We start from the raw sequence: 229,176 nt of genomic DNA, 5'->3' as shown, positions 1-229,176 counted from the left end.
CACCCCGATTGAATATCGGAATACGGCCTTAGCAAACATGAATTAATGTTAACGTCCAATTCTAGGGGTTAACTTCAGAGAGTATGATTTTTTAATTTTTTACATAAATTAGGCTTAAAAAAACAGGTTTTTGATGAATTAATTAACCCTAAATTTGCAAGTCTTGGTTTTGTCTCTGGTCAAAGAATTATCTTAGGGGTCTTAAATAAATAAAAACCCCGAAATTTCTCGTTTCGAGGTTACCGTTATATTTTATTTAAAGCTATTTTTTCTTTTTGTTTGTTTTAGGCAGTGGTTTAGCATTAAGGGCATTGGTAGGGATCTTTAAGAAGTCTTTGCTGCCCATGTTGCCATAACTCTGTCCAGCACTAAACTGCATTAGTTTATTTACTTTAACCTTAACTAGATATTCAAAGCTATACATCTTTTTATTTTTAACCACAAGTTTTGCAGTCATACCTTTAATTTTGCTCATTTTGACTAATTTGTGATAGATGGTTTTTTGCTTGGGACTTTGAGTATTGGTAGTAAATATCGGATCTAATGCATCTTTCATCGTTTTCTGGTCTTTGATAGATGCCGTTAATGTATAAGTATGACCTTTTCTGGTCATTTTATAAGCGTTAGTAAGAGCTTTGGGTGGGTCCATCAGCATAGAATTATTAACTATAGAATCAAGTAAATCAGCGTAAGTATGTCCGGTTATTTTGTTAAAATCAGCTTTATACCAGTCACTTGAGCCATTAATATAAACGTGATTGGAATTATCAACCCATTCTTGCGAAGATTGTGTTTTACCTTTAGCTTGCGTTTGGTAGTTAAGTTGAAATACGGTAGGATTGCCACCAAAAAGAGCAGTCGTAGCAACAACTTGCTTAGAAGTATCGGTACCAAGGGTTACGATCTGCTTAGCTTGGCCGCTCTTAAATGATTTCTGTGAACATTTGATTACTTGGCTTTTAGTTAGAATTGGTTCGCTTTGCTTTTTCTGCTTGGAGCATCCACCTGCAACTAGCGCTGCAACTAGGCTCAAGCCCATTAATATTTTTTTGAATTTCATAGTGAGTTAGATATTCCCTTTTCTTATAATCATCATTATATCTATTGTATCGTAAAACTTGAATTTAAAAAATGATTTTTAGTCCTAAACCCTATGAAAACAAAATGTAAATGTGTAAAATAGTAAGTGAAACATTTAATTTGCAAAGGAGATATTTCATGTCAAAATTAGTTTTGATTCGTCACGGACAAAGTGAATGGAACCTTGAAAATAAATTTACTGGCTGGATTGATGTAGATTTATCAGAAAAAGGCGTTGAAGAAGCAAAGAACGCAGGTAAGTTAATTAAGGAACATGGTCTGCAGTTCGATCAAGCTTATACATCTGTTTTAACTCGTGCTATTAAGACTCTACACTATGCTTTGGAAGAAAGCGGCCAACTTTGGGTTCCCGAAACTAAGAGCTGGAGATTAAACGAGCGGCATTACGGTGGCTTGCAAGGCTTAAACAAGAAGGCTACTGCTGACAAATACGGTGATGAACAAGTTCACATTTGGCGTCGTTCATATGATGTTTTGCCACCAAAGATTGAGGATGACTCTAAATATAGCCAAGTTCATGATCGTCGTTATGCCGATCTTGACCCCCACATCATTCCTCGGACTGAGAACTTAAAGGTTTGCTTGGAAAGAGTTATGCCATTTTGGGAAGACCACATTGCTCCAGACCTGTTAGCTGGCAAGAACGTTATTATTGCAGCTCACGGTAATTCACTTCGTGCTTTGACTAAGTACATCGAAAACATTTCTGATGCTGATATTATGAACTTGGAAATGAAGACCGGTGAACCAGTAGTTTACACCTTTGATGACAAGTTGAATGTCACTAACAAAGAAAAATTAGACGACTAATTTTAAACTGCAAAATAAAATTCCTAACTTTCACGGTTAGGAATTTTTTTGTAGTTACAGTTTATTTGTGAATTTTGACAGAAGCGTCAAGTTGCCGACCATATTGTCAGCATGTTCTTTTAATTTTGGAAAAAATAGATCAAGTCTTTTCCAAAAGAAATACTTGATTTATCTTTTTGTCTAAAAATTAATTTTTACATTTTCTACTATAGCAATACCGTGCAAAGTATAGTTTTTTCCAGGAATTGATTCCTTATAAGAAATTGTATTAAACGACATTTCAATGCTTAAAGCTACTAATATAGCTTTTAAAATGAAAAAAGTAAAACATTAGTACAAACAAGATTATTAATGAAATAAAAGAACTAAGTAAAAAACATGGCTACCCGCCATATGCTGAGCAATATATTATCAGAGTGATCTTGCCATAAAGATATTAAAAACCGATCTGTCCAATTACTAGGCAGATCGGTTTTGTTCTTTAGTTTTTGCCTTTTCTTTTGGATTTCAAAGCAATAGCAAAATCAGCAATTTCATTTTGATCTCGCTTACTTAAATGACCGATTCCCTTAAAGGTTAAACCTTTTTGGGGAAAGCGGTAAAGCTTACCAATATCGACCCATGAGGGTTTCATTAAACCGGCAGCTTGCCATTCTTTAATTGGATAATACTGTTGCCTGATATAAGCCGATTTATTTTTGTACTTACTGGTAATTTTATAAGCTTCAACTGTTTGCGCCGAAACCTTGCGAATTAATACTGGTCTACGCTTACCACCATTAGTTTCTACATAACTAACGTATAAGCTAATTAGGTCATTAGTCTTCATTTGGATCATTTAGCCAATTAGCAACTTCTTTAGCGTCTTTAAACTCCACTATTGGAGTATTTTCAGTGGCCTTTAAAAAACGTAACTCTGCTCGTTCTGTTTCACTTAAAGTTGGCTTAAAGGGAAAAGCACCATCTGCAACGATTTGCTTATAAAGCATGTTAATAGCCGTGGTGGGTGTTAGGCCCAACTCACTTAAAACTGCTTCGGTATTTTCAGCCAAGTTTTTATCAATTTGTACTTGAACTCTTTTTTTATCTTTAACTGCCATGACTATCTCGCCTCTCTCAAATAGTACTCTAATTGTACTACTGTTTGAGTGCTACTTCAATTTCTATGCCTTTTTGGGCTTTTGCTTTAATTTTAACCGCTTCGCTACTGCTTATTTTTAATTTCTTCGTCTGACCAAATGTGGCTTTTCCCTTGATCTTGTATAATAGATATTATAAAGAATTTTACTTAGGTAAGAATCTGTTCAGACAACTAAATATCAATATTTAACAAAAATTAGGTGCTCTTCAACTTAGCTACGTAATACTGAAATTAGTAAGACTAAAATAATATCGATATTGGGCTTGATACTCTTGAACATTTAAATCGTGAAGATGTAATGTTGTACATTGATTATCTTAAGAATGGCCAAAATAAACAGGGGGAGTATAACTTTCCCACATTTAAAAATTAGAAAGCAACGTTATCATGCTCCAAAGGGAGACAAAGCCCTATTTTTACCTATATTTATCGTAGGCTGGTTAAATCGCTAATTAAAGAAAAAGAAATTTCAAACTGGATTTAAAAATTGCAGGTCAGTGTTTCAAAAATTTTGACTTAAGGGATGTGAATTCTTTACCAAGCTTTAAGAATTACTCTGGCAAAAGTAGTTATTCAGCTACTATAACAATCGCTAAACTTTCAGGTGAGTTTTTAATTAATCTAGGACAAATCGGTGAAGTCGCTGAACTAAAGGTTAATGGCAGATTAGTGGGAAGAACAATTGAGCAAAACTCAACTTTTGCTATAACACCATTCTTAAAAGTAGGTCCAAATAAAATTGAAATTGATACGGTAAATAACTTGGCTATTAAAATTCAAGATCCAGAATCCCAATTTGGTATTATTCCACTAGCTGGATTAATCGGGCCAGTAAAGTTAGAGATCTATCAAGGCTGAAAATAAGAAAGACAATCAATTACGTAAAAATAATTGATTGTCTTTTTCTTGAAATGGGTGGTGAAAAATTTCTAATCCGGTTCATTAATATTTAAAATGGCATCGAACACGCTCTGCGGCAATTTAATATCACTTTTAACAGCTTGTCTTTTGTTTAAACTTTGTCTGCGTAAAAGTTGCTGTTTCTTCGAAATACTTCTTTTTTCACCGTTAACAGCCGCATTTTTACGTAAAGGTGGCACGTCAACTCTGGCAATTGCTTTGTTTTCCACCATTGCTTGCACAGGCATGGGGTATAAACGCCGCGGCACAGTATACTTCAATTTTTTTACTAATTTATGGGCAATTAAATCGGCTTTTTGCCGCGGCACAATAATATCGAGAGCATCGACAGCAGCATAGTTAATCTGAATTTGAATTTTGACTACATCCACTAGTTCGTAATCCAAAAATTCCGTATCAAGAGTCGCAAAGCCATGAGTAATTGATTTTAGGCTATTGAAAAAGTCATAGGCAATTTCAGACACCGGCAGTTTGTATGTTAATGTGACTAAATCTTGTTGGTTGTCCAAGTTGACCATTTCCCCAAAATGCTGGTCACATAATTTCATGACAGCACCCAAGTATTCATTGGGCGTGGTAATTACGGCCTTAACGTAGGATTCAGTGACGTAGTCAATTTCAGAAAAATCAGGAAATTTAGCTGGGTTAGTGATGGTGAGGTATTCTTGCTTAGGCTGAGGCTGCTTGAGGTAAACGTGATAGGTGGCATTGGGCGCGGTCGTCAACACTTCCACATGATATTCATCGCGCAGTCGCTCCTGGATTATTTGCAAATGAAAAATACCTAAAAAGCCGCAACGAAAGCCGGCATCAAGTGCTTCAGACTGTTCCGGGGTGTAATGAAAGGCTGAATCATTGAGAGCAAGCTTACTGATAGCCTGTTTTAAAGCCTCATAGCTGGTATTTCCTTTAGGATAAAAACCGGCATAAACCATTGACTGCGCCGGCTTAAAGTGGAGAATGGCATTTTTAGTCGGATTTTCTGCAGCGGTTAAGGTATCGCCAACCTGGACGCTGGCAACATCCTTAATCCCAGTCACAAGATAGCCGACTTCTCCCGCATTTAATTCCTTTACCGGCTTCATATCTGGCGTGAAGATTCCCACTGCTTGAGCATTAAATGTGCTGCCGTTCTGCATTAATTCCAGTTTTTGTTGGCTTTTTAACGTGCCGTCAATTAGTCTAACGTCCGCAATAATTCCCTGATAGGAATCGTATTGCGAGTCAAAAATCAGTGCCTTAAGTGCTGCATCGGGTTTTCCCTGAGGAGCTGGGATTTTTTGGTAAATTGCTTCTAATACTTGATGAACATTTTCTCCTGTTTTAGCAGAAATTTTTAAAATATCCACATCAGCGAATTCGGGACGCAGCGCACGAATTTGCGCTTCTGTTGCCGCAACGTCAGCAGCCGCATTATCAATCTTATTAATCACCGGAATGATGGTCAAGTTATGCTTTAAAGCTAAACGTAAGTTGGCTACGGTTTGTGCTTGTACACCCTGAGTTGCGTCGACCAGTAAAATAGCACCATCACTGGCAGCCAGACTTTTAGAAACTTCGTAAGAAAAATCAACGTGCCCTGGGGTATCGATTAAATTGTATTCGTATTCCTGACCGTTATCTGCTTGATAAAAGTTACGCACTGATCTTGATTTGACTGTTACACCATGAGCCTGTTCAACTTCCATGCTGTCTAGTAATTGGTCACTTAACTGCCTTTTGCTCACAGTATCAGTTTGTTCCATAATTCTGTCAGCTAAGGTTGATTTACCATGATCAATATGAGCAATTATGGCAAAATTTCTGATGTTCGCGAGTTTCATTTTATTTATTTCCCTCCAGTTTTTGTTGCAATCCTTGTAAGTAAAACAACATTATTTGATTGGCTTCCTGTTCGAGATCAATTTGAAATCCCTTAAAATCAACGGGTAACTGGTCATGATGAAATTCGTCCAAGTTCATCATGTTCATGAGTCCGCTAATTATGGCGCTTTGAATAATAAAAAGGTGACTGGCCTGTTTAACGCTTAATAGTGTGATTCTTGCAGCAATCGCCTGTCCCAGTTGCTGGTTTATTTCATATAGTTTTTCTCGACCGGCCAAAGTTTGTTCTCTGTCAGCCACTGCTTCTAAAATTGGCCCCCGTAATGCGTTAAGCCGCAATAAATCGGGCCTTTCACGTATTAACAGGTGATTTTGTTCTAATAAAAAAGCAGTAAAGTCATTCCAAGAAGTGATACTTGCAGTTTTTTGAAAACGCTGGCGTACTTCTTTGAGGTAGTCTTGATAACCAGAAAGCAGCAGATACATAAAGATGTTTTCTTTGGTTTTAAAGTAATTAAATAGTGTGCCTTTGGCTACGCCTGATTCATGTGCAATTTGCGCCATGGATATTTGGTTAAAATCATTTTTTTGAAATAATTTACTGGCAGCAGCCGCAATTAGCTGCTTTTTGGCTTCTTTTTCTCTGGGAGTTAAGACATACATAATGACATTTTGTGCTCCTTTCATTCAATAATGACCAACGGTCATTTTACAAATAATTACCAATTTTTGCAAGAAAAGAGCCTGGGAAAAAAGTGCTCTTTGAAGTTAAATTAAAAAATTTCACAATTTAAAAAGACTGACAAATCAACGTTTTATTGACGTGATTTGTCAGCCTTTTTAGTTAAGTTAGAGTTTTTTCCCAGACTCTTCATTGCTGATTTAATTATTAATGTATTTCTTTAATTGCTCATTTTTCAGACCAGCACTTAAACCAACTAAGAGTTTAATTCTGGCCTTTTGGCCATTAAGGCCGCGGCAGAAGATAATACCCATTTTGGCTAAGCCAACACCACCGCCCTCGTAATCATAGACTGGTTCGGCGATACCGTTAAAGCAGCGTGAAACCAGAACTAGCGGAATATTATTATCGAGCAATTTTTGCAGTGCTGGCAGTGTTTGTGGCGGCATGTTGCCGGCACCTAAAGCTTCAATCACTATTCCTCTAGTTGTCGGTTTATCCAAGGCTTGAAAAATTTCTGGTCCCATTCCTGCATAGGCCTTTACCAGATAGATATTTGCAACGACATGATCAATAGGTAAATGTTGCTGCGGGTTAATTGTTTGCACGTAATTGACGTGGCCTTCTGAAACTACGCCAATTGGACCAAAAGTGGCTGTCCGAAAAGTAGCTACGTTGGTGGTATGAGTTTTGGTGACATAACGGGCTGGATGAATTTCATCATTCATGACTACTACAACGCCCTTACCGATGGAAGCAGCAGAACTGGCTACCATAATTGCAGTCCTGAAATTGTACAGGCCGTCACTGCCAATTTCGTTAGAAGAACGCATGGCTCCGGTTACTACGACAGGCATTTTGCTGGAGATGGTTAGGTCTAAAAATAATGCTGTTTCTTCTAAAGTATCAGTGCCGTGAGTTACGACTGCGCCAAAAAAGCCTTCTGCTTCAGCTTGGCGGATACGCAAGGAGAGCTGTAACATGCGCTCTGGTGTCATATGAGGAGAAGGCAAGTTGAAAATTTCTTCAGTAACTATCTGGACATCATTATTAACGTTTAAAGAGAGGTCAGCCAAGGGATTTTGACTGTTAGGCTTAATTTTTCCATTTTCATCTTCTGACATTGAAATGGTGCCACCAGTATGTAAAATCAGAATTTTTTTACTCATAATAGGTTTTTGCTCCTGTAATTTCTTTAATTAATACTTCTACAGGTTAGCATAAAATTAGGGATGCAGAAACCGTTAAAGACTATAGATTTTAGACATAAAATAGTCCCCAAATTTGTCCTAAATTTGGGTGTCACTTCAAAAAGGCCAGCTGCTTTAAATTAAAGGTTTTAATCAGTGAAAATTTCTTTTGCTAAATCAAAAGCAGACCAAGCCTTCGGTCAGCCGCAATAAAATGCCAAATGAGTAATCAGTTCGACCATTTCGTCTTTCGTAATGCCGTTCTTTTTGCCCATAATCATATGTGATTTAAGTTGAGGAAAAGCTCCTTGTGCCATTAATGCGGCACAAGTAATTAAACTACGGTCATGAGCAGACAACTTGTCCTCTCTTGACCAGACTTCACCAAATAAAACATCATCATTCAATTCTGCAAATTTAGGTGCAAAATCACCTAAGTTATCTCTACCAGCTGTTTGCTTTTTCATTTTTTAATCCTCCAATTTTCCATATTCTTCATCTGTGACTGTTTCGAGCCACTTGGGTGTTCCCGCAGTGATAGCAATATGCGCAAACCAACTGTCTTTAGTTGCGCCATGCCAATGTTTAACACTGTCATGAACGACCACTACATCACCAGGATGCAATTTACGAGGCGCTTTGCCTTCTTCTTGATACCAGCCCGTACCAGCTGTTGCTAACAAAATCTGAAAGCCGCCAATATGCTGGTGCCAGTTGTTGCGACAACCGGGTTCAAAACTGACATTTGAGACGCTGACATTAATATCAGGATCACTAACTAAACTTTGCAGGTAGCTTTGACCCTTAAAATATTTTTGATAAGCAGTATTCTTTTCACCCAAAGCAAAAATACCATCTTGCACATCACTTTTATGATCGTCCATTTTTTTAACTCCTTTATATTTGATTTAATAAGATTACTTTAATTCTTAAAGTGAACTTTAAGTCAAGTTGTTTTAACAGATGAGTTCAATGAGTTTTATTAATAATGATTATTGTTTTTTGAATAGTATATATTGGAAAAATATAATGTGATAAAATTAATTTGATAAATGAAAGCGATTTATACAAAGGAGATTTATATGATTTATCATAAAGATTTTGCATGGGATGCCAATTATGATGTTGTTGTTTTAGGATTTGGCGGTGCTGGTGCCACCGCTGCTCGGTTTGCGTCTGATCATGACGCTAAAGTGCTGCTAGTTGATGCAGCTCCTGAAGGGCACGAAGGTGGTAATACCCGGTATTCTGCCCAATTAATTGGTACTGGCAATGACTTTAATGAGTTGAAAAAGTATTATCAGAAACTAACAGCGCCAATGGAACTTGACGAAGAGATGATTGATACTTATGTCGACGGGATGGTGCACATTCCTGAATATGTTTCAAAATATTTAGGTGTTAAACCAAATAGTGCTAAGGAATATGCCCCTGACAAAAGTTATGCTTTCAGAGAATTTCCGGAATTTCCAGGTTCAGAGTCCTACGATTTTACCACTGTCACTAAACATTGGTTTGATGCTTCCTTATGGCAGATTTTAAAGGAGCAGGTAGTTAAGCGGCAAGACCAGATTGATGTTTTGTACAGTACGCCTGCTCAAGAACTAATTCAAGATCCGGAAACTAAAAAGATTTACGGGGTAGTGATTAAGCGTGACGGTAAGCTGCTCAAAGTTCAGGCTAAAAATGGTGTTGTCATGACTACCGGTGGTTTTGAAAATAATCAAAGAATGATTGAAGACTTTATTGGCGCCAAAAGACTGGCACCTTTAGGCACCCTTTACAACAAAGGTGATGGTCTGAGAATGGCCCTGGAAGCTGGCGCTGATTTTTGGCATTTACATAATTATGAGTCTTTAGGTCTGCTTCATGGTATGACTTTTGCGGTACCAGCGGGACAACGCGGTCGCTTAATGCTGGGAGCCCAAAATGAAGCTGTTTCTAGCGGTAGTGCCTTTGTTGTAGGTGATGACGGTACCAGATACTTTAATGAAGCAGAAGAAAACCGCCATGGCCATATCAAGAATCATGGTCAATGGAAAGTGCCGCTAAATCAAGAGCACCCATACTTGATTTTTGATGAAACTAAAAAGCATGAATTAGATAGCGATAAAATTATTGGCGATTACAAACCATACACAGAAAATGTTATCAAGGCTGACACTGCTGCCGAATTAGCCGATAAAATTGGTGTTGAACCGGCAGTTTTGTCTGACACTCTCAGTCGTTTCAATCAAGCATGTCAAAAGCAAGATGATCCCGAATTTAGAAGAGATCCAGCAACTTTACGTGCATTTACTGGTAACACAATTTATGCCGTCAAACTAGAACAAACTATGCTTAATACGCAAGGTGGACCTAGAAGAAATAAGAATGCCGAAATTTTAGATACCAGAGGTAAAGCAATTCCTAATCTTTATTCTGCTGGTGAACTTGGCGGTATCTGTGCTAACCAATATCAAGGTGGCAATAATTTGGCAGAATGTTTGATTTGGGGCAAGATTGCTGGAGAAAATGCGGCTAAACCAAAGGCTGATGAAACAACCGATGCAGCAAGTGGTGCTACTATGCCTGAAAAGCACTTAACTTCAGATCTTAAACACGAAACCTATGAAACAGGAGAGAACCAATACATTGGTAAATCTACTAAAGGCATGGGTGATGAAATAGTTGTCCGGGTAACTGTTGATGAGCAAAAGAACCTAAAGAATATTGAAGTTTTGAAACAGGCTGAGTCGGATGACTATGGCTTGAAAGCTATCAAGACTTTACCTGCCAAAATGGTTCAAGAAAATACCGTTGATGTTGATGCAGTCAGTGGTGCCTCGAGTTCATCGCGTGGTCTCAAAGATGCAGTTAGGGATGCGCTAAGTAAAATAAAATAGTAAGTATTGCTAAAGAGGGTCATCAATATTAAATGGCCCTTTTGTATAGCTCAAAACAGTAACTAATAGGGCAGTCTTTTTTAAGCATGTTGATTTTTAGTATAATATACACAGGAAGAAAATTTTGCTAATTTGATGAGGTAATAAAATGAACTTTACACAATTACGATGTTTTATCAAGGCTGTTGATAATTCCAGCTTTACACTTGCTGCTAGAGAATTGAACTTTACTCAACCTGCAATTTCAAAAAATATTAGAGATTTAGAAAATGAGTTGGAAATTACCCTTATAATTCGGGAGCATCATCGCATTACTCTTACCAAAGCCGGCAGATATTTTTATAAAATTGCACGTAACATGGTCGATGACATGGACAACACAACTGAATTTCTGAAAAGTCAAAAAGGTAGGATTGGAAGTTCATTAAGAATAGGTGTTTGTGAAATACCACTAGAAGAAGAGATATTACCAGCAGTTTTGCGTAAATTACGTGCATATGATAGCAATCTTGATATCCAGTTTATCAATGTAGAAGAGACTTCAATTTCTGAAATTTTAAATCATCATGTAGATATTTGCTTGGTTTCATATGATACTGTGGCAGCAATCCAAAATATTCAGTTTGTAAAATTAATTACCGGTAAATTTTTGGTTGCTTGTCCTGTCAATTCCGCTTTAAGTAAACAGCAAATGATTACTTTATCAGATTTGCAAAAGCAAAGAGTCTTTTTGTTTGATCCAAACAGTACACTCAATTTTAAAACGCAGAATGATTTAATATCGGGAATAGGTGTTAAACACATTAAATTTGTCCGTGATTTTTTCAAAATGAAACTGTATGTCAAAGCCAGCTGGGGCTACGGTGTTATACCAAATTTTGCTAAAGATTATGATAAAACAGCTATTAAATACGTTACTTTAGATTATCCGGCCATTTCACCTTATGGCATTGCCTATATCAATTCGTCAGTCCAAGACATGGATGTTGCAAAAGTAATCAATACTTTTAAGCGAGTCTGTGTCCACGTGTTAGAGTAAAAAATACAAAAATATGTTGATAAGTCACAAAAGTCAATCACTTTTGTGGCTTTTTTAGCATTCCATTTAGTTATTCTTAATTCTAATGGTCTTGTCTTAATAAGTTTTCTAAATGTTACTTTGAGAAGAGTAAGAGCTTGAACTAGAAGGGATGAAATTTAATGGGAAAAGTTTTTGTGAAAGCAATTACTTATTTTGTACGTGTGAATATTCTACATAGAAAAATACTGACGTAAGAAAAAATAATATTTTATTTAGTAATTATATTTATGAGTATAGATTTGCTTCAAATTTTTAATGAATAATAGTCTAACTTTAGATAAATTTGTGAAAAGTATTCATGAAAGGACTTTTAAGATGGATAAAGAACAACTACCTAAACTATCGAATTATAGGTGGGTAATTTTGGCAATTGCCGCTTTAATGGATGTCATTAGTAATTATGTGCAGTTTCAAATTTCCGCGCTGGCTACACAGATCATGCCGGCTTTGCACATTACGCCTCCGCAATTTTCCAGTTTACTTATGGCGCCAATGTTAATTGCAGTTTTTTTAAGTATACCAGCTGGTTCACTTGCTGATAAGTTTGGGGCAAAAAAGGTAGTAAGTATAGGTTGCATTATATCGGTAATCGGTGCCTTTGGCAGACTATTTGCTAAAGATTTTTGGTCAATGATGATCATGTTATTAATGTTTGGTGTGTACATGTCATTATTAAACGCAAATACAATAAAAATTTTTGGTATTTGGTTCAAGCAAGATACTAACATGGCTATGGGAGTTTTCTTTGCTTCTGCTGGAATTGGTGCCGCTCTTTCGCAAATTACGGGTTCTTTTTTCCCAAGTGTCAATGCAGCATATATCTTTTCATCAATAGTTTTATTAATTTTAGCTATTTGCTGGATTGTGTTTGTTAAAGATGCCCCTGAAGGAGAAAGCATTCAAAAAAAGCAAACTGTTGATTCTGAATCAACGATAAAATACTTTGAAGTTGCCGCTAAAAGTAAAAAAACGTGGTTAATTGCAATTTGTGGCGGCCTAGGTTCTGCTGCTTCGACAGCATTTTCCGGTATACTGCCTCAAGCATTTGCTGCTAGAGGGATGTCAGACGCAACTGCAGGAATTATTGCTTCAGTTGCCTCTTTTGGCAGTCTTTTTGCTGCCTTACTGGGGCCAGCTATTATTGCTAAACTTAAAAAGGCAAAAGGATTCATGATTTCCGTAACTTTAGTTTCAGCAATTTTAATGGCAATAACTTGGTTTGTTCCTGCCGAATTGCCATTAGTTATAAGCTTAGTAGCTGGAGGCTTGTTCGGGTCAATGACTGGACCGATTATGCAGGCTATGCCTATTCAATTTCCTGAAATTGGTCCAAAATATGCTGGTTCTGCAGGTGGCTTAATAGGAACAGTAACTTTATTACTTGCTTATGTAGTTCCAATTCTTATTTCCTTAATTGCTGGACGTAGTTATATTTTTACTTTCTTCATTCAAGGTATTGTTATTGCTTTAACAGCAATTTTCATTGCTATACTACCTGATGCTAATAATGTTAATAAACGTAGGTGATTTTTAATCAAAAAAGTGTAAGATTCTCTAAAGCATAAATAGAATTTTGCTTTTTTTATCCTCATCGGCAAAAATAATAGTAGTAACAAGTAAATCAAGTATGGATTCTACTTTTGGCAAATTTATTTTTACGAAAAATTTTTAGTATAATATACACAGAAAGAAAATTTTTTGTTAATTTGATGAGGTAATAAAATGAATTTCACTCAATTACGCTGTTTTATTAAGGCCATAGATAATTCCAGTTTTACTATTGCAGCTGAGCGCTTAAATTTCTCCCAGTCGGCAGTTTCTAAAAATATTAAGGATCTTGAGGATACACTGGGGGTAACTTTAATCAATCGTGCTCATCACCGTATTTCCTTAACAAGCGCTGGCAAGTACTTCTATCGTGTTGCGCGCAATGTGGTAGATGATATGGATTACACGGTAGCATACTTGCAAAGCAAAAAGAATGACCCTGAAACGCTTTTAAGAATAGGGGTCTGCGATACACCGTTTGAACAAAAAATTCTGCCCATTTTTTTGCGCAAATTGCGTGAATCTGGGAGTAATTTGAACATCCAGTTTGTCTTTGTACTCAACAATTCTATTGGTGAGCTTCTTAACCATCATGTTGATTTGTGTGCAATTGCCCGAGAAGATGTTGATGTTGTTGAAGATATTCACTTCGAACCAATGGTTCAGGGTAAAGTGGTAGCAGCTTGCCCAGAAGGTTCTCCTTTAGCAGAAAAATCTAAGATTTCTATTTCAGATTTAATTGATCGTGACGTATTTTTACTTGATCCTAACAGTTCTTTAAATGTACAGTTGAATTTTCAAACTACTTTGATCAATAAATTAGGAATGGAACATATTAAATTTGTACAAGATTTTTTGGCCATGGATATTTATGTTAGAGGTGGCTGGGGCTATGGTATTTTGCCCAACTTCATTGCAGATTATCAATCAGAGGGAATTAAATATATTCCCATTGATTATCATGATATTTCACCATATGGAATTGCATACATGGAAAGTTTTACTAATGATTCTGTACTTGAAAAAGTGGCCAGTACATTAAAAAAAGCAATAAACGAATATTTATCTGAGAATAAAAATAAGTAATGCACAAATAAAAGTTGTTTTTGGAATGCTTGTAATCAGCGCTTAAACGTTGATCTTACAAGCATTTTTATTTTGCCCTTTTAAATTGTTATGTTCTGTATTCCATTTAGTAATTCTTAATTCTAAATATGGTGCATAAATTCACTTGATTCATAGTATTATGAAAACGGTTAAAGGATTTGTTTAAAGAAGTGAGGTATAAAAATGGAAAATACTTATGATGTCATTATTGCTGGTGCCAGCAATGCTGGCGCAATGGCAGCTTGTGCTGCTGCTGAAAAGGGAGCAAAAGTTCTCCTGATTGATAAGCAAGGAAGTTCAAGATTTTTATTCCGTTCATTCTTTGCTGCGTTGGACAGTAACGCCCAAAGAAGAGCAGGAATTAAAGTTGATAAAGCTAAACTAATGAACTTTTTAACCTTGTTCTTCCAAGATAACGTTGATGAACGTTTATTGTGGACTTGGGCAAATCATGCAGACGAAACTGCCAATTGGCTTGAAGATAATATTTTGAAACCAAATGGCGGTGTTTTGAGACCACAAAAAGATGCCCACTATGAAACTGTTGTTAATACAGCTTTCAATACTGAGTTAGCAATTGCAACACCTGATAATGGCTGGGCTCATTATGGCGATTGGGTAATTGATAAGGTTAAAGAATTAGGAGTAACCCTTAAATACAACACTAGATTAGAAGAATTAGTGACAGATGATAGTGGTGCAGTAACCGGTGTAATTACCAGTGATCGTGAAAGTGGCGAAAAGACTGAGTATAAAGCTAATAAGGGTGTCATCATTTGTACTGGCGGTTACGGTGCCAATGTTGAATTGATGAAGAAATGGGATCCACTTGGCTACAAGAAGAATGTTTATTCAGATGGACCTCGTGATGATGGTTCAGGTATTCTTGCTGGCCTTAAAGTCGGTGCCGCTCGCGATGAAGAACCAGCTGAAATCATTTTTGACCGTGGTGCAGTTCCTGTTGGCACTAAGGCTGAAGACCATTATGTCATTGACTTTAAGGATCCAGGCTACTTCTGGATGGGTGCTTACCCACTACTAAAAGTTAACTTAAAAGGTGAGCGTTTCGGCAACGAAAGTGTACCTTACCAATTTGATATTAATGCAATGGCTAAGCAACCAGGCTACCTGGAAGCACAAATTTGGTCTGAAGATACTATGGATCACTTGGCACAATTTGATACTCAAGGTTGTTCTCGTTTAGGCTGGCCTGGTATTTACAATACTGAGGAGAACAAAGAAGAGATTCAACGCAGAATTGATGACGGCCTGGTCAAGAAAGCAGATACCATTGAAGAATTAGCTGAAAAATTGAATTTGCCAAAAGATAACCTAGTTAACAGTGTTAAACGCTATAACGAAATGTGTGAAAAAGGCGTAGATACCGACTTTGGTAAAGAGAAGTTCAGATTATTCCCAGTAGATAAAGCGCCATACTATGGTGTCATCATGGGCGGACGCTTGCTTGCTACTCTGGATGGTTTACGGATCAATACTAAGATGGAAGTTATTGACCAGAATGGTGATCCAATTCCTCACCTATACGCAGCTGGTAACGCCAGTGGTGGTTTCTTCTGGGGCAGTTATCCAGATAGAATTCCTGGCCTTACTTGCAGTCACGCCCAGACCTTTGGTCGTCTAGCCGGACAATATGCTGCTGAAAATTAGTTTTTATCATAAAAGGAGTTTTTATATATCATGGATGAAAAACAGTTACCTAAGCTTTCAAATTATAGGTGGGTAATCTTAGCAATAGCTGCCTTGCTTGACGCAATTAGTAGTTACATTCAATTTCAGATCTCTGCTTTAGCTGTCCAAATTATGCCAGCACTGCATATTTCACCAGCACAATTTCAAAGTTTATTAATGGCACCAATGCTTATAGCAGTTTTCTTAAGTATTCCTGCCGGCTCTCTTGCTGATAAGTTCGGAGCTAAGAAAATCGTTTCTGTTGGTTTAGTTATCTCAGTACTAGGTGCATATGGTCGCCTTTTTGCTAATAACTTTATCACAATGTTTATTTTCCTGTTACTTTTTGGAGTTTATATGGCTTTGTTAAATGCTAATACTTTGAAAATCTTTGGTACCTGGTTTAAACAAGATACTAATACAGCTATGGGTGTCTTCTTTGCTTCTGCCAGTGTCGGAATTATGCTATCCCAAGCTACCAGTTCTTTATTCCCGACTGTTGAAAAGGCATATATCTTTTCGTCAACGGTACTATTGGTTTTAGCTGTTTGCTGGATGATCTTTGTTAAAGACACTCCTAAGGGTGAAGAAGTTCCACAACCTCAAACAGAACAAGGCAAATCTGAGTCATCGTTTGAATTCTTCAAGGCTGCTGCTAAAAGTAAGAAAACTTGGTATGTTGCTTTAGCCGTTGGTTTTGGTATGGGTGCTAGTGAAGCCTTTTCCGGCATTTTGCCCCAAGCATTTGCTGCTAGGGGAATGACTCCTGCAGCTGCTGGTGTGGTTGCTTCTGTTGCTACTATTGGTAGTTTAGCAGGTTCACTCTTTGGCCCAGCAATTATCAATAAGGCCAAAAAGGCTAAACCAATGATGATTGTTATTACTGCTCTTGGTGGTCTGTTGATGGCCATAACTTGGTATATTCCATTAGGAATGCCATTAAGCATTGCACTAATCCTTGGCGGCGTATTTGGCGCTATGACTGGTCCTATTATGCAGGCTATGCCAATTACATTCCCAGAGATCGGTCCTAAGAACGCTGGTAGTGCTGGTGGACTTGTTGGTACAGTATCACTGCTATTATCATTCTTCCTGCCAGTTATTATTTCTTCAATTGCTGGTAAGAACTATGCATTAACCTTTATTATTCAAGGTCTTGTCTTTGTAGTCCAAATTATCGTACTGGCAGTTTTACCAGACGCAAACGCTGCTCGTCGTCATGCTGAATAAGATTTTTTAAAGTGAAAGGGGTCATTTACATGGCAAAAAAAATAACCGAAAATCCAGGCAAATACACTGGTTCTGGTCAAGGTAAGGAAAGTCAAATTAATCTTGAAGTTGAGGTTGACTCAGACAAGATAGTAAATGTTAAACCGTTAGATAAATATGCTCCCGATAGTTTAGCTGATAACGCATTTAAGAAAATGGCACAAAAAATTGTGGATCAGCAATCAGTCGATGTTGATGTTGTTTCTGGTGCTTCTGAAACTTCACATGGCATCATTGAAGGTGTTAAAGAAGCCTTGAATAAGGCAGGGGTTGACTTTGATGCCCTTAAAGAAAATGGTGGCCAAACTGCTGGCAAGAAGGAAGAAACTATTGATGTTGATGTCGCAGTAGTTGGTGCTGGTGGTGCAGGCGTAGCAGCCGCTTTAGCAGCTCGTCAACATGGTGCAAGTGTAGCTTTGCTTGAAAAAACCATTTCTCCACTTGGTGCGACTACTTTTGCTGGTGGTATGTTTGCCGGCGACAGTCAACAACAAAAAGATCAAAATGCGGTTGTTTCTAAGAAATGGCTTTATGACGAATACATGGATGCCTCCCAAGGCTACATGAACTCAATTCTTGTGCGCCGCATTATCGACGAATCAGGTAAGACGGTTGACTGGTTAAATGAAAACGGTGCAATTATGAAATTGGTTGATGCTGGTACTGGTGGCAGTTACGATCATATCGGTATGCCAGCCACTCTTCATGGCTATCAAGAAGGCGGTACCAAGGCTGTAACCAAATTAATTGAAAAATTCAAGTCAATCGGTGGCAAGATGTACTTTGGCTTTGCAGGTAAAAAATTGTTGCAAGATAGTGCAGGTAAAGTCACTGGTTTAATTGCCGAAGGTGATGAAGAAACGCTTCACGTTAATGCTAAGAAAGTAGTCATTGCAACTGGTGGCTTTGGCGGCAGTCCTGAAATGCGCAAAAAGTATCTTGGCGACGTCAGCACGCAAGGTCAAGTTTTGCAAAACACCGGTGATGGCTTGAACATGGCCTGGGATGCTGGTACTGCTCACCACATTAATGGCTCCACTCACTACTTCTGGCAAACTTTTAGTGATAAAGATATTGGCGAAATGGCTAAACTTGTTGGTCCAAACTGGATGCCTGTCAATGCCCTAGCTGATTTTCCTAACTTGCGTGTTAACAACCGTGGTCAACGTTATGCTAGTGAAACCCATGCACTAGATTTCGCTGTTCACGGTGCAGAATTGTCAGAACAACCACAACAAACTGAATTCGTTGTCTTTGACCAGGCAATGCTGGATAAGATTAAAGAAGGCGGAACAGTCGCAATTGAAGACCACTATGGCAAGTGGAAGAATCGCCATCAGTTTTACATGGAATTTAACTTCCCAACGGATACTGATGAAAATATCAAGCACGAACACGAGAAGACTGACTTTACTTCATTACTGAATAAACTGGCTTCAACCAATGTTATTTTTGTTGCAGACACTATCGAGGAATTGGCTGAAAAGATGGGTGTCGACAAAGATAATTTGGCTAAATCAGTTGAGCAATACAATAACGCTAAGAAGAAGGGTGAGGACGACTTATTCTTCTCTGATACCAAGAGAATGATTCCAGTAGAGCAGGGTCCATTTTACGCTGTTAAATTCATTGCCCGTAACCTGGGCACTCTTGGTGGTGCAACCATTGATGAAAAAATGCACGCCTTAGCTCCCAATGGTGAACCAGTACCAAACCTTTATGTAGCTGGTGCCGATGCATCAGGAATGTATGGCAAGGCTTACGTTGATTTTGAAGGTGGTACTTTAGGTTTTGCTTATATTTCTGGTAGACTAGCCGGAATTGATGCGGCTGAAACTGCTAAAGCCGGTAAGTAGATTATGGCAAAAATCATGTATGAATTAATTGATTTGTACATAATTTTTACTAGAGGAACAAATTATGACACAAGAAAAATATGATGTAGTTATTGTGGGAGCAGGTCTTGCAGGCTTTGCTGCTGCAGATGAAGCTGTCGACAATAATTTAAAGACCTTGTTGGTCGAAAAAGGTAAAACAACAGGCGGTACTGGTAATTATGTTGAGGGAGTTTTTGCTGCTGATTCCGAACTGCAAAAAAAGGATAATGCAACTCTTGATAAAGATGATTTGCTCAAAGAGGAGTTAACATATTCGCACTACAAAGCAGACGGCAAAATGTGGCAAAAATACATTGCCAATGCCGGCAAAAATGTTTCCTGGCTCGAAGATCATGGTGCTAAAATTGAAATGGTAGCAAATTTAGGCTCTGGAGCTAGAACTTGGCACTTGTTTAAAGGCAAGGGTCATGATGCCATTCACAATGGCTTGGAACCATATGCTAAGAAGAAGGGCATCACCATAGCTACCTTAACTAGAGTGACTGACTTAAAGCAAAATTCTGACCACACTTTTGATGTGACACTGACTAACGTAGCTGAAAAAGATACTAAAATAATTACTGCCAAAAATGTTGTGCTTGCTACCGGTGGTTATTTAAATGACCAAAAGTTATTAGAAAGTACTCCTCACCAAAATCCAGACAATATTATTCCAGTTAACTCTGGTAAAAACACTGGCGATGGTTTGAGACTTGCCTGGAAGTTAGGTGCTAAGAAGTACTTTACCGGAATGGCAATGATGTTTGGCGGTCAATTGAAAGATAAGACAGTCCCATCATTTAAATTGTGGGGTACTGCTATCTGGAGTTCAGTTTGTGATCAACCGCAAATGTGGGTTAACGAACTGGGCGAGCGCTTTGTCGACGAAAGTGCAGCTGTAGTTAATTGGGCCAATGAAGGCAATTCGATGAACCGTCAGGACCGGGTTTTCTGCATCTTTAGTCAAAAGATTTTGGATGATTTTACTGACAAGTCTTATCCAAGATCCATGAAGCCATTTGTTCCAGAAGACAGATATCCCACTCTGCGTGATGATATTGCCAAAGCTGAAAAAGAAGGCCGCGAATACCTGCACAAAGCTGCAACGCTGGAGGAATTAGCTCAAGAGATTGATACCCCTAACTTAGTGGCATATGTCAATCATTATAATGAAATGGCTGCAAATGGTGAAGATACTGATTTTCATAAGCCAGCTAAATACATGTTGCCAGTAGATGGCGATGGCCCGTTCTATGCTATCGAATTAGGTGTTGGTGCCTATACTACTGGTGACGGCTTGCGGGTTAACACTAATAATGAAGTATTGGATACTAAAGGTAGACCAATTAATGGTTTGTACGCTGTTGGTGGCGATGGCTCTGCAGTTCTTTATGGTGACACCTATGGTGTTAATATTCCGGGAACACATGCAGGGTATTGCATCTTTTCAGGTCGTAATGCAATTAAAGCAATTGCAGCCCGGAAGTAAAATAGTCAAAAAAATAATTTCAAAATAAAACATTATACCAACGAAAAAGCCAACTCATTTAATATGAGCTGGCCTTTTTGTGTGAATTTTAAATTATGCGTTGGCTGTTACAAAGCGATCAATTTCATCTAAATATAATTGTTTTTGTTGTTGACTTATCCAAGAAGTTTCAAAAGAATTTTTAGCAAGTTGTACTACTTGATCTTTACTAAGATCAAATTTTTGTGCTAAAGCATAATAATTGTCGCTAATATAGCCTTTAAAGTAGGCAGGATCATCCGAGTTAATTGATACTTTGACTCCTGCATTCAAAAGGTCAATTACTTCTTTACCCTTCATTTCTGGTGACACAAAGCTATTAGATAGAGGACAAGATGTTAAGCCAATCTGTCTTTTGGCTGCTAATTCTACCAAATCTGGATCTTCCACGATATTGGTACCGTGATCAAGACGTTCAACCTCCATAATTTCTAAAGCCTGACGAATATGTTCGATTGAATCTTTTTGATCAATGTCACAGTGAGTAGTGATGTGCAGTCCGGCAGCTGCTGCATCTTCAAATTGCCGGGCGAACTTTAGCGGTGGATTATTATGCTCATCAGAATCAAGTCCAATGCCAATAATTTTATCCTTGTATTTCAGGCCTTCCTGAAGTGTTTTTCTAGCTGATTCCTTTGAAAAATCACGTAAAAAGCACATGATTAGTCGAGCGTCGACATTTAAAGCTCTGGCATCAATAGTAGCTTGATAAAGTCCATTGAGTACGACTTCAAAAGGAATACCGCGACTAGTATGAGCCTGGGGATCAAAAAAGAGTTCAACGTGTCGTACATTATTTGTAGCAGCTTTAGTTAAGTAGTCCCAAGCCAAGTCATAAAAGTCTTCTTCAGTTTGTAAAACATTCATTGCTGGATAATACACAGCTAAAAATGATGCTAGGTCATGATAGTTATATGTTTTTTGGACATCTTCAATTGTAGCTTGGCCTATATCGACGTGATTGCGTTTAGCTAATTTTAGTTTCAATTCAGGTTCTAAAGTACCTTCAATATGCAAGTGCAATTCGGCTTTAGGCAGGCCACGGGTAAATTCTGGTGTAACAACTGAACTCATGTAATCCTCCTTGACAATGTTCTTGTTTTATATTTATGATTTTAGTTTAGCACAATTTTAATAATAAAAATAGAGCAAAATCCGAACAAATTAAAAGCTATTAGCATATTTATTCCTAATAAAAGACCTAACTAAAAATCTAGTTAGGTAAAATAATTAAAAATTTCACTTAAATATTTTAGTCACAATGACGCCATTTGGCGTCTGTTAAGATCCGAGCAGTAAGTAAACCGATTGGCAGGGAGGTAATAATCATCAGAGCATCCATAATCCAATAAGCACCGACATTAATGTTAGTAATACCAAAATTAAAGACAGCGCGATACATGTATAAACCGGGGACCATGATGACAATTGCGGGAACCGTGATTGCAATGCGGGGGAAACCAACTTTATCCCGCACAAAACTGGCAATTAATCCTGCTAATAATGCTCCGATAAATGCTGCTAGGGCGGCTGGTACGTGATTAAATTCAACTAAACTTAAACGCAAGGTATTTGCTAGAGCACCAATAACTGCCGCTACTGTCGCCATTGATACTTTGGCATTAAACATGATTGAAAAGCCGAAAACACCGCAAAAACTGGCAATAATTCTGAAAGCTGTTAATAATGTTGGATTAAGATTTAATTTGGGCATGGTACCTGGCGACAAATTGAGCATAGTAGCCATGCCCCAGCCTACCATTGCCGCAATCATAACAACTAATATCGCATAAGCCAGCCTTTCAAGACCAGATCGCATATCAAGCTTTGACATATCAAGGCCAGAAGTAATAAAAGGGAATCCAGGTATGACATAAAGCATCGAACCGATGTAACCATAAGCATGATTGTTACTCCAGCCACAAATTAATGTGCCTAATCTAAAACAGATGAAATAAACGGCGCAGGAAATCGCTACGCCAACAGTTATTTTGGCGACCAAAGTAACTTTTTTCTTCCCTAATAATTGGCGCAAATAGTTGCCAATAAAGGCTCCAAAAAATGTGCAAAACATTTCCGGTATTCCGCCACCAAGTAAAAAAATAAAGCTGGCACACGCTAGTCCTGCGCTTAAAGCGGAAATGATTAAAGGATAATTTTGAGTATGACGCTCAATTTGATTCAGTTTGTGGTGAACAGCTCCAATTGTTAAATAATTATTTTCAGTTTCAAATTTACGGACAAATTCTTCCATTTCATTGAGCTTGTTCATATTCACTTCCGTAGTTGGTAAGGAAAGAGTCTGTGAGTATGATTTGTTGTCAACATCAAAGCAGGTATAGCTAATAGTTACTAAACCAATATCAGCTGAACAAGTGATTTTAAGTGCTCGTGCAATGGTATTCATAGAATCACGTACGCGCCAGGCTCCAGTCCCGCATTGCAGCAGCATTATACCGATTCTGCCGACTAAAGATCCTTTTTCTACCAAAGTGATATCTTTGACTAAAGTATCATCTGAACTTTTGAAGAACTCTTTCCAATGAATTCTCATATGGTGTTTGCTAGAAATCTTGGGATATGATGCTGGAGTCTGCTTGTCTTTCATAACTAAATATATAACCCTTCTTTTGATAACGTAATATTTTAATTTTACCACACTCGTGGTTGGACCAATTTTGTAGAATTGAGTTTTTAAAAACATGTTTATTATAAAAAAGTGTAGTATACTACAGTATAATAAAATATTTGTGTGAGATTTACGTCTAAAGGAATTAATATGACAACTTTTTTGAATCGAATTGGTCCCAAAATTAAAATTGCGAATACTTTGATTGAAAAGGAATTAAACAAGCAGTTTGCAGAAATCTTTAGAGATTATTCTTTAACAGGTGCCCAAATTTCTCTGATGATTTATTTATATGAATCAAAAGCACGGCAAATTACCCAAAAAGAAGTGGCAGATGCGTTTGTGCTGAGTCATCCTACAATTAGAGGAATAGTTAAACGGTTAGAAGCAAATAAGTTAATTGTTACGTCGCGTTTAGAAAATGATCAAAGGCAAATTGTTTTAAGGCTTTCGGATAAAGGCTTTCATTTAATTGACAAAAATATTGCCAAGATTCGCACAATAATGACAAATATTAATACTCGTATTACCAAGGGGTTGTCTCAGCAAGAAATTTTAAATCTTGAACAAGTTTTAAAAAGAATTTCGGATAATTTTTAATTATTATTAGCAAAAGTGTAGCATGCTATATATATGAAAGGATAAAAATGATCAAAAATATTTCTAGTAAAAAAAGAAATTTAATGATGGCTGTTTTACTATTTGGAGCATTTGTTTCGCTGTTGGCCGAAACTTTTCTCAATAATGCTCTGCCAACAATAATGACGGTTTTTAAAGTTAATCAATCAACTGCTCAATGGCTTACTACTTCTTATTTATTGGTCGTAGGGCTAATGATTCCCATGTCGGCATGGATCTTTGAGTCATTTAACTTAAGACAAAACTTTTTAACAATGATGCTTATTTTTTTAGCAGGTTCACTTATTTGTGTTTTTGCGCCTAATTTTCCGGTGCTATTGCTAGGCAGAATTATTGAAGCAGTTGCGGCTGGTAGTTTAATGCCTTTTATTCAAAATGTCATTTTACTTATGTTTCCTCCTGAAAAAAGAGGTGTGGCGATGGGAATTACTGGTTTGGTAATTGGTTTTGGACCTGCTGTTGGTCCCACAATTTCAGGATTAATTTTAAAATATGCAGACTGGCAAATGCTTTTTATCATTTTAAGTATTGCCAGTGGTATAGTTGCCATTTATGCAGTTTTTTGTATACAAAATATCACTGAGCCACATAGAAACACTACCGATTTAATATCATTTATTGAATCAATTGCCGGCTTTGGTTTAATTTTGTACTCGCTGTCAGATATTGGTAACACTGGTAAAATTACGATTGCAATAGCTGCATTCTTTACAATAGGTCTGCTAATTATTCTGTTATTTTGTCGTCGGCAGTTGCATATGAAAAAACCTTTGCTTAATATTAGAGTTTTTCAAAATTTAAAATTTGATTTGTGTACTTTATTAAGTACTATTAGCAACATTTCAATGGTAGGAATTGAATTAGTTTTACCTTTATATTTACAAACTACTAGACAAGAGAGCGCATTAACCTCTGGTTTAGTAATGATGCCAGGGGCTCTATTAATGATCATTTGCAATCCTGTATCGGGCGTTTTATTTGATAAATTTGGTATTAAAAAATTGGCACTTTTTGGTTTTTCTATGCTTTTATTAGGGACGTTCCCAATGACTGTTTTTAATAGCAAAACAAGTCTGGCTTTAATTAGTTTATGCTATGCCTTACGCATGGTAGGCGTATCTTTTACTATGATGACCACGTTTACCGCAGGTATTAATGTGGTAGAACCTCAAATGACTGCACATGCTAATGCGGGTTCTTCTACGGTAAGACAAATCGGTGGCTCACTGGGAACGGCGTTATCAATGTTAGTAATTAGCTTGTGTGCGAGTGGTACTTCAAATGCTGAGACTGCAAATTTGACAGTTGCATACCGCTGGGGTTTTGTCTTAATGCTGACTTTTGCAATAATCGGATTTTTAGGCTCATTATTCTTGTCTGAAAAAGAAAAATAAAAAATTTTTTGAATTAACCACAAATAAGGCAAAACTAGTTAAGATTTTACTGTTGCTTGTTTTTAAGTAATATCAACTAATAATTCAGTATTAGTTAAACTTGAATTATCAGTTGCTTTTTTTATTTATATGACTAAAAAATGTTAAGCTTGCTCGATTTTGCAAGGAAATGAAGAATTATGATTGAAAATGATTGCTTTTAAACGCCGAAGCGAATAAAATACTGTCTGGAGGTGAAATGTATGTTAACGCAGGAACGGCAAAAAGTGATTGAAGACTACGTTAACCAGCATGGACTGTGCCGAGTGAGCGATCTTTGTTCAATGACTTCAACATCCGAATCAACGATTAGGCGTGATCTTAACCAGATGGAAGAACAAGGCTTAATCAAAAGAGTGCATGGTGGCGCGCAGTCAGTCAAAAGTTTCACTCATGATGTGTCGCAACACATTCGTTTTTCAATGAATCATAATGATAAAAAACTAATCGCTCAGTATGCTGTTAAAAACTATGTCCATCAAGATGATTACATTTTTATTGACGCAGGTACGACAACTTATGAAATGGTTCCTTTTATTGCCATGACTCCAGGAGTAACGATTGTCACAAATGGTTTAGAAACTGCACTTTGTGCCCTTAATCATGGAATTGAGACTATACTTTTAGGTGGTCGGATTAAAGAAAATACTCATGCTGTGGTGGGGCAAACTGCTCTAAAGCAATTGCAGCAAATGAACTTTTCTGCCAGTTTCGTTGGCACCAATGGACTTGATAGCCAGGGGAACTTGACTACACCCGATACTGAAGAAGCAGCAATTAAGAAAATTGAAATTGCTCAGGCCGATCAGGCATACATTTTGACCGATACTTCTAAAATTGGAGAGCGCAGTTTTGCGACTTTTGCACAAGTCAAAGACGTAACAGTTCTTACTACTTCTTTAAGTGCCAAGAATAAAAAATTGTTGCCCGCTAAAATTAATTTGAAGGAGATTTGCTAATGATTTATACGGTTACCGTTAATCCTGCTTTGGATTATGTAATTCAATTAGAGCAGGTTAACCGTGGTGAAGTTAATCGTGCTGATAACTGCACGTTTTTGGCTGGTGGCAAGGGAATTAATGTTTCCCAAATTCTTAACCAGTTGAATATAGATAATACTGCCTGGGGCTTTGTTGGTGGCTTTACGGGTAAAGAGTTGGTACGTCAGCTAAACCAGCGCCGCATTGTTAATGATTTTGTCACTATTTCTGATGTGACTCGCGTGAACGTGAAAGTACATGCAGAAGAGGAGTCAGAGATTAATGCCGCTGGTCCTAATATTACAGATCAGGAAATAACCGCTTTTAAAGCACGCCTTAGCGATTTGCAAAAAGGTGACATTGTGGTTTTGAGTGGTTCATTAACACCAAGCTTGCCAGTTGATTTTTATAAAGAACTTCTACCTATTATTAAAGAAGCAGGAGCAGAATTTGTAATTGACACTACTGGTCAAGCTTTACTTGATACTTTGAGTTATAAGCCGCTGGTAATTAAACCCAATCATCACGAACTAGCTGACTTATTCAAAACTACATTTAAGTCAGATCAGGAGATGCTTGAGTGTGCACGCAAATTGCTTGACATGGGTGCACAAAATGTTATGGTCTCCATGGCTGGTAAAGGTGGTTACTTGATTACACCTAAGCATTTTTATCATGCTAAAGCAGCTGTTGGTACTGCCGTTAATTCGGTTGGTGCAGGAGACTCCATGACAGCTGGCTTTGTCGGTACTTATGTTAAAACGAAAGATTCGGCCGCAAGTTTCCGTATCGGTATGGCCTGTGGTGCTGCCACAGCCTTTACTAAAGATATTGCAGTTAAAAGTCAGATTGATGCGGTCTTGCCGCAAATTAATGTTGAAGAAATTTCGTAATTTGAGGAGAATTTAAAATGAAAATTAAAGATATTTTGGCTCCTGAATCCATGATTATGGCGCTTAAAGCGACTAATAAGGAAGATGCTGTTAAGGAAATGGCAGACTTGGAAGTCAAAACAGGCATCGTCAATGACGAAGATGAATTCATTAAGTCAATTTGGGCTCGTGAAAATGAATCTACCACCGGTATTGGTGATGGAATTGCAATGCCTCATGCCCGTAATAAGACAATTAACAAGGCACGCGTGCTTTTTGCTAAAAGCGAAAAAGGAATTGATTATAATTCGCTTGATGGTCAACCAGTTCATTTATTCTTTATGATTACTGCACCTGATGGTGCTGATAACACTCACCTTGAAGCTCTAGCTAAGTTATCTGGTTTACTAATTGATCCTGACCTTGTTAGCGCACTTAAAGAGGCGCAAACTCCTGAAAAAGTGATTCAGCTTTTTGAAGACGCTGAAAAACAAAAGGATCAAGACAAGCAAGCTGAAAAAGCGCAGGCTGCAAGCACAAATGACTCTAATAAGGAAGAAAAACCTTTAATTGTTGGTGTTACTGCTTGTATTAACGGTATTGCCCACACTTATATGGCTCAAGAGGCTTTGATCAAGGCCGGTAAAAAACGCGGCGTTGATGTCCGCATTGAAACCAACGGCTCAGAAGGTGTCAAAGATAAATTGACAGCTGCTGAAATTAGCCGTGCTCAAGGTGTTGTCATTGCCTCGGACAAGAAAGTTGATATGCCACGCTTTGATGGCAAGCCGTTAATTTCTCGTCCAGTTGTTGACGGCATTAACAAACCTGACGAATTGATTGCTAATATTTTGGATTCTAAAGCTAGCGTTTACCATTCAAACGGTGAGAAGAGCAGCGATGATAATGACAATGCTAAAGAAGGCGTTTGGGGTTCAATCTACAAAAACCTTATGAACGGAGTTTCCCACATGTTGCCATTTGTTATCGGTGGCGGTATTTTAATGGCAATCTCCTTTATTGTGGAAAACTATGCTGGTGGTCCAAAATCTCCTGCATTTATTTTCTTGAACAATGCCGGTAACATGGCATTTGCTTTCATGGTGCCAATTTTGTCAGGTTACATCGCTGAATCAATCGGTGACTTGCCTGCTTTAATGCCCGGTTTTGTCGGTGGTTTTATGGCCACGGTTTATAGTGGTGCGTACGGTGGTGCTTATGTTGCCAATGTGGTAACTAATGCTAAATCACCTGCCGGTTTCTTAGGCGGACTTGCTTCCGGATTTATTGCTGGTTATTTAGTAGTCGGTTTAAAGAAATTATTTGCCAAGTTGCCTAAGTCTCTTGAAGGAATGAAGCCAATGCTCATTTATCCAATCTTGAGCCTGCTCTTCATAGCCCTGATCATGTACTACGTTGTTAACCCAGTCTTTAGTGCGGTTAACTTTGCCATTACTAACTTCTTAAACCAAATGGGTACGGGCAACTTAGCTGTTTTGACAACTATTTTAGCTGCCATGATGTCAATTGATATGGGTGGACCTTTCAACAAGGCTGCTTATGTCTTTGCTTCAGGTGCTTTTGCCAATGATCCTCATTCAACTGTTGCTGCTGTAATGATGGCTGCCGTAATGGTTGGGGGTATGGTACCACCATTTGCGACTGCAATTGGTACGACCTTCTTTAAGAATAAATATACTTTGGATGAGCGCCGTGCAGGTTTAACCAACTGGATTTTAGGCTTTTCATTTATTACCGAAGGTGCTATTCCGTTTGCTGCAGCTGATCCTGGACACGTTCTGCCTTCATGTATCATTGGTTCTGCCGTTGGTGGTGCTCTAGTGGGCATATGGCGCATCGGTGTTCCTGCACCTCACGGTGGTCTCTGGGTGTCACCACTTGCTAACCATATTGTGCTTTACTTTGTTGCTACTATTATTGGCTCCATTGTTGCAGGTGTCATTTTAGGTCTGTGGAAAAAGCCGGTTAACCAACAAGAAGATAAATAACAAAATTTAATTGAATTATACAAAAACTGCACTGGGCTGTTTAAAAAGCTCAGTGCAGTTTTTGCTTGTAAATTAATGCTTATCAGCTGAATGTCTTCAATTATATAGATCACTCTATTGCATTATAAATAAAAGATTAAAAAATATTGACTACATAAAAACGTTAATATAAAAATCCTTTGTATTCATGTAATGACCATTTCCGGGCCAATTTCTTGGAACGGTACCAGTGAGCACAATTGTGTATTTTGCTGCCATGCATAACATTAGCCTCAGTTAATACTTGATGTCCTTTAAGCTTCGACACGTTGTAGAAAAGACCTCCGTCTTCTTCGTGACCGCCAATGGCATTAGTTGAGTTCCACTGTTTTACATTCAACCATTTATGGCCACCTTCTTTTTTATAACCAGTTAGAAACTCCCAATGTAAAGCTTTATTATCATCGCTGCCAAGTGCATCTGTGGCAGTATGTGGGATATATTTATGTAAAACTTTGGAATTAGTTCCCATCTTCATTTTTTTAGGGTTTTCGCCATAATAATACGTTCTGGTAACTTTAGTTTTGGTAAAAGTTTCTTTGGTGACGAACGGATAATTTGTATCCTCTTTATTGAAAAAATACCAGTTGCCCCGCATTGCCTTAGGATAAACGGTTGGTACTTTTTTAGCTTCTACAGTAGTTGCGGAATTGTTGATCTGACTTCCAACTGTCCCCAAGCTTATTAAAGCAATGACTGAAATTAGTAATTTCTTTAGTTTCATTTTTCTCTCCTTTTAAACTGCTTTAGCAATTAATATATTACTAATGGTATCACTTGACAGCAAATAAATAAAAGCAAATTATCAGTTAGATGACTGCCCTTTATCTGTTTAATAAATTTCATAAGCAATAAGTTTCAAAAATCATAGTGAATTTGAAGCAGGGATTTCACCATTTCAAGCATTATTTTGTGCAGTTGAATACGATTTCCATTGCGTAAACTGAAAAAATTGTCATACTTATATGATATAAGAGGTTTATTCCAGCTTAGTTTACGGATTGGAGAAAAACGTGTTCAGTCTATTCATATTATTATCAGAACGCCTGGGTATTATTATGATTCTGGCGTTTCTCCTTGTTAACATGCGCTTTTTTAGAGATTTAATTGAAAAAAGAACCCTAAAATCGCAAATCTGGTTATTTATCATTTTTTCACTCTTCGTTGTCATTGCCAATCTCACTGGTGTTGAAATTTCAAGTTCTAAGGAAATTATTACCCCTTTAATTATTACTGGTTTGCCCCAGTCTGACTCAATAGCAAATACCAGGATGTTAGTTATCACTACTGCTAGTTTGACTGCTGGACCCTATGTAGGACTTCTAGTTGGTTTGGTAGGTGGCTTGCACCGAGTAATTTTTGGTGGCTTTTCGGATTATTTTTATATTGTCAGTTCAGTTCTAATCGGATATTTAATTGGCGTTTTAGGTGATAAGGTTAAGAAAAATAATTTGTATCCTTCTACTTTTTGGGTAGCAGTTTTATCTTTTTTAGCAGAACTCATTCAGATGGCCTTTATTTTTGCATTTCACGGTTTCGGCTTGATCAAATTAATTTTTATACCCATGATATTATTGAATACAATTGGCTCTTGTTTGTTTATAGAAATTTTGAAAACTTATTTATCAAATGAGCGTCAATTACGGGCTGTGCAAACTAAAGATGTTTTGGAATTGGCTAATAAAACATTGCCTTATTTTCGTCATGGCCTGGATCCAGATTCTGCTCAGCATGTCTGCAAAATTATTAAAAAATATACTAACTTTGATGCGGTGGGCTTAACTGATCGTGTTAATGTATTGGCTCATGTTGGTGCGGGGCAAGATCACCACATTGCAGGAGAACCGGTGATAACTGATCTATCCAAAACGGTTATTGCTAGTGGAAAAGAAAAACTGGCACATTCAAAAGAAGAAATTGGTTGTCCTCATCCAGATTGTCCCTTAGCTTCCGCAATTGTTTGTCCTTTGCAGGTGAATAAAAAAACGATTGGCGCACTAAAACTGTACTTTTGTGCTAAACAAGAAATGACTGTAGTCGAAGAAAATCTGGTTCGCGGTTTGGCTATGATTTTTTCCGGACAACTGGCTATTGGTATTGCAGAACAGCAGACCAGTTTAGTAAACGAAGCAGAAATACGAGCATTGCAAGTGCAAATTAATCCGCATTTTTTCTTCAACGCAATTAATACAATTGGAGCCTTAATGAGGGTTAACGTTAGCGAGGCTCACAGAGCTTTAATGCAGCTTAGTACATTTTTTAGGTTAAGCTTGAAAAATGGTCAGGCAAAAGAAATTACACTTAAGCAGGAAAAAAGATATGTTAGTGCTTATACCGGAATTGAAGAATTGCGTTTTCCACATAAATTTACAATTGATTATCAAATCAGTGTGCCGGATAGTACGCTGCTGCCATCGTTTTGTTTACAAATCTTTGTGGAAAATGCTATCAAGCATGCTTTCAAAGGCAGAAAAACTGGTAACAAAATTATCATTAATTTAAGTCAAAAAAATGCTTACTTGCAGATTTTAGTAAGTGATAATGGCGTTGGTATTAAATCGGAAATTTTAAAAAGGCTGGGTCAAGAACCAATAAGTGAATCTGGTGGCAGCGGGACAGCACTTTATAATTTAAATAAACGGCTGATAGGCTTATATGGTACTAATAGCCAATTGCATATCAAAACTGGTGAGAAGGGAACGACATTTCAAACCGAGATACCACTAAAACAAGCTGAAAAAAATGATTTTGAAGGTTAAGAGGGAGCTAAAAATGAGAATTTTGGTAGTTGATGATGAACCACTAGCCCGCACTGAATTATCTTATTTGATCAAAAAAAGTTCAGTTTTAAATAAGCAAAACGTCAAACTCTATGAAGCAGAGGATGTCAAAGAAGCACAGGGAACGTTGCTTAAATATAAAATTGATCTGCTATTCTTAGATATTTCACTTAATGAAGAAAATGGCTTTGAGCTGGCCGATGAATTGAAACAACTGAGCTATTCACCGATGATTGTATTTGCTACTGCGTATGATAACTATGCTGTGAAGGCTTTTGATGTTGGTGCACTTGACTATGTACTGAAGCCGTTCGAACAAGAGAGGGTTGATCAAGCACTGCAAAAGGCTGTGAAAGTTTTAAATAGTCAAAATAACAATTCTGTGCAGGCTCAAAAAGCGGGAAGTGATGTTCTTAGTATTGAGCTTGAAGATCGTAATGTGGTTATTAAGAAACTGGAAGTTATAGCTGCAACAGTTAATAATGGTGTACTAACAATTGAAACAAGCAAGCAAAAATACGAAACACGCAAGACCTTAGCTTGGCTCAAGGAACGATTAACAGATTCATGCTTTCTACAAGTCCATAGAAATGCAATTGTAAATATTGAAGATATTAAGGAGGTCCAGCCCTGGTTTAATCACACATTGATGTTAATTATGAATAATAATTCCAGAGTTCAGGTAGGTCGATCCTACCGTAAAGAATTAAATCAAAAATTAGGTTTGTAAATAGTTCTCTAATTTATAATGACTTGTGAATTTGCTTTAGTGCAGTTCACGGGTCATTTTTTGCAATTCGCGAGTTAATCGCTTACAAAAATCGCATTTTCTATTATCTTATTACTTGAAAGCAAGAAAGCTGAATATGAGAAAGGAAATCGATCTTATGAAAAAAGAAAAAACAAAATCAGCTCCGATTTTAGTACAAATGTTTATTTATGCTGCAATTTTGTTTGTGGCACAAGTAATTTCTGATTTGATGCCCAAGTCTTTTCCCGTACCGACTCCAGTAATAGGGTTAGTTTTGCTTTATTTTTTATTAACGGTTCACGTAATTAAAGTTGAATGGGTTGATTCTTTTGGCAGCGCATTAATCTCACTAATTGGTTTTATGTTTGTTCCATCTGGAATTTCATTAGCCGCAAATTTAAAGATTATGCGGGAACAGGGAATCCAACTGATTATAGTGGTAATAGCTTCTACAATCATTTTATTAGTTGTAACTGCTTATACAACTAAGTTCTTTAGTTGGGTTATAGGAAAAGTAACTAATAATCAACTAACTGTTATTAATCACAAAAAAGTAGGGGATGTTAAATAATGCAATATATTACGAATCCATTATTTGGAGTTTTCTTATCATTAATTGTATTTTTAACCGGACAATGGCTGTTCAAAAAATCAAAAGGTTTTTTCCTTTTTCAACCACTCTTTGTAGCAATGGTTTTGGGAATAGCAATTCTGATTATCCTTGCTAAGTGCTTTGACGTTTCAACAGCTACTGTTTATGCTAAGGCTTATAAACCAGGTGGAGATATTATTTTCTGGTTCATTACGCCAGCTACAATTGCTTTCGCAGTACCATTGTATAAGCGTAATGATGTTGTAAAGAAAAACTGGCTGGTTATTCTTTTAGGATTAGTTTTTGGTACGCTAATTTCAATGGTTTTAATAACACTTGTCGCTAAAGCAGTTGGTTTAAATACTGTTGGAATAAAGTCAATGCTAAGTCAGTCTGCTACTACTGCAGTAGCTATGCCAATAACAAAAGCTATCGGGGGCAATGCTTCCGTTACAGCTATGGCTTGCATACTTAATGCTGTAGTAATTTACGCCTTAGGCAAGCAATTAGTTAAGTGGTTTAACTTGAATAGTGATCCAGTGGGAACTGGCTTGGGCTTAGGTTCTGCAGGACATACTATCGGTTCGGCTTTTGCATTGGAAATGGGTTCTGTGCAAGGAGCTACTGCTGCAGTGGCAGTTGTTGCGACAGCTTTAGTAGATAATCTGTTAGTTCCGGTTTTTGCCCATTTAATTGGGTTGTAGTTTATAATTTTATAGTTGTTTTGTTTACTTACTCAGAAAGCACGCGAATTTATGGCGTGCTTTTTGATTACCGTAAATTTATTTTTTTAAAGCAATGAAATTGTAACAAAACTATAATAGGGCGTTGCTTTTAAAGCAATCCCTAATTAGTGTATAATGGTTATTAATTGTAAGTAACTTTTATTTTGTACTGCAATTAAAAAGTTGCCTTATTACTTAAAAACTACACTTAAATACGAAAAGGAATGACAACAATATTGAAATTTGTTAAATTTAAAAAATTATTTGCTGCAGTTACCTTATTAGGCATAGTTCTTTTAACATTAGGTGCATGTTCACAAAAGTCACACAAAAGCAGTAAGATATCAATTATGACGACGACGAATGTCTATTCTGACATTGCTCAAAATATAGTTGGCAAATATGGCAAAGCAGAAGCAATTATTAAAAAATCAGCAATTGACCCTCACGATTTTCAACCCACTACTAACGATGCCAAGGCTCTATCTAACGCAGACATAGTAATAGAAAATGGCCTAGGTTACGACAGCTGGATGGATAAATTGGCTTCTTCGGTTGACAAAAAGCCGGTTCGCGTTGGGGAAGACTTGATGAGTAAAAAAAAGGGGGATAATCCACATATTTGGTTTGATTTGACTATGCCCACCAAGTATGTTAATTACTTAGTTAAGAGCTTGTGCAAAAAAGATCCTAAGCATGCTCGTTATTACAGAAAAAATGGGAAAAGATATTTAGCTGAAATTGCCCGTATTAAAAGGGCTTCTGCTAAATTAAGTCATCACATTGAAAAGCCCGTTTATGTAAGTGAGCCGGTTTTTGACTATGCGTTAAGTTCTGTCAACATTAAAGTCGCAAATAAAGATTTTGAGAAAGCAATCCAAAATAATACAGATCCGAGTCCTGCTGCTGTTCAAAAAATGACTGATGGCATTAAGAAACGGAAAATTGCATTTTTTGTGATCAATGAACAAACTTCAAGTTCTACAGTAGACACTTTTCTAAAATTGGCTAAAAAGCAAAATATTCGTATCTTAAAAGTAAGAGAGACCATCCCGGATAATACTAATTATCTTGACTGGATGAATGATAGTTATCAGGATTTGGCTGAAGTAGTCCGAAAATGATTATTATGAGGCGTTAAAAATGAAGAAATTGATTGCCGTTTTAGCTTTAGGAGCGAGCATTGCAACTATTGCTGCTCCAGAGACGACGATAGTACAAGCAAGTACAATTAATGATACTGCTAAACAAAATAGTTTCAGCGGTGTAACTTATGCAGAGCAAGTATTGGCGCAAGAAGGTATCAAATACAACGATTTTTCTGCTGCTAATCCAATTAATTATCGCAATGGTAAGCCTGAAGGTGTTGTTATCCATGAAACTGCAACACCCAATGCTACTGCACGTAATGAATGTATTTATTTTAACCGTGAATGGATGAATATTTATTCTTATGTTCATGCTTTTGTGGATAAAACAGGTGTCATTCAAATGACAAGCCCAGATTACGGTGTATGGGGTGCTGGTCCTGTTGCTAACAACCGTTTTGTTCAGGTAGAACTATGTGAAGAAAACAATCTGGCTGATTTTGCCAAAGGCGTGAATAATGATGCAATTTATGTTGCGCAAATTTTGCACAGATATAATTTGGAACCTGACAACGCTGTTCATGATGGCAAAGGGACAATTTGGTCTCACCATGCTGTGTCTACCTTTTTAGGAGGTACTGATCATACTGATCCAGATGGTTACTTTGCTAAATGGGGTTATTCAATGGATGATTTCTTTGATCTGGTTAAATATTATTATGATCAAGGAACGCCAGCTGATAATGCACCTGTTGATAATGATACAGTAACTCCACCAGCACCTGCAGCACCTGCTAAAAAGCCGGCTGTTCTACCTAAGCCAGTTGCTACCAAAGTCTTAATTCATAATGCATTGGTTTATGATGAAAATGGTGTGGCGACTGATTTACCAACTAAAAAGGCTGGTACCAAGTTAACAATTTATGGCAATCAAACCATTAAAAAAAGAAAGTATTTGCAAATAGGTGTTAATCAATATGTTGTTGCCAGCAACGTTGAAGGCAAATTACGTCCATTAAGCCATAATGCTTACCTTTACGATGGCAAAGGGAAACGGGTTGGTACAAACAAGTTATACCGTGGCAATTATGTGCGTACATATGGCGGTCGCGTTAAGATTAAGGGTCGTAAATATTACCCAATTGATGTTAATCAATTTGTCAAAGTGGGCAATTTTAAGTAGATAATATAGGAAAATGCAAATTGTCTGATATTTTAGAAGTTAATAATCTTTCAATGAGATTTGATAAAAATAATGTTTTTGATAACTTAACCTTCAGGTTAAAAAGGGGTTCGTTAACTGCACTTTTAGGCCCTAATGGTACTGGGAAAACTACCTTAATAAATATTTTAATGAGTATGTTGACTCCTAGTTCTGGATCTTTTACATTTGCGGACGGTGTGCGCTTGGGTTATGTGCCGCAGTTTCGCAATATTGATGCTGAATATCCTTTATCAATTGAAGCTTTTGTAGGTTTGAATGCACCGATTATTAAAAACAGCCAAACTAAGGAAGCAATAAAAAAGCAGTTAGAGGAAACCAATCTCTATCAAATTAAAAATACTCGTATGGGGGAAGCTTCAGGTGGGCAAAAACAAAGAGCCTATTTAGCTCAAGCCCTGCTTGATAATCCTAATATGATTATTTTAGATGAAGCTACGGCAAGTCTTGATCCTATGGCAAAAGATGAGCTGATGAAGCTGATCAGACATTTGAATGAAAAACATAAAATAACAGTTTTGTTTGTAACTCATGATATCTCATTAGCTCACAAGTATATGCAAAACTATTTATATTTAAATCATGGTCAAATTGAACATGGTGAAATGTCCCAATTTAAGGAGGCATATGAATAATGTTTGCATATGGTTTTATGCGTAATGCATTTTTAGCGAGTACTTTTATTGCGATAACTTGTGGCACTGTCGGTGTTTATGTAGTCGCACGTAATTTTAGTTTTTTAGCACATACGCTTTCCGAAATTGGTTTTGCAGGTGCTGCATTTGCTGTTTGGCTGGGAATTGGACCTTTGTGGGGGATGCTTTTATTCACTCTCTTGGGTTCTATCAGTGTTGGGGAATTGTCACTTCATAGTGAACAAAAGGAATCTTCAATTAGTGCCATTTCAGCTCTATTTACTGGCTTAGGCGTACTTTTTCTTGCCATTTCTGGAGCTAACAGCAATTATGCTACGAATATTTTATTTGGCAGTATTATTGGTGTTGATCATCAGGGCGTGATCCAGCTTATAGCCCTTTCTATAATTGTATTGCTGATGATTTTTAGTATCCAGCGCTCATTAAATTTCGATTCATTTGACCATATTGGTGCTCTTGCTCATGGAGTAAAAACTGGTGCAGTCAGTGTTATTTTTTTAATTGCTCTGGCGATGTCGGTATCAATTGGTGCTCAAATAGTGGGCTCACTTTTAGTTTTTATTTTGTTAACATTACCACCAGCCACTGCAAACTATTTAGGGAAAACAATTCCGGCGATGATTGGCTGGTCTGTCTTTTTTGCCTTGATTGGCGTCTGGCTTGGCTTATATTTGGGCTATATTACGAATCTGCCAGTAACTTTTTTTATAGCTGTCATCGAAGTTGCGGTCTATCTTGTTACCTATTTCACTCATATTATTAAGCATAGTTTGTAGTAATTATTAACATAAAAATAACATTAATTATTGTCTTTACTTTACTTTGTGAAAAAATATACAGTAGGAATCCCGTTATTTAAACATTTATTTTTAAATTTCACTAACTTTTGTAAGCATTTACATGTATAATAGAAGTTGGAAATATTAAATAAAGAAGGAGTCTTAAAAATGACATCATATTATAATGGTTTTCCCCAAAGTGATCGTGACGAAACACTGAAGATGATTAACCTCGATGAGCTCGAGGAGCGTGCAAAGAAAGTTATGCCAGAAGGTGCATACTACTATATTGCTTCAGGTTCAGAAAATGAGTGGACTTGGCGTAATAACACTACTGCTTTCAATCACTTTCAGATTGTGCCTCGTGCTTTGACCAATATGGATAATCCTAAATTGGATACTGAATTTATGGGCATGAAATTAAAGACACCTGTAATGATTTCACCTATTGCCTGTCATGGTATCGCGCACAAAGATGCTGAAATTGCTACTCAAAAGGGTGCAGCTGCAGCAGGTGCTTTGTTTGCCTCAAGTACTTATGCTAATAAGAGTGTGGAAGAAATTGCGGCAGCAGCTCCAAATGCACCACGTTTCTTCCAACTTTATCTCAGCAAAGATTGGGGCTTCAACAAGATGGTCTTTGATGCAGTTAAAAAAGCAGGCTACAAGGGCATTTTCCTGACCGTAGACGCTTTGGTATCTGGCTTTCGTGAAGCTAACCTCAGAACTAAGTTTGCCTACCCTGTTCCACTAGACTTCTTTACTCGCTACCAAGGAGCAAAGGGTGAAGGCCAAACTGTAGCTCAGATGTATGCTTCTTCAGCCCAAAAGATTGGGCCAGAAGATGTTAGACGCATTAAAGAGATGTCAGGCTTACCTGTATTTGTTAAAGGCGTTGTTTGTGCAGAAGATGCCTACTTAGCCATGGGTGCTGGCGCTGATGGTATTTATGTCACTAACCATGGTGGTCGTGAAGTTGACTGTGGTCCTGCAACAATTGATATGTTGCCAGAGATTGCTAAGGCCGTAAACCACCGTGTTCCTATTGTCTTTGATTCAGGCGTTCGTCGTGGTTCGCATGTCTTTAAGGCTTTGGCACTTGGCGCTGATATGGTTGGTGTTGGTCGTCCATACTTATACGGCCTAGCTCTTGGTGGCGCTAAGGGTGTTCAATCTGTTATTGAACAACTGAATCAAGAATTGCTAATTGATATGCAATTGACTGGTTGCAAGACAATCGAAGATGTTAAACACGCCAAGATTACTCATATTAATTACACTGCTGACAACTTGAAGTCTAATACTGACCCTACAAGAGTTAAGCCATATCCTGTAACAGCTGAGAATCAATTAAAAGAAGAAGATTCAGACGCTGTAACTGGTGCTTCTCAAGCATAGTTAATTTAAAAGCTTAAGTATTAAAATCGCTCTGCATATATTAGCTGCTCTAACTAATGTGCAGAGCCTTTTTTATTGCTTAAAAATTGATTGTTTTTAATTAATAGTTGTAATTTAATTTTTATATCTTTATAATTGTAATAATAAAATTATTAATGGAGGAAAATTATGAAGAAAGCGTGGAAATTGCTTGAGACTTTGTTGATAGCATTTATAATGTTAACCCTGTTACCCCAGAATGCAGCAGCCGCTGATAAAGGACAAACTGAACAAAGAACCGACAATTATCTACGAAGAGTCAAACAAAAAGGTGAACTAGTCATGGGGACTAGTCCAGATTATCCTCCTTACGAATTTGTCAAAAATATTAAGGGCAAATCAAAAATAGTTGGTATGGATGTTGAAATAGGGCAAAAAATTGCCCATGATATGGGTGTTAAGCTTGTTGTGCGGTCAATGGACTTTGACTCTCTTTTAGTGGGTCTTGAGACAGGTAAAATTGACATGGTCATTGCCGGAATGAACGCGACTCCTAAGAGGGCAAAAAGCGTTGCTTTTAGTCAGCCATATTATAAAAGTGAGCAAAAATTACTGATAAGAAAAGAAGATAAAGGCAAATATCATAATTATAAGTCTTTTGCCGGCAAAGCAATTGGTGCTCAAACTGGCAGTATGCAGGCCACAATGATCAAAAATCAAGCCAAAAATGTCAAACTGAAAACCATGGATAAAGATAACGACTTGGTTTTAGGATTAAAAACGCATAAGGTTGATGCAGTTTCAGTTGACAAGGCGACAGCCGAGGCTTTTGCTAAAAATACGGACGGGATTATGGTTATTCCGGCAGGCCTTAAGACAGAGTCATCTGCTACTTCTGTTGCTTTTCATAAAGGAGCCAATAGTTTAGTTAAAGCTGCTAATAAATCAATAGCGGAGATTAAGCAAAAAGATTTAATTGATAAAGTATATTTACCCAAAGCTGGAAAGTATTTAACTGCCGGTAAAACAAAAAAGGAAGTGAAAGCGTCTAATTCAATGTGGGCCTATAAAGACTTCTTTTTAGCAGGAGTTGGGTATACTTTACTCATTTCTGCTATATCAGTTTTCTTTGGTTTCTTATTAGGTGCAATACTGGCATTTATGCGCTTAGGACACAATCAAATTGCACGTTCAATTGCGACAGCTTATGTAGAATTTATTCGGGGCACACCATTAATGGTACAACTGCTGTTTATTTACTTTGGCTTGGGGGTAGTAGTAAATATCCCAGCTTTACTGTCGGGTATAATTGCCGTTTCCCTTAACTCTGCAGCTTATGTAGCAGAGGTAATTCGTTCGGGTATTAATTCGATTGCTGTGGGCCAGACAGAAGCATCTCGCTCTTTGGGCTTGTCACGGACAGCAACTATGCGTTATGTTATTATGCCACAAGCAATGAAAAATATTTGGCCGGCTCTGGGTAATGAATTTGTTTCCCTCATTAAGGAAAGTTCCATTGTTTCGGTAATTGGCGTTAAGGATTTGATTTATCAATCACGTGTAGTACAGGCTGATACCTATCGTGGAGTTATGCCATTGGTAATTACAATGATCTTATACTTTATCATTACTTTTGGCTTATCCAGCTTAATGAAAGTATTTGAAAGGAAAATGAATCATGACTAACGCAAATCCCGTAATTAGAGTTGAGCACTTACAGAAAAATTTTGGCAATAATAAAGTTTTAAAGGACATCAATGCTCAAGTAAATGAAGGTCAGGTTATCTGTTTAATTGGTCCTTCAGGTGCAGGTAAAAGTACTTTTTTGCGTTGTCTGAACCTATTAGATCAGCCATCTTCTGGCAAAGTTATTTTTGAGGATAAGGAATTAACTGCATTAAGTGAAGATCAGCTTGATCAACTGCGTGAAAGAATGGGAATGGTTTTTCAACAGTTTAACTTGTTTCCTCATATGAACATAATTGAAAATATTAAATTAGCGCCTATGAAAGTAAAGGGCATGAGTGACAGTGATGCTAAAACTAAGGGAATGGAGCTGTTAAACCAGGTTGGTTTGGCTGATAAAGCAGAAGCTTTTCCAACCAATCTTTCAGGTGGACAGCAACAAAGAGTAGCAATTGCCCGGGCTTTGGCAATGGATCCAGAAGTAATGCTTTTTGACGAACCAACTTCGGCGCTTGATCCAGAAATGGTAGGCGAGGTATTGAAGGTAATGCAGGATTTGGCTCAAAAAGGGATGACAATGGTCGTTGTAACTCACGAAATGGGCTTTGCCAAAAATGTTGCGGATGAAGTGTGGTTTATGGCAGATGGCTATATTCAGGAAAAAGCTGCACCACAGCAGTTTTTTGCTCAGCCACAAACTCCGCGTGCCCAGGACTTTTTGGCAAAAGTACTTGAAGCTTAGGTGGGAGAAAGTAAGTGGAAGAATCACAGGCAATTAAGATATTAACTGACTTGTTAGCGATAGATTCGGCAAATGACCATGAAAGTTTGGTAGCTGATTATATAACATCATTGTTTAGCAGATATTCTGCAAAAATTGAGAGAATTTCTTATTCTTCAGGTAGAGATAATTTGGTGGTAACGATTGGAGATCATGGTCCATTGTTAGGCTTCTCAGGGCATGAAGATGTTGTTGCAGCTGGGAATTTGACCAATTGGCATACAGACCCATTTAAGCCCGTTTTGAAAGACGGAAAAATATTTGGGCGTGGTGCAAGCGATATGAAGTCTGGCCTGGCGGCAATGATTGTGGCAATGCTTAATTTACTTGATAGTAAGAAAGAGCTGCCTGGTCGTATTAGACTTTTAGCATCTGTAGGTGAAGAAACCGGTGAATATGGTGCAGCTCAGCTGACTAAAGAAGGCTATGCTTCTGACCTGGATGGACTTATTATTGGTGAACCCTCAAACTTTGACGTACGTGTGACACATAAGGGTGTTATTGACTATTACGTTTATTCTAAAGGTATTTGTGTTCATTCTTCGACTCCAGAAAAAGGTCAAAATGCGATAATGCCACTGATTGAATTTGCACAAGCAGCGCAGCAACTAATGGATAGTCATCAAAAAAAGGATCCGGTTTTAGGCTCTTTTACTCATGTGATTAGTCAAATTCAGGGTGGCAGTCAAATTAATTCTGTTCCTGATACTGCTTGGCTTTCCGGCAATATCAGAACGACACCAGTATATCCCAATGAGCAAATATATACTGAACTTGAACAAATAGTTGCTGATTTAAATAAAAAAGGCGCGCGGTTAAAAATTAGATATAGTTTTCCTGAAGTGCCTTTACCTGACCAATCTCAAACAAAATTAGCTAAAATGGCTCAAAAAGTTGTTGAGCAAGAAATTGGCAGGCCAAGTGAATTCGTTGCAGGGACTGCTGCTACAGATGCATCAGAATATATTCAAGCTGGAGATTTTCCTATTATTATTCTGGGGCCGGGAGCTGGAACTACTGATCATGAGCCAAATGAGTATATAGAAGTAAATGCTTATTTAACTGGCTGTCGTTTATACCAAGAATTAGCAAGGCAGTTTTGGAACTCATTAACCTAATTTTTGACTATTATTAATATTTTTATAACAGAAAAAAGCCACTTCTTAAAATAGAAGTGGTTTTTGATGTAAGAAATTATTATTTACATACCAGTTATATTATTTGTAACTAAAAGATGCAAGTATTAATTATAATTATTTTGGATAATTTTCTTAAATTCGCTTAAACGATTGGCAAAAGTTTTAAAAGCTTCTTCTAAATAATCAGGCTTCGTCATATCAACGCCAGCTTTTTTCATAATTTCAACTGGATAGTCACTGCAGCCAGCTTTTAAAAAGCTAATATAAGCCTTTCTCTGCTCAGCAGTACTATGAACGACATTGTTTGCTAAAGCAGTGGCCGCAGCAAAACCTGTAGCGTATTGATAAACATAGAAGTTGTAATAAAAATGCGGTACTCTAGCCCATTCTTTAGCAATTTCTCCACCAGGTTCTACTGCATCACCATAGTAGCGTTGATTAATTTTACCGTAGATATCATCTAAGCGGTCAGCAGTTAATGGCTCACCATTGGCGTCCATTTCATGAATTTGTTGTTCAAATTCAGCAAACTGGGTTTGTCTAAACAAAGTTCCTTTAAAAGAATCCAGATAGTAATTAAGAACAAAAGCGCGCGTTTTAGGATTGGTAATATGAGCTAAAAAGTACTCCGTTAGGATGTTTTCATTAGTTGTAGACGCTATCTCAGCAACAAAGATCGGATAATCACCATAAACATATGGCTGATTCTTTCTAGTGTACATACTGTGGACGGAGTGTCCTGTTTCATGAACCAATGTGTATAATGAATCAACATTGTCCTCCCAATTAAGCAATTCATATGCATCTGTATCATAGCAACCGCCAGAATATGCTCCGGTAGCCTTATTTTGAGACTCAACCACGTCAATTACTCTATTATTGAAGATATAGTCAACCTGCTTTAAATAGTCCTTTCCTAATGGTTGTAATGCCTTTTTGGCTTCTGCTTTAGCTTGCTCAAAAGTGTAGGTTAATGCTGGTTTACCAGTTAATGGAACGTACATATCCCACATTTGTAAATCTTTTAAGCCCAAAATTTGTTTGCGTAAAGCTACATATTCATGCAATAGATCTAAGTGTTCATCGACCTCATCAATCAAAGTATCGTAAACGACTAATGGCACGCCATTTGCATTCATTGCACTCTCACGAGCTGATGGATAATGGTGAACGCGGGCATTATAGTTATGTTCCTTGACAGCACCCGAAAGGGTTGCCGCCAGGGAATTTTCAAATTGTCCGTAGGTAGCGTACATGGAGTCAAAGGCCTCCTTGCGTACCTCACGGTTTTGAGATTGGATAAGCAGTGAGTATAAGCCATCGGAAAGCTGAACCATTTCACCGTTATCATCCTGAGTATAACCGTATTCCATATCTGAATTAGTTAAAACATTATAGGTGTTTTCGGAAGCAGATAAAGCATCACCAGCATCCGCAATGAGCTTTTCTTCTTCTGCAGATAGCGTATATGGTCGCAATCTGGTAATTTGATCAAGTAAGTGTTTGTAGTTGCTGAGTTTAGGCTCTTCTTGTTCTAAAGCACCCAACTTTTCTGCTGAAAGGCTTAAAATTGCTGGATTCATAAAAGAAGTAGCAGCTTCGAACTGGCTGGCTAGTCCCTGCACTTGAGCTACATAGCTTAAATAGTGGGCATTTCCAGTATCAACATCACTGGCAAGAGTAGCATAAGAATAGACTTTTTCCAGCCTCCGACTAACTGTTAAAATTTGAGTAATACCATTATATAAAGATGAACCAGAAGTGGTAAAATTTTCTTTTAAAGTGCTTAAAGCTGGTATTTCTTTTTTTACAAGTGTATATTCATTTTCCCAGTCAGCATCAGTTTTAAATATCCTAGTTAAGTCCCATTTAAGATTTTCTGGGACTTCATCACGTTTAGGAATTGACATAAAAATTCTCCTTTTTAGCTATTTAAATAAATTATACTAAAGATTAAAAAATAAGATATTATTAATTATAATCGATATTATTTTAATTCAAGTTAGAAAGTGTTAAAAATATATAGATGAAAACTACGAAAGGGCTTAAATAGAGGAATGAATCCAAATTCAAAACGCAGAGAAGATTACCATAAAAGGCATTCTTCTTTAAATCTTCAGCGAAATATGGCTTTCGCAGAACCAGCTAAAGCCTTTAAAGGCAGCGCTTTCGCTCGGATTTGTGGTATTGTAGCTGTTTTGTGTGTCAGCTTCGGCTTGGCCTGGGTAGCCCACATGTATTTTGCTTTGCACAGTGCAATTGATGGCGAGGGTGGAAATTATGCGACATCTGCTCGTATTGCCAACAGGCAGCCGATTTCTGTCTTAATTCTGGGAGTTGATCAAGGACTTGAAGGACGGCATGACAAAGGAAATTCTGACACTTTGATTTTGGCAACAGCAAATCCTGCTAAAAATAAGTCAACAATGACTTCAATTCCTCGAGACACCCTTGCTAATATTTTAGGCGATCCTGGAAACAAGTACAATATGTTTCGAGTTAATTCTGCTTATGGTGTTGGTGGCAGTTCTGCTTCAATGAGAACTGTTTCAGCCTTAATCGGTGTTCCCATTCATTATTATGTGGAAGTAAATATGAAAGCTCTAAAAAGCCTAGTTGACGCTGTTGGTGGAGTTGACGTTAAGGTGCCGTTCAAGTTTTCATATGACTGGTGTGATTTTCACAAAGGTAAACAGCATTTAAACGGACGTCATGCTGTTGCCTATGTTAGAATGCGCCATGATGATCCTCGAGGTGATTACGGCAGGCAAATGCGTCAAAGACAAGTTATCACTGCTGTTGTTCATAAGGCTATTTCTGTGGATTCAATTACAAATTATCGCAAGTTGGTTAAGATTTTTTCAAAATATGTTAAAACCAACCTTACGTTTAATGACATGTTAGCCTTAGCACTGACATATCGAGGCTGTTCGCAGAATATTGCCAGTGGTTATATTCAGGGTCACGATGCCTGGATTAATGGAGCCTCTATTCAGGTAGCCTCAACTAAGGAGCTTCAAAAGGCTTCGGACAAGATACGTACCAATCTTGACTTGGATAAAAAAGTATTGGATAATGATGAAACGAAACTCAATAAGTTAAATGAGCAGAATAATAATATTAAGTGGAAAGATCCCAGTCCGTTTACTAACTACCAGATTTACCCTTCGGTAGTAACTGATGAATCAAATGACAATTCTTCAGGAACCGGAACAAGTGGTGCTAATTCTGCTGGTCAATAACGTTTGAGCAAAGGAGGATAAAAAATATGCGTAAACAGTCTATGTTCCTGGCTGTTTATAGTACAATATCAGCCCTCATTGCTTTTATTGCTATAGCTTTCATTTGTTTACGCACATTTCGTTGGAATTTACCAGTTGCTATATTAGCAGCAAGTATATTTGCCTTAATTTTCTTTGCTTTTTCATGGTTTCGTGGTCATGCTTCCGTTGAAATTAAACGAATTGCACGGGAATATCATTTATCTGATAAGGATTTAGCTAAAATTACTGGAATGAAAGCAAGCGATTTTCCAATATATAATGATAAATTACAGTTGATTTTACCTAAGCGTTATTGGCCTAAAGTATTGGATTCCTTGCAGAAATATGAACAAGAAAAAAATGAAAAGGTGGGCAAATAGCCCACTTTTTTATTGTGCATGTTAGCAAAGTCAAAAATTTATGGGTAGTTTTACTTTATTTTGTACAACTTATATTGATATTTAGGGAGATGCATAATGAGCTTACTCACAGTTAAAAATTTGGGACAAGGTTTTGAAGATAAAACTTTGTATGAAAATGCTAGTTTCGTACTCAACAAAGAGGATCATATGGGTGTGACTGGTCAAAATGGGGTCGGTAAATCAACCTTGATTAAAATTTTAACTGGTGAAATACTACCTGATGAAGGACAAATTAGATGGCAAAACAAAATTACTATAGGTTACCTTGACCAGTATGCCAAGTTGAAACCGGGGGTAACAATTCGCCAGTTTTTACGCACAGCTTTTGCACCACTTTATCGTAAAGAAAAAGAATTAAGTTCTTTGTATGAAAAGTATGCAGCTGAAGGTGATAGTTCTTTACTAGAAAAAGCTGGTAAAATGCAAACCTATTTGGAAGAAAATAATTTTTATAATATTGATACCGAAATTGAGCGCGTTGCTTCTGGGTTAGGTCTGGCAGAGCTGGGATATGATCATGATGTGAGTCAATTGTCAGGTGGTCAAAGGTCAAAAATTATTTTAGCTAAATTACTCTTGCAAACACCAGATGTATTGCTGTTAGATGAGCCGACCAACTATCTTGATGTTTCACACATAGATTGGCTCGTTGACTATCTGAATAATTTTGCTGGTGCTTTCATCGTTGTTAGCCATGATTACGACTTTTTAGACAGAATTGCTAATTGTATTATTGATATAGATATTGGTACAATAACGCGTTATACCGGAACTTTAAAACAAGCAATGCGTCAAAAAGAAGCTAATCGGGAAACGTATATGAAGGCTTACAGTAATCAGCAGCGCAAGATCGCCAAAACTGAAGCTTATATCCGTAAAAATAAGGCTGGTACCCGTTCAAAAAGTGCAAAATCAAGGGCACGGCAACTTGCGAAAATGGATGTACTGAATCCACCTAAAAATAACCATAAACCGCGCTTTGCATTTCCTTACGTAGCTACAGCAGCCAACCTTTTATTGCAAACGCAGGATTTAGTAATTGGTTATGACCAAGCGTTAGTTAAAGAAGCGTTCAATTTTTCGGTTGGGGGCAATGAAAAAGTTGCTATTACCGGTTTTAATGGTATTGGGAAATCAACACTATTAAAAACATTATTAGGTCAACTAGACCCGATTTTTGGCACTTATAAATTATCTGAAACTGCCAAAATTGCCTACTTTAAGCAGGAATTAACTTGGCCAAATAACAATATGACGCCTCTGCAATATTTGCAGGAAAATTTTGAACGCATAAAGCCTAAAGAATTAAGAGGAGCTTTAGCAAAATTGGGCGTCACTGCTCAACAGGCAATGAGTCCTTTAAAAAAACTGTCTGGTGGCGAACAAGAAAAAGTCAAATTGGCAAAAATGTTATTTGAACCGGCAAATTTGTTGTTTTTGGATGAGCCAACTAATCATTTGGACAGTGATTCTAAAGATGCACTAAGACAGGCTATCATCAAGTTTCCTGGTGGAGTGATTATTGTGAGCCATGAACGTGATTTTTTCCAAGGCAATTGGGTTGATAAAACTATTGATATTGAGACTATGAATAAACTTTGAGGTGAAAAATGAGTGCTAGACCAGGTGAATTATTTTACCAAGATTTACTTGAGACTTGCCTAACTGCCGGTGAATTAATGATTGAAGGCGGCAGTGAAATGTATCGGGTTGAAGATACAATGGTGCGCATTGCTAAAAGCGCCGGTGAACCTGATCCACGTGTTTTTGTGGTGCCAACTGGTGTATTTATGAGTTTGGATCACGGTAACTATTGCCAGAGTACTCTTGTACATGAGCGCAATATCAACTTGGAACTAGTTGATCGCATTAATTCTTTGTCCCGGGCTTTTGCGGATAAAAAAATTACTTTGCAAGAGGTTAAAAGCGAAGTTACCAAGATGGCCAAGGGAAGTTATCCTACTTTTCCTATATGGCTGCAGACAATTGGTGCCGCAATTTTGAGCGCAACGCTCATGGTATTGTTCATGAATAATTATGACTGGATTGATTTTCCCGCAGCGGCCATTGTGGGAGCAGCCGGGTTTATCTCATTTTATTATTTTAAACGTTTTACTAACGTTAGATTCTTGGCAGAACTTGTTGCAGCTCTGATTATGACGGTCATTGCTGCCGGTTTAGTTCGACTTTTCCCACAGATGATTATTGACCATATTCTAACAGGTGCATTAATGCCGCTTGTTCCGGGTCTGGCCTTGACAAATGCACTGCGAGACCTGTTTAAAGGCGATATTCTTTCAGGAATGGTAAAAATTTGTGAGGCGCTGCTAACAGCATTTGCATTAGGCGGTGGAGTTGGTATTGTATTGAAATTTTTAGGAGCTTAAAAAATGCCTTTTTGGTTAGAAATCGTAATTAATATTGCTTTTGCCTACCTTGCTTCAGCTGGCTTTGCCTTAACAATCAATGTCCCGCGCAGAGTACTTAATTTGGCCGGCATGAGTGGTATTATTAGCTGGATTATTTACTGGCTGGCAATGAGAGCGTCAATGGGACGGTTATTATCCAATTTACTAGGCTCTTTTGCTATCGGTATTTTAGGGATAGTTTTTGCCAGAATGAAAAAATGTCCGGCTACAGTTTTTTACATACCTGCAATTGTGCCTTTAGTGCCAGGTGTTCCCGCTTATCAGGCTGTGCGTGAATTAACTTCCGGCAATTTGCGTGGAGCAAATGATGCAGTATTAAGAGTGATAATTGTGACAGGTTCAATTGCTTTGGGAATGCTTTTGTCAAATATGTGTGTGGAAATTTTCTTCAGAATAAAAAAATTTTACAAACGTCATTTAGATAAGTATAATAATTAATGCGAGTCGACAAAAACGTGAGATGCGTATTTGTATGAGGACGTCCGCCTTAAGTGGCAGGCACGGGAAGTGCTGGCGGTTGACCAACCTGATGTGAACAGAAGTAGTCACCTGTTATTATTAACGGGCCTCGATTTGAAAAAGAGCAGATTCTTAATTGAATCTGCTCTTTTTTCTATTCCAGATATAATGCTTGCTTTCCTTGCTGGTTATAGCTTTTTTCGAGATTTTTCCAAGGAATTTTCTTATTTTTATGACCGAAAGGATCGTTGACGTAGACAATACGTGCCTTTTTATCAAAGCCGGTAATGACACAAGCATGTGAAGACGGAGTCACGTGAACTTCACCTTGAGCTGTCTCCCACGTTTGCATGTCGCCCACATGATTAAAATTGGTGGTAGTAATGATCAGAACCGGATGACCGTCAGAAACCAGTTTCATTACTTCGATAAAATCATGGTTTGTGAAATTACGAATGCGATTAGTGTACTTGAGGGCCACTTGCTCTAAGGGTTCATTATAAACGCACCATCCTGCATTTGCCTGACTCATATAACCAACAAAACCAACATGTGGGTTACCCCGATATTTGCCATTATCGGTATAAGAAGAAACGTGTTTTATGTTTTCAGACAAATTTAGTTTGTTTACCTTGATACCATAATAGCGTAAAAGCATTGACAGAGAAGTTACTTCGCAACCATTAGGCAGGTCAGGATATTGATTTTCTAGGGGAACATTTAGCTTCTGGGAAGATTTCAAGGTTAACCAGTCATAACGGTCTTTAAAACCAGTCGAGTTAAAGATTGTAAAAACTAAACCTAGAGAAAAAATACCCAATACTAGTATCAAAATTGCTTTAAGGGAAAATCTTTTCTTTTTCATAAAGCTATTTAAACATAGGAAGATTATTAAAAGCAAAAAATCGCTCAAATTAATGAGCGATTTTGCTAAATTTTATTTTTTCTTTATTGAAGGTAGAGATTAATGGTGAGTTGCGCTTGATAAAGCATCAAGACTATGATCTTCACCTTTAACTGCCATACCTTCAACGTCCATACCTGGGCAGAAGACTTCATCTTCTGGCACGCCTCTTTCTTCAGCAAAAGCCTTATTCAGAGTTTCCATGTCCATCAAATGATATTTCTTGTCTGGGTGTTTTGGATCAACAATTTGAATTTGCGCCATCATACCAGCATCTTCGTGCTCGATAATGTGGCAGTGATACATGAAGACACCAGTGTTTTGGAAGTAAACCTTTATACGAACTGTTTCTTGAGGTGCTACTTCGATAGTGTCCTTATAAACTCCTCTTTCGTTTGGATATGGGTCTTTACCGTTACGTGATACAACAAGGAAGTGAGCTCCGTGAGTGTGGAATGGGTGCAACATGCCGTTAACTTTATCGTTAGTGTTAGTTACGTCCCAGTATTCAGCATTCATCAATTCCTGCTTCATGTCAATTCTTTCCATTGAGAACAACTTGCCGTTAATCATGTTGTGGTTATCCATAGTAACGTGAGGAACTGGTGAGTTAGGGTTAACAACTGGATCATATGGTTTGAATAAAGTATCAGGAATTACGCTGTCGTCTTTTTCATAACTGTGAATTCTGAATTCAACCAGCTTGAAGTCGTCAGTGTAAAGGTTGACAACATCGCCATCTTTATAATTGCTGAAATCAACAACTACTTGTTGACGCTCACCTGGTCCAATTAAGACTTTAGTCAATTTAACTGGGTGCTCCAAGAATGAGTCGTCACCTGCGATTTGGGTCATTACCAAGTCATCGCTAAAGTGCAGGCGCCATTCACGACGGTTAGAACCACCTAAGAAAAGCAAACGTACTTTTTGAGTAGTGACATCAACGTATGGCCGAACAACACCATTGATGATTGGAGTGTCGCCAAAGATACCCATTGCGTTGTAGTCTGCCTTATAGTCAAATTGGTTATCTTCGTGGAAAATACGGTCTTGTAAAATAATTGGGAATTCGTCCTTACCGTAAGTCTTAGGAATTGGCAACTTATCTTCGTTAGCATCAGTAATAACAACGCCCATAGCTAATCCCATCCAAACTTGCATGGCAGTTGATGGACATGGGTGAGCATGAAGCCATGTTAAAGCAGCTGGTTGCTTAACTATGAAGTCAATGTGCTTTTCTTCACCTGGGTAAACCGGTGAGTGACAAGCACCATCGTTACCAGGACCTGAAAGTTCCATACCATGCCAGTGGTAAGTAGTCAATTCTGGCAAGCTGTTCTTCAAAGTTACGTGAACATGTTGACCTCTGGTTAAAACCATGGTCTTACCAAGAACTGGGAAGTTGTAGCCCCAAGTATGAGTCTTTTTACCTGGCAAAAATTGGAAGTCACCTTCTTGGGACTCAATTGTGTACCAAACATCATTGTTTTCTTGTTTATCAGGCTCTAATACTGGTGGAACGACTAAAGGTTGAGCTTCAACACCTTCAGGAATGTGAAGATCCTTGTATCCCATTTCGTGATTTTTATCAAAATCTTCGGAATTATAGAAATAATCTGTGTAAACTTTATCTGACATATTCGTCTACCTTTCAGTTAAAAAATTTAGTGAAAAATTTTTAGTTACATGATAAATTTACTCTATGTGAAAACGCTTGTAAAGTAGATACAGCTAAGTTTTTTTAATAATAATTTATAAAAGCGCTTTTTCAAAATTTTATAGAGCAAAGTGTTATTTAATATTGGCAAAAATTCTGCTTAAACAGTGGTTTTCTTTGAATAAAAACAGCATTTAACTATTTTTAGTTAACATTGATTAGCAAAAGTGTTTTTTAAAAAATTTTTTTTAAAAGAAATAAAAAAATTGTTTTTACACAAAAATTTGAGTATCGTATAGAAGACTGATAAAAATTAATAAATTTAGATAAGGGTTTTAAATTTGGAAATAAGCTTAAAAGATTTAACTGCAAAAATAGAAAAACAAGATTATATTGAAGACTTAGAAACTGTTAAATATGCAGACATTGGTAAGTCAAAAGCAAAATTGCGTGAGTTGGCTACTAAACTGGTTAAAGAAACCAGAGCTGCACTTAAGCATAGCTCATTAAGTCATGTTGCACTTGAAATAAGCGGACAGAGAACTGTTACTTTTGCTTTAGAAAGCAATATTATTAACTTACCTTATAGTAATTATAAAAAAATTGCTAATTTTTTTGAAGAAGGTAAAGAATATCCTGTTGCTATATATTTCGAAACGCAATCAGAATTTTTGAATGCGTCAGGATTTAGAATCGATCAGCTAGCAACAGAAGAAGAGATTGAGCGGGATGAAACAGATATTGCAGCTAAATTGACGGATGCTATGCAGGAAAAGATAAAACAGGTGCGTGAATATCAAAAACCTTCAGTTCCGATCAAAAAGAAGTCTGCCCCTAAAAATACTGGTAAAACTAAGAAAGCAACTACTAAAAAGGCTAAATAAAAATTCTCAATTTTCTAACAGGTAAATTGGTTTTTTATTATTGCTTTAATAATGAATGCTATTTTTAAGCTCAGCTATTCAAAAGATACTTTTTACAATATAATGGAGAAAGAAGCAGGAGGTCCGTTATGGTTAGCTGGAATCTACTTGGAGTTTTGTTATGGGTAATTGCTATTCTTTATTTAGTTTTTGTTGTCCAAAATATTCGCAAACGGCGAATTACTATGATTATAAAGAAACACAAGCAGTTTAGCTGGCCTAATTTTCTAATCGACATTATTGAAGTAGTTGTTTTGATTATCGGTATAGTATGGTTGTTTAACAAAACTATGTTGGACAATCCTGACCTTGAAGATACCAGTAAAATAACAGCGCACATTACTTACGAACCTATTGTCATGAACACTGGGGAAGGTAATTCGAGTTACGTTACGATTAATTCGAAAAAGAAAAGAATTAGTACTCAGACTTTTACTTATTACAGACCAGGCAAGAAAATCAAAGTATCCAGCGATTTTGCTACGGTAGCTTATGGCAAAAGTCCCTTAGATCTGAACGCCGCAAAAATTCCGTATGATAAAAAACAACTGCAGACAATAGACCGCAAATATCAGCGAGCTTACGTTGCTATTTACACCGCTAACTATAAAAAAGTTTGGCAGAATGGCATCGGCATGCATGCTGGGCATAATGCGACTCGCTACTATTTAATTAGAATTCCGGATCCATCATTTATCAAAGAAAAATAAAGAATAAAATTTAAGCAACTAACTTAGTTAAAACCCCGAAATTGATTAGATTGCGGGGTTTTCTAATGGTCAGAAATTTTTTTAAAAATAAAGGGACTAAGTCCGATAGCGGCATGAGCCCCTTAATTAAAATTGAATCTTATGATAAATTCGCAATTTTGTATTGTATTGCTTCCTTTTTACGAACTTGAACCAGGAGATTTCCTTCGACAAAAGCGAGAATAAGACTGGCTGTCAAGAAGTCGACTACATTACCAGAGGAAAAAGCGGCGAGTAAAATGAAACTGCTGGAAACAATTAAAGAACTGACTAAATAAGTGCGTGCTGACTTATATCTTAGCCACCTGTATGCTCCATAAAATAAAACTGCCAAATATGGTCCGACAAACAGGAGCATTCCGAGCCAGCCTAAAGAATATATTTGGGCGGTAAAATCGCGTTCTAAATTAAAAATATTATTTTCTCGAATGTATGAAATACCAAAAAGCTTGTCTAGTTTGTTGTTATTGGTTTTGACTACTTGATTAAGCATTGCTTTTTCAATATGGCGATTTTCCATCCGCGCTTGACCCGGTTCATTCATAATTTTGAGCCAAAATTCTGGATCATACTGGTATGGGTAACTTTTGAAAACAAACTTGGGATTAAGGGCGTATTCCTGATAATTTTTCTTAATGAAGTAACGTAAAAATTCAGCTCTTTTTTCGCCACTGGGATATTTTTGTAAGCCCGCAGCCAGCTCATTTTTTTCATCAGTTAAGTCGTGGTCAGACTGCTTGGCCAGATAAATTTCATAATTATAACGTTGAATTGCGGGGCCAAAAGGCAAAATCACCAGGGATGCTACTTCTATTAGGACAGCAACTAAAAATGCCTTGCCACCTTTTTTTACGTCTTTAATCAGATATTTATGTAGTCCAAACAGGATAAGGCCAATAATTATGCCACCAATTAGGCCAATTGCTGCTACTTTAGTACCAATCTCGATCATTGCCAGAGCTTGCACAACATTTAGCAAAACGGTATGCCAGTTAAATGAAGCAAAAAGATAGTAGAGCATAAGTGGCAGCAACATGAAGAGAACGGCCGAGATCATATTGGTAAAATTGAAGAAACCTTTAGAAGCCATATGAGAATAGCCAATATTAGGATTAAAAAACCACTCAAAAATGTTGGCGCTGATAGTTCCTGTTTCATACGATTTAAGAGAAATAACAAAAAGATTGGAAAGAACGATAGTGCCTGAAAAAAGTCCTGAAATACCTTCAATCACCAGTTGCAGTTGTTTTTGACTAAAGTCTAATTCATTAGTCAAATATAGCACCGTTAAGGGCAGCATCATTCTGATTAAATAAAAAACTTCACCGCTCGCGGTATAGCCGTAATTGTCGGGGCTAATACTGGTAAAGTGCTGCACATGTATTAAATGGAATACTGAATAGATAACTAAAAGAATAATATAAATTAGCAGCCATTTTTCCTGTGACAGTTTTTGCCAGGAATTTTTCGAACTGAAGTAAAGGCAAACTAGAGTTGCCACAGCCAAAATACGGATAATTGTGGGCAGAGTAAATGGTAAAATATTGGCCAGATTGCCGTGATAAAACCAATATAAATCTAAAAAAGGTTGAATTAAAATGAACCAAAATAAGACAGTTCTTGCTTTTTCTTTCACTTTTTTCTCCATATCATAAATATTTTCATGGTTTAATTTTAGGCAAAAACACAGCAAAAAAAAAGAGCAGTGAATCTTTATTCACTGTTTCTTAATTAAAAAATAGCTATTAATCTTTCTTCTTGTCAGTATTTGCTTTTTCTGTGGCAGCTTTTTTAATTTTTTCTACTTTAACATCACTTTTGGCCAAAGCCTGAATTTCCTTAATTTTCTTTTTAGGAACGCTCTTTAAATTCTTAAAATTGACTACTATTTTTTGATTTAAGTCACTAACTGCGGTCTTATCAGTCGGATCATAATCAATAATTTTTAGCAGGGCAGAATTTTCGTAAATTTTTTCCACTTTACCAAGAAAAGGCTTTGTCAGCTCTTCTTCAGATTTGGCGCTAAGAATGTCATCTGCTTTCACATCTGCTTTTTTCATAATAAGTTTTACTTCCTCTCTTACCCATGTTTCATTATAATAGAAAGATATTATTATAAAAGCGAATTGTTTTCAAGTAAAGGAAGCTTGGATTTTGCAAAAATTAATTTTAATTGCTGGCCCCAGTGGTGCAGGCAAAACAACTATTTCAGAATACTTAGCAAATAAGTTTAATATTCCCAGAGTCTTGACTCATACGACTAGACCAATTAGACCAGGAGAAAGCCCCGAAAGCTCTTATCATTTTGAAACCGATGCCAGTTTTAAAAAACTACATTTTTTTGAGCACGTTAAATATGGCTCATACCAATATGGTTCAAGCAGAGAAGCATTAGAAAATGCCTGGCTGGACCATGATGTTGTATCCTTGATTGTTGATATTAAGGGAGCTGCTTCGTATTTAGCTGCAATCAGTAGTCAAGTTTATTTTTTATACATTACTACCAGCTCTAAAGAAATGCTTGCTGAACGTTTACTAAAAAGAGGTGATGATCCTCATAAAATTAAAGAGCGATTAAGTGGCAGTGAACTAAATGTGTTACCTGATAACCTTAAAAAAGATGCCCACGTGTTAATTAATAATAACTGGCAGCAGACCGAAAAAATACTCCTCAACATTGTCACAGGCCTCAGAAAAACACTGAACTAATTAAATTACTTTTGTAAAAAATTACCTGTTTCAAAAATAAAATTCTTAATGTTTTGTAGCTCGTTTGAAACAAATGTGTAACATTGAATGAGTATCATAGAAAATGTCGAAGAAATAGGACGAGTGACTTCTAACTATCATTTGTTATATTTACGAACAATTTTCGCATATGAATTAGAAAAGAGTTTAATTTTGAAACACGGACATTCAAAGATATTAATTAGATTAATAACTGTCATAGCTTTGTTTTTCACTGGTGCAACTAGTGTAACAGTAGCCAGTGCTGCCACAGTGAATGATGTCAGTGCCAGTGCAGTGACCAAAAAGCGGACAGCTGTAGCTAAGTTAGCCAAAAAACAGGTGGGCAAAGGATATGTATATGGTGCTACAGGTCCTTATTCTTTTGATTGTTCTGGTTTAGTTCAATATGTTTATAAAAAAGCTGGAAATAAAACTTTACCAAGAACCACGTACTCTCAAGTAACACAAGGTAAAAAAGTTTCATTAAAAAAATTGAAGAAGGGCGATTTGCTTTTCTGGGGCTCTTCCGTTGCCCCTTATCACGTTGGCATCTATGTTGGAGATAACCAATTTGTTCATGCAGCTACACCAAGTCAAGGTGTTTTAAAACAATCACTTAGTGCCTATTTCTATCCCTCCGCTGCTAAACGTATCTTAGACTAATTAAACTCTGAATCTATATTTTAAAATTTGAAAAATTGTCGTTCTTTTAGCTACAGTGTAGTTGAAAGGGCTTTTTTACTTACCGGTATTATTATTGTAACCTTATTGTAACAATATGCGTGTAAAATTGATTTTGTAACATAGAAATAGAACTTAATTTTAAAACAACTTGATGCGAATACGGGGGGATTTTGATTTTGAATGTTAAAAGTAATTTGGTTAAATTTACTACTGCTGCGGCCTTGACTATTACTGGCTTTGGAATTGCGAATGCAGTTAATACTGGCTCTGCGACTACTAATGTTAAAGCAGCTACCAACAAGCTAAAAATCAATTATGTTCCTGGATATGGCATTAATGTTTGGGATAATTATGAAAATCCTGCTTTTACTGGTAAAAGGATCAAACACGGCAAAACAGTGCACGTTTTAAGCAGTGCAATTGACAAAAAAGGGAATACTTGGTATGAAATTGGTGAAGGTCAATGGATTCAAGCTCGTTATACTGTCAAGCCAGGTACTAAAATAGCAAAAGTTCATGCTAGAACTGTTAAGAAGAAAAGTGCAAAACAGGCAGAAAAAGTTGTTGATTTAGCAAATGCAGAAGTCGGTAAATCTTATGCATGGGGCGGAAATGGACCTCATGGTTTTGATTGTTCAGGTTTGGCCCAATATGTTTATAGTAAAGCTACTGGGGTAAATTTGAGTCGTACAACTTATGCACAAGTTAAGCAGGGCAAGAAAGTCTCAATGCAAAATTTAAAACCGGGTGACCTTCTATTTTGGGGTTCTGCAACTGCTCCATATCATGTAGGAATCTATGTTGGCGACAATCAGTATGTTCATGCTGCTACTCCAGCTCAAGGGGTTGTAAAAGAAAATTTAAGTTCATATTTCTACCCATCGGTTGCAAAACGTGTTCTTGATTAAGAGAATATGTTTTAATTAAATTAAAACACTTAGAATACTTCTAAGTGTTTTTTTAGTATTGTTTGATTAGTGTAACTTGATTAAATATTTAAAGCGTTTAAAATAAAATTGAATACTGATTGATGATCACATTAAGCTATTGAAGGAGAGCTGATTTGATGAAGCGTAATTTTTGGGAAATGGGGCTTGCTGCAGCATTGACGCTAACCGGAATTGGCGTTGCTGCTCCACAAAAGGCTGTGGATGCTGCTACATTAAAAGAGCCTGTCAAACGAGTGCAAATTAGTTGCTTGCCTAACAAAGAAGTAAAAATTTGGACGAATTATGAAGGTGGACAACTAATAAGTTTTCGTGCCAAAAATAAAAGTAAGTGGAACGTGGTTAAAACTGCGGTGGATCGCAAAGGCAAGCTATGGTATATGATTGGTGATAGTGAGTGGATTGAGGCTCGCTATACTGAAGATTTGGAAGAAAAATCTGATGCTAAAACTGCTCGTGAACAAGTAAAATTTGTTGCTACAAAAAAGAAAAGTAAAAAAGTAAAACTTAAGAAAGCATTAAAAATACCAAAAAAACAAAAGGTTCAAAAACAAAAAGTAGTGGTTCCTCGTTTAAATAATGTTATTAAAAAGAAGAACAGTAAAACTAATGTAAATCCAATTAATATAGCTAATACTATTGTTTCTGACAATGTTTCAAAGCGCGCTCAGGCTGTAGTCAATTTAGCTGAAAGTCAATTAGGTAAGGGCTATGCTTGGGGTGGCAACGGTCCAGAAAACTTTGATTGCTCTGGTTTAGTTCAATATGTATATAATCAGGCTGGTGGTGTGAAATTACCACGAATAACAACTGACCAAGTAAAAATTGGGCAAACAGTGGCAATGAGCCAGTTGCAGCCTGGAGATCTATTATATTGGGGTTCGACAGATGCGCCTTATCATGTGGGGATTTATGTTGGAAATAATCAGTATATCAGTGCTGCAACTCCAGAGCAAGGCGTAGTATTACAAACAATCAGTTCATATTTTTATCCATGTGTAGCAAAACGTGTCCTTCAGTAGTCAACTGTAAATTATATGCTTAATTTAATAATATTTTACCTTAATAAACTAAATTTATATTAAAATAAAAGATTCTCATGGTAAAGTGAGAATCTTTTTATTTATGTTATTTTTAATGCTGTTTTTCTTCTAGACTATATAACCGGCAAATTGTGCTTGTTCTCTGGGTGATAGTCGCACGGCAATATGAACGCCATCATTTTGATAACTTTCTTTTAATACCTGGGCGTTTTCGTGTAAATAAGATAAAATTTTCCCTGCAGACAAAGGCAACAACAAATTAATTTTTTTATAGTTGGAAAAAATACGCTTCGTTATTAAGTCAGCAAGGGTTTCAATCGATTTGGTATCAATTGCCGAATATAAAATGCCGTTGCCTTCAATTTGAGGATAATTACGTTCCGACTTGTCGGCCTTATTGTAGGCAGTGATCATCGGAGTATTTTTAACACCAATTTCATTGAGCACATTTTGTGTGGTGCGAATCATCTGAATAATGTTGGGATCAGTGGCATCAACAACATTTATCAATAAGTCAGCATCTTTTACTTCTTGTAAAGTTGCTTTAAAAGACTCAATCAAATTATGGGGTAATTTGGAAATAAACCCAACTGTGTCGGAAAGAATAAAACTAAAATTATTCTCTAAGTCAATTCTGCGCACATTTGTGTCTAAAGTAGCAAATAACATATTTTTCACAAAAACTTGTTTATTACTATGTTTGGAAAATTCTTTTAACAATCCATTCATCGTGGTTGATTTGCCAGCATTGGTATAACCAACAAGCGCTACTTTGGGAACATGGTTTTGATTACGCCTTTTGGCTTTGATTTGTTCCTGCTTATCAATTGCTTGTAATTCTCTTTTGATAATAGAAATTTGTTTACCAATGGTGCGCCGGTTCAATTCCAGCTTGGATTCACCAGCACCACGGTTGGCGAAGCCACCGCCAGTTGAGCCGCCATTACCACGTTGTTGGTCCAAGGTGTTTTCTGACGGGTGCAATCGTGGTAATTCATATTGCAGGCGTGCCAGTTGCACCTGCAATTTTGCTTGTTTAGTGCGTGCTCTTTTTGAAAAAATTTCTAAAATTAATTCGGTGCGGTCAATTACCCGTAATTTAGTTAATTTCTCTAAATTTCGGATTTGAACCGGCGTTAACTCATCGTTAAGTATCAGAACTTTTGCCTTTAAGCCGTGTGCCATATCCTTAATTTCATTAATTTTTCCCAAACCAAAATAAGTGCCGGCAATTATATGCTCCTCATTTTGTCGAGCTTGTCCTACAACCTCCATGTTTGCGGCTTCTGTCAGGTTGGCCAGTTCACTCATGTAGTAGTCAAAATTGGAATCATTTAAATTGGCGCCAGCAATAAATGCTTTTGTTTTTCGTGGAGTATTATCAATCATTTAATTCTCTTTCTGTACATAAAAGTTATTAGTATTAATTCTTAAAAATAAAAAATTATCAATCCACATGTTTCATTCTTCTTTCGCGCTTATAATAGTTTAATTTTAATACAAATCGCTTAGTTTACCAAAAAGAAGAAGTGAAGTTGCAGCAGTTAAGCGCCTCAAAAAGAAACAAAGATGCTCAAGGTATCGTTTACGAAAGCTGGGCTTCTGTGCGCATATTGGTTATAAAAAATTGATAAATTGTAAAATGAAGTTGAACACTTGCCCTGATTAAAAAATAAAAAAAGTCCATTGGACTTCTCTGATAGAATGTAATTAACCCAATCAATTCTAGAAAGAAGTTACCAATGAACTCCCTTAATTATACCATATCTACTCACCAAAAGGGCCAACATCTTGCTTTGCAAGACCGCGTAATTATCCAAGTTTTACGCAGCCAAGGCCAGTCCCTGCGTCAAATTGCCCGTGCCCTCAACTGTTCGCCCACCACGGTCAAGTACGAGCTTGAACGCGGCCAGATTGCACTCTATCACGGCAATCGCCACCGCTACGATGCCCAGGCAGCGCAAAGACGCTACCAGATAAGGCGCTTAAACTGCGGCCGTAAGCAAGCTTTTCTAGCCAAAACTCGCTTCATTAAGTACGTTGAAACGCACTTCTTCAAGCAGGGCTGGTCGCTTGATGCCTGCGCCGGCCGCGCCTTAGCCGGCGGCGCCTTTACCCGGAATGAAACAGTCTGCACCAAGACGCTTTATCATTATGTAGAACGTAGTTTATTACGGGTTAAAACGACGGATCTGCCCGAATGCTTAAGCCGCAAGACGAAAGCCAAACGGGTACGCCAGCATAAACGCAGATTGGGCCGCAGTATTAGTGAACGGCCTGCTGCTATTAACCAGCGCCGCGAGTTTGGCCACTGGGAGTGCGACTTAGTTTTAGGACATAAAACCAAAGATGACCAGGCCCTTTTAACCCTGTATGAACGCATGACCCGCAAATTCATGATTATCCCGATTAAGGATAAGACGGCTGCCAGCGTCATGGCGGCCTTTAAAACCTTGCGCAGCCAATACCAGGAGCACTGGCACGAAGTCTTTAAGACCATTACCACCGATAATGGTTCTGAGTTTGCGGATTTAGACCAGTTAGAAGAAGCTGCGCAAACGCTGGTCTACTACGCGCACCCTTATACTTCTTGCGAGAAGGGCGGGATTGAGCGGCACAACCGGCTAATCCGGCGCTTTATTCCTAAAGGTCAGTCCATCAAGGATTATGACTTAATGCAAATCTATGGCATTGAGGAATGGTGCAATAACCTGCCCCGCAAGGTCTTAGCCTACCACACACCCGATAAATTATATGAAAGAAGATTAGATTGCATCTATCAGATCAAGTAGGGTGTTCAACTTAAAATTGCAATTTTCGGTTATAAAAAATTATTAGTAATCAAAACTCTAAAGTTTTTCATCTTTCTTTGCAGACGAGTTATCGACAAAATGTTGCAAATGCAGTTTATTTTAAATCTGAGCAAGACGCAATTAAGGCGAGATTTTGTAAATCTTTATTATAGAAAATACAAAAGTAAATAGGCACATCCTAATCGATGTGCTTTTTTACTGCCCAAATCTCTAGTTAACTAATTGCACCAGAAATAATGGATAACCTTGACTTTTGCTTATTCTTTTGTCGTGCTTGAATATTGGTTGAGAACGATTACACCTAGAAAGAGGCTAAATAATGCTAGACAAATTAAAAAAAGAAGTATATGAAGCCAACATGCAGTTACCCCAATTAGGTTTGGTTACTTTTACTTGGGGCAATGTTTCTGGTATTGACCGTAAGCAAGGATTATTTGTTATTAAGCCATCAGGAGTTGAATATGACAAATTAGTACCTAAGGATATGGTAGTAGTCAATTTAGCCGGCAAGGTAGTTGAAGGCAAGCTGAATCCATCAAGTGACACTCCAACTCATACATATTTATACAACCACTTTTCCAAAATTGGCGGCATTGTTCATACTCATTCGCCGTGGGCAGTAGCTTTTGCGGCAGCTAAAATGGATATTCCGGCACTCAATACTACCCATGCCGACACTTTTTACACTGATATTCCAGCAGCTGATGCACTGAACAAAGAAGAAATTACAGCAGACTACGAGGGAAACACAGGTAAGACAATCGTGCGCACGTTTGAAGAACGCCATTTAGATTATGAAGCAACTCCTGCAGCTTTGGTCAGTCAGCATGGGCCGTTCTGCTGGGGAACAACGCCAGACAAGGCAGTATATAATGCCAAAGTTTTAGAAGTTGTTGCAGAAGAAGATTATCACACTTTGCAACTAACAAGAAAAAATTGCGAATTGCCACAATACCTACTTGATAAACATTATTACAGGAAACATGGAACTAATGCTTACTACGGTCAGACGAGTGCGAAATCTTTTTCTCATAATTAAAAATTACCCAATAAAGGAGGTGAATAAATGGAACTTTTGCTTCCAGAATTAGTTTTTGCACATGTCAAAGTAAATACAGCTGATGAAGTACTTCATTTTCTGGCAAATAAGCTGCAAGTTAACGGTAAGGTTAAAAATACTTTTGAAAATGCAGTCATGCAAAGGGAAAGAATTCACCCGACAGGTTTGCCCAGTGGCAAAATTGCTGTGGCAATTCCACATACAGATGTGCAATACGTTAATGAAGCAGCAATAGCTTTTGCTACTTTGGATCATCCAGTACCATTTCACAATATGGCTGAAACTAAGAAAATTTTGGATGTTCAGATTGTTGTGATGTTGGCTTTAAAAGACCCGCATAGTCAGGTTAAGATGTTGCAAAAATTAATGACATTATTTCAAAATCAAAAGCTTTTAAGTGACTTACAAAAGCTTAATGATAGTCAGGAACTTTATCAAATTATTTCTAAGCATATTTAACAATAAAGAGGGGGAGTTATTTATGAAACCAGTTATTGATTTCATTATGTATATAGTTGGCTTAGGACCAACAGTCTTAATACCAATTATTATGTTAATCTTTGGTTTGTGTGTACGAGTACCATTTACCAAAGCATTACGTGGTGGCCTAATGGTTGGAATTGGCTTTATCGGTTTGAATGCGACAGTTTCAATCTTGACTGATGTTATGAATCCTGCAATTAAAAACATGATTCAGGTAATGCACTTAAATTTGCAGGTAATTGATGTTGGCTGGCCTTCAGCTTCAGCGATTGCTTATGGCACTGCAGTCGGAGTTAGTATGATTCCATTGGGAATAGCAATTAATGTTTTGATGCTGGTTACCAAAACTACGTCAACTATTGATGTTGATATTTGGGACTTTTGGCATTTCGCGTTTAGTGGTTCCTTAGTATATGCTTTAACCAAAGACATTGTACTCAGCTTGTTTTTAGCAAGTGTGAATATGATCGTAATTATGGTTACTGCTGACAGAACCGCACCACTTTCTGAAAAGTATCTAGGATTACCAGGAATTTCTATTCCTCACGGTTACGCTGGTTCATTTGTCCCTGTGGCAATTGTTTTCAACTGGATTATTGATAAAATTCCTGGTGTCAATAAAATACATATGGATGCTAAGGACTTTAATAAGAAATTCGGTTCCTGGGGTGAACCAACGCTTTTAGGTTTTGCAATTGGTATCATTATTGGAATTTTGGCATATGGCTTCATTCCGGGGATGACTATTGCCACTAAGCTGGGTAAAATCATGTTGATGGGCGTTACACTTTCTGCCGTAATGATTATTACACCGAAAATGGCGGCTTTATTGTTGCAAGGAGTTGTACCTGTTTCAAACGCTATCCAAGCATTTACCCAAAAGAAATTTTCAGGTAAAAGAAAAATTTATATTGGAATGGATACAGCTGTCGGTATCGGTAGTCCTGTAGTTTTGGCCTGTGCTACGCTAATGATTCCAGTTGCTCTATTGTTTGCGTTTATTTTGCCTGGGAATCAATTCCTGCCAACTATTGGTTTAGTAGGATTCGTTTTTATGTTTCCATTAATTGTTTCAGTTACTCACGGTGACTTTTTCAGATCATTTATTATTGGTGCCATTAATGTTGTCATTGGTTTGTGGATTGGTACCAATTTGGCACCACTTATTACCAAGTGTGCTCGTGCTGCTCACTTTGCTATTCCGAAAGGTTCGTCTTTGATTTCAAGTATTGACTATGGTTCCAACCCATATCCATGGTTGATAGTCCAAATTGCTCCTTATAAGATTGCAGCTTATGCAATTGGCATTATTCTGATCGTAGGACTTTGCTGGTGGAACAGGAAAAAGATTATCGCTGAAGAAAATCAGATGGCAGCAAGTACCAAAGAAAAATAATTGTATAAATAAGGAGAAAAATTATGAAGAAAATTTTAGTTGCATGTGGTGCAGGCGTTGTTACTAGTACAACAGCAATGAATAAATTACAAGAGGAATTAAGTAATCGCGGCATTTCAACTGATGAATATTCGTTAGGACAATCATCAGTTGCCCAGATTGAGTCTTTAGCCCCTGAATATGATTTAGTTGTTACTACTACTCAATATGATAATGATGCTGTTAAAATCCCAGTTATTAATGGCTTACCACTTCTAACTAATATAGGAATTGATAATGTTATTGATGAAGTAGTTGATAAATTAGGTCTTTAACTTTTCTGTGGTGAATTGCTATGTTACTAAATTTAAAGGGTGATTAACATGGCAACAAGTAATTATGCCATGACACCGGCTAGCAGGCTTTTTAAGTACTTACTTCAAGCGCCAGATTTTGTGAGTTTAAAAGAGATTCTGGAAACGTTTAAAATCTCCAGGCGAACAGCTTTTAATTGGTTAAAAACCATCAATAATACGCTAAAACAGAATCATCTTGATGAAGTAATTAATGTGCCACGTTACGGATATAAGATAACCGATAAGACCAAAAAAAGTATAATAGCTGGTTCTAGTCTAGGTAATTTAACGTCAACTTATGAATTGGAAGTACCTTTGGATGCTTTAGATCGTCGGACTATGATTGTTTTATTGCTGATAGATCAGAATAAATATCTTTCAATTAATAATTTAGCACAAAAATTCAATTGCTCTCGTAATACAATTATTAAAGACTTTAAAGCAGTTAACAAATGTTTTCCAAGACTAGAAATAGTTAGCTCACACCTGGGACATAAAACAAATTGCAGTGAGTCAGCTATTCGCATCACTATTTATGAATTATTGATGCAGCATAATAAATTGGTTTATAAGTATATAGAACACTTGAAGTTTCCGGTATCTAAATCTAGAGAGCTAGTTGAGGATCTTCAGCAAAATCTTCAGATGAATTTTTCTGAAAATTCTGTTCAACAACTGGCTTATCTTTTGGTATTTATTTATTCAAGGATTAAAAATGACCGTTATGTTAAAACTACAGCTGATTACAATTGGATAGCTAACAATACAACTAATGTTTTAGCTAACTGTAAATATCTGCTCTATCTTCTTACAAGTAAAAAAATCACTGAAGGTGAAGTAGTTTTTTTAAGTAAAATAGTTTTGTGCTCGCAAGCAACTGAGGTCAATTGTGTAAATGATTCTTTATATCAGGACTTAGATCAAATAGCTCAAGAAATAATTTTTCGCTATGAGCAATTAACAGAACAAAAAATTTCTTATAAATTATTTACTAGAGTTTTATGTAATCATTTGTATGCTACATTTTTTAGAGTTAAATTTGACATACCATTTTCTTCTAATGAAGTTAATGAAATTAAACGTCAATATCCAGAGTTGGTTAAGTTTACTGCAATTGCCTGTGCGCCTTTAGAGCAATATTTACAAAAAAAATTACCTAGTGAAGAAGTAGCACTAATATGTCTTTATTTTGGATCGGTTAATACTAAGGGATATCAAGATATATCAAACAAGGATAAAATAAAAAGGGCTTCATTGGCTGAAGTTCTGGTTGTTTGTACAAGTGGAATTGGTACATCTGCAATGCTTTATCATGAACTCAATAAAATGTATCCGTTAATTAAATTTTCGCTGCCACTTGAAATTCGAGATTTACCACTAATTTTTAAGCATGAATATCAAGCAAAATTAATTATTAGTACTGCTATATTGTCAGAAAAGAAGTATCCAATTCCTGTTATCAAAGTTAAAGCAGTGTTAACTAAGCATGATGAAAGTATTATCGAAAGTTTTTTTCGTCAAAAAGTTCCGCAAAAAATTGAACATAATAAAAGTACAGTAAGCAATCTTTTATCAATTATTAGCGAATATGCAGATGTGAAAGACGTTAATGGTTTGCGGTTAAGTCTTGATAAGTTCATTTCACCGACAATTGATGAAAACCATCAACTTGGCTTACCAACTTTAGGCAATTTATTACCTGCTGATAGAATTAAATTTATTCATAATAATACTTTAAATTGGCAGGAAGTTTTGAAAATGGGCTGTCGATTACTGGAAAAAAATGACATAGTAGATAATGATTATTTTGGAAAGATTGTCAAGTTGATTAAGCAGTATGGACCATATATGCTTATTTCCAACGACATTTTCTTGGCTCATGCTGCTCCAAGCAATAGTAATAAAAAAGTAGGACTATCGTTAATTTTATTGGATAAGCCTCTGAGTATCCAAATTCGCCAGCAAAAAGCCACCATCGTTTGTATGTTTATCTTGTCACCAGGACAAAAAAGAGAACACGAAAGAGCCTTAGAACAATTAGTTGATATAGTTAGAAATCCGGATAATGTTAAGCATTTACTTAGTGCCCATAGCCCGCAAGAGGTCCGTAAACTACTTTTATCAATTTAGATTACTTAAATATTCACCTGCAAAGCAGGAAAGGCGACTACGTAATAAGTGGTCGCCTTTATATTTGGCAGATAGAAAAAAAGGTGTATAATTCAATCTATTAAGGTACCTAACTAATTTTGAAATGGAGAGTATATTAAAATGGCACAAACATTAAGCTATCAATCTAATCAAAAGGTACAAAAAAATCGCTGGTGGATATTAGTTGCTGTGGGTCTATTTACATTTATGTCAACTTTAGACGGTACAATTGTTAATATTGCTTTGCCAGTGATCAGTATGGAGTTACACATTCCGATGAGTCAATCTGAATGGGTAGTTTCACTATATTTGATTGTGGTTTGCAGCTTTATTTTATTTTTTGGCAAATTAAGTGACACTTACGGCAAAATAAAGGTTTTTCGCTTGGGAGCTATATTCTTTATTGCAGGGTCGCTTTTATCTGGAATTAGAATTAATTTAATATTTTTATTAGTGGCAAGAGCAGTACAGGCTTTTGGTGCAGCTATGACCATGGCTACTAATAATGGGATTATTACTGAAATTTTTCCTGCTACTGAAAGAGGAAAGGCATTGGGTACAATTGGCTCTTTTGTTGCTTTGGGTTCTATTGCAGGCCCCGGACTTGGCGGCTTAATTTTAAGTCACCTATCATGGTCTTATATTTTTTGGCTAAATGTTCCTGTTGGCCTGATAGCTGCAATAATTGGGGCTATATTCTTGCCTAAGGACATTACTTTTACTAAATCTGCTCTAGATAAAGCCGGCTCTTTCAGCTTTGCTTTAGGTATGATTACATTATTTGGCGGTATCTTTTTAGGGCAGCAGCTTGGCTTTAGTTCTTTACCCGTTTTACTTATGTTGCTAGTGGGTCTGGTCAGTTTTATCTGGTTTGTTTACGTTGAGAATCATGTAGTAAATCCATTATTGCAATTTAAATTATTTAAAAATCCAGATTTTTCAGTTAGTCTGCTTTGTGCATTATTAATTTTTATTACTAACTTTTTCTTTAATGTGGTTACCCCTTTTTATTTGGAAAATGCTCGTCACTTGTCACCAGGGAAAACAGGCTTAATTTTAATGATACTACCTGTAGTTCAACTATTTGCTGCCCCAGTTGCTGGCTCTATTTCTGATAAAATCGGTCCTAAATTGATTACTTTTATTGGCCTATTGTTATTGCTGATCAGTCAGATTGGTTATACATTATGCAACTTAGATTCATCTATGTGGTTATTCATAATTAGTATCGCAATTATGGGGTTAGGCAGTGGCATATTCAGTTCGCCAAATAATTCTTTAGTTATGAGCTCAGTCGAGCAAAAAGATTTAGGCATTGCAGGCAGTATTAATTCACTTTCCCGTAATTTAGGAATGGTCATAGGAATATCAAGTGCTACTACAGTATTATTTGCTGCAATGAGCAAAGCAAAAGGAGAAAGAGTTACAGCTTATTTACCTAAACAACCTGAAATTTTTATTTATGGCATGCATGTGGTTTTTATTATTTCAATGGTAATTTGTTTGATTACGGTTATACTGAGTGGATGGAGACTATTTAAAAATAATAAATAATAAAATAATAAAAAGCGTTGAAAACTGATGTAACTCTCAAAGTTGTTTTAGATTTTGTAGTTATAGCAAAAATTATAAAATTCAACTCTTTTTTATTTTAAAAAATAATTTTTTAATAATTTTTTCTTCTTTTTGGCAATTTGGGTATATTATGGTAGAAGTAAAGAGCAAAATGAGGAGGTCTAGGATGAACCATAAAGTTGTGACGTATCCAGCTGTTTTTAAGCCACTGGAAAATGATATATATGTAATTAGTTTCCCTGATGTTAAAGGTGGAATAACTGAAGGGCAGGGCTTGCGAGAGTCAATGAAAATGGCAGCTGACACTCTTGCCAGTCGTCTTTATAATAAAGCAGTATTACCCAAGGCCAGCAAGGTTAGTGATATTGAATTACCAGATGATGGCTCATTTGTTGCACCAGTTTCTGCTGACCTAACCGAAGCTTCACGTGATCGTATTAATTACGAAATATAATATATAAAAAAAGCACCCCAATTTCTTGGGATGCCCTTTTTATTAACTTGTTCCAAAAACTTTATTATAATTCTCGGGAACAAGTTAATTATAATATATCTAAGTAAATTTTGCTAATAAATTTGGCTTCTTTTGCTAAAAATGCTTTAAAATAAGCTTTAAATTAAAATGCTATCCAAAAAGCGTATTGTTATATCATTTTTTGGATATTTAAGTATAATTTTTCAATAATTTAACTGAAATTGCAAATAATTTTGTATTTTGATCAAATTGACAATAACACTATTTGAGTGCTATTTTTGAAAGAGAAAAAGTTTGGGAGTAAATTATGCAAACAATTGAAAGTTCTGTTTTGCGTGTGACTGTTTCTGAAAAGGGTGCCAGGTTAGCTAACTTGATTGCCCTGAATAGACAAATTGATTATTTTAAAGATATTGACGCGCAAAAAGCATTAGAAGTTATTTTTAGAGGAGCTGAACTAGAGGACAATCTAGCAGATATCCTGCCCTGGACAGTTGTAGACAAGGGAGATTCACGAGTTAGTTTAGCTTTAATTGACGACAATTCGAGTTATAAAAAGTTCCCGTTTCATTTTGAAGCAATTCTAACTTATGCTTTGGAGGGAAATGAAATTAATATTAAGTTTTATCTGAAAAATAATTCTCATAAAGATATGCCGTTTTCAGTGAAATTCGTGATACCAGTTTTTTCGGGTTGGAAAGTGAATTCTAATGCTAACGAAGTAGTATTAAGTAAAGATAAAACTAATTTAACTATAGCTTCGCCTAATTTTACGTTGACGGCTGAGAGCGATCAGATTAGTGCTGCTTATAATGCAGCTGCACTGGCTAGTGATAGTGACGAAGATCTCAGACTAACCCTAGCCTTGAATTAAATAAATTAATGATTTTAATAAGATAAAATAGACAAACCGGCAATGGCTTGTTTTTTTTGCTATAATGTACTCATTGTAATTAAAATTTGGGTAAGTAAAAGTTATGGATCACAACGATAATCATCCAGATAAAAGTCGGGTTGAATTACATGCAAAAGATTACCATAAAAAAAGGCGTATTTTAGCGTGGTTATCATGTTTTATAGTGCTTTTGGCTTTGGCGGTCTGCGTGTATTCAGCATATATTTATTTTCGCACAAAAGATACGGTAGATAACGCATACGACGCTAAAAACAGCGTGCAGATTAAAAATGGTGAATTTAACGGTAAGAAAAAATTTGCAGTGTTGTTAATGGGCAGCGATACTGGAGCACTCGACCGTAAAGACAAGATAGGCAATACTGATACCATTATTATTGCTGTTGTTAATCCCCAAAAGAAGCGCTACACCTTAATGTCAGTTCCACGAGACACTATGGCTCAAATGGTCGGCGCTGACCAATTTCAAGTTGAAAAAATAAATGCAGCTTATCCCATTGGTGGGGCTGCCATGTCGATGGCAAGCGTGTCCAAGTTAGTTAATGTTCCAATTAAGTATTATGTTTTGGTAAATATGAACGGTATTATGCGTCTCATCCGTTATGTTGGTGGTATTAATATCAGGCCAACTATGAGCTTTGAGTATGGTGGTTATATTTTTAAGAAAAATCAGCTTACTCATATGAGCGGTGGTGGGGCTCTGGCTTATTCACGCATGCGTTATGATGATCCAGAAGGCGATTATGGTCGTCAAAAGCGTCAACGCCAAGTGATTACTACTATCATAAAAAAATCCGTTTCAATTAATACTTTAACGCGCATTGACTCAGTATTATCGTCAGTTTCGGGAAATCTTAAAACTAATTTGCCCTTTGATGCATTGCGTCAGATCGCCTTTAATTATCGTGACTCTACTAAAAACGTAAAAAATGATTATCTTCATGGTCACAATGCTACAATAGACGGCTCTTCTTATCAGGTACAATCTACTAAAGAATTGCAACGGGTCTCCGATTATCTACGAACAGAACTTGGGTTGTCTGAGACGCCTATAAATAATAATGAAACATATCAGAATAGTCGTAATAAAGCTGATGGCTTCAAATTTAAAAATCCTGATAGTCAAGAATACCATATATATGAGGATTATCAAGATCAAAGTTACCAGGAAGAAGGTGACTATTGAGCATGCGTTTGTGGTCAATTATTATTGGATATGGGTTTGGCTGTCTGCTCACTGCTGTGTTGATTTGTCGTTTTGCCTTGCATCAAGATCCTACAAAGGTGGGATCAGGTAATCCGGGAACTGCAAATGTCGGAGCCGTGTTTGGAAAAAAATGGGGTATATTAACTTGTATTGGTGATATACTGAAAACTATTATTTGTCTTTCAATCGTACATTGCCTTTTCCCAAACAATATTGCTTTGCTATATGCAGGATTGGGCTTAATGCTGGGTCATTGCTTTCCTTTTTGGGAACATTTCCAAGGTGGCAAAGGTGTAACGGTCGCTGTGATAGTAGCAGCGTTATATGATACACCAGTAGCTGCAGCGACATTGTTAGTTGCTTTTTTCCTGTTAATAATATTACAAAATTTGACGGTTCCACCAATAATTTTTATAATATTGTTCAGTTTATATCAATTTTTGACAACTCAGGAAGCTGGAATCGTTTTATTGATTATGACGTTGGTTATGGTCTATAAATTTAGATATGATCTTCGTGATTTTTTTGCCAGAAAAGGAAAAAAGGTTGATGTTTTATATTCAATTAAGAAAAAATTGGGTATTAAGCGCGATAATTAATAGCATCATTTTTAGTGAGGAAAATAACTAGAAATATGAATAAAAATAAAAAATCTTTAAAAGTCATCCAGATAATTTGTCTACTGGTAGCAACTCTGTTCATGCTGGTCCAAATGTTCAACTTGAAGGGAATTGCTGCTAGAGCTCATTTTTCATTTGTCCGTTTTATGCCAAATATGTTGCATAATGCGACTTTAATGCTTATTCCCATGATATTTGGTGCTGTTTATAGTAAGAAAAAACAAAGTGTTAGCGAAAGTTTTAAATACTGGTTGTTAGCCAGCGTGACTTTAATTGTCTATTACATTTTATTTTTCTTTATAGTTCCTGCCCGCTTTAACATGTGGCGTGTATGGGGCATGCTGTTTCCGATCATTACCAGTACATCTGTTTTGTTTTCTGGTTTGATTTTCTGTTTGTTGATTCAGCCACATTTGTATGACTTTTTGCATAAATTGACAGTTAAGCAAAATCTCCTGGTGTTGAGTTTATTAACTCTACTGGGTTTTGCTTTAAGTGCCGGCAATCTGTCATTTCAATATTCGCTATATGGCCTTTACTTGGTTTTATTTTTTGCCTGGGGCATGTTTTTAGCTAATGTCCACATTGGCAAAAAATTGCTAACCCTATCTTTAATTAGCGGTTTTCTTTCTTTCTTCATTGTGATAATCGGTGTTTCGGGGTTCGATGCTGTTTACTGGTCACAAATTATTTCCGGCAACGGGGGTGGTGACTGGAACAGGGAGTTCTTAAACAATCCTTCATCTCCGTTCATGTTTTTACTGGTAGTAGCTGTTTTCTTATTATTCAAAAAAGTTATTATGACTTTTAATAAAGAACAGATGCGTTTCTTTATTCCAGTAATTATGATTATGGATGCGCCCATTTCACCAAGATTTATGAGAGCATTCCATTTTACTGGCTCCTCAATGATTAACAAGTTGATAATGCTTGTTGTTATGTTGCTAATTGTGATTGTTTGGTATCAGTTGCTCGATCGCTATTTATTCCAAATCAATCCGTTTGCGAAAATAATTAATTATTTAGATAACGAACCTAATTTAGCTAAGGTATGCGAAAAAGTATGGGCAGTCTTTACTAAGTTTGTAATTACTAACAGGGTTAATCTGCTTACTTGGGTCTGGTTTTATATTCTAAGTTTTGGTTCTTTCCTAATTGAATCTGATAATTTACGAATTCAAATTAGTACTGCTTCTACAATTAATGCGATAGTTTATCTTCTGGGCACTAAATTCTTTGCCATGATTTTGACTACCATCTTTTTGGATGCGTTATTTTCTGTCTTTTACTTTGTAACTACACGCTATTGGACTTCGAACATTTTAGTCAGTATAATCGCGATCGGTTGGGCTGTAGCCAATAAGATTAAGCTCTTACTTCGTGGTGAACCAATTTATCCAACTGAAATCAGTGAAATTGTCAATTGGAAAACCTTAATTCCAATGATCGGTAAGACTACTGTTATTGTAATTTTAGTTGCACTGATTGTAGTTATTGCCCTTGATATTTTCTTAGAGTTAAAATTCCCTGTTAAAAAGCGGGGATCATGGAAGAGACGTGGTATTTGGGCACTTTTAAGCTTATTATTATTTGTCACACCATTGCGTTTTAATCATGATGGTGGAGTGATCTATCATATCAATCGCGGTTTCGATAATAAACAAAGGTTCCGTAATCCAGAACGAGATATCCAAGTTAACGGTCCTGTACTTAATTTCTTGAATTATATTGATCTGCAAATTATGGATCAGCCTGAGGGATATTCAGAAACAAGTATCAAGCAGTTAAACAATAAATATGAAAAAGTTGCTGCTAAAATAAATAAGAAGCGGAAGAATACTCTTAAAGATCAAACTATTGTCTTTAATTTGAGTGAAAGTTTTGTTGATCCAAGTACTTTCCCTACATTTAGGCTTGACCGTGATGTTCCAAACCCAGTTAAATTTATTCAATCAATGAAGTCGCGTTCTACTTACGGCAACATGCTAAGTGCTGGTTATGGTGGTGGTACTGCCAATATGGAATGGGAGACTTTAACCGGATTAAACATGGGAATGTTTAAGTCTACATTGACTCCTTATGTTCAAGTGGTACCTAATTATGATTTCTATCCAACAATAGGAATGAATTTTGATTATAAATCTGCGGTCCACCCGTTTATTGGAACGTATTACTCCAGACAGGAAGACTATCATAGATTCAAATTTGACAAATTTATCTTTGTGGGTTCGAAATATAAGATTATTGATCAAAAGAAATTGGGCAAGAGTGGTTATAACTCTGACTTTACTACCTATGCTAATGGTCTAAAAGAAATCAACTCGCGTAACGGTGGACAATTTATTAACCTGATTTCAATCCAAAATCACATGCCATATAATAATTGGTATCCAAATAATGAATACATGGGCAAGATTTCGGGAGAATTATTTAAGTCTCCAGCGGTTCGCGATCAAATGGCCACTTATGTCAAGGGAACGCAATATACTGATAAAGCTGTGAAACAATTCATTGAACAGATAGATAAGATTAAAAAGCCAATTACTTTGGTCTTTTATGGTGATCACTACCCAAGCATTCTTTCTCAGAGTTATACTGCCAAATATCCAGTACAGATGCACTCGACGCGCTACTTTATCTATTCGAATAAGTATGCACGGCAACATGGCGCTAAAAAGAGACTGCCACGCAAGGCTAATAATTTCGTCAGTTCAAGTGACTTTATTGCAATGATGCTGGAACAGACAGATTCGAAAGTTACTCCTTACCAGGCTCTGTTAACTGAAGTTCATAAGAAGTTACCGGCAATAACAATTAACTTCAAAGGTGATAAAGGCTTTGAATTAATTGGAAGGCAAGGACAAGTAATAGAACCGAAATACTTGACTAAGAAGCAGCAGCAAGTTTTAGCCGATTATGAGGCTATTCAATATGACATGACAGCTGGTAAAGCTTATGGTTTAAAGATTAAAGGCTTTTATAAGTAACAAATTGTATTGACTTATTAAGAAAAAATGAGTATTATCATTTATAACAAATTTAAGTAGCACCTTGATTCAGCGTTCAGAGAACTAGCGGTTAGTGTGAGCTAGACAGGTCAAGTGTAGCGAAATACGAGTTGGGTGGTTCCCATAAAGACCGTAATTAAGGCACTTGTCATTGAAGTGCGAACGTGGGTGGTACCACGGCTGAAAAAAGTATTTAGTCGTCCCTAGATTCGTTTAAGAATCTAGGGATTTTTTATTGGAGGAAAAAAGATGGCAAACTTTGATATTTTAGCAGACTTAAAATGGCGTGGAGCGATTAACCAGCAGACTGATGAAGTAGGACTAACCAAATATTTACAAGACCACGATGACTTAGCCCTTTATTGCGGCACTGATCCCACTGGTGATTCACTGCATATCGGTCATCTTATTCCCTTCATGATTTTGAAAAGGTTTCAGCTGGCTGGATATCACCCTGTGATCGTTATAGGTGGCGGCACAGGAACAATTGGTGACCCCTCTGGACGTAAGTCAGAGAGAGTGCTCCTTAGTGCAGAAAAATTACACGAAAATGAACTTGCTCTGACTAAGCAAATGGAAAAATTGTTTGGCACTGATAACTTTCAAATTGTTAACAACGCAGAGTGGCTTGATAAATTAAGTTTAATTGAATTCTTGCGTGAATACGGCAAGCACTTCCAAGTTAATAATATGATCAATAAAGACGTAGTTGCCAATCGCCTGGAAAATGGTATTTCATTTACCGAGTTTTCTTACCAGATTTTACAGGCCATTGATTTCTACCAGTTAAATAAAAATTATGGTGTTCAAATGCAAATTGGTGGTAGCGATCAATGGGGCAATATCACAGCAGGAATTGATTTGATCCATAAATTAATGGGATCAGACAGACAGGCCTTTGGTTTGACTATTCCATTAATGTTGAAAGCTGACGGTACCAAGTTTGGTAAATCTGCTGGTGGAGCCGTTTGGCTTGATCCTGAAAAAACTAGCCCTTACGAATTTTATCAATTCTGGATCAATCAGGATGATCGTGACGTTGTTAAGTACTTGAAGTACTTTACTTTCCTTAGTCATGAAGAAATTGATGATCTGGCGGAGCAAGTAAAAGTTGAACCGTGGAAGCGGACAGCGCAAAAGACGCTCGCTAGAGAAGTAACAAAATTTGTTCACGGAGAAGCAGGCTTAAAAGAAGCAGAAATGATTACAGATGTTTTGTTTTCCGGAGATATTAAAAATTTGTCGGTCAAGCAAATTGAGCAAGGGTTAAAGAGTGCACCAGCGGCTGAGGCATCGTCTCAGAGCCAAAATATTGTGGACTTCTTGGTTGATACCAAAATTGAACCCTCTAAGCGCCAGGCACGAGAAGATGTTGTTAACGGAGCAATTTATGTGAACGGTGAGCGCGAGCAGTCAGTAGACTTTGAGGTCGATCCTGCTAAAGCCTTTGACGGTAAATACGTTATTATTAGAAAAGGTAAAAGAAAATATACTTTAGTTACAATTAAAGATTAATCTAAAATAGTCTGTTGCGCTCGGTGCAACAGATTTTTTAGTTGACAAAAGGGTATATAAGAAAACATTATTTTTTCTGAAGGAGTGTTTGATATGCGCGCACGTGTAATACTTTATAATTCTGAAAATGATGCGATGTTATTAATTCATAGATTAAAAAATGGTCGGGACTACTGGGTAATTCCAGGTGGTGGAGCTGAAGGAAATGAAACTCCAGTTGAAACTGCATTAAGAGAAATCGAGGAAGAGTTAAATATTCAGCTAAAGCCAGCTGACTTGACCCATCTATTAGAATACAAAAGTCAAGAAAATGAACATTTTTTCTTTGCTAAAATGCCCTTTATAGCTGCACCAGCAATCAGTGGTGAAGAAAAGGAACGCTCAAGTAAGTCTAACGTTTATCAGCCAGAATGGGTGGCAAGTGCTGATTTAACTCAAATTAATTTAATGCCACCTGAAATTGCTGCCAAAATAGTAACTCTTATTTGACAAAAAAATTCTGTAATTTCATACTATTATGTTAGTGAAATATTTATCTGAATGCTCAGATAGGAGAGTAAAAATGGCTGACAGAGAAATGTTAGTAACTACTACCGAAAATATACCTGGTAGAAAATATGAAATTATTGGTGAAGTGTTTGGTTTAACGACTCAGTCCAAAAATTTTGTTAAAAATTTTGGCGCAGGATTAAAATCCGTAGTTGGTGGTGAAATTCGCAGTTACACCAAGATGCTGGAAGATTCTCGCAATCAAGCTTTGGCAAGATTGCGTCAAGCTGCAGGGGATAAAGGTGCAGATGCAATTGTAATGATGCGTTTTGATTCTAGTTCAATTAGCGGTGATATGCAGTCTGTAGTTGCTTATGGGACCGCTGTAAGATTTATTGCAGACAACGAATAGATATAGTATTATTTGAAGTATTCGCTCCATGAGAGTGAGTACTTTTTTATTGATTATTGATTTGCCACTTTAGCTCAGGAGGTAGAGCACCGCCGTGGTAAGGAGGAGGTCCTCAGTTCAAATCTGGGAAGTGGCTTTAATTTTTATACGATATTTCAAATACGCTTTGGCTTTTTGTATAATGCAAAAGTATGAAACAGCTTTTAAGTTGCTATGATAACATTTATAAACCACTTTATGTCCATAATTTTGTGTTAAAAAAGCTGTATTTTTTTCATTTGATATTGCCTAAATTACTGACTAATTATATAACTAATAGTATAAGACGTGAAATTCATAACAGAAAAAATTATTGACATATATCTTAAAGTGAGGAAGTTTATTTGCTATGAGGAAGATTAAGTTATTCAAGAAAATGTTGATTGCAGGTGCGATGTTAACTATCGGTTCTGCTTCATTAGGCGTAAGCACTCAATCTATTTCGGCAAAATCTCTGCCAGTTGCCACGACAAAGGATTATAACAAGCTGCAGAAGCTTTCTAAAAAGCCTGGTGCCCATTACATAAAAAAACGGAAATGGTATGCCAGTTTTGTTCCTGGAGATAATGTTCAAGCGTATCGCCATTTAACATCACATAAACTATTGGAAACTAGATCCGATCCTGGAGTTGATGATTGGGATATTTTTATCGGTGCGGGAACAATTAATGGTACTCGTTATTTCATTAGCAATATTAAAGAAAAAGATGGTAAAACGAAATATATAATTCCAGCAGCATATTGCCAAATACCTTACGGATACCGCTTTAAAAAAGGACATGCTGTGGTTCACGATTACAATGGATCTTTAGCTAATGCGTATAATGGCTATAGTGAAACTGATCATCAATATGGTAAGACATTAACTAAAGAAAATATTATTTATAGTAATAAGGAAGATGCCACATTTACTGTTTCCTTGAAGCAAGATGGTCAAGCCAAAGGAAAACACAAAGGCTTTTGGATTGGGCGTACAGCGATTAAATTCAGAGTTGATGGCACAAATACTTATGAAAACTATTATCCCCTTTATAACTATGCCGCAAATGGTGAACTGATTGTTAGTTATATTAAAACTAAAGATTTGAGTCAATTTAAACGGGCAACAGTGACTTATGATCACATTGGTACAATTACTAAGAGTCATAAATTTAAGCCCGCTCATAAAAAACTAAATATTTAATACGAGTTAAAAGAGGAATAATTTAACATTATTGTTAGCTCGTTATGAAATAAATTTGGTCAAATTAATAAAAAGAGCTAGACTATTAAACTAGTAGTATAAATTACTAAAGTTAATAGTCTGTTTTTATAATATAAAGGGTTATCAAGCTAGTAATAATTGTTGTCGTATTAATCAAAATTAAGAATAATTAAGCATTTTAGTGCTTATAAGGCTTAAATTGCGTAAATAAAAGCCAAGCCTTTATCGAAACTGCTTATTTTATAAAAAACATTTTACAAATTAGAAAGGAAATTAACTTGGATTTAACTAAAGTAACCGATTTTGTTAAAAAGCAGCTGCAAGACGAAAAAACCGGGCATGATTTTTATCATGGACAACGAGTTGCTCACCTGGCCAGCAAAATGTATTTACAGGATAATCCTGATGCACATGAAGATAGTCGCATGGTTGCTATTATTCAAACTGCGGGATATTTACACGATACTATTGATGAAAAAATCTGTGCTGACCCTGATCAAGTTCTTGCCCACATTAAAGAACTGCTTCCTAAAGTGGGTTTTACTTCCCTAGAAGTCAAAGATATTTTATTCACTATGCAACATATGTCTTTTTCCGCTAATATAGAGCATCATTATCAGTTGCCAGTATCAGGAGAGTATGTGCAAGATGCTGATCGCATTGAAAGCTTGGGTGCAATTGGCATCGCCCGTGCGTTTACATATGGCGGAGCTCATGACAATGTGATATACGACCCCAGAATCAAACCACAAAAACTGGTAAGTCATGATCAATATCGTGAACATACAGAAACAACAATTAACCATTTTTATGAAAAACTGTTTCATTTGGCTGATTTAATGAATACTGTCGAGGGTAAAAAAGAAGCGCAAAAAAGAACCGAATTTATGCGTGATTATGTTAAAGAATTTATGGCTGAATGGAATGTTTAAGCTGCATATAGCCTTATGCGGCTTTTATTTTGCTCTTTTTAAGAACGCAAACCTTAAAATTATAGCAAGTCTAGTTGACTGGAAAATTTGATTTGGGGATTTTCCATTTTTAGTAGAGCTTTTTTACGATCAAGGCCACCTGCATAACCGGTTAAAGCCCCATCACTACCAACTACACGGTGGCAGGGAATAATTAAACTAATAGGATTATGTTTGACTGCATTGCCAACAGCGCGTGCCAAATTTATCTTATTTTGACCTTTTTGCACGCGATTAGATAATTCTTTATAAGTGACTAGTTTGCCATAAGGTATTTTTTGTAGTTCTTTGAGTACTTTTTGTCTAAAAGCCGACACGACAGGTTTCACAGGGATGGTACGTGGATCAGGATTTTGGCCAGCAAAATAGTTCGTTAGCCATTTTAGAGTTTGTTTAATAGGTCTAGTTGCAAAAACTTCGGCAACATTCAAATCATAGTCGGCACCAAAATATTTTTGACCGTTAAACCATAATCCTAATAAATTATTTTCGTTACTTAAAAGCGTTAATGTTCCTAATTCTGATTCGAAAAATTCTTTATATAGTTTCATTTTATTACTTCCATAACAAATTAGCTCTTCTATTTATTTTATTATACGTTTTTTTATGAATAATAGTTGCTTTCAATTTTTAGCACAAAAACTAGCCGAGGACCTTTTAGCCTTAACGGTTCTATACGAAAATTTCAACTTTTTTATTTGTGGTATACAAAACATTATGAGTTAAGCCTAGTTTCGCTTTCATGAAAAAATAGGAATGCTATCAGATCAACACTTTATCTTGTAGTGATTTTTTGACAATGGTACCAGATGTGGTATGTTAATTACTGTAAAAATTAGGAGGTCATAAAATGAAGTCAAAATTTAGAAAAATCTTTTCCATTAGTGCGGTGGCAGTCGCTGCAGGATTAGCGCTTACAGCATGTTCAGGTAAAAAGCAGGGAGGTAGTAGTAATTCGAGCAGCAGTGCCAAGCACTCCATTGCGCTAATTACTGATACTGCTGGGGTCAATGATAATTCTTTCAATCAGTCTGCATGGCAAGGATTTAAAGAATACGGCAAAGATCACAGTCTTAGTCGTGGACGTAATGGCTACCAGTATTTTCAATCTGGCAGTGCTGCAGATTTTGAACCCAATTTTGATCAAGCAAGCAAAGCTGGCTATCAGACAATTTTTGGTATTGGCTATAGCTTAAAAGACGCTGTCAAAGCAGCTGCTAAAAAGAATCCTAAAAAGAACTACGTTATTGTTGACGAAGTAATTAAGGGGCAAAAGAATGTGGCCTCCGCCAATTTCAAGAGTGAGCAAGCTTCTTACTTAGCAGGTGTTGTAGCAGCAACAGAAACAAAGACCAACGTCATTGGGTTCATTGGTGGTGCTCATGGCAATATTATTGACTTGTTTGATGCCGGTTTTACTAAAGGTGTTAATGATCAAGCCAAAAAGCTGCATAAAAAAATTACACTGCTAAATCAGTATGTGGGTGATTTTAAGAGTGCAGACAAAGAAAAAGCCATTGCTCAGTCAATGTACGCTAAAAAAGCTGATATTATCTTTCATGCTTCTGGTTTAGCAGGCAATGGTCTGTTCCAAGAAGCTAAATCTATTAATCAAACTAGAACAGGTGCTAAAAAAGTCTGGGCTATTGGTGTTGACTCTGATCAATCACATTTAGGTAACTATAAAACTAAAGATGGTAAAAAAGATAACTTCGTTTTGACTTCTGTGATTACTGGTGTCAATGTTGCTACCCGAGATATTTCTAATCGTGCATATAACGGGAAATTCCCTGGTGGTCAGCAATTAGTTTACGGTTTGAAAACTAATGGCGTTTCGATTAAACGCGGACAAATCAGTGCAAAAGCTTGGCAATATTCACGTCAGGCACGTAAAGAAATAATTAAGGGCAATATTAAAGTGCCAATTCACCCAAGTAAATAGTTCGTTGATAAGCCGATTTCTTTATCTAAATCTTACCAAAAAAATAATTATCTTGAATTAATACGTATTTTATTATAATATTAGTTATGAAAAGTTCGTATTTTGTGGAGGGTAATATAAATGGGTAAGAAATTTACGAAATTTTTGTCATTAGGATTTTTAATGGCGTCATTTACTTTGTTTTTGAATGCTTGCTCGGGAAAAAAACAGGGAACAAGCAGTCAAAACAAGAAGGACAGTATTGCGTTAATTACGGATAGCAACGGTATTAACGATCAGTCCTTTAATCAGGCCGCTTGGGCCGGTTTTAAAGATTATGGTAAAGAACATAACTTTAAACAAGGCAAAGGCTACCAGTATTTTCAATCTAGCAGTGCTACCGACTATACGCCTAATTTTAATCAGGCTGCCAAGTCGGGCTATCAGACAATATTCGGTATTGGCTATATGTTAAAAGATTCAGTTAAGGCTGCTGCCAAGAAGAATCCTAAGAAAAATTTTGTAATTGTTGACGATGTGATAACTGGTCAGAAAAATGTAGCTTCTGTTACTTTTAAGAGTAACGAATCATCATATTTGGGTGGTGTAGCTGCAGCTTATTCAACTAAAACCAATAAAGTTGGTTTTATCGGTGGAGCAAAATCTGCAATCATTGATACTTTTGAAGCAGGTTTCAAGCAAGGCGTAAAAGACGCTGCTAAAGCTCAGCATAAAAAAATCAGTGTCAGTACACAATATATCGGCAACTTTACTTCAAACGATAAAGCTAAGTCAATTGCACAATCTATGTACGCTGACAACTGTGACGTAGTCTTCCAAGCTGCCGGTTCTGCCGGTAGTGGAGTTTTCCAAGAAGCTAAAGCACTTAATCAAACTAAGCCGGAAAATAAAAAGGTTTGGGTAATTGGTGTTGATGTTGATCAGGAAAATCTGGGAAACTACAAAACAAAGGATGGTAAAAAGGCTAACTTTACTTTAACTTCTGTATTGAAGGGACTAAATGTTGCAACCAAATCTTTAGCTGATGATGCAGCCAAAGGTAAGTTCCCTGGAGGAAAGCACTTGGTTTATTCATTAAAAGGCAATGGTGTTTCAATTACTAAAGGTAATCTGGCACCAAAGGCATGGATTGCAGTACAAAAGGCTAAGCAGCAAGTAGTTTCCGGAAAAATAACAGTAGCGCAGAATTAAAGTAAATTAACGTTTAAAACTCTTTGTGTAAGTTTATGCAAAGAGTTTTTTTAGAAAAAGGAAATTTACATAAAATGAAAGATATGACGAACGTAATAGAGATGCGCCATATTGTTAAGGATTTTAACGGCTTTAAAGCCAATAATGATATTAATTTGACTTTAAGGAAAGGTGAAATTTTAGCTCTTTTGGGAGAAAATGGTGCAGGTAAATCAACTTTAATGAGTATTTTATCTGGACTGATTACTCCTACTGCAGGTTCAATCAAAGTTCGCGGACAAAAGGTTAACATTAAAAATCCAACTGTCGCTAAAGACTTAGGTATAGGCATGGTACACCAGCATTTTATGTTGATGGATTCCTTTACTGTTTTAGAAAATATCATTTTGGGTCATGAAACTACCACGGGCCCTAAATTAGATTTTAAAAAAGCGGAAAAACAAATAATGGCTTTGTCTGAGCGTTATAACTTAAACGTTGATCCCCAGAAAAAGGTTAGTGAGATCACAGTGGCCCAACAGCAAAGAGTGGAAATTTTGAAAGTTCTCTACCGCGGAGCTGACATTATGATTTTCGATGAACCTACTGCCGTTTTAACTCCGCAGGAAATTACCGAATTCATTCAAATTCTGCATGAACTCGCAAAAGAGGGTAAATCGATTATTTTAATCACACATAAGCTGGAAGAAATTGAACGAGCAGCTGATCGTGTAACTGTGATTCGTGCTGGCAAAAGTGTGGGCACATTTGCTGTTGCTAATGTTGATAATAATCGTCTGGCAGAATTAATGGTGGGACGTCACGTTAACATGCAGGTCAATAAGCCAACAGAAAAAGTTGGGCGCACAATGTTGCAAGTTGAAGACCTGCATGTAAAAAGCAAGCAAAATGTTGCCATAATTAAAGGGCTATCTTTTAATTTGCATGCTGGGGAAATTTTGGGTGTTGCTGGTATTGACGGCAATGGTCAGGATGAACTTGTCAGGGCCCTAACCGGTTTGCAACATATTGATTCTGGCAAAATTTTGATTGACGGTGAAAATATGACTAATCGTAAGGTACGGCAAATAACTGAAAAGGGTGTTTCATATATACCTGCTGACCGGCAAAAATATGGTTTGATTTTACCTTTTTCGATTTCTGATAATTTGGCTTTACAAACTTATTATAAGGAACCATTTTCTCGCCATAACGTGATGCATTATGATGTAATTCATGAACATGCCAAGAAATTAATTAAACAATTTGATATCAGAACTACAAGTGAAAGAATGCCTGTAAGTGATTTATCTGGAGGTAACCAGCAAAAAGTCATTATTGCCCGTGAATTGAGTCGCGACAGTAATTTAATTATTGCGTTTCAGCCGACTCGTGGCCTTGACGTTGGTGCCATTGAATATATTCATAATCAGCTCTTAAATGAGAGAGCTCAGGGCAAAGCAATTTTGTTAATATCTTATGAGCTTGATGAAATTATGCAATTGTCAGACAGAATTATTGTGCTTCACGATGGTAGAATTTCTGGTGAGGTCAAGCCGGAAAATACTAGTGATGAAGAATTAGGTTTGTTAATGACCGGCGTTAAGAAAGAAGGCAGCGCTCTTGCTTAAAGTTACACTAAAAACCAAGAAAATCTTAGTGCCAATCATTTCTATTTTGGCAGGCTTTTTAGTCGGGGCAATCATCATGCTGGTTTGGAGTTACAATCCGATTCAAGCATATGCTTCAATGTTTTCCAGTGCGTTAGGAAACATGAACGGCATAGGTGAAACGATCCGTGAAGCTACCCCACTGATTTTTACTGCTATTGGTTTTGCTATCGCTTCTACTGCCGGTTTTTTCAATATTGGCTTGCCTGGTCAGGCTCAAGCTGGCTGGTTATCTTCTATCTGGGTGGTTTTGGCTAATCCTAATATGCCTAAGGCAATTTTGCTTCCATTGGCAGTAATAACAGGCATTCTGGCTGGCGCACTTGTTGCTGGTATTGCTGGTTGGCTCCGTGCACAATTTGGGACTAATGAAGTCATAACAACCATTATGATTAACTATATTGTGCTTTATTCGTGTCAATATTTAATGCAGCAAGTAATGTCATCAAAATTGCGCATCGATACTGATACTACTAAAGCAATTACTGCTAACGGCAGCTTGAAAATTGGATGGCTTAGCACAATGTTTGGCGATTCGCGGATTAATGCGGGAATTTTTATTGCTTTGGTTGCGGTCTTTTTATATTGGTATTTAATGAAAAAGACTACTACTGGCTTTGAAATTCGTTCAGTTGGTACCAATGCGGCGGCGAGTCGTTATGCAGGGATGTCAGCTAAAAAGAATATCATGCTTTCTATGTTATTGTCTGGTGGATTTGCTGGCTTAGGCGGTGTTGTTCAAGGTCTTGGCACATATCAAAACTATTTCACCCAAACGACCAGCTTAGATATCGGCTGGGATGGCCTGTCCGTTGCTCTTCTTGGTGGTGGGACAGCCGTCGGCATTTTACTGGCTTCACTATTATTTTCAATTTTAAAAATTGGCGGTCTAGGGATGCAAACTATTGCCGGTATTCCTTATGAAATTGTTTCAATAGTAATTGCTGCTATCATTTTCTTTGTTGCTATTCAGTATGTCATTGGATTACTGTTTAAAACTAAAAGGACTAAAGAAACCCTAAAAGATGCAGCGACTAAAGAAACTGAACCCAATAACGTTACTGTTAGTTCCACAAAAACTCAGGGAGGACAAAATTCATGAATTTAGTTACGATTTTAGCTTTAATTGTGTCATCGACTTTTGTCTATTCAGCACCATTAATTTTTACTGCTTTAGGCGGTGTTTATAGTGAAAATTCAGGTATTACCAACATTGGCCTTGAAGGAATAATGACAATGGGCGCTTTTTCTGCCGTTGTGTTTAACCTGACTTTTGCTTCTGCTTTTGGTAAAGCAACTCCTTGGATTGGTCTTCTTGTTGGGGGAGTTGTAGGTTTGCTATTTTCACTGCTCCATGCTGTAGCAACCATTAATTTTCACGCTGATCACATCATCAGCGGGACTGTCCTCAATCTTATGGCTCCACCATTAGGAGTGTTTTTAGTCAAAGCTATATATGATAAAGGTCAAACTGAAAACATTACGCAGAGCTTTGGTTATTTTAGTTTTCCTGGCCTTGCTAATATTCCTTTTATTGGGCCTGTTTTCTTTCAAAACACTTCTGCACCTGCCTGGCTGGCAATAATTGTATCAATCTTATTATGGTGGGTTTTGTATAAAACTCGTTTTGGCTTACGTCTGCGTTCATGTGGTGAAAATCCTCAAGCAGCAGATACTTTGGGGATCAATGTTTATGGTATGCGTTACGCTGGCGTGCTAATATCAGGCTTTTTAGGCGGAATTGGCGGAGCAGTTTTTGCGGAAGCAATTTCAGGCAATTTTTCAGTTTCTACTATTGTTGGACAAGGTTTTATGGCGTTAGCAGCCATGATCTTTGGTAAATGGAACCCATTAGGTGCAATGCTAGCTTCGCTTTTCTTTGGCTTTGCTCAAAGTATCAGTATTATTGGCAATCAACTACCATTCTTTAGTCACATTCCTGCTGTTTACATGCAGATTGCTCCTTACGTAATTACCATTTTAGTTTTAGTTTTGTTCTTTGGAAAATCAGTTGCTCCAGCAGCAGATGGTCAGAATTATATTAAGTCAAAATAGGGAAGAATAATGAAAGAAATATATTTTAATCACGATGGTAATATTGATGATTTAGTGTCATATTTGTTACTCTTACAAGCACCGGATATTAAATTGCTAGGTGTTAGTGCAATTGATGCGGATGGTTACGTTGACCCGGCTGTTGAGGTGTGTCGAAAGATGACAGACCGGTTTAACTTAAGAGGCGATCAATTAGAAATTGCTAAATCAGATTCAAGAGCTGTCAATCAGTTTCCCGAAGCCTGGCGTAAAGCAGCATATTCATTTAATTATCTGCCGTTATTAAACGAATCTGGAAAAATGATTACCAAAATGGCAGCAGAGTCGGCTCATTTGGATATGGTTGAAAAAATTATGGCAGCAGATCAGCCTGTTACTTTGGTCATGACGGGACCTTTAACCGACTTGGCCCGTGCACTGGATACTAATAACAAAATAGTGGATAAAATTGAGCAACTTTACTGGATGGGTGGTTCCCTTGATGGTCATGGAAATGTTGTTCAGGTTAATGTTGATGGTACGCAAGAATGGAATGCTTTTTGGGATCCGTTTGCTGTTGAGAAGGTTCTGCAATCAAATATTCCTATGCAGATTATTGGCCTTGAAAGTAGTGAAGAATTGCCATTAACTGATAAATTAAGAATGCATTGGGCCAGTTTGCGTGAACATCCAGCTGTAGACTTGGTTGCGCAAGGTTATTGTCTGCTGGTTAATCCACCAATTCCAAGCTCGCAGCTTTATTTTTGGGATGTATTAACGACAATTAGTGCTCTTTACCCCGAAGTCGTTTTGGCCTCTGAAAAGCACAGGGTAAAGGTGGTTACACAGGGATTGGCTGCTGGACGAATGGAAGATGATCCTAACGGACGCGAAATTACTTTGGTAACTAAAGCAAATAAAGATTTATTCTTTAAAAAATTTGATGAGCTATTATTACGTGGCAAGTAAATAATTATTTATACCTAATAAAAAAGCCGAAATTCGTTTTTGAATTTCGTCTTTTTATTAGTTATAAATTGACTTAAGCTAATGAGTCCCAAGCTGGTAAATCTGTAATTGGACCTTCAGCAATAGCAACTTGCTCTGGAGTCAAGTACTTTTTGTGGACAACAACTTCATAAACATAGTCATTGAACCAATCATTATTCATGACAAAATACCCCTTGTCACCATTCTTTTCACCCCAGGAATTTTCAACTTTCCATTGGCGTACATGACCACCATCTTCATCAACACCGACAAAGGCCATAGCGTGAGTTGAAGCGCCAGCACCGGTCCGCAAACGGTCAGCCTTGGACATCTTGAGGTCTACGCCAAAGAGATCACTCAGTTGATATAAGTTGCTGTCAAGATAACCTTTTTTACGGTCGCTTTGTTCACCAACATCATTACCAAACCAAACAGCCTCACCATCTTTTAATTGGTTAACAGCTGCAGTTTCCAAGTATTCCATCGGGACATTCAAGAATTTAATGCGGTAAGAGCCTTCAACATTGTCTTCAAATGGCAAGCCATATAACTTATCATATTCATGATCTGGTGCATTAGACAATACAACGTAATCGTTAAAGTCAACATCGCCCATGTATTTATGCAAAAATTCCAGTGGGGTTAGATCTTTATCCAAGTGATATTTCTTGTCATCATCACGATATTCCAAGTCAAATTTCTTAGGTGGTTCCCCAACTGCAATTGCTGTTATTTGGTAAACTTCACTTAAGAATTTCTTACGGGCTTTCTCTATTTCATCATCTTTACCGTCTTGCTTTAACTTGCGTAAAACCAAAGCATCCTTTTTCAGTTTATCGCCCAAGGCCTTACCCAAACCAGTAGTATTATTGGTGTTAAAACTTTCAGGCATTGCATAAGAAGGTACAACACCGTATTTTTCAATTAAAGCTGCACCCATGTGGAATTGACCACCGTCTCCGCCAGCGCCGCTTAAATAAGCTTTTACTGTACGGGAATCAAGTGGTTCATCGGCAGTAGCTAAAATATTGTCGTAAAAAATATTTGCCCGTTCAACTTTATCCCAGAAAAAGTTGTAGCTTTGTGAGAAAGTAAAATTCTTGCAGTGATATTTTTTACCAAAATAATGCCGTAAAATATTAAGGGTGGCAAATTCCCAGCAACGCCCCGATTGGCGCTGGTTAGTAACATTTTCAGTATCCAACTCTGTTGAAAACACACGGGTCAATTCACTTTGAACACGTTCATTGTAAGACGCTGCAAGAACACCGCTTTTTTGAGCAGCTCGTGCAACAACTTGATTTTGCGGATTTTTATTAAAGTTTTCCGCAAACTTTTCCAGTTCTTGGACAGTTAGTTTATGAGCCATAAAATATATTCTCCTTTTTTAATCTATTTTTAAATTACTTTATATTTTAAGCTAAAAGAAAAGCGAGTTCAATAGCTGAACCTACTTTGACTTTATAATCCTAAAACTTGTTTCTTTTTAACCGAAAATTCTTCTTCAGTTAATATTCCTTCATCAACTAACTCTTTTAATTGCTTTAACTCTGCAATCATATCTTGAGTATTTTCTGTTGTATTTTGTACTGGGGCACTTTGAATACTTTGTTGATAATTTTTCGACCTGCTTTTAATAGCATCTGCTAAAAAAGTGCACCTCTGCTATAGCAGATTGCGTATTAGCATTGACCATGCTGCAAGAATAGCTATCTTAAAATTATTATTGTTATTATTAGATTAAAACTATTGCAAATAGATAATAATTGTCTCTGAAAACTCTAACACTATTCTGCATGATCAAAAAAATTACTTGAAGCAGTTGGAAGCAAAATAAGCCATCCAGACTGTGATCTGGGTGGCTTATTTTGGTGTTACTGATATGTTTTACTTTAAAAAAGTTCAGACAAATTTAAATAGACTTTCTATTATTTCAGCGAGTTAATATACTTTAATAATTTGAAGACAAATAATTTGAAGACAATTAGTCAATTTGAATTGAATTATCGCTTGCGCCAGCTTGTTGCTTTGGCAGGGTAATTGTCAATACACCGTTATCGTATTTGGCATGAATATCACTTGCAACTACGTTTGGTAATCTGAAGCTGCGTGAAATGTGGCCTTCACTTCTTTCTCGGTGAATAATGCTGTTGTCCTTAGACATCTCCTTAAATGACTTTCTTGAACCTGACACGCTTAAAATGCCATTATTGTAATTTAGGTGTATCTTATCCTTGTCCATTCCGGGCATATCAACTTTGATTACGTATTCTTTGTCGTTTTCAACAACATCTGATTGCATTAATTTTGCTACTTCGTTATTATCGAAAAATTTTCTTGGAAGATCAAACCAATCGTTCATCGCATCGAATAAATCATTGTGCCGATTCATCATATCATTTGCCATAGTAAAAAACTTCCTTTCAAAATTTATATATTTGTAACAGAAGACTTTCATTTCTTCCTTACAATTATTATTATAGTATGCAGATTCATAAAAAGGAAATAATTAGCACTATTATTTTTAGAGTGCTAATTTATAAGAAAGAAAACCTCCATAGCGGAATTTATAGCTTGTGGATAATATTGAAATTAAAAAATTGGAGAAAAATATTTTGGTTTATTATCAAAAAATGACGCCGCAGGGCTATCAAAAAATTAAAGATGAAATTGCTGATTTGAAAAAGGACCGACCTCGAAGAATTAAAATTTTGCAGGAAGCGCGCTCCTTGGGTGACTTATCGGAAAATACTGAATATACGGAAGCAAAACGAGATTTAGGCCACCTTCAAAGCCGTTTGCGGTACTTAGAAAAGCAATTGAAATATGCCGAAATCATTGAGAAAAAGGCTGATGGCAAAGTAGATTTAGGTAAGACGGTCACACTAAAATTTGCTGATGATCCAGAAACCGAAACATACCAAGTTGTCGGTCGTATGGAAGCTGATATTGGAGCTGGTAAAATTGCTTTTGACTCGCCTTTAGGTCAGGCAATCATGAAAAAAGAAGTTGGAAAAACCGTCAATGTTGCTGCTCCAGCAGGAGAATATCGGGTAACGATTGAAGCAATTGAATAATTTTTCACTTGATTATTCGAACTGGTGTTTGTATAATTTATTTTAGCAAACATAAGTTTGCAATAGGAAGTGAAAGCAATGTATGATTATCGTTATGAACCTCATCGTTTAATTTTTATGATTGATAACAAATCATTCTTTGCTAGTTGTGAGGCGCTTCAATTAGGCTTAAACCCAATGAAAGCAGTGTTAGCTGTTGTTTCGCATCAGCCACATACAAATTACGGCTCGGGGCTAATCATGGCAGCCTCACCTTTAGCGAAGAAAAAGTATGGGTTAACCAATGTTATGCGGGTGCGCGATTTACCTACAAAAAAAGATGCACCAGATCTTATTTTGGCAGAACCTCATATGAATTTATATATTAAGCGCAGCATGCAGGTATTGGCAATTTTCCAGAAATATGCAGCCGATGAAGATATCCATGTTTACTCAATTGATGAAAGCATGATTGATATGACTAAATCCTGGCGTTTGTTTGGAGATGATCCTTATCTGGTTGCGCGTAAAATTCAGGTAGAAATCAAAAACAAAATAGGTCTTTATACTACTTGTGGCATTGGAGAGAATCCCCTGCTGGCAAAATTAGCAATGGACATATCAGCCAAGCACCGCTGTTCAATGATTGATTATTGGCATTATATCGATGTGCCGGATACTATTTGGCAAATTAAAGATCTGGAAGAAGTTTGGGGAATTGGCAAAAGAATTGCTGCCCGTTTGCGCCGGTTACATATTAATAATATGTATGAATTGGCACATACTAATCCGGCGATTTTGAAAAAAGAATTTGGCGTAATTGGTGAGCAGTTATTTGCAATCAGCTGGGGAGTTGATCGCAGCATTATTAGCGAAAAATATTATCCCATAATGAAAAATTACGGCAATTCACAGATTCTAAACCGTGATTATACAGATCAGCGAGAAATTGAAATAGTCTTGCGTGAAATTGGCGAGCAGGTAGGTGCCAGAATAAGGGCGCACCGATTACAAGCAGGTTGTATCAGCCTATTTGTTGGCTTTTCTAAGTATGAGCAAGATGGCAGCCGTAAAGGTTTTAATGTTCAGCAAAAAATTTGTCCTACTAATGATAATGATTTATTAGTTGAAGAAATACTGGCACTTTTCCGTAAAAATTGGCATGGAGAGACAGTCCGTGCTCTGGGAGTAAACTGCAGTCGCTTAGAACCTGATACTTGCCAACAATTAACTTTTTTTGTACCGGCCACTGAGCAGATAAAAAAACGTACTATAAATATAACTGTTGACAGAATCAGAAAAAAATATGGTTTTACCAGTTTGGTAAAAGCCTCAAGTTTGTCTAAGGGTGCAACAGCAATAAGGCGCAGCAGCCTAGTTGGTGGACATAATGGCGGAAATGCATATGAATGATTTTGATAAAGTAGTTCAAGACTTTTTTAAAAATTACCAAGATCGCAAAATGAAAAAGTGGCAGGGCTTCTTTTTGAGCGATCATACAATGGCAATTAATAACGATAAGCAAAAACGCAGCGTTAAGCATCCCATTAAAAAAACTATGAATATAGAGGATATAAGCTTGCTGTTACTTAAAGCATATGGCAATCATCGCATAGTTCATCTGCAGGTTAAAGTCATGAACAGTGATAATCAATTGCCCGCCGATATCACAGGCTTTGTCAATGGTTATAGTGAAGACGGCATTATTGTTGATGGCCAAAAAATTGCTTTGGAAGATATCAATAATGTCAGTGTAGATTAAGAAAAATTGCCTTGATATTTTATATAGGTATCTTTTTTTGCTATAATATGGAACTTGTAAGGTACATAATAGTATAGAGGTAATTTTTGTGAATACACCAGCATCAAGGCAAGGCAACATCATACGCTATCTTATTTATTTCATTAGCTATTTGATGGTTGTCGGGGTGATTAAGTTAGTGACTGCTAATTCACCAATTCATATTTGGGATCTAATCTTATTTGCAACTATCTCATTAATGGTTTCACTGTTTTTTATTTATCGTTTTAATAGGGAACAACGCTTTTTTGACCGTAGTTTTGCGGGTTCCTGGCTTAGCAACTTTGGCTTGATCGTTGGTTTGACTGCTGTGGTAACAGCATTGCGTATCAGTGTTTCCTGGTTGCAATCTTATGGCAGACTTAAATTATATAATTTTCAAATTGCCTATTTGCATCATGAAGGAGTAGCGACCTACTGGTTTTTAGTAGTTGCAATTGGCATCGTTTTACCAATACTGCAAGAATTTTTGATCACCGGTTTTTTATTCAATTATGCTTTTAGAAGCAATACCGTCTTAACTGCAGTTCTGGGAATATTTACCTCAGGTATTCTGTTTAGTCTGCTTAACTGGCAAAGTTCGCTGCCACTATTACTAATTAATATGATTTTTGGAGCACTTTTTGCTTGGTCATACCTCTATACGCAAACTTTATGGATGCCAATTTATTTAGCAGTATTAAATGGCGTTCTCCTAATGATTATGACTTAAGTAATCGAAATTAGAAAAGAGTCTGGGAAAAAACTCTAACCTAACTAAAAAAGGCCGACAAATCACGTCAATAAAACGTTGATTTGTCGGTCTTTTTAAATTGTGAAATTTTTTAATTTAACTTCAAAGAACACTTTTTTCCCAGACTCTTTATTTTTGATTCAAAAGTTGTTAACACACTGTTAGGTTCTACAAATTTTTTTGCAATACATGGTAACTGTTATTGCATCCTAATGACTGTAGCGTAGATCTTGACTATTTATTTGCACATTTTATACCCAGTTAACAAGAAAAGGTGCAACTACCTTTTAAAAAGATAGCTGTAATAACTTATAATTAAAAGTTAAATTTATTGCTGGTAACTAATAATTCGGCAGCTAAAAAGCAATGACTTTGATGGTCATTGCTTTTTAATTAAGCGGATAGCGTGAATCGAACCCGCATCTTCAGCTTGGGAAGCTAACATTTTACCATTAAACTATACCCGCATTACTCAAACAGTTTACCATGTTTCGTTTTCGAAACCAAGTTTTGTTTTTTAAAATTTTACAAGTAAGCTGTTAGGAGAAGGGAAAATGTCCTAAAGTAATGTCATTTTTTAAGAGCTCTAGTCTCAATTTGCGTAATAATAAATAGGAGTGAAAAGCTATTTGCATTAATTTGGAGATATTGTTACTTTTTAGGTGGCAACTTAACAGAATCAAGACTTAACTGGCTACGGTCAACTAAGGATGAAAAATTCTGAAATAGCCATTGGCGCAATTCAGCTGCCTGAATGACCAAAGGCATCCGGTTATGAATTTCGGCGTAAGTCCTATTTGGCTGAGTAGTAACCATTGAAAAATGATCTTTTTGATAAATTCCGGCAATTAGTGTCAGAGCACCATTTGCATTCTTGAAACTGAAGCGTTCATGGTATGTATGACCATTTGCGGCAGAATAAGTATTATGACCCGATTCAAAAAATTGGCTGGCAACAATAATACAACGAGATTTGGCAAAAGAAGAATCCCACATTGACCGTTTTTCTTCAAAAAAGCGTTCAATTCGCGCATTAAATATGACTTTGTTTTGATCATACGGACTGGGATAACCCCATGATTTGGGCAGCAGCTGCAACTGGTTATCAACGTAAACCAAAACGGGAGCAAGACCTTTAGGAAAAATGTTCTGGTTTTGAGGCAAATTGCTTGTCGGTTCTATTAGAGGCAAATTTAAGTCATTTACTAAGTATTTTTTAATTTCTGCTAAACTTGGCAGTTGAAATTGATTGCACATTTTTTCCTCCATGTTTAATCATTGCACGATTTTTGGTAGAATTAATATAATTATTATATTAAAAAGATTTTAATTATTTAAGGAAGGTAAAGTATGATGAAAAAGAAAGTTATCCTTACAGGTGACCGCCCAACAGGGAAGTTGCATGTGGGACATTATATTGGCTCGTTAAAAAACAGGGTGAAATTACAAAATTCCGGTGAATATCATCCTTATATTATGATTGCTGATACGCAAGCACTGACTGACAATGCGCGAAATCCTGAAAAAATTCAAAAAAGTTTAATTCAAGTAGCGCTGGACTATTTAGCAGTTGGCATCGATCCTGAAATTTCTACAGTTTTTATTCAATCACAAATACCCGCTTTGTTTGAATTGACCGCCTATTATATGGATTTAGTTACAGTTAGCCGCTTGGAGCGTAATCCAACTGTTAAAGCCGAGATCAAGCAAAAAGGTTTTAACGACTCTATTCCCGTGGGCTTCTTAAATTATCCAGTATCACAGGCAGCTGATATCACAGCCTTTAAGGCGACTTTGGTGCCGGTTGGTGATGACCAAGAGCCAATGCTAGAGCAAGCACGTGAAATTGTGCGGACCTTTAACCGCGTTTATAACTGCAATGTCTTAGTAGAACCCCAGGGCTACTTTCCAGAAAAGGGCGAAGGCCGCTTGCCGGGATTAGATGGTAATGCCAAAATGTCCAAATCCTTAAATAATGCTGTTTATCTGTCTGACGATGCCAAGACCGTTGAACAAAAGGTAATGTCAATGTATACTGATCCCCAGCACATTCATGTTGAAGATCCAGGTAAAGTTGAGGGGAACACTGTCTTTACCTACCTTGATATTTTTGATCCTGACAAGGATAAGGTAGCGCAATTGAAAGAAGATTACCAAAAAGGCGGCTTGGGTGATGTCAAAATTAAGCGTTACTTAAATACAGTCTTGGAAAAGGAATTGACTCCAATACGTGAACGGCGCGCAAAGTACGAACAGAACACATCTGCTGTCTATGATATGTTAATTGAGGGCTCTAAAAAAGCGAACGAAGTAGCTAACCAAACCTTACAAGAGGTAAGGGATGCAATCGGCTTGAATTATTTTAAGAGGTAAAAAAATGCGTAAGCGAATTCCCTGGAAACAGTACTTTATGATGCAGGCCTTAGTGATTGCCCAGCGTTCAACATGTGACCGGGCTTTGGTTGGTAGCGTTTTGGTAAAAAAGAATCGGATCATTGGCACAGGCTATAATGGTTCTGTTACGGGACAACCTCATTGCGATGATGTGGGACACCAACTGGTTGACGGGCACTGCGTGCGCACCATTCATTCTGAAATGAATTCACTGATCCAATGTGCACGTAACGGCGTTTCAACCGATGACACAGAAATTTATGTCACACACTTTCCCTGTTATAATTGTGCTAAGGCATTAGTGCAGGCTGGAGTGAAAAAAATCAATTATTATTTTGATTATAATGACAATCCGCTTGCAATCAAACTTTTTAAAGACTGCGGGGTTCCTTATGAACAAATTAAAATCGATCGACAATATGTGGAGCAATTGGCCCATAAGCTGGAAGACGCTGAAAACTAAGTTTACTTTGCTCACGGCCATTATTGGCATTTTTCTAACAATGACTGGTTTTTCAAGTCCTAACATTAAAGATAATAGCAATCTGCTTGAACGAGAAACCAGCAAATTAATTTTAGCAAAAAATGACCGTTATTTTCAGACTAGTGAGCAACCACAAATTATTGTAAAAACGGTAAATCGAACTGATCACTTGACACCGGCAAAGTTAAATAAGTATAAGCGGACGGTTTTTATTGTTGTTGGCACTAAAAACAAAAAACGCAATGTGCAAATTTATTCCAGTAAAGATCTGCATAGTGCGTTTTCGGCTGATGTTCGCGGCAATATTATTCGCTCACAATCCGATAAATTGCGCAGCACTAATAAAAAGAAATTTAACGAAGGTTTGCGCTTTGTATTTAGAGCATGTGCCACTACTATTGATCAACGTTACCAATATTCACTGGATAAGTATGATTTGTCCAGTGATGAGCGGGCGCAGCTTTCTCACCCTCACAGGTTGGCCTTGCCTATAGCCTTGGCGCTTGCTTTATTAATTGGCGGTTTGATTTATTTCTTTAAAAACAATTTGAACCTAAGAAAAGATAAATAAAAAAAGACAAAAATGTTGACTTTATCATGTGTTATGTATTACACTCACAATGCAATTAAATAAACAACAAATAAACTGTTAGGTGAGACTCCTACGTGAACAAATGCTATCGCCCGGAAACATCCAGAGATGCCAACGGGTCAAATAGTTTTCGTCGATATAAGGCGAAAACCAGATAGCTAGCTGTATGACTTACGTCACGTAGTGTTAAAACTGAACGATGAGTATAATAATACCTGTTGAAAAGGGGCGCCAAGCGGTTAGCATAGGCGGCTCTTTTTTTAGTTTGTTTGAATTAATTCTGTGATGAGGAGTGGGGATAATGCTGAAAAAACCAAATGGCACAACTAGCAACAAAGATTTGGCACTGGTCAAGGCAATTGCCAAGGAAAGCAGATCAGAAACTTTGGCGCGGCTACATGCGAGCAGTAACGGGTTAACCAGCAAGCAGGCTGAAAAAAATAGGGAGGAATACGGTGCTAATACTATTGCTTCAAATAAACATAATTCTAAGTTGCGTTTTTTAGCTGAAGCTTTTATTACCCCTTTTACACTAGTTTTATTGGTTTTGGCAACTTTGTCTTTGTTTACTGATTATATCTTTGTGCCAGCTGGTGAAAAAGATCTAACAACCGTTGCCATTATGCTAACGATGGTTTTAATTTCTGGTATTACCAGTTTTGTCCAAAACGTTAGGTCTTCAAATGCGGTAGATTCACTATTAAAAATGGTTTCTGTCACAACAGATATTATTCGTGATGGCAAAGACCAAGAAATTGATACTAGTGAAGTCGTTGTTGGTGATGTAATTCGCCTAGCTGCTGGTGATATGGTGCCGGCAGACATGCGACTTTTGACTAGTAAGGACCTCTTTTGTTCATCTAGTTCTTTAAATGGTGAATCAAACCCAGTGGAAAAGATTGCTACAGAAAAACCTAAACTTGGTGCTGATCGCGACTATCTTGATTATCCCAACATTCTCTACGAGGGCACGACGATCGTTTCCGGTTCTGGTTTAGGAATTGTTTTTGCTACTGGTGAGAGAACCATGTTCGGCAAACTGGCTCATGATATTTCACATAATGATGTTAAGAATACTACCTTTGACATTGGTATCAAAAATGTTTCTAAATTATTGATTATCATGACTGCGATCATTGCTCCTTTGGTTTTCATCATCAATGGCATCACCAAAGGTGACTGGGTTAATGCGCTAATTTTCTCAATTGCTACAGCTGTTGGCTTAACCCCTGAGATGCTACCCGTAATTGTGACCACCAATCTGGTCAAGGGGTCAATTGAGATGTCCAAAAAAGGCACTATTGTCAAAAAGATGAATTCAATTCAAAACTTTGGCTCTGCTGATATCTTGTGTACGGATAAGACGGGAACATTAACGCAGGATAAAGTGGTTTTGGAACGTCATTATGATCTCAACTTAAGAGAAAATCCGCGTATTCTGGAATTAGGCTACCTTAATTCTAACTACCAAACGGGAATGAAAAATCTGATTGATAAAGCAATTATTGAAGCTGCTGGCGATGAACTGGACATCAGTGAAATTCAGCGTGATTACAATAAAATCGATGAAATTCCTTTTGATTTTTCCAGAAGGCGCATGAGCGTCGTGGTGGAAAACTCTGATGAGCAACATGGTGAGCACCTCTTAGTAACCAAGGGTGCTTCAGAAGAAATGATGGCTGTTGCTACCAAGCTTGAAGTTGACGGTCAGATTCTGCCTTTGACTCCTGAGCGAAAACAAAAAGTAATGGCTAAGGTTAACGACATGAATGATGATGGCTTGCGCGTTATCATGCTGGGATACAAGCGTAATCCTGCTCCTGTTGGAGAATTTTCGGTTAAAGATGAAAATGACCTTATTTTATGTGGTTATCTGGCCTTTCTTGATCCTCCTAAAGAAAGTGCTAAAGATGCTTTGGCACGCCTAAAATATGATGGCATTAACGTTAAAATTTTAACAGGCGATAATGAAGCAGTTACCAGAACTGTAGGCCTGCAAGTTGGTTTGAATGTTGATACGGTTTATTCAGGGGCAGATCTGGAAGGAAAGAAACCAGAAGAATTAGCTAAAATGGTGGAAGAGTGCAATATTTTTGTCAAATTATCACCAGAAGATAAAACCAAAATTATTAATCTGTTAAAGCAAAATGGTCATACAGTAGGCTATATGGGTGATGGCATCAATGATGCGCCTGCAATGAAAGCAGCAGATGTCTCAATTTCTGTTGATACAGCTGTGGATATTGCTAAGGAATCTGCTGACATTATTTTGCTACATAAAGATTTAAATGTACTAGAAGAAGGCGTGAGAATCGGTCGCAAAGTATTTGGCAACACTATGAAATATATCAAGATTACGCTGTCTTCCAATTTTGGCAATATCTTATCAATTATGGTGGCATCTTCATTCCTGCCATTCCTGCCGATGCTGCCCTTACAGCTGTTAGTTCTCGATTTACTTTATGGCACTAGTTGCCTCTCTCTGCCATTTGATGATATGTCTGATAAGTTTTTAAAAGAACCACGAACATGGTCGACTAAGAAGCTGCCTAAATTTATGTTTTATTTCGGGCCTACATCATCTATATTTGATATCCTGACGTTTGCGCTACTCTTTTTTGTAATTTGTCCGCAATTAGTCGGTGGCAATTATAGCGCGCTTGGAGCAACACAAAAAGTAGCATTTGTGGCACTTTTCCATACTGGTTGGTTTATTGAATCACTTTGGACTCAGGAAATGGTTATTCATGCACTGCGTGATCCCCGTCTGCCATTTGTTAAACAGCACGCAGCACCAGCAGTTACCTTGGCCACATTTGGTGCAGGAGTAATTGGAACTTTAATTCCATTTTCATTCTTGGCAACAAAGCTGGGTTTTGGCAAAATGCCAATTGAATTTATGTGGGTAGTATTTGGTATACTTGTTCTATATATTTTACTGACTACAGTGATCAAGCATTTTTATTTAAAAGGTGAAAAGTTTTTAATCTAAAATAAGCACAGAATGCTAAATATCTACTAAAAAAGAGAACTCCGTAAGGAATTCGCTTTTTTATTGGTGTAGTATAATATAATATAATTAAACAAAAATTAAGGAGAAAATGAAAATGGCTGATAAAAAAACTTTCTATATTACAACCCCTATCTATTATCCGTCTGGTCGATTGACTATTGGTAATGCGTATACTACTATCGCAGCAGATGTGATGGCACGCTACAAACGTAGTCAGGGTTACGACACCTTCTTTTTAACCGGTACTGATGAACATGGATTAAAAATTGAACAGAAAGCTGAAAAGCAAGGAGTAAAGCCACAAGAATTTGTGGATAAAATGGTTGTTATTTATAAAAAGTTGTGGAAAAGCCTTGATATTTCTTACGACAAATTTATCCGGACAACTGATAAAGAACACGTAAAAGGTGTCCAGGAAATTTTTGAACAGCTGCTAAAACAGGGTGATATCTACCTTGGTGAATATACTGGCTGGTATTCAGTAGAAGACGAAGAGTACTTCACAGAGTCACAATTGGCTGAAGTTTATAAAGACGATGATGGTAATGTGATTGGTGGTAAGGCCCCATCAGGTCATGAAGTGCAGCTTGTTAAGGAGCCATCATACTTTTTCAAAATGAGTAAATATGCTGATAGGCTATATCAATATTACCAAGATCATCCTGATTTTATCCTGCCTCATTCTCGTGAAAAGGAAATGGTCAACAATTTCTTAAAACCGGGTCTTGAAGACCTCTCAGTTACCAGAACTACTGTTTCCTGGGGCATTCCTGTACCAAGTGATCCTAAACATGTTGTTTATGTTTGGATTGATGCCTTATCTAACTATATTACTGCTTTGGGATATGGTTCAGATGATGATTCATTATTTAAAAAATATTGGCCGGCAGACATTCATCTGGTAGGTAAAGAAATTGTACGTTTCCATACTATTTATTGGCCAATCATGTTGATGGCTTTGGGATTACCGTTACCTAAGCACGTCATTGGTCACGGCTGGGTGTTAATGAAGGACGGCAAGATGTCCAAATCAAAGGGTAATGCTGTTTATCCTGAGTCTATCATTAATCGCTACGGTGTGGACGCTTTGCGCTACTACTTGATGCGGGCCTTGCCGTTTGGCTCCGATGGTGTCTTTACGCCAGAAGATTTCGTTGAACGGGTTAACTATGACTTAGCCAATGACTTAGGTAATTTACTTAACAGAACTGTTTCAATGATCAATCAGTATCAGAATGGACATGTTGAACCAGTTGCCCAAGAGCAGGATGATTTAGGTAAGGACTTGGCTCAAACAGCGGCAGACGTCATTGCCAGCTACAAAAAAGAAATGGATACTTTGCACTTTACTCAAGCGATTGAGAATATTTGGAAGTTTATTAATCGTGCTAACAAGTATATTGATGAAACAATGCCTTGGAACTTAAACAAGGAAGGAAAATCTGTTGATTTAACTCGAGTAATGTCAAACTTAGCAGAGAGCCTGCGAATCATTGCCTTATTAATCGCACCAATCATGACCAGAACTCCAGTTGAAATGTTCAGACAATTAGGTCTTGACTGGAACAATGATGAACAAAAGAAATTAGAGTTTGGTGCCTGTGCTTGGAAAACTCAGGTCATCTCTGATCCAAAACCAATTTTCCCAAGAGTCAAGCCTGAAGAAGAAATTAAATACATTAAAGATGAGATGGCTAAAGCTAAACCTAAGAAGGAAAGCCGCAGTGAACAAGGTCAGGATAAAGAAATTTCTATAGACGATTTCGCTAAGGTTAAAATTCAAGTTGGTAAAATTTTGTCTGTTGAGCCTGTTCAAGGTTCTAAGAAATTATTGCAATTCCAAATGGACTTTGGTAATGGTGATGAAAGACAGATTTTAAGTGGTATTCGGCAATATTACCCTAATGCCAGTGAATTACTGGGCAGAAAAGTTTTGGCCGTAACTAATCTTAAGCCGCGCAAAATGTTGGGTCATTTGAGTCAAGGTATGCTTTTGTCTAGTGAAAAAAATGGTGTAGTTAAATTAGCTTTAGTCGGTGACGAACATGAAATCGGGGCAGAACTGAGTTAATGGAGTTAATTGATAACCATACTCATTTACAGGATGAGCCTTTTCGCGGTAAAGAAGAATTTTATCTTGACCGGGCACAAAAATTGGGTGTAACCAAAGTAATTTGTGCTGGGCAGGATCCTGATTTTAACAAGCGTGCGATTGATTTAAGTCAGCGTTTTACTCAAGTCTATGCGATGGTGGGCTATTGCCCTGATGTTGCCAAAGATTATGGTCAAAAAGCAGAGGATTTACTGATCGAGCAGTTGCAACTGCCGGGTGTGGCTGCCTTAGGCGAAGTAGGTCTTGATTATTATTGGGATGAGTCTCCTCGTGACAAACAAAGAGAAGTTTTTGCCAGGCAGGTTGAACTGGCTCATGAATTGAAAAAGCCAGTTGATATTCACACGAGAGATGCTTTTAGCGATTGCTACGAAATACTAAAAAACAGCAATTTAGAGTATGGTGCGATTTTACACAGCTTTAATGGTGATATTTCATGGCTGAAGAAGTTCTTAGACTTGAATGTGTACTTTTCATATTCAGGGGTTGTTTCTTTTACTAAAGCAGTGGAAGTGCATGAAGCAGCTCAAAAAACTCCTTTGGATCGTTTATTAGTTGAAACAGACGCACCCTATCTCACTCCTAAGCCTTATCGTGGCCAGCAAAATGAACCTGCAAATGTTTATTATGTAGCCCGGGCAATTGCTGAATTGAAAGGTCTTACGCTAGAAGAAGTTGCTCAGGCAACATATGCAAATACAATGAGGGTCTATGGACTTAACTAAGAAACATTTTGATGCCGTCGTAGTCGTTGAGGGAAAAGACGATACAATTCGGCTTAAGCAATTTTTCCCAGGCATTGAAACAATTGAAACTAATGGCTCCGATGTGCCTGAAACAGTGCTGATACAGCTACAGGAATTAGCTCACAAAAGAGATATTATCGTTTTGACCGATCCTGATTTAAACGGTGAGCGGATAAGGCGCATAGTGACTAAGGCAGTACCGACTGCTAGACAAGCTTTTATTACTCGTAAAGAGGGAGAGCCTCATAAAAAGGGCTCACTTGGTGTTGAGCACGCATCAAAAGAGGCATTGGTGAAAGCCCTAAGTGATTTACATGAAAAAAAACAGCTGATAAGTGATCTTACAAGAGCAAAGTACCAAAAATTGGGCCTAGCAAGTGGTCCTAATTCACGTAAATTGCGGGAATTAGTTGGCAATAAGCTGCGTATTGGCTACGGTAATGGCAAGCAGTTTTATCACCGTTTACAAACTTTTGGTATTTCACTTGCTGAACTTAAACGAGCTGTTGAGGAGGTTCAAGATGAGCACTGAGATTCCCATTGGTTCCCCTGTTAGAACTCAGGCAATTATTAATCGGTATTTTATGAAAGCTAAAAAGAGCCTGGGTCAGAATTTTTTAGTAGACTTGGATGCTCTTCAAGGTATTGTGCAAGCGGCTGACATTAAAAAAGATGACCAGGTAATCGAAATTGGCCCTGGAATTGGGTCTTTAACCGAACAATTGCTGAAGGCAGGAGCCAAAGTTTTTGCTTATGAGGTAGATGAAAAACTTCCTGAAATATTGCACAACGAACTACCGGTCAAAATTGCTGGAGCACCACTGAGTGTCCGGTTTAAGCTCAAAATGAAAGACATTTTAAAAGCTGATTTTAAACAGGATTTGGGTGATTTCTTTGATCTAAACAAACCAATCAAAGTAGTGGCTAACCTTCCTTATTACATCACAACGCCGATAATTTTCTTCCTTAATAACTCTAAGTTAAAATTTTCCAGCTTGACGCTGATGATGCAAAAAGAAGTGGCAGATCGCTTAAGTGCTCATTCTGGGACAAAAGAATATGGTCCCTTAACAATTGCTGTTCAGGCAGAAATGGCCGTTCAATCATTTATGACGGTAAAAAGTTCTTCTTTTATTCCAAGACCAAAGGTTGACTCCAGTGTAGTGGTTTTAAAGCCTTTGCCTGCGGAAAATAAAATTGATATAGCTGACCCTAAGCACTTTAATTGGGTAGTTAAGATGTGCTTTGCACAACGTCGTAAAACATTAAATAACAATTTGAAAACACTCATACCAAACAATGATGAGCGAACACATTTAATTAAGTCATTAGGAGTCGATTCTCAAATTCGTCCAGAACAGTTGAATCTTAAGCAATTTGTCCAAATTGCTGCCAAGGTTCCAGTTAAAAATTGACGAAAATATTCTGTGGTACTTTTTAAAAAGAATTGAAAAAATAATAATAAAGTGGTATAATTCAACCCAAAGGAGTTGTTTTCATTGCCAACATCTATTATGACCATTAAAAGTAAGCTGGATTCACACTTGGGTGATTCGTTGACTGTAGTTGCAAGAGCTGGACGTAAGAAAGTTACAAAAAGACGTGGAATTTTAAAGAATACTTTTCCCGCAGTTTTTGTAGTTGATTTAGATCAAGATTCAAATAATTTTGAACATGTTTCTTATAGTTATACGGATTTGTTAACCAAAAATATCACATTAAAATTTGATGACGCTGTGCAGTAAGATTAAAGCGATTATCTAGAAAATACTTTTTGGCATTAACATTTAGTAAAATGTTAGTGCCTTTTTTTATGGTTGAGTGTATAGTAGTAACTGGCAAAAGACAAACAATAGGAGGGTAATTCTATGAAACGTTCAGAGAGATTAGTTGATATGACTAAATATTTGATGGAACGACCACATGACTTAATTCCGCTACCATTTTTTGCAAAAAGATATGGTGCAGCAAAGTCTTCGATCTCGGAGGATCTTGCAATTTTAAAACATACTTTAGCAAATAATCAAGACGGTATCTTAGAAACTGTCGCTGGCGCGGCTGGGGGAGTGCGCTATATTCCTTTTTGGGGCAAAAAGCATGCTCAGAAATATTTAAACGAATTGGCAAATCGCATTGAGGACCCTGACCGCATTTTAGCAGGAGGATTTGTTTATTTATCTGATATCATTGGCAATCCACAAGACTTGGATAAGATAGGTAAATTAATTGCTACCAGGTATGCGTATTCTAACATTGATATTGTGATGACGATTGAAACTAAGGGCATTGCTTTGGCACAGGCAGTTGCACGTTATTTGAACGTGCCATTTATCATTGCACGTAAGCGCTCAAAAGTCACAGAAGGTGCGACGGTATCAGTAAACTATATTTCTTCTTCACTTGATCGTGTTTCTAAAATGGAATTGCCAACTAGAGTGTTAAAAGAAAATTCCAATGTTTTGCTCATAGACGACTATATGATGGCTGGCGGCACTTTAACAGGAATGCAGCAATTAGTTAGAGAATTTAACGGCAACATTGCTGGTGTTTGTGTTTTATGTGAAGCGGATTTTGATGATGAAAAATTAATTGAAGGTCATCTTTCTTTAGTCAAAATCAAAAGAATTGATGATAAGAGGAAAGTCATAGTGGCAGAGCCGGGATCTTTGATTGTACACACAGATTTTGACCGCTTTTAATTCATAAGATGATATACTAAGATGTAATAATAATCTAGGAAAATAAAAGAGGCTAAAATTAATGAAAAAGTTTGTAATTGTTCTGGCAGCGGGCAAAGGAACCCGCATGAAATCAAAGTTGTACAAGGTCTTACACCAAGTATGCGGCAAGTCAATGGTCGAATATGTTGTTGAAGCAGCGCAAGCAATAAAACCAGATAAAATAGTTACAATTGTGGGTAATGGTGCAGAAGAAGTTAAAAAAGTGCTTGCCAATAAGTCTGAATTTGTTTTACAAAAAAAGCAACTTGGTACGGGTGATGCTGTTTTAACTGCCTCAGATGAGTTAGCAGCAGAAAAGGGTGCTACTTTAGTAATTACGGGTGATACACCACTATTTACAAGCCAAACTTTTCAAAAATTATTTGATTATCATCAAAGCAAAGGTAATGCGGCTACTGTTTTGACCGCTCAAGCTCCTAATCCTTATGGCTACGGTCGCATTATTCGAGACGATCAAGATAATGTGTTAAGGATTGTTGAACAAAAAGACGCCACAGCAGATGAATTAAAAATCAACGAAATTAATACCGGTGTTTTTTGCTTTGACAATCAATTGTTATTTAGTGCCTTAAAAAAGGTCGATAATCAAAATGCTCAAGGAGAATATTATTTAACTGACGTGCTGGAAATTTTGCGTAACGAAGGGCAAAGAATTGGTGCATATAAAATGCCAGATTTCAGCGAAAGCTTAGGGGTTAACGATCGTTATGCTTTAGCTCAGGCCACCAAAATTATGCAAAAAAGAATTAATAAAAAGCATATGGCAAATGGCGTAACTTTCATTGACCCTGATACGGCTTATATTGATGCGGAAGTTAAAATTGGCTGTGATACGCTGATTGAAGGCAATGTCGTGATTAAGGGCAATACTGAAATTGGGAACGACTGTGTAATAACGTCTGGCTCTAGAATTATTGATTCTAAGATTGCTAACAATGTTACAGTAACTTCTTCAACGGTTGAACAAGCAGAGATGGATGATTTTTCAGATGTTGGTCCTAATTCCCATTTACGTCCAAAAGCAATCATAAGAAAAGGTGCCCATATTGGTAACTTTGTAGAAATTAAAAATGCTGAAATTGGCGAAAATTCTAAAGTAGGTCATTTGACTTATATTGGGGATGCTACATTAGGTAAAGATGTAAATGTTGGTTGCGGTACTATTTTTGCTAATTATGATGGTATCAAAAAAGATCATACTAATGTGGGTGATCGTGCGTTCATTGGCTCAGGTGCTACTTTAGTTGCACCAGTCAATATTGCTGATCATGCTTTTGTGGCAGCAGATTCAACAATTACCAAAGATGTGGCCAAATATGATATGGCGATTGCTCGTGGTCGTCAGGTAAATAAGCCTGATTATTGGCATAAATTGCCTTTGTCTAACGATCCTAACTGGAAATGAGATTAATAATGAGCTGGAAGATGATTCCAGCTCATTTTATTTACAGCATAATAAAAATAGCTCCAGAATTTTAAACTTCTGGAGCTATTTAGTTAAACTAAACCTAATTATTTAAAATTAGCTTTTTTAACAAACTTATTTTTAGCAACAATATAGTATTTCTTGTTGTTTATTTTGACAGGATCGCCATAAGTTTTAACTGCTTTACGTTTCTTTAAAACTTTTTTACCAATTCGATTCCCATGTTGACTATAGATATAAGCGTTATGCTTTAACTTCATCTTCTTAGAATCGATATTAGCAGCAGCTATCATTAAACCATCTTCCAGTTCATAGAATGACCTGCCATTAATCAATCGCTTGTTAACGGTGTTTATACTTGAACCAGCCAGAATGACTAACTTATTGGCACGTTTTCCTTGCTCATCATATAAATATGAATTGTGCATAATTGCTTTTTCGACTACTGGTTTTGGCTTTTCAGTAATCGGTTCGTTAATTGGAGCTGCAGTGACAGCTGCAACAGCAGCTTTTTGGACTGCAATATTTGCGGCTTTAACAAAACGGTTTTGAGCAATAATGAAGTACTTCTTGCCCCGAATGGTTACTGCATCACCATAAGTATTAATGTTATTGCCTTTTCTTAATACACCTGCTTTCTTAACTCGTTTGCCATGCTTATTGTAAACGTAGGCGTTATGTTTTAATTTTTGACTGGTTGAAACAACATTGCCAATAGCGACATAGTAAACTTTGTTCTTATTGCCTTTGTCAACCAGAATGTAATAATTTTTACCGTTAATCTCTTTTGTACCGTATGAAGTAATGATTGAGCCAGCTCCTAGTACAACCTTATTGGTACGCTTGCCATTTTCGTTATACAGGTAAGCATTATGCATTAAAGCTAATTGTTCACTGTTACTTAAATCAAGTTTTGGCTCTTCTTTTTCTTCTTTGCCAGCATTGTCAATAGGGCTAGGAATAACTGGGGCAGAACCACCACCAGTATTAATGTCATTGCTATGATTGTTACCATTGTTATCATTGTTATCATTTTCATGATTATTGTCATTATCATGGTTGTTATCATTGCCATGGTCGTTATCGTTGCCATGGTCGTTATCGTTGCCATGATCGTTATCGTTGCCATGGTCGTTATCGTTGCCATGGTTATTGTCATTATCTTGGCTATTGTCATTGCCATGAAGAATATGATCAATCGTTTCAGGATCAGTGGCATCGAGATAAAGCTGATTAATAGCATCATCACGCAATTTGGTAATTGTCTTACTGTCATTGACCTCAGGCTGATTGATGGCATCTTTTGCATTATTCATATCAGTAGAAATTTGTTTAATAACAGTTTCTTTTTCTTGTTCAGTGTATTTGCCAGACGACTGAATTTCATTTGTTGCAGCTTTTTGAGCCTCTGTCAATGCTCCAGCAGCTATTTCTTTTTCACCAGCTAATTCTATTGCGGCAAGTTTATCCGCGTTAGCAGGATCACTGAGAGCATCTTTAGCATTTTCGTATGCTTTATCAATGCTGGTAGTGTTTGCTTTATCCTTAAACCTGTCTGTAAGAGCTTTAATAGCAGAATCATAGGCAGCTTTTAGTCTTTCTTCTTGTACTTTGCTATTGTTGTTTAAAACATCATCAAGTTCTTTACTGTCGGCTACAATGATACTGCTTATCTTGTCAACTGCATCTTTTCTGGCAGTTTCTACCGCTTCTGAGTCTTGTGCTTGATCGATTGTGCCGATTTTATCGGTATTAGCTTCAGCTACTTCATGGTCAATACGATCTTTTATTGCTTGTTTTTCAATATCAGTATAATCGCTACCATCCTGATGTTTTAATTTATCAACTTGGTTTTTAGCGTTATTAGCGGTATCAGTTACTGAACCTTTGGCTATTTCTTTTTCAGCTGCTATCTTATCAGCTGCAATATTTTCAGGTGAGTCACCATTGACACGTGAATGCTCATGGTAGGCTTTATCAACGCTGGTGGTATCTGCATTTTCACCAAATTTTTCTTTTAGTTCATCAACTGCTTGTTGGTGTTTATTAGCTAATTCAGCGTTTGCCTCTTCTTTAAGCATATTGTTAGATTCATCTTTAGCGGCATTACCAGCGCTGTTGATATCTTCTTTAGCGATTTCTGTAATTTTATCAATCTGTTCCTTCTTGTTAGAGGTATCACCTTTAGGAGCATTAATTGCATCAATCTTATCCTTGGCTTTTTGGCTATCCTCTTTGATTTGCTCTTTCAGCTTGTCTTTTGATTCAGTAGATAATTTATCATTGCCGTCAATTTCCTTATTAACTTTATCAGCTTTTTCATCAATGTCAGCTTTAGCATTTTCTTTGTTGATGATAGTCATTGCTTCATCATAAGCGGCACTAGCAGTCTGGATATCAGTAGCAGCGATAATAGTATGTATTTTATCGACAATACGATTACTTAATTTTTGCGACAGTTTATCTTTCAATCTATCTTTTAATTTATCGAATGCGGTGTTAAGGCCATCTACGCCTTCAGCACCTTTAAGGGCATTGTTTTGTTCATGGTCAAACCATTCTGGTTCAGTGCCAGTTTCAGGTTTAGTTAACAGACGATCAATATTTTGACCAATATTTGCTTCATCTGGGAGGTCAGCAATTGTTTGAGCACTCTCTATATCTTGGAAACTCTGCTGATAAGCGTCATCAATTGCAGCTTTAGCCGCTTTCTTCTGCTCGGCAGTTAATTGAGATTGATCAATTATAGTATGAGCCTTAGTTTGTTTATCCTTTAGAATACTTTCAGCTTTTGTCTTTTGACCAGCTAGGGCAGCTTGATCTTTAATAGCATTGATAGCGGAAATAGCTTGCTCTTTACTGCTATTTATCTTTTCTTCAGCATTTTCTTCAGATTGTGAAATGGAGTTAATATCAGTTCTTGCTTGATCAACAATAGTTTTAATTTGCTCTTTCTGCTTTTGTTGATCCTCTGGCGATAAACCTGATTTGTCTATTGCATCATTAGCTTCTTTTTGAGCTTGTTCTACTTTAGAGATTGCATCTTGCTTGGCCGTAACTATCTCGGCATTTTCCTGTGCAACTTGGAAAATACGGTCGACTTCTGCTTCACCGAAATCTTCTGTAGCTGATCCTTTCTCAGCGTGTTGAGCTTGTGCTAGTGCATCTTCGTAACTATTTTCCAGTTTAACACCGGCAATTTTATCTATAGTTCTCTTGATGGCTTCATCAAGTTGCTTTTGCAATGAGTCAATTTGGTCTGGCTCTAGGTTGGTTGCAACATCTTCAATTTTTCCTTTATTGTTAACATAGTCCTTAAACTGGTTAATCAGCTTATTCTTTTCTGCAGTTAATTGACTAGGCAACTTGGCTTGATCAATATTTGCTTTGGCATCTTGCTCTAACTGCGACAGCTTATCACTTGTACCGCCATAAATTGAACTAATACCATCATTTAATGCCTGATCAATGTCTTTATAGCCACTAATGGCATCGCTGCCTGCTAGGCCTAAACTATCAATTTCATTCTTGGCACTTGTGGCATATTCTTTCAAGTCCTTAACGATTTGATTTTTATTATCAAAGTCTTCACCCAACTTGTTAATTGTAGCAATGCCTTCATTTGCAGCTGCTTGAATTTGCGTAATAGTGTTTTGCTTATTATTTCTAGCGGCATTGATCTTTGCAGCAGCTTTCTTTTGCTCTTGATCTATTTGCGCTTTCATTTGATCGGCAACATCGCTGTCTTCAGCTTCATCAGCTTTAGCCTTGGCGTTAGTGGCTGCAGTTTGTAGATCATTTAAAGCTTTGGTTAAAGCTTCTTCTTTATCAATGTCACTGCTAATGTTGTTAAGAGCAGACTCACCCTTACTCCTGGCAGCGTTGATTTTATCTTGATCAGTAGCAGCAGAAATATTTGTTTTAGCTTTGCCTAAAGCTTCGCTAATAGCATTGCTTAACTCGTCAACCTGATTTTGATCAAGTTTATTGTGCAACAGGTCATCGTTTAAGCGCTGGTTCAATTTCTTAGCTTGCTCAACTAGTGCATTGTATGCGGCATTTTGTTCCTGCAATAAAGTAGCATTATCTTTAGCATTTTGCACAATACCGTTAATCGCATCTTTGCCAGCTTGTTTTGCTTGTTCAACATCAGCTGGAGTTTGCGCCTTGTCGATGTTTTTGATCGCCGTGTCTTTATTTGAATTAATTAAATCGATCTGTTTTGCTTTTTCTTCATCACTTAAAGCTGATTGATCTATTTTATTGATTTCATCTGCAGCTGTTTGAGCGATATCATCTAGATATTTATTCGCGTTATTCTTAGCGGCTTGTAATTGAGCATCGCTCAAAGCCTTGTCAATGTTAATTATTCCAGTTATTGTAACAGATTCTATGTCGGTAACTTTTTGCTGACCGTTAACCTGGTTGACAGCTTCTTTCCATGCATTTGTTGCTTGACTCTGATATTTGTCTTTTTCTTCCTTGCTTAAACCTTTGATTTGGTCAATTTGATTTAAAATTCCTGGAGCATCAGGATCAAGGGAACCATCTGCTTTATGCTTACCGTTGAGTTCATCAGTAAGTGCATTAATAGCTTCTTCTTTTGCTTTTTTAATTTTGTCAGCATCATTTGATTCCGCTGTTGCTTTAATAGCCCTTATTTGTTTAATAGTAGTATCCCGAATGCCTAAAACGGTGCCACTATCTTGGGCGGCATTAATTGCTGTATTAGCAGTCCCAACAATTGAGTCAACGCTCTCTTGATCTGCCTTATCTTTTAAGCTGTTCTTGACTTCGGTTGCAACATCCTTAATAGCCTTTCTTGCTTGGGCTTTGGTGATTGCCAAGTTGCCACTGGCTTCAGCTGTATTGATTGCGGTAATAGCATCGGTAGTGATTTTATTGATAACATCTTTTGTTTTGACGTTTTGTAATTTGCTGATGGCACTAGTAGCAGCTTGATTAATATCCGAAATTGCCTGATCATATTTTGATTTAGCATCTGCCTTTTCTTCAGCGCTCAGAGAATTATAGGAGGAGTTCAGCCTGTTAATTGCTTCTTGAGCAGCATTGTTGATATTATCTTCACTGTTATTTTTAGCATCTTCCAAATCTGCAGTAGTTGCATCTGCTACGACTTGATCAATAGCATTTTTACCGTCGTTTTTAGCCTTGTCAACTGCGTTATTAGTCTTTTGTGACTCAATATTCTGCTTAGCTTTATCTTTTTCATCATTGATTTTTGAGATAGTCTCTGTCTTGTCAGCATCAGACATTGAAGACTGATTAATTTCATCAATTGCTTGCTTAGCATGTTCATCAATTTCATCTTTGGCAATATTAATATTGGTATCAAGGCTTTGAGCATCCCTGATTACCTTACGCATGTTATCGATGCCTTTTTGCTTCTCAGTATCAACTTGATCAATGGCAGCGTTCTTTACTTTGGCAACTGCATCATCGTAGTAATTGGTTAACTGCTTAATTAGGCCTTCTTTAGTCGTACTGTTGACATTCTGTAAGCCGGAAATTTTATCGTTGACTTCGTTATAAACACTCAGTAATTCTTTCAGAGCGGCGTTTCTGGTAGACTGCAATGCTGCTTTATCGCGAATCTTGTTTAGGTCTTCTCGACCAGCATTAGCTGCGGAATCAATTTCTTCTTTAGTGTCAGCATTTTGAATATTAGTTTTTGCTGTTGTTAAAGCATTATCAATTTCGTCATAGTAGCCGTTCTTTTCTTTTCCAGAGAGGTTAGAATCCTTTTCGATATCTGCACGAATTTTCTCTGCCAGGGAGTTTAGTCCAGTATCTTCGTTAGTTAAAGCGTCATCTTTTTGTTCTTCTAAGAATTTTGCTTGTTCGTCGGCAATACTGCCAGCAACGCTGGCCATAGCATCGATACCGTCATCTCTATCTTTGACTACCTGTTCGGTGGTCAAGTCTTTATAAACGTTGCCAATTGCTGTTTCGTAAAAACCATTAATTTTATTAGTTAAAGCATCTTTTTGCTCACTATTAATTTTATTATCTTTAAAAGCCTGATCGATAGTGTTTAAGTCTTTTTCTCTCTCTTCTTGCAAGGCTTTAGTTGCCTGAGATTTTGCGACTATCAATTGGGCCGCAGCCAAATCCTTGTTAATACTGTCTTTAGCTGCTAGTTTAGCGGAATTAACACCGTCGATGTCTTTAGCAGCATTAATTAAAGCCTTGGCATTATTAAAGTCTTTATCAATAGCTTCTTTATAATGTTGTTTAGCTTCTGGACTTAAATCAGTATCGTCAAAGCCATCTATTTTATTTTTAGCGGCTTTAGCGGCATTCTCAACTTCCGTAATTGCAGCTTGGCGTTGTTGGTCTAAATTGTTTGTACCGGCATTAGCAGCATTCTCCAGATAATCTGTGATATTACTAATAGCATTGTTTTTATCCGTTTCAATTGCGGTTTCATTATCATCTTGAGTGACATTAGCGACACCAGTATCTGCAGCTGCGTTAATTAAATCTTGGTATTTAGTTTTGTCTTCAGCGCTCAGATTATTATCATTTTTAATCGTGGAGATGGCTTTGTCTTTAGCATTCTGAATATCTGTTATAGCTTGATTACGTTGACCCCTGAGGTTTTGCTCATTAAGTAAATCGTTTAATGCAGCAGTACCTTCTTTGGTAGCTTCATCAACATCTGCTAGAGTTTCTCCCTTATCAATGCGGTCGTTATAACCCTGATTTCCACTAAGCAAATCATTGGCTTTGCTTACAGCTTCATCTTTATTTTTAGCTGTTAGATTAGGATTCTTTTGAATTTGATCAACAACAGCTTTTTTGGCTGTTTCCAGTTGATTCTTAGCAGCAGATTTATACGCGTCTAAAACATTCTTTTTACCATCAATAATGTCTTGCTTGATGTCAGCAGCAGAACTGTGACTGTCGATGGCTTTATCAACGTTTTTGACTGCGTTATCAATATTTGTCTCTTTAGTTACTCCTAAATTGCCTTTAGCCGTATCTGCATCTGCCTTAACCTGTGCTTTAGCGTCATCCTTAAATGCGTTTAAAATATTATCTTTTGCCGTTTTCACAGTTTGGGTAATATTTTGACTGCTGTCAGCATTATCTTCAATTTTATCAATTGCCGTTAATGCATCTTTTAAAGCTGTCTCGACCTTGTTGACTTTGCCGAGAACATTTTCATAACCTTTAGTATAACCAACAGTTTCTGACTTAGCAGCAGCTTTATTGATTAAACTCTCAGCAGCAGCTTTTCTCTTATTGATAATTTCATCGTCATCAGTGCCGTAAATAGATTTGCCAGTATCGCCAGTTGTAGCTGTCGCGTCAGCAACCGCTTGCTTTACTTCATCAAGGTAGGGCTGTTGTTCATCTTCAGATAAACCAGAATTCTTAATCCGCTCTATAGCTTTAGCAGCAGCTTCATTAATATCATTTGCTGCCTTTTCTCTTTCCTTGTTGGCATGTGTGCCATTAATATTATCAAGCCCCTTATTAACGTCATCTTTAGGGTTATTGCTGTTAATAATATCTTTGATAGCTTGATTTAAAGCACCTTGGATGTCCTCTTTATCATCTGCATGTTGTGTAATTTGCTTTTTAGCAGCTTCTTCTAAAGCCTTGATGGCATCAACAGTATCTTGCACGCCTTGAATTGCATCTTTTGCTTCTTTTTGATGGTTATTAATAGCTTTTTCATTATCGTCTTGATCAAGATCACCGTCAGTGGCAACAATTTCTTTTGGCCTCTTTAGTCTGTCTTTTAAGCCGGTAATTAATTCGTCAACAGGCGATTTGACATTTTCGTCTTTTGCGACTTCGTCAATGGCCTTTTCGACGTTTGAAATTGCTTGATTGATATCTGTTTTGGCATTATCACGGTAATCTTTCCCAATTTGGTTGATGGCGTCAATACCGTCACTGACAACTTGTTCAATATTAGTGTTATTTGTTTCAGGTGCTTGTACATTGCTGATGGCTTGCTCTTTTGCATTAATTATAGTTTGTGCCTGTGAAGGAAACTTAGAAATTTGATCATTGGCCTGTTGAGTTAATTTTGTAATTGCATCAGATTTTGCTTTTTCAAAGTCTGCTTGACCTTTGGCTGCTTGTACAGCCTTTGCCACTATGTCTAAAGCCGTCTTTTTCCTTTTATTTATTTCACTAATTGCAGTTTTGGAAGATTGCACCCCGTAAACTGATTTATCAGACTCGTAATTGCTATCCTTAATATTAGCAGCATACTTGGCAGCCTCATTCATTGCATCTGTAAATGCTTTTTCCTGATCTTCAGTTAAACTTTTTGGCTTATTGTCTTTAGCTGTGCTAATTGCATCTTTAATTGCTTGAGCAGCTTCTTGTTGTATTTCACTAAACGGCTTGATCCCCAGACTAACTATAGTAGGTCGAATGCCATCAGCAATGTCTAACGGACTATATTCAATAAAGTTCGCATGAGGAGTTAGCTGAATGGTAGCGTCTTTAGCCATCTTGGTGGTAATTTCAGGAGGAAGGGTAATGGTAAAGGTGCCATCTGCAGCAACTTTAGCAGCAAATTTAGTTGGCAAAAGTGGCAAGTCATTCGCTTCGCCGCGGTATGTATCAACGGTTTCTGCATAAGGGTTATCTATTGTTGAATCAATAATGGTCTGACCATTTTTGTAAACACCACTATCCTTGAAACTGGCTAAAACATAGGCCTCAGTACCACCTGGTAATACACTTTGGAATAAGTTGTCACTAGCTGGACCGTCATTTGCTGGAGTATAGTTTAAAACCTGTCCTTTAATAATCTTCGAACCATCTTCTTGATCGGTTACTGTGACGTTTGCCGGGTCTATGTCTAAGAACCCACTTGGGTTAGCCGGTATAAATCTGATGTTATTGTAACCCGGATTTTCTTTGTTGGAAAAAGCAGCTTCAATGACAGCATCAAAGAGATCATCGTATGTTTTACCATTATTAGTCTCAAGCAGTTTCTTAATGCTGTCTGGTAGATTATTAAGGATTTCAGCGAGTTGAGGGTTGTCATTTTTAACTTGATCAAGGTCAAATTTTCTCATGCCGTTTAATAATTCCAGTGTATTGACAGCAATTGTTTTTTTGGTCTTTTCAACCTGTAAAACGTGAAAAGGAGGTAACACTAAATTGTTCTGACTACCGTCTGTTTTGCCTAAGAAATCATTGAGGTTTAATAGCTGCCGCACATTGGTGACTGTAATTTGGCTATCACCGATGATACTGGTAGCGCCATTTGGATTCAGATGTGCGTCCAAAACCAGAGAAGTAGGGTTATTAACAATCAGTTTACCAGTTTTTGCAACATCAACCAGTTTAATTGCTCCAGTACCCGCATCACCAACCAGTTGAATTTCAAAACCACCATTTTGGACATTGGCTTTACCGTCTATCTGTACTAAGGTACCTGAGTATTTACCCATGTTTTCACCGGTAATTTTCAAGGCGCCGCCTGAATGAATGGTGAAATCACCACCTACATAAATTAAGTGTTGGCCATTTTTAGTAGAAATATTGCCGTTTGTGTTGACGTTAATAGTGCCGCCTCTACCAATGTTAACTTTTGATGTTTTAGATTCTAAGTAAATTGCTCTTGCCTGACCAGCATTTTGTACACCATCATACTTAAGTCCTTCACTTTCACCAATGCGAATGGTTACTGTACCGTTAACATTTACCTGACTGTCGCCTTCAATATAGATTGCACTGATTGGTCTTGTGTATTGACCATTATTGGCACCATTTTTCCCGTTATATGTCTTAAGTGGAGTAAGGGTAACATCGGCTCCATCTTCAACATTAAGCACATTGTTTTTCCCTTTCATTTCAATTAGGGTACCGCCAAATGTTGCACCGGTGAACTTACAGCCAGCTTTAAAAGTAATACTGTTATTATCCTTAGTAAATTCTAGCAACTGCTGCTTACTGCCATCATCTAACCCGCCTGTTTCCATAGGCATTTCATGCGTTTCCGCATTGATGATGCCTTCGAAAATAATGTCGGTGTTACTATCGGTATATAATAATTGTGAACCCGTAAAGTCAATATTCCTAAAAGTTACTCTTGCTGACTTTCCCCCATGAGTATTAACTACACCAAAATAATCAGCACTCATGAGTGTTAAATTTTCATAGGTAATATCACCAATGGTATTATTCTTAATTTTGGGATGGATACTTCTAAAATCTATAGTATATTTAGCATCACCAGCAGACTTAATTAATAATTTTCTTCCTGGAAAGTTTAAAGAGTCACGTCCATTACCCTTATTGGAACGAATGTCAGCTGTAATATCAATCTCGCTTACATTGATATTCTGATAGGCTTTGACAAAACCTTCCCAGGTACTTACACTTCTAGTTGGACTGGAGTCTTCTTGCTCCTTAGTATCAATTGGAGTAGTATCAATGTCTTCGTTTGCATCAGTCTGATCTTCATTTGTGATATCAGCTGTATTTGAACTGTCTGTTGTGTCGCCAGGCTTTTGCCCAGTTGCTGGATCTTGTTGACCTTGATCTTTATTATTTTGCTCAGTGTTAGTGGCAGAATCTTGTAGATCATTTTTGTCAGCCTTGTTAACAGAACTTTCCGTTTTGTCTGTTTTAGCAGCGTCGCTTTCTTTGTTATCACTACTAGTAGCTCTTAAAAACGAACTCAAGCCAGAAAATGTGGCCAAATTTGGTCCATCTTCTGGCTTGTTAGTTTTTTCTGCTTTAACAGCAGTAGTAGAATTTTGAGCATCACTAATACTACCAGGAGGAGTGGTAGTATCTTGAGGTGAAATATTCTCTTTAGTTTTGGTATTTTCTTCAGTTTGTTGAGTTGGAATAACAGTATCAGCCTTAACTGTCTTGCTATTTAAACCAAAAAAAGTAAAGCCAAGCAGTACAGAAGCAGCACCAATACTCAATTTGCGAATTGAGAAATGGTCTTGCTTATCTTGCATTGCCATTTTTTTCACCCGTTCATTGTTATTATTCTTTCCTAGCATATATATATATCCTTTCTTATTTAAATACTATACAACTATCAATTTACTTGACGATTTATCAAATGTCAATAATTGAATTTTATTTTATATTATTTTATAAATAACTTGTTTTTAAAAATAAACTATAAAAAGCAAAAATTATATATAATAAAATAAATTAAAGCTTTAGTAGCAATGGGAAAATTAATATAACAAAAAGTGCTTTTTTATTGATATTTTTAGTAAAAATAACAAAAATACTTTTTTAAAAATGGTGCAAAAATTATGCCCATTATAAATGTATTTTAGTATAGTATTTAAACATATATAATAAGTGATTGCATTTAACAGCCTAAGTTTATTTCTTATAAGCTGTAAATAAAAACTGTGAGTTAATGAAAAATTACAACTTGTAAAATAAGTGAAATAAATTTTGCGGGTATTTTACATTTATGCAAGAGTATTAAGAAAAAGTAAGTAAAGTTTTACATTGTTTATGTCAATCATTTTTTAGTATACAATATTAGGTATTGATAGAATTTTATAAATAACGAGGTAGAGAAGCAAAATGAAATTTAGTCATAAATTTATGATGATATCGGCTGCTGCGTTAATTGGTGTTAGCCCTGTAATAGGAGCAGGTCAATTTACTGCTGTTCAAGCAGCTGACAAGGTTGCAACGAAGAAAAGCAACAATTCAAAGCAAAATACGATTAAGTTGAGTCATAATGCTTATGTTTATGACAAAAATGGCAAGAGACTGAAGACCTATATGGGTAGTGCTAAGAATACCAAAATAGGCAAAGGTATTACCTTGACATTTAGTCAGAAAGTTACAATCAAAAATAAGGAATATTATAATTTGGGTGGCAATGCCTACGTTAAGGCAGCCAATGTTGGCTATGTTAATGGTAAGAAGGTTGTAAAACCTGCAGCTACAACTAAAGCTAAAATAAAGCATAATGCCTATATTTATGATGCAAAAGGTAAAACCGAGAAAAAGAAGATAAAAAAGGGTCAAACAGTTACAGTTGATCAACTTATTTATATTGGTAAAAAGTTGTTTTACAGAATTGGTGGCCAAAGCAACCAGTTTATTAAGGCAGCTAATGTGGGAAAAACTACAGGCGCTAAGCTAAAGCCAGTTAATAAAAAGCCAGGTAAGGATGATAATTCACCAAGTGACAACCAGAATGATCCTACAGTGATCACATTAAGTCATAATGCTTATATTTACGATGGTAATGGTCACTCCACTAAAACTTTAATTAGAAAAGACGAAAAAATCACAGTTGATCAACTCAAATATATTGGCAAAAAGCTGTTTTATCGGATTAAAGACGATAACTTCCCTGGTGAAGATCAATGGGTTAAGAAGAATAACGTTGGTATAGTTTCTGGCAAACAATTGCAGCCAACAAATTCAAAACCTGAAGATGATACAGACGTCACAACAATTACTTTAGCTCGTACTACTAATGTGTATAACAGTAAAGGTGTGGCACAACCAACCAAAACTTTTGCTAAAGGCCACAGGGCACGTGTGACAGAATTAAGGTACATCTGGGTAAAGGATGATAATAAAGCCGAATTGTTCTATAAATTACAAAGTGACAAGAACGGTTATATTAAGCAAGACGATATTAGTAAAGTTAGTGGTGTTAAACTAACGCCAGTCAATACTCCGGAGACAGCTAAAGGTCAGACGGTTACTGCTACTTCAACTGATAAAAAGGCGCTGCAAGACTTATTAACTCAAGATGCAGCAGTTAAAGCGAGTGATTCATATAAGCTTTCCGCTAAAGCTCTGCGTAATGCCTATGATTCAGCCATTTCAAGTGGTAGTCAAGTTAATACAGCTATCGCAACGGTGGCCCAAGTTAGTGATATAGTAAACCAAATAAATAATGCGAAAGCAGCCTTAAATGGCAAAAAAGTAGTAGTTAATGATTTGAAAAATTTGACGATCAATGAATCTAATCAAATAGTTGATTTGGTTGCCAGCGTCAACGGCGTTGATAAAAGTGCCGTTCAGTTTAGCAATAATAATACAGTACTGACTGTTACAAGCGCTAATGGCTTCCAACAAACTTTAAATATTTCTGACTATGCTGCAACAAATAATTAGTGCTCTGGCATTTCAAAATATGACGACATCTTTTGGAGATGTCGTTTTTCTATATGATTTTGTAGTGAATTAGTTAGGTACTTCACTTACTAAAACCATTTTTATGTAATATTATTGAAACGTTTCAAATAAATGAAATGAGGCGAGGAAATGGTAAAAAAGATTTTCACGAAAAAACTTTTTGTAGGTCAGCTCTACATCTAGTATGCAAACTGATGTAGCTGTCAAAAAGGGAGATAAGGAAAGTCAGTTTATGACGTTCATAGAGCAAAAGGTGGCAGTTCAATTAAGGTATAGATATCGATAAATATCACCGCTATCCAGAAGATCTGTATATATTTATTGATTTAGGGATTAATTGCTATCGTTTCCAAACCTCTTGGAGTAGGGTTAATCTTTTAGGAGATGGTAATTTTATGCCATTCAGTTATTATCAAAGTTCAACAATGTAGTTTATGTGTGCAAGCAGGTATGCTGTAGCATGTAATTATCAAAAGAGGATGATTAGGCCTATAGATACAGTGCATTTTGCAACGACCAAAAAGAATTAAGACACGATTATTGGGCATTAAACCATATGTTTAATCAGGTGAATTATGAAAATCAGTTACTTATTAACTAAATGCAGACTTAATTTATTATAAATTAGGAGATGAATATTATGTTATCAAATTCCAGTCAAACTATAGAAAACGAACGAACTATCAGATATTACTTTAACTCTTGGCTTAAAAAAGATTTTTCTGCTCTTGATAGCTGGTTTAACCAGGATGTCTATTACCGTGAATGCTATGGCGCTACTTATGAAGGGTTAGATGAGTTAAAAGCCTATATTAATTCGAAGTCTAAAGAGCAGACAGTTTTAAAATGGGATATTTTTAAAATTGAACAAACTGATACTGGTAAATTTGTTGTTACTTGGTATTTTGATGCTGTAGAAAAAGAAGAATATTGCTTCGATGGGGTGTCACTAATAGAGTTTACTGGGAATAAGATAAAGAAGGTTGTGGAATATTCAACTAAACATGAAACCTTTCGTCCATTTAAAGAAAAAAGCTAAATCAAAGTCTTTCTCATTGAGGGTGACAAACAATAGATGCATCTTTTTATTAAATAATAATTAAAAAGATGCATTTTATTAGTAAAAAAATATGGTATATACCATTTTGATCACCTGACTAATATCGATTAGAGAATATTGAACTATATTGGTGTAGACCAAAGCCATAAAACATACAGCCACAACAATTTACGCTTTTAAAATGGTAAACGTTTCCATTTGCTATGGTATAATGCAAGTGTAGTGAAATATTAGTAGGAGGAATTATTATGAATGCTATAATTAACTGGCTAAACAAGCATCTCGTTCCTGTTGCAGCTAAGATCGGTTCTGTTCGCTGGCTTGTTGCATTGCGCGATGCCTTTATCTCAATTATGCCGATTATGTTGGCTGGTTCAGTAGCTAGTGTCTTAAATGCTATCTTTAGGGATGTTCCCACCAACCTAGGATGGACGGGCGTTGTTAACTCAATGCAATGGCTTATCAATATCAATGCGTTGGTATGGACAGGTTCTACTGCAATTTTAGGCCTGCTGTTTGCCTTTACATTTGGCTATCACATGTGTGTCCAATATAAAGTTGAACCGATCGCAGGGGGCTTGCTGACATTAGGTACCTTTATCATGAGCTTGCCTCAGAGCTTTTCAGCTGACTTAAAAAATGTTCTTACTAAGGGAGACATAAAAACATTAACTGATGCTCAAATGGCTGTTAATGGCAAGAATATTAGTGCTTGGGGCTGGTTCAATTTTAATAAGTACTTTGGTGCTTACGGCTTCTTTACCATAATGATTATGGGTGCTATTTCTGTTGCAGTTTACATTGCTTTAGTTAAGAGACATATTACTATTAAAATGCCTGACAGCGTTCCACCCGCAGTTTCCAATGCCTTTACAGGTATTATTCCTGCAACCGCTGGTTTGTTCGTTGTTGGTATTATTAACTATTTATTCAGTCTTAGAAATACAACGGTGATTGATTTAATTGCCAAAACAATTCAAGAGCCGTTAATGAAGATGGGCCAAGGTTATGGTTCATTATTACTCATAGTGTTCTTAGTTCAACTATTTTGGTTCTTTGGTATTCATGGGACAAATGTCTTGGCCCCGGTTACAGAAAGTATTTGGACCACTGCATTGATTGCCAATACTAATGCCCATAAGATGCAAAAAGCATTACCGTACATGTGGACTAGAAGCGACTTTGACCTTTATGTTTGGATTGGTGGAGCAGGTTCAACACTGCTACTTATTTTAGCCGTTCTTGCTTTTTCCAAGCGTGAAGATGAACGTGCTGTTGCTAAGATTTCACTCGTACCTGGGATCTTCAACATTAATGAGCCTATGATGTTTGGTATGCCAATTGTTTTGAACCCAATTTACATAATTCCATTTGTTCTTGCTCCATTAGTTATGGTATCAATTGCATATGGCGCCCTAAGTCTTGGTTTGGTAAACCGAGTTGCCGTACAGACAACTTGGGCAATGCCGCCATTCCTTAATGCAATCATTGCTACAATTGACTGGCGTTCAGTTATTTTACAAATTGTCAATATGGTCGTTGGTTTCTTGATCTATGTACCATTTGTAATTGCTTCTAATAACGTGGACCCTCAAAAAGTTAATAAAGTTTAAGGAGCACTAATTTTATGAAACAGTTGGGTATTTCACTTTATCCTGAGCAAAGTACATTTGAGCGGGATAAAGAATATATGGATTTAGCTCATAAGTATGGTTACAGGAGAATTTTCACCTCACTTTTGCAGTTAAAAAGTGCAAGTGGTGAAGATATACTTGCAAAATTAAAAAAAGATGTTGCGTATGCAAATGATTTGGGTTTTAAAACTGTAGTTGATATTAACCCTGTTTTATTTAAAGAACTAAAAATTGATTATAATGATCTAGTTTTCTTCCGTGATCTCGGAGTCTGGGGCTTGCGGTTAGATGAAGGCTTTAGCGGCATGGAAGAAGCTGCCATGACTCGTAATCAATATGGACTCAAGATTGAACTGAATATGAGTCGGGGTACTAATTATCTTGACAGTATTATGGCTTATGACCCAGAGAATGATAATCTAATTGGTTGTCATAACTTTTATCCACAAGAATATACGGGTCTAAGTGAAAAAATTTTTAATGAATATTCACAAAAGTATCGTGATTATGGATTGCATACTGCTGCGTTTATTTCATCTAAAAATGCTAAATTCGGTCCATGGCCTGTTCATGAAGGCTTACCGACACTTGAAACTGATCGTAAGCGCAGTATTTTTAGTCAAGTTACTCACTTACGCTTGAGTAAAATGATTGATGACATTATTATTGGCAATGCTTTTGCCAGTGAAAATGAATTAGCTGCTGCAGCAAAAGCTTTTAACAGTGCCTATCCTACTTTGAAAATTGTATTTGAAGATGGTGTTTTACCAATTGAGCAAACGATTTGCTTAAAAGAGCCCCATTTGTACCGCGGTGATGCATCAGAATTCTTATTACGTGATACTAAACCTCGTGTGGTTTATGCTAAAGAAAATATTCCAGCTCATAACAATGATAAAGCCTCTTTTACAAGAGGGGATATAGTTGTTGTTAATGACAAATACCCACGGTATAAAGGAGAACTACAAATTGTGTTAAAGCCGTTTGAAAATGACGGCAGACGTAATCTTGTGGGACACTTATACGGAGATAATTTAGACTTGCTAAAAGCCGTGAAACCTTGGAGTACGTTTATAATGAAACAAAGCTAATTCATTTAGCTTAAATATTCAAGCTGTGAGCAAATTAACTCACGGCTTTTTATTTGTGTACATGTTTTAACAAAATAAAATAGTATAATGGTCCATGTAAGTGATTTCACACTAAGGGAGAAATAGAATAAATGCTGGGTTTTTCGATATATCTAAACCGTGATCTAACGGCTGATGATTATAATTATATACTTGCGATGCGCAATGCGGGGTTAACAACTATTTTTACTTCACTTCATATTCCTGAAGATGATCCCAAAGTAATATTAAAAAGATTAGCAGAGCTCACCAAATGGTGTAAGAACTTAGAAACTGCTGTCATTGCTGACGTTTCTGAAAGTGGTATGGCAAGGCTAGGACTTGCACTTGAAAATGAAGAGCAGATTGAAAGCTTGGGCTTGACTGGCCTTAGAATAGACGATGGCGTGTCACCAGCTACTGTAGCAAAGCTTTCACAGAAAATGCCAGTTGCTCTGAACGCTAGTACTATCAATGAAGATGACGTCACAGCTTTACGAGAGCACGGTGCCAACTTCGAAAATTTGCAAGCTTGGCATAATTTTTATCCGCGACCAGAAACCGGTCTAGATTCGAATTGGTTAAAAGAGAAAAATGATTGGTTACATCACATGAATTTAGCAACAATGGCATTTGTCGCTGGTGATGATGTTCTGCGTGGACCTATTCACGCTGGACTGCCAACTCTTGAAAAGCATAGAGCAGAGAATCCTTTAGCTGCAATGTTGGAATTAAAACGCTTAGCTTGTGACCATGTTTTTATTGGGGATGCTTCTTTATCACCGCAAATGATTGATAGTTTTAAAAATTACACTAAAAAGCAGATTATTACACTTCGCATTGATGAAAACTTGCCTGAACTATTTAATTCTGAATGGCATAATCGTCCGGATGTAGCGCGAGATGTAGTAAGGTTAACGGAGGGGCGTAGCCGTCAGTTATTTGATGTCGCACCCCAGGGAAATCCTGGGACTCGATCAAAAGGGACAATTACCTGTGACAATAAATTATATTTGCGTTATCAGGGTGAATTACAAATAACTAAACGTGATTTACCAGCTGACGAGAAAGTTAACGTATTGGGACACGTGGTAGCTGATGATTTACCACTTTTGAATCAAATAGGTGCAAGGCAAAGCATCATTTTCATTGCTGCAAGTGAATAAAATTTGTATGGGGTTTTGTACTCTATCTTTATTAAAATTGGTATAATCCAATGAACTATATATTTTAGCAAAATTATATCATAGATTGCAAATTGGTCTAATAAATAATATACTTATTTTGTCTTTAAAAAAGGAGGAAAAAATGAGTACAGATAAATATTCCGAAATAGGCCAAGAAATCTATGATCATATTGGTGGTATTGCAAACGTTAAATCTTTATACCATTGTATGACCAGAGTGAGAATTACGGTCAGGGATAAATCTAAAGTGGATTTAGCTGGTTTAAAACAAGTTAAAGACATTTTGGGAGTAGTTGATGGTGAAACGCTGGAAGTAGTTTTAGGTCCTGGTGTTAATGCTAAAGTTGCTCAAAGCATGGTTAATGCAGCTGGAGTAAATGAAAATGATCCTTTTCCAGATGTAACAGCTAAGGAAAGTTCTTATCAAAAAGACAAGAGCGAAGTTATGGAGAAAGCTGAAGAAGTTCACGCAGCCCATAAAGCCAGTTTAAAGCAAACTTGGTGGCGTGCAGTCTTACAACATATTTCGTCTATCTTCATACCTTTAATTCCAGCATTTGTTGGTGCTGGTTTAATTTCTGGTGTATCAGGTATTTTAAGAAATATGTTGACAGCCAAAATGCTGCCGGCAAGCTGGAACTTAGGCATCACCGTTTTAGGTGTGATTGCCAATGGACTATTTGCCTACTTAAATATTTATGTTGGTATTAATGCTGCTAAGGAATTTAATGCCACACCTGGACTTGGTGGTATCATCGGTGGTGTAGTAATGCTGCCTGGTGTGGTAGCTCCTATGGTAATACCAAATATTTTTAATGGTCAGCCGTTAGCTGCCGGACAGGGTGGTATCATCGGAGTTTTACTTGCAGTATGGCTACTGTCATATGTTGAAAAATTTTTCCACAAATATATGGCTGATTCAGTTGATATCATCTTCACGCCATTTTTAACTTTATTAGTAATGAGTCTAATTACTATTTTTATCATTATGCCTTTTGCTGGTTGGGTTTCAAACTCACTTATTGGCGGAATTAACTGGGTCTTAAAGGTTGGTGGACCTGTTGCCGGCTTTATTTTGGGTGCAGTGTTCTTACCAATGGTTATGTTTGGCTTGCATCAAATTTTAACGCCAATTCATTTGCAAATGATTCAAAAGATGGGTTATACGCCGTTATTGCCTATTTTAGCAATGGCGGGTGCCGGACAAGTAGGTACTGCAATTGCTTTATGGGTTAAATGTCGTAAGAACAAAGAATTAACTAAGCTGATTAAGGGGGCTTTGCCCGTCGGAATTTTAGGAGTAGGTGAGCCACTAATTTATGGTGTTTCTCTTCCTTTAGGTCGTCCCTTTATTACTGCATGTTTAGGCGGTGGTATTGGTGGTGCCGTTTTAGGAGCCTTCGGCAATGTCGGCTCAATCGCTATTGGTACATCTGGTATTGCTTTAATTCCGTTAATTGCCCACAATAAAGCATTAAATTATTGTATTGGTTTATTAGCAGCTTATATTGGCGGCTTTATTCTAACTTATTTCTTTGGCGTACCTAAGAGCGCTGTAGTTGCTAAAAATGAGGATGGCTCTTTTGTTAATCCCGAGGATGATAAAACAAGTCATGAAAGTGTGGCTGTTAATTTAGCCAGTCCCGTGAATGGTGAATTGGAAGAATTATCTGCTGTAAAAGATGATGTTTTTGCTCAAAAAATGCTGGGGGACGGCTTTGCTGTAATTCCTGATAATGATGGTAAAATTGTTGCTCCAGTTGATGGACGTATTTTAACAATTATGGATACGAAACACGCAGTTACAATGGAATCAGATCAAGGTCCATTGGAATTAGTCTTGCATTTTGGAATTGACACTGTTGAATTAAAGGGAGCTCCATTTGAAATAAAAGTAAAAAGTGGACAGTATGTTAAACGCGGTGACGTTATTGCTCAAATGGATGTTCCAGCTATCAAAGCTGCGGGCAAGCCAACAGACGTGATGGTAATGATTAACAATATGGAAGATGTCACAAGTATTTCTCCTATTGCTACAGGCAAGGTTACTGCCAATCAGATTGTTGCAACTGTAAAACGAATTAATTTACGGATAGAATATGGAAATTAAAAACTTAGAAACTGAAGCGCGAAATCCCGCAACAACACACATTGATACGATGTCTACAATGGATATGGTCAAAACAATTAATGCTGAAGATCAAAAAGTAGCTCTTGCTGTTGCGCGAGCCGAAAAACAAATTGCACTTGCAATTGATGAGTCTGCAAAAAGATATGGCCGGGGTGGTCGTTTAATCTATATTGGCGCTGGAACTAGTGGACGATTAGGCGTGCTTGATGCAGCTGAACTAGTTCCGACATACGGTATTAAGCCGGAAAGAGCAATTGGCTTGATTGCAGGTGGCGAAAAAGCTATGTTTGCTGCTGTAGAGGGTGCAGAAGATTCCATCACGATGGGAGAAACTGACCTGAAAAATCTTAAATTAACGGCAAATGACATTGTTATTGGTTTAGCTGCCAGTGGCCGAACTCCTTATGTTATTGGCGGGTTAAAATATGCCGCTAAAGTTCAAGCTCTAACTATAGCCGTAGCTTGTGTGCCAAATTCAGTGATAGGTCAAATCGCTGAAATTGCAATTAATGCTGTGGTTGGTCCTGAAGTGATAACCGGCTCAACCCGTATGAAAGCCGGTACTGCTCAAAAAATGATTTTAAATATGATCTCAACCTGTGTAATGATAAGACAAGGCAAAGTTTATCAAAATGTGATGGTTGATGTGCAACCAACCAACGATAAGCTAGTTGATCGTGCCTGCCGTATTATTAGTGAAACGGTAGCAATTCCGACTGCTAAAGCTCTGAGCTTTTTAAAAAAAGCAGACAATGATGTTGCTCTTGCAATAGTGATGGCTAAAACGGGTAAAAGTAAAATAGTAGCCAAACAATTGTTAGCTAAACATCATGGCATTGTAAGTGACGTTTTAAATAGTTTGAATTAAAAGTTTCAGTTAAGTGTTCCTTAATAGCAAAAGCTATAATTATAAGGAACACTTTTTTTAATTCCAAATAATATAGAAAAGAAAATTTCTATTATTAACTATGAGGAGAAAATTTTTCAGAATAACAATAATCTTCGTTCTGGTATTTACTGAAGTTTACTTAAAACTTCAGTAAATTACTACATAAACTAAGATTCAGGGCTTGAATGTCGTTCGTTAAAGTTGAATAATAATATAGGAAGTAACTTTTTCAGACAACTTTTGGTAAAATAATAAGTTGTTAACAATTTTAATACGGAGGAAATTATGTCTTATAAAGACAATATGATGTTGTTTGCCCTCAATTCCAATGTTCCGCTGGCGGAAAAAATTGCACAGCGGGTGGGGGTACCCCTGAGTAAGTCCAGCGTGCAACGCTTTAGCGATGGTGAAATTCAAATTAACATTGACGAATCTGTCCGGGGTAAAGATGTCTATTTGATTCAGTCAACCAGTGTACCGGTTAATGATAACCTAATGGAATTATTAATCATGATTGATGCTGTGCGCCGTGCAAGTGCACAAACAATTAATATCGTGATTCCTTATTATGGTTATGCTCGCCAAGATCGTAAGACTAGACCACGTGAACCAATCACTGCTAAGTTAGTTGCTGACATGTTGCAAGAAGCTGGAGCTACCAGGGTCTTGTCACTTGATTTACATGCACCACAAATTCAAGGATTCTTTGATATCCCTGTTGACAACTTAATGGGTGCACCACTACTTGCTGATTACTTTTTGAGAAACAATTTGCAAAAAGATGCTGTTGTCGTTTCACCTGATCATGGTGGCGTAACGCGTGCCCGCAAGTTAGCAGAGTTTTTAAAGACACCAATTGCAATTGTCGATAAACGCCGTCCACGAGCCAATGTTTCAGAAGTAATGAATATTATTGGCAACGTTAAAGGTAAACGCGCTATCATTATTGATGATATGATTGATACTGCGGGTACGATTACTCTAGCTGCCCAAGCTTTAATAGATGCTGGGGCAACTGAAGTTTATGCCAGTGCTACGCACGCAGTTTTATCAGGACCTGCTATTCAAAGATTGAATGATTCTCCGATTAAAAATCTGGTTCTAACTGATTCTATTAATCAACCAGTAGAAAAGAAATTGGAAAAAACTCTTCTGGTATCTGTTGGTCCGCTTATTGGGGATGCAATTAAATGCATTCAGAAGCATGAACCACTTAGTCCATTGTTTAACACCAGATATGAAAAAGATAAACATTAATTGAATACAGAATTTACTAAGATCTGCTTAACTTAAGCAGATCTTTTAGTTTGACAGAATTACCACTTAGTCAGCTTTATTGACCCCTTAGTGAAATCCTATTGCATTAAAAATAAAATTAAAGTTTAATAAAAACATACCAAAGATGAAAGGATAAAAGAGCAATGTCACTTAAAGATCTTTTTAAAACCAATATTTTTCGAGGAATTTTCATTCTAATTATTTTCTTATGTTATGCCATTTGTGGAACATTGGCAACATACCTTTTTAAATATGCAATCAATGATTTAACAAGAGGCAACTGGGACAGATTTGTATTTTGGTTAGTCATTGATTTTATTGTCTCAATCTTCACTGTTTTGTCCTTACCATTGGGAACATTTTTGTTTAATAAGCAAGTTCAAGAATGCTTACATAATATTCGTTCCCAAATAATGCGGCGGTATTACAATTCTGGCGGTTATAAGGTATCAGAAATACAAAATGAGTTAGGTAATAATCTCAAGATTTTAACAGACGATTATGCTACGCCTTGGATTCAAATTTGGACCAACTTGTTAAGTCTTATCTTCGCAATTGGTACATTGATAACTCTTCACTGGTCATTAATTTTATTTGTTGCTGTAGCAGCAATTATTGTGTTGACTCTACCTAAAATTATGACAAAAAAGTTATCTAATTCCACAGCCGCAGCAGCCAAGAAAAACGCACAGCTTTTAAATACAATTGAAAATTGGTTTTCTGGTTTAAGTGAATTGCGCAGATACAGTGCAAGTGGCCGACTAGATAGAGCGCTTGGTCAAGATAGTCGGAAACTGGCAGAAGCCAATGTTTATAGAAAAAAAGTACAAGGGATCTCGATTAGTATTAACGGCTTAGGTAATGCTAATGGTCAAATTGGGTCAAGTTTATTCAGTGGATTACTATTTTTTAATCATATAATCACTTTGGGTGATTGGTTTATAACAGGTAGCTTTGCTTCGACCATTTTTAATGGTCTCTGGGAAGTTATCAACGCAATGACGCAAATGAGATCAACCAAAAAGTTACGTCAGGAAATTGCTGATTTAACAAAACCAATACCTGAAAAAAAGCCTGGAACGGTTGTTTATGGTGTTGAATGTCACAATTTGAAAGTGCAATATCAAAATGGAGAAAGTATATCTTATCCTGATTTTACTATTAATAAAGGCGATAAGGTCTTACTTTCAGGAGATTCAGGCACAGGTAAGTCAACTCTATTCAAAGTCCTGCTCGGACAACTTAAGCCCAAAACTGGTGAGGTCTTCTTTACTGCTCAAGACGGGACTAAAATATCGCCTCAGCAAGCTCGACTAGGTTACATAGCACAAGATGCAACGCTCTTTCCTGATACTATTGCAAATAATATTACGATGTTTAACAGTAAACTGGTTAGCAAACTAAAAGAAGCTGTTAAAAAAGTTCAATTGGTGCCAGATTTAGCCAAGTTTCCAAATCAAATTAATACAACGGTCGATTTAGATCAAGGCAATTTATCAGGTGGACAAAGACAAAAAGTAGTTTTGGCCAGAGCCGAAATTCATGATGAACCATTTTTGTTACTTGATGAAGCAACTAGTGCAGTTGATAGTAAATCTACCAGTGAAATTATTGGCAATTTGCTCGATACCGATAAAACACTTTTAATGATTGCACATAACTTCAGTCCGGAACTAAAAGACAAGTTTGATTATCAAATCAATTTAAAATCAAGTAAAAAATCAGGTAATCAAAATGACAATTAAAGAATTTTATAAGATAAATCCTTTACGCTTTATTGTTTTACTTTTAATCAATATTGGTTTATATGCACTGCCAATTCTTGGTACTGTACTCAGTATTATAGAAACTACGGCAATTCAACAAGGCAATTTTAAAATATTTTTAATTGTTAATGTATGTGCTTTTGTATGTTTAATGGCAGATTATCTACTGCAAGGGCTGTCACAATATATTTTGTCTCAGCAGGAAGAGCAATATAATGTTGCAATCAGAGATAAAACCACTAAACATTTTTATGCAGATCAAAAAGACCATGCAGTAGCACAAGTTCAAAACCGGTTAACGAATGATATAGTTCAAAGTCAGCAAAATTATATTACTCCTTTTTTTAGCTTAATTGGGGGAGTAGTCATTATAGTTTCTACCATTATATTATTGGTTTCATTACATTGGAGTTTGCTTGTTACCATATCAATAATGGTACTAATCTCCTTAATTTTGCCAAAGCTGTTGGAGAAGCCCTTGCAAAATTCAATGATTCAAGTTTCTAAGACCAACCAAAAATATCTAGATTGCCTGGAGAAATGGCTTAATGGTCTTGCAGAAATACAACGCTATTTTAGTGGTGCAAAATTATTTAAGGTAACGAGTAAAGCTGCTAAAAATTTAGAAGATGCTAATGTTAAACAGAATGGTGCTATGCAACTACTAACCGTAATAAATGGCCTAGTATCGGCTATTTTCTCTTTGATTTTATTTTCATTAGTTGGTTATTTGTTTCAACAAAAACTAGTTGTGTTTGGTGCCATTACTGGAGTGGGCAACTGCCAATCATATTTGAGACAGGGAATTCAGATTATAGTAACCTCTTATGGGAAAATGAAGGGGTCCGAAACTCTAAATAAAGAAATTGCTAAAACAGCGACACCAGTAAAAAAGGTGAAAACTGCAAAAAAGGTAAGACCAGTCGCTATTAGCACTCACAATCTTAATTTAAAATTTCCCAATGGTGAAAGGTTGCAGTTTCCTGATATTAATATTGAACAAGGTGAAAAAATACTGTTGACTGGAGATTCAGGAGCTGGCAAATCAACATTGTTTAAACTTATTTTAGGACAAATCAAGCCAAGTTCTGGACAAATCATATTTAAAGATAAAGATGGTTCAAGGATTAATCCAGATATGAGTAAAATTGGCTATATTCCGCAAGACCCTGTGCTTTTTCCGGTAACTATTGCTGATAACATGACTATGTTTTCCGATAAATTAAAAAGTGCACTGCCACAATTAGTTGAAAAAGTTCAACTTGCTGGCGATATTGCCAAGTTTGATGATGGTTTAGAACAAAAAATCGATTTAAACAAATTGAATATTTCTGGTGGTCAAAGACAAAAGATTGTTCTAGTACGAGCTTTAGTCCATCAAAGTGAAATTTTTTTGATTGATGAAGGAACCAGTGCTATTGACCAGCAAGCGACAATGCAAATTTTGCGGGAAATCACATCGAGTTCTGCTACAGTAATCTTTATTGCACACAGCTTTAATGATCAAATGAAAGAAATGTTTGACAGAGAAATTCACTTAACGAAAACATAAAGCAATAAAAAGGAGGTAAGATATTATGACAATTAAGGACTTTTATAAGCAAAACCCTTTACGCTTCATGATACTAATTTTGATTACCGTTTTAGAGTGGACTTTACCAATTGTAACTACACAATTAATTATGCTTGAAACCACAGCAATTCAGCAACAGAAATTCCAACAGTTTTTAATTATAAATGTCATTTCATTTATGCCTTTCCTATTTCAATATATAATACAAGGACTGCATGCGTTCCTTCTATCAAAACAACAAGAGGAATTTAATTTTCATATCAGAAAAAGATCTGTATCTCACTTTTATGCGGATCAAAAAGAGCATTCTGTTGCCCAGATTCAAAATCGATTAACAAATGACCTGAATCAGAGCCAAGAAAATTATTTTGCACCATTTTTTGGTCTAATTGGTGGTGTTATTAATTTAGTATCTGTAATTGTTCTGCTTATTTCATTACACTGGAGTTTACTTCTCACAATTATTTTGATGGTAGCTATTTCATTATTGTTACCAAAATTATTAGAAAAGCCACTACAAAATTCAATGACCAAGATTTCAAAGAGTAATAATCAATATCTCGATTGCTTAGAAAAGTGGCTTAATGGCCTTGAAGAACTACAACGTTATTTTGCCGGAGGAAAACTATTTAAAGTAACTAATGATGCAGCTAAGGAGCTAGAAGATGCTTATGTCAAGCAAAATGGGGTTACACAATTACTAAGTATAATTAATGGATTGGTATCAGTTTCTTTTTCATTAATTTTATTCTTACTAACGGGTTATTTGTTTCAAGCTAAAATAGTAGCATTTGGTGCAATTACTGGAGTAGGCAATTGTAATTTCTACTTAAGGCAAAGTATTCAAATCATAGTTAGTCGTTATGGACAAATAAAGGGCTCCAAAACTTTAAATCAGGAGATTGCCCAAACGGCTGCGCCAGTTAAAAAAGAGCAAGCTGAAGAAGTAGCAACTCCAGCATCACTTAGTACCCATGATCTTAGTTTGCAATTTCCTAATGGTGAAAGCCTAATTTTTCCAGACATTAATATTAAGTCAGGTGAAAAAGTGCTTCTGACTGGTGATTCTGGAGCTGGAAAATCAACTTTGTTTAAACTCATTCTCGGACAAATCAAACCAACTTCAGGGCAGATTGTTTTTAAAGACAAGGATGGTGCTGTTGTTAACCCAGATATGAGTAAAATTGGCTATATTCCCCAAGATCCAGTGCTTTTTCCGGTGAGCGTTGCTGACAATATGACGATGTTTGTAGACAAATTAAAAAGCGCTTTACCGTCATTGGTTGAAAAAGTACAATTAGCGGGAGACATTGCCAAATTTGACGATGGACTAAATCAAAAAATCGATTTGAACAAGTTAAATATCTCGGGAGGACAAAGACAAAAAATTGTTCTGGTGCGGGCTTTAGTTCATCAAAGTGAAATAATTTTGATTGATGAGGGAACTAGTGCAATCGATCAGCAAGCTACTATGCAAATCTTGCATGAAGTGACGTCCACTTCTGCTACTGTTATTTTTATCGCTCACAGTTTTAATGAACAAATGAAACAGCTATTCGACAGAGAAATTCATTTGGTCAAAAATGTTAAAGATTGAAAAGAATTATATTTTTAACTTAAATCACAACAAAAGTAGTAAAAGCAACTGAATCAGCGATTCAGCTGCTTATTTTATTTCTTTGGCTTTCTCAAGTACCTCAAGGTACCATTTTTAACATAACGTTGAAATCTTTGGTATAATGGATCAAAAATTTGGGGCTCATCACTATTTGACATCATGATTTTAGGAAAGAAGAATCGTTCATCACCTTGCAACGTTCCATTCAATGAACGTACGAGGGGGCTTAAATGTGACAATTCGATTAATTGCCCATCGTCTTGCATGATTTCAATTTGACTGTTAGCATTTTTACCAGAGGGTTTATAAGCATCATAAGGTTCATCGAAAGCTGAGTTGGTATCCGTATAATAATTTGGATCAAAACCCGCTTGTTTGATTAAACCTTTTAATTTTGGCAACAAATTTTTGGTTTCTTGATTGATACATACACTGGCTAAAGGCTTTCTGAAGAGATAACGCTTTGCTAAGTCAGAGAGAATTGGGTCATTAGCTTTTGTCCACATTGAAAAATTGGTTTCCATTACGCCATCATCTAGCTTCAAGTAATCATCAAGTGTCCAGTCATTGGCTAGAAATTTTGCTAAACTAGGAGTAACTGGCAAATTACCTTGCTGGTAAATGATTTTGGCTCTTTCAAGCAAATGCTGTAAAATAACTTCCATTGAACGTCCCACTCTGTGGAAATAAACTTGTTGATACATTTGATAACGAGAAACAATATAATCTTCAACGGCATGCATTCCTGCCATGGTAAAGCAAATTCCTTCGCTGTAGGGACGGATTTCTTGCAAAATTCTGGATAAATCAAATTTCCCATAAGTAACTCCAGTGAAGTAAGCATCGCGCTGCAAGTAATCCATTCTGTCGGCATCTGCTTGACTAGAAATCATTTTGACTACTTGTGGATTGGGATAAGTTTTGGCAATGACGCTGGCTACAAGACCTGGAAAATTCGGGGAAACAGTTTGCAAGACTTGGTTAACTTCTGTACTGGGGTCAGTAATAATCTTTTGCCCAATTTTTTCATGATTTGTGTCAAAAAGGTGCTCAAAGGTATGTGAATATGGACCATGCCCAATATCATGCAGAAGTCCGGCACACTCGACTAATAATCTGTTGCTATCATCCCAAAGTCCATCGCCTGAACGTTGCGATGGGTATTTTTTTGCAAAAATATTACAAATCCTGCGAGTTAACTCATAAACTCCTAGATTATGCTCGAATCGAGTATGTGTTGCACCTGGAAAAACATAGGCAATAGGACCAAGTTGCTTAATTCTGCGCATTCTTTGAAATTCCTTGGTTTTCAAGATATTAAGTATAACCTTGTCTTCAATGTGAATGTATTCGTGAACTGGATCTCTTAAAACTACTTCTTTTTTAAGTTTAGTATTATGAAAATTTGGCATGTCAAATCTCCTAAAGTTGTTATATTAAAATGTTGTTAATACCTTAAATTATAACAAACTTAGACTCTTTAGTTTAACACCATTGTTCTTTTAGCTCATTTTATTAAAATTAAATAATAAGTTTTGCCAGCTTTCTCAAATGTGCTCATAATTGTGAAGTCATATATAGCATAAAAAGATAGGAGATTAAATGAACTATATAGGTAAAAAATTAAAAAGCTTACGTCAAGAATTAGGATTGACTCAAACAGAAATGGTGGCTGGAGTTATTTCTGTTTCATTTTACTCGAAAGTAGAAAGAGGACTAAATGATATTGGAGTAAATGACTTTTTAGATATTTTGCAAAAGCATGATATTAGTCCACAAAAATTTTTTGAGGACTTTAAAACTAATAAAGATAATAGAAAACAAGTTTTAGTCCTAATGAATAAGTTTATTAAAGCAGCATATGGCGATAACGATCTAGAACTAAAAAAAATAATAAAAGTATTAGAGTTGATTAAGCCAAAGACAGCTTTTATAAAATTCTCTCTTTTGCAAGCAAATTTAATAGAAAAAACTCATAATACTAACGCTATAAAACGTTTAGACAAAGTTCAAAAAAATAAAATTAAGAAAGTTATTTTTCAAAAAGATACGGATGAAAATGAATATCATCGTATTATTCTGTTGGCAAATATAATTCAAATATATAGTTTTGATGAGGCTTCTTTTTTAATTAATAATATTATCAACCGTTACCAAAAAGTTGAAAAATTAGATAAAAATATCATGGTTGCATTAAGTGTATTAATGATAAATTATACAGACTTATGCTATAAAGAAGAGAAATATAGTCTTTGTTCCTTGCCTCTTCAATATGTGGAAAAATTGCCAAATGATATTGAACTAGCTTTTACTAAAATTCTTGGTAGGTATTATGATGATCTGATAAAGAATAAAAAAATTGAAGCCAAAAATATAAGAGACGTTCTTATTCAAGCTGGGTATAATGCTAATGTTAAAAAAATGGTTAGATAAAATTTTCAAATAGGAAAAAAGGATTACAAAAGCTAATAATAGAGTTATTATTTATTTAAAAGCTATATAAGGAGGAATATATTATGGATCTTTTAAGAAATGTCATCATTATTATCGCTGATATGTAAATTAAAGCAGAATTAGTATAATAATATTTATATAATATTTTACTTTTTATGAAAGTTTTAGAAGATTAGGTTGATTTTCTAAAAATACTAAAATAAAAGATCAATTAGTTTTACTATGAATGACCACTAGTCAACATTGTAATTCAAAGCTGATCTTTTTATTTTTTAAAACTTATGAAATTTTAATTATAGAAAGAGAAAAGTTTTACAATCATCTAATTACCTTATTCACAAAGATAACATTATGAATTATAATTAAGTTGTCTATATCAGAGCTTTTTATATGGAGGCTTAATAATGAATAATGAACACAATTTTAAATGGGATGCTGTTTATGATGTAATAGTTTTAGGTTTTGGTGGAGCTGGTGCCACAGCTGCCAGATTTGCGGCAGATAGCGGTGCTAAAGTTTTATTAGTCGACAGTGCGCCAGAAGGCCATGAGGGTGGTAATACACGCTATGCTGGTCAAATGGTAGGAGCTGGTACGGATTATGAAGCTTTAAAAAAGTACCATGAAAACTTGGCAGCACCTTTGCAACCAGACAAAGAACCATTCAACAATTTAATTGAAGGTATGGCTAATATGACTGAATATTTTGAAAAATATTTGGGTGTTAAGCCAGTTAGCATGAAGAAATTGTTGGCTGGTACTCCTTCAACCAAATATGTGACTGAATATCCTGAATTGCCTTGTGCTGATTCTTATGATGATTACTTAGTTCATAATGGCACAAGTGATGCTGCCCTGTGGAAACTTTTACGCCAAAAAGTACTAGATCGTTCAGAAAAAATTACTGTTTGGTACAGCAGTCCGGCTAAACATTTAGTTCAAGATGGGACTTCAAAAATTGTTTTAGGTGCTCAAATTGAACGAGATCATGTCTTACGCAACATTAAAGCAAATAACGGTGTAGTTTTAGCTGTCGGTGGTTTTGAAAATAATAAGGAAATGATTCAGACATTTCTGCAGTCTTCTTATTTGTCACCAATTGGTTCTCTGTACAATAAAGGTGATGGCATTAAAATGCTGGAAGAAGTAAATGCGCAGTTGTGGAATATGCGGTCATTTGAATCGCTTGGGCAATTTCATGGTCTTTCACCAAGGCAAAAAGAAGGTATTCGTTCGACATATGCTTTAAATGTCTTTTGGTCAGAAATAGCCAAAGGCAGTGCAATCGTTGTTGGTGAAGATGGTAGTCGTTACTTCAATGAAGCAGAACTGAATCGACATGGTCATATTTATAATCATGGTGATTGGGTAGTGCCGTTGAATCAAAACCATCCTTATATGATTTTTGACCAGGAAAAATATGAAGAACTTCTTAATGAACCAGATGATGGTCTTAAAGTGCCTCATTTCTTGGATAATATTATTAAGGCTGATTCAATTGCTGATTTAGCTTCTGCAATTGGTAAAGATCCAGCAGTTCTGTCTCAGACAATTTCAGAGTTCAATTTTATGGCGCAACAAGGAAAAGATTATGCTTATCACCGTGACCCTGCAACTTTGCGTGCGTTTAGTCAAAATGGGCCATTCTATGCAATTGCCCTGAGACAAAATATGCTCAATACTCAAGGTGGCGGCCGGCGTGATGGTCATGCCCAAGTACTAGATCCTAATGGGATTCCAATTCCACATTTGTTTGAAGCAGGAGAATTGGGTTCACCATTTGTTAATAAATATACTACCGGTGGTAATATTGCAGATTGTTTAATTTCTGGTAAAATTGCCGGGGAAAATGCTGCTGTTATAAAACAGGATATATCTAGAATCGATACAACGGATTTAACTAGTGCACCAATTAATGACAATTTTGTTGCCTCAAGTGATGAAGGCGCTCAAAAATTCAAAGTTGGCCCTAATCAATATTTAGGATATAGTAATCAAGGCATGGGTGATGGCGTGGTTGTCAGAACCACCTTGGATGAATCAGGCAAGATTGCGGATGTCGAAATTTTGAAGCAAACTGAAAGTGATGACTACGGCTCAAAAGCGGTTAAAGAATTACCTCAAAAAATAGTTGAGCAAAACACCTACGATGTCGACGCTGTTTCTGGAGCATCAGCAACCAGCAGAGCAATAAAAGAAGCTGTCAAAGATTCGTTAAATAAAGCAGGGAGAAAGTAATAGCTTTTTAAATGCACCTTTAAAATACATTATTTGCAGGTGCGTTTACTATACTAAAAGCTATAACCAATTATGAAATTTTAATGTGTATTTATAAGAAGACGAAGAATTTCGTCTTTTTTTGTTTGCTAAAAATCTCTTACTTTTGTGACCTCGCCAACGTTATAACTTTTTAAACCCGCTTTAGTTTCTAAAACTAAATTTGCTTGTTGCGTCAAATCTGTAACCTTTCCCTGTATTTTTTGCTTGCCGAGCGCCAGTACTACGTCATGATTCATTAGTGCAAGCTTCTTTTTGTAATCAGGCAAAAAATTGCTTTGATCAAATTGGGGAATAAATTCCAATAAATTTTCTGTAATTTGAGCGATAAATTGACAAATTTCCTTTTCACTGGGAATTTTTGTTAGTAAGTTGCCAGCTGTTTTTAATTCATTATGCAAATGATCCTGGTAAAGATTGCAGCCAATCCCAATAATGGCAACTTGGGGTTGTGGTACTTCAACCAAAATACCAGCTATTTTTTTACCTTTAAAAAGCAGATCATTCACCCACTTGAATTGAGTCTCTAGATGAAATACTTCTTTAATAGCCAAGTGTAGTTGCCATGCAATACCGGTAGTTAACAATCCTTGATTCTGCCAGTTCAATTGCGGCACTTTAATCACCAGTGAAAGATAAATGCCCCCTTTTTGTGAAATAAAGTGACGACTTTGTTTACCATAGCCGGAAGTTTGCTCATCACTTCCGTATAGCACGGGACCTGAATATCCCTTAGCAGCTAGTTTTTGTTTTGCATACAAGTTTGTGGAATCGATGCTTTCCCACCAATTAATTTCTAGTTGAAATTTGTTCAACAATATTTTGAGATATTCTTGTTTTTTTGAACCATTCATTAATAATCTATCCTTATACCTAATTAAATTTGCAAAAATACTTTGACATTCAAACTATTTATTTTTAGAGTTTCTTAAAAAATACTTGCCTTGACAAGGCAAATAAACTAATATTGCAAAAAGGAGTTTGACATTTAGTAAATAATACCATATCATACTCTAATAATTTATTTTGAATATAAAAGTATTTAAAGGAGATGCTAAATGTTGGTATAAAGCGAGATTATTTGAAATAAAAATTTAAATTATAGCTTTATATATATTTATAAATTAGTATCAAGAGTTTATTAGTACAGATTATATAGTTGAGTAAGAGGTGATGCTATTGGAGACAAGTTTAAAACGCATCAATAATCTTTTGTCTACGGTTTATTCAGATATCATGAAAGTCGAAGAACGCGAATTACGCAAAAGTGAATTTAAAGACATTTCACTAAGGGAATTACATGCGATCGACGCAATTACCATGTATGAACACAAGACTAGTTCCCAAGTCGCAAGGGAGTTGATGGTGACGGCAGGTTCGCTGTCAACAATGGTCAATAACTTGGTTCGAAAGGGCTATGTCATGCGAATAAACGGTGAAGATGACAGGAGGATAATACGACTGGGCTTAACTAGTCGGGGACGCTTAATTTATCGGGCGCACGATTCATTTCACCGCCATATGGTAAAAAAATTTATTGCAGGCTTTGATAATGAACAGGTGGCAATTATTGAACGTGCTTTGTTGAACCTGCGTGCTTTTCTTGAGTTTCCGGCCCGAATTGATAATAAAAGGAGCGATAACTGATGAGCTTAAGAATTAGTCAAACTGCTCATTATGTTCCCTCTAAGGTAATTACCAATGATGACTTAGCGGAGATAATGACTACCTCAGATGAATGGATATCTTCAAGGACCGGGATCAAGAAACGTCATGTAGTTCAAGATGAACAGACTTCGGATTTGGCTTTAACTGTTGCTCAACTGCTGTTGCAAAAAGCTGATCTCAAGCCCGAGCAATTAGATTTTATTATCATTGCCACTATGTCGCCTGATTATCTGACACCTTCAACAGCAGCAATTGTGCAGGGGAAACTGCACGCTGGTAATGCATTAGCTTTTGATATTAATGCGGCGTGTTCTGGGTTTATCTATGCTTTGGCGATCGCGGATAAACTTTTAGCTGGACCATATCAGCGAGGATTAGTAATCGGAGCGGAAGTTTTGTCAAAGTTGATAGATTGGCAAGAGCGCTCAACTGCAGTTCTCTTTGGGGATGGCAGTGGGGGAGTGCTAGTTGAAAAAAGTTCTCAAGCAGAAGGAATAATTGCTGAAGATTTAACAGCTTTTGGAGAGCTGGGAGCAAAATTAACAGCTGGGTACCAACCTTTATGTTCACCCTATAGTTCAGATAAGATTGCAAAACACAAGAAATATTTTGAGATGGACGGTAGATCGGTTTATGACTTTGCTACCCATGAAGTACCTAATTCGATTAATCGTGTTTTAACAAAAGCAAACTGGAAAAAAGATGATGTACAGTGGTTTTTGCTCCATCAAGCAAATGGACGCATTATATCTGCAATAGCAAAGCATCTAAATATTCCGGAAGAAAAATTTTTGGAAAATATTGCCAAATATGGCAATACTTCTGCTGCCAGTGTGCCAATACTGCTGGATGAAGCAGTTAATTCTGGCAGCATTAAGCGCAATCAAAAACTAATCTTAAGTGGTTTTGGTGGTGGTCTGACGGCTGCCAGCATTGCCTTAAATTTTTAAAAACAATAAAGATAATTTATTAAGAAAGAGAAAACAAATGACTGAAGAAGAAATTTTTAACAAAGTAAAAGAAATTATTGTCGCACAAACCGGAGAAGACGAAAGTGCTGTCACAGCTCAATCCAATATAAAAGAAGATTTAAATGCTGACAGTCTGGACGTGTTTGAAGTGATTAATGAATTAGAAGATGAATTTGACATCAAGATTGAAAGTGAAGAGGGTATTGAAACAGTTCAGGATTTAGTCGATTTTGTTAAAAAACAACTGGCAGCGAAAGAAGGTTAACAAATGGAATTAAGTGCATTTATGAAAGAACTGGGTCTTAAATACCCAATTTTTCAAGGAGGTATGGCCTGGGTTGCAGATGGCAAGCTGGCAGCTGCTGTTTCAAATGCCGGTGGCTTAGGAATCATTGGTTCGGGCAATGCACCTGGCAGTGTTGTGGCTGACGAGATTGAATCAGCTAAATCTTTAACAAAAAAGCCTTTTGGTGTAAATGTGATGTTGCTTTCACCTTATGCAGATGAAGTTGTCAAGGTTATTTTGGCAAATAAAGACAGTGTTGCAGTTGTGACTACTGGAGCGGGTAATCCGGCAAAATACATAGAAAAGTTAAAAGATGCTGGTATTAAAGTAATCCCAGTTGTTGGTTCTGTTGCTTTGGCCAGAATGATGGAACGTGTAGGTGTTGACGCTGTTGTGGCCGAAGGGATGGAATCAGGGGGCCATATCGGAAAATTAACAACGATGGCCCTTGTACCACAAGTTGTAGATGCAGTTAAAATTCCCGTAATTGCAGCTGGAGGAATAGGCGATGGTCGCGGCATGGCTGCTGCATTCATGTTGGGTGCTGAGGGCGTGCAAATGGGCACTCGTTTTTTAGTAGCAACTGAATCAAAGATCCATCCTAATTATAAAAAAGCTGTTTTACGTGCCAAAGATGCCAGTACTTTAGTCACTGGTGAATATGCGAGCCATCCTTCACGGGTGTTAAAAAATAAGATGGCTAAAACATATATTGGACTTGAAAAAGAAGAGGCGTTAAAGCCGCATCCTGATTATGACAAGTTAGAGGAACTGGGAACTGGTAGTTTGCGTAGAGCAGTAATTGACGGTGATAGCGAAACAGGATCTTTCATGGCAGGTGAAATCGCCGGCATGGTAAAAAAGGAACAACCTGCTGCTGAAATTCTAGCTGAAGTTTATGGTCAAGCAGACAAACTGCTAAATGGGGAAAGATAAGCAAATGATCTGTTTACTATTTAGTGGTCAGGGGGCTCAAAAAACCGGTCTGACATATGATTTATACCAAACTGAACCGCACTACCGGAAAATCATTGCTAAAGCAAGTGATATATTGCAGTTAGATCTCGCGGAAATACTATTTGACCCAGATAAAGCAAATAAACTAGCGCAAACCCGTTATTCTCAACCCGCTATTTTGACAATGAGTTACGGTTTGTACCAAATTCTTTGCGAAAATGCTGATTTTAAAAAATTAGGTATCGGACTTAGCCTGGGGGAATATAGCGGTCTTGCTTGTGCTAACTACTTAGAATTTGAGTCAGCACTTCACTTGATAAAAAGACGCGGTGAACTTATGCAACAAGCAAGCAGTCAAAATCCCGGAGTTATGGTAGCAGTCATGAAGAGTTCTATAGCAAGCGTTGAAGCTGCTATAAAAGGTGCCCGAAAAACCGGTCTGATTGGGATAGCAAATGTTAATACTCCTAATCAAATTGTTGTTGGTGGTGAAAAAAATGCAGTTCAAAATTTGCGTGAACAACTTGAAAAAGATGGTGCGCGTGTAGTTCCACTAAAAGTAAGCGGTGCTTTTCACACACCATTAATGAAATCAATTCAAGGAGCTTTGAAAACTGAATTGCAAAAAGTTGATTGGCATAATGGTACTTTCCCCATTTATAGCACTACGACCCAAAAAGAGTTTGCACCTGACAACCTTGTTTCGACTTTGACGGAGCAGCTAGTTTCGACTACCTATTTTGCAAAAACTTTGGCTCAGCATAGTCAAGATATAACTGCGGTTGTTGAATTAGGACCAGGTAAAACTTTACTTTCTTTTGCACGAAAGATTCTTAAAGGAATACCAACCTATCAAACAGATAGCGTGGCCAATATGCAAGAAACGATTTCTGCTTTAAAGGAGTTTAATTCATGAAGTTAAAAGATAGTGTGGTCTTGGTCACTGGTAGTTCACGCGGTATTGGCCTGGCAATTGCTCAAGCTTTTGCCGAACAGGGAGCAAAAATAGTTTTAAATGCCCGCAGACCAATTAGTTCTGAAGTCATCGACCAGTTTGAAAAAGATCATGTTGAAGTAATGGCTATTAGCGCAGATGTTACCAAAGAAGAAGATGTGAAAGAAATGATTGCCAAAATTATCAATCATTTTGAACATCTAGATGTTGTGGTCAATAATGCCGGTATTGTCAAAGACGGACTGCTCAATCGCATGTCTAAAGCAGACTTTCTAAGTGTAGTTAACACCAATTTGATTGGCACCTTTAATGTCATTAAACAGTCACTGAGACCGCTGTATAAGCAAAGAAAAGGCTGTTTTATTAACTTATCGAGTGTAGTTGGTTTAACAGGTAACATTGGTCAGGCTAATTATGCCGCTAGTAAAGCAGGAATTATTGGTTTAACTAAATCTGTTGCTAAAGAAGCAGCATTACGCAATTTGCGCTGTAACGCCATTGCTCCAGGAATGATTGACACACAAATGACTAGAAGCCTTAGTGAAAAAATCCAGCAGCAATTACTTAAGGAAATTCCGCTGAAACGTTTGGGACAAATTGAAGAAATAGCACAAACCGCAGTTTTTTTAGCCCAAAATGACTATATTACTGGTCAGACAATAACGGTAGATGGCGGATTGACAATGCAGTAAGGAGTAAGTAATGACAAGAGTAGTAATTACAGGTTTGGGTGCCTTAACACCTATTGGTAATGACGTTGCCAGTTTTGAAGCTGGACTCAATAGTCAAAAAATTGGTTTTGAGCCGATCACTTATTTTGATGCTGATACGAGTGGAGTCACACTGGCTGGGCAACTGGATAATTTTGACCCCTTGCTTTTTTTAACTAAAAAAGATACAAAACGCATGGATGCATTCACACTATACGCGATGTATGCAACTGCACAAGCCATGGAACAAGCAGGAATTGATGATAAAAATACCAATAGTGAACGTTTTGGCGTAATCTGGGGCACAGGAATTGGCGGACTAACTACCATCCAGGAACAAGTTATTAAATGGCACGAAAAAGGTCTGGATCGAGTATCGCCAATGTTTATTCCTACTTCAATTGCTAACATGGCAGCAGGCAATATTTCTATTCGCTATCATGCTCAAGGAATCAGTACCACAATTGTGACTGCCTGTGCTTCGAGTACAAATGCAATTGGTGAAGCTTTCAGACAGATAAAAGATGGCTATGCCGATGTCATGATTGCTGGTGGCTCAGAGGCCGCAATCAATGAAAGTGGAATAGCTGGTTTTGCTGCAATTTCAACATTGTCCACGACAACGGATCCTGAAAAAGCAAGTATTCCCTTTGATCAAAATCGTAACGGTTTTGTGATGGGAGAAGGTGCGGGCTCTCTTGTTTTAGAATCGCTAGAACATGCTCAAAGTCGTGGCGCACATATTTTAGGTGAAATTGTCGGTTATGGGACTAGTTCCGATGCACACCATATTACATCTCCTGATCCAAGTGGTAGTCAGGCTGCAAGAGCTATGGAACTGGCTCTTAATGAAGCTCAGGTCAGCCCTGAGCAAGTGGGCTATATCAATGCTCATGGGACAAGTACCAAAGCAAATGATTGGGCTGAGTCTAAAGCAATTAATCAGGTTTTTGGTCAAAAGAGCAAAGTCTTAGTTTCGAGTACTAAAAGCATGACGGGTCATTTACTAGGAGCAGCAGGAGCTATTGAAGCTATTGCCACAATTTTGGCACTTAATTCAGGATTATTACCGATAAATGTAGGAGTAACCCAGCAAGACCCCGAGTGCAAAGTTAATTTGGTCAATAAACAAAATTGTCAACAAAAAATAGATTATGCCATCAGCAATTCATTTGGTTTTGGTGGACATAATGCGGTGATTGCGTTAAAAAGGTGGAATGATTAAATGACTTTTGAAGAAATTGAAAAATTAATCGCAGAAATTAATCAAAGTGATATCACCAAACTGGATTTAGACTTTAAAGGTGGCCATATTAAGATTGATAAAAGTCAAGCTACACCAATAGAAATTGGGGAAGAAAGTCCTGTGGGCCAATCGTCTGCTAAAACACTGCAGGAAACTAATCATCAAGAACTTAGCAATTTAGATACACCTAAGCAGAAAACTTTAAAAATTAAGGCACCACTTGTTGGCATAGTTTATTTACAGGCAAGTCCAGGAAAACCTCAATATAAAAAGCCGGGTGATCATGTCAATAAAGGTGATGTGGTTTGCGTTATTGAAGCAATGAAAATGATGACTGAAATTAAAAGCGACTTTACAGGGACTATTGATAAAATTTTAGTTACAAATGAACAAGTGGTTGAATATGATCAACCACTGATAACGGTTATTCCAGAATGAAGGAAGCAAATATGAGTGAACCAAAAAAATTACACACTTTAGATAGTTTGCAGATTCAGACTATTTTGCCCCACCGCTTCCCAATGCTGTTAATTGATCAGGTCTTAGATTATGAGCCCGGTAAATATGCTGTTGCTCAAAAAAATACCACAATTAATGAAAGCTATTTTCAGGGACATTTTCCGAGTAATCCAGTAATGCCGGGTGTTTTGATAACTGAGGCTTTGGCGCAAACTGGTGCAGTTGCATTGTTGACGATGCCGGAATTTAAAGGAAAAACTGTCTATTTTGGAGGTATCAAGAATGCTCGCTTTAGAACAATGGTTAAGCCGGGAGATACTCTGAATTTAGAAGTTAAGCTGGATAAGCTGCGTGGAAATGCCGGGATTGGTGAGGCAAAAGCAACTGTTAAAGATAAAGTTGCCTGTACTGCCCAGTTAATATTTGCAATTCAGTAAAGTGTGACATTATGTTTAAAAAAATTTTGATAGCGAATCGTGGAGAAATTGCTATAAGGATAATTCGAGCTTTACGCGAAATGGGAATTAAGTCAGTTGCTGTTTATTCAACGGCTGATAAACATGCCCAACATGTGAAAGAAGCTGATGAGGCAATATGTATTGGTTCTCCCCAACCAGCCGATTCGTATTTAAATATGCAAAATATTATCAGTGCCGCTGTACTAACAGAAGCAGATGCAATTCATCCAGGATACGGTTTTTTATCTGAAAGTCCTGAATTTGCTCAAATGTGTGAAGAATGCCACCTGGTTTTTATTGGTCCCAAGTCAAAAACCATTTCTTTAATGGGAAATAAGGCTAACGCTCGGGAAATGATGCGCAAGAATAATATACCTGTTATTCCTGGAAGTGATGGGATTGTTAAAAATGCTACGGCTGCAATAAAAATTGCCAATAAAGTGGGCTACCCCGTAATGCTCAAAGCCGTTGCCGGTGGTGGCGGAAAAGGAATAAGACGTGTGACTCAAGCTGCTGACTTAACAGAAGCATTCAACCAGGCACAAGAAGAAGCCAGAATTTCTTTTGGAGACGACAGAATGTATCTGGAAAAAATTATTTCCCCAGCCAAACACGTCGAAGTACAGATCATGGCAGATAAAACAGGACATGTGGTGGCACTTCCCGAAAGAGACTGCTCAATGCAACGTCACCAGCAAAAAGTAATTGAAGAAACGCCTTGTTCACAAATCAGTGCAAAAGAAAGAGACTATTTGCAACAGATAACTGTTAAAGCAATAAAGGCAATAAATTATGAAAATGTCGGTACTATCGAATTTTTAATGGATCCTGCTCATCATTTCTATTTTATGGAGATGAATACCAGGATTCAGGTTGAACATTCAATTACTGAAGAAGTTGCTCAGATTGATCTCGTTAAAGAACAGGTTAATATTGCTGCAGGCAAAGATTTGAGCATATCTCAAGAAGATGTGCATGTCCATGGTGCTGCAATTGAAGCCCGCATTAATGCAGAGGATCCTAGTAAAAATTTTTGTCCCCAAGCTGGTAAGATCGCAAAAATGGTATTGCCTAGTGGTCTGGGTATTAGGATTGAAAGTGGGGTTAACAGTGGGGATACCGTTTCACCATTTTACGATTCGATGATTGTTAAAATTATTGCACATGCAACTAATAGGCAAATGGCAATTAAGCGTTTGCTTGATGCTCTTAAAGAATTTGAAATTAAAGGTTTAGTTACTAACCGTGATTTTTTAATTGCTTTACTGCAAGATAAAAAATTTCAGACCGGTACATATTTAACAACGTATATAGATCAAGAATTTTTACCCGATTATCTTCAGCGACTAAGACCTAATGAAAAGGAAGCGCAGGTTAATGGCAATTAGATTTGCAAGTCATCCCCACAGTGCATTAAAAAAGTATCAGGAAAATGTTCCTAAAGGCATTTTTAGAATTTGCCCTAAATGTGGCAATAAATTTTATTTTCATCGTGCTGGTAAATATCAGCTGTGCCCTAATTGTGGCTACGGTTTTCGAGTGACTGCCAGAGCACGCTTAAAGATGTTGACAAGGGACTTTACGGAGTGGGATGCAGATTTAGCGACTATCGATCCACTCAATTTTCCTAATTATCAAGCCACAATTAAAAAAATGCAGTCCAAAACTAAACTTAAGGATGCGGTTTTAACCGGCCAAGCAAATATTGCCGGTTACGAAACTGCTTTAGGAATTATGGATCCGGTGTTTATAATGGGCAGTCTAGGAACAGCAACTGGTGAGCGAATAACACGCTTGTTTGAAAAAGCAACCACAAAAAAATTACCCGTTGTTCTGTTCACTGCCTCAGGTGGTGCCAGAATGCAAGAAGGAATTCATTCACTAATGCAGATGGCTAAAATCTCGCAGGCAGTGAATGATCATCGCGCAGCACATTTACTTTATGTCAGCGTAATTATGGATCCAACAACTGGTGGTGTCACTGCCAGTTTTGCTTCGCAGGCAGACATTATTTTAGCTGAACCTAAAGCTTTATTAGGTTTTGCCGGACGCAGAGTCATTGAACAGACTATTAATAAGAAACTGCCACCAGATTTTCAGACAGTTGAGCATGCCTACCAAAATGGCTTTATTGATAGTATTGTTCCTCGTGATGAACAGGTAGCCAAACTTGGTCAGATACTTAAAATTTTTGCTGCAGAAAAATGGGAGGCTCAAGTTCATGGCGAGTGATAAAATTTTAGCCATCATGGATGGGGCACGAAGTGACCATAAAAGCAACATGCATCAGTTGGTAATCCAGCTGTTTCCAGATTTTTTTGAAATGCACGGAGACCGCACAAGTAGTGATGATGCAGCCATAATTGCGGGTTTTGCAACCATAAAAGATATGAGTGTCTGCGTCATTGCAACTAATAAGGGACAAGAATTAAAAGAGCGAATGGCAACTAATTTTGGCAGTCCCTTGCCCCAAGGTTATTGTAAAGCACTGCGGGTAATGAAAACAGCTGCTAAAATGAGTGTTCCTATTGTCACTCTTATTAATACTCCTGGTGCCTATCCAGGAGCAGAGGCAGAAAAAAACGGCCAGGGGCAGATTATTGCTGCTAATATTAGTGAAATGCTGCAGTTAAGGGTACCAATTCTAACTATTATTATTGGTGAGGCCGGGTCAGGTGGAGCGTTGGCCTTGGCCTGCAGTGATGAAGTCTGGATGCTGGAACACAGTATGTATACAGTTTTGTCACCTGAAGGATTTGCCTCAATTATGTGGAAGGACGCCAAACTGGCTACAAAAGCTGCGGAAATAATGCACATTGAACCGGAATGGTTAAAGAAGCAGGGCATAGTTGAACGGGTTTTGCCTGAACAAGTTTTAGAAAACCAAGCACAGGGATTAAAAGACTTAATAGAGCAAAAATTAAAAAAATTTCAAATTGAAAATTTGGCAGATTTACTAGATAAAAGACATGCAAGATACCGCAAGTTCTAAAAGAATTTAACCTAATCAATAAAAAATATATTGCTTTAAATATTTAATTAGTTTTTAATTAAAATAGAATTTTAACAGAACTAGCGCGAAACGAGAAAAATTATGTTAGAGAAAAAACCATACTTATTGTCACGCTTAGTTAGTGGCTTGGGCAACTCGCTTTATGGCATGGTTTTTATTTGGTGGATCCAAATTCAAACCAAAAGTTCAACTATGGTTGGCATTACTAATGCTATTTTCACAGTAACTGCTGCTCTTTCTATTTTTTATGGTCCTTTTATTGACAGTCACTCTTTTAAGAAAACCAGCATCTATTCTATGGTGATACAGGTAGTCTTATTGTTTATGCTTACAGCTGTGATTATTTATTTTAGCCAAAGTTATATTTTAGCTATTATTATTGCTGGATTACTATCAATTTGTGATGAATTTTTTAACCCTGCTGATCGCGCTATTTTAAAAGAATCTCTTCTGGATGAAACAGAAATGACCAGTATTATTTCCAAGATTAATATCGTGGATCAACTGGTAAATGTTGGTGGCATTGCACTTTCTGGTGCATTACTGGCTTTTATGGCAAGCGGAGACATTATTTTAGCTTGTGCCTGCTTGAGTTTACTAGGGCTGTTATTGTTAATTGCAGCTCTGAGAAAAATACCTGTTCATAATGCAGTTAAAGAAAAAGAAAGTCAGACTGAAGGCTTAACTAAATATTGGCAAAAAATTTTCAGCGGCTACAGTTACATTAAGAAAAATGTCTTTTTATTGCACTATCTTTGGTCTGGCTTGCTTTATTCGTTTGCACAACCTGCAATGATTTTAATTTTACCGCGTATAGCCGCAAAAGCAGGACAGCCGGCACTTTATAGCACTTTCTACATATGCATACTGGCGGGAATAATACTGGGAGCCTTAATAGCCGGCAAAATGAAAGCAAAAATTATAACAGTTGGTTGGGCTTGGACTATTAGCGCCATACCGCTTATTTTGATGTTGTTTTCTTTAAAAAACATGGTACTTCTTTGCACATTGCTTTTTCTTTTCGGTCCTGTTACCAGTATTCATAATGTTCTCGCAGAACCTGTCATTCAGACTTCCACAGCAAATAATTATTTGGGGCGGGTTTTAACCACAATCAGAACTTTTGCCAATATTGGTGGACCTGTTTCGTCAGTTGTTTCTGGCATAATTCTTGATCATGTTGGTGAAAAATTTATTATTGTTCTTTGTGCGAGCTTAATTATCATAGGTGGTATAAATATTTTGCTGGCAAGACCTAAAAAAACTATTTAAAGTAATTATTGGCGTTAAAAAATAATTTGTTTTATAATATTTTTTGCTAAAATTAAGAAGGACATTACGACATATTTGCTAATCTGGAAGGTTGGCTTTTTTATTTCAAAGAATCAAATATATGACTAAAGTAAAAATTGATTTTACTAGCAAAATAATCCAAGGCAAAGATAGTGAAACTTTCAAGAAAAAAGCTGCTGGCGAATTAATTGAATCTGCTGGCAATACTAGAGTTTCATATTTGGAAGATGGCAAAATTCCCGTTAAAATATTAATTAAAGAAGATAATGTGATTATTAGACGGGGAACTGACAGAAATAACTACTCACAACTCCATTTTGTTGTTGGTGAGCGCAAAGACTGTCGCTATGTTGCTCAAGGCTATCAAATGGATCTGCAAAGTACGACTGAATTTATTAAATTTTTCCCTAAAAATAATGGTTCAAGTGAACTTCAGATTGAATATAACCTTTATAGTGGTCTATACTTAGTAGGTAACTATGCCGTCACATTGATTTTTACTTGAACGCCTAGTAAAATAAGAAAGACTGTTTAAGAGAGAGGAATACATTGTGGGATTAAACGACTTTAAAAATAAAAATCGCAATGAATTATCAATGATTGAAGTTGCTCGCGCAATTTTAGAAGATAACAATAAGAGAATGGCTTTTGCAGATATTGTTAATGCAGTGCAAAAGTACTTAGGCGTCAGCGATGAAGAAATAAGGGAACGTTTGCCCCAATTCTACACTGACATGAATACCGATGGTGAATTCATTTCTATGGGTGAAAATGTGTGGGCTCTTCGTTCATGGTTTCCTTATGAATCTGTAGATGAAGAGGTTAATCACCCTGAAGACGAGGATGAAGAAGATACTCGGACGCACCATAAGAAAGTTAATGCCTTTTTAGCAAGTGCTACAGGTAGCGATGATATCATTGACTATGATAATGATGATCCGGAAGACGAAGACTTGGATGCCACTGCTGATGACGAACCGGATGATTTTGACGATGACGATGAATATGTCAATACCGATGATGACGATGATGAAGACTTGCCAGATGGCATTGAAGGTCAGCTATCTGAATTAAATGATGATGAAGACGACGATGATGAATAATTTTCTTGACTTTATCTCATAAAATAGCTAGTATTTTATTTGGGCACGTTATGTGCGTTTAAGCTCCCGTGAGGGAGCTTTTTTATTTTTTGATTATTCTTATTTTTTGCAAAGGAGTTTGGGCTAATGACAAAATATATCTTCGTTACTGGCGGTGTCGTTTCTTCACTTGGTAAAGGAATTACTGCCTCTAGCTTAGGTCGATTATTAAAAAACCGCGGTTTAAAGGTGACAATGCAAAAATTTGATCCCTACATTAACATTGACCCCGGAACAATGAATCCTTATCAACACGGGGAAGTGTTTGTCACTGATGATGGCACTGAGGCGGACCTTGATTTAGGACACTATGAAAGAATTGTTGACGTACGTACCAGCAAATATTCGAATGTCACTACCGGTAAAATTTATAAAGAAGTGCTGGAAAAAGAGCGGCGCGGGGACTATCACGGTGCCACTGTTCAGGTCATTCCCCATATCACGGATATGATTAAGCAAAAAATTATGCGTGCAGGTCTTACGACAGATTCAGACGTTGTTATTTCAGAAATTGGCGGCACTGTTGGTGATATCGAATCAACTCCTTTTATGGAAGCTATCAGACAGATGCGCCGTGAGGTAGGCGAAGAAAATGTCATGTATATTCATTGTACGTTAGTACCTTATTTACATGCGGCACAAGAAATGAAAACTAAGCCGACGCAACATTCAGTCGCTGAACTGCGCAGCATTGGTATTCAACCCAATATGTTGGTTTTACGGGCAGAAATGCCAATTGATCAGGAGCATAAGGATAAAATTTCCAATTTTACTGATGTGCCAGTTGACCGTATTATTGAATCAATTAATGCGCCATCGCTTTTTGACTTGCCGTTAGCTTTCCAAAAACAAGGGATGGACCAAAAAGTGTGTGACTTCCTACATCTCAAGAGCCCTAAGGATGAAGCTGATATGGCTGAATGGCAAAGGCTTGATGAAAGAGTTAAAAACTTGCAGCACACTACCACGATTACTCTTGTTGGCAAATATGTTGAACTTGAAGATGCCTATATTTCAGTTACAGACGCGTTAAAGCATGCTGGTTACGCCTACAATACTGATGTCAAAATTAATAAGGTGCAGGCAGAAGACGTGACTGAAGATAATATTGCCGATTTTATGAAAGATTCTGATGGTTTAATCGTTCCCGGTGGCTTTGGCTCCCGCGGCTTTGAAGGAATGATTACCGCAATTAAATATGCCCGTGAAAATGATATTCCGTTTTTAGGAGTTTGCCTGGGGATGCAGATGGCAACAGTCGAGTTTGCTCGTGATGTATTGGGTTACAAGGATGCTAACACTACTGAAGCAGATCCTAAGACTAAGCATAACGTTATTGACATTATGGCTGATAAACGTGATGAAGAAAATATCGGCGGAACTTTGCGTTTGGGTCTTTATCCTGCAACTTTGAAGAAAGGGACAAAAACTGCTGCAGCTTATGACAATCAAGATGTTATTCAAGAGCGTCACCGTCACCGTTATGAATTTAATAATGAATATCGTGAAGACTTCGAAAAAGCGGGTATGACTTTTGCCGGAGTTTCACCAGATAATCATCTAGTTGAAATTATTGAATTGACTAAAAATAAATTCTTTATCGCTGCCCAATATCACCCGGAATTTTTGAGTCGACCTCAAAGACCAGAAGGTCTATACAAAGCATTCATTGGTGCTGCCTGTGATCTTCCTGAAGAAAAGCTTTAATTGGCATATTTGGATAATACAAAAACCAGATTTTTGGGCTGGGGAAGGCGAAGGTCTTCTCTTGTTTTTTCTGTTAAATTCCTATAACATTATTATGACTAAACGAAATAGAAAAGGATTTTTTCGCCAATGAAGCAAATGATAATTCATGGTGGAAAGCCCCTGCAGGGTGATGTCTGGATTGGTGGTGCCAAAAACTCGACTGTTGCATTGATTCCAGCATCAATTTTGTCGCGTACACCAGTAACTTTGGAAGGCGTTCCAAGGATTGCAGATGTTGACAACTTAATGGATCTGTTAAGTGAAATGAATGTCGCAAGTGATTTTCACAACACGACATTGTGCATTAATCCAGAACACATTAAGATGAGCCCATTGCCAAGTGGTAAAATCAAGAGTTTGCGTGCATCTTATTATTTTATGGGTGCTCTTCTTGGTCGTTTTGGTAAGGCTGTTGTGGGCTTCCCTGGTGGAGATGATATTGGTCCCCGCCCCATCGATCAACATATTAAGGGATTTGAAGCCTTAGGCGCATGTGTAAAAAATGAGAATGATCAAATAAAAATTACTTCACCTGCAGATGGCCTGCATGGTGCTACAATCCATCTGGCAATGCCCTCGGTGGGTGCCACAATGAACATAATTATGGCATCTGTTACTGCTAAGGGACAAACTATTATTGATAATGCTGCTAAAGAACCTGAAATAATTGATCTGGCTACGTTTTTGAATAATATGGGTGCTGTTATCAGGGGTGCTGGAACCGATTCAATTAGGATTGAAGGCGTTGAGCATTTAGAAGCCAAGACACCTCATACAATTATCCCTGACCGGATTGAAGCCGGCACTTATATTTCGTTAGCTGGCTGTATTGGAAATGGTATTCGCATTCATAACATTATTGAGGAACACTTGGACTCATATTTAGCCAAAGTTGAAGAAATGGGTCTAGTGATAGATGCTACTGAAGATTCTTTATTTGTCTATCCTGCTGGTGACTTGAAGATGACGCAGATTCGCACCTCTTCTTATCCTGGATTTGCGACGGATTTGCAACAACCGGTAACACCACTTTTGCTTTCTGCTAAGTCCGGTGAAGGTGTCATCATTGACCAAATCTACCCTAAAAGAATTGGTCATATTGAGCAATTACGCAAAATGGGTGCGGATATTAAGGTTGAAGACAATATTATTTTGGTTCATCCTACTGCTAAACTTCATGGTACTACGGTTTCTGCTGGTGAAATTCGTGCAGGAGCCTGTTTAATGATAGCCGGTTTAATGGCCGATGGTACAACTGTTATCAACAATGCTGGCAATATTTTAAGAGGCTATGACCGTGTGCAGGAAAAACTCAGCCTACTTGGTGCGGATGTAAAAATTCAGGATGTGCCTGAAAAATAAAATTTTAATAAATCAATTAAAATAAAAGACTTGGAGTTTGACTGCTCAAGTCTTTTTTGTGTTCTCACACTAGTTCAAGTTTCTTCACACTAAAAAATTCAGAAAAAATTATTTTTTAGCCTTTGATCATTCAAAATCAGTTAAAGCAAACAAAAGATTTCGTATTAGCGACAATTCACAGTTTTCTGAGGTAAAAAAGCTCTGAATAGTTGAAAAATATAGTTTACAATGACGTTTGAAGGTGTTTGCGGTTTAACAAATTGTTTAAATATAGAGGTCAACATGCTAAAAGATAAAATTTTACGTTATTTGGATGCTAAAACCAAAACAATAGATTTGCAAGAATTAAATGCAGATTTAACAGCTGGTGGTGTTGCCAAGGCTTTGAATGCAAAGCGTAATACGGTTAGTTTGTACTTAAATCAACTAACAAAAGAACATAAATTGGTAAAAATTGAAACTCGACCTGTGCATTTTATTCATAAGGCAGAATTTGAAAGGAATAATTTTCGTCTCAAAAACAATATTTATCAATCTGTAGCGAAAATAGAGCAAGAAAATAATAATAAAGATGTTTTAAAAAGACTAACACAAATAAATCCCAGTCTGAAAGAAAGTGTTGAAAGAGTGCGAGCAGCTGTTTTATATCCAAATGGCGGGTTGCCTTTGCTTATAACTGGGGAAAGTGGAACAGGCAAAAGTTATTTAGTTAGTTTAATCAATCAATTTTGTCGTACACAAAAGCTCATTAAGCCAAATGCCCCTTTTATTACTGTTAATTGCGCTCAGTATGCAGATAACCCAGAATTATTAACCAGTAATTTATTTGGTTATAAAAAAGGGGCTTTTACCGGTGCTGATTTTGATCATGATGGAGCTTTTGTAGAAGCTGATGGTGGAGTTTTGTTTTTAGATGAGGTTCATAGGCTGGGTTCAAAGGGACAAGAAAAGCTATTTACGTATCTTGACCAGGGAATTGTATATCCGGTTGGTGAAACGCAAAAAGGCAAAAAAGTGAATGTCAGATTATGCTTTGCTACCACGGCAGACCTGGATACTAATTTTTTGACTACTTTTATGCGCCGAATTCCGGTCAAAATTACTTTGCCACCTCTAAGACAAAGAAGCAGGGAGGAACGACAAAATCTAGTTTTTACTTTGCTTAAAAATGAACAGAAAAAAATTGGAAAAACGCTAAATGTAAGTAGTCAGGTTTTGAAAATGCTTGCTAATTATGAACCCACTGGAAATATTGGTGATTTAAAGAATGCAATTAAGCTGACGATTGCAAGAGCCAATGCAGAAAATAAAAATGAAAAAGAAATATCAATTACCGCTTCATTTTTACCTGATGAGGTTTTGAGTAACAGTAAAATTGATACCTATCATTCACAAAGCAATTCAATTGTAATTAATGATGACACTGAATTGGAAGATCTAATAGCACGTAATACACCTGAAAAACAAGTTTTTCTAAAAAGTTTAAAAAGAATATTATCGACTTATGTGCAAAGTAATCATGATTTACATCAATGTGAATCAAAACTGAAACAGGTTGTTTATCAGCTATTCGATACATTGCTTTTTGAAAAAGATAATAGTAAACAAATACCCTTTTTATCTTATGTAATCGAAAGTGTTAAAAGACTCTTCGACCAATTAAAAAATGCTTATCAATTGAAAATTAGTGGCAATGCCATTTATGCGGTTAGCTATTATCTATTTGAAAGACAAAAAATTCGTTTAGATAATACAGAATTAAAAAACATGCAGGATTTGAGTGATCTTAATAAGGATGTGCAACAGAGATATTCTGACGTTTATCAATATGTTAATCGCTTGATAACTCTGATTAAGGATAATCTTGACATTGACCTAAACGAAATTGACTACGTTTTACTAACTATCTATTTGAACAAATTAGAAATAATTACTAAAACAGGTTTAATTAAAGCAATTGTCATTGCACACGGTTATGCTACAGCGGGAAGCATTGTGAATGTTGTTAACAGATTACTTAATACACACACTCTAGATGCATTTGATATGCCAATTAACGTTAGCACGCAACAAATAGCTAACCAAATAATTGACTACAGTGAGAACAATGACATTTCCCATGGATTAATTATTTTAGTAGATATGGGATCCTTAAAAGAAATAGAAAAACTCTTTCCCCGTCAAATAAACGCTCCAATTTTACTTATGAACAATGTTTCTACTCCACTGGCATTGGAAGTAGGAGAGAGTGTTTTAAAAAAGCGCAGTTTTAGAGAAATAAGTGAAAATGCCAGAAAAATAAGTCAACTGGATATTAAATTAACCTACCCAGAAAGAAATAAAGTTAAGGCCATTTTAACAACTTGTTATTCAGGAATAGGAACTGCAACTCACGTAGCTCGATTGCTAGAACGATGCTTGCCACCGACTAAGAAAATCAAAATTATTCCTTATGATTTTCAAGCTTTGCAAGACACTCATAAAGTTCAGGTAATTAAAAGAATGTATGATGTTGTGGGAATTATAGGCACTGAAGATCCCCAAATTGAAGGAATTGATTTCATTCTCTTGGAAAAAATACTATCTGATAAGGGAACTGAAAAATTTAAGGAATGGCTTGCGGGTTCATTTTCAAATGATGAAATTAGCGGTATTTCAAATAATTTAGTCAAAAACTTTTCCTTAGAACAAACAATCAACATGGTTACTATCTTGGATCCATCAAAGGTAATAGAAAATATTACTATTTTTATCCAAGAACTGGAAAGGAAATTTTCCTTTTCACTATCAAACCAAAAGAAGTTTACTTTATATGTTCATGTTAGCTATTTGATTGAACGCTTAATCAGAAAGGAAGAAAATAATTTAAATCCGGAGTTTGAAGAACAATTTGCAAAGGAGCATGGTCAGGATCTTGAAAAAATAAATTCCGCATTCGGTGTGATAAAGGACAATTATAGTGTGAAAATTCCCAGGTCAGAGTTAATTTATGTTGATCAAATAATTTTTAACAGACAATAAAACCAAGTGACAACTGCATTATTAAGTAGTTCTTTTTTTCTTGCAATCTTGGCATAGTTATTGCTATGTAACTTTTGAAGTGAAGTAAGTTTAATTGTTTACTATTTTTCAAGAAGGAGAGAAAAATGCTATTACGTAATATTTTAATCGTAATATACGGTTTTATAATTAACTTTGATAAGGAGGGGCCTAAGCTTGGAATTTCTCAACCAGTTGTTGCTGGTTTAATTGCAGGTTTGATTATGGGTAATGTAGAAACAGGACTCTATATCGGTGGTACCTTGCAGTTAATGACACTTGGAATTACAAGTTTCGGTGGCGCCTCTGTCCCTGACTATCAGACGGCAGCCTTAATTGGTACTTACTTGGCGATTGCCACAAAGCAGTCTGCTGCGATTGGTATCACACTTGCGATTCCAATTGCTTTGCTGATTGTCCAGGTTGATGTTTTAAAATGGTCAGCAAATATTTTCTGTCAACAGAAGGCTGAAAAGTATGCCGATCAGGGAAATTACCACATGATTAACTGGATGCAGTATCTTGCTACATTGTTTACCAGTTTTGTTTCCGGTATTCCCGTTCTTTTAACAGTAATTTTAGGACCTAAAATTGTTGGCAGCTTCATTAACTATATTCCTGCTTGGCTTTCAGGTGGTCTTAAGACCGCTGCAGGAATACTACCAGCAGTTGGTATTGGAATGCTATTGCAATATTTACCAACTAGAGATTACTTCTCATATTTGATTATTGGCTTTGTTTTAGCAATTTATTTAAAGATGCCGATTATCGGTATTTCCTTAATTGGTTTTGCTATCGCCTTAATCCTATATAAAAATCAATCAAAAAAGCAAAACACAACTGAGGAAACTGTAAATGGGGGAGCTAACGAAGATGAGTAAAATGAAAAATATTTATAGAAAAGTAATGAATCGTTGGATTATATTTGGCGCAACTTCATTAAACTATGAAAAATATGAAGGTTTAGGGTACACATATGCTATGTTGCCTTTTATTGAAGAAAATTATCAAGATGATTCAGAGGGTAAGAAGACTGCTATTAAAACCCAGCTGCAATTCTTTAATACTACTCCATATACAGCACCATTTATTATGGGTGTTGACGTAGGTATGGAAGAAAAAGGTAAGACTGAATCTCTTGAGGCGGTTAGTGCTTTAAAGACTGGATTAATGGGACCTTTGGCTGGTATAGGAGACAGTTTGTTTGTCACTATTCCTTGGACAATTTTTGGAGCCATTGCTGCCAACATGGCGTTACACGGTAATCCTTTTGGTTGTATTATGTGGATCGTTGCTTCAATTCTTTTACGACTAACAGCTTATCCACTATTTAACGTAGGGTATAGATCTGGAACCAAGATGCTTTCCTCATTAAATACCACTTTAAAAGCCCTGACTAACGCCGCATCTGTGTTGGGACTGATGGTTGTGGGTGCTTTGGCTGCAACTATGGTTAAGGTCAATTTGGCATTTACTTTTAAGCAGGGAAAACTGACAATGACTGGAAACAGCATACTAGATCAGATTATGCCTGGATTGTTACCTGCAGCTGTTGTTGCTCTGATATATTACCTGCTTGGTAAAAAGGTAAAACCTCTTTACGTAATTCTAATTGTATTGGTTGTTTCTATAGCGTTGAATGCTATGCATGTTTTAGCATAGAGGTAAACAAGATGACAGAAAGCATGGAAGGAATTATTCACGTAAGAATTGATGATCGGATGATTCATGGACAAGTGGCTACTCAGTGGAGTGGTCGCTTGAATGCCACAAGAATCATGGTAATTAACGATAGTATTGTAAATGACGATATGCGTAAAACAGTTGTGCGACTTGCTGCACCTGCTAACGTTAGTACGTCAATTTTAGGCAGACAGAAGGCTTTAACTAATATCAAAAGTGGAAAATACAAGGGACAACGTGTTTTACTGATTTGTGTGTCCCCAATGGATGTCAACTATTTAATTGATAATGGTTTGCCAATTAAGTCTGTAAATGTTGGTAATTTGGCACAAAGAGATGGAACAGAACGTATACGTCCTTCGGTTAATGTAACTCCAGAAGAAAAAGAGGCATTTAAAAAGTTAATAGGCCGCGGAGTTGAAGTCACTGTAATACCTACACCACAGAGTCCTACCGTTTATTTAAAAGATTATATTTAAAAAGGATTTGAATTTAATGTTTAACGTTATCATTGCTACACATGGTAATCTTGCTACCGAGTTTGAAAAAGTATTAAAATCCTTTTTTGGCAAAATAGATCATTTAAAAGCCATCAATCTAGGTGATCAGGGGATAAACATTTTTTCCCAAAAAATAGATCAAGTTATTGTAACCTGCTTAAATGAACCCACAATCATATTTTGTGACATTGCAGGGGGAACCCCTTTTAATGAATTAGCCAAAAGAAGTATAAATTGGCACAATCAATTTGCATTATTTGGTGGGGTGAACCTGCCAGTACTGGTGGAAACATTAAATATGCGGATGCAGGGAAAAAGCATAAACGAAGTTATTGGAAAAATAACTGCCATGTCTGCCTTAATCAGGTTTAATATGAAAAATGCTAAAAAGGCTGAAGACGAATAGAGGAAAATTATTAGATATGCAAAAAATATTTTATAAACCAGAAGATCGTTGGTTTGGCGATTGTATGCCATTCTTTAATGAAGAAGATCAAACTTTTTACTTGTTCCACCAAAGAGACACACGCAACCCTGAACCTTTAACTGATCCATTTGGCTGGTCACTCGTAACTACTAAAGATTTTGTGAATTTTAAGGATTATGGTGAGGTTTTACCTAAAGGTCCTCATGATGCTGCAGATCAATTTATATATGCTGGTAGTGTCACAAAAGGAAAAGATGACAAAATAGCTTTTTATACAGGGCATAACCGTCAGGCAAAGTTAGCTAAAAAAACTTCAGAAATTTTAATGTCTGCTACTAGTAAAGATTTAATTCATTGGAATAAAATTGGCCAGGCCAGCAGTTTAGTACCACAAAAGGGTTATGATCATAATGATTGGCGTGATCCAGTTGTAGTTTACTCTAAGAAAAGGCACTCATACATTTTAGTTTTAGGTGCAAGACTTCCAAGTGATAAAAAGAAACCAACGGGAAGATTAGTATACTTTGAATCTCCAGATATGAAAAACTGGGCTTTTAAAGGAGATTTTTGGACACCTAATGAGTTTAATATGATAGAAATGCCAGATTTGTTTGAAATAGGAGAAAATTGGTATCTTTTATTTTCAGAGTACTCAGAGGACAAGCGGACAAAATATAGAATTAGTAATGATTTATTTGGCAACTGGCACTCATTAAATGATGAGTTTTTTGATGGCAAGGCATATTATGCTGCCAGATCAGTTGGTAATGAAAAAGCAGGTCGATATTTGAGTGGCTGGGTAGCAACAAAAGAGAACAATGATGATCTCGGCAATTGGGATTGGGGTGGCGCTTTTGTTCCTCATCAGATTGTTCAAAGAAAAGATAAGACACTGGGTGTAACCTTGCCGCAAACAATAATTGACAATTTTGCAAAAGTTGAAACAATTCCGTCTTTTGAAATTGGAGAAGCCAACGGTAAAAAAGAGCATACTGTAATTAATGAAGTTCCGGAACAATTCTTAGTTGAAGCACAGCTCGAAGTAACAGATGATACTAAAGAATTTGGCATAAAGGCTTTTGTTAACGATGAAACCAGAGAGGGCTATCAATATAAAGTTTCTAAACCTGAACATGCACTTAAATTTTCCAGGACTCCTAATTATCCGTGGCCACAATATTTTGATGTTGGTCTAGAGCGTCCAATTGCACTTGAAAAAGGCAAAACATATGATATTAAGTTGATTGTTGATGCTAGTATCATCATAATCTATATTAACAATATTGCTCTAAGTGCTAGAATGTATCATAAAACAGGAAAAGAATTCAGCTTTTTTGTAAATGAAGGCAAAATTGCTGTTTCTAATATTAAGTATTACACTGAATGGCAAGATACTGTCAGATAGTTTGAGGTAACAAAATGATTTTTAATGGCTTGCAACATGTAGGTATTCCAACAAAAAAATTTGATGAAAGTAGAGATTTTTATCAAAGCTTAGGCTTTAAGTTGGTTAATACTGAAAATAATCAAGGTAGCCGAGTGGGATTTTACCAGTTAGGATCATTAATGCTTGAGAGTTGGGAATCTCCTCAAGAAGCTCCAGGAAAAGTAGGAGCAATTAATCATATTGCGCTTGATACCAACGATATAAATCGTGCATTTACCGAAGTTCAAAAATTAAATGTACAGTTTGTTGAAAATGGAATTCAAAGTTTGCCATACTGGGAAAATGGTATTAAGTATTTTAACTTCTACGGACCAAATAAAGAAATATTTGAAGTCTGCCAGAAGCTGTAATAATATTCGGTTTTTGCCTGCTAAATAGTTAAGATATTATTTGGCAGGCTTTTATTTAAGAAAATTTTTTCGGATCTAGATTGAGGGTTATAATAAATAATATCTAAATAAAAAAATAATTAAGGAGATATAAATGTTACTAGGATCAATTGAAGCCGGCGGTACAAAATTTGTATGTGCGGTCGGTAATGAGAACTATCAAGTAAAGGATCAAACAACTTTTCCGACTACAACGCCTGAAGAAACTATGCAGAAAACTGTGGATTACTTTAAGCGGTTTGACGTTGATGCAATCGGAATTGCATCTTTTGGACCAATTGAAATACGGAAAACGGCACCTAATTATGGTTTCATTACTGATACTCCAAAAAAGGGTTGGAGTAATACTGACTTTGTCGGTTTTTTGACTAAAACAATTAAAGTCCCAGTTTTCTTTACTACTGATGTTAATGGTTCTGCTTTTGGTGAATATGTAATGTCGCAGCTATCTAATGAAGATGTTGACTCTCTTGTTTACTATACAATCGGCACTGGAGTAGGTGGCGGAGCTATTATTAATGGTAAGTTGGTAGGCTCTTTAGGCCACCCTGAAATGGGTCACGTAAAAGTTAAACGCCATCCAGATGACTTGGATTTTGCAGGAATTTGTCCTTTTCATAAAGATTGCCTGGAAGGCTTAGTTTCAGGTCCAACCTTTGAAGCACGTCTTAACAAATCTGGTAAAGATGTGCCACTTTCCGATCCTGTTTGGGATATTATGAGCTACTATGTAGCACAGGCTGCCTTACAAGTTACCTTAATTTTGCGCCCAGACAAAATTGTTTTCGGTGGAGGTGTAACCAGTGAAAAATTCCTGAATAAAGTCCGTCGTGATTTTGCGACATTACTGAACGATTATGTGCACGTACCACCATTGGAGCAATACATCACTATGCCGGAAATTAGTAATAATGGTTCTGCCACTGTTGGTGATTTTGCTTTGGCAAAAAGATTATTAAGAGAATAAACTAATAAAAATGTTCTTAGCATATTGTGCTTAAGAACATTTTTTGCTTTTTGAGACAATCAACTTTAGCATACAGTACTTTCAAATTTTACTTTGTACGCAGGATATCTTGACTCTTCGTATTCAAATGGAATACCTTTTTTGGTATAGCCTATGCTGGTAAATTTTAAGATTGGTTCACTTTTATCTATCTTTAAATAAAGGTAGTCGGGCGATTCCTCTCTAACTACTTCAATTGTGCGCTTGGCCTTATTTAATTTAAGTCCATTGTCTTTTAAAGCTGTAAATAAAGATTTTTTACTAAAATCCTGATTTATTAAGTTGCCATCAAATTTTAGAGGAATATAGGACCTAGCAACACACATTGGTGTTTCTTTTATATAACGTATTCTTGACAGAACAAAAATAGGATCGCCTTTTTCAAGATTTAGCTTTTTAGCGATATTTTCATCAGCATATTCCACTGATTGCTGTAAAACTTTCGAAGAAGTTGGCTTTTGTTGATGCTCTGCATCTTCAAAAAAGCCAATAAATGTGCTTAGCTCATGATCTACATATTTATCTTGGCCAGTTACAGCCTGATTAATTATATAGCCTCGACCATAGTCTTTAGTTATCAGACCATCTTGTTCTAATGAAGTTAAGGCTTTTCTGATTGTTGGTCGGCTTACTTCGTATTTTTCTGATAAACTTCTTTCAGAAGGAATTAAACCGGTTTTGTCTGCCACTTTAATGTATTGATTGAAAATCTTTTCTTTAATTTGTTTATATATCATTAATAACCACACCCAATGTGAGCATAAATTTTGGAACCTGGTTCCAGTTTTGTAACTTGTAGAATTATATAGCAAGCATAGCTATTGACAAAACTGCTAGTTTAAAAAACTAACTAATTTTATTTAATTTTAGCAAAATTTCTTATATATTTAAGTGTATACTTCAATAATAGGTCATAGCAAGATAACTAACTCTATCCTATTTTAATACTCTTTTTCAAAGGTAAACTAATATAGTAAATATTAATTCTATCATATATAAGATTTATTTAGTGATTTTCGGTTGAACAAAGAAAAAATGTGTAAAACAGCAAATAATGCGTTTTGCACATTTTTTATTAATAACAATTCTTTACTTTAGGATATTTAGATAAACTCCTGCAATAGCCAGAACGAAAATTCCTAAGATTAACCAGATTACCTTAACCTTTTTCTTTAACAGGTAATACATTAAAAAGGTCAAGCCAAGAGGCAGTAGTCCAGGAAAGATATCATTAAGAATGCTCTGAACATTAATTGTGCCACCAGCAGTTTTAAATATTGCAGAAATCTTAAAGTTGACTAATGAAGAGGTCATGGAACCAATGGACATTAAACCAACAATAGAAGCGGCTAACGTAAATTTTTCAAGATAATTTCCTTCGTAAGCTTTTTCCATTGCCTTGGCACCCATGCTATAACCTAACCTTATGCCACCATAGCGACCAATAAAATGTAAAGTAGTATAAATTAAAAAGTAGAGAATCGGTCCTAAAATGTTACCTTGAGTAGCAAGAGAAAGGCCAATTCCTGCAGCAATTACTCTAAATGTTCCCCAATATAAGGTATCTCCGATCCCTGCTACAGGGCCCATCAGTGCCGCTTTTAAGGAGGAAATTGCCTCAACGTTAAAATCTGGGTCAACGGAGTTTTCTTCTTCCAAGGCTAATGACATTCCCATAATAAATGTAGCTATGTGTGGCGTCGTATTAAAAAGAGCTGTATTTCGTAATGCAGATTCATAGAGCTTATCATCATTACCGGCATAAATTTTTTTAAGAGCTGGCAAAATTGAAAAAGTATAGCCCATTCCCTGCATGTCTGTATAAGATTCTGATCCTTGCAAAGCAAAAGAGCGCCAGAATACCCGATTTAAATCCTTAACTGTTAATTTCTTTTTAGCCATAAAAATCACCTCTATTTAGTGTTGATTATTCTTTGCTGCTTTATTTTTTTGAGTTATTAAAAGTGCAATGAGTAAAGCAAGTACTGAGACCCCAATTACCGGCATCTTTAAATATGAACTAAGAATGAAGCCAATAAAGAAGTATGGAGCAACTTTTTTATCCATCATCATTTGTATTAACATTGCAAATCCTACTGCTGGAAGCAGACCAGCCGCGACTGAAAAAGAAGTCATTATCTTTGTTGGTAATAAAGCTATCAAAGATTGAGCAGCTTTTGTTCCCAGTTGAAGTACTAAGAAAGTCAAGATTCCAGAAGGCATTCTGAGAATTAATGGGAAAAAATGCCATCTTTGCATACTCTTAAAATTATGTCTTTTAATTGCGTCTCTACCTTTTTTGATAGTGTAAGAGTTAAGTGTGAATGCGAGCATGTTAAGTCCTTGAGCAACTATGGCAAACGGCATTGCTAGCGTTACTGCAACATTAGTACTGGCACCACTTTGGATTGCTAAGGCCGTTGCGATTGCGCTGGCTACTCCAACATCCGGAGGTAAAGCTGCACCAATTGTAACTATACCAATAAACATTGCCTCTAAAGCTGCACCAATGATAATGCCTTTTTGTAAATCGCCTAATATAAGACCTACCACAGGCCCAATAATGATAGGGCGATTCATCATTGATGCCCCGAGATATCTTTCATCAAGTTGCGAAATATAAGCAACAAGAGCTATAAGTAAATTTTTTAGTATCATTTAAATTTATCCCTTTCAACTTAATTTAGAATTAAATTAATAAAAATCTTTTTTAGAAGTTGGTGTGCCTTGAATGTAAATCTTAAAGCCATCTTTTTTTATCTCTTCTAATGCTGACTTTTCTTCTGGAGTTACATAAATAGATCCGGAAATTTTTTCTTTATTATCACCACTTTTTAGATTACCTAAGTTAATATCAAAATTTTCTTTTCCCTTTAATTCTTTGACTATTTTGCTGGCATCAATTGGGTTGCCAACTACTACCATAACTTTACTTTCTTTTACCCCTTGGTATGTTTTACTAAAATCTTTAGGATCAATTATTTTAGCTTCGACCCCCGATGGTTTGGCTAAAAGTAAAGCCATTTTTTGTAATTGATCATTAGCTGCTGTCTTGTCTACTGCTATGATTATGTCAGCATTAGCTGCCTTAGACCAAGCCATTGCAACTTGTCCGTGGATAAGACGGTCATCAATTCTGAATAGTGAAATCATGTTTTACTCCCTTCAATTTGTAATCGCTTACGCATTATATATTACCTTTGGTAAATAATAATGTCAACAAAATATTGACACATTGTAATATAAATGCTAATCTTTACTCGTAAAAGTTAACCAAAGGTAATTTTTAGGAGGAATAAAATGTTTAACTTTGATAAAAACAGATTTTTGAAGACTCAAACAGGGGCAGTGAACCAGAAGGATAATATCAATAGTGTTATTGATGAATTGCTACCTGAAATTGATAATATCTTCTTCATCGGTTCAGGTGGTGTAGGAATTTTATTTGACTCTACCATCGAATTTGCAAGGACTAGAAGTGCTTTCCCATTTCAGCGGGTCTTAGCAGCTGAATTCATTGCATCTCCAAATAAAACTTTTTCAAGCAAATCATTAGTTGTTATTCCCTCATTATCGGGAACGACTAAAGAAACATTAGAACTAGTCGATTTTTGTAATAAGAAACATGTTAAAACTTTGGCACTTGTTGGCAGTCCAAACACACCACTTGAAAAAGAGGCAACCTACACTGTTTATAATGACGTTTTAGATGATACAAGTTCTGAAAGTTATTATTTACAGGGCTTGATGATAGTTCTGCGCGTTATGTTAAAAAAGGGTGAAATAACAACTGAAAAATATGATTCTTATTTCCAAGATTTTGCTAAATTGCCCGAAGAACTATTAAAAGTAAAACAACAGGCAGAACCTATGGCAAAAGAATTTGCTCAGAAATTTCAAGATACCCCATATCACATTATTACTGGTGCAGGTGACTCATTTACTGAAGCATATTATTACGGTATGTGTATTTTAGAAGAAATGCAGTGGATAAAAACCAGACCCGTACAAGCTGCAGACTTTTTCCATGGAACATTAGAATTAGTTGAAAAGGGAGTTAGTGTCATTGTCTTTGAAGGAGAAGATTTTTCAAGACCAATTGTAGATCGTGTTCGTCATTTCTTACCTGAAGTTACAGATACCATTACTGTGATTGATACGAAAGACTATCAGATGGATATTTCAAATGAAACGAGAAAGATTATCTCTCCAATCGTATTAGCTACAATTTTGGAAAGAGTAAGTGCATATCTTTCAGATCAAAGAAAGCATCCTCTGACTGTTCGTAGGTATTACAAGAGAATCCCTTATTAATTTGATTAAAACCTCAGTTTTTAGTTAGTCAATTAATAAAGATCTAGTGAGGAGCCGATGGTAAAAATGAAAATTTTATGCATGAGTCATGGGACAATGGCACAAGGCGTTGTTCAGTCGGCCAAGATGATAGTTGGTGATGTAAAATTTCTCGATTACATCAATGCGTATGTAGATGGCAATGATGATATTGAAAAGAAGATTGTAGATTACTTAAATCAAAATCGTGGGCAAACTATTATCGTATGTACCGATATCTTTGGTGGCAGCGTTAATAATAATTGGATGAAGTTTCTGAATAAAGAGGGCAATCTCTATTTAATTGCTGGTTTATCTTTGCCTTTAATTATTGAATTAGTTTTAAAAATAGAACAAAAGTCTCAGGATAATATCAATAAAATTATAAAAAGATCAATCAAAAGCGCAAAAGATAGCGTTAAATTTTGTAATGAACTTAATTTGGATATTAAACAAGATGAATTTTAAAAAAGGAAGTAGAGACAATGATTATTGGAACGAGGGTAGACCATAGGCTTGTTCATGGGCAAGTTGCTTTTTCCTGGGTTTCTGCTGTTGGAGCTAACTGTATTTTAGTTGCAAACGATGCAGCTGCTAATAATGACATGCAAATGACCGCATTAAAATTGGCGGCACCGCAGGGTGTAAAGGTAGTAGTTAAAACTATTGCTGATTCTGTTAAGCAAATAAATTCAGGTGTTACTGATAAATATCGCCTTTTCATCGTTCTAAAAACGGTTACTGATGCTTACCAGTTGTTAAAAGGTTGCCCACAAATAAAGGAACTTAATGTTGGTGGGACTAGTAAAACAGTTGGTTCTGTCCAAATAACTTCTTCCGTGTTTTTAAATGATAAAGATATATCTGATCTCAAAAAATTAGCACAAAAAAACATAGAAATATTTGCCCAAATGGTACCAACAGATAAAAAAATAGATTTGATTAAACGATTATAAATACTAAGAAGGAGGTTTAAAAATGAATACATTGACTCAATCAATTTTGCTAGCCTTAATTACAGCTCTTGCTCCAGCCGACTGGTTAACTGGAACTAGTAACTTGTCTAGACCACTTGTTACCGGAGCACTAACCGGATTAGTTCTGGGCGATTTAAAGACTGGAATCATAATGGGTGCAACTATTGAACTGGCATTTATGGGTGCAATTACTATTGGTGCTTCTAGGCCGCCAGATGTTCCTGCTGGAGGAGTTTTGGGCACAGCCTTTGCAATATCAACAGGCAAGGGAGCTGGTTTTGCTATTACTTTAGCCTTTCCGGTTGCTGCACTGTATTTGATTATTGACAATTTATTAACGATTGTAATTTTACCTATATTCTTGAAGAAGGGTGATAAATATGCTGAACAAGGTGATAGTAGACATCTGAGCAGAATGAACATGTATGGTTTTATCACAGTCAAATGTATACCGAGAGCGATTTTTGTCGGGCTTGCTTTTTACTTAGGTGGCCCGGTAATGACAAAATTGCTAAATATGATCCCTGATTTTGTTCAAAATGGTATAAACGTTGCAGCTGGAATAATGCCAGCATTAGGTTTTGCCTTATTGTTGGAAATGATTTTAAAGAAAAATGTGGCAATTTACTTTGTACTTGGATTTGCACTGTACAGTTATTTAAAAATACCAATTTTGGGAATTTCTATCTTTGCGTTCTGCCTAATGTACATCGTATTGCATCTCGAAAATAAAATTGATGCTAATAAGTTAAATAATAATCAAGGAGGGGATGATGATAATGAGTTCTAATTCTGCTACAAAAGCTATTACTAGAAAAGATTTAAAAGGAATATTTTGGCGTTCTCTCACATTAGAAGCTTCTTGGAATTTTGAAAGACAACAAAATATGGGCTATAGCTACGCTATGAATAAGGTTCTAGACAAGTTATATCCAGAAAAAAAGCAACGAAGTGAGGCTCTTCAAAGGCACATGGCTTTTTTCAATTGCTCACCACCACTTTCTACGTTAGTAATGGGAATTACTACAGCAATGGAAGAAGAAAATGCCAAAAATCCTGATAATTTTGATCCAGAATCAATAAATAATGTAAAAGCTGCTTTGATGGGACCTCTTTCAGGAATCGGAGATTCATTCTTTTGGGGCACTTTAAGAATTTTAGCCACTGGCTTAGGGACTTCTTTTGCATTAAAAGGCAGTATACTAGGTCCAATACTATTTTTGTTAGTCTACAACGTCCCCGCGCTACTAGTACGTTGGATTGGTTTAGTCAAAGGGTATGATTTGGGAGCATCGATGCTAAAGAGTGCCGAGTCTTCTGGTTTGCTTGAAAAATTTGCATATGGCGCATCAATTCTTGGCTTAATGGTTATTGGTGGCATGTCGGCAAGTATGGTGACAATCACCGTTGCAGGTAAACTGGGTCAAGGAAATGATGCCCAAACATGGAACGCCATGATTAACGGTATTTTACCGAATATGTTGCCTCTTGCGTGTGTGCTGTTTATCTATTGGCTATTAAAGAAAAAGGTATCAACAATTACTATACTGGTCGGAATTTTTGTATTCGGCATTTTAATGGCTTATTTAGGAATTTTAAAGGCATAGAAGAAAGGAAAACTGTAATGTTAAAGTTTGACGCTGAAAAGTTTGTAACTGAAGGGAAAAAGGCATATGACTTACGGGCTGACATTGAACAAATTGCTCTGAAAGTGCAAAAAGAAGGAATTAGTAATATATTTTTTACTGCTTCAGGTGGTTCAAACGCTGTGATGCAGCCATTTAACTATTGGATGGAAAGTAAGTCATCAATTCCCAGCTATTTGCTGACTGCTGCTGACTTTTTAGCTGTAGGAAGTAAGAAGCTAAATAAAAATAGTATAGTTATTCTACTTTCTAAATCTGGTGATACTAAGGAAACTGTTGCTTTGGCTAAAAAGATGGAACAATTGGGTATACGAACTATTTCAATCGTTAACAAAGATAATACGCCACTAGCACAGCACTCAACATATGCCGTTAATACTTTTGGCTACCATCCTCAAGAATTAGCTTTTTATTTCTTGATTGGCAAAATTATGCAAGTGAATAATGTATTTAATGACTATGAGCACTTTGCTGATGAACTTAAATCATTGCCAGGAGACATGAACATTGTTGCCCAAGAGGTTGACAGTAAGGCAAAAGAATTTGCAGAAAAATATCAAAATGCCGACTATCAAATTTGGGTTGGTTCTGGTGACCTGTGGGGAACGACTTATAGTTATTCAATGTGTGTGTTAGAAGAATCACAATGGCTTAGAACAAAATCAGTTAGTTCACCTGAATTTTTCCATGGTACATTTGAATTGGTTGAGAAGGATGTTCCAGTGGTACTGCTTGAATCAGAAGGAGCAACGAGACCGCTAGACGAGCGGGTGGCTAACTTTGCTACTAAATACACAGACCAATTCACTAAGTTTGATATGAAAGAATTTGACTTACCGCATATTTCAGCTAAATTTAGATCAATAGTTGAGCCATCAGTAATGTGGGCCGCTTTACGCAGAGTGAGCTTGCATTTGGAAGATATTAGAAATCATCCTCTAACTAAGCGTCGCTATTATCGAGTAGTAGATTATTAGATAGTGAGCTGTTTAAGATGTCAAAAAAATACGTTGTTGGTTTAGGAGATAATGTAGTAGATTACTATCAAAACCAAAATGTAAAATATCCTGGGGGCAATGCAGTTAACTTTTCTGTTTTTGCGCCAAAACAACTTGTTGATTCATACTATGTTGGTAGTCTAGCAAAAGATGATGATGGGGAATTAATATTAAATAGTTTAAAAGATGAAAATGTAAATACCTCATTTTGCAACCGAATTAATGCTCAAACCGAAAAGACTTTTGTAAACATTGTGGATGGGGATCGTCAATTTATTGACAGTATCAGAGGTACGAGGCAGTTACCATCACTAGATGAACCTGGTTTAATGAAAATGTTGGATTCGGCGCTGGTGGTATATAGTGCGTGCCATGCAAATTCTGAAAATGTTATTGCTAAGCTTCACCAACGAGGAAATATAATTGCTTACGATTTTTCTGAAATGGCTAAATATCATACTGTTGAGTATTTAAATCAGGTAGCCAAAAATGTTGATATTGCACAATTTTCTTTATCAGAAGCAAAAACTGAAGATATGGAAAGAATATTAACGCAGTGCATGAGACTTAATACTGCTTTGGTCTTATTTACAAATGGCGGTAAGCCTCCTTTGCTGTTTGACTGCAATCAAAGAAAAAAGTATGTTGGCCAAGTTCAATATGATCCTGAGCCCATTGATACTATGGGTGCAGGAGATACATTTTTTGCCAATCTCGTGGTCTATTTGCTCACTAAAGCTAAAAGCTTAAAAAATCTCTCAGGAGCAGATATAAATGAGAGCCTAACTAAAGCTGCTCTAGCTGCTGCTAAAACGATTAGGCAAAAGGGATCATTTGGACATGGCACAAAAATAACTAAATAGACCTGTAAATTTTCTTCTGTTATATTTTTAATGAAGTAAACATCAACCAAATAAAAAAATATTTTATCAGAACCTGCTAGCTTAAATCTGTTAAATCTAGCGGGTTTTTATGACTTAAAATTAAATAGTTATTAATAAAATATTGTAAAAATATTTAAAATATGTATAATATGTTTTAAAAGGTATTATTTATAGACAGGAGGATATTGTTTTGATTGTAGCAATGCATATGGATGATCGTCTTGTACATGGTCAAGTTGTCATGACTTGGATTCCAAGAGTACAAGCAAATGTAGTTTTAGTAGCGAATGATGCCGTTTTTAACGATAAAATTCGTCGAAGTACTATGAAGTTGGCTGTACCAACGAGTACCAAAATAGGTTTTAGGACAATTGATGGAGCTATTGAATTTTTAAATAATCCACAAAATAGTTCTTATCGCGTCATGGTTCTAACTAATAATCCTTTTGATGCTGAAAAAATTTGTGAGCATGTGAGTGGGGTTGAAAAGATAACTATTGGTGGAATTAGAAAAAATGCTCCAATGATCCGTGACAATTTGAATTTAACGTTGGAGGATATCGATTCATTTAAGAGAATTATGGCTAAAGGAATAAAAGTCGGTATGCAACCGACGCCTAACCATAAATTTGAAGATCTGTCAAATACTTTTAAAAGTATTACTGATAAACAGTGATTATGTTTGAAAAGAAAGAGGGTAGACTATGATTCAGTCATTCTTGGTTGCGTTAATTGCAGGTATTGGTCATATTGATGAAAGACTTTTCGGTATGACCATGATGGAAAGGCCACTTGTAATTTGTACGCTGGTGGGGTTAGTTTATGGAGATGTTAAAACAGGCTTGATTTTAGGAGCTCAAATTGAACTTCTTTCGATGGGTGTTGTAGGAATTGGAGCCAATGCCGCACCACCTGATGTTATTTTGGGTGGTGCACTCAGTACTGCGCTAGTATTGCAATCGCATACTGACCCTAAACTTGCACTTGCTCTGGTAATGCCGATTGCTGCATTCGCAATGGCAACAAAATACATCACTTATGTGCCTTTAAATCAGATTTTAAGCCAAAAGTCATTAGAAGCTGCTGGCAGAGGCGATACTAAGACGATGGAAAGAAATCAATGGCTGGGTTTATTTAATTATTTCATTTTCCCATTCTTGATCGCTTTGGTAGCTATGCTTTTAGGCGCACCGGTATTCAAATCTTTGGTGAAATTTATTCCAGATTGGCTTACAGGCGGATTTGCCTTAGCAGCAGGTATTTTACCGGCATTAGGTTTTGCATTGCTTATGCAACTGACATTTACCAAAAAATTTGCGCCATACCTATTTTTAGGCTTCATCTTGGTAGCATTCTTTAAGCTTACTAACATTGGAGTTGCAATGGTTGGTGCAGTAATTGCAGCATTAATATTATTATCTAACAGCAGTGGAGTCGAAGGGAAGACAGAAGACAATGAAATCTAAAGAAGAAATGTTTAAAGGAAAAAAGTTAACCAGAAAAGATTTAATGTCAGTATTTTGGCGCGCTTTCTTGTTACCAGCTTGTTATAGTATGGACCGGATGCAGGCTCCTGGATTCGCCTATTCAATTATTCCTGTGTTAAAAAAGCTCTATCCTGATAAAAAGGACTTGAGTAAAGCTTTGACCCGAGAATCTGAAGTGTACAATACCACTTATGCTATGTCGCCTTTTATACTAGGAATTACAGCTTCAATGGAGGAAGAAGCAGCTACTAATTCCAACTTTTTCATTTCAACTATTAACAATATTAAAGTTGCCTTGATGGGGCCAATGGCAGGAATTGGAGACACATTTTTCTGGGGAACATTCAGAGTTATTGCAGCAGGTGTCGGTACTACTTTAGCTTTAAAGGGAAATATCCTAGGACCAATCTTATTTTTGATTTTATACAATATTCCTCATTTCTTGACCAGATATTATGGGCTGTTTCTTGGTTATGATCTAGGAACTAAAGCAATTGATTCTCTATCTAGCGGCAGTGGTTTCCAAAAGGCGACTAATGCTGCTTCTGTCATGGGTCTGACAGTAATTGGCGGCATGATAGCTTCAATGGTTAATATCAAGTTTGCTTATGTCTTTAAGTCGGGTAAAACAGTTTTGAATCTACAAAATATTGTTGATCAAATATGTCCAGATTTGTTGCCATTAGCAGTTACATTCTTCATATACTGGTTACTGCAAAAGAAGCACGTTAAAACTTCTTGGATTATGATTGGCTGCTTCGCTTTCGGAATAATTTTCAAATATTTCGGGATTTTTAAGTAAAAAATGCTATTAAAGTGAGAAAGGGATAATTAATAATGAAAACTTGGTCAATGATTGATTATATTGATGAAACAGAAGATACACTTAAAAAAATGATTGCCAATAGAGGGCAATTGTACAACAATTTTGCACAAACTTTTGCAGATAATACGAATAAATACCACAACATTTATTTGGTTGGCTCAGGTACATCTTTCAATTCTTGTATTACAGCACAACCTTTTATGGAAAAAATCTTGAAAAAGCACATAATTCCGGTAAATTCATATAATTTTGCTCATTATGAACAATTGGCAACAAGTGCTGATCTAGTCATAGCTATTACCCAAGAAGGAGAGAGCACTAACACAATTGCAGCTTTAAAGAGAGCAAACAGCCTGAATTGTGATAATTTTGTGATTACTGAAGATCGGGATAATTCTTGTTCACAAGTAGCGCAAAACAAGATTGTTTTGGCCTGCGGCTTTGAGCACGTTGGCCCTAAAACAAAAGGTTATAGTGCATCAATTCTTACTTTTTATTTAATTGCACTGGAAGCGGCTAAAAAGTCGGGCCAATTGACCGCTAAAGAATATGACGAATATATTGATCGTCTGGAAAAAACGGTCAATAACTTAAATGAAATCATCAAAGAAAGTAAGAATTGGTTTGAAGAAAACTCAGCTGATTTGAAAAACTGCCATCACGGATACTTATTGGGTTATGGTAATAATAAAGGCACCATCATGGAAGGTGCATTAAAATCTCTAGAAACCGTTAGAGATTATTTCCAACCTTTCGAAGTAGAAGAATTTTTACATGGCCCTATTGCTTCAATGCATGAAGAAACATATACTATTATTGTTGCACCAGTAAATTATGGCTATGAAAGAGCTAATAAGCTTTTCAAGGCCTTGAATGAACAAACTGATCATGCATATTCTATTGGTTCACAAGAAGGAATATCCTCTAACCACGTATTAAAAGGATCATTTTTAAATGATGCAGATTTCTGCCCGTTAGAATATTGTATACCGTTGCAATTATTTGCTTATCTACTTTATACTGGTCAGGGTAAGGATCTTAATGTCAGGAATTATCCGGATATAAAAGATGTTTTAATAACTAAAGCAAATAGCGTTAAGTAATTTTAATTGAAGTGAAGTTGGTTTTCAAAAGAATGAAAGCAAAAAATACTTTGTATTATCAAGTAATGTTAAAACTAAAGCAAAAAATACAGGATGGTGAATATCCGGTCGATTCCAAGCTTCCTACCGAAAGTGAATTACAAGATGAATTTGGGGTTAGTCGCGTAACTTTAAGAAAGGCAATAAAACAGTTGGCTACTGAAGGACTAATCGAAAAAATTCAAGGTAATGGCAGCTATGTCAGGAAACCTGGAAAAGTAAAAAAGCTTCTGCGGATTAATTCTGTAGAAGGTTTCTCTTATACGGCTAAAAAGAACGGCTTTTTACCTTCATCCAAGATAATCAATTTTGCCCAAATTATTCCGTCACGCAGAATTCAAAATATTTTTCGCTTAAATTCGTCAACTTGTTTAAACATTAAAAGGGTTCTATTTCTTGATGAACAACCAGTAATTGTTGATGATAGTTATATTTTGGCTCCATTCTATGAATTTTTGCAAAAAAGTGACATTGAAGTATCTTTATATGAAGCATTAAAAAAGAATCCACTTATTAAAAAAATAAGTCCTCAAGAAACATTAGTCAGTGCAACTGAAGCTGATAAAGAATTATCTGATTTGCTTGCTAAGCCTTTTGGCTGCTCATTATTGAATATTGACAATGTACTTAAAAATCAGGATGGCAAGATGGTTCAGTGTAGTGAAGAATTCGTGGATCCTGATGTTTATCAAATAAGAATTAGGTAACGACAGATTCCATTAAAATTTGTACTTTTTGCTAAATAGGCAATATAAAAGGCTCAACTACGTTAGTTAACGTAATTGAGCCTTTTTTAACTTTTCTTTAGAGCTTGATTATTAAATTAGTCTAACAAGTCAAACTTAAGTATTGCTAGATTATGGCCTTCATTTACCATGTTACCCAGCAGTTCAATGGTGTTGTCGTAAACTTGATCAGCCATCTTTTGGTTGGCTGCAGTTAATAAATCTTCAGCTTCTTTACCTGACAGACCTGCAACTTTTTTATCAGTTTCATGTTGAATGAAGTGACATTGGGCCAATGATTTTTGCTCAAAGTCATTTTCTAGTTCACCGTAGACCTTAAAGTTAGTGTCACCTAATTGTGCTGTTAATTTGTTCAACCAGAAAATTTTATTCAAATCAAATTTAGGACCAGTTTGGAAGCTGGCTGGCGTGTCGTTGACATTCGTGTAGAATGGGACGAAGCTGTTAAAGGTATTTGGACCAAAACAAAGCCATTGCACACCGGCAATCTCTTCTGGAACATCATTTCTAACTTGCAAAATATGGGTTTCGAAGTTACGGTTTAGTGCAATTGGACGGTAGGTTTTCTTTTGCTCAGGCGTACCCTGATCACCGTATGGATCAAATGGGGTATCTTGATAGTGTGAACTTTCAACAAAACAAATATCCTCAATACTAATCTTGCGGTTTGCGTAGCAAATAAAAGGTTGATCCTGATCAGTTGGCTTGCCGCCGAATTCTGGATCAAAGTAATTGTGAACAAACCAGGCACGAGGATTGTTGTAGTGGGCATCCTTAATAGTTGAACTACCAAAGATATGACGCATGTTGTAACCTTCACGGTCAGGGTTGAGGTGATATTCAGCGATTAAATCTTCTAAGGTATCATCAGCTAAAAAACCATCTTTATCAAAGTAGAATTCATCAATGTTTAAACGGTTAGGAGCAACAACGTAGGCATCATCAGGAATACGACGTGCAATCCAGTGGTGACCACCAATAGTTTCTAGATACCAAACTTCATCGTGGTCGGCAAAAGCCATACCGTTCATTTCGTAAGTACCATATTTTTCCAGTAAATAGCCGATGCGCTTAACGCCATCAAGCGCGCTGTGAATATAAGGCAATGTTAAAGTAACAAAGTCTTCTTCACCAAGTCCACCCTCAGTAACCAGTGGATCAATCCCTTGAATACGTGCGTTAGTGGTAATAGTTTCAGTAGCAGTCATTGCCACGTTTTCTGAATTAATTCCGGCTGCAGCCCAGATGCCGCTTTCGCCAGAAACATCAGGTGCACTAGTATAACGTAAAGGCTTTTCTGCTAAATCTTCATCATCAATCTTTTGGTGACTAATGACACTTTCATAATGCTTAGGTTGCTTTTCCGGTGTAATAAGTTCAAAACCTTCAGGAATTATTTCACGGCCACCGTCTTCACTTCTGGCAATCATGGCTGAGCCGTCAATAGTGGCATTTTTACCGACAAGAATAGTTGTACATTCTGCTTTTTTCATCTTATCTGTCCTTTCAAAATTACTTAATCTATATTGTATTAAAAAAAACGGGTTGTTTGCAAAAAAATAAGTAAACTTAAGCCTAAATTATTATTACTTTTTCGAATTAAAGATTTTAACTAAAATATAATTTTGATGTTTACTCAAAATGTAAAAGATGTTTTACTAAAAATGTCCGATATGTTTGACAGGAGAGTGAACTAGTGAAAAATAGAATTGCTCAATTACATAAAAAGCAGAAGTACTCACAGGCTCAGTTAGCCGCAGCTGCTCATGTTACTCGGCAAACAATCAACGCCATTGAAAATGATAAGTATGACCCATCTTTAGGACTTGCTTTTCGCCTGGCTAAGATATTAGAGGTAACGGTTGACGAATTATTTTTAATATGAAGGCGAAAAAAATGATTAATACAAAGAAGAATATTATTTATGGTGCGTTTTCATACTGCTACCTTGATTGGCAAAAACCGGTAAATTATTTTTGTGCTATATCGCTGTGGCATTGTCCACAGTGGTGAAATGAGAGAAATAAGCTGATGACTATAGAAAAAATTTTACAAGAAAAATTGCAAGCTGACTTAACAAAGATCACACACGAGTCACAAAACAGCACTTTTGTTGGTGATAGTGCAAAGTTTAAGCAAAAAATTTTTGTCAAAGTCTTTGCACAAGCAGGAAAATTTTTAACTGAAAAAGCTGTTAACGAGCAACTAAATACTCGGGTATTAGACTCTTTTGTTGTCAAGCAGACGCAACAATTTGTTTTGGTCATGAAAGATTTGGCGCCAATTGATATTAAAGAAGGAATCACTCCAGATATGGCATTTGACATGGGAATAGAATTGTCACAGTTTCATCAAAAAGTGAAACTTTTTTCTGGCATATACCTAAATAACCAACTTTTCGAGAAAGCGAAATTTGACATTAGTAGTTTGCAGAATGAGGAATTAAAAAGTAGACTGCTGCAAGTGTTAGCTTTATTTACAACGCGAAAAGCGGATATTGAAGAAGACCTAACAGCTCATGCAACTACTGTTTTACATGGGGATGTAGGCTTGCGTAATTATAAAATTGTTGGAGGACATTTGAGTTTAATTGATTTTGAGCGAGCTCGTATGGGAGTCAATTATCAGGATTTTATTAAGCTTTTCTATCAAGACTTTAGGTTAAATCAAAAATTAATTGCTTTTTTTATAAGTGGATATAGAAAATGTGGTGAAGAAGTAGCAGTTACTCCTTTGACGCAATCCTTTCTCATTTTTATTACAGCAATTGGTATTATGAAGTATACTGAAAAAATTGTGGACAAACCATTTAAGGAAATTGGTGAACAAATGCTGGCAACTTGTTTTTCATTTTTAGGCGTCAGAAAGAAAAATAGCGCTAGCATGAGTGCTTTAATATTTACAAATTAAAAAAGTATCTTCCTTATTTTGAAGATACTTTTTTGGCGCAAACAAAATTGTCTCAAGGGTAAAAACAATTTTATTTACATGATATTTGCAGTTTGAGTTTTTTGTTTTGCCTTTCTATCACCCCCTTTAAGTAAGAAATTCAGGATAGTAGCTGACAAGCTGGTAATTACGATCCCATTACTTAGAAATAATTGGACAGTAGCCGGCAGATTTTTGAAAAATTGGGGATAAATAGTAACGCCGAGTCCGAGTCCAATTGAGATGGCAATAATTAGCACATTATTGTTATCACTGAGATCAACTTTGGCCAGTGTTTTGATACCTTGAACAGCAATCATGGTAAACATGACCAGCATGGCACCACCTAAAACTGGGGTAGGAATGATTGTTACCATGGCGCCAATTTTAGGCAACAATCCCATAGCCATGAGTAAGCCGCCTGCCCAATAAATCGGACGCTTGGTTTTAATACCGGATAATTGCAAAAGACCGACATTTTGCGAAAAAGTGGTATAAGGAAAAGCATTAAACAAACCGCCAAAAATCTGAGCGATACCTTCTGCACGGTAGCCTTTTTTCAAGTCTTCTTCGGTCACGTCATGGTGCAAAAGATCACCAATTGCAAAGAATACTCCGGTAGACTCAACCATTGACACTAAAGCAATAATGATCATTGTCAGGCTGGAAGACCATTCAAATTTTGGTACGCCAAAGTAAAAGAGTTGAGGTAAGTGAAACCAAGATGCTTCCATGACAGGAGTGAAGGAAACGAGACCCATGCAAGCGGCAATGACAGTTCCGGCAACAAGACCGATTAAAACTGAAATTGATCTGATGAATCCTTTAGTCCAAATTTCTAATGCCAAGATGATAAACATCGTGCAAAAAGCCAGAAAGAGATTTTGACCACTGCCAAAACTTTTAGCAGCAGAATTGCCACCACCCATATTTTGAATTGCCACTGGAACAAGTGTTAAACCAATAGTGGTGATTAAAGTCCCTGTTACGACAGGGGGAAAGAATTTTTTAATTTTAGCAAAAACGCCTGAGATTAAAACGACAAAAATGCCGGCAACTATAATGGCACCATACATGTCGTTAATTGAGAATTTCTGCCCAATCATTTGCAAGGGGGCAACTGCTTGAATGGCGCAGCCCAAAATGACTGGGAAGCCAATACCAAAGTACTTATTGCGCATTAATTGCAAAAGTGTCGCAAGGCCGCACATGAAAATGTCAATTGAAACTAGATAGGTCATTTGTGCAGGAGAAAATTTTAGTGCATTACCAATTAGAAGGGGTACAGCGACTGCCCCGGAATACATTGCTAATAAGTGCTGTAAACCTAAAACCGCTGCTTTTTGCTGGCTAACTTCTTTTTCTGCCATTATTTTTCCCCCACAAAATGTACTTGATTGTTAGCTAAACTAGCGATTTCTGCTAATGCTTCAAGGCGATAGCCGTGATTTTTAAGCCATTCACTGCCGCCTTGAAATGTTTTAGCAACTACGATACCGACACCGGCAATCTGAGCACCAGCTTGGTTAGCAATATTAATCATGCCTTTAACAGCTTCTCCATTTGCTAGAAAATCATCGATAATTAGCAGGCAATCATCTTGATCCAAAAATTTTTGTTCAACACAAATCTGGTTGGTGACTTTTTTAGTATAAGAATAAACATCTGCCCAATATACCGCATCATTAAGTGTAGCGGGCTTTTTCTTACGGGCAAAGACCATTGGCACATGTAATTCGTAGGCTGTCATTACTCCGGGAGCAATTCCCGAAGCTTCACAGGTTAACACCTTTGTGATGCCACTGTCCTTAAATAGTTGACTAAATTCTTCTCCGACTTTCTTCATTAGTTCGGGATCTACCTGATGATTTAAAAACGAGTTAATTTTTAAAACATTACCTGGTAAAACGTCTCCGTCACTGCGAATCCGGTCTTCTAATAATTTCACTTTTTCCTCCTTCAAGACAAAAAGGGCTTTTTCTACCAAAACTATGGTAAAAAAGCCCTTTAAAGTAGCAAATAGCCACATAAAATGCCAAATTATCCATAGTTCAGAATTTACGGTTCTGAGTAGAAACTGCCGACCTCATTACGGCAATATATAGATATTTATTTTCCTGTTGCAAGCATTGTAACAGAGTCGCATAATATGTGCAAGACCAATTTTAGAATGAAATCGCGAATTATTTAGATAATTATTTTTAAAAATATTCGTGAATTATTAGTATGACGCTAAAAAATTGTTGACCAGTGACCTATTTCTTAGTAAAGTTGATATGGTATTGAAGATAGTTAGTAAAGGAGCTTGGATGTCGGTGAAAAAGAATATTAGTGACTTTGATGAAATTATTGTGCTGGATTTTGGTAGTCAATATAATCAACTAATCACACGCAGGCTGCGGGATTTTGGGGTTTATTCCGAGTTGTTGCCGCATGATATTAGTATGGACCAAATAAGAAAGATTAACCCCAAGGGCATTATTTTTTCGGGAGGTCCTAACAGTATTTATGACCAAAATGCTTTGAAAGTTGACCCTGAAATTTTTAAGTTGGGCATACCCATTCTGGGCATTTGTTACGGGATGCAACTAATGGCTTCTTATTTAAACGGCAAGGTCGAAAAAGCTGCTAATTCTGAATACGGTCGTGCCGACATCGAAGTTGAAGATACTAACTCCGTTTTATTTGCCGGTTTGCCCAAAGATGAATATGTCTGGATGAGTCACGGTGATTTGGTCACTGGGGCTCCTGCTGGCTTTGAAACGGTCGCTTCAAGTAAGAATTGCCCGATTGCCGCTATTGCTAACGATCAAGCTAAAATGTATGGTATTCAGTTCCATGCGGAAGTGCGCAATACGCAGTATGGTCTTGATATTTTGCGTAATTTTGCCTTTAAAGTTTGCGGCGCTAAAGCTGATTGGTCAATGTCCGATTTTATTGACCTGCAAATTGCTGAGATTAGAAAAACTGTAGGTAATAAAAAAGTAATTCTGGGTTTATCTGGCGGGGTAGATTCCAGCGTCACCGCTACACTTTTACACAAAGCAATTGGCAATCAGCTGACAGCCATTTTTGTGGATCATGGTATGTTGCGTAAAAACGAAGGCGATGAAGTAATGGCAGCCTTGAACCGGGATTTAGGCGTTAACATTATTCGAGTAAACGCTCAAGAGCGCTTTTTAAATAAACTCAAAGGTGTCACCGATCCCGAGCAAAAGCGGAAAATCATTGGCAAAGAGTTTATTGAGGTGTTTGCGGACGAAGCAAAGAAAATTAAGGATGTGGGCTTTTTAGCCCAAGGCACCCTGTACACCGACGTGATTGAGAGTGGCACAAATACTGCCCAGACAATCAAGTCGCACCATAACGTTGGTGGTTTACCTAAAGATCTGCATTTTAAATTAATTGAACCTTTGCGTAAGTTATTTAAGGATGAAGTGCGTGAACTGGGTGAAAAATTAGGCATTCCGCATGATTTAGTTTGGCGGCAGCCATTCCCGGGACCTGGTCTTGGTATTCGCGTTATTGGCGAAGTAACCGAGGACAAACTCAAACTGGTGCGTGACAGTGATGCAATTTTGCGGGATGAAATTAAAAAAGCCGGTTTACAGGAAAAAGTGTGGCAATACTTTACCGTCTTACCCGGTATCAAGTCTGTTGGTGTGATGGGTGACGGTCGTACTTACGACTATACCATTGGTATTCGTGCCGTTACATCAATTGATGGGATGACCGCTGATTTTGCTCGCTTGCCATGGGATGTTTTGCAAAAGATTTCAACGCGTATTGTTGATGAAGTGCCAAACATTAACCGCGTAGTCTACGATGTCACCAGTAAGCCACCGTCAACGATTGAGTGGGAATAAAAAAAAGTATTATTGAGTGAAAAAGTTTAAAAGAAATGGAATCAACTCACTAGTTATCAAAAAAGAAGAGTTTTTACGCAAAAAAGTAAAAAGATGTTTGCAAATCATAATAATAGTAATACTGGTATACAAGGTATTTGATTTGAAGAAATGAAATATATACTAATGTGTATCAAAAGAGAACCTCTAGTTAATTGAAACTAGGGGTTTTGTATTGCATTTAATAAGATATAATATAGTTATTGTTAAGATATCAAAAGTGGAGTAATAAATAATGACTGTAGAATCAAAGGCAATTGATCATATAAGAAAGGTATTGGAGCTATTTGGCAAGAAATACTTTACTAAAAGTGGAGCTTTAAAGAGAAATGCGGTAATTGAAGATCTTGATAATTATGATAAAGATCTAATGGCTGCAATTTTAAATGATGACTTATTACATAAATCATATACTTCCAAGATTGCTGATGTAGAGATTTTTGAAGTTAATAAATTTATAGATATGCTTCGCTACAAGGAATACTGGGAAGATAGTTTTACTAAATACAATAATAAAATAGGTTTAACAGTAGGTGGAAGATATATTGATGATTCTTCTGACGTCGTCTTAGATTTTCCTTACAAGGATTGTATTTTAAAAGCGGGAATGACTAAGGAAGATATTGAACATTCGGTAGATGCTAATGAACCATTCTTGAATGAAACCTTAGCTAAATCGGAAATTGATGAACTGTTAGAACCTAAAATCTTTGTTAATGCTATCAAATATGATCGAAAAGGAAAGGATCGAGTAGATTCTATTTCAGATAATGATAACTTGGTTATTAAGGGAAATAACTTAATAGCACTTTATAGTTTGAAAAAACGCTATGCTAACAAAATTAAATTAATTTACTTAGATCCGCCCTATAACACAGGAAATGACAGTTTTGCATATAATGATCATTTTAATCATTCAGCATGGTTAACATTTATGAAAAATAGAATGGAAATTTCATATGATATACTACGACAAGATGGTGCTATTTTTATTCAAACTGATGACAACGAAATGCCTTATTTAAAGGTATTAATGGATGATATATTTGGTCGTGAACAGTTTATTGGTAATATAATTTGGAAAAAGAAAACAGGTTCTTCAGATACGACAAGTGTTGCGATAATTACAGAATATATACTTGTTTATGCTAAAAACAAAGATCAGGTAACATTCTCTAAAAATCCAGGTTCTTATGATAAAAAAAGATATAGGTATCACGACGAATATGTTAAAGAACGAGGACCGTTTTATTATGATACGTTGGATAGAGGCGGTTTGCAGTATAGTGATTCTTTAAATTACGGTGTAATTACTCCTGATGGAAAAACTTTGTATCCACATGGTAGAAGTAAATTTGTAAATGATGGATGGATTTGGAAATGGAGTAAAGAAAAAGTTGAATGGGGATTAGATAACGGCTTCTGTGAATTTGTTAAACATAATGATGAATACAAACTGAAATATAAAGTATATTTATATGTTAATAATAAGGGAGAAAAAATAAAAAGAGAGGCGCCATGGAAGAATATAATAGAGGGAATAATGAATACCCATGCTTCTTCGGAAATAACTAAACTATTTGGATCAAAGGTATTTGGTACTCCAAAGCCCGAAAAATTAATACAATTTTTAATAAATTTAGGTTCTTTCGAAAATGATATAGTCTTAGACTTTTTCATGGGGTCAGCAACAACTCAAGCAGTTGCTATGAAGATGAATCGTCGCTTCATTGGGATTGAACAAATGGACTATATCAAAACTGTTTCAGTACCGCGACTTCAAAAAGTTATAGGTGGCGAACAAGGCGGAATTTCTAAAGATGTCAATTGGCAAGGTGGAGGTTCATTCATTTATGCTGAACTTATGGAGAAAAATCAAGGCTATTTAAAAGACATTCAAAATGCAAAAGATATAGATGATCTAATGTCTGTTTATGCTCGTATGAAACAAAATGGTGATATTGATTTTAGAGTAGATCTAGATAAATTTGAAACATCCCTCAAAGCTGGTGAACTACCGTCTTTTTCAGACCGTAAAAAGGAACTTATTAAAATTATTGATAAGAACCAATTGTACTATAATTATTTTGATATTGATGATGCAAATGTTAAAGATTTGATATCTGATTCAGATTATAAATTTAATAAAAGCTTTTATTCTTCAAATGAAGTAGGTGAAGAATAATGAAAAAAGTAGTGAATATAAAGCCTTTTAGCACTCTTGAAAAAGCTAAAAAAGCTATTAGTAGTTATTTTACTAAGCTTCCTGATTTTTATTACATAGATGAAAATTTAAAACATACTCTGAGACCATATCAACAGACTGCATTATTTTCTTTAGATTGGTCACAAAGACAAAAAGATGCAGATGAAAAATATAATCAATTGATGTTTAATATGGCCACTGGGTCTGGAAAGACAGATATAATGGCTGCTATTATTCTTTATTATTATAAAGAATTTAACTACACTAATTTTCTTTTTGTTTCTAATACAACTGCTATAGTTGACAAGACAAAAGATAATTTCTTGAGTACTAATTCATCTAAGTATCTATTTTCAGCTCCAATAAATATTGATGGTGAAAGAATTGATCTAAAGGCGGTAGAATCTTTTCCAATCAATCAAGAAGCTAATACCATTTATATCAAGCTTGCTACGGTTCAATCATTATCTAATGAATTAAATGATCCTCAAGAAAATGCTTTAACCTTTGACGCTTTAAAGAAGCATAAGATCATCATCTTAGCAGATGAAGCACACCACTTTAATGTGGATACTAAGAAAAAGCAACGTGAAGAAAATTCTTGGGAAAATTTGCTAGATAGAATTAGGGATTCTAATAAACATAACCGCCAATTAGAATTCACAGCTACAATTGATGTTGACAAAAAGGAAGTTTACGAAAAGTACAAAGACAAGATTATTTACAAATATGATCTTAGTCAGTTTATGGATGAAGGTTATTCTAAAAACGTTTTTAGATTGCAGGCCAATAATGACAATATGCAAAAATTATTTAATGCAGTATTGTTAAGTCAATATCGTAAAAGAATAGCAGAGAAGCTAAATATTCCAAACTTTAAACCGATCCTGTTAGTTAAATCTAATCGTATCAAGACGTCTAAGGCTGTTAAACATGAATTCTTAGCAAGGATGAAAAATCTGTCTACTAAATCACTCCATGATTTTCTAGTGACTAATCAAAAGCTAAATGCACAAAGTAACGCTTTATCGATGACTTATGATTATTGGCTATCTAAAGATATTGATAAAGCAGTATCAGAGCTTAAGAGAGATTTTAATCCTAATACTACTATTAACGTTAACGAAGCTGGTACTAAAGGAATCCTAACTAATAACACTGATTTTAAAAACTTGAATACTCTGGAAGACATCAACAATCCATTTAGAATTATTTTTGCAGTTGCGAAACTGACAGAGGGATGGGATGTTCTTAATCTTTTTGATATTGTACGAGTATCAGAGGAAAAAGAATCCAATTCACTTAAACAGACCAATTCTGAAGCACAATTAATAGGACGAGGTGCAAGGTACTATCCATTTAGCTATGAAGGCAAAAGGTCATATACAAGAAGATTCGATCAGACATCATCTCAAGAAAAGAAATTACTTGAAACGCTATATTACCATACGATTAATAATTCAAAATATATTGATAATTTGAACAAATCATTTGATAATATGGATTTAATTGTTAATCAAGACAGTAATTATCAGACTTTTAGTGCTAAGGTGAAATCATCATTCAAGGGAGACGAATTTTATAAACATGGGAATCTGTTTTATAACAAAACAGAAGCAGTGCCTGATTCTGAATATAAAGATATTGGTGATTATGGGATTGATAACTTCAACATGGTTATTGACTACAATATGAGTACTACAGAGAATGAACTGCGTGGTGAGTATTCTTACGTCCGAGAATCAAATACTAGGTATGATAAAGTGGTTGATTTTTCTGATAAGAATGACTATCGACTGATTAAGAAAGCCATAGCGAGAAACAAATTCTATCGTTTTGATAAAATGAGAAAGTATTTGCCAATGCTAAAATCAGTAGATGAGTTTATCAAATCATCCAATTGGCTAGGGCAATTAAATGTCATGGCTCGTGTACCTGATTTTTATGATGTGTCCCTCTCTGCAACAGAAAAACTATCAGTTTTAGATATTGCTTTACATAAAATCCAAGAAAAAATTATCAAAAATTATCGTAAAGAACGAGGAACAAAGGAGTTTATACCTATTGCTGTAAAGGATGTGGTTAAAGATTATAGCAAGCTAGTACCACAAGCGTCTAATAAGAAGTTTATTAACGAACTTATCTGTCCGAAAAATATGAAGGATAATAAATGGTTCCCTTATGATTATGCAATTACAGATCAGCTAGAATCTTCTTTGATTAATATGATAGGTAGTTTGATTAAAGATTTTAAGGAAAAATATGACAATGTTTATTTAATTCGAAATGAGGAAACTATTGCTAATTGGAGTTTGCACGAGTTTAAAAATGAAGATATTAAACATTATGAGGGTTATATGCCTGACTTTATTCTAGTTTTAGATAATGGCAATATTATTTATCAAGTTTATATCGAACCTAAAGGGGAACAGTTACTAGAAAAAGATGAATGGAAGGAAAGATTGTTAGAAAGTATCCGTCCAAAAAATATTAATATTATTGGTGAAAACAGCGACATTAGATTGTATGGTGTTAAATTTTACACGCATGGAGATACCCGTGGTGTGAAAAAGGAACTATACAATTTAAAAATTCTGGATTAGTTGGAATTTTTAAAATTCCAACTAATTATATAAATTAATGGGACAAAAATATGACAAAAAACACATTATTTCAACACGGTACTATGCAAATGCTGGTTGAAGGCTTATTGGAAGGCACTTTACCGCTATCAGAATTGTTAAAACACGGCAATATTGGCATTGGAACGGGTGATGGCGTTGATGGTGAATTGGTAATATTGGACGGTGTCGGTTACAAAATAGATGTTAGTGGTCCAGCTGTGAAACTGCCGAATGACTTCAAAGTGACATATGCTGACGTTAGTTTTGCGGATTATCACGAATTCAAAGAATACCAAAATGTCGAATTAACAGAAATGCTAAAAGATGTTTTGACCAAAAATAACGCCCGAAATCAATTTTTCGCAATATTGACTAAAGGTGTTTTCCAAAAAATTCGTACAAGGTCGTCTAAAAAATCTCATAAGCCTTATCCGTCTCTAGGGAAAATTGCGGAAAATCAAGTCGAATTTGAAACTGAAAATATCAGTGGAACAATGATTACTTATTATACTCCATCTGTTTTTCAAGGTGTTGGAGTTTCAGGATTTCACAATCATTTTTTGGCCGACGATTTAAGCTTTGGCGGTCATGTTTTGGCAGCTACAATGAAAGATGTAACAGCCAGCGTTCAACTAATAGAAAACTTTGAGTTGCATTTACCGATAGATAATCAAGAATTTTTAAATGCCAATTTAAGTGACACCAGCAAGTTGGACAAAGTTATTTCGAAGTCGGAATAATTTTTAACTATTTTTTAATATAAAATTATGCTATAGTATTAACTTATAAAGTAGATCGGAGTATTAAATTAATCTATAGGAGCATCTATTGGATTTAGGATTAAATATATATAAACAACATGAGTCAGTTGATAACGAACAGACACTTGGGAGAATTTCCTTAAATTCTTCTGACATGTATAAAGTGATGCGTTTAGATGGCAGTGAAAATAATGCCATTCCTAAAAAACGGTCAGAGCAATTTCTGGTGGGTGATTGGGTAACCTTAGACCCACAAATAGATTTTGATTTAATTAATGAGCGCCTTCCGCGTTATAGTACATTAGGTCGAATAATCGGTGAAGAATTTCATGCTCAAGAAAAAGATTCAGCATGCAATATTGATCAGCTTTTTATTTGTTTTTCAATGAATAGAAATTTAAAGACTTCACGTATCAACCGTTTTCTTTATGCTTTAAAAAAAGAAAATGAGTATCAAACATCAATAGTTTTAACAAAATCAGATCTTTTCCCAGAGAGTATGAACCTTGCCCAACAAATTGCTGATAAATTAAAAATATCAGTTTTTTGTACTTCATGTGTCACGGGAGATGGATTGGCTGAATTACGCTCAAGTATTTTGCCAGGGCAAACTGTTTCTTTTTATGGTAATTCAGGAGTTGGAAAGTCAAGTTTGATTAACGCCATTGCTCAAAAAGAATTAATGTCCACAAACCGTATCAGTGCAAAGACTGATAAGGGCAGGCATACAACAACGAGCTCAAGATTAATCCCAATTGAACTTGGAGACTTTGTTCTAATTGATACACCTGGAATTAAAAGTATGGGCGTTAGTGGTGGCAATCTGAAGCAAGTTTTTCCTGAGATTGCCGATCTCTCTGAGAAGTGTCGCTTTAATGATTGTAAGCATATAGATGAGCCTGACTGTGCCGTTAAAGAAGCTGTTAACAATGGAACATTAGAGCGAAAAGTTTACGATCAGTTCATAGCTTTGGAAAAAGAAAGTCAAGTAACTAAAGGGTACTTAGATCAAAAATTGGCAAAGAAATTAAATAAAAAGGCTGAGTTTAAAAAGGCAACCATTAACTACCATCATTATCATAAACCGCCAATGTAAAATTTTAATCACTTTCAAACTAATTTTTCATTGGAATTAGTTTTTTTATACCCAGCGATTATATTTTGACTGCTAATTTGACACCCTTGCTCATTCATTTTATTATTAGATAAATTTAATAAAATTGATTTAGCATAAAATGAAAGACGCAAGCACATGACATTAAAGGGACTGATTGGCTCTAATAAACAACGAGCAATTTTTATTATTTTACTTTATTTTATTTTCGCTGTTACCGGCTCACTTGACCAATATTTTTTTCAATTTGCAGTTAACGGACTAAGCGTTGGCAATTTGCCCGTTTACATTCGCTGGCAATTAATTGAATTTATCCCGGTAGTTTGTGGTGTATTTATTTTGCCTTTAGCGACTTACCTTTTTAACGCACAGATTCAGGAATATCTTGATCAAATAAGAGGGCAAATGGTAGACCATTTTTATACTGAAAACGATGCGACTGTGGCGCAAATGCAGAACTATCTGCAAAGCAATCTCGCTACTTTAACCAGCGATTTTGCTCTGCCGTGGGTTAATGTTCTTAGTAATTTATTTATCATCTTGCTTTCTGCTGGCGTCCTTTTTAGCTTAAATTGGTCTTTTGTTTTACTAACTGCGATTTTTGTTCTAATAGATTTAAGCTTGCCCAAAATAATGGCGCGCATGACTTCAGAGGCAAGTAGAAAAGTGATGCAAAATACTAGCGCTTTTTTAACTGGTATCGGTGAATGGATCAATGGTTTAAATGAACTGCGGCGGTATCATGCTTGGACGATCTTAAATAAAGAAATGAGCAGCTACGCTGAGAAGTTGGAAAAGTCTAAAGTCAATCAAATCAATAAAAACTGTGCTTCTAATACAATTAATGGAATTGGTAATACTTTAGGACAAATGTCGATTGCCTTTTTAGCGGGTATCCTATTTTTAACTGGACAAATAAAAATTGGAGCGGCATTAGCTTCGACTTCTTTTGCTTTTGGTATCTTTTCAGCTGTATCCTCTATTACAAGTGCTGCCGTCAAGATTAAATCCACTAAAAATATCAATCAAACTACGGCTAGCCTGATTTCTAACACTAAATCAAGACAAAAAGGTTCATCTACTCAAATTGCCCAAATTGAAATTAAAAATTTGGCGCTTAAATATCCTAATGGTCCAATAATTAAATACCCTGATTTTGTGATCAATAAGGGTGAAAAAGTTTTACTTTCAGGCGATAGCGGAACTGGCAAGTCAACACTCTTTCAAGCTCTTTTAGGTAAGATCAAGCCTTATCAAGGGCAAATTATTTTTATAAATAGTGCAGGGCAAGCTTTTCAACCAAATTTAAACCGGATTAGTTACATTGCTCAAGATCCGCAATTGTTTCCAGGAACAATTGCGGAAAATATCGTGATGTTTCACCAGCATTTGTTAGATCAAGTGCCTAATTTAATTAATAAAGTGCAATTGCAGAGCGATATTGCGAGATTTCCCCAAGGAACTGATACCCAAGTTGATTTGGATAAAAACAATTTATCTGGTGGTCAAAGGCAAAAGATTATTCTGGCCAGATCAGAAGTTTTCGCTGATGAAATTATTTTGCTGGATGAAGCGACAAGTGCCATTGATAGTAAAGCAACTAAGCAAATTATTGCTGAACTTGTTCACACTAATAAGACTGTGATCATGATTGCTCATAATCTTAATTCTGAAGTTAAAAATATGTTTGATAAAACGATTCGGTTGGCAAGCCAGAAGGAGAACCACCATGACTTTTAAAAACTTCTTTCATACCAATCGAATTCGTTTCATATTCATTGTATTTTTTAGCCTCTTGCAACCCTTTGTTTTAATCGGGGCATCTTACTTAAATATGTGGGAATTTACCGCCTTGCGCCAGCATGACGGTCAAGCGTGGCTGTTAATCATTGCTTTTACTACGTTAGCTTATCTCTCATCGTATGCTTTTGACTGGGGCTCTGAATATTTACTGACACGACAAGTTCAAGAATTTAATCACACCTTAAGAAGCAAAATGGTAAGTCACATCTATTATGATCGTAAGAATCATCAAACTTCGCAAGTTAAAAATCGCCTGACCAATGATCTTAATACGGTTAACAATCAGTCCTTTAACTTAATTCCGGTCATTTGCAATTTTTTGGGCTATGTTATTTTCTCCGTAATTGCACTGCTGACGATGCACTGGAGTTTGTTGTTGCTCATCTTAATTTCGGTAGCCGTTTCCCTTGTTTTACCTAAAATAATTGAAAAGCCGCTTCAAAGAGCTACGGAGAAAGTATCTCATCAAAATAGACAGTATTTGAATCTGATTGAAAAATGGTTGAGCGGTATTGCTGAATTAGAGCGTTATCTTGCCGGTGATAAATTATCTAGTGTGATGCATAAGGGCGCGCAGGATTTAGAAAAAGCCAACCTCAAACAGACACAAGAACAACAAGTTCTGTCCATTATTACCAACGGTGTTGCGCAAATTATGATCCTGATTTTGTTCGTCTGGACGGGTATTTTAATTAAAAGCGGTCTGGTCACGTTTGGTGCGATTGCAGTTATCGGTAATTTTAGTCATTATATTTCACTAGCAATCGAATACTTGCCATTCTATTTTGGCTTAATTAAGGGCAGTAAAACTTTAAGAAATAATGTTACTGCAGCGACTTTGTCAGTAAAAACTGATGGGCAAAACTTAGCGACACCTTTTGCTTTTAGTACAAAAGATTTGGCAATTAGTTTTCCTAATGGTGTGACTTTAAAGTTCCCTGATATCACGGTCAATTATGGCGAAAAAATTTTGCTATCAGGTGACAGCGGAACAGGCAAGTCAACTTTGTTTAAACTGCTTTTAGGGATTTTGTCACCGAGTTCAGGAAAAATAGCATTTAAGGATCAAGAGGGAAAAGTGATTAAACCTGATTTAGCTAAAATTGGCTATATTGCCCAAGATCCTGTTTTATTTCCCAGCACTATTAAAAACAATATCACTATGTTTGACTCCAAGTTAAATCAGCTAGCTGAACCCGCTGCAGTTGCCGTTGGGTTAAAACCAGATCTGACACAATTTGCTCAGGGGTTAGAAACCAAAGTAAATTTGCAAAAACTGAATGTTTCTGGCGGTCAAAGGCAAAAAATAATTTTAGCGCGTACCCAGATACATGACAGTAAAATCTTGTTAATTGATGAAGGCACAAGTGCAATTGATAAGGTGGGAACCAGAGCAATCTTGCAGGAACTCCTTAAAATGCCGAGCACTGTTATTTTTATCGCCCATAATTTCGATGAAAAACTGCAAAGTTTATTTGACCGCGAAATTCATTTAAGAAAATAAGTTAATTTTGAACACTAAAGGCGTTGACCAAAAATTTGATCAACACCTTTTTTATTTTTGTGTCTTAATTTTATCTTTTTGTGATTACTATTTTGTCTCTTATTATAAAATGCGCTACAAAATTTATTTGAACTAGTATGCTTAATTCAAATTAAGGAAGAGGTGTCGCTATGTTAATTGAAACACAAGGGTTAACTAAAAAATTTGGGAATAAAATTGCCGTTAATAAAGCTGATATTCAAATAAAGCAAGGACAATTAGTGGCGTATTTAGGTACAAATGGTGCGGGCAAGTCCACCACAATAAACATGTTAACAGGACTATTAAAACCAACTTCAGGTATCATTTCAAAAGCCTCAAATCTTAAAATAGGCTTAGTTTTTCAGAATAGCATTTTAGATAACGAGTTAACAGTTAAAGATAATCTTTATTTAAGAGCACAGATGTATCGTAAATTTTCTAATGAGTGGCTTGAACACCTAATTGATTTGATCGGCATCAAAGAATTTTTAAATCAAAAATTTAGCACTTTATCAGGTGGTCAAAAAAGAAAGGTAGACATAGCTCGAGCATTGATTTGTAACCCGGATTTGCTTTTTTTAGATGAACCGACTACAGGACTTGATATCCAAACAAGAAATGCTATTTGGAAATTATTGACTAAACTGCAGCAGCAACAAAACCTTACTATTTTTTTGACAACTCATTATTTAGAGGAGGCAGAAAATGCTGACCAAATGTATATTTTGGAAAATGGTAAAATTCTTGCCAGTGGCTCTGCAGCTGAAATTAAGACGGAATTTGCCCCTAATAAATTGATTCTTACTGTTAAGAAAACCAAAATTTTACAGATTAAACAAAAAGTTATTCGACTCAGTCAAGATCAAGTTGCGATTGACATATTATCCCCTCAAGAAGCAATTGAAATTTTAAAAAACAATCAAGAAAATATTATCGATTTTTCATATCGCAAAGGAACAATCAATGATGCCTTCCTTCAAATTACCGGAAAGGAGATACATTAAATGTTTGCATTATTTCGTAGAAATTTAAAAATTTATTTCTCTAACATTCCTGCTGTATTCATGTCATGCCTGGGTGCACTGATTTCTTTCTTTATCTATATTGGCTTTTTGCAAAATAATTTAAGAAGTAATTGGCAGCAATTACCTCATGTGACTAAAATGTTGGATTTATGGATGATAGCGGGTATTGTTGCGGTTTCTGGTATTACTACGGCTTTTCAAGCTTTAGGGCAGCAAGTAAGTGACCGCGAAACGCGAGCCGACGCTGATTTTGAACTAACTGGCATATCACGTTTTGCAGAAAATTTTGCTTACATTTTATCCGGAGCAACAGTCAGCTTTTTTATGCAAATCATCACCTTTATCGTAATGGCCATGTACTTTTCATTAGTTGATCATATCTCGATTCCTCAATCAGCACTTTTACCCGGACTTTTGTATATCTTGGTAGGTGCGATTGCAGCTACATTATTAGATGAAATAATCGTGCTTTTCATGCATTCCAGCACTACTTTTAGTCGGTTTTCTGCCGTCCTTGGCGCTGCTGCCGGTTTCGCTGTTGCAACTTATTTACCATACGGTATATTGGTTTCTGGAGCACAAAATTTGGTAAAATTAGTACCAAGTAGTTATGAAGCAGCTGCTTTAAGAGGTGTTTTACTTAAGCAGACACTAGCAACTTTTCCAACCAACGTAAAACGGCATTTAATTAATTATTTAGGAATACAGTATAAAATTAATAATAATAGACTAAATAATATGTTTGTTTTACTTTTAATGATTGCAATACTAATTTTAGTAATTATTTTGCTTTCATTTATCACTGACAGAAGGCGCAATAAGTAAAGTGAAGATTGAATTTAAGGCCGATTCTGCTTTAAACAAACAAGACATTGAAGTTGAAATTAAGGCCGCTCAAAAAAGTGAAGCAGTTGATAATTTAATAGATTATTTGCATAAATTTGGTGAAAAAAGGTATGATCTTTTACCAGTTAAAGTGGAAGACAGAATAGTAACCATTAAACGAACAGAAATTATCAAAGTAGAAATCCAGACAACAGATATTACGTTTTATACTACTAAAAACATGATAAAAACAACTGGTCGATTATATCAGGTACTAGAAAAACTGGGTGATGGGTTTATCCAAGTTTCGAAACATGGCATTATCAATATTAATTTTCTGGAATCGATAGAAGTAGGCTTTGCAGGAAATATGATCGCACTTTTACAAAACAATCTAAAAGCTGATGTTTCCAGATTGTATTTGCCTGCATTAAAAAGAGAGTTGGGTCTGTAAAATGAGAAAATTAAGTAATTTCATTAACTATTTCTTTACCGGTGTGGGCTTTGGTGCAGCTACTTATTTGATAATATTGACTTTTGCTTCTCCTAGTATTCCTACCCGTTTAGGTGTTATTTCCGTTTTTATTATTTCAGGGTTAATAGGCATTTTATCAATGATTTTTGCGATAGATGTACCACCTGCTATTGCCTTTAGCGTTCATATCATAGGGACATTTTTGCTGGTGTTGTTAATGTGCTGGATAAATAAGTGGCCGATTAATTTTTGGTTGGTTGGTGTCTTTGTCTTAGTTTATATTGTTATTTGGCTAATCGTTATTTTGTCACAGAGGCAGACTGTAAAAGAAATTAATTCGAGTATTAAAAAAAGAAATGCGAAAAAATAAATAATTTTGAAATATATAAAAGCCTTGGAATAGAAAAATACTCCAAGGCTATATTTTTTGTTCTATAAAAGTCTTTAATATAGATTTTTATACTTTAATTAAGTTTGATTTCTCTTTTGCACATAAACATAAACCGGCCAGCCGCTAAGGGTCAATAAAATGCCTGTAAGTGATAATAGTGGCTGGGTTAACGTTGTGGTAACAACGATGAATAAAGCACCACAAATTCCTAGAATCGGCGGAATGGGATACCAGGGAGTTTTGTACGGTCGTAAAAGATCTGGTTGTTTTTTACGTAAGATAAGGACGCCTAAAAATAATAAAATTGAAAAAATCCAGGAAACATAAACCAACATGTTGGTTAATGAATCAAATGTACCAGAAAAAATCATAATGGTTGCAATGACGCATTCAAAAATCATGCTGTTGGTGGGCACAATAGTTTTAGAATTTAATTTGCTGAAAAAGTTTGCAGCTGGCAATTTCTTTTCTTTGCCTAAAACATAAGGCATTCTGGATCCCAAAAGAAGGTGGCCATTAATCGCACCAAACACTGAAACTAAAATTCCTGTAGCAACTAAAGTACCACCCACGTTGCCGAATAATTTTTTGGCGGTAAGTAGAGCAGTTGTCTGGTTACCTACAACTTTTGACCAGGGAATGACTCTAACATAACTCCAGTTAAGAAGAGTGTAAATAATCGTTACTCCTAAAAGTCCCCAAATAATAGCTTTGGCTAAAGTTTTTGCGGGATTTTTTATTTCACTGGCTAAATTACCGATACTTAACCAGCCATCATAAGCAAAAAGCACAGCTAAAAGAGCTTGTCCGAAGGCCATTGCTCCCGAAGCAGATGCTATTTTAGGCGCTGGAGCTCCTGCTAGCTGATTAGGTCCACTATAAAACAAAGCAAAGATTATAATTGCAGCAATCGGCAAGAGCTTAATAACCAAAGTTATTTTTTGTACCTGACCACTCAATTTTGACCCGATCCAATTGATTAAAAGTATCGCCAGCATCACGATTAGAGCAATCACTGTAGTAGATAAGTCTTTGAAATGTGGTATTTCTTTTAGTTGGGTTGCAAATACGATTGAAAGTGCAGCGATATTTGCCGGATAATAGACAATTATTAGGGACCAGCCAAACAAAAAGGCAACTTTGGGACCGTATATTTCTTCCAGATATCTGACGGGTCCGCCATCTTTGGGATATATTGATGCCAATTCGGCTATGCTTAATCCTGCCATTAGAGTAATTAAGCCGGCAAAGGGCCACACTATGATACTTAGCCAGGCATTATGAGTTAAAGCCGAAATGTTAGCAATTTTGAAAAAAGCCCCGCCACCAATCATGGTGCCCATGACTGTTGCTAAAGCAGCGAAAAAGTTAAGTTGTCTCTTCATATTTTTACCTTACTTAAATTGAATGATAAAAGTAATTATATGCTTTGATAGACAAAATTAAAAGATGATGATTTGAAAATTAAAAAAATCTTTTTTCTGAAAGCGTTACGCAGTATTTGCTAATTTATATTTACATAACCCATTTAATCGGGTAAAATAAACATGACTATCGGATAGTTATTACTAATGATTATTAAGTAAGCTAAACCTGTTTGTCACACAATTTAAATCATCAATTTGGTTCTTGTGTGCAAGCAGGTTTTTATTTTTTATTGAAAGGAGGAGAAGTGAGTGTTTATTAAGCGTGGGATAAACAATAATGTTTCTTTTGTAGTCGACGACAAAGGTAAAGAATTAATTGTTACAGGAAGAGGAATAGCTTTCGGTAAACATGTTGGTGATGAAATTGATGAAAGCAAAATAGAATATTATTTTCCAGTATTACCTCAAGAGATCTCCTCAGCTATGGCAAAATTGTTGGTTAATATACCAGTTGAATACTATGCAATTGCTAATGACATAGTTGATAAAGCAAAATCCCTATTAAAACAAGAGTTAAATCAAAGTCTAATCGTAGCTTTAACTGATCATATTTACAGAGCAGTTGAACAGGCTAAAAAGGGCATAAAAATTTCGAATCCATTGATTTTGGATATAAAAAGAATTTATCCTCAAGAATTTGAAGTTGGTCTTTTTGGCATCAAATTAATTCGTAATATGACTGGTTGCATTTTGGCTGAAGACGAAGCAGCCACAATTGCTTTACATGTAGTGAACAGTGAGTTGGAAAATAAGGGAGATTTTAACGGTTATCGTGTAGTTGAGATAGTTCATTGGGTTACGAATTACGTTTTTGATTATTTTAAAATTGATTTTGCTGAGAAAGCAGATCCACTGTATTATCAGCGCTTTGATACTCATGTTCGCTTTTTTGCTCAAAGAATTTTAGATAATGATTATAAAGAAAATGACGTTAATTCTTCACTGTTAGTTGTTTTGTCTGATAAACAATATCAAAGGGAAAAAGATTGTGTGAACAGTCTCAGTGATGACTTTGATCAAAAATTTGGCATCACCATTTATCAGGAAGAACGCGCCTATTTAGTACTTCATATTCACAATATGTTGAAAAACATAATCTCAAAGGAGAAATAAAATGGGAAAATATACCTCGTTGAGTAAATTTATAGTAAAAAACATCGGTGGAAAGGACAATGTTGTCTCATTAATTCATTGTTTTACCCGATTGCGTTTTGTTTTAAAAGATGAAAGCAAGGCAAATACCGAGGCTCTTAAGAAAAATGAAGAGATAGTTGACGTGATCCAAGCTAACGGACAATATCAAATAGTGATTGGCATGCACGTAGAATCAGTTTTTGACGAGATTAACAGCTTCTACCACTTTAGCGGAGGAGAAACTGTAGCAGACGAAGAGGCCCTGAAAGAAGATACGAAACTAATTGATAAAAAACAATCCTTATGGGATAAAGCAGTAGACCTTTTATCTGGTATCTTTGTGCCGATCTTGGGCGTTTTATGTGCAAGCGGTATGGTTAAGGGACTACTGGCAATTTTGACCACAGCGGGTGTCTTAAAGAATACAGATGGCACATATATTATATTGTATGCTATTGGAGATGCATTATTTTATTTCTTCCCCGTATTTTTAGCGGTTACTGCTGGTAAAAAATTTCATGTTGATCAAATGACCTCGCTTGTTATTGGTACGGCAATTATTTATCCTACTTTGATACAAGCAATGTCAGGAAAAGCTGCAGCAACAGTCTTGTCGGGTACGATTTTTCAAACTAAGGCATATTTAACATTTTTACATATACCTGTTTTGTTAAATAACTATACTTCGACTGTTATTCCTATTATCCTGGCAGTTTGGGCAGCTTCTTATGTTCAACGTTTTGCGAAAAAAATCAGTCCGGCATCCGTTGCGAATTTTCTGGTACCATTAATAACCATATTGGTAATTGTGCCACTAACTTTATTAGTAGTTGGTCCAGTATCAATTTGGTTGTCAGATATTATTGCTTGGATTGTAAAAGAGTTATATAAACTTAGTCCAATCTTATTAGGTGCCTTTATTGGAGGAATGTGGCAAATATTAGTAATCTTTGGCGTGCACAATGCCATTATCCCAATAGTACTGAACAATTTAGCCACACAAAAATTTGATGTTATTTTTGCCGCCAATATAGCCTGTCCTTTTACTCAGCTTGCAGCACTTTGTGCACTGGCTTTGATCCTTAAAGATACTAAGCAAAAGCGCAATACTATTGCTTCAATTTTCCCAGCAATTTTTGGTATTACTGAGCCGGCAATTTATGGTGTTACTTTGCCACTGAAAAAACCATTTTTCATTAGTTGTATTTCTTCAGCTATTGGTGGTATTTTAGCAATGTTAATGGGAGTTAAATTTTATCAAATGGGTGGACAAGGTATATTCGCTTTCCCTTGCTTCCTTTCTCCTAATGCTACTAATTTTTCCGGTATTATTAGTGCAGTGATAGTAGTATTAATTTCCATGGCAATTTCATTTTGCTTAACTCTCATTTTTTGCAAACCAAAAAAGCAAACAAATAATATTTAAGAAAAGGAGCATTGCAAATGACCGAAATAAATTTAAAGGGCAATCCATTCTACTTGAAAGATGAGCAGATTGATAATATTAAATTGCTCATGTCTAAGATGACAGTCAGAGAAAAAGTGGGCCAATTATTTTGCTTATTGGGCAATTATTCAACCGAACAAGAAATAAAAGAGGTTATTGAGAACTATCGGCCTGGTGGCATGATGTTTCGTCCGCAAAAGAGTTCCAGCATTCAGGCTTTGCAACGTTATATTCAGGAGGTTTCCCCAATACCGCTATTGCTTGGCGCCAACCTAGAATCTGGTGGAGACGGCATAGGTACTGACGGGACCTTTTACGGCAGACAAATCGAAGTAGCGGCTTCTAATGATAAAAAGAACGCATACCGCTTAGGATTAATTTCTGCTCGTGAAGGTGGCGCTGTGGGATGTAATTGGTCATTTGCTCCTGTAGTAGATTTCAACAAAAATTTTGCTAACCCAATTATAAATGTTAGAACCTACGGTGATAATCCTGATACTGTCATATCAATGGCCCAAGAATATATGAAAGCATGCCAAAGTTCAGGTATGGCGGTCGCAATTAAGCACTTCCCAGGAGACGGTGTGGATGATCGCGACCAGCATCTTCTGACATCAGTTAACTCACTAAGCGTTTCTGACTGGGATAAAACATATGGCAAAATTTATCAGGCTATGATTGATAATGGAGCACTGACATTGATGGCCGGTCACATTTATCAACCTGCTTATACGAGATACTTTAATCCAGATGTGAAAGATGAAGATATTTATCCTGGTTCTCTATCATACGAATTGCTTCATGATTTATTAAGAGAGAAACTAGGATTTAATGGTTTGATTTCAAGTGATGCTACTAACATGGCCGGTTTTAGTTCACAAGGAAAAAGAGCAGAGCTGTTGCCTCAAGCAATTAATGCTGGTTGTGACATGCTTTTATTTACCAGAGACTTGGAAGAAGATTTTAATTTTGTACTTGATGCAGTGAACGAGGGCGTAATATCAACAGACAGATTGAATGACGCTGTTACTAGAGTATTAGCTACAAAAGAAGCATTGCACTTATTTTTAAAGCAAAGAAATAATACTTTGGTTCCTGAAAAAGAGGCTTTAAAAGTTTTAAAATGTCCAGAACATGTTAAATGGGCTAAAGAATTAGCAGATGAGTCAATTACTTTAGTTAAAGACAAGCAAGATGTTCTACCTTTGACATTGCAGAAAAACAAGAAGATTCTGGTTTTCGTTATAGGAGATGTTGTTAGTGCCAGCGGCAAACCGCCTGTTTCAAGTATTTTTATTACAAGACTAAAAGAAGAAGGATTTAATGTAACTGTATTTGATCCTGAAAATGAAGACTTAAAGGACTTAATGGTTAATGGTTCCGTCAAAGAGCTAAAAGCCAGGTTTGATACGGTAATATATTTTGCTAACGTTAAAACAGCCAGCAATCAAACAACTGTCAGGTTAAATTGGCTTAAACCAATGGGCTACAATGTTCCTTGGTTTGTACACGAAATCCCTACTATTTTTATTTCAATCGCTAATCCATACCACTTGCAGGATGTTCCAATGGTAAAAACTTATATCAATGCATATACAGCAAATGAATATGTTCCCGCAATTTTAGTAGATAAGTTGCTAGGCAAATCTCCATTTAAAGGTAAGAGTCCAGTTAATGCATTCTGCACTTATTGGGATACACATATATAGGGAGGAAAAATATGCTTAATTTTTTCAAGAGAAATGAAACTATTTATTCCCCATGTTCAGGTCTTTTTAAAACAATTGCTGAAGTTAATGATGAATTGTTTGCCTCTAAAAAAATGGGTGATGGTTTTGCGGTAGTTCCTGCAGATACTGAGATTTATTCTCCAATTACGGGAGTTATAACTATGTTGGCTCCAAGCAAACATGCTATTGGCATTGAAAGTAAAAATGGAACAGAAATAATGATACACATGGGTATTGACACCGTTGAGCTTAACGGAACCCCTTTTACCATTAAAATAAAGAAGGGTGATAAGGTCAAAAGAGGCCAGTTACTTGCTAATTTCGATTTAAAGCGGGCAAAAGAGGCGGGCAAGGAGACCGACATAATTGTGATTATTTTGAATAATAAGAATATTGATTTTGACCAAACTAATATGGGACAGGTTAATTCACAAACAGTGATTGGATCTTTGCCTAAATAGATATTTTAGGAGATATACATTAATAAAATTAATAACACATTTGAGGGTAATTTCAAATGTGTTATTATTTTTGGTAGAAATAAGTTATTTGAAAGCTAATTAAGAGGTTTTAAAGTTTAAATGAATAAAGTTACAGTTATTGGCAGTATTAATTTAGATACTAATTTGCGCGTTAAACAAATGCCCAGACCGGGTGAGACTGTTCATGCGTCAGAACATTATTCAGCCGCGGGTGGAAAAGGCGCAAATCAGGCGGTGGCTGCGGCAAGATCAGGATGTGAAGTTAGCTTTATTGGTGGTGTAGGTGACGATGCACCGGGAAAAGAAATGCTGGGCTTACTCAAAAGTGAAGGCATTAATACTCAGGGTATTATCACAGCTAAAAAAGTATCAACTGGACAAGCATTTATTACAGTAGATGATAGTGGTCAGAATTCAATTACTATTTATGCTGGCGCAAATTATGCTTTTGGCCCGGCTGAAGTTGTGCAGAATCAGGATTTGATTAAAGATTCTGATTTTCTTATCGCACAGTTTGAAACCCCACTTGCTGCAACAATTAAAGGGTTTGAAATTGCTCATGAGGCAGGGGTAAAAACAATTTTGAATCCAGCTCCTGGAATGGCTGAAATCCCTGCTGATTTGTTAAAGCTTACTGATATCATTACTCCAAATGAAACAGAAGCTCAAACCATCACTGGGATTAAGGTGACTGATGAAAAAACTGCGCAAATGGCTGCTTCCAAGCTACATGATCAGGGCGTAAAAACGGTCATTATTACAATCGGTGCTAAAGGAGCATTTTACGACTATCAAAATCAAAGAGAAATGGTCCCGGCTTTTAAAGTCAAGGCTGTTGATACTACAGCAGCTGGCGATACTTTTATTGGCGCAATGACCAGTATACTAACAACAGATTTGTCTAACTTAAAAGATGCCGTTCTTTTTGCTAATAAAGCTTCGTCACTTACTGTGCAAAAATACGGTGCTCAACCCGCAATTCCTTACGCAAAAGATATTAAAGTTGGTAAATAAGGACCTGATTTTGAATTTAATTTCAGAAATTAAGATTGCTTTATTTAGTATAGCGAAAACGTCTTTTTTAACTCTATCTTTAGTATAATAAAAGAGTAATTGAGAGTTGGCTGAGATATTGCAACAGTTTTAAAAGAAAGGCACTTAATTATGACAACAAAAATAGGTATTATTGGAGACGGTCACGTTGGTTGTACCGTTGCTCATGAATTGATTATTTCAGGTTTAGTCGCTGATTTGGTGATGATTGATGTTAATGAAGGCAAAGTTAACGCTGATGCAATTGACTTTGAAGATGCAATGGCTAACCTGCCGTATCATACCAATATTATTGTTAATGACTATAATGCACTAAAAGACGCTGACATTGTCATTAGTACTTTAGGAAAAATATCATTAGAAACAAAGGGTGACCGGTTCCAAGAACTTGAATATAATAAAAAGCAGTTAAGCCCAATTACTGAATCTATTAAAAATAGTGGCTTTAACGGTATTCTGATTGTTATTTCCAACCCAGTAGATGCAATAACCAGTCTTTACCAGCAACTAACTGGTTTGCCCAAAGAACATGTTTTGGGTACTGGTACTTTACTTGATACAGCAAGAATGAAAAAAGTTGTAGCTAAAAAGTTTAATGTTGATCCTCGTTCTGTGAGTGGCTTTGCATTAGGTGAACATGGTGACACTCAGTTTACAGCCTGGTCAACAGTAAAAGTATTTGAACAGCCATTAACTGAATTGGCTAAAAAAGAATCATGGCAGCCAAGTGACTTAGAAGATGAAATCAGATTTGGTGGTCAAAAAGTGTTTATGGGCAAGCAATACACTAATTATGGGGTCTCGGCGGCTGCGGTTAGAATTGTGCGGGCCGTTTTAACAGATTCACGGACAGAATTACCAGTATCAAGTTACCAAGAAAAGTATGGTACTTACATGTCTTATCCTGCAATTGTTGGGCGTGAAGGTATTGTCCACAAAATTGATTTGCATTTAACTCCTAATGAGGAAAACTTGTTACAGAAGTCTGCTGAGGCAATTAAAGAAAAGTCACAGTCTTAAGAAGATTAAATAAATAGACCAAACGCGTTTAATTAAGCGCGTTTTTTATTAGCCCAAAGATAGAAAATGAGAGTAATATTAAGCAAAGTTATTGACAAAAAGTAAGTAAAAGCATAGCATAAGAAGCACTGATAGATGTTTTAGAAAGAAGTGCAGTTAATGAGACAAATGCAAAGAACTGAAAAGAAATGTATTTCATTAGATCATTTGCAAAATAATTGTTTCTTTTAGTATTCGCACTCCAATCTAAAACAATAAGTATTTAGGACCTGCGAATAAAGTATCCGCAGGCCTTTTGTTTTGTTAGAACTACTGTGACAAATAATGAGACTTCTGAGTCCATTTAAGTACTGCAGGGGAGGTTAAAAATGAGCTGGCAAATTATTAATCAAAGTTTGCCTATTTTTGCAAAAGCTTTTCAACTGACTATCTGGTTGTCTGCTGTTGGCATAATTTTTTCTATTGTAGTGGGAGTTTTCTGCAGTTTAATCCAATATTTTAAAGTACCAATTTTGAGTCAACTAATAACAGCTTATGTAGAGTTAGCAAGAAATACACCTTTATTAATTCAATTGTTTTTCCTATACTATGCTTTTCCAGTTATTGGACTAAAAATGTCAGCCCAAACTTGCGGAATTATTGGTCTGGTGTTTCTTGGTGGAGCTTATATGGCTGAAGGCTTTACTGGTGGATTTGCCGGGGTCAGTGCCACTCAGATTGATGATGGTAAAGCTTTAGGGATGAATAATCTGCAATTAGCTCGTTATGTTGTCTTTCCGCAAGGCTTTGCGCTAAGTATGCCTGCCTTAACAGCAAACATTATATTCCTGATTAAAGAGACTTCCATTTTTTCAGTGATTGCTATTCCTGAATTAACTAATACAGCTCTAGACCTAATTGGAATGTATTACCGGACAAATGAGTATTTGCTAATTTTGGTGATTGCCTACGCAATTATTTTAATTCCAATTATTTTACTTTTAAATTATTTAGAAAGGAAGGTACGCTATGGCACATTCGGCGATTAATGTTTTCTTTGCCGGCAATAACTTTAGCAGAATTTTGCAAGGCTTGTGGACTTCCGTTTGGATTGCAGGTGTTAGTCTGGTTATTGGTCTTGTTTTAGGTACATTCCTTGGTGTATTGCGCACTTTACCTAATAAAATAATTCGGTTTATTTTGCGGCTATATCTGGAATTCTTCAGGATAGTTCCCACCATCGTACTATTATTTTTGTTCTACTATATTTTACCGCGCAGCTTTCACATCAATTGGCCAGCCAGTTGGATGGCAGTTTTAGCCTTTGCCCTATGGGTTGCTGCTGAGTTTAGTGATATCGTTCGTGGAGCAATAGAATCAGTTCCTATTGCGCAAAAAGAATCAGGCTTGGCTTTGGGCTTAAGCAAAGTGCAGCTTTTTCGTTACGTTTTATTGCCCCAAGCCGTGCAGCTGGAGTTACCAGCAACTATTAATCTGGCTACAAGAGTAATTAAGACTACCTCTTTATTAATGATGATCAGCATTATGGATGTCATCGCGATTGGACAACAGATTATTGAAGCGAATAACCAAAAATATCCGACAGCTGTATTTTGGATTTACGGTCTGATTTTCTTTTTATATTTCATAATAGATTATCCGTTATCAGTATGGTCTAAACGGCTAGCAGCAAAGCAGGACAGGTGAGATAAATGACAAAAGAAGTTTTACGCGTTGAACATCTAAACAAGTTTTATGGTGATTGGCAAGCTTTACATGATATTAGTTTTACGCTTCATCAAGGTGAAGTGCTGACATTATTAGGTCCTTCCGGTTCTGGTAAAAGTACTTTAATTAGGTGCTTAAACGGCTTGGAAGATTTTAAAAGTGGCTCGCTCTATTTTAAAGGACAAAAGATTGAGAACGATGCTAAAAATTGGCAGGCTTTACGTCAAAAAATTGGCATGGTTTTTCAAAGTTATGATTTGTTCCCTAACTTTACCGTTCTTGAAAACATTTTGCTGGCACCGGTAAAAGTACAAAAAAGACCTGAAGAAGAAGTCAAAAAAGAGGCTCTGCAGCTGTTAAAACGAGTAGGATTAGAAAAATACGTTGATACTTATCCTCGAGAATTGTCTGGTGGACAAAAACAAAGAATTGCTATTGTCAGAGCACTGGCCATGCACCCCGAAGTAATGTTGTTTGATGAAGTTACAGCTTCTCTTGATCCCGAGATGGTTCGGGGCGTTTTACAAATTATGACCGATTTATCCCGTATTGATCATATGACAATGATTATCGTAACCCACGAAATGAACTTTGCACGCCAAATAGCAGATCAGGTTTTATTTCTAGAAGAGGGCAAAATTTTGGAAAATACACCTGGCAAAGAATTTTTTGAACATCCCCAAACAGATCGTGCTCGTGATTTCTTGACTAGTATGGACTTTTAAGGAGTAAATAATGAAGAAAAATAAAAGCAGAAATATTATTATTGGTGTTTTAGTAGTTTTAATTATTGCAGTTGCTGCATTTTTTGGTATTAAGTCATCAAAAAATAATAGCAATAATGCCAATGAAAGCAGCGTGACTGCGATTAAAAAGCGGGGCGTTTTGCGAGTTGCCGTATTTGGCGATTTGCCTCCTTATGGTTGGGTTGATGATCATGGTAACCGTGTGGGTTATGATGTCCGTCTTGCACGGCAAATGACTAAAGATATGGGTGTCAAAGTAAAATTTATCCAAGTTAATGCGAATAATCGCGTTGACACTCTTAATTCAAATAAAGCCGATATTGTTTTAGCTAACTTTACAGAAACACCTGAGCGTAAACAAGTTGTTGATTTTGCTAAGGCATACATGAAGGTATCAGTCGGAGTTATTTCTCCTAAGAATGCACCAATTACAAGCGCTTCTCAGCTAAAGGGTAAAAACTTGATTGTCAACAAGGGTACAACAGCAGAAAATTACTTTACCAAAAAGGGTGGGGTTGATTTACTGAAATTTGACTCTAAAACGCAGCAATTTAACGCTTTTAAAAATAAGCGTGCTGCCGCTTTAGCAGATGACAATTCATATCTTTATGCTTGGGTAAAGAAGAATCCTAATTACACTGTTGGAATTAAGAACATCGGACCTAATCAATTTATTGCCCCGGCGGTCAAAAAGGGTAATAAGTCTCTTTTAAATTGGACGAATAAAGAAATTACTAAGTTAGCAAATAAAAAATTCTTTACTGATGATTACAATAAGGAACTCAAACCATACTTTGGCAAAGAAGTTAAGCCGAGTGACATTGTTTTAAATTGATGCAGCTGCTATAATAAATAAGTCTTGAATTTTGCCTTTAAAGATGATAAGGTATTAAACGTTAATCGATTAATCTATGACTTGCAATAGGAGTCATGGCAAAGGAGTAATAAATATGAAACAAGATATTCATCCAGATTACCAACAAGTAGTCTTTATGGATTCAGCAACTGGTGCTAAGTTTGTTGCTGGTTCAACATTAAAGCCAAAAGAAACAGTGGATTATGAAGGTAAAACTTACCCACTAGTTCGTGTTGAAATCACTTCAGATTCTCACCCATTTTACACTGGCAAGCAAAAGTTTGCTCAGGCCGATGGTCGAATCGAAAAGTTCAACAAGAAGTATGGCATGAACAACAAGTAATATCTTCAATCTGGTGGAAGGCAGTCCCATTGGGGCTGCTTTTTTATGTAAAGCATAATTGTTATACTACTTAAATAAGGAGTATAATTAGTACTTTAGCAAAAAACTCTTTTCGGCTAGGAGATAAAAAGATGAAAATGCAACTGGCAGAGATAGCCAAAGCAATAAATTCAAAGTGTGAAGGCAATGATCAGACCGTTATTACTTCTGTTGCCTTTGATTCTAGAAAAATCGCTGCAGGCGGCTTATTTGTACCTCTAAAGGGCGATAGAGACGGTCATGATTTTATCAATAGTGCAATTAGCAATGGGGCAAGTGCTACATTGTGGCAAAAGGGCCACCCTAATAAACCTGATAGTATCGCAGTTTTAGAAGTTGATGATCCGTTAACTAGCATGCAGCAACTGGCACAGTACTACTTAAATAAGGTTAACCCCACTGTTGTTGGTATTACTGGATCAAATGGTAAAACCACTACTAAAGATATGACGGCAGCTGTTTTAGCGAAGAGATTTAATGTTCATAAAACTGATGCCAACTTTAATAATGAAATTGGCGTTCCCATGACTATTTTAGACATGAAACCAAATACAGAAATTTTGGTTTTAGAAATGGGTATGGATCATGCTGGACAACTGCATCAACTAAGTGAATTGACCCATCCGGACGTTACAGTTATTACGATGATTGGCGAAGCTCACATTGAATTTTTAGGTTCACGTGCAGCAATTGCCGATGCTAAAATGGAAATTACCGACTTTTTACGTGAAGATGGCGAACTAATATATAACGGGGATGAACCACTTTTACGTGAACGGGCGGCAAAAATATCACAAGCAAAAGTTACTTTTGGTTTTGCCAAAAATGATACAGTCTATGCGACAGGCTATCGTAGCTACAAGCATCATGCGACTTTTGCGATTAATAACTCTGATCATAAATTTACTATTCCGATGATTGGCAAACACAATGTTTCTAACGCACTTTCTGCTCTTTGTGTCGGCAGGCATTTTGGTGAAAGTGATGAAGAAATAGCTACTGCTTTGGAAAAATTTACTCCGACAGCTGACAGAATGGAATGGGAAAAAGGCGACGTTGGAGAAGACATCATGAGTGATGTCTATAATTCCAATCCGACTGCTGTACGTGCTGTAATTACCAGTTTTGGTCAAATTCAGGTACCTGCAGGTAGTCGGCGAATCGCTGTTCTGGGTGATATGTTAGAATTAGGGCACAGGTCAGCTGATCTTCATGCAGGTCTAGCAGATTGTCTTGATCCCCAAGTGATTAATGAAGTTTATTTATATGGTACAGAAATGGCGCATTTGGCAGCTGCGCTTAAGGAAAGTTATCAGCCTAAAAACTTGCATTATTACCCACAAGATCAGATGCAACGATTGATTGCAGATTTAAAAAATGATATTAAGCCGAACGACATTGTTGTTTTGAAAGGCTCCCACGGGATGCACCTGGAAAAAGTAGTAGAACGGCTTAGATAAGGAGAATTTAGTGAAATTTTCAGAATTAGGATTAAAAGATGAGCTTTTAAAAGCGATTAAGCGTTCAGGCTTCGAAGAAGCAACACCGATTCAGGAACAGACAATTCCTCTAGCCTTAGCAGGCAAGGATGTAATTGGACAAGCTCAAACCGGTACTGGTAAGACTGCAGCGTTTGCGCTTCCTATCTTACAAAATTTAGATAAACATAAAAAGGTTATTCAAGCATTGATTATTGAGCCTACACGTGAGCTTGCTATTCAAACTCAGGAAGAACTTTTCAGGCTGGGGCGCGATGAAAATGCTCGTGTACAGGTTGTATATGGCGGTGCTGATATTGGTCGGCAAATTCGTTCCCTTAAGAACCATGTGCCTGCAATTTTAGTAGGTACGCCGGGACGTTTACTTGATCATTTAAAACGCAAGACTATTAATTTAGAAAATGTTAATACCATTGTTTTAGATGAAGCTGATGAAATGCTGGACATGGGTTTTATCCAAGACATTGAAAGTATTTTAAGTTACGTTAAAAATCGCAAACAAACCTTATTATTTAGTGCCACAATGCCTAAGCCAATTTTGAACATTAGTGAAAAGTTCATGAATAACCCGGAGATTGTGCGCATTAAGACCAAAGAATTAACTGCCGACCTAATCGACCAGTACTTTGTGCGGGCAAAGGATTCAGAAAAATTTGACATCATGTGCCGTTTGATTGATGTTGAAAGTCCTGATTTGGCAGTGGTATTTGTTAGAACTAAACGCCGAGTTGACGAAGTCACCAGGGGACTTCAGGCCCGTGGCTACAATGCAGCGGGAATTCACGGTGATCTGACCCAGGCTCGCAGACTTACTGTTTTAAAAAGGTTCCGTGCTGGAAAACTAGATATTTTAGTGGCAACAGACGTGGCTGCACGTGGATTGGATATTTCAGGCGTTACTCACGTCTATAATTACGATATTCCGCAAGACCCCGACTCTTATGTTCACCGCATTGGTCGTACTGGGCGTGCTGGTCAAAATGGTAGTTCCATCACTTTTGTTACGCCAAATGAAATTGGTTATATGCGTACAATAGAGCAATTAACCAAGAAAAAGATGACCCCTTTGCGTCCGCCATCTGATGATCAGGCTTTAAGGGGCCAACTTAAAGTGGCTAAATCTAAGATTGAAGACATAATGAAAGATGATCTATCTAAATATACTGATGATGCCAACGAATTATTAGAAAATTATTCAGCAGTTGATTTGGTATCAGCTTTTCTGAAGAATTTGTCAAAAGATTCTTCAAATGTTGAGGTCAAAATTAGTTCGGAAAAACCATTGCCGTATAAGGGTAATGGTCGTGGTGGCCGCGGTCGCTATAGTCATGGCAGAAATAGTCGTGGGGGCTATCGCGGTGATCGTAACCGCAGCCGTGGCAATTATCGTGGAGGCCATTCTCGCCGCTCCGGTAATGGCAGAAATTTTATTATTAAAAATAAAAAAGGTTAATGTTTTTACTAAAAAAGAGTTGTGGCAATTTACAACTCTTTTTTAGTATTATATTTTTGATATTACGAGGAAAAGAAAATGATTGTTGGAGTCGGCATTGATGCCATTGAAGTTGAACGTGTAGAAAAAATCATTGCCAGAGGGGATAATTTTGCTCGTAAAGTATTAACTCCCAAAGAATTCGAGCAGTATCAAAAACTCTCAGGTAGACGTAAAGCGGAATATTTAGGTGGTCGTTTTTCTATCAAGGAATCCTTTGTCAAAGCTATCGGAACAGGCTTTGGTAAAGGTATTGGCTTGCAGGATGTAGAAACGTTGTGGGATAAATTGGGTCACCCAATTACTACTTCCGCTAAATTTGATGGCAAAATTTTTCCTAGTATTACTCATGATCGGCATGAAATAGTTACATTAATTGTTTTGGAGAAATAAACATGGTTCCTGGAATTCACAGACCTGCAGCAGTATATGTTGATTTAGCTGCAATAAGACAAAATATTAAAGAAGAAATTAAACATTTAAGACCTGAACAAAAGCTGTTTGCCGTAGTTAAAGCAAATGCATACGGTCATGGTGCAGTACGAGTTGCTCAAGAAGCAGTCAAAGTTGGTGTCAGTGGTTTTTGCGTTGCTATTTTAGACGAAGCGTTAGAATTGCGAAGAGCTGGAATTATTCAGCCAATTCTGGTTTTGGGAGTGACTCCCGTAAAATATGCTTCGCTAGCAGCTGTCAATGGTATTTCTTTGACAGTTCCTAACTTAAAATGGGTACAAGATTCTGAAGCAGAACTAAGTCAGAATCACTTGCAATTAAAAATTCACTTAGCGGTGGATTCTGGCATGGGTCGCATTGGCTTTAGCGAAGATGACGAATTTATTGCAGCAAACGATTTTTTGCTAAATAATTCAAATTTTAATGTTGAAGGAATGTTTACCCATTTCGCCTCAGCTGACAGTAATGATGATTCCTACTTTCTGAATCAAGTTGACCGTTTCGCACATTTTAAAAAATTATTGAAGTTAAAGCCGAGATGGATTCACGTTGATAACACTGCAGCCAGTGTTTTTAATAAAAAAGTTCACAGTGATTTAGTTCGTTTTGGTATTGGGATTTATGGCTTAAACCCTTCATCAAATCCAGCAGGCCCGGATTTAAAAACCGCAATTAAATTAAAGCCAGCAATGTCCTTTGTTAGTGAATTAGTACAGGTTCATACCATTCATAAGGGACAGGGCGTAGGTTATGGTTCAACTTATATTGCTGACCAAGATGAGATTATCGGGACGGTACCAGTTGGTTATGCGGATGGCTTCATACGTAAGTTTCAGGGCTTTAAAATTAAGGTGGGGTCTGAATATTGTCCTATTGTTGGGCGCGTTTGCATGGATCAGCTAATGGTTAAATTGCCTTGCAAAATGGCAGTAGGAACCAAAGTGATTTTGATTTCCAATGATCCAGATGCACCAAACAGTATCAAAAAGGCAGCAGACTATGTTGATAGCATTCATTATGAAGTTGCCTGTTTGCTTGATGATCGTTTGCCGCGGAAATACTTTAATTAATAAAATAGGCAAGCAAAAAAGCACATCAACATGATGTGCTTTTTATAATGATGATATTTAATTGTTATTTTCTTGATTGATATAAACACCAGGATTTTCATCACTCATCAGTGTCATTCCAGCTTGAAGATCCTCAATTTCAGCAACAACATAACTTTTACGTTCAAGTCGTCTAACAATTTCTTTTAAGGTATCTTCAGTAAGTCCTGCTGGTAATGTAAACAAGATACGTCTCACAGCATTGTTTGTTTCACCAGCTGTGGATGCATCAAGACTCATCACACCTGCTATTGCACAAAATTTACTGATAATTTTGGTCATTTTAGCCAAATTACCACGAGAATTATCAGTTAACACTGTAAGTACATATGATCCTGTCTTTACATTCCAAGCATCTGATAACATGTCAAGCAGTCTTGAGTGGGTTAAAATACCATAAAATTTATTGTCTTCATCTAGGACTGAAATATAAGGTAAGTCTTTAATTGTGAAGAAAACTTTAAAAAATGGTGAATTAACCTTGATGGTTTTAGTAGCATTTTTTAATAAATATGTAACTGGCAGGCTCATGTCCTTACCCTGAGATTTATGCCGGTAAATGTGCATTTTATAAATATTACCGCGGAAAATAGTGCCGGTATCATCTAAAATCGGTACACACCTAAACCCCGAATCTTCCAAAATTTTTAATGCTTCTTCAAGCGTAGCGTGTTCGTTAACTGTTGTTAAGTAATCTTTTTTAATAACTAAAGATTTGATAAGCATGAAACTGCCTCCGTTGTAAAAATAATCCCAACAATTATATCATAAACAAATCAAGGATTAAATAAATATGAAAGGAAAATAACTATTCAAAATGATTTTAGCACTTGCAGTACAATTTAAAAAGCTAAATTAGCTAATGAAATCAAAGTGTAATAGTCTTTGAAAAAATTAAAGCAGCTGATTGTGCTATCATTATTACGATAAAAAATAAGGGGAAATTTGATGAAAATTATAGTAGGTCTGGGCAATCCAGGCAAAAAATATGACGGAACAAAACATAATACTGGCTTTATGGCTTTAGATTATTATTTAAGAAAAAATAGCCTAACACTTGAAAGAGAAAAGTTTGAAGGAAAGTATACAAAGCAGAAGATTGCTGGCGCTGATGTTATCTTGCTTGAACCACAAACATTTATGAATGATTCGGGAAGATCAGTTGCTCAATTTGCCCGCTTTTTCAAGGTTAATCCACAAGAAATTTTGATTATTCATGACGATATGGATATGCCTTTAGGTAAAATCCGCATCCGTGCAAATGGCAAATCTGGGGGCCATAATGGTATTAAAAGTATTATACGTGATCTTGGCACTAACGACTTCAATAGGCTGAAAATTGGTATTAGGCATCCTGATAATGTTACAGAAGCCAGTGTTGTTTCATGGGTTTTATCACAATTTAATACTGAACAAAAAAAGTTGATGGATGAAGCTTTTACAACGGCTAGTGAAGTCATAACTGACTTTATTGCTGGAAAAAACTCACAGTATTTAATGAACAAATATAATTAAAAATGCGTTTAACAAATATTATCGAAAAAGATCATGATCTGATAAATTTTATTGCAAATGTTAGCAAAGTAAAAAATTCTTTAATCACCGGAGCAAATGCCGGTGCTTTTGACTTGCTCTTATGTCAAATAGTAAAGACTCTAAATGAGCCGTTAATTTTGCTTGAGGAAAACGAAAATAAAGCACAAAAAATTTACAGTGAATTAAATGCTATTATGCCGGAAGATAGTGTGCAAATTTTTCCAGTAGACGCTTCAATTGCGACTCAAACTGCTGTTACTTCACCTGATGAATTAAGCAGTCGCATTCAGGCACTTAATTTTTTATTGAGTCGAAAAGCGGGTATTGTTGTTGCTACCCCGCAGGGACTGCAATATAAGTTGTCTGCTCCGGAAAAATATGGGGCAGCAAGACGCCAATTTGCGCCAGAGAATGAATATGACCTGTCAGAACTGACTAACTGGCTTGTGCAGGTAGGATTTCAGCGAGAAAATTTAGTAGCTAAGCCAGGGGAGTTTGCGTTACGGGGAGATATATTGGATGTGTATCCTCTTGATAGAGAAAATCCAGTTAGAATTGAATTTTTTGGTGACGAAATTGATACCATTAAGGAATTTGATCTAGCTAGTCAGCGTAGTCAAAACCAAATTGATCAATTAGTTGTAACTGCCGCTCAAGATCGGATTTTTTCTGCTAATAATTTCAAACAAGCAGCACAAGAGATAAAAAAGGCTATAGCAGATTCTCCTGCACCTGAAAAAGATGTTAATAATCATTTTGCAGAATCCCTGGATGAATTGGAGAATGGGTTTTTACCGCAAAATTACGCTTTTTTGGCAGATTTTTTAATAGCTGAACCTAAAAATTTATTAGATTATTTGTCAGATTCAGGAATAGTAATGCTGGATGACTGGCCTTTAATTGAGCAGTCTGTTAAGTCTGTCGATGAACAAAACGCAAGTTTCATTGATGATGAATTAAAAACTGGGGCAATGATTCCAGGACAAGAATTGCGCAGTGATTTTCATGAAAATTGGTCGCAAGACCAACATAATCATATCTATTTCTCGTTATTTCAGCGCAGTATTGGCCGTGTAAAACTAGGACAGTTATTTGATTGGCAGACTAGGGAACCTCAACAATTTTTTAGCCAAATGCCCTTAATCAAGTCTGAAATAGAGTCATATCAGAAAAAAAGGCAGACAGTAATTTTACAAGCTGATAACGACAAAAGAGCTAAACAAATTAGTCAGACAATGGCTGAGTTTGGCATGGATGTTCCTGTTGTACAGTCAAACGATTTAATAGAAAATCAAACTCAAATTACCATTGGTGGTTTTACCAGTGGCTTTAGTTTACCTAATAATAACCTGGTTTATTTAACTGAGCGAGAACTTTTTAATAAGGTAACTCACCATAGTAGAAGAATCAAAACTATGGAGAATGCTCAAAGACTGCGGAGTTATACTGAATTAAAACCAGGAGATTATGTTGTTCATGTTAATCACGGAATTGGACGCTTTGAAGGAATAAAAACTTTAGAAAATAATGGTGTAAAAAGAGATTATATTACCATTACTTACCAGCATGGTGATCAATTATTTGTTCCAGCAGATCAGCTGAAACTGGTGCAAAAATATGTTGCTTCAGAGGGCAAGAGGCCACACGTTAATAAACTTGGCGGTAGTGAGTGGGCCAAGACTAAGAGCAGAGTACAATCTAAAGTTGAAGATATAGCCGATGACTTAATTGACTTGTATGCTAAAAGAGAATCGGAAAAGGGGTTTGCTTTTTCAAAAGACGATGACTTGCAGCGACAGTTTGAAGACGCTTTTCCTTATGTTGAAACGCCTGATCAGCTGCGTTCAATTAAAGAAATTAAGCACGACATGGAGCAAGAAAAACCGATGGATCGTTTGCTTGTGGGGGATGTAGGCTTTGGTAAAACTGAAGTAGCTTTAAGAGCAGCGTTTAAGGCAATAGAAGATAACAAGCAAGTAGCTTTTTTAGTACCTACAACAATTTTGGCACAGCAGCATTATGAAACGATTCAGGACAGGTTTAAAAATTTTCCCGTCAATTATGCTGCCCTTTCCCGTTTTCAAACACCCGCTGAAGCTAAAAAGATAACAGAAGGACTAAAAGAAGGCAAAATTGACTTAGTAGTGGGAACGCACCGTTTGCTTTCAAAAGATGTAAAATTTAAAGACTTAGGCTTGCTCATTGTTGATGAAGAACAAAGATTTGGCGTTAAGCATAAAGAAAGGCTAAAAGAACTGAAAGCCAATATTGATGTTTTAACCTTGACTGCAACGCCAATTCCACGGACTTTGCACATGTCAATGATTGGCGTACGAGACTTGTCAGTCATGGAAACCCCACCATCTAATCGTTATCCTATTCAAACCTACGTGATGGAACAAATACCGAGTGTAATTAAGGAAGCTTGTAAGAGGGAAATTGCGCGCGGTGGTCAAGTTTTTTACCTGCATAACCATATCGGTGACATCGATGACGTAGTAACAGAATTAGAGAATCTAATGCCAAGTGCTAGAATTGTTAGTGTCCACGGCCGTATGAGCAAAAATCAAATGGAAGATATTTTGTATCGCTTTTTAAACAGAGAATTTGATATTTTAGTCACCACAACAATTATCGAAACGGGTATTGATATGCCTAATGTTAATACTATGCTGATTGAAAATGCAGATCATTATGGCTTAAGTCAGCTGTATCAATTGCGTGGCAGAATCGGACGCAGTGCTCGTTTAGCATATGCTTATTTTTTATACCAGCCTAATAAAGTTTTAACTGAAGTCGGTGAAAAAAGGTTGGATGCTATTCGCGATTTTACTGAACTGGGTTCTGGTTTTAAAATTGCCATGCGAGATTTATCAATCCGTGGAGCTGGCAATATGTTAGGAGCACAGCAGCATGGCTTTATTGACAGCGTAGGTTATGATTTGTATTCTCAAATGCTGTCTGATGCAATTAAAAACCGTAAAAGTAAAAAGAAAGTCAAAAAAAGCAATGCTGAAATCAATTTAGGGCTTGAAGCATATATTCCTGATGACTACATTAGCGACCAGGAGGAAAAAATAGAGTTTTATAAAAAGATCAAAACGGCTGGTACAGATGATATCGAACAAATTCAAGATGAATTAATTGATCGTTTTGGCAATTATCCTGAGCCGGTAGAAAATCTGCTAGCTGTTTCACAGCTAAAAGCTGAAGCAGATTTGGCTCAAGCACGCAACATTACTAAAGTTAATGATCATGAAGTAAAAGTTGAGTTTGCTAAAGAAGCATCTAGTGAATTGCAGGGACCAAATATTTTCAAAGCTCTAGAACATGTATCATATAAGGTTAAAATCAGTCTCTCTCCAGTTAAGAGACTAGTTGTATTGCTGGAATTACCCGAAAACATAAATCACCGGCAACTATTTGCTAATTTAGTAACATTTATGTCAGCAGTCAGTGATATCATACAAAAATAAGGAGAAAAAAATGAGAATTGATAAATTTTTAAAAGTTTCAAGATTAGTTAAAAGGCGTCCAATAGCTAAAGAAATGGCTGACCAAGGTCGAATCAAGGTAAATGATCATGTGGTTAAGTCCAGCTATGATGTCAAAATTGGAGATATTATTGAAGTTGGATATGGCTCAAAAGAAGTCAAAGCAAAAGTCTGTGCTATTAAAGAAACTACGAAAAAAGCTGAAGCAAGTGAATTATACGAATTGATAAATTAGTTTTTATCTTTAATGACATTTATAAGTGGTCTTGTTATAATTAAAATAGTATTTGTTTTGGTAATAGAGGTCAAAATTATGAACGGTCCACGTATATATAATTCACTTAGTCCGGAAGAGCAGGTTGCTCGTCTGAAACGTAAACAGGAAAAAAGAGCAAAAGAAGTACATCGTGTTAGGCGCAATCGTATTATCGCAGTTTTTGTGGCTATTTTCGCATTTTTAGGAGTACAAATTGGAGTTACTCATGCTCAAACTGAGCATATTAATAGTCAAGTACAAACTTCTAAAAAGGCTCTTAAAAAAATAAACAATCAAAAGCAGGTTTTAATAACAAAAAGAAACGATTTGAAAGATCCTGATTACGTGGCTAAACTAGTGCGGTTCAAATTTTTGTATTCTAAACCAAACGAAACAATTTACAATTTACCTGAAGGAAAAAATAATAATTAATGAAATACCAAGTTGGACAGAGAGTGACAGGAACTATTAATAACATTAGTGACTTAGGCATTTTTGTTACGCTTTCTCATCATAAGACGGGATTAGTTCATCATAGTGATTTTGGCAATAATTGGTTACGTGAAAAAAGCAATTATCATGTTGGTGAGCAGATACGACTAGTAATTATTCATAACTATAAAGGTAAAATTGGACTCTCTAAAATGAGAGTTAATGATCCCGATTTAATTGATCATACTAATTCTTTTTCAGACACTAAAAAAGCTGATTTTACCAGAGTATTGTCTACAACAGTGTCTGATGCTAAAAAAGAAATCAAAAAATTAGAAAAAGATTTGATTAGTTATGCAAATTGATAACTTTTTTAAAGAAAATCATTTGCCATTAACCGGTAAAACCCTTGTTGTTGCAGTTAGTGGAGGACCAGATTCTTTAGCCCTGCTAGATCTGCTTTATCAAATAAAGAAACGATATCATTTTAAGTTGATATCAGCCCATTTAGACCACCAGCTCAGACCTGATTCTTTGGAAGAGGAAAAAGTGATCTCTGCGTACTGCGTGAATAAAGGCATTCAGTCAGTTAACGGAATTTGGCCTCAAAATTTACATCCTGCTACTGGGATAGAAGCTGCTGCTAGAAAGTATCGCTACAATTTTTTGGTGAAGGTGATGCAGCAAAATCAGGGTGATTATTTATTAACAGCCCATCATATGGATGACTTGCTTGAGAATATTTTGCTTAAGTTTATACGCTCTGGTTATCCTAGTGAAATGAACAGTTTAAAGCCAATTAGCAAAATTCAAGGTATGACTTTATTAAGACCACTTTTAAGTAAGAAAAAAGAAGACTTATTGTTATACGATTATAAGCGGCAAATATCTTATGTGATTGACAAGACCAACAATGAAGATGATACCTTGCGCAACAAGCTGCGTCACCATGTGATTCCATTGCTCAAAAAGGAAAACAAGCAAGTTGGTCGTAATGCTCTCAGATTTAGCCAACAAGTTAGTTTGTTAACTGCAATAGCAAATAACAGTTTTGCTCAGTTAAAGCAACCGGAACCTTTTTTAGGTATAGCCTACCGTTTGGAAATAAGTGCTTTAGAAGATTTGAGCAACGAAGAAAAAACTGCATTTTGGCAAAACTTTATTTGGCATAAGTGGCATGAACGCGTTAATAAGAATTTAGCCAATTTCACTTTAATTGCTTACCAAGGCTTTTTTTATCTTTTTAATAAATTACCTGCTTTACCGATAACCCAAAAAGTCAATGTGGGTCAAATGTTTTCTTTTAATAATCGTAAATTTTTGCTTTCACTTGAATCAGAAGAGTCCCTAAAGTTAATTGGTCAATTTGTTGCAGAAAATAAAAAACAAATTAGGGTAGGTTCAATCAGACCCGGAACAAAATTGTTATTACAAAATGGCAATCATGCAAGGAGTAAGAAAAAATTTGCTCAAAGTAGTATTCCAAATATATTGCGCCCCTATTGCTTAACTATTTATGCTGGTGATAAAGTCGTTTTTATTGAAAGAACATACTCTAATCAAATGGTCAGTTCTAATGAGACAAATTACTTTTTGTATGAAGACATTTAATAAGAAATTTTAAATTATTAGAGCGCAACCTAAATTTGTGATAAACTTTTATTCGTATATCTCTAGAAACTTTGTGGAGGTTTTTTATGAAAAATAACCGGAATCGGCTGTTTTCAAATGGTCTTTTCTATATAGTTGTTTTTCTCTTGTTATTAGGAGGAATCAACTGGGCACTTGGTGGATCAGATAATTCTGGTAGCAGTGAAAATATCAGCTACTCTGAATTTGTCAGTGATTTGCGCAAGGGAAAAGTTAAGAATTTTAACGTTCAACCTGCAAATGGTGTTTATACTGTTTCGGGTAGTTATAAGGAAACACAGGAAAGTAAAAGCCAGTCAAAAAACAGTTTTGACTTTTTTAATGGCAATTCAGGCTCAAAAGTATCACGTTTTTCAACTACAATGTTGCAAAACGATTCAAGCGTGTCTAAAGTTCAAGATTTAGCTCAAAAGAGCAGCACTAAGATGACGACTCAAGGGGAGTCACAGTCTGGTAACTGGATTTCCACAATTGTGATGCTGGTGCCAACTATTCTCTTCATTGTGATGCTTTGGATGATGGTCAGTCAAAGCGGCGGTGGCCGAGGCGGTAATGGCGGCATTATGAACTTTGGGCGCTCTCATGTAAAACCTGAGGATCCCAAGAAAAATAAAGTTCGTTTTTCTGATGTTGCTGGTGAAGAAGAAGAGAAACAGGAATTAGTAGAAGTAGTTGAGTTTTTAAAGAACCCAGCTAAATTTACTAAGCTTGGTGCTAAAATTCCTTCGGGTGTTTTACTTGAGGGCCCTCCGGGTACTGGTAAAACGTTGCTTGCTCGTGCCGTAGCGGGCGAAGCGAATGTACCATTCTTCTCAATCTCAGGTTCTGACTTTGTTGAAATGTTTGTCGGTGTTGGTGCCAGTCGTGTACGTGATCTGTTTACCAATGCTAAGAAAAATGCTCCAAGTATTATATTTATTGACGAAATTGATGCCATTGGGCGTAGACGTGGCGGCAATGCCAGTGGCGGTGGCAATGATGAACGTGAACAAACTTTAAACCAGTTGTTAGTTGAGATGGATGGTTTTGAAGGTAACGAAGGCGTAATCGTTATTGCAGCTACTAACCGTTCCGACGTCTTAGATCCGGCTTTACTAAGGCCGGGTAGATTTGACAGAAAAATCTTGGTTGGAACTCCTGATGTTCGCGGTCGTGAAGCTATTTTACGTGTTCATGCCAAAAACATGCCTCTGGCTGATGATGTTGACTTAAAGGAAATTGCTCGCCAGACGCCAGGTTTTGTCGGTGCCGACTTGGCCAACCTACTTAACGAAGCCGCTCTACTTGCGGCAAGACGTAATGGCACAAATATTACTGCTGCTGATTTGGATGAAGCAGAAGATCGCGTTATTGCTGGTCCTGCCAAGAGAAATAGCTTGATTTCTCAAAAAGAAAGGCGTCGAGTTGCCTTCCATGAAGCCGGTCACTCTATTTGCGGGTTAGTTTTAAGTGATTCAAGAACGGTACGTAAAGTAACTATTGTTCCCCATGGCAGAACAGGTGGTTATAACTTGATGTTGCCTAAAGATGACCAGTTCCTGCTAACCAAGAAACAGTTAATGGAACAAATCGTTGGTTTAATGGGTGGCCGTGCCGGTGAAGAAGTGGTAGTTGGTGATCAATCAACAGGTGCTTCTAACGACTTCGAGCAAGCAACACAAATTGCCCACAGTATGGTAGTTAATTACGGAATGACAGACTCATTAGGAATGGTAGAACTGGAAAAAGAAGGCGAAACCAATCCGTATGGTTTTAAACCATATAGTGAAGCAACCTCTGCCAAAATTGATGAAGCAGTTAAGAAGCTACTTGACGAAGCTCACGCTAAAGCAGTTGAGATTGTGAAAAATAATCGCGAAAAACATCGCATTATTGCTGAAGCTCTGCTTAAGTATGAAACTTTAGATGAAAAGCAGATTATGTCTCTGTACACCACAGGCAAGATGCCTGAAAAGACCGAACAGGAATATCCTAGTGAATCAAAGGCTTCAACTTATGAAGAAGCTAAAGCAGCTGCTGAAAAGAAAGAAAATCAATCTCAGAAAAAGAACACTGTAAATTCTGAAAAGGCACAGGAAGAAAGAGATAGCTCTTTGGAATCACCTGCCCAAAAGAATGAGGAAGCAGAAGAAAGTAATCCTGAGAATCCAGAAAAGAATGAATTTCCAAAAGAATCAGAGATAGATAAAGAAGAAAAAGAGCATGAGTTAAATTCTTCAGAATCTAAAAATGAAGATTCTACAGGAAAGCAAAATTCTAATGACACCGATCAGTCACCTAGTGAAAATGATCATCCTCAAGAGTAATATTTAATAGAGCCTACAATTAGGCTCTATTTTTTTAGGAGAATAAAATGAATGATTATTTAATCAAAGCAATTGATAAATCGAAAAACTTACGTCTGTTAACAATAACTGCCAAAGGTTTGGTTCAAGAGGCACAAACTCGTCATGATACTTGGTCAGCTTCTTCTGCCGTTCTTGGACGTAGTTTACTTGCAGGGGTTTTACTAGCTGGAGCAGAACTTACCGATAAGGAAGAACTGACTATCAGACTATTAGGCAATGGACCCGTGGGTCCCACGATTGTGACAGCCAAATCAGATTTAACTGTTAAGGGTTATGTTAAAAATCCTCACATTGCATTACCACCAAAAAAGAATGGTCATATTGATGTTAAAAAAGCAGTTGGCGAAGGGTGGCTTGAAGTAACTAAAGACTTGGGCTTAAAGGAACCATATACGGGTCAAGTACCTATTGTTTCCGGTGAAATTGCTGAAGATATTGCCTATTATTTGACAAAATCAGAACAAATACCATCAGCTGTCGGTTTATCTGTATTTGTCAACCCTAATAATACTATCGGTGAAGCAAGTGGATTCATGCTACAAGCATTGCCTGGTGCAACAGATAGCTTAATTACGAAAACTATTGATCGCATCAACAATTTACCTGCGCTTTCTACGGCATTTTTAGATGGTTTGACTCCTGAAAAATTGACAGCTATGATTCTAGGCGATGACTGTAAGATTTTAGAAAAAGATGAAGTTGCCTTCAAGTGTGATTGTTCTAAGGAAAAATATGGTAAGATTTTAGCAACAATGAAAAAAAGTCAAATCGAAGCCATGATAAATGAAGATCACGGAGCTGAGCTGACTTGTAGTTTTTGTGGCAATAAATACCACTACACAGAAGATGAATTAAAAACTATTTTGTCTAAAAAGGCTGATTAATATTGTTCATTTTGCCACTAGAATGCAGTTTTATTGATTTTAAATTAAATATTGGGTTGAAAAATGATTTGGAAATACTAAAAATAGTATTATAGTTTTTAAGATTAAAGATGCGGTCAGTACCAATTTTGCTATAATGAAAGAGATGAATGAAAAGTAAAGGAGAAAATTAAATGCTGAATGTGTATATTGTTCGTCACGGCCAAACAGATACTAATAAAACTTTTGGTATTAACGGGTCAGGAACAAATCTACCACTGAATGAAAAAGGTAAAAAACAGGCAGAAAACTTAAGAGACAGTTTTGACATTAATAAAATTGATTGTGTATATAGCAGCCCTTTAAAAAGAGCCCGTGAAACTGCAGAAATTTTAAACCATGGCAAGCATGAAATTATTGTTGATGACAGATTATCTGAAATGAATTACGGCAACTGGGATGGTCAAGATGTACATGATATAATTGCTAAATATCCGCAAGTATTTGATGAATTAGGCTATTTTAAAGAAAATTATAGTGATTATTGTTCAGGAGAAACTTACCAACATTTGGCAGATAGATTAATGGATTTCTGGCATGACTTAATCAATAATCATGAAAATGAGTCGGTTTTATTAGTGTTTCATGGCACAGCTTCACGTTCATTGGTTCAGAATGTTTTAGGCATCCCCAAAATAACTTTGGTTGGTGAAATACAAAATGCTGGTGTAATTAATATTTCAGTTGATGAAGCTAGCCAAAAACCGTTTTTGCGTTATTATAATAGAGTTGCACCTGGAAAATTTTTTATCGAAAAGTAATTAAAGATTTATATAGATATCAAGGGTTAACTTTTTGTTACGAAAAGTACCATGAATTTTGCTTATAGAATCCTTTTTGTTAAGATATTATGGTGTTTTGAAAGGGTGATTTAGTGGATAACAGTTGGAAAATTCGTGATATAACTATTCCCAATCGTGTTGTGGTGGCGCCAATGGCTGGAGTGTCAAATTCTGCCTTTAGAATGATTTGTAAGGAATTTGGGGCTGGTTTAGTTGTCTGTGAAATGATCTCAGATCATGGCATTATTTATCGTAATAAGAAAACTATGTCAATGATGAAGGTTAACCCGCAAGAACATCCTATGAGTATTCAAATATTTGGTGGAACAGAGGATACTCTTCTTGAAGCAGCACAATATATTGACCAACATACTGCTGCTGATATTATTGATATTAATATGGGATGTCCGGTTCCTAAAGTAACGAAAACAGATGCGGGATCTAAATGGCTGCTTGATTCTAATAAAATTTACCAAATGGTACATAAAGTTGTCCAAAATGTGCAAAAACCAGTTTCTGTCAAAATGCGCATTGGCTGGGATCGCAAGCATATTTTTGCAGTAGAAAATGCTTTAGCTGCTCAGGAAGCCGGTGCCAGCATGATCGCAATGCATGGCAGAACCCGTAAGCAAATGTACATGGGAGAAGCTGATTGGGAAACGTTACACGATGTAGCTCGAGTGCTTGACATTCCTTTTGTGGCTAACGGTGATATAACGACGCCGGAATTAGCTAAAAAAGCTTTGGATGAGATTGGATCAACTGCAGTTATGATAGGTCGGGCAGCCTTGGGCAATCCCTGGATAGTTAAAAATATGGTGCACTATTTAGAAACCGGTGAGAAACTCAAACCGCAGACTGTCCGTGAAAAGGTTGCTACAGCTAAACACCAATTAAAAGGTTTAGTTGAATTAAAAGGGGAAAAGATTGCAGTTCCTGAATTTCGCCAGCAAGCAGCCTACTATTTAAAGGGAGTTCCCCGTTCTGCACGTACTCGTGCTAAAATAAATGAGGTTTGGACGGCACAAGAAGTTTATGATTTGCTTGACAATTTCGTTGATGATTATGAAAAAAGGCAAAAACAAAGGGCTGTCAGAAGTGAAGTTAATTAATAATGGAGGAAATGTAATTGGCTAAAAATGAAATGAATGACCAATTAATCGTTCGACGCCAAAAATTAGACGAATTAAGAGAAAATGGCATCGAACCTTTTGGAATGAGAAAGTTTGATCGGCAAGACTTAGCGCGGTCTTTGAATGAAAAATATTCTCAAGATGATAAAGATGAGCTAAATAAAGAATTGCCTAAGACCAAAATTGCTGGCAGAATGCTGGCTAAAAGGGGTAAAGGTAAAGTCGGTTTTGCCGATCTCTATGATCGGACAGGCAAAATACAGATTTATGTTCGTAAGGACATTGTCGGTGAAGACAATTATAAGATCTTTAAGAAGTCCGATATTGGTGATTTCTTAGGCATTGACGGTGAAGTTATGAAAACTGATACCGGTGAGTTAACGATTCGCGCAACTCATGTTACCTTTTTGTCCAAAGCTTTACGGCCATTGCCTGAAAAATATCATGGTTTAAAAGACGTTGAACAAATATATCGTCAACGTTATCTTGATTTAATTACTAACCGTGAAAGTTACGAGCGTTTTGTAAATCGGACTAAAATTATCCAAGCTATCCGTGATTATTTGAACAGCAAGGACTTTTTGGAAGTTGAAACTCCCGTTCTGCACAATATTCCAGGTGGTGCCGAAGCACGGCCATTTATTACTCATCACAACGCTTTAGATATTGACTTGTACATGAGAATTGCTCTGGAATTGCCTTTAAAGCGTCTGATTGTCGGTGATATGGAAAGAGTTTACGAAATTGGTCGGGTATTTAGAAATGAAGGCCTTGACACTCACCATAACCCCGAATTTACTGAACTTGAGACTTACTGTGCTTACTGGGATTTCCATGATGTTATGGATGAAGCAGAAGGCATCATTCGTGCAGCTGCTAAAGTTGTATCAGAAGATGGTAAAGTTACTTATCAGGGTACAAACATTGATTTGGGTAAGCCTTTCCGCCGCGTTCATATGGTAGATATGATTAAGGAAAAGACCGGCGTTGATTTCTGGCAAAAGATGAGCGTAGCAGAAGCAACCAAAATTGCTGAAGACCACGACATCAAGGTTGAAAGCTTCTGGAAAGTTGGTCATATCATTAACGCCTTCTTTGAAAAATATTGCGAAGAAACAATTGTTGACCCTACTTTTGTTTACGGTCACCCAGTTGAAATTTCACCATTGGCTAAGAAAAATGCTGATGATCCTCGGTTTACCGATCGTTTTGAAATTTACATTATGGGCGAAGAATATGGCAATGCCTTTTCTGAATTAAATGACCCTGATGACCAGCGCGAACGTTTTGAAGCGCAAATGGCAGAGCGTGAAGCTGGAAACGATGAGGCTGATATGATTGATGAAGATTACCTGCGTGCTATGGAATATGGTATGCCGCCAACAGGTGGTTTGGGCATCGGAATCGATAGATTGGTAATGCTGTTGACAGATGCACCTGCAATTAGGGATGTGCTTTTATTCCCAACAATGCGTCCAGAGCGAATTGAAGATATTGAGCGCGAAGTCGAAGAAGACATGAAGAAAAAGAGCAAATAATAATTAATCGTTTTGCTAGCACTATAGCAAAGCTAATGACACTACTAAAAAAGAATCCTTCTTTAGGGATTCTTTTTTAGTTTTCCTACAATGTATAACCCATTTTTTCGTTATAGGCAGTTATTTTCGAAAGTAGATTATCTTTAACAGACTGGTTTGAAAAATAAAAATACCAGTTTTGAAGTAATTTGAGCCAGGAACTTAATCGATACCAGCTGATGCGATCATTTTCTGCGAGCTGCTGATAAATTTTTTCGTTATAGCAGTTAATAAACGAATTAAACTCAGCAGTCGGTATTTTACCGAAATGAACGCCTTCAAAACAGGCAAAAGCTAACCGTTGCTCCTCATCATCAATAAACGGTCCTTGCATATTTTGAAAAACCGTTTCAATTATGGCAAAAATATCAGCAGTATTATTTGTTGTAAAATCTGGATGACTTAAAGTAGAGCCTAAAAAGTCGCTACCATGAGCAACGCTGTGAGCCCAGCCTTTATCTTTAACATAACCGCGGAAATCTTTTTCTTCCTTCAAATAGGAAATACTCCAGTTAAAAAGAGTTTTTCGTTCGGTCGCATTTAAAATTGAATGCTTTTTATCGTCATCTAAAATTAGGGAACCCAGTAATGCACTGAATGTTCTGAGAAAAATTAAATCGTTTTCTGGCTGATCGATGCCCTTAAACAGATTTTTTGAATTGATAAAATTGGCAAAAATTTTTGCTTTCTGCTTTGAAGTAAATGAATTTTCAAAAAAGCCACGAGCAAAAAGCGTATAAACAACATCATCACGAAGATGTGGGTCAAGGTTTCCGATATTTTGCAACATATAGTCGATTTGACTATCATCAAAAGTGATTTTACCAGAATCTAAATTAACAAGTTTTTCCAGTTCTTTTTGCAATTCTGTAACCCTCCTTTTTATCTGACAGTGATATGATTTCATATTTGTGTATAACAGAATACTACCTTTTACTAGCAATTATGTTTTAGAAACTCTCAAAAGGCAAGCTTTCCCGTTAAAATACTTATTTTACGGATTTATTTTACTAAAAAAGGTTGCAAAATGAGATTGGTTTGCTATAATGATATTTGTCTTGCGGAAGTAGTTCAGTGGTAGAACATCACCTTGCCATGGTGGGGGTCGCGGGTTCGAATCCCGTCTTCCGCTCTAGAAAAAAGACTCACCAAAAGCGGTGAGTTTTTTTAATAAACGGGAAATAGCTCAGCTTGGTAGAGCGCTACGTTCGGGACGTAGAGGTCGCAGGTTCGAATCCTGTTTTCCCGATAAAGAAGATTTTGCCTTTATATCAGATGGCTTAAACGCTGGTATAAAGGCATTTTTGTTTTTTCAAGTTTTCTGAAACTAGCTCAAAATGAGCTAAAAAACTTCATATTAGACTTCATATTTTTAAGCAGACGTGCAAGTGGGCTAATCTTAGATATTTAGCTAATAGAATAGTTTCATAGTAAAAGGCGTTGATACATCGGTAATTTAGAGGGATGATAAGTCCTTTGAAAGTTGTTCAGAAAATCAAAAAAGAGTTTTAATTGGAGTCTATATACTTGATAAACTCAATCGTGATATAAGTGGAGAATATTGGTTATAAACAATTATGCTATTACTATTTAAAGCACACAGCGATTGATGAGTTTATTGGCAATTTTACTAGAGCTCAAAAAAGTATGAATCTTAACCCTTCATTTAAGTTACTAAAATAAGCTGCAATACTATTCTGTGTACTACAACTTTTTTTAAGCCTTTACTTTAGACTAAATTTGCTTTAAGGAAAAACGTTTTGGTTTTTTAAGGTTTTCATTTTCAACAGAACTTTCCCCCAATAGCTGAAACGGGTTTTTGCTGCATTGCTACTCCTAATTGAACTCATCACAAAACTTTTGTTGTTTTACATTCAGTTTATGTTTCATATCATTTCATTATCTATCGATTTTTTTGCATAAAAATAGCCGAGTTATTAACTCGACTATATTATTTAAGTGGCTCTATAATTTATCCTGTTGATGACTTATCCATGTGGTAAGCTGTTAATAGGTTTTTTATTGCATAAAAAAGGAGGACATCTTCCTCTTGCTTCTTGTAATAAATATTAACACCACTCAATATTTTATAGAAGGTTTGAATTATGTCCTCTTTTAATAATTATATTAAATTTGCTCTTGATATTAAAGATCAAAACATTGTTTTTGAAGATTGTTTCTTCCGCTTGGTTAACGGCCATAAACAAAAAGTTTACCAAGCTGTCCTGCTGCAGCCCAGCTGCCCCTTTTGTGGTTCACAGGAGCTGCGGCACAATGGCCGTTTGAAAACCGAAATCCGCTATCCTGCTGCCAATGCCAGTCAGCCAGTCATTATTAGACTTTTTAAGCAGAGAGTCTGGTGTCGCACCTGCAATAAACGCTCAATGGCTCAATCT

The 229,176-nt window shown here is 36.4% G+C and carries 201 protein-coding genes, 4 tRNA genes, 2 pseudogenes and 2 riboswitches; of the genes and pseudogenes, 171 read left to right on the top strand and 36 right to left on the bottom strand.

Translation table 11 applies throughout. The features are described 5' to 3' along the window. Window positions 1-262: 262 nt before the first annotated feature. Window positions 263-1,060 (bottom strand): hypothetical protein, encoded by a 798-nt coding sequence (locus ACZ2M0_RS01035; protein WP_490058203.1) that lies wholly within the window; start codon window positions 1,058-1,060, stop codon window positions 263-265. Between the two features lie 158 nt (window positions 1,061-1,218). Here ACZ2M0_RS01035 and ACZ2M0_RS01030 point away from each other — a divergent pair, with 158 nt between their 5' ends. Beyond that, window positions 1,219-1,911, top strand: coding sequence for a 2,3-diphosphoglycerate-dependent phosphoglycerate mutase (locus ACZ2M0_RS01030; protein WP_034978190.1), 693 nt, complete (start codon window positions 1,219-1,221; stop codon window positions 1,909-1,911). Between the two features lie 487 nt (window positions 1,912-2,398). Here the strand turns inward: ACZ2M0_RS01030 and ACZ2M0_RS01025 are convergent. Beyond that, window positions 2,399-2,740: pseudogene (locus ACZ2M0_RS01025) on the bottom strand (hypothetical protein); the annotation flags it as partial. Next, window positions 2,730-3,011, bottom strand: a complete 282-nt coding sequence (locus ACZ2M0_RS01020) for a type II toxin-antitoxin system RelB/DinJ family antitoxin (protein WP_122026520.1) — start codon at window positions 3,009-3,011, stop codon at window positions 2,730-2,732. The gene ACZ2M0_RS01020 and the pseudogene ACZ2M0_RS01025, both read right to left, overlap by 11 nt. A gap of 566 nt (window positions 3,012-3,577) precedes the next feature. Between ACZ2M0_RS01020 and ACZ2M0_RS01015 the strand changes: the two genes are divergently transcribed. Further along, window positions 3,578-3,910, top strand: a complete 333-nt coding sequence (locus ACZ2M0_RS01015; RefSeq protein ID WP_490058202.1) for a hypothetical protein — start codon at window positions 3,578-3,580, stop codon at window positions 3,908-3,910. 71 nt (window positions 3,911-3,981) lie between these two features. On the opposite strand, the gene lepA is transcribed toward ACZ2M0_RS01015, so the two are convergent. From lepA to ACZ2M0_RS00990, 5 genes are all read right to left on the bottom strand, one after another. Then, window positions 3,982-5,796 (bottom strand): translation elongation factor 4, encoded by a 1,815-nt coding sequence (gene lepA, locus ACZ2M0_RS01010; protein ID WP_490058201.1) that lies wholly within the window; start codon window positions 5,794-5,796, stop codon window positions 3,982-3,984. A gap of 1 nt (window position 5,797) precedes the next feature. Continuing rightward, window positions 5,798-6,484 (bottom strand): TetR/AcrR family transcriptional regulator, encoded by a 687-nt coding sequence (locus ACZ2M0_RS01005; protein WP_490058200.1) that lies wholly within the window; start codon window positions 6,482-6,484, stop codon window positions 5,798-5,800. A 195-nt stretch (window positions 6,485-6,679) separates the two neighbouring features. Continuing rightward, a complete protein-coding gene (locus ACZ2M0_RS01000; protein ID WP_490058199.1) occupies window positions 6,680-7,648 on the bottom strand; it encodes an asparaginase in 969 nt (322 codons plus the stop codon). Window positions 7,649-7,869: 221 nt separating this feature from the next. Beyond that, window positions 7,870-8,136 (bottom strand): carboxymuconolactone decarboxylase family protein, encoded by a 267-nt coding sequence (locus ACZ2M0_RS00995; protein WP_490058198.1) that lies wholly within the window; start codon window positions 8,134-8,136, stop codon window positions 7,870-7,872. 3 nt (window positions 8,137-8,139) lie between these two features. Continuing rightward, entirely contained in the window at window positions 8,140-8,553 is a 414-nt protein-coding gene (locus ACZ2M0_RS00990; protein ID WP_490058197.1) for a cupin domain-containing protein, read from the bottom strand. Between the two features lie 198 nt (window positions 8,554-8,751). On the opposite strand from ACZ2M0_RS00990, the gene ACZ2M0_RS00985 reads away from it, so the two are divergent. The 8 genes from ACZ2M0_RS00985 (at window position 8,752) to vprA (ending at window position 20,614) form a co-directional block, all read left to right on the top strand. Then, complete coding sequence (locus tag ACZ2M0_RS00985; protein WP_490058196.1) at window positions 8,752-10,554, top strand: FAD-binding protein; 1,803 nt, start codon at window positions 8,752-8,754, stop codon at window positions 10,552-10,554. Window positions 10,555-10,702: 148 nt separating this feature from the next. Next, a complete protein-coding gene (locus tag ACZ2M0_RS00980; protein WP_490058195.1) occupies window positions 10,703-11,593 on the top strand; it encodes a LysR family transcriptional regulator in 891 nt (296 codons plus the stop codon). 357 nt (window positions 11,594-11,950) lie between these two features. Then, the gene (locus ACZ2M0_RS00975; protein WP_490058194.1) at window positions 11,951-13,162 is read left to right on the top strand and encodes an MFS transporter; all 1,212 of its coding nucleotides are present in this window, start codon (window positions 11,951-11,953) and stop codon (window positions 13,160-13,162) included. Between the two features lie 195 nt (window positions 13,163-13,357). Then, the gene (locus ACZ2M0_RS00970; protein ID WP_490058193.1) at window positions 13,358-14,269 is read left to right on the top strand and encodes a LysR family transcriptional regulator; all 912 of its coding nucleotides are present in this window, start codon (window positions 13,358-13,360) and stop codon (window positions 14,267-14,269) included. A gap of 204 nt (window positions 14,270-14,473) precedes the next feature. Beyond that, complete coding sequence (locus ACZ2M0_RS00965; RefSeq protein WP_223902840.1) at window positions 14,474-15,958, top strand: FAD-dependent oxidoreductase; 1,485 nt, start codon at window positions 14,474-14,476, stop codon at window positions 15,956-15,958. 30 nt (window positions 15,959-15,988) lie between these two features. Continuing rightward, entirely contained in the window at window positions 15,989-17,209 is a 1,221-nt protein-coding gene (locus ACZ2M0_RS00960; protein WP_122052919.1) for an MFS transporter, read from the top strand. Window positions 17,210-17,238: 29 nt separating this feature from the next. Continuing rightward, the gene (locus tag ACZ2M0_RS00955) at window positions 17,239-19,104 is read left to right on the top strand and encodes an FAD-dependent oxidoreductase (RefSeq protein ID WP_490058192.1); all 1,866 of its coding nucleotides are present in this window, start codon (window positions 17,239-17,241) and stop codon (window positions 19,102-19,104) included. A gap of 64 nt (window positions 19,105-19,168) precedes the next feature. Further along, entirely contained in the window at window positions 19,169-20,614 is a 1,446-nt protein-coding gene (gene vprA, locus ACZ2M0_RS00950) for a vinyl phenol reductase (RefSeq protein WP_490058191.1), read from the top strand. A gap of 93 nt (window positions 20,615-20,707) precedes the next feature. Here vprA and add read toward each other — a convergent pair whose 3' ends face one another. Beyond that, window positions 20,708-21,727 carry an adenosine deaminase gene (gene add, locus ACZ2M0_RS00945; RefSeq protein WP_490058190.1) on the bottom strand — a complete coding sequence of 340 codons (1,020 nt, stop codon included), beginning with the start codon at window positions 21,725-21,727 and terminating at the stop codon, window positions 20,708-20,710. Window positions 21,728-21,905: 178 nt separating this feature from the next. After that, entirely contained in the window at window positions 21,906-23,261 is a 1,356-nt protein-coding gene (locus tag ACZ2M0_RS00940; RefSeq protein WP_490058189.1) for a threonine/serine exporter family protein, read from the bottom strand. A 171-nt stretch (window positions 23,262-23,432) separates the two neighbouring features. On the opposite strand from ACZ2M0_RS00940, the gene ACZ2M0_RS00935 reads away from it, so the two are divergent. The 5 genes from ACZ2M0_RS00935 (at window position 23,433) to ACZ2M0_RS00915 (ending at window position 29,215) form a co-directional block, all read left to right on the top strand. Then, a complete protein-coding gene (locus ACZ2M0_RS00935) occupies window positions 23,433-23,882 on the top strand; it encodes a MarR family winged helix-turn-helix transcriptional regulator (protein WP_490058188.1) in 450 nt (149 codons plus the stop codon). Between the two features lie 47 nt (window positions 23,883-23,929). Continuing rightward, window positions 23,930-25,315 carry an MDR family MFS transporter gene (locus tag ACZ2M0_RS00930; protein WP_490058187.1) on the top strand — a complete coding sequence of 462 codons (1,386 nt, stop codon included), beginning with the start codon at window positions 23,930-23,932 and terminating at the stop codon, window positions 25,313-25,315. Between the two features lie 242 nt (window positions 25,316-25,557). Next, entirely contained in the window at window positions 25,558-26,313 is a 756-nt protein-coding gene (locus ACZ2M0_RS00925) for a DeoR/GlpR family DNA-binding transcription regulator (protein ID WP_187153996.1), read from the top strand. Next, on the top strand, window positions 26,313-27,227 hold the full coding sequence (gene pfkB, locus ACZ2M0_RS00920; RefSeq protein WP_490058186.1) for a 1-phosphofructokinase: 915 nt from the start codon (window positions 26,313-26,315) through the stop codon (window positions 27,225-27,227). The genes ACZ2M0_RS00925 and pfkB overlap by 1 nt, the downstream gene beginning before the upstream one ends. A gap of 17 nt (window positions 27,228-27,244) precedes the next feature. Next, a complete protein-coding gene (locus ACZ2M0_RS00915; protein ID WP_490058185.1) occupies window positions 27,245-29,215 on the top strand; it encodes a PTS fructose transporter subunit IIABC in 1,971 nt (656 codons plus the stop codon). Window positions 29,216-29,378: 163 nt separating this feature from the next. On the opposite strand, the gene ACZ2M0_RS00910 is transcribed toward ACZ2M0_RS00915, so the two are convergent. Further along, window positions 29,379-29,978: a hypothetical protein gene (locus ACZ2M0_RS00910; protein WP_490058184.1), complete on the bottom strand. Its 600-nt coding sequence runs from the start codon at window positions 29,976-29,978 to the stop codon at window positions 29,379-29,381. A gap of 334 nt (window positions 29,979-30,312) precedes the next feature. Between ACZ2M0_RS00910 and ACZ2M0_RS00905 the strand changes: the two genes are divergently transcribed. The 12 genes from ACZ2M0_RS00905 to ACZ2M0_RS00850 all read left to right on the top strand — a co-directional run bounded on the left by ACZ2M0_RS00905 (window position 30,313) and on the right by ACZ2M0_RS00850 (window position 42,809). Continuing rightward, window positions 30,313-32,013 (top strand): LytS/YhcK type 5TM receptor domain-containing protein, encoded by a 1,701-nt coding sequence (locus tag ACZ2M0_RS00905; RefSeq protein WP_490058208.1) that lies wholly within the window; start codon window positions 30,313-30,315, stop codon window positions 32,011-32,013. Between the two features lie 13 nt (window positions 32,014-32,026). Beyond that, window positions 32,027-32,764, top strand: coding sequence for a LytTR family transcriptional regulator DNA-binding domain-containing protein (locus tag ACZ2M0_RS00900; protein WP_490058183.1), 738 nt, complete (start codon window positions 32,027-32,029; stop codon window positions 32,762-32,764). Between the two features lie 157 nt (window positions 32,765-32,921). Continuing rightward, entirely contained in the window at window positions 32,922-33,356 is a 435-nt protein-coding gene (locus ACZ2M0_RS00895) for a CidA/LrgA family protein (protein ID WP_198179821.1), read from the top strand. Beyond that, window positions 33,356-34,081 carry an LrgB family protein gene (locus ACZ2M0_RS00890; RefSeq protein ID WP_223902184.1) on the top strand — a complete coding sequence of 242 codons (726 nt, stop codon included), beginning with the start codon at window positions 33,356-33,358 and terminating at the stop codon, window positions 34,079-34,081. Before ACZ2M0_RS00895 ends, ACZ2M0_RS00890 begins: the two co-directional genes overlap by 1 nt. Window positions 34,082-34,326: 245 nt before the next feature. Then, entirely contained in the window at window positions 34,327-35,226 is a 900-nt protein-coding gene (locus ACZ2M0_RS00885) for a metal ABC transporter solute-binding protein, Zn/Mn family (RefSeq protein WP_223902183.1), read from the top strand. 19 nt (window positions 35,227-35,245) lie between these two features. Further along, on the top strand, window positions 35,246-36,373 hold the full coding sequence (locus ACZ2M0_RS00880; protein WP_490058182.1) for an SLAP domain-containing protein: 1,128 nt from the start codon (window positions 35,246-35,248) through the stop codon (window positions 36,371-36,373). A 53-nt stretch (window positions 36,374-36,426) separates the two neighbouring features. Then, window positions 36,427-37,047, top strand: a complete 621-nt coding sequence (locus ACZ2M0_RS00875; protein WP_490058207.1) for a metal ABC transporter ATP-binding protein — start codon at window positions 36,427-36,429, stop codon at window positions 37,045-37,047. Continuing rightward, window positions 37,047-37,844: a metal ABC transporter permease gene (locus tag ACZ2M0_RS00870; protein ID WP_223902181.1), complete on the top strand. Its 798-nt coding sequence runs from the start codon at window positions 37,047-37,049 to the stop codon at window positions 37,842-37,844. The genes ACZ2M0_RS00875 and ACZ2M0_RS00870 overlap by 1 nt, the downstream gene beginning before the upstream one ends. A gap of 171 nt (window positions 37,845-38,015) precedes the next feature. Continuing rightward, window positions 38,016-39,245 (top strand): lactate oxidase, encoded by a 1,230-nt coding sequence (locus ACZ2M0_RS00865; RefSeq protein WP_223902180.1) that lies wholly within the window; start codon window positions 38,016-38,018, stop codon window positions 39,243-39,245. A 168-nt stretch (window positions 39,246-39,413) separates the two neighbouring features. After that, window positions 39,414-40,910 (top strand): ABC transporter substrate-binding protein/permease, encoded by a 1,497-nt coding sequence (locus ACZ2M0_RS00860; RefSeq protein WP_490058181.1) that lies wholly within the window; start codon window positions 39,414-39,416, stop codon window positions 40,908-40,910. Next, window positions 40,903-41,652: an amino acid ABC transporter ATP-binding protein gene (locus ACZ2M0_RS00855; protein WP_490058180.1), complete on the top strand. Its 750-nt coding sequence runs from the start codon at window positions 40,903-40,905 to the stop codon at window positions 41,650-41,652. The genes ACZ2M0_RS00860 and ACZ2M0_RS00855 overlap by 8 nt, the downstream gene beginning before the upstream one ends. Before the next feature lie 14 nt (window positions 41,653-41,666). Continuing rightward, window positions 41,667-42,809, top strand: coding sequence for an ArgE/DapE family deacylase (locus ACZ2M0_RS00850; RefSeq protein ID WP_490058179.1), 1,143 nt, complete (start codon window positions 41,667-41,669; stop codon window positions 42,807-42,809). 125 nt (window positions 42,810-42,934) lie between these two features. Here ACZ2M0_RS00850 and pepF read toward each other — a convergent pair whose 3' ends face one another. Beyond that, the gene (gene pepF / locus ACZ2M0_RS00845; protein WP_490058178.1) at window positions 42,935-44,740 is read right to left on the bottom strand and encodes an oligoendopeptidase F; all 1,806 of its coding nucleotides are present in this window, start codon (window positions 44,738-44,740) and stop codon (window positions 42,935-42,937) included. A 147-nt stretch (window positions 44,741-44,887) separates the two neighbouring features. Here pepF and ACZ2M0_RS00840 point away from each other — a divergent pair, with 147 nt between their 5' ends. The 5 genes from ACZ2M0_RS00840 to ACZ2M0_RS00820 all read left to right on the top strand — a co-directional run bounded on the left by ACZ2M0_RS00840 (window position 44,888) and on the right by ACZ2M0_RS00820 (window position 49,382). Continuing rightward, window positions 44,888-46,072, top strand: a complete 1,185-nt coding sequence (locus tag ACZ2M0_RS00840) for an LCP family protein (RefSeq protein ID WP_490058176.1) — start codon at window positions 44,888-44,890, stop codon at window positions 46,070-46,072. A gap of 26 nt (window positions 46,073-46,098) precedes the next feature. After that, window positions 46,099-46,473: a hypothetical protein gene (locus ACZ2M0_RS00835; protein ID WP_419513786.1), complete on the top strand. Its 375-nt coding sequence runs from the start codon at window positions 46,099-46,101 to the stop codon at window positions 46,471-46,473. 96 nt (window positions 46,474-46,569) lie between these two features. Continuing rightward, entirely contained in the window at window positions 46,570-48,117 is a 1,548-nt protein-coding gene (locus ACZ2M0_RS00830) for an ABC-F family ATP-binding cassette domain-containing protein (protein ID WP_490058174.1), read from the top strand. Between the two features lie 8 nt (window positions 48,118-48,125). Then, window positions 48,126-48,902: a threonine/serine exporter family protein gene (locus tag ACZ2M0_RS00825; RefSeq protein ID WP_490058173.1), complete on the top strand. Its 777-nt coding sequence runs from the start codon at window positions 48,126-48,128 to the stop codon at window positions 48,900-48,902. A 3-nt stretch (window positions 48,903-48,905) separates the two neighbouring features. Next, a complete protein-coding gene (locus ACZ2M0_RS00820; RefSeq protein WP_187153983.1) occupies window positions 48,906-49,382 on the top strand; it encodes a threonine/serine exporter family protein in 477 nt (158 codons plus the stop codon). Window positions 49,383-49,557: 175 nt separating this feature from the next. On the opposite strand, the gene ACZ2M0_RS00815 is transcribed toward ACZ2M0_RS00820, so the two are convergent. Then, window positions 49,558-50,268: a C39 family peptidase gene (locus ACZ2M0_RS00815; RefSeq protein ID WP_490058172.1), complete on the bottom strand. Its 711-nt coding sequence runs from the start codon at window positions 50,266-50,268 to the stop codon at window positions 49,558-49,560. 99 nt (window positions 50,269-50,367) lie between these two features. After that, window positions 50,368-51,945 (bottom strand): multicopper oxidase family protein, encoded by a 1,578-nt coding sequence (locus ACZ2M0_RS00810; protein ID WP_490058171.1) that lies wholly within the window; start codon window positions 51,943-51,945, stop codon window positions 50,368-50,370. 360 nt (window positions 51,946-52,305) lie between these two features. On the opposite strand from ACZ2M0_RS00810, the gene ACZ2M0_RS00805 reads away from it, so the two are divergent. Next, window positions 52,306-52,848 carry a hypothetical protein gene (locus ACZ2M0_RS00805; protein ID WP_223902168.1) on the top strand — a complete coding sequence of 181 codons (543 nt, stop codon included), beginning with the start codon at window positions 52,306-52,308 and terminating at the stop codon, window positions 52,846-52,848. Between the two features lie 128 nt (window positions 52,849-52,976). After that, window positions 52,977-53,597: an LVIS_2131 family protein gene (locus ACZ2M0_RS00800; RefSeq protein WP_490058170.1), complete on the top strand. Its 621-nt coding sequence runs from the start codon at window positions 52,977-52,979 to the stop codon at window positions 53,595-53,597. A 139-nt stretch (window positions 53,598-53,736) separates the two neighbouring features. Here the strand turns inward: ACZ2M0_RS00800 and ACZ2M0_RS00795 are convergent, their stop codons facing one another. Together ACZ2M0_RS00795 and ACZ2M0_RS00790 are read right to left on the bottom strand one after the other, a co-directional pair. After that, complete coding sequence (locus ACZ2M0_RS00795; RefSeq protein ID WP_490058169.1) at window positions 53,737-55,272, bottom strand: O-antigen ligase family protein; 1,536 nt, start codon at window positions 55,270-55,272, stop codon at window positions 53,737-53,739. Window positions 55,273-55,381: 109 nt separating this feature from the next. Then, a complete protein-coding gene (locus tag ACZ2M0_RS00790; protein WP_223902161.1) occupies window positions 55,382-55,696 on the bottom strand; it encodes a DUF2187 domain-containing protein in 315 nt (104 codons plus the stop codon). Between the two features lie 94 nt (window positions 55,697-55,790). Here ACZ2M0_RS00790 and ACZ2M0_RS00785 point away from each other — a divergent pair, with 94 nt between their 5' ends. From ACZ2M0_RS00785 to ACZ2M0_RS00770, 4 genes are all read left to right on the top strand, one after another. Then, the gene (locus ACZ2M0_RS00785; RefSeq protein ID WP_490058168.1) at window positions 55,791-56,345 is read left to right on the top strand and encodes a guanylate kinase; all 555 of its coding nucleotides are present in this window, start codon (window positions 55,791-55,793) and stop codon (window positions 56,343-56,345) included. A gap of 87 nt (window positions 56,346-56,432) precedes the next feature. Then, the gene (locus ACZ2M0_RS00780) at window positions 56,433-57,029 is read left to right on the top strand and encodes a C40 family peptidase (protein ID WP_223902159.1); all 597 of its coding nucleotides are present in this window, start codon (window positions 56,433-56,435) and stop codon (window positions 57,027-57,029) included. 197 nt (window positions 57,030-57,226) lie between these two features. Next, window positions 57,227-57,958 carry a C40 family peptidase gene (locus ACZ2M0_RS00775; RefSeq protein WP_490058167.1) on the top strand — a complete coding sequence of 244 codons (732 nt, stop codon included), beginning with the start codon at window positions 57,227-57,229 and terminating at the stop codon, window positions 57,956-57,958. Between the two features lie 158 nt (window positions 57,959-58,116). After that, window positions 58,117-59,019 carry a C40 family peptidase gene (locus tag ACZ2M0_RS00770; protein ID WP_490058166.1) on the top strand — a complete coding sequence of 301 codons (903 nt, stop codon included), beginning with the start codon at window positions 58,117-58,119 and terminating at the stop codon, window positions 59,017-59,019. Between the two features lie 129 nt (window positions 59,020-59,148). Here ACZ2M0_RS00770 and hflX read toward each other — a convergent pair whose 3' ends face one another. Next, window positions 59,149-60,429, bottom strand: coding sequence for a GTPase HflX (gene hflX / locus ACZ2M0_RS00765; RefSeq protein WP_490058165.1), 1,281 nt, complete (start codon window positions 60,427-60,429; stop codon window positions 59,149-59,151). Between the two features lie 353 nt (window positions 60,430-60,782). Here hflX and ACZ2M0_RS00760 point away from each other — a divergent pair, with 353 nt between their 5' ends. The 19 genes from ACZ2M0_RS00760 (at window position 60,783) to ACZ2M0_RS00670 (ending at window position 79,667) form a co-directional block, all read left to right on the top strand. After that, window positions 60,783-61,832, top strand: coding sequence for an IS30 family transposase (locus ACZ2M0_RS00760; protein ID WP_490058164.1), 1,050 nt, complete (start codon window positions 60,783-60,785; stop codon window positions 61,830-61,832). A gap of 38 nt (window positions 61,833-61,870) precedes the next feature. Beyond that, window positions 61,871-62,005, top strand: a complete 135-nt coding sequence (locus ACZ2M0_RS00755) for a sunset domain-containing protein (RefSeq protein WP_444979780.1) — start codon at window positions 61,871-61,873, stop codon at window positions 62,003-62,005. A 167-nt stretch (window positions 62,006-62,172) separates the two neighbouring features. Next, complete coding sequence (locus ACZ2M0_RS00750; protein ID WP_490058163.1) at window positions 62,173-62,892, top strand: L-ribulose-5-phosphate 4-epimerase; 720 nt, start codon at window positions 62,173-62,175, stop codon at window positions 62,890-62,892. 27 nt (window positions 62,893-62,919) lie between these two features. Further along, window positions 62,920-63,372, top strand: coding sequence for a PTS sugar transporter subunit IIA (locus ACZ2M0_RS00745; RefSeq protein WP_223902154.1), 453 nt, complete (start codon window positions 62,920-62,922; stop codon window positions 63,370-63,372). Between the two features lie 22 nt (window positions 63,373-63,394). Beyond that, entirely contained in the window at window positions 63,395-64,792 is a 1,398-nt protein-coding gene (locus ACZ2M0_RS00740) for a PTS galactitol transporter subunit IIC (RefSeq protein ID WP_490058162.1), read from the top strand. Window positions 64,793-64,815: 23 nt separating this feature from the next. Further along, on the top strand, window positions 64,816-65,106 hold the full coding sequence (locus ACZ2M0_RS00735) for a PTS sugar transporter subunit IIB (RefSeq protein ID WP_490058161.1): 291 nt from the start codon (window positions 64,816-64,818) through the stop codon (window positions 65,104-65,106). Window positions 65,107-65,154: 48 nt separating this feature from the next. Further along, window positions 65,155-67,257 carry a BglG family transcription antiterminator gene (locus ACZ2M0_RS00730; RefSeq protein WP_490058160.1) on the top strand — a complete coding sequence of 701 codons (2,103 nt, stop codon included), beginning with the start codon at window positions 65,155-65,157 and terminating at the stop codon, window positions 67,255-67,257. A 141-nt stretch (window positions 67,258-67,398) separates the two neighbouring features. Next, the gene (locus tag ACZ2M0_RS00725; RefSeq protein ID WP_490058159.1) at window positions 67,399-68,832 is read left to right on the top strand and encodes an MFS transporter; all 1,434 of its coding nucleotides are present in this window, start codon (window positions 67,399-67,401) and stop codon (window positions 68,830-68,832) included. Between the two features lie 187 nt (window positions 68,833-69,019). Then, window positions 69,020-69,307: a type II toxin-antitoxin system HicB family antitoxin gene (locus ACZ2M0_RS00720; RefSeq protein WP_223902149.1), complete on the top strand. Its 288-nt coding sequence runs from the start codon at window positions 69,020-69,022 to the stop codon at window positions 69,305-69,307. 328 nt (window positions 69,308-69,635) lie between these two features. Next, complete coding sequence (locus tag ACZ2M0_RS00715) at window positions 69,636-70,202, top strand: aldose epimerase family protein (RefSeq protein WP_223902148.1); 567 nt, start codon at window positions 69,636-69,638, stop codon at window positions 70,200-70,202. A 103-nt stretch (window positions 70,203-70,305) separates the two neighbouring features. Further along, window positions 70,306-71,427, top strand: a complete 1,122-nt coding sequence (locus tag ACZ2M0_RS00710; protein WP_490058158.1) for an LCP family glycopolymer transferase — start codon at window positions 70,306-70,308, stop codon at window positions 71,425-71,427. Between the two features lie 2 nt (window positions 71,428-71,429). Next, window positions 71,430-72,047 (top strand): glycerol-3-phosphate acyltransferase, encoded by a 618-nt coding sequence (locus tag ACZ2M0_RS00705; protein ID WP_223902146.1) that lies wholly within the window; start codon window positions 71,430-71,432, stop codon window positions 72,045-72,047. 35 nt (window positions 72,048-72,082) lie between these two features. Further along, window positions 72,083-75,055, top strand: coding sequence for an LTA synthase family protein (locus ACZ2M0_RS00700; protein ID WP_490058157.1), 2,973 nt, complete (start codon window positions 72,083-72,085; stop codon window positions 75,053-75,055). Between the two features lie 270 nt (window positions 75,056-75,325). Then, window positions 75,326-76,591: a tyrosine--tRNA ligase gene (gene tyrS / locus ACZ2M0_RS00695; RefSeq protein WP_490058156.1), complete on the top strand. Its 1,266-nt coding sequence runs from the start codon at window positions 75,326-75,328 to the stop codon at window positions 76,589-76,591. Between the two features lie 93 nt (window positions 76,592-76,684). Next, window positions 76,685-77,080, top strand: a complete 396-nt coding sequence (locus tag ACZ2M0_RS00690; RefSeq protein ID WP_223902143.1) for an NUDIX hydrolase — start codon at window positions 76,685-76,687, stop codon at window positions 77,078-77,080. Between the two features lie 88 nt (window positions 77,081-77,168). Next, on the top strand, window positions 77,169-77,492 hold the full coding sequence (locus tag ACZ2M0_RS00685; RefSeq protein WP_373868643.1) for a heavy metal-binding domain-containing protein: 324 nt from the start codon (window positions 77,169-77,171) through the stop codon (window positions 77,490-77,492). 63 nt (window positions 77,493-77,555) lie between these two features. Next, window positions 77,556-77,628, top strand: a tRNA-Thr gene (locus ACZ2M0_RS00680). A gap of 252 nt (window positions 77,629-77,880) precedes the next feature. After that, window positions 77,881-78,714 carry a hypothetical protein gene (locus tag ACZ2M0_RS00675; protein WP_223902141.1) on the top strand — a complete coding sequence of 278 codons (834 nt, stop codon included), beginning with the start codon at window positions 77,881-77,883 and terminating at the stop codon, window positions 78,712-78,714. A 299-nt stretch (window positions 78,715-79,013) separates the two neighbouring features. Then, complete coding sequence (locus ACZ2M0_RS00670; RefSeq protein WP_223902140.1) at window positions 79,014-79,667, top strand: HD domain-containing protein; 654 nt, start codon at window positions 79,014-79,016, stop codon at window positions 79,665-79,667. A 59-nt stretch (window positions 79,668-79,726) separates the two neighbouring features. Here the strand turns inward: ACZ2M0_RS00670 and ACZ2M0_RS00665 are convergent, their stop codons facing one another. Continuing rightward, on the bottom strand, window positions 79,727-80,257 hold the full coding sequence (locus tag ACZ2M0_RS00665; RefSeq protein ID WP_490058155.1) for a methylated-DNA--[protein]-cysteine S-methyltransferase: 531 nt from the start codon (window positions 80,255-80,257) through the stop codon (window positions 79,727-79,729). A gap of 299 nt (window positions 80,258-80,556) precedes the next feature. Between ACZ2M0_RS00665 and ACZ2M0_RS00660 the strand changes: the two genes are divergently transcribed. From ACZ2M0_RS00660 to ACZ2M0_RS00635, 6 genes are all read left to right on the top strand, one after another. Beyond that, the gene (locus ACZ2M0_RS00660) at window positions 80,557-81,648 is read left to right on the top strand and encodes a BMP family lipoprotein (protein ID WP_490058154.1); all 1,092 of its coding nucleotides are present in this window, start codon (window positions 80,557-80,559) and stop codon (window positions 81,646-81,648) included. Window positions 81,649-81,768: 120 nt separating this feature from the next. Then, window positions 81,769-82,839 (top strand): BMP family lipoprotein, encoded by a 1,071-nt coding sequence (locus ACZ2M0_RS00655; protein ID WP_490058153.1) that lies wholly within the window; start codon window positions 81,769-81,771, stop codon window positions 82,837-82,839. Window positions 82,840-82,913: 74 nt separating this feature from the next. Next, the gene (locus tag ACZ2M0_RS00650; RefSeq protein WP_490058152.1) at window positions 82,914-84,449 is read left to right on the top strand and encodes an ABC transporter ATP-binding protein; all 1,536 of its coding nucleotides are present in this window, start codon (window positions 82,914-82,916) and stop codon (window positions 84,447-84,449) included. Further along, window positions 84,442-85,590 (top strand): ABC transporter permease, encoded by a 1,149-nt coding sequence (locus ACZ2M0_RS00645; RefSeq protein ID WP_490058151.1) that lies wholly within the window; start codon window positions 84,442-84,444, stop codon window positions 85,588-85,590. The genes ACZ2M0_RS00650 and ACZ2M0_RS00645 overlap by 8 nt, the downstream gene beginning before the upstream one ends. Beyond that, window positions 85,587-86,543, top strand: coding sequence for an ABC transporter permease (locus ACZ2M0_RS00640; RefSeq protein WP_490058150.1), 957 nt, complete (start codon window positions 85,587-85,589; stop codon window positions 86,541-86,543). The genes ACZ2M0_RS00645 and ACZ2M0_RS00640 overlap by 4 nt, the downstream gene beginning before the upstream one ends. 9 nt (window positions 86,544-86,552) lie before the next feature. Next, window positions 86,553-87,491, top strand: a complete 939-nt coding sequence (locus ACZ2M0_RS00635; protein WP_490058149.1) for a nucleoside hydrolase — start codon at window positions 86,553-86,555, stop codon at window positions 87,489-87,491. A gap of 73 nt (window positions 87,492-87,564) precedes the next feature. On the opposite strand, the gene ACZ2M0_RS00630 is transcribed toward ACZ2M0_RS00635, so the two are convergent. The 3 genes from ACZ2M0_RS00630 to ACZ2M0_RS00620 form a co-directional block, all read right to left on the bottom strand. Next, window positions 87,565-88,881 carry a C1 family peptidase gene (locus ACZ2M0_RS00630; protein ID WP_490058148.1) on the bottom strand — a complete coding sequence of 439 codons (1,317 nt, stop codon included), beginning with the start codon at window positions 88,879-88,881 and terminating at the stop codon, window positions 87,565-87,567. Between the two features lie 92 nt (window positions 88,882-88,973). Beyond that, window positions 88,974-89,072, bottom strand: coding sequence for an SHOCT domain-containing protein (locus tag ACZ2M0_RS00625; protein WP_490058147.1), 99 nt, complete (start codon window positions 89,070-89,072; stop codon window positions 88,974-88,976). Between the two features lie 424 nt (window positions 89,073-89,496). After that, on the bottom strand, window positions 89,497-89,919 hold the full coding sequence (locus ACZ2M0_RS00620) for an Hsp20/alpha crystallin family protein (protein WP_223902132.1): 423 nt from the start codon (window positions 89,917-89,919) through the stop codon (window positions 89,497-89,499). A 208-nt stretch (window positions 89,920-90,127) separates the two neighbouring features. On the opposite strand from ACZ2M0_RS00620, the gene greA reads away from it, so the two are divergent. The 4 genes from greA to ACZ2M0_RS00600 all read left to right on the top strand — a co-directional run bounded on the left by greA (window position 90,128) and on the right by ACZ2M0_RS00600 (window position 93,081). After that, entirely contained in the window at window positions 90,128-90,589 is a 462-nt protein-coding gene (greA, locus tag ACZ2M0_RS00615) for a transcription elongation factor GreA (RefSeq protein WP_109587025.1), read from the top strand. Window positions 90,590-90,667: 78 nt separating this feature from the next. After that, entirely contained in the window at window positions 90,668-91,981 is a 1,314-nt protein-coding gene (locus tag ACZ2M0_RS00610; protein ID WP_490058146.1) for a Y-family DNA polymerase, read from the top strand. Continuing rightward, the gene (locus ACZ2M0_RS00605) at window positions 91,959-92,330 is read left to right on the top strand and encodes a hypothetical protein (protein ID WP_490058145.1); all 372 of its coding nucleotides are present in this window, start codon (window positions 91,959-91,961) and stop codon (window positions 92,328-92,330) included. The genes ACZ2M0_RS00610 and ACZ2M0_RS00605 overlap by 23 nt, the downstream gene beginning before the upstream one ends. Before the next feature lie 88 nt (window positions 92,331-92,418). Further along, the gene (locus tag ACZ2M0_RS00600; protein ID WP_223902129.1) at window positions 92,419-93,081 is read left to right on the top strand and encodes a CPBP family intramembrane glutamic endopeptidase; all 663 of its coding nucleotides are present in this window, start codon (window positions 92,419-92,421) and stop codon (window positions 93,079-93,081) included. Window positions 93,082-93,498: 417 nt separating this feature from the next. On the opposite strand, the gene ACZ2M0_RS00595 is transcribed toward ACZ2M0_RS00600, so the two are convergent. Further along, a tRNA-Gly gene (locus tag ACZ2M0_RS00595) sits at window positions 93,499-93,569 on the bottom strand. Between the two features lie 184 nt (window positions 93,570-93,753). Further along, complete coding sequence (locus tag ACZ2M0_RS00590) at window positions 93,754-94,359, bottom strand: SOS response-associated peptidase family protein (RefSeq protein WP_490058144.1); 606 nt, start codon at window positions 94,357-94,359, stop codon at window positions 93,754-93,756. A gap of 96 nt (window positions 94,360-94,455) precedes the next feature. On the opposite strand from ACZ2M0_RS00590, the gene trpS reads away from it, so the two are divergent. The 11 genes from trpS to glmU all read left to right on the top strand — a co-directional run bounded on the left by trpS (window position 94,456) and on the right by glmU (window position 106,590). Next, window positions 94,456-95,475 carry a tryptophan--tRNA ligase gene (trpS, locus tag ACZ2M0_RS00585; RefSeq protein WP_490058206.1) on the top strand — a complete coding sequence of 340 codons (1,020 nt, stop codon included), beginning with the start codon at window positions 94,456-94,458 and terminating at the stop codon, window positions 95,473-95,475. Window positions 95,476-95,479: 4 nt separating this feature from the next. Next, window positions 95,480-95,959 carry a deoxycytidylate deaminase gene (locus ACZ2M0_RS00580; RefSeq protein WP_187153946.1) on the top strand — a complete coding sequence of 160 codons (480 nt, stop codon included), beginning with the start codon at window positions 95,480-95,482 and terminating at the stop codon, window positions 95,957-95,959. Beyond that, window positions 95,916-96,551, top strand: coding sequence for a TPM domain-containing protein (locus tag ACZ2M0_RS00575; protein WP_490058205.1), 636 nt, complete (start codon window positions 95,916-95,918; stop codon window positions 96,549-96,551). Before ACZ2M0_RS00580 ends, ACZ2M0_RS00575 begins: the two co-directional genes overlap by 44 nt. 67 nt (window positions 96,552-96,618) lie before the next feature. Then, window positions 96,619-96,784: riboswitch (M-box (ykoK) riboswitch) on the top strand. Window positions 96,785-96,873: 89 nt separating this feature from the next. Beyond that, window positions 96,874-99,564, top strand: a complete 2,691-nt coding sequence (gene mgtA, locus ACZ2M0_RS00570) for a magnesium-translocating P-type ATPase (RefSeq protein WP_490058143.1) — start codon at window positions 96,874-96,876, stop codon at window positions 99,562-99,564. 115 nt (window positions 99,565-99,679) lie between these two features. Further along, window positions 99,680-101,656, top strand: coding sequence for a methionine--tRNA ligase (gene metG, locus ACZ2M0_RS00565; protein WP_490058142.1), 1,977 nt, complete (start codon window positions 99,680-99,682; stop codon window positions 101,654-101,656). Beyond that, a complete protein-coding gene (locus tag ACZ2M0_RS00560; protein WP_490058141.1) occupies window positions 101,656-102,423 on the top strand; it encodes a TatD family hydrolase in 768 nt (255 codons plus the stop codon). The genes metG and ACZ2M0_RS00560 overlap by 1 nt, the downstream gene beginning before the upstream one ends. Beyond that, window positions 102,410-102,976 carry a ribonuclease M5 gene (gene rnmV, locus ACZ2M0_RS00555; RefSeq protein ID WP_490058140.1) on the top strand — a complete coding sequence of 189 codons (567 nt, stop codon included), beginning with the start codon at window positions 102,410-102,412 and terminating at the stop codon, window positions 102,974-102,976. Before ACZ2M0_RS00560 ends, rnmV begins: the two co-directional genes overlap by 14 nt. After that, window positions 102,966-103,859, top strand: coding sequence for a 16S rRNA (adenine(1518)-N(6)/adenine(1519)-N(6))-dimethyltransferase RsmA (gene rsmA / locus ACZ2M0_RS00550; RefSeq protein ID WP_490058139.1), 894 nt, complete (start codon window positions 102,966-102,968; stop codon window positions 103,857-103,859). The genes rnmV and rsmA overlap by 11 nt, the downstream gene beginning before the upstream one ends. 84 nt (window positions 103,860-103,943) lie before the next feature. Further along, window positions 103,944-104,189 carry a Veg family protein gene (locus tag ACZ2M0_RS00545; protein WP_046332563.1) on the top strand — a complete coding sequence of 82 codons (246 nt, stop codon included), beginning with the start codon at window positions 103,944-103,946 and terminating at the stop codon, window positions 104,187-104,189. 123 nt (window positions 104,190-104,312) lie between these two features. Continuing rightward, window positions 104,313-105,143 (top strand): pur operon repressor, encoded by an 831-nt coding sequence (gene purR / locus ACZ2M0_RS00540; RefSeq protein ID WP_223902120.1) that lies wholly within the window; start codon window positions 104,313-104,315, stop codon window positions 105,141-105,143. 61 nt (window positions 105,144-105,204) lie between these two features. After that, window positions 105,205-106,590: a bifunctional UDP-N-acetylglucosamine diphosphorylase/glucosamine-1-phosphate N-acetyltransferase GlmU gene (gene glmU / locus ACZ2M0_RS00535; protein WP_490058138.1), complete on the top strand. Its 1,386-nt coding sequence runs from the start codon at window positions 105,205-105,207 to the stop codon at window positions 106,588-106,590. Window positions 106,591-106,697: 107 nt separating this feature from the next. Here glmU and ACZ2M0_RS00530 read toward each other — a convergent pair whose 3' ends face one another. Then, a complete protein-coding gene (locus ACZ2M0_RS00530; protein WP_490058137.1) occupies window positions 106,698-117,590 on the bottom strand; it encodes an SLAP domain-containing protein in 10,893 nt (3,630 codons plus the stop codon). A gap of 586 nt (window positions 117,591-118,176) precedes the next feature. Between ACZ2M0_RS00530 and ACZ2M0_RS00525 the strand changes: the two genes are divergently transcribed. From ACZ2M0_RS00525 to ACZ2M0_RS00470, 12 genes are all read left to right on the top strand, one after another. Continuing rightward, complete coding sequence (locus ACZ2M0_RS00525; RefSeq protein ID WP_490058136.1) at window positions 118,177-119,736, top strand: SLAP domain-containing protein; 1,560 nt, start codon at window positions 118,177-118,179, stop codon at window positions 119,734-119,736. Between the two features lie 293 nt (window positions 119,737-120,029). Continuing rightward, window positions 120,030-120,188: a family 1 glycosylhydrolase gene (locus ACZ2M0_RS00520; RefSeq protein ID WP_490058204.1), complete on the top strand. Its 159-nt coding sequence runs from the start codon at window positions 120,030-120,032 to the stop codon at window positions 120,186-120,188. 209 nt (window positions 120,189-120,397) lie between these two features. Beyond that, entirely contained in the window at window positions 120,398-120,796 is a 399-nt protein-coding gene (locus ACZ2M0_RS00515; protein WP_490058135.1) for a nuclear transport factor 2 family protein, read from the top strand. A 269-nt stretch (window positions 120,797-121,065) separates the two neighbouring features. Next, a complete protein-coding gene (locus tag ACZ2M0_RS00510) occupies window positions 121,066-122,430 on the top strand; it encodes a PTS sugar transporter subunit IIC (protein ID WP_045928560.1) in 1,365 nt (454 codons plus the stop codon). Window positions 122,431-122,444: 14 nt separating this feature from the next. Then, window positions 122,445-123,542: a DUF871 domain-containing protein gene (locus ACZ2M0_RS00505; RefSeq protein ID WP_490058134.1), complete on the top strand. Its 1,098-nt coding sequence runs from the start codon at window positions 122,445-122,447 to the stop codon at window positions 123,540-123,542. A gap of 131 nt (window positions 123,543-123,673) precedes the next feature. Further along, window positions 123,674-124,726: a DUF871 domain-containing protein gene (locus ACZ2M0_RS00500; protein WP_490058133.1), complete on the top strand. Its 1,053-nt coding sequence runs from the start codon at window positions 123,674-123,676 to the stop codon at window positions 124,724-124,726. Window positions 124,727-124,868: 142 nt separating this feature from the next. Continuing rightward, on the top strand, window positions 124,869-126,857 hold the full coding sequence (locus tag ACZ2M0_RS00495; protein ID WP_490058132.1) for a glucose PTS transporter subunit IIA: 1,989 nt from the start codon (window positions 124,869-124,871) through the stop codon (window positions 126,855-126,857). After that, the gene (gene murQ, locus ACZ2M0_RS00490) at window positions 126,847-127,746 is read left to right on the top strand and encodes an N-acetylmuramic acid 6-phosphate etherase (protein ID WP_490058131.1); all 900 of its coding nucleotides are present in this window, start codon (window positions 126,847-126,849) and stop codon (window positions 127,744-127,746) included. Before ACZ2M0_RS00495 ends, murQ begins: the two co-directional genes overlap by 11 nt. 306 nt (window positions 127,747-128,052) lie before the next feature. Beyond that, window positions 128,053-129,024 (top strand): ribose-phosphate diphosphokinase, encoded by a 972-nt coding sequence (locus ACZ2M0_RS00485; RefSeq protein ID WP_046332547.1) that lies wholly within the window; start codon window positions 128,053-128,055, stop codon window positions 129,022-129,024. Between the two features lie 164 nt (window positions 129,025-129,188). Next, window positions 129,189-130,790, top strand: coding sequence for an ATP-binding cassette domain-containing protein (locus ACZ2M0_RS00480; RefSeq protein WP_490058130.1), 1,602 nt, complete (start codon window positions 129,189-129,191; stop codon window positions 130,788-130,790). Beyond that, window positions 130,780-132,363: an ATP-binding cassette domain-containing protein gene (locus ACZ2M0_RS00475; protein WP_490058129.1), complete on the top strand. Its 1,584-nt coding sequence runs from the start codon at window positions 130,780-130,782 to the stop codon at window positions 132,361-132,363. Before ACZ2M0_RS00480 ends, ACZ2M0_RS00475 begins: the two co-directional genes overlap by 11 nt. Before the next feature lie 25 nt (window positions 132,364-132,388). After that, complete coding sequence (locus ACZ2M0_RS00470; protein ID WP_490058128.1) at window positions 132,389-133,981, top strand: ATP-binding cassette domain-containing protein; 1,593 nt, start codon at window positions 132,389-132,391, stop codon at window positions 133,979-133,981. A gap of 74 nt (window positions 133,982-134,055) precedes the next feature. On the opposite strand, the gene ACZ2M0_RS00465 is transcribed toward ACZ2M0_RS00470, so the two are convergent. Then, on the bottom strand, window positions 134,056-135,414 hold the full coding sequence (locus tag ACZ2M0_RS00465; protein ID WP_490058127.1) for an HD domain-containing protein: 1,359 nt from the start codon (window positions 135,412-135,414) through the stop codon (window positions 134,056-134,058). A gap of 190 nt (window positions 135,415-135,604) precedes the next feature. Between ACZ2M0_RS00465 and ACZ2M0_RS00460 the strand changes: the two genes are divergently transcribed. Together ACZ2M0_RS00460 and ACZ2M0_RS00455 are read left to right on the top strand one after the other, a co-directional pair. Beyond that, on the top strand, window positions 135,605-136,435 hold the full coding sequence (locus ACZ2M0_RS00460; RefSeq protein WP_490058126.1) for a helix-turn-helix domain-containing protein: 831 nt from the start codon (window positions 135,605-135,607) through the stop codon (window positions 136,433-136,435). 425 nt (window positions 136,436-136,860) lie between these two features. Continuing rightward, window positions 136,861-138,693 (top strand): FAD-binding protein, encoded by a 1,833-nt coding sequence (locus ACZ2M0_RS00455; RefSeq protein ID WP_490058125.1) that lies wholly within the window; start codon window positions 136,861-136,863, stop codon window positions 138,691-138,693. A 128-nt stretch (window positions 138,694-138,821) separates the two neighbouring features. Here the strand turns inward: ACZ2M0_RS00455 and ACZ2M0_RS00450 are convergent, their stop codons facing one another. Next, entirely contained in the window at window positions 138,822-139,586 is a 765-nt protein-coding gene (locus ACZ2M0_RS00450) for a biotin--[acetyl-CoA-carboxylase] ligase (RefSeq protein ID WP_490058124.1), read from the bottom strand. Between the two features lie 319 nt (window positions 139,587-139,905). Here ACZ2M0_RS00450 and ACZ2M0_RS00445 point away from each other — a divergent pair, with 319 nt between their 5' ends. The 25 genes from ACZ2M0_RS00445 to scrK all read left to right on the top strand — a co-directional run bounded on the left by ACZ2M0_RS00445 (window position 139,906) and on the right by scrK (window position 163,453). Continuing rightward, window positions 139,906-140,379 (top strand): MarR family winged helix-turn-helix transcriptional regulator, encoded by a 474-nt coding sequence (locus tag ACZ2M0_RS00445; protein ID WP_490058123.1) that lies wholly within the window; start codon window positions 139,906-139,908, stop codon window positions 140,377-140,379. Next, on the top strand, window positions 140,379-141,350 hold the full coding sequence (locus tag ACZ2M0_RS00440) for a beta-ketoacyl-ACP synthase III (protein ID WP_490058122.1): 972 nt from the start codon (window positions 140,379-140,381) through the stop codon (window positions 141,348-141,350). Before ACZ2M0_RS00445 ends, ACZ2M0_RS00440 begins: the two co-directional genes overlap by 1 nt. A gap of 37 nt (window positions 141,351-141,387) precedes the next feature. Further along, window positions 141,388-141,636: an acyl carrier protein gene (locus tag ACZ2M0_RS00435; RefSeq protein WP_338206878.1), complete on the top strand. Its 249-nt coding sequence runs from the start codon at window positions 141,388-141,390 to the stop codon at window positions 141,634-141,636. Window positions 141,637-141,639: 3 nt separating this feature from the next. Beyond that, complete coding sequence (fabK, locus tag ACZ2M0_RS00430) at window positions 141,640-142,593, top strand: enoyl-[acyl-carrier-protein] reductase FabK (RefSeq protein WP_490058121.1); 954 nt, start codon at window positions 141,640-141,642, stop codon at window positions 142,591-142,593. Then, on the top strand, window positions 142,580-143,530 hold the full coding sequence (locus ACZ2M0_RS00425) for an ACP S-malonyltransferase (RefSeq protein ID WP_490058120.1): 951 nt from the start codon (window positions 142,580-142,582) through the stop codon (window positions 143,528-143,530). Before fabK ends, ACZ2M0_RS00425 begins: the two co-directional genes overlap by 14 nt. Beyond that, window positions 143,527-144,261: a 3-oxoacyl-[acyl-carrier-protein] reductase gene (gene fabG, locus ACZ2M0_RS00420; protein ID WP_490058119.1), complete on the top strand. Its 735-nt coding sequence runs from the start codon at window positions 143,527-143,529 to the stop codon at window positions 144,259-144,261. The genes ACZ2M0_RS00425 and fabG overlap by 4 nt, the downstream gene beginning before the upstream one ends. Before the next feature lie 10 nt (window positions 144,262-144,271). Then, window positions 144,272-145,504: a beta-ketoacyl-ACP synthase II gene (fabF, locus tag ACZ2M0_RS00415; protein WP_490058118.1), complete on the top strand. Its 1,233-nt coding sequence runs from the start codon at window positions 144,272-144,274 to the stop codon at window positions 145,502-145,504. Then, a complete protein-coding gene (locus tag ACZ2M0_RS00410) occupies window positions 145,505-145,963 on the top strand; it encodes an acetyl-CoA carboxylase biotin carboxyl carrier protein (RefSeq protein WP_490058117.1) in 459 nt (152 codons plus the stop codon). 11 nt (window positions 145,964-145,974) lie between these two features. After that, on the top strand, window positions 145,975-146,421 hold the full coding sequence (gene fabZ, locus ACZ2M0_RS00405; protein ID WP_490058116.1) for a 3-hydroxyacyl-ACP dehydratase FabZ: 447 nt from the start codon (window positions 145,975-145,977) through the stop codon (window positions 146,419-146,421). A gap of 11 nt (window positions 146,422-146,432) precedes the next feature. After that, the gene (locus ACZ2M0_RS00400) at window positions 146,433-147,830 is read left to right on the top strand and encodes an acetyl-CoA carboxylase biotin carboxylase subunit (RefSeq protein WP_490058115.1); all 1,398 of its coding nucleotides are present in this window, start codon (window positions 146,433-146,435) and stop codon (window positions 147,828-147,830) included. Then, window positions 147,820-148,674: an acetyl-CoA carboxylase carboxyltransferase subunit beta gene (locus ACZ2M0_RS00395; RefSeq protein ID WP_490058114.1), complete on the top strand. Its 855-nt coding sequence runs from the start codon at window positions 147,820-147,822 to the stop codon at window positions 148,672-148,674. Before ACZ2M0_RS00400 ends, ACZ2M0_RS00395 begins: the two co-directional genes overlap by 11 nt. Further along, entirely contained in the window at window positions 148,664-149,434 is a 771-nt protein-coding gene (locus ACZ2M0_RS00390) for a carboxyl transferase domain-containing protein (protein WP_490058113.1), read from the top strand. Before ACZ2M0_RS00395 ends, ACZ2M0_RS00390 begins: the two co-directional genes overlap by 11 nt. A gap of 102 nt (window positions 149,435-149,536) precedes the next feature. Continuing rightward, window positions 149,537-150,727 (top strand): MFS transporter, encoded by a 1,191-nt coding sequence (locus tag ACZ2M0_RS00385; protein WP_490058112.1) that lies wholly within the window; start codon window positions 149,537-149,539, stop codon window positions 150,725-150,727. A gap of 121 nt (window positions 150,728-150,848) precedes the next feature. Next, the gene (locus tag ACZ2M0_RS00380; RefSeq protein ID WP_490058111.1) at window positions 150,849-151,253 is read left to right on the top strand and encodes a YwiB family protein; all 405 of its coding nucleotides are present in this window, start codon (window positions 150,849-150,851) and stop codon (window positions 151,251-151,253) included. A 46-nt stretch (window positions 151,254-151,299) separates the two neighbouring features. Then, window positions 151,300-151,851, top strand: coding sequence for a DNA-directed RNA polymerase subunit delta (rpoE, locus tag ACZ2M0_RS00375; RefSeq protein ID WP_338206890.1), 552 nt, complete (start codon window positions 151,300-151,302; stop codon window positions 151,849-151,851). A 126-nt stretch (window positions 151,852-151,977) separates the two neighbouring features. Next, a complete protein-coding gene (pyrG, locus tag ACZ2M0_RS00370; RefSeq protein ID WP_223902067.1) occupies window positions 151,978-153,597 on the top strand; it encodes a CTP synthase in 1,620 nt (539 codons plus the stop codon). Window positions 153,598-153,726: 129 nt separating this feature from the next. Beyond that, a complete protein-coding gene (gene murA, locus ACZ2M0_RS00365; RefSeq protein ID WP_490058109.1) occupies window positions 153,727-155,001 on the top strand; it encodes a UDP-N-acetylglucosamine 1-carboxyvinyltransferase in 1,275 nt (424 codons plus the stop codon). A 282-nt stretch (window positions 155,002-155,283) separates the two neighbouring features. After that, the gene (locus ACZ2M0_RS00360; protein WP_490058108.1) at window positions 155,284-158,022 is read left to right on the top strand and encodes a sigma 54-interacting transcriptional regulator; all 2,739 of its coding nucleotides are present in this window, start codon (window positions 155,284-155,286) and stop codon (window positions 158,020-158,022) included. Window positions 158,023-158,147: 125 nt separating this feature from the next. Beyond that, window positions 158,148-158,921 (top strand): PTS mannose/fructose/sorbose/N-acetylgalactosamine transporter subunit IIC, encoded by a 774-nt coding sequence (locus ACZ2M0_RS00355; protein WP_109586665.1) that lies wholly within the window; start codon window positions 158,148-158,150, stop codon window positions 158,919-158,921. Next, on the top strand, window positions 158,914-159,702 hold the full coding sequence (locus ACZ2M0_RS00350; RefSeq protein WP_223902064.1) for a PTS system mannose/fructose/sorbose family transporter subunit IID: 789 nt from the start codon (window positions 158,914-158,916) through the stop codon (window positions 159,700-159,702). Before ACZ2M0_RS00355 ends, ACZ2M0_RS00350 begins: the two co-directional genes overlap by 8 nt. An 11-nt stretch (window positions 159,703-159,713) precedes the next feature. Next, window positions 159,714-160,202: a PTS sugar transporter subunit IIB gene (locus tag ACZ2M0_RS00345; protein WP_490058107.1), complete on the top strand. Its 489-nt coding sequence runs from the start codon at window positions 159,714-159,716 to the stop codon at window positions 160,200-160,202. 16 nt (window positions 160,203-160,218) lie between these two features. Beyond that, window positions 160,219-160,629 carry a PTS sugar transporter subunit IIA gene (locus ACZ2M0_RS00340; protein WP_490058106.1) on the top strand — a complete coding sequence of 137 codons (411 nt, stop codon included), beginning with the start codon at window positions 160,219-160,221 and terminating at the stop codon, window positions 160,627-160,629. 16 nt (window positions 160,630-160,645) lie between these two features. Then, on the top strand, window positions 160,646-162,055 hold the full coding sequence (locus ACZ2M0_RS00335) for a GH32 C-terminal domain-containing protein (RefSeq protein ID WP_490058105.1): 1,410 nt from the start codon (window positions 160,646-160,648) through the stop codon (window positions 162,053-162,055). A 14-nt stretch (window positions 162,056-162,069) separates the two neighbouring features. Next, window positions 162,070-162,447 (top strand): VOC family protein, encoded by a 378-nt coding sequence (locus ACZ2M0_RS00330; protein ID WP_490058104.1) that lies wholly within the window; start codon window positions 162,070-162,072, stop codon window positions 162,445-162,447. A gap of 133 nt (window positions 162,448-162,580) precedes the next feature. Then, window positions 162,581-163,453, top strand: coding sequence for a fructokinase ScrK (gene scrK, locus ACZ2M0_RS00325; protein ID WP_490058103.1), 873 nt, complete (start codon window positions 162,581-162,583; stop codon window positions 163,451-163,453). 65 nt (window positions 163,454-163,518) lie between these two features. Here scrK and ACZ2M0_RS00320 read toward each other — a convergent pair whose 3' ends face one another. The 4 genes from ACZ2M0_RS00320 to ACZ2M0_RS00305 all read right to left on the bottom strand — a co-directional run bounded on the left by ACZ2M0_RS00320 (window position 163,519) and on the right by ACZ2M0_RS00305 (window position 166,645). Next, window positions 163,519-164,229 carry a GntR family transcriptional regulator gene (locus ACZ2M0_RS00320; RefSeq protein ID WP_490058102.1) on the bottom strand — a complete coding sequence of 237 codons (711 nt, stop codon included), beginning with the start codon at window positions 164,227-164,229 and terminating at the stop codon, window positions 163,519-163,521. Window positions 164,230-164,581: 352 nt separating this feature from the next. After that, window positions 164,582-165,394, bottom strand: coding sequence for a PTS system mannose/fructose/sorbose family transporter subunit IID (locus tag ACZ2M0_RS00315; protein WP_045928508.1), 813 nt, complete (start codon window positions 165,392-165,394; stop codon window positions 164,582-164,584). Window positions 165,395-165,409: 15 nt separating this feature from the next. Then, a complete protein-coding gene (locus ACZ2M0_RS00310) occupies window positions 165,410-166,150 on the bottom strand; it encodes a PTS mannose/fructose/sorbose/N-acetylgalactosamine transporter subunit IIC (RefSeq protein WP_490058101.1) in 741 nt (246 codons plus the stop codon). Window positions 166,151-166,186: 36 nt separating this feature from the next. Further along, window positions 166,187-166,645: a PTS sugar transporter subunit IIB gene (locus tag ACZ2M0_RS00305; RefSeq protein WP_490058100.1), complete on the bottom strand. Its 459-nt coding sequence runs from the start codon at window positions 166,643-166,645 to the stop codon at window positions 166,187-166,189. 147 nt (window positions 166,646-166,792) lie between these two features. On the opposite strand from ACZ2M0_RS00305, the gene ACZ2M0_RS00300 reads away from it, so the two are divergent. From ACZ2M0_RS00300 to ACZ2M0_RS00245, 12 genes are all read left to right on the top strand, one after another. Further along, window positions 166,793-167,806, top strand: a complete 1,014-nt coding sequence (locus tag ACZ2M0_RS00300) for an SIS domain-containing protein (protein WP_490058099.1) — start codon at window positions 166,793-166,795, stop codon at window positions 167,804-167,806. Between the two features lie 57 nt (window positions 167,807-167,863). Then, window positions 167,864-168,292, top strand: coding sequence for a PTS sugar transporter subunit IIA (locus ACZ2M0_RS00295; RefSeq protein WP_338206901.1), 429 nt, complete (start codon window positions 167,864-167,866; stop codon window positions 168,290-168,292). Between the two features lie 17 nt (window positions 168,293-168,309). Next, window positions 168,310-168,780 (top strand): PTS sugar transporter subunit IIB, encoded by a 471-nt coding sequence (locus ACZ2M0_RS00290; RefSeq protein WP_338206902.1) that lies wholly within the window; start codon window positions 168,310-168,312, stop codon window positions 168,778-168,780. Between the two features lie 22 nt (window positions 168,781-168,802). Next, window positions 168,803-169,591 carry a PTS mannose/fructose/sorbose/N-acetylgalactosamine transporter subunit IIC gene (locus ACZ2M0_RS00285; RefSeq protein WP_046332501.1) on the top strand — a complete coding sequence of 263 codons (789 nt, stop codon included), beginning with the start codon at window positions 168,803-168,805 and terminating at the stop codon, window positions 169,589-169,591. Beyond that, entirely contained in the window at window positions 169,575-170,408 is an 834-nt protein-coding gene (locus ACZ2M0_RS00280) for a PTS system mannose/fructose/sorbose family transporter subunit IID (protein ID WP_046332500.1), read from the top strand. Before ACZ2M0_RS00285 ends, ACZ2M0_RS00280 begins: the two co-directional genes overlap by 17 nt. A gap of 17 nt (window positions 170,409-170,425) precedes the next feature. Next, window positions 170,426-171,424 carry an SIS domain-containing protein gene (locus ACZ2M0_RS00275; RefSeq protein ID WP_490058098.1) on the top strand — a complete coding sequence of 333 codons (999 nt, stop codon included), beginning with the start codon at window positions 170,426-170,428 and terminating at the stop codon, window positions 171,422-171,424. Window positions 171,425-171,441: 17 nt separating this feature from the next. Further along, complete coding sequence (locus ACZ2M0_RS00270) at window positions 171,442-172,308, top strand: PfkB family carbohydrate kinase (protein ID WP_490058097.1); 867 nt, start codon at window positions 171,442-171,444, stop codon at window positions 172,306-172,308. A 211-nt stretch (window positions 172,309-172,519) separates the two neighbouring features. Continuing rightward, complete coding sequence (locus ACZ2M0_RS00265; RefSeq protein WP_223902049.1) at window positions 172,520-173,005, top strand: PTS sugar transporter subunit IIB; 486 nt, start codon at window positions 172,520-172,522, stop codon at window positions 173,003-173,005. 28 nt (window positions 173,006-173,033) lie between these two features. Then, the gene (locus ACZ2M0_RS00260; RefSeq protein WP_034981518.1) at window positions 173,034-173,795 is read left to right on the top strand and encodes a PTS mannose/fructose/sorbose/N-acetylgalactosamine transporter subunit IIC; all 762 of its coding nucleotides are present in this window, start codon (window positions 173,034-173,036) and stop codon (window positions 173,793-173,795) included. Then, a complete protein-coding gene (locus tag ACZ2M0_RS00255) occupies window positions 173,785-174,618 on the top strand; it encodes a PTS system mannose/fructose/sorbose family transporter subunit IID (protein ID WP_223902048.1) in 834 nt (277 codons plus the stop codon). Before ACZ2M0_RS00260 ends, ACZ2M0_RS00255 begins: the two co-directional genes overlap by 11 nt. 35 nt (window positions 174,619-174,653) lie before the next feature. Next, window positions 174,654-175,745: an SIS domain-containing protein gene (locus ACZ2M0_RS00250; RefSeq protein WP_338206910.1), complete on the top strand. Its 1,092-nt coding sequence runs from the start codon at window positions 174,654-174,656 to the stop codon at window positions 175,743-175,745. A gap of 32 nt (window positions 175,746-175,777) precedes the next feature. Beyond that, on the top strand, window positions 175,778-176,491 hold the full coding sequence (locus ACZ2M0_RS00245) for a GntR family transcriptional regulator (RefSeq protein ID WP_223902046.1): 714 nt from the start codon (window positions 175,778-175,780) through the stop codon (window positions 176,489-176,491). Window positions 176,492-176,607: 116 nt separating this feature from the next. Here the strand turns inward: ACZ2M0_RS00245 and ACZ2M0_RS00240 are convergent, their stop codons facing one another. After that, complete coding sequence (locus ACZ2M0_RS00240) at window positions 176,608-178,023, bottom strand: C69 family dipeptidase (RefSeq protein ID WP_223902045.1); 1,416 nt, start codon at window positions 178,021-178,023, stop codon at window positions 176,608-176,610. Between the two features lie 203 nt (window positions 178,024-178,226). Between ACZ2M0_RS00240 and ACZ2M0_RS00235 the strand changes: the two genes are divergently transcribed. Both ACZ2M0_RS00235 and ACZ2M0_RS00230 read left to right on the top strand, forming a co-directional pair. After that, window positions 178,227-178,415: a helix-turn-helix transcriptional regulator gene (locus ACZ2M0_RS00235; RefSeq protein WP_490058096.1), complete on the top strand. Its 189-nt coding sequence runs from the start codon at window positions 178,227-178,229 to the stop codon at window positions 178,413-178,415. A gap of 146 nt (window positions 178,416-178,561) precedes the next feature. Next, window positions 178,562-179,440 (top strand): phosphotransferase, encoded by an 879-nt coding sequence (locus ACZ2M0_RS00230; RefSeq protein ID WP_490058095.1) that lies wholly within the window; start codon window positions 178,562-178,564, stop codon window positions 179,438-179,440. A 74-nt stretch (window positions 179,441-179,514) separates the two neighbouring features. Here the strand turns inward: ACZ2M0_RS00230 and ACZ2M0_RS00225 are convergent, their stop codons facing one another. Both ACZ2M0_RS00225 and ACZ2M0_RS00220 read right to left on the bottom strand, forming a co-directional pair. Further along, window positions 179,515-180,828, bottom strand: coding sequence for a nucleobase:cation symporter-2 family protein (locus ACZ2M0_RS00225; RefSeq protein WP_490058094.1), 1,314 nt, complete (start codon window positions 180,826-180,828; stop codon window positions 179,515-179,517). Next, complete coding sequence (locus ACZ2M0_RS00220; protein WP_490058093.1) at window positions 180,828-181,406, bottom strand: xanthine phosphoribosyltransferase; 579 nt, start codon at window positions 181,404-181,406, stop codon at window positions 180,828-180,830. The genes ACZ2M0_RS00225 and ACZ2M0_RS00220 overlap by 1 nt, the downstream gene beginning before the upstream one ends. 79 nt (window positions 181,407-181,485) lie before the next feature. Next, window positions 181,486-181,583, bottom strand: a riboswitch (purine riboswitch). Window positions 181,584-181,767: 184 nt separating this feature from the next. Between ACZ2M0_RS00220 and guaA the strand changes: the two genes are divergently transcribed. The 11 genes from guaA to ACZ2M0_RS00165 all read left to right on the top strand — a co-directional run bounded on the left by guaA (window position 181,768) and on the right by ACZ2M0_RS00165 (window position 196,091). Continuing rightward, window positions 181,768-183,324, top strand: a complete 1,557-nt coding sequence (guaA, locus tag ACZ2M0_RS00215) for a glutamine-hydrolyzing GMP synthase (protein WP_490058092.1) — start codon at window positions 181,768-181,770, stop codon at window positions 183,322-183,324. Window positions 183,325-183,598: 274 nt separating this feature from the next. Beyond that, a complete protein-coding gene (locus ACZ2M0_RS00210; RefSeq protein ID WP_490058091.1) occupies window positions 183,599-185,548 on the top strand; it encodes a DNA methyltransferase in 1,950 nt (649 codons plus the stop codon). Next, window positions 185,548-188,172, top strand: a complete 2,625-nt coding sequence (locus ACZ2M0_RS00205; RefSeq protein WP_490058090.1) for a DEAD/DEAH box helicase family protein — start codon at window positions 185,548-185,550, stop codon at window positions 188,170-188,172. The genes ACZ2M0_RS00210 and ACZ2M0_RS00205 overlap by 1 nt, the downstream gene beginning before the upstream one ends. A 50-nt stretch (window positions 188,173-188,222) precedes the next feature. Continuing rightward, window positions 188,223-188,933: an acetolactate decarboxylase gene (gene budA / locus ACZ2M0_RS00200; RefSeq protein ID WP_490058089.1), complete on the top strand. Its 711-nt coding sequence runs from the start codon at window positions 188,223-188,225 to the stop codon at window positions 188,931-188,933. An 88-nt stretch (window positions 188,934-189,021) separates the two neighbouring features. After that, window positions 189,022-190,050 carry a ribosome small subunit-dependent GTPase A gene (gene rsgA / locus ACZ2M0_RS00195; protein ID WP_490058088.1) on the top strand — a complete coding sequence of 343 codons (1,029 nt, stop codon included), beginning with the start codon at window positions 189,022-189,024 and terminating at the stop codon, window positions 190,048-190,050. Between the two features lie 156 nt (window positions 190,051-190,206). Continuing rightward, a complete protein-coding gene (locus tag ACZ2M0_RS00190) occupies window positions 190,207-191,808 on the top strand; it encodes an ATP-binding cassette domain-containing protein (RefSeq protein WP_490058087.1) in 1,602 nt (533 codons plus the stop codon). Then, window positions 191,798-193,375 carry an ATP-binding cassette domain-containing protein gene (locus tag ACZ2M0_RS00185; protein ID WP_490058086.1) on the top strand — a complete coding sequence of 526 codons (1,578 nt, stop codon included), beginning with the start codon at window positions 191,798-191,800 and terminating at the stop codon, window positions 193,373-193,375. Before ACZ2M0_RS00190 ends, ACZ2M0_RS00185 begins: the two co-directional genes overlap by 11 nt. Before the next feature lie 170 nt (window positions 193,376-193,545). Next, window positions 193,546-194,400 (top strand): ABC transporter ATP-binding protein, encoded by an 855-nt coding sequence (locus tag ACZ2M0_RS00180; RefSeq protein ID WP_490058085.1) that lies wholly within the window; start codon window positions 193,546-193,548, stop codon window positions 194,398-194,400. After that, window positions 194,401-195,246, top strand: coding sequence for an ABC transporter permease (locus ACZ2M0_RS00175; protein ID WP_490058084.1), 846 nt, complete (start codon window positions 194,401-194,403; stop codon window positions 195,244-195,246). 1 nt (window position 195,247) lies between these two features. After that, window positions 195,248-195,700: a LytTR family DNA-binding domain-containing protein gene (locus tag ACZ2M0_RS00170; RefSeq protein ID WP_490058083.1), complete on the top strand. Its 453-nt coding sequence runs from the start codon at window positions 195,248-195,250 to the stop codon at window positions 195,698-195,700. 1 nt (window position 195,701) lies between these two features. Then, window positions 195,702-196,091, top strand: coding sequence for a DUF3021 family protein (locus tag ACZ2M0_RS00165; protein ID WP_490058082.1), 390 nt, complete (start codon window positions 195,702-195,704; stop codon window positions 196,089-196,091). A 98-nt stretch (window positions 196,092-196,189) separates the two neighbouring features. Here ACZ2M0_RS00165 and ACZ2M0_RS00160 read toward each other — a convergent pair whose 3' ends face one another. Further along, window positions 196,190-197,497, bottom strand: coding sequence for an APC family permease (locus tag ACZ2M0_RS00160; protein ID WP_490058081.1), 1,308 nt, complete (start codon window positions 197,495-197,497; stop codon window positions 196,190-196,192). A 291-nt stretch (window positions 197,498-197,788) separates the two neighbouring features. Between ACZ2M0_RS00160 and ACZ2M0_RS00155 the strand changes: the two genes are divergently transcribed. The 15 genes from ACZ2M0_RS00155 to alr all read left to right on the top strand — a co-directional run bounded on the left by ACZ2M0_RS00155 (window position 197,789) and on the right by alr (window position 212,610). Then, entirely contained in the window at window positions 197,789-198,652 is an 864-nt protein-coding gene (locus ACZ2M0_RS00155; protein WP_490058080.1) for a PRD domain-containing protein, read from the top strand. Between the two features lies 1 nt (window position 198,653). Beyond that, complete coding sequence (locus ACZ2M0_RS00150) at window positions 198,654-200,099, top strand: PTS transporter subunit EIIC (protein ID WP_490058079.1); 1,446 nt, start codon at window positions 198,654-198,656, stop codon at window positions 200,097-200,099. 17 nt (window positions 200,100-200,116) lie between these two features. Continuing rightward, window positions 200,117-201,829: a glycoside hydrolase family 3 protein gene (locus ACZ2M0_RS00145; RefSeq protein ID WP_490058078.1), complete on the top strand. Its 1,713-nt coding sequence runs from the start codon at window positions 200,117-200,119 to the stop codon at window positions 201,827-201,829. Window positions 201,830-201,840: 11 nt separating this feature from the next. Further along, window positions 201,841-202,311: a PTS sugar transporter subunit IIA gene (locus tag ACZ2M0_RS00140; protein WP_490058077.1), complete on the top strand. Its 471-nt coding sequence runs from the start codon at window positions 201,841-201,843 to the stop codon at window positions 202,309-202,311. A 120-nt stretch (window positions 202,312-202,431) separates the two neighbouring features. Then, window positions 202,432-203,346 carry a ribokinase gene (rbsK, locus tag ACZ2M0_RS00135; RefSeq protein WP_490058076.1) on the top strand — a complete coding sequence of 305 codons (915 nt, stop codon included), beginning with the start codon at window positions 202,432-202,434 and terminating at the stop codon, window positions 203,344-203,346. 150 nt (window positions 203,347-203,496) lie between these two features. Beyond that, window positions 203,497-204,405: an L-lactate dehydrogenase gene (locus ACZ2M0_RS00130; RefSeq protein ID WP_490058074.1), complete on the top strand. Its 909-nt coding sequence runs from the start codon at window positions 203,497-203,499 to the stop codon at window positions 204,403-204,405. Window positions 204,406-204,773: 368 nt separating this feature from the next. Next, entirely contained in the window at window positions 204,774-205,433 is a 660-nt protein-coding gene (locus tag ACZ2M0_RS00125) for an amino acid ABC transporter permease (RefSeq protein ID WP_187153887.1), read from the top strand. After that, entirely contained in the window at window positions 205,414-206,091 is a 678-nt protein-coding gene (locus ACZ2M0_RS00120) for an amino acid ABC transporter permease (RefSeq protein WP_265893185.1), read from the top strand. The genes ACZ2M0_RS00125 and ACZ2M0_RS00120 overlap by 20 nt, the downstream gene beginning before the upstream one ends. Window positions 206,092-206,096: 5 nt before the next feature. Next, on the top strand, window positions 206,097-206,837 hold the full coding sequence (locus tag ACZ2M0_RS00115) for an amino acid ABC transporter ATP-binding protein (protein ID WP_490058073.1): 741 nt from the start codon (window positions 206,097-206,099) through the stop codon (window positions 206,835-206,837). 10 nt (window positions 206,838-206,847) lie between these two features. Beyond that, window positions 206,848-207,693: a transporter substrate-binding domain-containing protein gene (locus ACZ2M0_RS00110; protein ID WP_490058072.1), complete on the top strand. Its 846-nt coding sequence runs from the start codon at window positions 206,848-206,850 to the stop codon at window positions 207,691-207,693. Between the two features lie 115 nt (window positions 207,694-207,808). Continuing rightward, window positions 207,809-208,057, top strand: coding sequence for a type B 50S ribosomal protein L31 (locus ACZ2M0_RS00105; RefSeq protein ID WP_034981446.1), 249 nt, complete (start codon window positions 207,809-207,811; stop codon window positions 208,055-208,057). Between the two features lie 131 nt (window positions 208,058-208,188). Beyond that, window positions 208,189-209,556: a UDP-N-acetylmuramoyl-tripeptide--D-alanyl-D-alanine ligase gene (locus ACZ2M0_RS00100; protein WP_490058071.1), complete on the top strand. Its 1,368-nt coding sequence runs from the start codon at window positions 208,189-208,191 to the stop codon at window positions 209,554-209,556. A gap of 10 nt (window positions 209,557-209,566) precedes the next feature. Continuing rightward, entirely contained in the window at window positions 209,567-211,048 is a 1,482-nt protein-coding gene (gene cshA / locus ACZ2M0_RS00095) for a degradosome RNA helicase CshA (RefSeq protein WP_490058070.1), read from the top strand. Window positions 211,049-211,126: 78 nt separating this feature from the next. After that, window positions 211,127-211,480 carry a holo-ACP synthase gene (gene acpS, locus ACZ2M0_RS00090; RefSeq protein WP_046332477.1) on the top strand — a complete coding sequence of 118 codons (354 nt, stop codon included), beginning with the start codon at window positions 211,127-211,129 and terminating at the stop codon, window positions 211,478-211,480. Window positions 211,481-211,482: 2 nt separating this feature from the next. After that, the gene (gene alr / locus ACZ2M0_RS00085; RefSeq protein ID WP_490058069.1) at window positions 211,483-212,610 is read left to right on the top strand and encodes an alanine racemase; all 1,128 of its coding nucleotides are present in this window, start codon (window positions 211,483-211,485) and stop codon (window positions 212,608-212,610) included. Window positions 212,611-212,667: 57 nt separating this feature from the next. Here alr and cbpA read toward each other — a convergent pair whose 3' ends face one another. After that, window positions 212,668-213,375 carry a cyclic di-AMP binding protein CbpA gene (gene cbpA / locus ACZ2M0_RS00080; protein ID WP_046332474.1) on the bottom strand — a complete coding sequence of 236 codons (708 nt, stop codon included), beginning with the start codon at window positions 213,373-213,375 and terminating at the stop codon, window positions 212,668-212,670. Window positions 213,376-213,597: 222 nt separating this feature from the next. Here cbpA and pth point away from each other — a divergent pair, with 222 nt between their 5' ends. The 11 genes from pth (at window position 213,598) to lysS (ending at window position 226,741) form a co-directional block, all read left to right on the top strand. Next, on the top strand, window positions 213,598-214,164 hold the full coding sequence (gene pth / locus ACZ2M0_RS00075; protein ID WP_490058068.1) for an aminoacyl-tRNA hydrolase: 567 nt from the start codon (window positions 213,598-213,600) through the stop codon (window positions 214,162-214,164). Window positions 214,165-214,166: 2 nt separating this feature from the next. Further along, window positions 214,167-217,661 (top strand): transcription-repair coupling factor, encoded by a 3,495-nt coding sequence (mfd, locus tag ACZ2M0_RS00070; RefSeq protein ID WP_490058067.1) that lies wholly within the window; start codon window positions 214,167-214,169, stop codon window positions 217,659-217,661. Window positions 217,662-217,671: 10 nt separating this feature from the next. Continuing rightward, window positions 217,672-217,914, top strand: coding sequence for an RNA-binding S4 domain-containing protein (locus ACZ2M0_RS00065; protein ID WP_034981430.1), 243 nt, complete (start codon window positions 217,672-217,674; stop codon window positions 217,912-217,914). Between the two features lie 75 nt (window positions 217,915-217,989). Beyond that, window positions 217,990-218,367: an FtsB family cell division protein gene (locus tag ACZ2M0_RS00060; RefSeq protein ID WP_046332974.1), complete on the top strand. Its 378-nt coding sequence runs from the start codon at window positions 217,990-217,992 to the stop codon at window positions 218,365-218,367. Beyond that, on the top strand, window positions 218,367-218,732 hold the full coding sequence (locus ACZ2M0_RS00055) for a S1 RNA-binding domain-containing protein (RefSeq protein WP_046332471.1): 366 nt from the start codon (window positions 218,367-218,369) through the stop codon (window positions 218,730-218,732). The genes ACZ2M0_RS00060 and ACZ2M0_RS00055 overlap by 1 nt, the downstream gene beginning before the upstream one ends. After that, complete coding sequence (tilS, locus tag ACZ2M0_RS00050) at window positions 218,722-219,978, top strand: tRNA lysidine(34) synthetase TilS (RefSeq protein WP_490058066.1); 1,257 nt, start codon at window positions 218,722-218,724, stop codon at window positions 219,976-219,978. The genes ACZ2M0_RS00055 and tilS overlap by 11 nt, the downstream gene beginning before the upstream one ends. A gap of 86 nt (window positions 219,979-220,064) precedes the next feature. Next, the gene (gene ftsH, locus ACZ2M0_RS00045; protein ID WP_490058065.1) at window positions 220,065-222,323 is read left to right on the top strand and encodes an ATP-dependent zinc metalloprotease FtsH; all 2,259 of its coding nucleotides are present in this window, start codon (window positions 220,065-220,067) and stop codon (window positions 222,321-222,323) included. Between the two features lie 47 nt (window positions 222,324-222,370). Continuing rightward, window positions 222,371-223,249 carry an Hsp33 family molecular chaperone HslO gene (gene hslO, locus ACZ2M0_RS00040; RefSeq protein ID WP_490058064.1) on the top strand — a complete coding sequence of 293 codons (879 nt, stop codon included), beginning with the start codon at window positions 222,371-222,373 and terminating at the stop codon, window positions 223,247-223,249. 173 nt (window positions 223,250-223,422) lie between these two features. Continuing rightward, window positions 223,423-224,049, top strand: a complete 627-nt coding sequence (locus tag ACZ2M0_RS00035; protein ID WP_294760128.1) for a histidine phosphatase family protein — start codon at window positions 223,423-223,425, stop codon at window positions 224,047-224,049. A 113-nt stretch (window positions 224,050-224,162) separates the two neighbouring features. Then, window positions 224,163-225,182, top strand: coding sequence for a tRNA dihydrouridine synthase DusB (dusB, locus tag ACZ2M0_RS00030; RefSeq protein ID WP_122052771.1), 1,020 nt, complete (start codon window positions 224,163-224,165; stop codon window positions 225,180-225,182). A gap of 17 nt (window positions 225,183-225,199) precedes the next feature. Further along, the gene (gene lysS, locus ACZ2M0_RS00025; protein ID WP_490058063.1) at window positions 225,200-226,741 is read left to right on the top strand and encodes a lysine--tRNA ligase; all 1,542 of its coding nucleotides are present in this window, start codon (window positions 225,200-225,202) and stop codon (window positions 226,739-226,741) included. Between the two features lie 85 nt (window positions 226,742-226,826). Here the strand turns inward: lysS and ACZ2M0_RS00020 are convergent, their stop codons facing one another. Further along, window positions 226,827-227,645, bottom strand: a complete 819-nt coding sequence (locus ACZ2M0_RS00020; protein ID WP_045928463.1) for a DUF2785 domain-containing protein — start codon at window positions 227,643-227,645, stop codon at window positions 226,827-226,829. A 195-nt stretch (window positions 227,646-227,840) separates the two neighbouring features. On the opposite strand from ACZ2M0_RS00020, the gene ACZ2M0_RS00015 reads away from it, so the two are divergent. The 3 genes and pseudogenes from ACZ2M0_RS00015 to ACZ2M0_RS00005 all read left to right on the top strand — a co-directional run. Continuing rightward, window positions 227,841-227,912, top strand: a tRNA-Gly gene (locus ACZ2M0_RS00015). A 43-nt stretch (window positions 227,913-227,955) separates the two neighbouring features. Beyond that, a tRNA-Pro gene (locus ACZ2M0_RS00010) sits at window positions 227,956-228,029 on the top strand. A gap of 856 nt (window positions 228,030-228,885) precedes the next feature. Beyond that, window positions 228,886-229,176: pseudogene (locus tag ACZ2M0_RS00005) on the top strand (ISL3 family transposase); the annotation flags it as partial.

Source organism: Lactobacillus sp. VURO6/B1 (VP7) (assembly GCF_058139575.1).
The sequence above is the reverse complement of the archived record's forward strand: the minus strand, read 5'-3'. Positions and strand labels throughout refer to the sequence as shown.

Coding starts and splice junctions, on each gene's coding strand:
- ACZ2M0_RS01035 (WP_490058203.1), bottom strand. CDS start 1,060: ATGAAATTCAAAAAAATATTAATGGGCTTGAGCCTAGTTGCAGCGCTA.
- ACZ2M0_RS01030 (WP_034978190.1), top strand. CDS start 1,219: ATGTCAAAATTAGTTTTGATTCGTCACGGACAAAGTGAATGGAACCTT.
- ACZ2M0_RS01020 (WP_122026520.1), bottom strand. CDS start 3,011: ATGGCAGTTAAAGATAAAAAAAGAGTTCAAGTACAAATTGATAAAAAC.
- lepA (WP_490058201.1), bottom strand. CDS start 5,796: ATGAAACTCGCGAACATCAGAAATTTTGCCATAATTGCTCATATTGAT.
- ACZ2M0_RS01005 (WP_490058200.1), bottom strand. CDS start 6,484: ATGAAAGGAGCACAAAATGTCATTATGTATGTCTTAACTCCCAGAGAA.
- ACZ2M0_RS01000 (WP_490058199.1), bottom strand. CDS start 7,648: ATGAGTAAAAAAATTCTGATTTTACATACTGGTGGCACCATTTCAATG.
- ACZ2M0_RS00995 (WP_490058198.1), bottom strand. CDS start 8,136: ATGAAAAAGCAAACAGCTGGTAGAGATAACTTAGGTGATTTTGCACCT.
- ACZ2M0_RS00990 (WP_490058197.1), bottom strand. CDS start 8,553: ATGGACGATCATAAAAGTGATGTGCAAGATGGTATTTTTGCTTTGGGT.
- ACZ2M0_RS00985 (WP_490058196.1), top strand. CDS start 8,752: ATGATTTATCATAAAGATTTTGCATGGGATGCCAATTATGATGTTGTT.
- ACZ2M0_RS00980 (WP_490058195.1), top strand. CDS start 10,703: ATGAACTTTACACAATTACGATGTTTTATCAAGGCTGTTGATAATTCC.
- ACZ2M0_RS00975 (WP_490058194.1), top strand. CDS start 11,951: ATGGATAAAGAACAACTACCTAAACTATCGAATTATAGGTGGGTAATT.
- ACZ2M0_RS00970 (WP_490058193.1), top strand. CDS start 13,358: ATGAATTTCACTCAATTACGCTGTTTTATTAAGGCCATAGATAATTCC.
- ACZ2M0_RS00965 (WP_223902840.1), top strand. CDS start 14,474: ATGGAAAATACTTATGATGTCATTATTGCTGGTGCCAGCAATGCTGGC.
- ACZ2M0_RS00960 (WP_122052919.1), top strand. CDS start 15,989: ATGGATGAAAAACAGTTACCTAAGCTTTCAAATTATAGGTGGGTAATC.
- ACZ2M0_RS00955 (WP_490058192.1), top strand. CDS start 17,239: ATGGCAAAAAAAATAACCGAAAATCCAGGCAAATACACTGGTTCTGGT.
- vprA (WP_490058191.1), top strand. CDS start 19,169: ATGACACAAGAAAAATATGATGTAGTTATTGTGGGAGCAGGTCTTGCA.
- add (WP_490058190.1), bottom strand. CDS start 21,727: ATGAGTTCAGTTGTTACACCAGAATTTACCCGTGGCCTGCCTAAAGCC.
- ACZ2M0_RS00940 (WP_490058189.1), bottom strand. CDS start 23,261: ATGAAAGACAAGCAGACTCCAGCATCATATCCCAAGATTTCTAGCAAA.
- ACZ2M0_RS00935 (WP_490058188.1), top strand. CDS start 23,433: ATGACAACTTTTTTGAATCGAATTGGTCCCAAAATTAAAATTGCGAAT.
- ACZ2M0_RS00930 (WP_490058187.1), top strand. CDS start 23,930: ATGATCAAAAATATTTCTAGTAAAAAAAGAAATTTAATGATGGCTGTT.
- ACZ2M0_RS00925 (WP_187153996.1), top strand. CDS start 25,558: ATGTTAACGCAGGAACGGCAAAAAGTGATTGAAGACTACGTTAACCAG.
- pfkB (WP_490058186.1), top strand. CDS start 26,313: ATGATTTATACGGTTACCGTTAATCCTGCTTTGGATTATGTAATTCAA.
- ACZ2M0_RS00915 (WP_490058185.1), top strand. CDS start 27,245: ATGAAAATTAAAGATATTTTGGCTCCTGAATCCATGATTATGGCGCTT.
- ACZ2M0_RS00910 (WP_490058184.1), bottom strand. CDS start 29,978: ATGAAACTAAAGAAATTACTAATTTCAGTCATTGCTTTAATAAGCTTG.
- ACZ2M0_RS00905 (WP_490058208.1), top strand. CDS start 30,313: ATGATTCTGGCGTTTCTCCTTGTTAACATGCGCTTTTTTAGAGATTTA.
- ACZ2M0_RS00900 (WP_490058183.1), top strand. CDS start 32,027: ATGAGAATTTTGGTAGTTGATGATGAACCACTAGCCCGCACTGAATTA.
- ACZ2M0_RS00895 (WP_198179821.1), top strand. CDS start 32,922: ATGAAAAAAGAAAAAACAAAATCAGCTCCGATTTTAGTACAAATGTTT.
- ACZ2M0_RS00890 (WP_223902184.1), top strand. CDS start 33,356: ATGCAATATATTACGAATCCATTATTTGGAGTTTTCTTATCATTAATT.
- ACZ2M0_RS00885 (WP_223902183.1), top strand. CDS start 34,327: ATGACAACAATATTGAAATTTGTTAAATTTAAAAAATTATTTGCTGCA.
- ACZ2M0_RS00880 (WP_490058182.1), top strand. CDS start 35,246: ATGAAGAAATTGATTGCCGTTTTAGCTTTAGGAGCGAGCATTGCAACT.
- ACZ2M0_RS00875 (WP_490058207.1), top strand. CDS start 36,427: ATGAGATTTGATAAAAATAATGTTTTTGATAACTTAACCTTCAGGTTA.
- ACZ2M0_RS00870 (WP_223902181.1), top strand. CDS start 37,047: ATGTTTGCATATGGTTTTATGCGTAATGCATTTTTAGCGAGTACTTTT.
- ACZ2M0_RS00865 (WP_223902180.1), top strand. CDS start 38,016: ATGACATCATATTATAATGGTTTTCCCCAAAGTGATCGTGACGAAACA.
- ACZ2M0_RS00860 (WP_490058181.1), top strand. CDS start 39,414: ATGAAGAAAGCGTGGAAATTGCTTGAGACTTTGTTGATAGCATTTATA.
- ACZ2M0_RS00855 (WP_490058180.1), top strand. CDS start 40,903: ATGACTAACGCAAATCCCGTAATTAGAGTTGAGCACTTACAGAAAAAT.
- pepF (WP_490058178.1), bottom strand. CDS start 44,740: ATGTCAATTCCTAAACGTGATGAAGTCCCAGAAAATCTTAAATGGGAC.
- ACZ2M0_RS00840 (WP_490058176.1), top strand. CDS start 44,888: ATGAATCCAAATTCAAAACGCAGAGAAGATTACCATAAAAGGCATTCT.
- ACZ2M0_RS00835 (WP_419513786.1), top strand. CDS start 46,099: ATGCGTAAACAGTCTATGTTCCTGGCTGTTTATAGTACAATATCAGCC.
- ACZ2M0_RS00830 (WP_490058174.1), top strand. CDS start 46,570: ATGAGCTTACTCACAGTTAAAAATTTGGGACAAGGTTTTGAAGATAAA.
- ACZ2M0_RS00825 (WP_490058173.1), top strand. CDS start 48,126: ATGAGTGCTAGACCAGGTGAATTATTTTACCAAGATTTACTTGAGACT.
- ACZ2M0_RS00820 (WP_187153983.1), top strand. CDS start 48,906: ATGCCTTTTTGGTTAGAAATCGTAATTAATATTGCTTTTGCCTACCTT.
- ACZ2M0_RS00815 (WP_490058172.1), bottom strand. CDS start 50,268: ATGAAAAAGAAAAGATTTTCCCTTAAAGCAATTTTGATACTAGTATTG.
- ACZ2M0_RS00810 (WP_490058171.1), bottom strand. CDS start 51,945: ATGTCAGATAAAGTTTACACAGATTATTTCTATAATTCCGAAGATTTT.
- ACZ2M0_RS00800 (WP_490058170.1), top strand. CDS start 52,977: ATGGTTAGCTGGAATCTACTTGGAGTTTTGTTATGGGTAATTGCTATT.
- ACZ2M0_RS00790 (WP_223902161.1), bottom strand. CDS start 55,696: ATGAAAAAAGCAGATGTGAAAGCAGATGACATTCTTAGCGCCAAATCT.
- ACZ2M0_RS00780 (WP_223902159.1), top strand. CDS start 56,433: ATGAGTATCATAGAAAATGTCGAAGAAATAGGACGAGTGACTTCTAAC.
- ACZ2M0_RS00770 (WP_490058166.1), top strand. CDS start 58,117: ATGAAGCGTAATTTTTGGGAAATGGGGCTTGCTGCAGCATTGACGCTA.
- hflX (WP_490058165.1), bottom strand. CDS start 60,429: ATGATTGATAATACTCCACGAAAAACAAAAGCATTTATTGCTGGCGCC.
- ACZ2M0_RS00760 (WP_490058164.1), top strand. CDS start 60,783: ATGAACTCCCTTAATTATACCATATCTACTCACCAAAAGGGCCAACAT.
- ACZ2M0_RS00750 (WP_490058163.1), top strand. CDS start 62,173: ATGCTAGACAAATTAAAAAAAGAAGTATATGAAGCCAACATGCAGTTA.
- ACZ2M0_RS00745 (WP_223902154.1), top strand. CDS start 62,920: ATGGAACTTTTGCTTCCAGAATTAGTTTTTGCACATGTCAAAGTAAAT.
- ACZ2M0_RS00740 (WP_490058162.1), top strand. CDS start 63,395: ATGAAACCAGTTATTGATTTCATTATGTATATAGTTGGCTTAGGACCA.
- ACZ2M0_RS00735 (WP_490058161.1), top strand. CDS start 64,816: ATGAAGAAAATTTTAGTTGCATGTGGTGCAGGCGTTGTTACTAGTACA.
- ACZ2M0_RS00730 (WP_490058160.1), top strand. CDS start 65,155: ATGGCAACAAGTAATTATGCCATGACACCGGCTAGCAGGCTTTTTAAG.
- ACZ2M0_RS00725 (WP_490058159.1), top strand. CDS start 67,399: ATGGCACAAACATTAAGCTATCAATCTAATCAAAAGGTACAAAAAAAT.
- ACZ2M0_RS00720 (WP_223902149.1), top strand. CDS start 69,020: ATGAACCATAAAGTTGTGACGTATCCAGCTGTTTTTAAGCCACTGGAA.
- ACZ2M0_RS00715 (WP_223902148.1), top strand. CDS start 69,636: ATGCAAACAATTGAAAGTTCTGTTTTGCGTGTGACTGTTTCTGAAAAG.
- ACZ2M0_RS00710 (WP_490058158.1), top strand. CDS start 70,306: ATGGATCACAACGATAATCATCCAGATAAAAGTCGGGTTGAATTACAT.
- ACZ2M0_RS00705 (WP_223902146.1), top strand. CDS start 71,430: ATGCGTTTGTGGTCAATTATTATTGGATATGGGTTTGGCTGTCTGCTC.
- ACZ2M0_RS00700 (WP_490058157.1), top strand. CDS start 72,083: ATGAATAAAAATAAAAAATCTTTAAAAGTCATCCAGATAATTTGTCTA.
- tyrS (WP_490058156.1), top strand. CDS start 75,326: ATGGCAAACTTTGATATTTTAGCAGACTTAAAATGGCGTGGAGCGATT.
- ACZ2M0_RS00690 (WP_223902143.1), top strand. CDS start 76,685: ATGCGCGCACGTGTAATACTTTATAATTCTGAAAATGATGCGATGTTA.
- ACZ2M0_RS00685 (WP_373868643.1), top strand. CDS start 77,169: ATGTTAGTAACTACTACCGAAAATATACCTGGTAGAAAATATGAAATT.
- ACZ2M0_RS00675 (WP_223902141.1), top strand. CDS start 77,881: ATGAGGAAGATTAAGTTATTCAAGAAAATGTTGATTGCAGGTGCGATG.
- ACZ2M0_RS00665 (WP_490058155.1), bottom strand. CDS start 80,257: ATGAAACTATATAAAGAATTTTTCGAATCAGAATTAGGAACATTAACG.
- ACZ2M0_RS00660 (WP_490058154.1), top strand. CDS start 80,557: ATGAAGTCAAAATTTAGAAAAATCTTTTCCATTAGTGCGGTGGCAGTC.
- ACZ2M0_RS00655 (WP_490058153.1), top strand. CDS start 81,769: ATGGGTAAGAAATTTACGAAATTTTTGTCATTAGGATTTTTAATGGCG.
- ACZ2M0_RS00650 (WP_490058152.1), top strand. CDS start 82,914: ATGAAAGATATGACGAACGTAATAGAGATGCGCCATATTGTTAAGGAT.
- ACZ2M0_RS00640 (WP_490058150.1), top strand. CDS start 85,587: ATGAATTTAGTTACGATTTTAGCTTTAATTGTGTCATCGACTTTTGTC.
- ACZ2M0_RS00635 (WP_490058149.1), top strand. CDS start 86,553: ATGAAAGAAATATATTTTAATCACGATGGTAATATTGATGATTTAGTG.
- ACZ2M0_RS00630 (WP_490058148.1), bottom strand. CDS start 88,881: ATGGCTCATAAACTAACTGTCCAAGAACTGGAAAAGTTTGCGGAAAAC.
- ACZ2M0_RS00625 (WP_490058147.1), bottom strand. CDS start 89,072: ATGATTGCAGAGTTAAAGCAATTAAAAGAGTTAGTTGATGAAGGAATA.
- ACZ2M0_RS00620 (WP_223902132.1), bottom strand. CDS start 89,919: ATGGCAAATGATATGATGAATCGGCACAATGATTTATTCGATGCGATG.
- ACZ2M0_RS00610 (WP_490058146.1), top strand. CDS start 90,668: ATGTATGATTATCGTTATGAACCTCATCGTTTAATTTTTATGATTGAT.
- ACZ2M0_RS00605 (WP_490058145.1), top strand. CDS start 91,959: ATGGCGGAAATGCATATGAATGATTTTGATAAAGTAGTTCAAGACTTT.
- ACZ2M0_RS00590 (WP_490058144.1), bottom strand. CDS start 94,359: ATGTGCAATCAATTTCAACTGCCAAGTTTAGCAGAAATTAAAAAATAC.
- trpS (WP_490058206.1), top strand. CDS start 94,456: ATGAAAAAGAAAGTTATCCTTACAGGTGACCGCCCAACAGGGAAGTTG.
- ACZ2M0_RS00580 (WP_187153946.1), top strand. CDS start 95,480: ATGCGTAAGCGAATTCCCTGGAAACAGTACTTTATGATGCAGGCCTTA.
- ACZ2M0_RS00575 (WP_490058205.1), top strand. CDS start 95,916: ATGTGGAGCAATTGGCCCATAAGCTGGAAGACGCTGAAAACTAAGTTT.
- mgtA (WP_490058143.1), top strand. CDS start 96,874: ATGCTGAAAAAACCAAATGGCACAACTAGCAACAAAGATTTGGCACTG.
- metG (WP_490058142.1), top strand. CDS start 99,680: ATGGCTGATAAAAAAACTTTCTATATTACAACCCCTATCTATTATCCG.
- ACZ2M0_RS00560 (WP_490058141.1), top strand. CDS start 101,656: ATGGAGTTAATTGATAACCATACTCATTTACAGGATGAGCCTTTTCGC.
- rnmV (WP_490058140.1), top strand. CDS start 102,410: ATGGACTTAACTAAGAAACATTTTGATGCCGTCGTAGTCGTTGAGGGA.
- rsmA (WP_490058139.1), top strand. CDS start 102,966: ATGAGCACTGAGATTCCCATTGGTTCCCCTGTTAGAACTCAGGCAATT.
- purR (WP_223902120.1), top strand. CDS start 104,313: ATGAAACGTTCAGAGAGATTAGTTGATATGACTAAATATTTGATGGAA.
- glmU (WP_490058138.1), top strand. CDS start 105,205: ATGAAAAAGTTTGTAATTGTTCTGGCAGCGGGCAAAGGAACCCGCATG.
- ACZ2M0_RS00530 (WP_490058137.1), bottom strand. CDS start 117,590: ATGGCAATGCAAGATAAGCAAGACCATTTCTCAATTCGCAAATTGAGT.
- ACZ2M0_RS00525 (WP_490058136.1), top strand. CDS start 118,177: ATGAAATTTAGTCATAAATTTATGATGATATCGGCTGCTGCGTTAATT.
- ACZ2M0_RS00515 (WP_490058135.1), top strand. CDS start 120,398: ATGTTATCAAATTCCAGTCAAACTATAGAAAACGAACGAACTATCAGA.
- ACZ2M0_RS00510 (WP_045928560.1), top strand. CDS start 121,066: ATGAATGCTATAATTAACTGGCTAAACAAGCATCTCGTTCCTGTTGCA.
- ACZ2M0_RS00505 (WP_490058134.1), top strand. CDS start 122,445: ATGAAACAGTTGGGTATTTCACTTTATCCTGAGCAAAGTACATTTGAG.
- ACZ2M0_RS00500 (WP_490058133.1), top strand. CDS start 123,674: ATGCTGGGTTTTTCGATATATCTAAACCGTGATCTAACGGCTGATGAT.
- ACZ2M0_RS00495 (WP_490058132.1), top strand. CDS start 124,869: ATGAGTACAGATAAATATTCCGAAATAGGCCAAGAAATCTATGATCAT.
- murQ (WP_490058131.1), top strand. CDS start 126,847: ATGGAAATTAAAAACTTAGAAACTGAAGCGCGAAATCCCGCAACAACA.
- ACZ2M0_RS00485 (WP_046332547.1), top strand. CDS start 128,053: ATGTCTTATAAAGACAATATGATGTTGTTTGCCCTCAATTCCAATGTT.
- ACZ2M0_RS00480 (WP_490058130.1), top strand. CDS start 129,189: ATGTCACTTAAAGATCTTTTTAAAACCAATATTTTTCGAGGAATTTTC.
- ACZ2M0_RS00475 (WP_490058129.1), top strand. CDS start 130,780: ATGACAATTAAAGAATTTTATAAGATAAATCCTTTACGCTTTATTGTT.
- ACZ2M0_RS00470 (WP_490058128.1), top strand. CDS start 132,389: ATGACAATTAAGGACTTTTATAAGCAAAACCCTTTACGCTTCATGATA.
- ACZ2M0_RS00465 (WP_490058127.1), bottom strand. CDS start 135,414: ATGCCAAATTTTCATAATACTAAACTTAAAAAAGAAGTAGTTTTAAGA.
- ACZ2M0_RS00460 (WP_490058126.1), top strand. CDS start 135,605: ATGAACTATATAGGTAAAAAATTAAAAAGCTTACGTCAAGAATTAGGA.
- ACZ2M0_RS00455 (WP_490058125.1), top strand. CDS start 136,861: ATGAATAATGAACACAATTTTAAATGGGATGCTGTTTATGATGTAATA.
- ACZ2M0_RS00450 (WP_490058124.1), bottom strand. CDS start 139,586: ATGAATGGTTCAAAAAAACAAGAATATCTCAAAATATTGTTGAACAAA.
- ACZ2M0_RS00445 (WP_490058123.1), top strand. CDS start 139,906: ATGCTATTGGAGACAAGTTTAAAACGCATCAATAATCTTTTGTCTACG.
- ACZ2M0_RS00440 (WP_490058122.1), top strand. CDS start 140,379: ATGAGCTTAAGAATTAGTCAAACTGCTCATTATGTTCCCTCTAAGGTA.
- ACZ2M0_RS00435 (WP_338206878.1), top strand. CDS start 141,388: ATGACTGAAGAAGAAATTTTTAACAAAGTAAAAGAAATTATTGTCGCA.
- fabK (WP_490058121.1), top strand. CDS start 141,640: ATGGAATTAAGTGCATTTATGAAAGAACTGGGTCTTAAATACCCAATT.
- ACZ2M0_RS00425 (WP_490058120.1), top strand. CDS start 142,580: ATGGGGAAAGATAAGCAAATGATCTGTTTACTATTTAGTGGTCAGGGG.
- fabG (WP_490058119.1), top strand. CDS start 143,527: ATGAAGTTAAAAGATAGTGTGGTCTTGGTCACTGGTAGTTCACGCGGT.
- fabF (WP_490058118.1), top strand. CDS start 144,272: ATGACAAGAGTAGTAATTACAGGTTTGGGTGCCTTAACACCTATTGGT.
- ACZ2M0_RS00410 (WP_490058117.1), top strand. CDS start 145,505: ATGACTTTTGAAGAAATTGAAAAATTAATCGCAGAAATTAATCAAAGT.
- fabZ (WP_490058116.1), top strand. CDS start 145,975: ATGAGTGAACCAAAAAAATTACACACTTTAGATAGTTTGCAGATTCAG.
- ACZ2M0_RS00400 (WP_490058115.1), top strand. CDS start 146,433: ATGTTTAAAAAAATTTTGATAGCGAATCGTGGAGAAATTGCTATAAGG.
- ACZ2M0_RS00395 (WP_490058114.1), top strand. CDS start 147,820: ATGGCAATTAGATTTGCAAGTCATCCCCACAGTGCATTAAAAAAGTAT.
- ACZ2M0_RS00390 (WP_490058113.1), top strand. CDS start 148,664: ATGGCGAGTGATAAAATTTTAGCCATCATGGATGGGGCACGAAGTGAC.
- ACZ2M0_RS00385 (WP_490058112.1), top strand. CDS start 149,537: ATGTTAGAGAAAAAACCATACTTATTGTCACGCTTAGTTAGTGGCTTG.
- ACZ2M0_RS00380 (WP_490058111.1), top strand. CDS start 150,849: ATGACTAAAGTAAAAATTGATTTTACTAGCAAAATAATCCAAGGCAAA.
- pyrG (WP_223902067.1), top strand. CDS start 151,978: ATGACAAAATATATCTTCGTTACTGGCGGTGTCGTTTCTTCACTTGGT.
- murA (WP_490058109.1), top strand. CDS start 153,727: ATGAAGCAAATGATAATTCATGGTGGAAAGCCCCTGCAGGGTGATGTC.
- ACZ2M0_RS00360 (WP_490058108.1), top strand. CDS start 155,284: ATGCTAAAAGATAAAATTTTACGTTATTTGGATGCTAAAACCAAAACA.
- ACZ2M0_RS00355 (WP_109586665.1), top strand. CDS start 158,148: ATGCTATTACGTAATATTTTAATCGTAATATACGGTTTTATAATTAAC.
- ACZ2M0_RS00350 (WP_223902064.1), top strand. CDS start 158,914: ATGAGTAAAATGAAAAATATTTATAGAAAAGTAATGAATCGTTGGATT.
- ACZ2M0_RS00345 (WP_490058107.1), top strand. CDS start 159,714: ATGACAGAAAGCATGGAAGGAATTATTCACGTAAGAATTGATGATCGG.
- ACZ2M0_RS00340 (WP_490058106.1), top strand. CDS start 160,219: ATGTTTAACGTTATCATTGCTACACATGGTAATCTTGCTACCGAGTTT.
- ACZ2M0_RS00335 (WP_490058105.1), top strand. CDS start 160,646: ATGCAAAAAATATTTTATAAACCAGAAGATCGTTGGTTTGGCGATTGT.
- ACZ2M0_RS00330 (WP_490058104.1), top strand. CDS start 162,070: ATGATTTTTAATGGCTTGCAACATGTAGGTATTCCAACAAAAAAATTT.
- scrK (WP_490058103.1), top strand. CDS start 162,581: ATGTTACTAGGATCAATTGAAGCCGGCGGTACAAAATTTGTATGTGCG.
- ACZ2M0_RS00320 (WP_490058102.1), bottom strand. CDS start 164,229: ATGATATATAAACAAATTAAAGAAAAGATTTTCAATCAATACATTAAA.
- ACZ2M0_RS00315 (WP_045928508.1), bottom strand. CDS start 165,394: ATGGCTAAAAAGAAATTAACAGTTAAGGATTTAAATCGGGTATTCTGG.
- ACZ2M0_RS00310 (WP_490058101.1), bottom strand. CDS start 166,150: ATGATACTAAAAAATTTACTTATAGCTCTTGTTGCTTATATTTCGCAA.
- ACZ2M0_RS00305 (WP_490058100.1), bottom strand. CDS start 166,645: ATGATTTCACTATTCAGAATTGATGACCGTCTTATCCACGGACAAGTT.
- ACZ2M0_RS00300 (WP_490058099.1), top strand. CDS start 166,793: ATGTTTAACTTTGATAAAAACAGATTTTTGAAGACTCAAACAGGGGCA.
- ACZ2M0_RS00295 (WP_338206901.1), top strand. CDS start 167,864: ATGGTAAAAATGAAAATTTTATGCATGAGTCATGGGACAATGGCACAA.
- ACZ2M0_RS00290 (WP_338206902.1), top strand. CDS start 168,310: ATGATTATTGGAACGAGGGTAGACCATAGGCTTGTTCATGGGCAAGTT.
- ACZ2M0_RS00285 (WP_046332501.1), top strand. CDS start 168,803: ATGAATACATTGACTCAATCAATTTTGCTAGCCTTAATTACAGCTCTT.
- ACZ2M0_RS00280 (WP_046332500.1), top strand. CDS start 169,575: ATGATAATGAGTTCTAATTCTGCTACAAAAGCTATTACTAGAAAAGAT.
- ACZ2M0_RS00275 (WP_490058098.1), top strand. CDS start 170,426: ATGTTAAAGTTTGACGCTGAAAAGTTTGTAACTGAAGGGAAAAAGGCA.
- ACZ2M0_RS00270 (WP_490058097.1), top strand. CDS start 171,442: ATGTCAAAAAAATACGTTGTTGGTTTAGGAGATAATGTAGTAGATTAC.
- ACZ2M0_RS00260 (WP_034981518.1), top strand. CDS start 173,034: ATGATTCAGTCATTCTTGGTTGCGTTAATTGCAGGTATTGGTCATATT.
- ACZ2M0_RS00255 (WP_223902048.1), top strand. CDS start 173,785: ATGAAATCTAAAGAAGAAATGTTTAAAGGAAAAAAGTTAACCAGAAAA.
- ACZ2M0_RS00250 (WP_338206910.1), top strand. CDS start 174,654: ATGAAAACTTGGTCAATGATTGATTATATTGATGAAACAGAAGATACA.
- ACZ2M0_RS00245 (WP_223902046.1), top strand. CDS start 175,778: ATGAAAGCAAAAAATACTTTGTATTATCAAGTAATGTTAAAACTAAAG.
- ACZ2M0_RS00240 (WP_223902045.1), bottom strand. CDS start 178,023: ATGAAAAAAGCAGAATGTACAACTATTCTTGTCGGTAAAAATGCCACT.
- ACZ2M0_RS00230 (WP_490058095.1), top strand. CDS start 178,562: ATGACTATAGAAAAAATTTTACAAGAAAAATTGCAAGCTGACTTAACA.
- ACZ2M0_RS00225 (WP_490058094.1), bottom strand. CDS start 180,828: ATGGCAGAAAAAGAAGTTAGCCAGCAAAAAGCAGCGGTTTTAGGTTTA.
- guaA (WP_490058092.1), top strand. CDS start 181,768: ATGTCGGTGAAAAAGAATATTAGTGACTTTGATGAAATTATTGTGCTG.
- ACZ2M0_RS00210 (WP_490058091.1), top strand. CDS start 183,599: ATGACTGTAGAATCAAAGGCAATTGATCATATAAGAAAGGTATTGGAG.
- ACZ2M0_RS00205 (WP_490058090.1), top strand. CDS start 185,548: ATGAAAAAAGTAGTGAATATAAAGCCTTTTAGCACTCTTGAAAAAGCT.
- budA (WP_490058089.1), top strand. CDS start 188,223: ATGACAAAAAACACATTATTTCAACACGGTACTATGCAAATGCTGGTT.
- ACZ2M0_RS00190 (WP_490058087.1), top strand. CDS start 190,207: ATGACATTAAAGGGACTGATTGGCTCTAATAAACAACGAGCAATTTTT.
- ACZ2M0_RS00185 (WP_490058086.1), top strand. CDS start 191,798: ATGACTTTTAAAAACTTCTTTCATACCAATCGAATTCGTTTCATATTC.
- ACZ2M0_RS00180 (WP_490058085.1), top strand. CDS start 193,546: ATGTTAATTGAAACACAAGGGTTAACTAAAAAATTTGGGAATAAAATT.
- ACZ2M0_RS00175 (WP_490058084.1), top strand. CDS start 194,401: ATGTTTGCATTATTTCGTAGAAATTTAAAAATTTATTTCTCTAACATT.
- ACZ2M0_RS00165 (WP_490058082.1), top strand. CDS start 195,702: ATGAGAAAATTAAGTAATTTCATTAACTATTTCTTTACCGGTGTGGGC.
- ACZ2M0_RS00160 (WP_490058081.1), bottom strand. CDS start 197,497: ATGAAGAGACAACTTAACTTTTTCGCTGCTTTAGCAACAGTCATGGGC.
- ACZ2M0_RS00150 (WP_490058079.1), top strand. CDS start 198,654: ATGGGAAAATATACCTCGTTGAGTAAATTTATAGTAAAAAACATCGGT.
- ACZ2M0_RS00145 (WP_490058078.1), top strand. CDS start 200,117: ATGACCGAAATAAATTTAAAGGGCAATCCATTCTACTTGAAAGATGAG.
- ACZ2M0_RS00140 (WP_490058077.1), top strand. CDS start 201,841: ATGCTTAATTTTTTCAAGAGAAATGAAACTATTTATTCCCCATGTTCA.
- rbsK (WP_490058076.1), top strand. CDS start 202,432: ATGAATAAAGTTACAGTTATTGGCAGTATTAATTTAGATACTAATTTG.
- ACZ2M0_RS00130 (WP_490058074.1), top strand. CDS start 203,497: ATGACAACAAAAATAGGTATTATTGGAGACGGTCACGTTGGTTGTACC.
- ACZ2M0_RS00125 (WP_187153887.1), top strand. CDS start 204,774: ATGAGCTGGCAAATTATTAATCAAAGTTTGCCTATTTTTGCAAAAGCT.
- ACZ2M0_RS00120 (WP_265893185.1), top strand. CDS start 205,414: ATGGCACATTCGGCGATTAATGTTTTCTTTGCCGGCAATAACTTTAGC.
- ACZ2M0_RS00115 (WP_490058073.1), top strand. CDS start 206,097: ATGACAAAAGAAGTTTTACGCGTTGAACATCTAAACAAGTTTTATGGT.
- ACZ2M0_RS00110 (WP_490058072.1), top strand. CDS start 206,848: ATGAAGAAAAATAAAAGCAGAAATATTATTATTGGTGTTTTAGTAGTT.
- ACZ2M0_RS00105 (WP_034981446.1), top strand. CDS start 207,809: ATGAAACAAGATATTCATCCAGATTACCAACAAGTAGTCTTTATGGAT.
- ACZ2M0_RS00100 (WP_490058071.1), top strand. CDS start 208,189: ATGAAAATGCAACTGGCAGAGATAGCCAAAGCAATAAATTCAAAGTGT.
- acpS (WP_046332477.1), top strand. CDS start 211,127: ATGATTGTTGGAGTCGGCATTGATGCCATTGAAGTTGAACGTGTAGAA.
- alr (WP_490058069.1), top strand. CDS start 211,483: ATGGTTCCTGGAATTCACAGACCTGCAGCAGTATATGTTGATTTAGCT.
- cbpA (WP_046332474.1), bottom strand. CDS start 213,375: ATGCTTATCAAATCTTTAGTTATTAAAAAAGATTACTTAACAACAGTT.
- pth (WP_490058068.1), top strand. CDS start 213,598: ATGAAAATTATAGTAGGTCTGGGCAATCCAGGCAAAAAATATGACGGA.
- mfd (WP_490058067.1), top strand. CDS start 214,167: ATGCGTTTAACAAATATTATCGAAAAAGATCATGATCTGATAAATTTT.
- ACZ2M0_RS00065 (WP_034981430.1), top strand. CDS start 217,672: ATGAGAATTGATAAATTTTTAAAAGTTTCAAGATTAGTTAAAAGGCGT.
- ACZ2M0_RS00055 (WP_046332471.1), top strand. CDS start 218,367: ATGAAATACCAAGTTGGACAGAGAGTGACAGGAACTATTAATAACATT.
- tilS (WP_490058066.1), top strand. CDS start 218,722: ATGCAAATTGATAACTTTTTTAAAGAAAATCATTTGCCATTAACCGGT.
- ftsH (WP_490058065.1), top strand. CDS start 220,065: ATGAAAAATAACCGGAATCGGCTGTTTTCAAATGGTCTTTTCTATATA.
- hslO (WP_490058064.1), top strand. CDS start 222,371: ATGAATGATTATTTAATCAAAGCAATTGATAAATCGAAAAACTTACGT.
- ACZ2M0_RS00035 (WP_294760128.1), top strand. CDS start 223,423: ATGCTGAATGTGTATATTGTTCGTCACGGCCAAACAGATACTAATAAA.